Source organism: Methylosinus sp. PW1 (genome assembly GCF_000745215.1).
Classification (GTDB): Bacteria; Pseudomonadota; Alphaproteobacteria; order Rhizobiales; family Beijerinckiaceae; genus Methylosinus.
The window spans coordinates 2,536,599-2,765,448 of record NZ_JQNK01000009.1 but is presented as its reverse complement, the minus strand read 5'-3'; the positions used below and the strand labels follow the sequence as shown (position 1 = coordinate 2,765,448).

205 protein-coding genes, 1 tRNA gene and 6 pseudogenes (2 of these 212 only partly in view) are annotated in these 228,850 nt (G+C 65.6%); 133 read left to right on the top strand and 79 right to left on the bottom strand.

Annotated elements, in window-relative coordinates:
• Positions 1–1,722: the 3' portion of a Calx-beta domain-containing protein gene (locus K369_RS22680; RefSeq protein WP_036294497.1), read on the top strand. The gene continues 654 nt to the left of window position 1, outside the view; the window shows 1,722 of its 2,376 coding nt (coding positions 655–2,376); its start codon lies off the left edge, out of view; its stop codon occupies positions 1,720–1,722.
• A 244-nt stretch (positions 1,723–1,966) separates the two neighbouring features.
• Here K369_RS22680 and K369_RS22675 read toward each other — a convergent pair.
• A pseudogene (locus K369_RS22675) lies at positions 1,967–2,482 on the bottom strand (IS6 family transposase); the annotation flags it as partial.
• A 75-nt stretch (positions 2,483–2,557) separates the two neighbouring features.
• Here K369_RS22675 and K369_RS27805 point away from each other — a divergent pair.
• Both K369_RS27805 and K369_RS26730 read left to right on the top strand, forming a co-directional pair.
• Positions 2,558–2,713, top strand: a pseudogene (locus K369_RS27805) (IS6 family transposase); the annotation flags it as partial.
• A complete protein-coding gene (locus K369_RS26730) occupies positions 2,688–3,032 on the top strand; it encodes a transposase (RefSeq protein WP_156968016.1) in 345 nt (114 codons plus the stop codon). The pseudogene K369_RS27805 and the gene K369_RS26730, both read left to right, overlap by 26 nt.
• A 262-nt stretch (positions 3,033–3,294) precedes the next feature.
• Here K369_RS26730 and K369_RS22660 read toward each other — a convergent pair whose 3' ends face one another.
• The 5 genes from K369_RS22660 to K369_RS22640 form a co-directional block, all read right to left on the bottom strand.
• Positions 3,295–4,335: an IS110 family transposase gene (locus K369_RS22660; RefSeq protein WP_036286117.1), complete on the bottom strand. Its 1,041-nt coding sequence runs from the start codon at positions 4,333–4,335 to the stop codon at positions 3,295–3,297.
• A gap of 124 nt (positions 4,336–4,459) precedes the next feature.
• On the bottom strand, positions 4,460–4,654 hold the full coding sequence (locus tag K369_RS22655) for a hypothetical protein (RefSeq protein ID WP_051949484.1): 195 nt from the start codon (positions 4,652–4,654) through the stop codon (positions 4,460–4,462).
• A gap of 729 nt (positions 4,655–5,383) precedes the next feature.
• Entirely contained in the window at positions 5,384–6,553 is a 1,170-nt protein-coding gene (locus K369_RS22650; protein WP_036294493.1) for an acyltransferase, read from the bottom strand.
• A gap of 89 nt (positions 6,554–6,642) precedes the next feature.
• Positions 6,643–7,839, bottom strand: a complete 1,197-nt coding sequence (locus K369_RS22645) for a hypothetical protein (RefSeq protein ID WP_156968015.1) — start codon at positions 7,837–7,839, stop codon at positions 6,643–6,645.
• Positions 7,836–8,951: an acyltransferase gene (locus K369_RS22640; protein ID WP_084570783.1), complete on the bottom strand. Its 1,116-nt coding sequence runs from the start codon at positions 8,949–8,951 to the stop codon at positions 7,836–7,838. The genes K369_RS22645 and K369_RS22640 overlap by 4 nt, the downstream gene beginning before the upstream one ends.
• An 817-nt stretch (positions 8,952–9,768) precedes the next feature.
• On the opposite strand from K369_RS22640, the gene K369_RS22635 reads away from it, so the two are divergent.
• Both K369_RS22635 and K369_RS22630 read left to right on the top strand, forming a co-directional pair.
• Complete coding sequence (locus K369_RS22635; protein WP_198033180.1) at positions 9,769–10,749, top strand: polysaccharide biosynthesis/export family protein; 981 nt, start codon at positions 9,769–9,771, stop codon at positions 10,747–10,749.
• 39 nt (positions 10,750–10,788) lie between these two features.
• Positions 10,789–12,186: an O-antigen ligase gene (locus K369_RS22630; RefSeq protein WP_051949482.1), complete on the top strand. Its 1,398-nt coding sequence runs from the start codon at positions 10,789–10,791 to the stop codon at positions 12,184–12,186.
• Positions 12,187–12,596: 410 nt separating this feature from the next.
• Here the strand turns inward: K369_RS22630 and K369_RS22625 are convergent.
• A pseudogene (locus tag K369_RS22625) lies at positions 12,597–13,064 on the bottom strand (ATP-binding protein); the annotation flags it as partial.
• A 638-nt stretch (positions 13,065–13,702) separates the two neighbouring features.
• On the opposite strand from K369_RS22625, the gene K369_RS22620 reads away from it, so the two are divergent.
• The 6 genes from K369_RS22620 to K369_RS22595 all read left to right on the top strand — a co-directional run bounded on the left by K369_RS22620 (position 13,703) and on the right by K369_RS22595 (position 22,505).
• Complete coding sequence (locus K369_RS22620) at positions 13,703–14,434, top strand: hypothetical protein (RefSeq protein ID WP_198033179.1); 732 nt, start codon at positions 13,703–13,705, stop codon at positions 14,432–14,434.
• Positions 14,435–15,136: 702 nt separating this feature from the next.
• Complete coding sequence (locus tag K369_RS22615) at positions 15,137–16,297, top strand: glycosyltransferase family 4 protein (RefSeq protein ID WP_036294482.1); 1,161 nt, start codon at positions 15,137–15,139, stop codon at positions 16,295–16,297.
• 352 nt (positions 16,298–16,649) lie between these two features.
• The gene (locus K369_RS22610; RefSeq protein ID WP_198033178.1) at positions 16,650–18,869 is read left to right on the top strand and encodes an AAA family ATPase; all 2,220 of its coding nucleotides are present in this window, start codon (positions 16,650–16,652) and stop codon (positions 18,867–18,869) included.
• Positions 18,870–18,903: 34 nt separating this feature from the next.
• Positions 18,904–19,923: a UDP-N-acetylmuramate dehydrogenase gene (gene murB / locus K369_RS22605; RefSeq protein WP_084570782.1), complete on the top strand. Its 1,020-nt coding sequence runs from the start codon at positions 18,904–18,906 to the stop codon at positions 19,921–19,923.
• A 171-nt stretch (positions 19,924–20,094) separates the two neighbouring features.
• Positions 20,095–21,399 carry a UDP-N-acetylglucosamine 1-carboxyvinyltransferase gene (locus K369_RS22600; RefSeq protein ID WP_051949569.1) on the top strand — a complete coding sequence of 435 codons (1,305 nt, stop codon included), beginning with the start codon at positions 20,095–20,097 and terminating at the stop codon, positions 21,397–21,399.
• Positions 21,399–22,505 carry a glycosyltransferase family 4 protein gene (locus tag K369_RS22595; RefSeq protein WP_036294475.1) on the top strand — a complete coding sequence of 369 codons (1,107 nt, stop codon included), beginning with the start codon at positions 21,399–21,401 and terminating at the stop codon, positions 22,503–22,505. Before K369_RS22600 ends, K369_RS22595 begins: the two co-directional genes overlap by 1 nt.
• A 204-nt stretch (positions 22,506–22,709) precedes the next feature.
• Here the strand turns inward: K369_RS22595 and K369_RS22590 are convergent, their stop codons facing one another.
• The 5 genes and pseudogenes from K369_RS22590 to K369_RS22570 form a co-directional block, all read right to left on the bottom strand.
• Positions 22,710–24,014: a UDP-glucose/GDP-mannose dehydrogenase family protein gene (locus K369_RS22590; protein WP_036294472.1), complete on the bottom strand. Its 1,305-nt coding sequence runs from the start codon at positions 24,012–24,014 to the stop codon at positions 22,710–22,712.
• A 523-nt stretch (positions 24,015–24,537) separates the two neighbouring features.
• Positions 24,538–25,209 (bottom strand): IS6 family transposase, encoded by a 672-nt coding sequence (locus K369_RS22580; protein WP_036296279.1) that lies wholly within the window; start codon positions 25,207–25,209, stop codon positions 24,538–24,540.
• A 444-nt stretch (positions 25,210–25,653) separates the two neighbouring features.
• Positions 25,654–26,643, bottom strand: coding sequence for an IS66 family transposase (locus K369_RS22575; protein ID WP_051949481.1), 990 nt, complete (start codon positions 26,641–26,643; stop codon positions 25,654–25,656).
• 31 nt (positions 26,644–26,674) lie between these two features.
• Positions 26,675–27,013, bottom strand: coding sequence for a hypothetical protein (locus K369_RS27800; RefSeq protein WP_051949480.1), 339 nt, complete (start codon positions 27,011–27,013; stop codon positions 26,675–26,677).
• 74 nt (positions 27,014–27,087) lie between these two features.
• Positions 27,088–27,813 (bottom strand): annotated as a pseudogene (locus K369_RS22570) (IS21 family transposase); the annotation flags it as partial.
• 331 nt (positions 27,814–28,144) lie between these two features.
• Between K369_RS22570 and K369_RS22565 the strand changes: the two are divergent.
• A complete protein-coding gene (locus K369_RS22565) occupies positions 28,145–29,188 on the top strand; it encodes an IS110 family transposase (RefSeq protein WP_036296278.1) in 1,044 nt (347 codons plus the stop codon).
• A 457-nt stretch (positions 29,189–29,645) separates the two neighbouring features.
• Here K369_RS22565 and K369_RS22560 read toward each other — a convergent pair whose 3' ends face one another.
• Together K369_RS22560 and K369_RS27300 are read right to left on the bottom strand one after the other, a co-directional pair.
• Positions 29,646–30,215, bottom strand: coding sequence for a transposase (locus tag K369_RS22560; protein WP_156968013.1), 570 nt, complete (start codon positions 30,213–30,215; stop codon positions 29,646–29,648).
• A complete protein-coding gene (locus tag K369_RS27300) occupies positions 30,212–30,418 on the bottom strand; it encodes a helix-turn-helix domain-containing protein (protein WP_051949478.1) in 207 nt (68 codons plus the stop codon). Before K369_RS27300 ends, K369_RS22560 begins: the two co-directional genes overlap by 4 nt.
• Before the next feature lie 79 nt (positions 30,419–30,497).
• On the opposite strand from K369_RS27300, the gene K369_RS22550 reads away from it, so the two are divergent.
• Complete coding sequence (locus K369_RS22550) at positions 30,498–31,454, top strand: GDP-L-fucose synthase (RefSeq protein WP_036294466.1); 957 nt, start codon at positions 30,498–30,500, stop codon at positions 31,452–31,454.
• 289 nt (positions 31,455–31,743) lie between these two features.
• Positions 31,744–32,861, top strand: a pseudogene (locus tag K369_RS28315) (ISAs1 family transposase).
• Here K369_RS28315 and K369_RS22535 read toward each other — a convergent pair.
• The 4 genes from K369_RS22535 to K369_RS22520 form a co-directional block, all read right to left on the bottom strand.
• Positions 32,821–33,684 carry a hypothetical protein gene (locus tag K369_RS22535; RefSeq protein WP_051949477.1) on the bottom strand — a complete coding sequence of 288 codons (864 nt, stop codon included), beginning with the start codon at positions 33,682–33,684 and terminating at the stop codon, positions 32,821–32,823. The pseudogene K369_RS28315 and the gene K369_RS22535 sit on opposite strands and share 41 nt — an antisense overlap.
• A gap of 682 nt (positions 33,685–34,366) precedes the next feature.
• Positions 34,367–34,747 carry a VOC family protein gene (locus tag K369_RS22530; protein WP_036294463.1) on the bottom strand — a complete coding sequence of 127 codons (381 nt, stop codon included), beginning with the start codon at positions 34,745–34,747 and terminating at the stop codon, positions 34,367–34,369.
• A gap of 83 nt (positions 34,748–34,830) precedes the next feature.
• Positions 34,831–36,924: a diguanylate cyclase domain-containing protein gene (locus K369_RS24965; RefSeq protein WP_051949476.1), complete on the bottom strand. Its 2,094-nt coding sequence runs from the start codon at positions 36,922–36,924 to the stop codon at positions 34,831–34,833.
• A gap of 163 nt (positions 36,925–37,087) precedes the next feature.
• A complete protein-coding gene (locus K369_RS22520; RefSeq protein ID WP_036294460.1) occupies positions 37,088–38,905 on the bottom strand; it encodes a bifunctional diguanylate cyclase/phosphodiesterase in 1,818 nt (605 codons plus the stop codon).
• 528 nt (positions 38,906–39,433) lie between these two features.
• Between K369_RS22520 and K369_RS22515 the strand changes: the two genes are divergently transcribed.
• Positions 39,434–39,943 (top strand): hypothetical protein, encoded by a 510-nt coding sequence (locus K369_RS22515; protein WP_245278273.1) that lies wholly within the window; start codon positions 39,434–39,436, stop codon positions 39,941–39,943.
• 2 nt (positions 39,944–39,945) lie between these two features.
• On the opposite strand, the gene K369_RS22510 is transcribed toward K369_RS22515, so the two are convergent.
• The gene (locus tag K369_RS22510) at positions 39,946–40,329 is read right to left on the bottom strand and encodes a cell division protein ZapA (protein ID WP_036294457.1); all 384 of its coding nucleotides are present in this window, start codon (positions 40,327–40,329) and stop codon (positions 39,946–39,948) included.
• 13 nt (positions 40,330–40,342) lie between these two features.
• Positions 40,343–40,636, bottom strand: coding sequence for a DUF4164 family protein (locus K369_RS22505; protein ID WP_036294454.1), 294 nt, complete (start codon positions 40,634–40,636; stop codon positions 40,343–40,345).
• A gap of 266 nt (positions 40,637–40,902) precedes the next feature.
• Between K369_RS22505 and gap the strand changes: the two genes are divergently transcribed.
• The gene (gene gap / locus K369_RS22500; protein WP_036294451.1) at positions 40,903–41,910 is read left to right on the top strand and encodes a type I glyceraldehyde-3-phosphate dehydrogenase; all 1,008 of its coding nucleotides are present in this window, start codon (positions 40,903–40,905) and stop codon (positions 41,908–41,910) included.
• Positions 41,911–41,945: 35 nt separating this feature from the next.
• Positions 41,946–43,139, top strand: coding sequence for a phosphoglycerate kinase (pgk, locus tag K369_RS22495; protein ID WP_036296271.1), 1,194 nt, complete (start codon positions 41,946–41,948; stop codon positions 43,137–43,139).
• 10 nt (positions 43,140–43,149) lie between these two features.
• Here pgk and K369_RS22490 read toward each other — a convergent pair whose 3' ends face one another.
• The 9 genes from K369_RS22490 to K369_RS22450 all read right to left on the bottom strand — a co-directional run bounded on the left by K369_RS22490 (position 43,150) and on the right by K369_RS22450 (position 55,500).
• A complete protein-coding gene (locus tag K369_RS22490; RefSeq protein WP_036294448.1) occupies positions 43,150–45,834 on the bottom strand; it encodes a nitrate reductase in 2,685 nt (894 codons plus the stop codon).
• Positions 45,834–47,426, bottom strand: a complete 1,593-nt coding sequence (locus K369_RS22485; RefSeq protein ID WP_036294445.1) for a sulfite reductase subunit alpha — start codon at positions 47,424–47,426, stop codon at positions 45,834–45,836. Before K369_RS22485 ends, K369_RS22490 begins: the two co-directional genes overlap by 1 nt.
• Positions 47,423–49,174 carry a NirA family protein gene (locus tag K369_RS22480; RefSeq protein WP_036296264.1) on the bottom strand — a complete coding sequence of 584 codons (1,752 nt, stop codon included), beginning with the start codon at positions 49,172–49,174 and terminating at the stop codon, positions 47,423–47,425. The genes K369_RS22485 and K369_RS22480 overlap by 4 nt, the downstream gene beginning before the upstream one ends.
• Positions 49,175–49,176: 2 nt before the next feature.
• Positions 49,177–50,391, bottom strand: coding sequence for an NAD(P)/FAD-dependent oxidoreductase (locus K369_RS22475; RefSeq protein WP_051949475.1), 1,215 nt, complete (start codon positions 50,389–50,391; stop codon positions 49,177–49,179).
• Positions 50,392–50,403: 12 nt separating this feature from the next.
• Positions 50,404–51,195 carry an ABC transporter ATP-binding protein gene (locus K369_RS22470; protein ID WP_036294442.1) on the bottom strand — a complete coding sequence of 264 codons (792 nt, stop codon included), beginning with the start codon at positions 51,193–51,195 and terminating at the stop codon, positions 50,404–50,406.
• Positions 51,196–51,206: 11 nt separating this feature from the next.
• Positions 51,207–52,085, bottom strand: coding sequence for a nitrate ABC transporter permease (gene ntrB / locus K369_RS22465; RefSeq protein ID WP_371033330.1), 879 nt, complete (start codon positions 52,083–52,085; stop codon positions 51,207–51,209).
• Positions 52,086–52,105: 20 nt separating this feature from the next.
• A complete protein-coding gene (locus tag K369_RS22460) occupies positions 52,106–53,431 on the bottom strand; it encodes a CmpA/NrtA family ABC transporter substrate-binding protein (RefSeq protein WP_036294439.1) in 1,326 nt (441 codons plus the stop codon).
• Between the two features lie 339 nt (positions 53,432–53,770).
• Positions 53,771–54,931, bottom strand: coding sequence for a CmpA/NrtA family ABC transporter substrate-binding protein (locus K369_RS22455; RefSeq protein WP_036294436.1), 1,161 nt, complete (start codon positions 54,929–54,931; stop codon positions 53,771–53,773).
• Positions 54,928–55,500 (bottom strand): ANTAR domain-containing response regulator, encoded by a 573-nt coding sequence (locus K369_RS22450; protein WP_036294433.1) that lies wholly within the window; start codon positions 55,498–55,500, stop codon positions 54,928–54,930. Before K369_RS22450 ends, K369_RS22455 begins: the two co-directional genes overlap by 4 nt.
• A gap of 618 nt (positions 55,501–56,118) precedes the next feature.
• Here K369_RS22450 and K369_RS22445 point away from each other — a divergent pair.
• Positions 56,119–56,418, top strand: a complete 300-nt coding sequence (locus K369_RS22445; protein WP_024878631.1) for a DUF6156 family protein — start codon at positions 56,119–56,121, stop codon at positions 56,416–56,418.
• A 23-nt stretch (positions 56,419–56,441) separates the two neighbouring features.
• Here the strand turns inward: K369_RS22445 and purB are convergent, their stop codons facing one another.
• Positions 56,442–57,749, bottom strand: a complete 1,308-nt coding sequence (gene purB / locus K369_RS22440; protein WP_036294430.1) for an adenylosuccinate lyase — start codon at positions 57,747–57,749, stop codon at positions 56,442–56,444.
• A gap of 230 nt (positions 57,750–57,979) precedes the next feature.
• Here purB and K369_RS22435 point away from each other — a divergent pair, with 230 nt between their 5' ends.
• The 3 genes from K369_RS22435 to K369_RS22425 all read left to right on the top strand — a co-directional run bounded on the left by K369_RS22435 (position 57,980) and on the right by K369_RS22425 (position 60,081).
• A complete protein-coding gene (locus tag K369_RS22435; RefSeq protein ID WP_036294427.1) occupies positions 57,980–58,204 on the top strand; it encodes a DUF433 domain-containing protein in 225 nt (74 codons plus the stop codon).
• 166 nt (positions 58,205–58,370) lie between these two features.
• A complete protein-coding gene (locus tag K369_RS22430; RefSeq protein WP_036294424.1) occupies positions 58,371–59,621 on the top strand; it encodes an FAD-binding oxidoreductase in 1,251 nt (416 codons plus the stop codon).
• A gap of 142 nt (positions 59,622–59,763) precedes the next feature.
• Positions 59,764–60,081, top strand: coding sequence for a hypothetical protein (locus K369_RS22425; RefSeq protein WP_156968012.1), 318 nt, complete (start codon positions 59,764–59,766; stop codon positions 60,079–60,081).
• Here the strand turns inward: K369_RS22425 and K369_RS22420 are convergent, their stop codons facing one another.
• Positions 60,082–60,669, bottom strand: a complete 588-nt coding sequence (locus tag K369_RS22420; RefSeq protein WP_036294417.1) for a DUF721 domain-containing protein — start codon at positions 60,667–60,669, stop codon at positions 60,082–60,084. It lies immediately after the preceding gene.
• A 50-nt stretch (positions 60,670–60,719) separates the two neighbouring features.
• Between K369_RS22420 and mutY the strand changes: the two genes are divergently transcribed.
• From mutY to K369_RS22400, 3 genes are all read left to right on the top strand, one after another.
• Positions 60,720–61,820, top strand: coding sequence for an A/G-specific adenine glycosylase (gene mutY, locus K369_RS22415; protein WP_036294414.1), 1,101 nt, complete (start codon positions 60,720–60,722; stop codon positions 61,818–61,820).
• 21 nt (positions 61,821–61,841) lie between these two features.
• Positions 61,842–62,105 (top strand): Imm74 family immunity protein, encoded by a 264-nt coding sequence (locus K369_RS22410; RefSeq protein ID WP_024878638.1) that lies wholly within the window; start codon positions 61,842–61,844, stop codon positions 62,103–62,105.
• Between the two features lie 576 nt (positions 62,106–62,681).
• Positions 62,682–63,038: a hypothetical protein gene (locus K369_RS22400; RefSeq protein WP_156968011.1), complete on the top strand. Its 357-nt coding sequence runs from the start codon at positions 62,682–62,684 to the stop codon at positions 63,036–63,038.
• Between the two features lie 103 nt (positions 63,039–63,141).
• Here K369_RS22400 and K369_RS22395 read toward each other — a convergent pair whose 3' ends face one another.
• From K369_RS22395 to K369_RS22380, 3 genes and pseudogenes are all read right to left on the bottom strand, one after another.
• On the bottom strand, positions 63,142–63,402 hold the full coding sequence (locus K369_RS22395; RefSeq protein ID WP_036294405.1) for a DUF2164 domain-containing protein: 261 nt from the start codon (positions 63,400–63,402) through the stop codon (positions 63,142–63,144).
• 87 nt (positions 63,403–63,489) lie between these two features.
• A pseudogene (locus K369_RS27795) lies at positions 63,490–64,607 on the bottom strand (ISAs1 family transposase).
• A 504-nt stretch (positions 64,608–65,111) separates the two neighbouring features.
• Positions 65,112–66,551: an IS1182 family transposase gene (locus tag K369_RS22380; protein ID WP_036294402.1), complete on the bottom strand. Its 1,440-nt coding sequence runs from the start codon at positions 66,549–66,551 to the stop codon at positions 65,112–65,114.
• Between the two features lie 111 nt (positions 66,552–66,662).
• Between K369_RS22380 and K369_RS22375 the strand changes: the two genes are divergently transcribed.
• The 3 genes from K369_RS22375 to K369_RS22365 all read left to right on the top strand — a co-directional run bounded on the left by K369_RS22375 (position 66,663) and on the right by K369_RS22365 (position 68,365).
• Complete coding sequence (locus K369_RS22375; protein WP_036294399.1) at positions 66,663–67,559, top strand: radical SAM protein; 897 nt, start codon at positions 66,663–66,665, stop codon at positions 67,557–67,559.
• Between the two features lie 105 nt (positions 67,560–67,664).
• A complete protein-coding gene (locus K369_RS22370; RefSeq protein ID WP_018266811.1) occupies positions 67,665–67,859 on the top strand; it encodes a hypothetical protein in 195 nt (64 codons plus the stop codon).
• Between the two features lie 65 nt (positions 67,860–67,924).
• Complete coding sequence (locus K369_RS22365; protein ID WP_036294393.1) at positions 67,925–68,365, top strand: VOC family protein; 441 nt, start codon at positions 67,925–67,927, stop codon at positions 68,363–68,365.
• A 16-nt stretch (positions 68,366–68,381) separates the two neighbouring features.
• On the opposite strand, the gene K369_RS22360 is transcribed toward K369_RS22365, so the two are convergent.
• The gene (locus tag K369_RS22360) at positions 68,382–68,669 is read right to left on the bottom strand and encodes a hypothetical protein (RefSeq protein WP_036294390.1); all 288 of its coding nucleotides are present in this window, start codon (positions 68,667–68,669) and stop codon (positions 68,382–68,384) included.
• 257 nt (positions 68,670–68,926) lie between these two features.
• Between K369_RS22360 and K369_RS22355 the strand changes: the two genes are divergently transcribed.
• Both K369_RS22355 and K369_RS22350 read left to right on the top strand, forming a co-directional pair.
• Positions 68,927–69,499: a hypothetical protein gene (locus K369_RS22355; protein WP_245278271.1), complete on the top strand. Its 573-nt coding sequence runs from the start codon at positions 68,927–68,929 to the stop codon at positions 69,497–69,499.
• Between the two features lie 106 nt (positions 69,500–69,605).
• Complete coding sequence (locus K369_RS22350; RefSeq protein ID WP_036294387.1) at positions 69,606–70,259, top strand: DedA family protein; 654 nt, start codon at positions 69,606–69,608, stop codon at positions 70,257–70,259.
• A gap of 27 nt (positions 70,260–70,286) precedes the next feature.
• Here the strand turns inward: K369_RS22350 and K369_RS22345 are convergent, their stop codons facing one another.
• Positions 70,287–71,186 (bottom strand): bifunctional helix-turn-helix domain-containing protein/methylated-DNA--[protein]-cysteine S-methyltransferase, encoded by a 900-nt coding sequence (locus K369_RS22345; RefSeq protein WP_036296241.1) that lies wholly within the window; start codon positions 71,184–71,186, stop codon positions 70,287–70,289.
• Positions 71,187–71,234: 48 nt separating this feature from the next.
• Positions 71,235–71,732 (bottom strand): DUF2244 domain-containing protein, encoded by a 498-nt coding sequence (locus K369_RS22340; protein WP_084570780.1) that lies wholly within the window; start codon positions 71,730–71,732, stop codon positions 71,235–71,237.
• 44 nt (positions 71,733–71,776) lie between these two features.
• Here K369_RS22340 and nth point away from each other — a divergent pair, with 44 nt between their 5' ends.
• The 4 genes from nth to K369_RS22320 all read left to right on the top strand — a co-directional run bounded on the left by nth (position 71,777) and on the right by K369_RS22320 (position 76,042).
• Positions 71,777–72,466 carry an endonuclease III gene (gene nth / locus K369_RS22335; protein WP_020493743.1) on the top strand — a complete coding sequence of 230 codons (690 nt, stop codon included), beginning with the start codon at positions 71,777–71,779 and terminating at the stop codon, positions 72,464–72,466.
• A 406-nt stretch (positions 72,467–72,872) separates the two neighbouring features.
• A complete protein-coding gene (locus K369_RS22330) occupies positions 72,873–73,565 on the top strand; it encodes a glutathione S-transferase family protein (RefSeq protein ID WP_018266821.1) in 693 nt (230 codons plus the stop codon).
• Positions 73,463–74,680 (top strand): tRNA epoxyqueuosine(34) reductase QueG, encoded by a 1,218-nt coding sequence (gene queG / locus K369_RS22325; protein ID WP_245278270.1) that lies wholly within the window; start codon positions 73,463–73,465, stop codon positions 74,678–74,680. The genes K369_RS22330 and queG overlap by 103 nt, the downstream gene beginning before the upstream one ends.
• 129 nt (positions 74,681–74,809) lie before the next feature.
• Positions 74,810–76,042, top strand: coding sequence for a hypothetical protein (locus K369_RS22320; RefSeq protein WP_036294382.1), 1,233 nt, complete (start codon positions 74,810–74,812; stop codon positions 76,040–76,042).
• 10 nt (positions 76,043–76,052) lie between these two features.
• On the opposite strand, the gene K369_RS22315 is transcribed toward K369_RS22320, so the two are convergent.
• The 3 genes from K369_RS22315 to K369_RS22305 form a co-directional block, all read right to left on the bottom strand.
• Complete coding sequence (locus K369_RS22315; RefSeq protein WP_051949473.1) at positions 76,053–76,355, bottom strand: hypothetical protein; 303 nt, start codon at positions 76,353–76,355, stop codon at positions 76,053–76,055.
• A 165-nt stretch (positions 76,356–76,520) separates the two neighbouring features.
• Positions 76,521–76,847, bottom strand: coding sequence for a hypothetical protein (locus K369_RS22310; RefSeq protein ID WP_245278269.1), 327 nt, complete (start codon positions 76,845–76,847; stop codon positions 76,521–76,523).
• A gap of 162 nt (positions 76,848–77,009) precedes the next feature.
• Entirely contained in the window at positions 77,010–79,712 is a 2,703-nt protein-coding gene (locus K369_RS22305; RefSeq protein WP_036294377.1) for a sensor histidine kinase KdpD, read from the bottom strand.
• A 199-nt stretch (positions 79,713–79,911) separates the two neighbouring features.
• Between K369_RS22305 and K369_RS22300 the strand changes: the two genes are divergently transcribed.
• From K369_RS22300 to K369_RS22280, 5 genes are all read left to right on the top strand, one after another.
• Positions 79,912–80,145 (top strand): hypothetical protein, encoded by a 234-nt coding sequence (locus K369_RS22300; protein WP_036294373.1) that lies wholly within the window; start codon positions 79,912–79,914, stop codon positions 80,143–80,145.
• Positions 80,146–80,240: 95 nt separating this feature from the next.
• Positions 80,241–81,515: a phosphoribosylamine--glycine ligase gene (gene purD / locus K369_RS22295; RefSeq protein ID WP_036294372.1), complete on the top strand. Its 1,275-nt coding sequence runs from the start codon at positions 80,241–80,243 to the stop codon at positions 81,513–81,515.
• A 21-nt stretch (positions 81,516–81,536) separates the two neighbouring features.
• A complete protein-coding gene (locus K369_RS22290; RefSeq protein ID WP_036294369.1) occupies positions 81,537–82,346 on the top strand; it encodes a class I SAM-dependent methyltransferase in 810 nt (269 codons plus the stop codon).
• A gap of 59 nt (positions 82,347–82,405) precedes the next feature.
• Positions 82,406–82,813, top strand: a complete 408-nt coding sequence (locus K369_RS22285; RefSeq protein ID WP_036294366.1) for a hypothetical protein — start codon at positions 82,406–82,408, stop codon at positions 82,811–82,813.
• A gap of 75 nt (positions 82,814–82,888) precedes the next feature.
• Positions 82,889–85,183, top strand: coding sequence for a TonB-dependent receptor (locus K369_RS22280; protein ID WP_036294363.1), 2,295 nt, complete (start codon positions 82,889–82,891; stop codon positions 85,181–85,183).
• Between the two features lie 48 nt (positions 85,184–85,231).
• Here the strand turns inward: K369_RS22280 and K369_RS22275 are convergent, their stop codons facing one another.
• Complete coding sequence (locus K369_RS22275; RefSeq protein WP_036294361.1) at positions 85,232–85,729, bottom strand: PaaI family thioesterase; 498 nt, start codon at positions 85,727–85,729, stop codon at positions 85,232–85,234.
• 76 nt (positions 85,730–85,805) lie between these two features.
• Between K369_RS22275 and K369_RS22270 the strand changes: the two genes are divergently transcribed.
• The 6 genes from K369_RS22270 to K369_RS22240 all read left to right on the top strand — a co-directional run bounded on the left by K369_RS22270 (position 85,806) and on the right by K369_RS22240 (position 92,981).
• Positions 85,806–86,303, top strand: a complete 498-nt coding sequence (locus K369_RS22270) for a helix-turn-helix domain-containing protein (RefSeq protein WP_036294358.1) — start codon at positions 85,806–85,808, stop codon at positions 86,301–86,303.
• A 302-nt stretch (positions 86,304–86,605) separates the two neighbouring features.
• Positions 86,606–87,601, top strand: coding sequence for a TonB family protein (locus tag K369_RS22260; RefSeq protein WP_036294351.1), 996 nt, complete (start codon positions 86,606–86,608; stop codon positions 87,599–87,601).
• A 16-nt stretch (positions 87,602–87,617) separates the two neighbouring features.
• Positions 87,618–88,313 (top strand): ABC transporter ATP-binding protein, encoded by a 696-nt coding sequence (locus K369_RS22255; RefSeq protein WP_084570779.1) that lies wholly within the window; start codon positions 87,618–87,620, stop codon positions 88,311–88,313.
• The gene (locus K369_RS22250; protein ID WP_036294348.1) at positions 88,310–90,808 is read left to right on the top strand and encodes an ABC transporter permease; all 2,499 of its coding nucleotides are present in this window, start codon (positions 88,310–88,312) and stop codon (positions 90,806–90,808) included. The genes K369_RS22255 and K369_RS22250 overlap by 4 nt, the downstream gene beginning before the upstream one ends.
• The gene (locus K369_RS22245) at positions 90,798–91,856 is read left to right on the top strand and encodes a lipocalin-like domain-containing protein (RefSeq protein WP_036294345.1); all 1,059 of its coding nucleotides are present in this window, start codon (positions 90,798–90,800) and stop codon (positions 91,854–91,856) included. Before K369_RS22250 ends, K369_RS22245 begins: the two co-directional genes overlap by 11 nt.
• A gap of 132 nt (positions 91,857–91,988) precedes the next feature.
• Positions 91,989–92,981 (top strand): hypothetical protein, encoded by a 993-nt coding sequence (locus tag K369_RS22240; RefSeq protein WP_036294342.1) that lies wholly within the window; start codon positions 91,989–91,991, stop codon positions 92,979–92,981.
• A gap of 121 nt (positions 92,982–93,102) precedes the next feature.
• Here the strand turns inward: K369_RS22240 and K369_RS22235 are convergent, their stop codons facing one another.
• From K369_RS22235 to K369_RS22225, 3 genes are all read right to left on the bottom strand, one after another.
• A complete protein-coding gene (locus K369_RS22235) occupies positions 93,103–95,193 on the bottom strand; it encodes a transglycosylase domain-containing protein (protein ID WP_036296227.1) in 2,091 nt (696 codons plus the stop codon).
• Positions 95,194–95,441: 248 nt separating this feature from the next.
• Positions 95,442–101,312 (bottom strand): MG2 domain-containing protein, encoded by a 5,871-nt coding sequence (locus K369_RS22230; RefSeq protein ID WP_036296224.1) that lies wholly within the window; start codon positions 101,310–101,312, stop codon positions 95,442–95,444.
• Positions 101,313–101,473: 161 nt separating this feature from the next.
• A complete protein-coding gene (locus K369_RS22225; RefSeq protein WP_156968009.1) occupies positions 101,474–106,648 on the bottom strand; it encodes a hypothetical protein in 5,175 nt (1,724 codons plus the stop codon).
• Positions 106,649–106,931: 283 nt separating this feature from the next.
• Here K369_RS22225 and K369_RS22220 point away from each other — a divergent pair, with 283 nt between their 5' ends.
• The 16 genes from K369_RS22220 to K369_RS22150 all read left to right on the top strand — a co-directional run bounded on the left by K369_RS22220 (position 106,932) and on the right by K369_RS22150 (position 121,489).
• Positions 106,932–107,327 (top strand): hypothetical protein, encoded by a 396-nt coding sequence (locus K369_RS22220; RefSeq protein WP_036294340.1) that lies wholly within the window; start codon positions 106,932–106,934, stop codon positions 107,325–107,327.
• 167 nt (positions 107,328–107,494) lie between these two features.
• Positions 107,495–107,965, top strand: coding sequence for an SH3 domain-containing protein (locus K369_RS22215; protein ID WP_036294337.1), 471 nt, complete (start codon positions 107,495–107,497; stop codon positions 107,963–107,965).
• A 338-nt stretch (positions 107,966–108,303) separates the two neighbouring features.
• Positions 108,304–109,959 carry a cytochrome-c oxidase, cbb3-type subunit I gene (ccoN, locus tag K369_RS22210; RefSeq protein WP_036294334.1) on the top strand — a complete coding sequence of 552 codons (1,656 nt, stop codon included), beginning with the start codon at positions 108,304–108,306 and terminating at the stop codon, positions 109,957–109,959.
• 12 nt (positions 109,960–109,971) lie between these two features.
• A complete protein-coding gene (gene ccoO / locus K369_RS22205) occupies positions 109,972–110,730 on the top strand; it encodes a cytochrome-c oxidase, cbb3-type subunit II (RefSeq protein WP_051949472.1) in 759 nt (252 codons plus the stop codon).
• 3 nt (positions 110,731–110,733) lie between these two features.
• A complete protein-coding gene (locus tag K369_RS25765; protein ID WP_018266852.1) occupies positions 110,734–110,886 on the top strand; it encodes a cbb3-type cytochrome c oxidase subunit 3 in 153 nt (50 codons plus the stop codon).
• A 4-nt stretch (positions 110,887–110,890) separates the two neighbouring features.
• Positions 110,891–111,778 (top strand): cytochrome-c oxidase, cbb3-type subunit III, encoded by an 888-nt coding sequence (gene ccoP / locus K369_RS22200; protein WP_036296215.1) that lies wholly within the window; start codon positions 110,891–110,893, stop codon positions 111,776–111,778.
• 11 nt (positions 111,779–111,789) lie between these two features.
• Positions 111,790–113,238, top strand: coding sequence for a cytochrome c oxidase accessory protein CcoG (ccoG, locus tag K369_RS22195; RefSeq protein WP_036294331.1), 1,449 nt, complete (start codon positions 111,790–111,792; stop codon positions 113,236–113,238).
• 10 nt (positions 113,239–113,248) lie between these two features.
• Positions 113,249–113,755 (top strand): FixH family protein, encoded by a 507-nt coding sequence (locus K369_RS22190; RefSeq protein WP_036294329.1) that lies wholly within the window; start codon positions 113,249–113,251, stop codon positions 113,753–113,755.
• 7 nt (positions 113,756–113,762) lie between these two features.
• On the top strand, positions 113,763–116,144 hold the full coding sequence (locus tag K369_RS22185; RefSeq protein WP_245278268.1) for a heavy metal translocating P-type ATPase: 2,382 nt from the start codon (positions 113,763–113,765) through the stop codon (positions 116,142–116,144).
• Positions 116,145–116,164: 20 nt separating this feature from the next.
• A complete protein-coding gene (gene ccoS, locus K369_RS22180; protein ID WP_036294326.1) occupies positions 116,165–116,323 on the top strand; it encodes a cbb3-type cytochrome oxidase assembly protein CcoS in 159 nt (52 codons plus the stop codon).
• The gene (locus K369_RS22175) at positions 116,320–117,405 is read left to right on the top strand and encodes a hypothetical protein (RefSeq protein ID WP_036294323.1); all 1,086 of its coding nucleotides are present in this window, start codon (positions 116,320–116,322) and stop codon (positions 117,403–117,405) included. The genes ccoS and K369_RS22175 overlap by 4 nt, the downstream gene beginning before the upstream one ends.
• 114 nt (positions 117,406–117,519) lie before the next feature.
• The gene (locus K369_RS22170) at positions 117,520–119,991 is read left to right on the top strand and encodes a TIGR02302 family protein (protein ID WP_036294321.1); all 2,472 of its coding nucleotides are present in this window, start codon (positions 117,520–117,522) and stop codon (positions 119,989–119,991) included.
• Between the two features lie 30 nt (positions 119,992–120,021).
• On the top strand, positions 120,022–120,348 hold the full coding sequence (locus K369_RS22165) for a nucleotidyltransferase domain-containing protein (RefSeq protein WP_051949470.1): 327 nt from the start codon (positions 120,022–120,024) through the stop codon (positions 120,346–120,348).
• Positions 120,345–120,542, top strand: coding sequence for a hypothetical protein (locus K369_RS22160; RefSeq protein ID WP_036294316.1), 198 nt, complete (start codon positions 120,345–120,347; stop codon positions 120,540–120,542). The genes K369_RS22165 and K369_RS22160 overlap by 4 nt, the downstream gene beginning before the upstream one ends.
• Before the next feature lie 159 nt (positions 120,543–120,701).
• Positions 120,702–120,893, top strand: a complete 192-nt coding sequence (locus tag K369_RS22155; RefSeq protein ID WP_018266862.1) for a twin transmembrane helix small protein — start codon at positions 120,702–120,704, stop codon at positions 120,891–120,893.
• A gap of 17 nt (positions 120,894–120,910) precedes the next feature.
• Positions 120,911–121,489, top strand: coding sequence for a cob(I)yrinic acid a,c-diamide adenosyltransferase (locus tag K369_RS22150; RefSeq protein WP_036294313.1), 579 nt, complete (start codon positions 120,911–120,913; stop codon positions 121,487–121,489).
• 6 nt (positions 121,490–121,495) lie between these two features.
• Here the strand turns inward: K369_RS22150 and K369_RS22145 are convergent, their stop codons facing one another.
• Complete coding sequence (locus tag K369_RS22145; protein WP_036294311.1) at positions 121,496–122,002, bottom strand: TlpA disulfide reductase family protein; 507 nt, start codon at positions 122,000–122,002, stop codon at positions 121,496–121,498.
• A 170-nt stretch (positions 122,003–122,172) separates the two neighbouring features.
• Between K369_RS22145 and K369_RS22140 the strand changes: the two genes are divergently transcribed.
• The 6 genes from K369_RS22140 (at position 122,173) to K369_RS22115 (ending at position 128,694) form a co-directional block, all read left to right on the top strand.
• Positions 122,173–123,576 (top strand): cation diffusion facilitator family transporter, encoded by a 1,404-nt coding sequence (locus K369_RS22140; RefSeq protein WP_036294308.1) that lies wholly within the window; start codon positions 122,173–122,175, stop codon positions 123,574–123,576.
• 102 nt (positions 123,577–123,678) lie between these two features.
• On the top strand, positions 123,679–124,344 hold the full coding sequence (locus K369_RS22135) for a hypothetical protein (RefSeq protein WP_036294305.1): 666 nt from the start codon (positions 123,679–123,681) through the stop codon (positions 124,342–124,344).
• Positions 124,345–124,389: 45 nt separating this feature from the next.
• Positions 124,390–125,373 carry a hypothetical protein gene (locus K369_RS22130; RefSeq protein WP_051949468.1) on the top strand — a complete coding sequence of 328 codons (984 nt, stop codon included), beginning with the start codon at positions 124,390–124,392 and terminating at the stop codon, positions 125,371–125,373.
• Positions 125,374–125,382: 9 nt separating this feature from the next.
• Positions 125,383–126,987 (top strand): hypothetical protein, encoded by a 1,605-nt coding sequence (locus tag K369_RS22125; protein ID WP_036294302.1) that lies wholly within the window; start codon positions 125,383–125,385, stop codon positions 126,985–126,987.
• Positions 126,988–127,009: 22 nt separating this feature from the next.
• Positions 127,010–128,362 (top strand): cytochrome P450, encoded by a 1,353-nt coding sequence (locus K369_RS22120; protein ID WP_036294299.1) that lies wholly within the window; start codon positions 127,010–127,012, stop codon positions 128,360–128,362.
• Positions 128,363–128,445: 83 nt separating this feature from the next.
• Positions 128,446–128,694 carry an exodeoxyribonuclease VII small subunit gene (locus K369_RS22115; protein WP_018266871.1) on the top strand — a complete coding sequence of 83 codons (249 nt, stop codon included), beginning with the start codon at positions 128,446–128,448 and terminating at the stop codon, positions 128,692–128,694.
• 6 nt (positions 128,695–128,700) lie between these two features.
• On the opposite strand, the gene K369_RS22110 is transcribed toward K369_RS22115, so the two are convergent.
• The 3 genes from K369_RS22110 to K369_RS22100 all read right to left on the bottom strand — a co-directional run bounded on the left by K369_RS22110 (position 128,701) and on the right by K369_RS22100 (position 133,717).
• On the bottom strand, positions 128,701–129,978 hold the full coding sequence (locus tag K369_RS22110; protein ID WP_036294296.1) for an efflux RND transporter periplasmic adaptor subunit: 1,278 nt from the start codon (positions 129,976–129,978) through the stop codon (positions 128,701–128,703).
• Positions 129,975–133,163 (bottom strand): efflux RND transporter permease subunit, encoded by a 3,189-nt coding sequence (locus K369_RS22105; RefSeq protein ID WP_036294293.1) that lies wholly within the window; start codon positions 133,161–133,163, stop codon positions 129,975–129,977. The genes K369_RS22110 and K369_RS22105 overlap by 4 nt, the downstream gene beginning before the upstream one ends.
• A gap of 77 nt (positions 133,164–133,240) precedes the next feature.
• Positions 133,241–133,717 carry a MarR family winged helix-turn-helix transcriptional regulator gene (locus K369_RS22100; protein WP_036294291.1) on the bottom strand — a complete coding sequence of 159 codons (477 nt, stop codon included), beginning with the start codon at positions 133,715–133,717 and terminating at the stop codon, positions 133,241–133,243.
• Positions 133,718–133,953: 236 nt separating this feature from the next.
• On the opposite strand from K369_RS22100, the gene K369_RS22095 reads away from it, so the two are divergent.
• A complete protein-coding gene (locus K369_RS22095; RefSeq protein WP_018266875.1) occupies positions 133,954–134,199 on the top strand; it encodes a hypothetical protein in 246 nt (81 codons plus the stop codon).
• A gap of 12 nt (positions 134,200–134,211) precedes the next feature.
• Here K369_RS22095 and K369_RS22090 read toward each other — a convergent pair whose 3' ends face one another.
• The gene (locus K369_RS22090; RefSeq protein WP_036294287.1) at positions 134,212–134,517 is read right to left on the bottom strand and encodes a hypothetical protein; all 306 of its coding nucleotides are present in this window, start codon (positions 134,515–134,517) and stop codon (positions 134,212–134,214) included.
• A gap of 284 nt (positions 134,518–134,801) precedes the next feature.
• Here K369_RS22090 and K369_RS22085 point away from each other — a divergent pair, with 284 nt between their 5' ends.
• From K369_RS22085 to rpsD, 3 genes are all read left to right on the top strand, one after another.
• Positions 134,802–135,653, top strand: coding sequence for a hypothetical protein (locus tag K369_RS22085; protein WP_036294284.1), 852 nt, complete (start codon positions 134,802–134,804; stop codon positions 135,651–135,653).
• A gap of 138 nt (positions 135,654–135,791) precedes the next feature.
• A complete protein-coding gene (locus tag K369_RS22080) occupies positions 135,792–136,163 on the top strand; it encodes a hypothetical protein (protein WP_036294282.1) in 372 nt (123 codons plus the stop codon).
• Positions 136,164–136,477: 314 nt separating this feature from the next.
• The gene (rpsD, locus tag K369_RS22075) at positions 136,478–137,095 is read left to right on the top strand and encodes a 30S ribosomal protein S4 (RefSeq protein WP_036294280.1); all 618 of its coding nucleotides are present in this window, start codon (positions 136,478–136,480) and stop codon (positions 137,093–137,095) included.
• A gap of 49 nt (positions 137,096–137,144) precedes the next feature.
• Here rpsD and K369_RS22070 read toward each other — a convergent pair whose 3' ends face one another.
• The 3 genes from K369_RS22070 to K369_RS22060 all read right to left on the bottom strand — a co-directional run bounded on the left by K369_RS22070 (position 137,145) and on the right by K369_RS22060 (position 139,344).
• Positions 137,145–138,029: a TetM/TetW/TetO/TetS family tetracycline resistance ribosomal protection protein gene (locus tag K369_RS22070; protein WP_051949467.1), complete on the bottom strand. Its 885-nt coding sequence runs from the start codon at positions 138,027–138,029 to the stop codon at positions 137,145–137,147.
• A gap of 99 nt (positions 138,030–138,128) precedes the next feature.
• On the bottom strand, positions 138,129–138,881 hold the full coding sequence (locus K369_RS22065) for a hypothetical protein (RefSeq protein WP_036294277.1): 753 nt from the start codon (positions 138,879–138,881) through the stop codon (positions 138,129–138,131).
• 91 nt (positions 138,882–138,972) lie between these two features.
• The gene (locus tag K369_RS22060; protein ID WP_018266882.1) at positions 138,973–139,344 is read right to left on the bottom strand and encodes a Rieske (2Fe-2S) protein; all 372 of its coding nucleotides are present in this window, start codon (positions 139,342–139,344) and stop codon (positions 138,973–138,975) included.
• A gap of 309 nt (positions 139,345–139,653) precedes the next feature.
• Here K369_RS22060 and K369_RS28010 point away from each other — a divergent pair, with 309 nt between their 5' ends.
• From K369_RS28010 to K369_RS22045, 4 genes are all read left to right on the top strand, one after another.
• Positions 139,654–139,785, top strand: coding sequence for a hypothetical protein (locus tag K369_RS28010; RefSeq protein ID WP_256381000.1), 132 nt, complete (start codon positions 139,654–139,656; stop codon positions 139,783–139,785).
• 12 nt (positions 139,786–139,797) lie between these two features.
• Positions 139,798–140,100 carry a helix-turn-helix domain-containing protein gene (locus K369_RS22055; RefSeq protein WP_036294274.1) on the top strand — a complete coding sequence of 101 codons (303 nt, stop codon included), beginning with the start codon at positions 139,798–139,800 and terminating at the stop codon, positions 140,098–140,100.
• 76 nt (positions 140,101–140,176) lie between these two features.
• Positions 140,177–142,141 (top strand): squalene--hopene cyclase, encoded by a 1,965-nt coding sequence (gene shc, locus K369_RS22050; RefSeq protein WP_036294271.1) that lies wholly within the window; start codon positions 140,177–140,179, stop codon positions 142,139–142,141.
• Positions 142,122–142,859 carry a phosphorylase gene (locus K369_RS22045; protein WP_245278267.1) on the top strand — a complete coding sequence of 246 codons (738 nt, stop codon included), beginning with the start codon at positions 142,122–142,124 and terminating at the stop codon, positions 142,857–142,859. The genes shc and K369_RS22045 overlap by 20 nt, the downstream gene beginning before the upstream one ends.
• Here K369_RS22045 and hpnH read toward each other — a convergent pair.
• On the bottom strand, positions 142,800–143,951 hold the full coding sequence (hpnH, locus tag K369_RS22040; RefSeq protein ID WP_036294265.1) for an adenosyl-hopene transferase HpnH: 1,152 nt from the start codon (positions 143,949–143,951) through the stop codon (positions 142,800–142,802). The genes K369_RS22045 and hpnH overlap by 60 nt on opposite strands.
• A 236-nt stretch (positions 143,952–144,187) precedes the next feature.
• Here hpnH and K369_RS22035 point away from each other — a divergent pair, with 236 nt between their 5' ends.
• Positions 144,188–144,835 (top strand): phosphoribosylanthranilate isomerase, encoded by a 648-nt coding sequence (locus tag K369_RS22035; RefSeq protein ID WP_156968008.1) that lies wholly within the window; start codon positions 144,188–144,190, stop codon positions 144,833–144,835.
• Positions 144,836–144,848: 13 nt separating this feature from the next.
• Here the strand turns inward: K369_RS22035 and K369_RS22030 are convergent, their stop codons facing one another.
• Positions 144,849–145,265, bottom strand: coding sequence for a DUF5615 family PIN-like protein (locus K369_RS22030; RefSeq protein WP_036294262.1), 417 nt, complete (start codon positions 145,263–145,265; stop codon positions 144,849–144,851).
• Positions 145,262–145,528, bottom strand: a complete 267-nt coding sequence (locus K369_RS22025; RefSeq protein ID WP_051949465.1) for a DUF433 domain-containing protein — start codon at positions 145,526–145,528, stop codon at positions 145,262–145,264. The genes K369_RS22030 and K369_RS22025 overlap by 4 nt, the downstream gene beginning before the upstream one ends.
• A 136-nt stretch (positions 145,529–145,664) precedes the next feature.
• Between K369_RS22025 and trpB the strand changes: the two genes are divergently transcribed.
• Positions 145,665–146,912: a tryptophan synthase subunit beta gene (gene trpB, locus K369_RS22020; protein WP_036294259.1), complete on the top strand. Its 1,248-nt coding sequence runs from the start codon at positions 145,665–145,667 to the stop codon at positions 146,910–146,912.
• Positions 146,913–147,013: 101 nt separating this feature from the next.
• Here the strand turns inward: trpB and K369_RS22015 are convergent, their stop codons facing one another.
• Both K369_RS22015 and K369_RS22010 read right to left on the bottom strand, forming a co-directional pair.
• Positions 147,014–147,928 (bottom strand): dihydrodipicolinate synthase family protein, encoded by a 915-nt coding sequence (locus K369_RS22015; protein ID WP_036294256.1) that lies wholly within the window; start codon positions 147,926–147,928, stop codon positions 147,014–147,016.
• 8 nt (positions 147,929–147,936) lie between these two features.
• Positions 147,937–148,389, bottom strand: coding sequence for a cupin domain-containing protein (locus tag K369_RS22010; RefSeq protein WP_036294254.1), 453 nt, complete (start codon positions 148,387–148,389; stop codon positions 147,937–147,939).
• A 112-nt stretch (positions 148,390–148,501) separates the two neighbouring features.
• On the opposite strand from K369_RS22010, the gene K369_RS22005 reads away from it, so the two are divergent.
• Positions 148,502–149,401 carry a LysR substrate-binding domain-containing protein gene (locus K369_RS22005; RefSeq protein WP_036294251.1) on the top strand — a complete coding sequence of 300 codons (900 nt, stop codon included), beginning with the start codon at positions 148,502–148,504 and terminating at the stop codon, positions 149,399–149,401.
• Between the two features lies 1 nt (position 149,402).
• Here K369_RS22005 and K369_RS22000 read toward each other — a convergent pair whose 3' ends face one another.
• Together K369_RS22000 and K369_RS21995 are read right to left on the bottom strand one after the other, a co-directional pair.
• Entirely contained in the window at positions 149,403–149,729 is a 327-nt protein-coding gene (locus K369_RS22000) for a HigA family addiction module antitoxin (RefSeq protein WP_051949464.1), read from the bottom strand.
• Positions 149,730–149,736: 7 nt separating this feature from the next.
• A complete protein-coding gene (locus tag K369_RS21995) occupies positions 149,737–150,015 on the bottom strand; it encodes a type II toxin-antitoxin system RelE/ParE family toxin (RefSeq protein WP_036294248.1) in 279 nt (92 codons plus the stop codon).
• Positions 150,016–150,106: 91 nt separating this feature from the next.
• On the opposite strand from K369_RS21995, the gene trpA reads away from it, so the two are divergent.
• The 10 genes from trpA to K369_RS21945 all read left to right on the top strand — a co-directional run bounded on the left by trpA (position 150,107) and on the right by K369_RS21945 (position 160,524).
• Positions 150,107–151,018 (top strand): tryptophan synthase subunit alpha, encoded by a 912-nt coding sequence (gene trpA / locus K369_RS21990; RefSeq protein WP_036294245.1) that lies wholly within the window; start codon positions 150,107–150,109, stop codon positions 151,016–151,018.
• On the top strand, positions 151,015–151,875 hold the full coding sequence (gene accD / locus K369_RS21985) for an acetyl-CoA carboxylase, carboxyltransferase subunit beta (protein WP_036294242.1): 861 nt from the start codon (positions 151,015–151,017) through the stop codon (positions 151,873–151,875). The genes trpA and accD overlap by 4 nt, the downstream gene beginning before the upstream one ends.
• A 19-nt stretch (positions 151,876–151,894) precedes the next feature.
• Complete coding sequence (locus K369_RS21980; RefSeq protein ID WP_036294239.1) at positions 151,895–153,202, top strand: folylpolyglutamate synthase/dihydrofolate synthase family protein; 1,308 nt, start codon at positions 151,895–151,897, stop codon at positions 153,200–153,202.
• A gap of 387 nt (positions 153,203–153,589) precedes the next feature.
• Complete coding sequence (locus K369_RS21975; protein WP_036294236.1) at positions 153,590–154,762, top strand: (5-formylfuran-3-yl)methyl phosphate synthase; 1,173 nt, start codon at positions 153,590–153,592, stop codon at positions 154,760–154,762.
• Positions 154,740–155,504, top strand: a complete 765-nt coding sequence (locus K369_RS21970; protein ID WP_036294233.1) for an aspartate kinase — start codon at positions 154,740–154,742, stop codon at positions 155,502–155,504. The genes K369_RS21975 and K369_RS21970 overlap by 23 nt, the downstream gene beginning before the upstream one ends.
• A complete protein-coding gene (locus tag K369_RS21965; RefSeq protein WP_036294230.1) occupies positions 155,501–156,070 on the top strand; it encodes a flavoprotein in 570 nt (189 codons plus the stop codon). The genes K369_RS21970 and K369_RS21965 overlap by 4 nt, the downstream gene beginning before the upstream one ends.
• Positions 156,063–157,457, top strand: coding sequence for a DUF6513 domain-containing protein (locus tag K369_RS21960; protein WP_036294228.1), 1,395 nt, complete (start codon positions 156,063–156,065; stop codon positions 157,455–157,457). Before K369_RS21965 ends, K369_RS21960 begins: the two co-directional genes overlap by 8 nt.
• Positions 157,458–157,494: 37 nt before the next feature.
• The gene (locus K369_RS21955; protein WP_036294226.1) at positions 157,495–158,064 is read left to right on the top strand and encodes a DUF447 domain-containing protein; all 570 of its coding nucleotides are present in this window, start codon (positions 157,495–157,497) and stop codon (positions 158,062–158,064) included.
• An 88-nt stretch (positions 158,065–158,152) separates the two neighbouring features.
• Positions 158,153–158,719, top strand: a complete 567-nt coding sequence (locus K369_RS21950; protein ID WP_036294223.1) for a DUF4337 family protein — start codon at positions 158,153–158,155, stop codon at positions 158,717–158,719.
• A gap of 215 nt (positions 158,720–158,934) precedes the next feature.
• On the top strand, positions 158,935–160,524 hold the full coding sequence (locus K369_RS21945) for an ATP-binding protein (RefSeq protein WP_036294219.1): 1,590 nt from the start codon (positions 158,935–158,937) through the stop codon (positions 160,522–160,524).
• A gap of 5 nt (positions 160,525–160,529) precedes the next feature.
• On the opposite strand, the gene K369_RS21940 is transcribed toward K369_RS21945, so the two are convergent.
• The 4 genes from K369_RS21940 to K369_RS21925 form a co-directional block, all read right to left on the bottom strand.
• Positions 160,530–161,549, bottom strand: a complete 1,020-nt coding sequence (locus tag K369_RS21940) for a hydantoinase/oxoprolinase family protein (protein WP_036296196.1) — start codon at positions 161,547–161,549, stop codon at positions 160,530–160,532.
• Positions 161,550–161,648: 99 nt separating this feature from the next.
• On the bottom strand, positions 161,649–162,158 hold the full coding sequence (gene fae, locus K369_RS21935; RefSeq protein ID WP_036294216.1) for a formaldehyde-activating enzyme: 510 nt from the start codon (positions 162,156–162,158) through the stop codon (positions 161,649–161,651).
• Between the two features lie 135 nt (positions 162,159–162,293).
• Entirely contained in the window at positions 162,294–163,184 is an 891-nt protein-coding gene (locus tag K369_RS21930) for an NAD(P)-dependent methylenetetrahydromethanopterin dehydrogenase (protein WP_036294211.1), read from the bottom strand.
• 213 nt (positions 163,185–163,397) lie between these two features.
• Positions 163,398–163,661, bottom strand: a complete 264-nt coding sequence (locus K369_RS21925; RefSeq protein ID WP_036294209.1) for a hypothetical protein — start codon at positions 163,659–163,661, stop codon at positions 163,398–163,400.
• A 154-nt stretch (positions 163,662–163,815) separates the two neighbouring features.
• Between K369_RS21925 and K369_RS21920 the strand changes: the two genes are divergently transcribed.
• Positions 163,816–164,226 carry a nuclear transport factor 2 family protein gene (locus K369_RS21920; protein ID WP_036294207.1) on the top strand — a complete coding sequence of 137 codons (411 nt, stop codon included), beginning with the start codon at positions 163,816–163,818 and terminating at the stop codon, positions 164,224–164,226.
• 197 nt (positions 164,227–164,423) lie between these two features.
• Positions 164,424–164,723, top strand: a complete 300-nt coding sequence (gene rpmB / locus K369_RS21915) for a 50S ribosomal protein L28 (RefSeq protein ID WP_036296194.1) — start codon at positions 164,424–164,426, stop codon at positions 164,721–164,723.
• Positions 164,724–164,884: 161 nt separating this feature from the next.
• On the opposite strand, the gene K369_RS27295 is transcribed toward rpmB, so the two are convergent.
• Positions 164,885–165,034 (bottom strand): hypothetical protein, encoded by a 150-nt coding sequence (locus K369_RS27295; RefSeq protein ID WP_198033177.1) that lies wholly within the window; start codon positions 165,032–165,034, stop codon positions 164,885–164,887.
• A gap of 367 nt (positions 165,035–165,401) precedes the next feature.
• On the opposite strand from K369_RS27295, the gene K369_RS21910 reads away from it, so the two are divergent.
• Positions 165,402–166,577, top strand: a complete 1,176-nt coding sequence (locus tag K369_RS21910; RefSeq protein ID WP_036289774.1) for an IS4 family transposase — start codon at positions 165,402–165,404, stop codon at positions 166,575–166,577.
• 133 nt (positions 166,578–166,710) lie between these two features.
• Here the strand turns inward: K369_RS21910 and cobT are convergent, their stop codons facing one another.
• Positions 166,711–168,639 carry a cobaltochelatase subunit CobT gene (gene cobT / locus K369_RS21905; RefSeq protein ID WP_036294205.1) on the bottom strand — a complete coding sequence of 643 codons (1,929 nt, stop codon included), beginning with the start codon at positions 168,637–168,639 and terminating at the stop codon, positions 166,711–166,713.
• On the opposite strand from cobT, the gene K369_RS26720 reads away from it, so the two are divergent.
• On the top strand, positions 168,554–168,814 hold the full coding sequence (locus tag K369_RS26720) for a hypothetical protein (RefSeq protein WP_198033206.1): 261 nt from the start codon (positions 168,554–168,556) through the stop codon (positions 168,812–168,814). The two genes, cobT and K369_RS26720, sit on opposite strands and share 86 nt — an antisense overlap.
• 94 nt (positions 168,815–168,908) lie before the next feature.
• The gene (locus K369_RS21900) at positions 168,909–171,392 is read left to right on the top strand and encodes a bifunctional diguanylate cyclase/phosphodiesterase (RefSeq protein WP_051949463.1); all 2,484 of its coding nucleotides are present in this window, start codon (positions 168,909–168,911) and stop codon (positions 171,390–171,392) included.
• A 26-nt stretch (positions 171,393–171,418) separates the two neighbouring features.
• Here the strand turns inward: K369_RS21900 and K369_RS21895 are convergent.
• The 4 genes from K369_RS21895 to K369_RS21880 form a co-directional block, all read right to left on the bottom strand.
• Positions 171,419–171,503 (bottom strand) — tRNA-Tyr (locus K369_RS21895).
• Positions 171,504–171,643: 140 nt separating this feature from the next.
• Complete coding sequence (locus K369_RS21890) at positions 171,644–172,465, bottom strand: transglutaminase family protein (protein ID WP_036294202.1); 822 nt, start codon at positions 172,463–172,465, stop codon at positions 171,644–171,646.
• A 48-nt stretch (positions 172,466–172,513) separates the two neighbouring features.
• Positions 172,514–173,455, bottom strand: coding sequence for an alpha-E domain-containing protein (locus K369_RS21885; protein ID WP_018266912.1), 942 nt, complete (start codon positions 173,453–173,455; stop codon positions 172,514–172,516).
• A 42-nt stretch (positions 173,456–173,497) separates the two neighbouring features.
• Complete coding sequence (locus K369_RS21880) at positions 173,498–174,913, bottom strand: circularly permuted type 2 ATP-grasp protein (protein ID WP_036296189.1); 1,416 nt, start codon at positions 174,911–174,913, stop codon at positions 173,498–173,500.
• 441 nt (positions 174,914–175,354) lie between these two features.
• Here K369_RS21880 and K369_RS21875 point away from each other — a divergent pair, with 441 nt between their 5' ends.
• The 23 genes from K369_RS21875 to K369_RS21765 all read left to right on the top strand — a co-directional run bounded on the left by K369_RS21875 (position 175,355) and on the right by K369_RS21765 (position 198,008).
• Positions 175,355–175,675, top strand: a complete 321-nt coding sequence (locus K369_RS21875; RefSeq protein WP_036294200.1) for a hypothetical protein — start codon at positions 175,355–175,357, stop codon at positions 175,673–175,675.
• A gap of 230 nt (positions 175,676–175,905) precedes the next feature.
• The gene (locus K369_RS21870; RefSeq protein ID WP_036294197.1) at positions 175,906–178,101 is read left to right on the top strand and encodes a carbohydrate porin; all 2,196 of its coding nucleotides are present in this window, start codon (positions 175,906–175,908) and stop codon (positions 178,099–178,101) included.
• Positions 178,102–178,143: 42 nt separating this feature from the next.
• Positions 178,144–179,160, top strand: a complete 1,017-nt coding sequence (locus K369_RS21865; protein ID WP_036296187.1) for a HupU protein — start codon at positions 178,144–178,146, stop codon at positions 179,158–179,160.
• Complete coding sequence (locus K369_RS21860) at positions 179,157–180,602, top strand: nickel-dependent hydrogenase large subunit (protein ID WP_036294194.1); 1,446 nt, start codon at positions 179,157–179,159, stop codon at positions 180,600–180,602. The genes K369_RS21865 and K369_RS21860 overlap by 4 nt, the downstream gene beginning before the upstream one ends.
• A gap of 191 nt (positions 180,603–180,793) precedes the next feature.
• Positions 180,794–181,867, top strand: coding sequence for a hydrogenase small subunit (locus K369_RS21855; protein WP_026600033.1), 1,074 nt, complete (start codon positions 180,794–180,796; stop codon positions 181,865–181,867).
• Positions 181,868–182,069: 202 nt separating this feature from the next.
• The gene (locus K369_RS21850; protein ID WP_036294191.1) at positions 182,070–183,860 is read left to right on the top strand and encodes a nickel-dependent hydrogenase large subunit; all 1,791 of its coding nucleotides are present in this window, start codon (positions 182,070–182,072) and stop codon (positions 183,858–183,860) included.
• 12 nt (positions 183,861–183,872) lie between these two features.
• A complete protein-coding gene (gene cybH, locus K369_RS21845) occupies positions 183,873–184,598 on the top strand; it encodes a Ni/Fe-hydrogenase, b-type cytochrome subunit (RefSeq protein WP_036294188.1) in 726 nt (241 codons plus the stop codon).
• A 184-nt stretch (positions 184,599–184,782) separates the two neighbouring features.
• Positions 184,783–185,364 (top strand): HyaD/HybD family hydrogenase maturation endopeptidase, encoded by a 582-nt coding sequence (locus K369_RS21840; RefSeq protein WP_036294185.1) that lies wholly within the window; start codon positions 184,783–184,785, stop codon positions 185,362–185,364.
• Positions 185,361–185,582, top strand: a complete 222-nt coding sequence (locus K369_RS21835; RefSeq protein WP_018266922.1) for a hypothetical protein — start codon at positions 185,361–185,363, stop codon at positions 185,580–185,582. Before K369_RS21840 ends, K369_RS21835 begins: the two co-directional genes overlap by 4 nt.
• Before the next feature lie 13 nt (positions 185,583–185,595).
• Positions 185,596–185,889, top strand: coding sequence for a HypC/HybG/HupF family hydrogenase formation chaperone (locus K369_RS21830; protein ID WP_036294181.1), 294 nt, complete (start codon positions 185,596–185,598; stop codon positions 185,887–185,889).
• Positions 185,890–186,067: 178 nt separating this feature from the next.
• Positions 186,068–186,508, top strand: a complete 441-nt coding sequence (locus tag K369_RS21825; RefSeq protein WP_036294178.1) for a hydrogenase accessory protein — start codon at positions 186,068–186,070, stop codon at positions 186,506–186,508.
• A complete protein-coding gene (locus tag K369_RS21820) occupies positions 186,505–187,359 on the top strand; it encodes a hydrogenase expression/formation protein (protein ID WP_018266925.1) in 855 nt (284 codons plus the stop codon). The genes K369_RS21825 and K369_RS21820 overlap by 4 nt, the downstream gene beginning before the upstream one ends.
• Entirely contained in the window at positions 187,356–187,553 is a 198-nt protein-coding gene (locus tag K369_RS21815) for a rubredoxin (protein WP_018266926.1), read from the top strand. The genes K369_RS21820 and K369_RS21815 overlap by 4 nt, the downstream gene beginning before the upstream one ends.
• Positions 187,550–188,050 carry a [NiFe]-hydrogenase assembly chaperone HybE gene (gene hybE / locus K369_RS21810; protein ID WP_036294175.1) on the top strand — a complete coding sequence of 167 codons (501 nt, stop codon included), beginning with the start codon at positions 187,550–187,552 and terminating at the stop codon, positions 188,048–188,050. The genes K369_RS21815 and hybE overlap by 4 nt, the downstream gene beginning before the upstream one ends.
• Positions 188,047–189,111, top strand: a complete 1,065-nt coding sequence (locus tag K369_RS21805; protein ID WP_036294171.1) for a nickel-dependent hydrogenase large subunit — start codon at positions 188,047–188,049, stop codon at positions 189,109–189,111. The genes hybE and K369_RS21805 overlap by 4 nt, the downstream gene beginning before the upstream one ends.
• Positions 189,104–189,445, top strand: coding sequence for a hydrogenase maturation nickel metallochaperone HypA (gene hypA / locus K369_RS21800; RefSeq protein WP_036294168.1), 342 nt, complete (start codon positions 189,104–189,106; stop codon positions 189,443–189,445). Before K369_RS21805 ends, hypA begins: the two co-directional genes overlap by 8 nt.
• On the top strand, positions 189,445–190,431 hold the full coding sequence (gene hypB, locus K369_RS21795) for a hydrogenase nickel incorporation protein HypB (protein ID WP_036294165.1): 987 nt from the start codon (positions 189,445–189,447) through the stop codon (positions 190,429–190,431). Before hypA ends, hypB begins: the two co-directional genes overlap by 1 nt.
• A 13-nt stretch (positions 190,432–190,444) precedes the next feature.
• A complete protein-coding gene (hypF, locus tag K369_RS21790; protein ID WP_036294162.1) occupies positions 190,445–192,709 on the top strand; it encodes a carbamoyltransferase HypF in 2,265 nt (754 codons plus the stop codon).
• A 5-nt stretch (positions 192,710–192,714) separates the two neighbouring features.
• Positions 192,715–192,945 (top strand): HypC/HybG/HupF family hydrogenase formation chaperone, encoded by a 231-nt coding sequence (locus K369_RS21785; protein WP_018266933.1) that lies wholly within the window; start codon positions 192,715–192,717, stop codon positions 192,943–192,945.
• Positions 192,942–194,075, top strand: coding sequence for a hydrogenase formation protein HypD (hypD, locus tag K369_RS21780; protein WP_036294159.1), 1,134 nt, complete (start codon positions 192,942–192,944; stop codon positions 194,073–194,075). Before K369_RS21785 ends, hypD begins: the two co-directional genes overlap by 4 nt.
• The gene (hypE, locus tag K369_RS21775) at positions 194,072–195,121 is read left to right on the top strand and encodes a hydrogenase expression/formation protein HypE (RefSeq protein ID WP_036294157.1); all 1,050 of its coding nucleotides are present in this window, start codon (positions 194,072–194,074) and stop codon (positions 195,119–195,121) included. Before hypD ends, hypE begins: the two co-directional genes overlap by 4 nt.
• 12 nt (positions 195,122–195,133) lie before the next feature.
• The gene (locus K369_RS21770) at positions 195,134–196,630 is read left to right on the top strand and encodes a sigma-54 dependent transcriptional regulator (protein ID WP_198033176.1); all 1,497 of its coding nucleotides are present in this window, start codon (positions 195,134–195,136) and stop codon (positions 196,628–196,630) included.
• Positions 196,617–198,008, top strand: a complete 1,392-nt coding sequence (locus K369_RS21765; RefSeq protein ID WP_036294155.1) for an ATP-binding protein — start codon at positions 196,617–196,619, stop codon at positions 198,006–198,008. The genes K369_RS21770 and K369_RS21765 overlap by 14 nt, the downstream gene beginning before the upstream one ends.
• Positions 198,009–198,065: 57 nt before the next feature.
• Here K369_RS21765 and K369_RS21760 read toward each other — a convergent pair whose 3' ends face one another.
• The 3 genes from K369_RS21760 to K369_RS21750 are packed head-to-tail and all read right to left on the bottom strand — an operon-like array spanning position 198,066 to position 204,006.
• The gene (locus K369_RS21760; protein ID WP_036294153.1) at positions 198,066–201,185 is read right to left on the bottom strand and encodes an efflux RND transporter permease subunit; all 3,120 of its coding nucleotides are present in this window, start codon (positions 201,183–201,185) and stop codon (positions 198,066–198,068) included.
• Positions 201,186–201,200: 15 nt separating this feature from the next.
• Positions 201,201–202,361: an efflux RND transporter periplasmic adaptor subunit gene (locus tag K369_RS21755; protein WP_036296180.1), complete on the bottom strand. Its 1,161-nt coding sequence runs from the start codon at positions 202,359–202,361 to the stop codon at positions 201,201–201,203.
• A complete protein-coding gene (locus tag K369_RS21750; RefSeq protein WP_036294151.1) occupies positions 202,351–204,006 on the bottom strand; it encodes an efflux transporter outer membrane subunit in 1,656 nt (551 codons plus the stop codon). The genes K369_RS21755 and K369_RS21750 overlap by 11 nt, the downstream gene beginning before the upstream one ends.
• 178 nt (positions 204,007–204,184) lie before the next feature.
• On the opposite strand from K369_RS21750, the gene K369_RS21745 reads away from it, so the two are divergent.
• Entirely contained in the window at positions 204,185–204,820 is a 636-nt protein-coding gene (locus K369_RS21745; protein ID WP_036294148.1) for a TetR/AcrR family transcriptional regulator, read from the top strand.
• A gap of 18 nt (positions 204,821–204,838) precedes the next feature.
• Here K369_RS21745 and K369_RS21740 read toward each other — a convergent pair whose 3' ends face one another.
• The 3 genes from K369_RS21740 to K369_RS21730 form a co-directional block, all read right to left on the bottom strand.
• A complete protein-coding gene (locus K369_RS21740) occupies positions 204,839–205,240 on the bottom strand; it encodes a four-helix bundle copper-binding protein (RefSeq protein WP_026191522.1) in 402 nt (133 codons plus the stop codon).
• Positions 205,241–205,260: 20 nt separating this feature from the next.
• Positions 205,261–205,449 carry a DUF3008 family protein gene (locus K369_RS21735; protein WP_018266943.1) on the bottom strand — a complete coding sequence of 63 codons (189 nt, stop codon included), beginning with the start codon at positions 205,447–205,449 and terminating at the stop codon, positions 205,261–205,263.
• A gap of 82 nt (positions 205,450–205,531) precedes the next feature.
• The gene (locus K369_RS21730) at positions 205,532–206,461 is read right to left on the bottom strand and encodes a DMT family transporter (protein WP_036294145.1); all 930 of its coding nucleotides are present in this window, start codon (positions 206,459–206,461) and stop codon (positions 205,532–205,534) included.
• Positions 206,462–206,597: 136 nt separating this feature from the next.
• Between K369_RS21730 and K369_RS21725 the strand changes: the two genes are divergently transcribed.
• Complete coding sequence (locus tag K369_RS21725) at positions 206,598–207,596, top strand: glycoside hydrolase family 3 N-terminal domain-containing protein (RefSeq protein ID WP_051949461.1); 999 nt, start codon at positions 206,598–206,600, stop codon at positions 207,594–207,596.
• Positions 207,597–207,606: 10 nt separating this feature from the next.
• Here the strand turns inward: K369_RS21725 and nagA are convergent, their stop codons facing one another.
• Positions 207,607–208,767 (bottom strand): N-acetylglucosamine-6-phosphate deacetylase, encoded by a 1,161-nt coding sequence (gene nagA, locus K369_RS21720; protein ID WP_036294142.1) that lies wholly within the window; start codon positions 208,765–208,767, stop codon positions 207,607–207,609.
• On the bottom strand, positions 208,764–209,795 hold the full coding sequence (locus K369_RS21715; RefSeq protein WP_036294139.1) for an SIS domain-containing protein: 1,032 nt from the start codon (positions 209,793–209,795) through the stop codon (positions 208,764–208,766). Before K369_RS21715 ends, nagA begins: the two co-directional genes overlap by 4 nt.
• 45 nt (positions 209,796–209,840) lie before the next feature.
• Between K369_RS21715 and K369_RS21710 the strand changes: the two genes are divergently transcribed.
• The 10 genes from K369_RS21710 to K369_RS21665 all read left to right on the top strand — a co-directional run bounded on the left by K369_RS21710 (position 209,841) and on the right by K369_RS21665 (position 222,115).
• Positions 209,841–210,887, top strand: coding sequence for an N-acetylmuramic acid 6-phosphate etherase (locus K369_RS21710; protein ID WP_256380999.1), 1,047 nt, complete (start codon positions 209,841–209,843; stop codon positions 210,885–210,887).
• A gap of 57 nt (positions 210,888–210,944) precedes the next feature.
• Entirely contained in the window at positions 210,945–211,736 is a 792-nt protein-coding gene (locus tag K369_RS21705) for a TOBE domain-containing protein (protein ID WP_036294132.1), read from the top strand.
• Positions 211,737–211,846: 110 nt separating this feature from the next.
• Positions 211,847–213,193, top strand: a complete 1,347-nt coding sequence (locus K369_RS21700) for an ABC transporter substrate-binding protein (RefSeq protein ID WP_036294128.1) — start codon at positions 211,847–211,849, stop codon at positions 213,191–213,193.
• A gap of 20 nt (positions 213,194–213,213) precedes the next feature.
• Entirely contained in the window at positions 213,214–214,509 is a 1,296-nt protein-coding gene (locus K369_RS21695; RefSeq protein ID WP_245278266.1) for a di-heme oxidoredictase family protein, read from the top strand.
• Between the two features lie 88 nt (positions 214,510–214,597).
• On the top strand, positions 214,598–216,727 hold the full coding sequence (locus K369_RS21690; RefSeq protein ID WP_036294122.1) for a TonB-dependent receptor: 2,130 nt from the start codon (positions 214,598–214,600) through the stop codon (positions 216,725–216,727).
• 196 nt (positions 216,728–216,923) lie between these two features.
• Positions 216,924–217,607, top strand: coding sequence for a histidine phosphotransferase ChpT (gene chpT, locus K369_RS21685; protein ID WP_036294120.1), 684 nt, complete (start codon positions 216,924–216,926; stop codon positions 217,605–217,607).
• Between the two features lie 91 nt (positions 217,608–217,698).
• Positions 217,699–220,254 carry a chemotaxis protein CheW gene (locus K369_RS21680; RefSeq protein ID WP_036296169.1) on the top strand — a complete coding sequence of 852 codons (2,556 nt, stop codon included), beginning with the start codon at positions 217,699–217,701 and terminating at the stop codon, positions 220,252–220,254.
• Positions 220,251–220,793 carry a chemotaxis protein CheW gene (locus tag K369_RS21675; protein WP_036294118.1) on the top strand — a complete coding sequence of 181 codons (543 nt, stop codon included), beginning with the start codon at positions 220,251–220,253 and terminating at the stop codon, positions 220,791–220,793. Before K369_RS21680 ends, K369_RS21675 begins: the two co-directional genes overlap by 4 nt.
• Positions 220,793–221,158: a PleD family two-component system response regulator gene (locus K369_RS21670; RefSeq protein WP_036294116.1), complete on the top strand. Its 366-nt coding sequence runs from the start codon at positions 220,793–220,795 to the stop codon at positions 221,156–221,158. The genes K369_RS21675 and K369_RS21670 overlap by 1 nt, the downstream gene beginning before the upstream one ends.
• A 117-nt stretch (positions 221,159–221,275) precedes the next feature.
• A complete protein-coding gene (locus K369_RS21665) occupies positions 221,276–222,115 on the top strand; it encodes a protein-glutamate O-methyltransferase CheR (RefSeq protein WP_245278265.1) in 840 nt (279 codons plus the stop codon).
• 86 nt (positions 222,116–222,201) lie between these two features.
• On the opposite strand, the gene ctrA is transcribed toward K369_RS21665, so the two are convergent.
• On the bottom strand, positions 222,202–222,903 hold the full coding sequence (gene ctrA, locus K369_RS21660; protein ID WP_018266958.1) for a response regulator transcription factor CtrA: 702 nt from the start codon (positions 222,901–222,903) through the stop codon (positions 222,202–222,204).
• A gap of 605 nt (positions 222,904–223,508) precedes the next feature.
• Here ctrA and rpmH point away from each other — a divergent pair.
• The 6 genes from rpmH (at position 223,509) to K369_RS21630 (ending at position 228,355) form a co-directional block, all read left to right on the top strand.
• On the top strand, positions 223,509–223,643 hold the full coding sequence (rpmH, locus tag K369_RS21655) for a 50S ribosomal protein L34 (RefSeq protein ID WP_018266959.1): 135 nt from the start codon (positions 223,509–223,511) through the stop codon (positions 223,641–223,643).
• Between the two features lie 36 nt (positions 223,644–223,679).
• The gene (gene rnpA / locus K369_RS21650) at positions 223,680–224,078 is read left to right on the top strand and encodes a ribonuclease P protein component (protein WP_084570775.1); all 399 of its coding nucleotides are present in this window, start codon (positions 223,680–223,682) and stop codon (positions 224,076–224,078) included.
• Between the two features lie 18 nt (positions 224,079–224,096).
• Positions 224,097–225,923, top strand: a complete 1,827-nt coding sequence (gene yidC / locus K369_RS21645; protein WP_036294114.1) for a membrane protein insertase YidC — start codon at positions 224,097–224,099, stop codon at positions 225,921–225,923.
• A 7-nt stretch (positions 225,924–225,930) separates the two neighbouring features.
• A complete protein-coding gene (gene yihA / locus K369_RS21640; RefSeq protein ID WP_036294111.1) occupies positions 225,931–226,593 on the top strand; it encodes a ribosome biogenesis GTP-binding protein YihA/YsxC in 663 nt (220 codons plus the stop codon).
• Positions 226,594–226,651: 58 nt separating this feature from the next.
• Positions 226,652–227,536 (top strand): acetylglutamate kinase, encoded by an 885-nt coding sequence (gene argB, locus K369_RS21635; RefSeq protein ID WP_036294109.1) that lies wholly within the window; start codon positions 226,652–226,654, stop codon positions 227,534–227,536.
• Between the two features lie 93 nt (positions 227,537–227,629).
• Positions 227,630–228,355 (top strand): pyrimidine 5'-nucleotidase, encoded by a 726-nt coding sequence (locus K369_RS21630; RefSeq protein WP_036296164.1) that lies wholly within the window; start codon positions 227,630–227,632, stop codon positions 228,353–228,355.
• A gap of 345 nt (positions 228,356–228,700) precedes the next feature.
• On the opposite strand, the gene mazF is transcribed toward K369_RS21630, so the two are convergent.
• Positions 228,701–228,850, bottom strand: partial view of an endoribonuclease MazF gene (gene mazF / locus K369_RS21625; protein ID WP_036294107.1) — the 3' end only. Its footprint extends 183 nt past the window's final position; only the last 150 of its 333 coding nucleotides appear in the window; its start codon lies off the right edge, out of view — the gene reads right to left on this strand; its stop codon occupies positions 228,701–228,703.

Here is a 228,850-nt window from a genome sequence, read left to right as displayed (position 1 = left end):
GTGCTCGTCAAGGACACGAGCATGCTGAACAGCACGGACACGCTGCACACATATTGGAACGGCGATGGTTTCGCCGCCGAGAAGGATGTTTACAACCTTCGTTTCGAGGACACCTATGCGGCCGGCAACACCGACGCCGGCTACGACCTCAAATCGCAGAACACCGTACTGGTGAGAGCGATCTCCGAGGACAACAACAGAAACTATCGCGTCTGGGGCGACGGCGTCACGATCATCGACAGCATGAGCATCGACCCCGAACATCGTGGCGGCACAGCCAGCCAGGCGCATGTCCATCTCGCGCCGAACTCCCATCTGACGATCATCAACTCGACGCTGATCGACGACAGCGCGAAAACGATAGCGATCGATCTTTCGGAAGAGAACGCCCATGTCACGCTCGTCGACACCGATATATTGATCAATGAGAAGGCAAGGCTTCTCAAGCTGTCCAAGGGCTCCGGCGCCACGAATGCGGACGGCTCCGCGTTGCGGGCGCAAACCTATGACGAGGCCCTGGCGACGGCGCTGCACGCCAGCCTCGGGCTGGATTACGTCGACTCGAACCCCACCTCCGTGACCGTCAAACCCACGCCGCCTGTGCCTCTTCCGCCGAGCTACTCGATTTCGCCCGGCACGGCGCAGGTGACGGAGGGCAACATTGGCGACACTACCGTCACATTCACGGTCAGCCGGACGGGCGACATCTCCGGCGCGGGCAAAGTCGACTACACCGTGAACGGAATCGGCGACAATCCCGCCAACTCCGCGGACTTCGAGGGCGGTGTTCTACCCTCCGGCGAAGTCGACTTCGCCGCAGGGGAGACTTCCAAGACCTTCACTGTCGCGATCCGAGGCGACAAGCTCGTCGAGACGAACGAAACGTTCCAGGTCACGCTCGGCAGCGTCGCCAAGGGCGTCATCGCCAACGGCGCCGCCGACGTTCTCATCGCCAATGACGACGTAAAGCCGATCTTCACGGTGCTCGACAAGCAGCACTCCGTCGATCTCTCCTTGTCGCTGAGTGAAACCGCGTCCGGCTCGTCCGCCCACAACAGCTACTACATCGACGTGGCGGCGCGGACGGGCAAGGATGTGATCACCGCGTTCGGACACGACGACGTGCTGCTGCTGACCAAGGCGTTCTACGACAGCAACAACGATGGGATCATCAACGCCGGAAGCAACTTCACATTCGCCGTCGACGGACCGGGAAGCGCGGACACGCTCACCTTGAGGAACGGCGTCGATTCGCTACGGCTGATCGGCAAGACTGACGCAGGACTCTACGTCTACGGCGACACGGACGTGCGACCGACAGGCGCCGTCGAATCGCATATTGGCGACGAAACGCTATCAGGAACGGGAAATGCGAAGAAGCCGACGACTTTCTTCTTCGACAACGCGCTCGACATCGATCTCGGCGACGACACGGTCACAAAATTTGGTGCCAATGATCTGCTCGTCACTACGTCGCCGATCGAAGCCGTGAACGGCAAGATCGCGGTGGACGAGACGGGAGGTTACGCTCTTCCCGGCGGCGCGGGCGACGTGAACGACAGCTACTACGCCGGCGAAGGGGGCCATGTGGCGATCTACGACACGGCCGGCAAAGCGATAGCGTCTCTCGAGTTCGACGGCGTCATGCAGCACAACTCCGTGAACTACTACGTCTACAGCCAAATCGGCTCCGCCGCAGGCGTGAGCGAACTTCGCTTCTAAAATTCGGCGGGCCCCATCCTGCTCGATCGGCGTCACGCTTCGCGCGCGGCGCCGTCTCTTTTTTTCGCGGCTTTGTCTTCTTCAGGCTACAATACCGCTGTGAGCTCAAGGGCCGGTCCGCCGCGCGCTTATCCGTGGCTTCGCCACAGTCCGGCGCTGGCGGTTGGGCCCGCCAAAGCTTGGCGGAAGGGTTCTGTCGCAAATTTTGTCTTCAGGCGCGACGGGTGAGTGAGAATGACGTGGCTCAGGCGGCGAGGGAATAGAATTGCTGCGCGGGACGCATTTCGTTCGTCGTTCGCATCTGCCCCTTTCGGATCGTGTGCATCAGCTCGATCCCAGAAAGCGTCGCGGCAGCCGATCGAAATGATTTGAAACCCAGCGTCGGACGCGTCACGCGCTTCACCGCTCGATGGTCCTGCTCGACGATATTATTGAGATATTTGATGCGCCGGATTTCGATGTCCGCTTCACGCTCCTCATTGTAGCTTTCGATCGCTGCTGTGTTGGCTCCGCTCTTGTCGATCGTTATCTTCTTCGGCTCGCCGTGCTGGCCGATGGCCTTGCGCAAGAAGCGCAACGCCGCTTTGCAATCCCTCTTGGCCGTCAGAAGGAAATCGACCGTCGCACCCGCTTTGTCGACGGCCCGATACAGATATTTCCAGCAGCCTTTGACTTTCACATAAGTCTCATCGACACGCCAGCTCGACCCGACAGCGCGCTTGCGAGCACGAAACTCCGTCTCTAGCAAAGGCGCATATTTGGGGCTTTGTCGCGAATTTTTCTCGCGGGCCGGTTGGGGCTATTATCGCCGGACTGGGCCAGGCGGAATAGCGGGATGATCGATTTCAAGGGCAGCCATTTTGAACGCGAGGTGATCCTGTAGGGCGTCCGCTGGTATGTGGCGTATCCGATGAGCTATCGTCAGCTCGAGGAAATGATGGAAGAGCGCGGCGTCGAGGTCGACCATTCCACTGAACCGCTGGGTCGCTGGCGGCCCGCGGGGCTTCGAGGCCGCCAAGAAGATCAAAGGCCGCAAGTGTCAGATCGCGGTCGACACGCTCGGACTGCCGATCGAATGCCAGATCACTCCCGCCTCCTCCCTTTGCTGCGCGACGTGCGTCGCAAGAAGCCCGTTCGTGACAACGCGCTTCGCCGATAGCGGCTATAACGGCGATGAAGCGCAGAGGGCCGCCTTCGAGGCGAGCCGGGTCGCTGTCACCGTCGTCAAGAGAACAGACAAGGGCCTCAAAGGTTTCGTCGTGCTCCCGAAGCGATGGGTCGTCGAAAGGACGTTCGGTTGGATCATCTAAAACGTATGGCCCGCCCCGTCTGCAAGCAGTTTTATCGAGAGCGCCTTCTGATGGGTCTGCGTCAACGTATCCGGCCTCGGGGCGAGCCCCCGGCCAAGATGGAGATACGCGCGTTCCGGTCCTCATAAAAGTCTCGGCGTCGAACGCCGTTTTTTGAACCAGGTTTCCAGAACGCCGTTCGACTATCAGTCAGGCCATCTTTCGATCCACCACCCGCAAACATCGTCGGACGATCAGCAGCACATGCGCCGAACGACCAGTCTCACGCCGCCAGGATCGCCTCCTTGTCGGCAAATGTTTCTCCACGCCGCAGCACCGCCCAGGAGATCCGCGCCAGCTTGTTGGCAAAGGCGACGACCGCGACATTCTGATGCACGCGGGCGAGCAGCGTCGTCAGCCACCGCCCGAGCGACGTGTCGCGTTTGGCGACATGGGGGAGCGCCGCCCGCGCGCCATGGATGAGTTGCCTGCGCAAATATCGGTTGCCCCGCTTGCTGATCCCGAGCAGTTTCGGCTTGCCCCCCGTCGTCGCCTGACGGGGGACCAGGCCGAGCCAGGCCGCAAGATCGCGACCATGCTCGAACGTCTCGGCCTTTCCGATCGCCGCCAACAAGGCCGAAGCGATCAGGGCGCCGACGCCCGGTATTGTCGCCAGTCGCCGGGCGTCCTCGTTCTCTTTGGCGAAAGCCGTGAACTCCGCGTCGAAGGCGGCGATGCGCTTGTCCAGCTCGCGCCATTGCGTGCGAGCGTCGTCGACGAGCCTGTACATCCGGTCGCTCAAAGTGTGTCGGCCCCCTTCGTCCAGCATGACGGCGAGATAATCCGCGAGATGACGTTTACCCTTGGGAACGACGATTCCGCGCTCCAGAAGGATCGCCCGCAGTTGGTTGATCAGCGCCGTCCGTTCGCCGACCAGTCGGTCGCGAGACCGATGCAACGTCTGGATGTCGAGCTGATCCTGCGTTTTCAGTTCCACAAAGCGCATGGTCGGCCGCGTCGCCGCCTCGGCGATCCCTTCAGCGTCGCGATCGTCGTTCTTCTGCGCTTTCACATAGGGGCGAACATATTCGGGCGACATCAGCCGAACCTCGTGGCCATGAGCCGCGAAGACCCGCCCCAGATGATGAGCGCCGCAGCACGCTTCCATCGCGACGACACAGGCCGGCAGCTTCGCTGCCAAGCCGATCAGCGTCTCCCGCGTCGCCCGCCGCCGCATGACCACCGTCCCGGCCGCGTCGAAGCCAACGAGACTGCAAATATTCTTGCCGATGTCGATCCCGAGCACGGAAACCTTCGTCTTCATGACCAATCCCTCCGTTCTATCGCCGGCGAGCCTACTACGCCGGAAGGAGGGGCGGGCCATTCCATAAAAGTTCGCGGTAGGGACGCTCATCGCAGCCAAGATAATTGTCGGAGAATCGGCCAACTTAATTGTCGCTGCGCAGATAGGCGTCGATCGGCGATTTGCGTGGCGACCCGAGCATCGGCAGACCGGCCTGCGCCAGCACGCGTCGCACCACGTCGTGATGCCCGTGCAACTGACGGGAGATCGTGCCGATGGTCCATTTTTCGGCGTGATAGTAGCGCAGGATTTGCGCCTCGATATCAGGTGGCGTCGCCATAGTCTCGTCCCGCCCGCTCGTGTCGCGGCGCGCCGCGACGACCGAGGCGGCGGCGCAAAAATCCCTGGCGGACGAGATCGAGACAGCGTCGGCCGCACCAGTGGCAGTGCGAGATCGGCCGCCGTGGTTCGATATCCGCGGTGGTTGCGTCGCTCGCGATCGTCGGCGAGCCGATCGACAGAAAATCATCGGAAGGCGGTGGAGGTGAACCCTGATGCGTCACGTTCTTGCATCGCGCCCGGTATCGACGCGCGCGCTCGGCATGCGTGAGTCGCCCTCGGCGGCTGGCCTGGTAACGAGCTCCCGCCGCGCGCTGGCCACGCCGCCGCGCATGAGCGCCGCACCCTCCGGCGCAGTAAAACTGGCCGCGATCACAACAACTACAGATCAGCGCCTGAACGCGACACCCGGCGCATAGAAACAGCCTCGCCGACCTCGCGTCGGCATGGTCGGATTCGCCGACGCCATGTGGACGAACGCCCAGCTTTCCGCGATATTGATTGGACATGCGTGCCCGGCACGGTGTGGGGCACGGCGTCGAACGGAACCGGCAAGTCGAGATCGACGCCGTGCTTACCTTCGAAAAGGCCAAGCTTACCCCATCATTCCCCGCCACGGCAGGCCGCAACCGCGTGCCGCCGCATAGACCTCAACCAGACGCCATAATCATCTCGGCAAGCCTCGGAGGAAACCGGCCAGACCACGACCGCGCCATCTATGCGCGGATTTTCACCGCCATCGACAGCCGCTCGTCGCCTGCCGCTCGGCGTGAAATTCGTCGTCTCGTTCGTGCGGCGGTGCCGAGAAAAGCCTCGCGGGACCGTGGAGCGCCAGCACCGGCTCCACCGCGGAAATAGCGCGGCTGAGCCGTCGGCGGACGAGCGGCTCCAGGCGCGCGGCGATGAGAGCGGCGAGCAGGATCATAAGGGCGGCGGCGACGAGCGACGCCGGAAAGGCCGCCATTCCTCTTCGGACGAGGAATTGCAGCGTCTCAAGCCCGAGGGCGAAATGCAGCAGATAGAGCGGATAGGTGGTCAGCCCGCAGAGACGCGCGAGGGCGAGGTGGCCGGCGCTCGCGCAAGGGCGCGCGAGCGCGATCACCGCGACGCCGAGAAGAAACAGAAGGAGCGGCGTCGCGGACGCGGCTTCCGGCCGGGAGAGCAGTTGGCTACTGTCGAGACCGGCGGCGATGGAGCAGGCGGCGATGGCGAGCGCGATCCAGTGCCCCCGTCGGCCGCGCTTGTAGAAATAGATCAGCATGCCGAGAGCAAAATACGCGCCATAATAGACTGGGAGGGGCTTCAGTCCAGCGAAGAGCGACGCGCCGAGGCGCATGCCGAAACGCTTTTCCAAAAAGAAGACGATCCAGAACAACACGCTGACGGCGGCGAGCCCGATCGCGAGTCGATCGAGCCTCCGATTGTCGGCCAATGCGATGAACAGAAACACCACGCCGTAGAATCCGATTTCACAGCCGAGCGTCCAGTACGGCGCGTCGATCCATTCGCCGCCGGGGATGAGCGCGAGCGATTTCAGCAACAGCAGCGAGGTCTCGGACGCGTTGCGTCCGTGAGCGATCCAGATGAAGGCGCTGATGGGCGCGCAGAGCCACACCGCAGGAAAGAGTCTCTCAGCGCGACGGCGCAGAAACGACCACGGGCTCGCCGTCGCCGCGGATTCGGCGATAACCAATCCGGAAATCACGAAGAACACCGGCACTGCGACCCAACCGTAACGAAACCAGACGCCTTCCGGCATCTCAAGGCCGGGAGCGACGATCAGGCCCGCCAAGCTACCGCGAGAGGAGGAATAAACGAGATGAAACAACACCACACCGATCGCGCAGGCGAGTCGGAGATAATCGATGCTGGGGAAATATTCCCCCGATTGCTTCGACATGACAGGTCCTTGTGTCTACAGAAAGGAGCAAGACGCACGCCATATGCGAAAAACGGGCATCTCGGGCCGAGATTCGTTCGGACTGCGATTCATTTCGGCGGAGGGCAGATCGTCTCGGGCGAGGAGCGCCCGGCTCTCTCCACCAGATAGACCGACGGCGGCCGCGCTCTGCCGTCGCCGCAATGAATGAGTGGCGGCGCATCGGCGGGCCAGGGATCGAGCAGGGACAGGGTCGCGTTGTTGACCTGGAAATCGCTGCTTTCTCCTTCGAGGCGACAGCGGGTGCATCTATAACGATAATGCCATAGTCGGAATCCGTGCCGGGAGACGCCGTCGCTGCGCGCGACGAGGTCTTCCAGCGTCATATCTTCGGCCTTGAGATCGAAATTTCCGTCCCGATTGCCGGAAGAGACGATATGGCGGAGCGTGATCCGCCGTGGCGCGCCCTGCTTGTCGTCGGCCTCGACGCCGTCGCCTTGCTGGTAGCGCGGGTCGGCGCATCCGATGTTGCGGCTCACGTGCACATTTTCGATGGTCACATCGCTGACCGCCTCGAGCAGTTGAATTCCGCCTTTGTAGCAGTCGTTGGTCTCGCGCTCGCCGCCGCCGTCGATCATCGTCCGACGAATGACGATATGCTGCGTACGCGGACCCGCGAGCCGAATGCCGACGCGAACGTGACCGAAGATGCGGACATCCTCCAGGCGCCAGTCGCGGGCCGAGTGCCGTTTGCCGCGGTCGATCAGAATGCCGTCGTGCGCCTCCTCGATCGAGACGCCGGCGACGACGATGCGCTCGGCTGTCGCGCCGTTCGGCACATCTATGAAACGGGCCACATTGCGGACCGCGAAATTTCGGAAGGCGACATCGCTGCGGGCGAGCTCGAACAGCGCGGCACCAGGCGGGTCGCCCGCTCTGAAGCGTCCGACCAGAACAGTGGCGTCGCCGGCCCCCTGGATGACGAGCGGCCCGGTGCCCCGCCCGCCCACAAGGCGCACCGACCCGAGCGCGGAGATGTGATATGTCCCGGCCGCCAGCGACAAGCGCGCCCCGCGCGACGTCGCCGACAGGAGCTTCAGAGCCTGATAGAGCGGCATCGCATCGGCCGATCTGCGCCCATTGCGCGCGCCCGCGCCCTCCGGGCTGGCGTGAATCTCGACGAGCGCGGCCGAAACAGGGCCGCCTTGCGCCTGCTGGGCGGCCGCCGAGCGGAAGCCGGCCATGGTCGCGGCGGTGAGCAGCGATAGGGTCACGATCGCCGAGGCCCATCGCCGCCATCGCATCATCGAGACGTCTTTTGAACGGGCGCTCCGCGCCATCGGAGTGACGGACCCGCCTCCGCCGCGGAGCGCGCCTTCCCATGGCGAGTGATTCGTCTGCCGAGTCGGTTGAACGGCTCCTCTAGATAACGAAAGGAAAGAAATGCGAGCACGATCGTGACGCCTACCATGACGGTGCCGCCCGCCACGGCGGCCGGCCCGTGGATACCGAGACGTTGCATCGCCGCCCAGCCCGCCCCGATCACGAACATATGGGTGAGATAGAGCGAATAGGACGCGTCGCCGACGGCGCGCAGCCCGAACAGCGGACCCTCGCCCAAATAGGGTTCGAGCGCCAGGCCGGCCGCGACGATCGCCACGGCGGCCGAGGTGATGACGAGATGTCCGAGAGGAAGCATGACCGTCTGAAACGGCTGCATATAGAGAAGAGCAATCAGCGCCGCGGCCGAAACGACGAAGGCGGCGGCTCGCCGTCCGTCCCGCCGATCGAAAAACACGGTCCGCCGCAGTTCCGTGAGCCATACGCCGCAGACGAAGGGCAAAAGATTGAGATTCGCGTAGAACGCGAACAGGCTCGCGCGCGGCTCAACGAAAAAGGAGGCGATCGTCAGCGCGCCCATGGCCGCAGTGAGGAGCGCCGCTCGCAGTAGGGCGGAGCGGCACCAGAACAGACCCGCCATAACGAAATAGAAAAACATCTCGTAGTTTAGCGTCCAGCCCAATTTGAAAAGGGGACGCCAATCCGACGGATTGGCTGGATCGGGGCCGGGGATGAAGGCCAGCGACTTCCACAGATGCGCCGCGTCCGCGACGGTCGTCTTGAATAGCGAGGGCGCCGCAACCGCCGTCGCGAAGACGAGCAGCGTGCAGAGCCAGTAGAGCGGTGCGATGCGCAAGAGCCGGCGAATGGCGAAGCTCGCGGGATCGAAGCGGCCCGAACCGGCGACGAAGGCGATGATGAACCCGCTGATGACGAAGAAAATTTCGACCCCGAAACGTCCCGTGAGGAGGGCCGCGTTGGGCTCGACGCGCAGCGGATGTTCGATCACATGCGCCACCACGACGAGAAACGCCGCCAAGCCCCGCAACGCCTGGATCGAAACGACTTGCGACTTCATCACACCGTTCTTCGACTTCAGAAGGCCCCGATCGCGGACTGCGTCCCCCCCGCGGTGGGAGAACGCGGAATGCTACGTTGAAGGTAGTAGCACTATCGGCGAGTGTTCAAAAGAGGTCTCAAGCGTGATTTCTCTTCGATAGTCGCGTCCGCCCCGGACTCGCGCCGCGCCGGGTCGCTCCGGCGTCGCGCCGCGCCGCACGGACCTCCTCTCGCGCCTCCCGCTTCGGTCCGCGCACCGGAGGCCGCCGGGGCGAGGAACCGCAAGGCGAGCCGTATTCGGACGCGCGGCGTCGGCGCGCCCCGCCGGTCTGTCACGCTGCTGTCGCGCCCTAGGCGGAGCGTCCCCTGCACCCCCTCGCCCCCGCCCGTCTTTCGAGCGCGGGCGGTGAAATCGGGACATAAGGTTAACGCAGGGATATAGCGGCGCTATGATTGATCCTACAATAGCATACCGCCACGCGTTTCCGACTATTACGCTCCGGTTCGAACTCGCGGGACGTGTGGCGTGTCGAAACCAACTCTCGGGCCAGTAACGGTTTACGAATTCAACTCGGGCGGGCGCTATTGACGGAGAGCGTGAGCCGAGGCAAAAGGACGCCATGGAAATATTCCGACACAGAGCGGTTTTCGTCTCGCTTCTCGTCACGATCGCCGTTTCGGGCTGCGCATTGCCTGCCGCTGGTCCACGAGGTTCGGATATTGATCTTGCGGCGACTGCTTCTTTGACGCCGCAATCCGATGAATCGAAAAAATTCGTCCTTCTCGACGTCGCCGCGAGAACGCAATCCGGCCTGGCAGAGCCCGAGGCGGTCTCCTTGTCGACGAGCTTCGGCTCGACCGCGACGCGCGCGCGCCCGGCTCGCCTCACTTTCAGCCGCGGCGACACGGTTCAAGCGACGATCTTCGAGTCGCAGTCGGGCGGCCTGTTCGTCGGGGACGCGGGCACGCGGCCCGGCAATTTCGTGCAGGTCCCGCAGCAGGTCGTCGATGCGGCGGGCTCCATCAAGATTCCCTACGCCGGCGACATTCGCGTTCTCGGCCGCACGGCGGAGAGCGTGCAGGCGGAGATCGAGGACAAGCTCGCGAGCAAAGCCATTCAGCCCCAGGTCTTCGTAAGCGTGGTGACGCAGCGGGGCAGCGAGATGTCCGTTCTGGGCGAAGTCAATTCCGCCAGCAAGATACCCCTCAATCCGAACGGCGAACGCGTTCTCGACGTCATTTCCCGCGCGGGCGGCATCAAATATCCGGGCTATGAATCCTATGTGACCCTGCAGCGCGAGGGGCATGCCGTCCGAGTGCCGTTCGACAGGCTCGTTCGCGCGCCGCCGGAAAATGTCTTTGTCCAACCCGGCGACGTCGTCTATGTCTCGCGCGACCCGCGCTCCTACACGGTCCTCGGCGCGACCGGCACGCAGAGCCGGGTGCCGTTCCCGGCAGAGAGGCTGGTTCTATCCGAGGCGATCGGAGCCGGAGGCGGGCTGGTCGACACGCGCGCCAATCCCGAATTCGTCTATCTCTATCGCGCGGAGCCACGCGGCTTTCTCGAGAGGCTCGGCGTCGATCTGACGTATTTCGACGCGTCGGCGACTTTCATCCCGACGATCTACCGGGCGAAGCTCCACGAGCCGGCCGCGCTCTTTGCGGCGCGCGACTTCGAAATTCGTGACAAGGACGTGATCTACGTCGCGGACTCCGACACGGTCGAGGTGGTCAAATTCTTCCAGCTCGTGTCGGCGATCACCGGTCCCGCATCGCAGGGCGCGTCGTCCGCCTACAGCATATATAGGGTGAAATAGGCTCGACGCGCTCGCGCCGAAAGCCATGGATGGGCTGCAATGGACCCGTTGAATCCTGGAGCGGCGCCGCAGACGCCGTTTCCGATCCTTCTTGCGCTCACCTGCGTCTTCACGGCGATGCTCGTGCTGTTGGTTCGACGCTCTGGCAGCTTGCCGGGATGCTTCGTCGTCGTCGCGGTCTGGCTCCGCGTGATCTCGGGAGCCTATCATTTCATCACGTTTCTGCCGCTCGCCGGCGGGTTTTCGATCAATGCGCTGCTGTCGGTCCTGACCGTCGGAGCGGGCGTGCTGGTCGTCAATCCGCGCAACTTCGTGCAGATGTGGATGGTTCCGATCTATGTTCTGCTCGCAGTGACGGCGGCGAGCGCCATTCTGAACGGCTCCACGAGCGGGGCCGTCGACATGTTCTTCAAATGGGGCTATGCGGCGGTCCTGATCGCCGCCATGTGCGAAGCGATGCGGCGGACGAGCCCGAACCGAGTGCTAATGCTGGTGGCTTTTTGCTATGCGCCCATCTTCGTGTTGCAGGTGATCTCGGTGGTGTTCGGAATCGCCAAGGACACGGAGGGCGACGGTGCGGTCAGCTATATCGGCGGCTATAATCACGAGGCTGCGTTCTCGATCATGATCGTGACCTTCGTGCTCGCAGTCTATTTCAACACCGGCTGGAGTTTCGTCGTCAAGGCGGCCTTGATTTCGATGGGCGTTCTCGGCATCTTCCTGGCTAACTACCGCACCGCGATCGTCGCGATTCTCCCTCTGCTCCTCGGCACGTTCATGTTCGACGGCGTGTGGCGTTTCGATCGGAAGAGCCGAAGCTTCATCTTCGTGATGGCGATTCCGCTCGTCATGGGGCTCGCCGCCCTCGCCGGCGATCGTCTCGCGGACCGGTTCGGCGATCTCGCGACGCTCCTCACAGACAGCGGGCGCTTCCTGAAGCCTCCGCAGCAGTTTCTCGAAGACGAACAGAAAATACTCTCGGGCCGCCTCTACATCTGGTCGAACTATGTCACCGGCTATCTTCACGGCACGGACATGCAGCTGCTGCTCGGCGACGGGCCGAACAGCTGGGTCGGCACCTTCGTGAAATACGCCCACAACACGATGGTGTCCTACCTCTACGAATTGGGGGTCCTCGGCTTGATGAGCCTGCTTGCTCTCTGGGCGACATTCGTCGTCGCGACCTTCCGCGTCCCCCACGCCTATGCTCGCAATAAGCTGCTGCTCGCGCAGGCCTGCTTCCTGCTGTTCAATCTTGCGACGATGCCGCACTGGAACATCGAGGGCAATATCTTGTTCGCCTTGCTCCAGGCGTCGCTCCTCTACCATCTGGCGCCGCCACGGCGCGCCGTCGAGTCGGAGGCGGCGACGCCGGGGGCCGATGGCCGGCGGTTTTTTCGAGGAGCGAATTTGTCGAGCCTGAGCACCATGAGGTGATCGGGCGGCGCTCCCGACCGATGCGCCGGTCGTAGCGCCGTCGGGCACCTCGTTCTATTCCCAGCGACGGAATCCGACGCATCGCATATCTCGACGTCTCGTCCGGAGCGCGCACGCGAGGTCGATGAGGCTTCGACGCGGCCTCGCGGATCAATTCCCGTCTCTTCCGCGGAGCGGACCGGGCGGACAGTCACATCCGGGAAAACCCGAGCCCTGACCTCGCCCTTGTTTGTGCGGCCGTTTCGCCGACGGTCGAAAAGCGGAGCGAAAACACAGGGCTGTGTCAACGGCGGAGAGATTTCCGGCCGGCGGGGCGGCGCAAAATCAGGCCAGTGGGGCGGGATCGCCGACATGCAAAAGGGCCCGATCGGGCCCTTTTGCATGTCGGCGGCGAAAATTTCTCGGAGGCCCTACGAGGGAAGGATTTCGCCCGTGTCGGCGTCGACGCTCGCCTCGTCGATCGGCGTGGGGGTGACGCGTCTTCGCGCCTTCGATTGTCGGAGCCTGTAGCTCTCCCCGTTCATCTCGAGGATGTGGACATGGTGGGTGAGGCGATCGAGCAGCGCGCCGGTCAGACGCTGATTGCCGAATATGCTCGTCCACTCGTCGAAGGGCAGATTGGAGGTGACGATCGTCGCTGCGCGCTCGTGGCGCTGGCTGAACACCTCGAACAGCAGTTCCGCCCCGGTCTGAGAGAGCGGCACATAGCCGAGCTCGTCGACGATGAGCAGCTTCACCGCGGAAAGCTGCGCCTGGAGCCGAAGCAGACGCTTCTCGTCGCGCGCCTCCATCAACTGATGGACGAGCCCCGCCGCCGTCGTGAAGGTGACGGAGAAACCCCGCTGGCACGCGGCGAGCCCGAGCGCCAGGCAGGCGTGACCGGCCTCGACGGTATTACGGCCCTGTCCGACTCCCGCCCGGTCCATCGACGCAATCGATGTCGAAGCCGCGACCTTCGACCAAGACGGGTCTCCCCCGATTACCTGCATCACCCTTCCGACGTGCCGTGCCCACTACCCCGATGAATCGAACGGGAGCCAATGTCGATTGCTTCCCCGTCCGCGCGGCCTTCCCCGTTATTCAGGCGGGTCGGCATCCATGACTTCACTTTCGAGGCCTGCTCAGGCTTCACTCACGTTACGGCCCGCCGGATCGCTCAACCGCCCGAGGCGGCCTTCGTCACGAGGCTTCGGCCCAGTCGATCGCTCGTCCAAGCCGCTCGTCAGCTACCAGATCAATCGACAACTCTCTGGGTGGAACCTGCCTCCACTGGTGATGCACGCCGTCGGGGCGCACTGAATAAGAACGGCTAAACAGCCCTGAGCGAAAACAGCATAAGCTCGCGCCGAATACGCCGGGGGAGGCTGCGTCGATCCAGAGTTCGCGCGAGCCTATTCATGGTTTCCCACGTTCTTGCTTAAGAAAAGGTTGACGAACACGGAAAGCGAGCGTAAAAGAACATTGAGGCAAATTAATTGCCCATTTTAGCCGAGCATGTTGAGTTTAGGAGTATGTGATGACTGATACGAGCCTAATATTGGACGCCAAGGGCGGCTTGGTCGTCGACGGTGGAGTTGGTGATCAGGCGCTGGTCGGAACGAGCAAGCCTGAAACCTTCTACATTTCGGGGCCGAATTCCGGAACGGATAGCATCTCTAATTTCGGCTCGGACGATCTGCTCGTCGTTGACGCCAAGATTTATGATGCGAACCACGACAATATCATCACGTTCGGCGACAACGGTCTTCTCGATCTGGACGGTCCGGACGCCGGGCTGGATACGGTGACGTTCGATTCGTCCGTTGACTCTCTGCGCTATATCGGCACGGACGGCACCCACTATGCCTATGCCGACGCTTCGACCCGTCTCGCCGGTTTCAAAGAAGGCAAGCTGGGCGACGACACGCTGACCGGCACGAGCAAGGCTGATGTGTTCTTCTTCGACACGGCGCTCGACGTGAACTGGGGCAAGGACACGATCACCAAATTCGGCCTCACCGACAGCCTCGTGACGACCAGTGCGATCTTCGACGGCAACAATGACGGCAAGATCGACTTCGGTCCGAATGGTCTGCTCGACCTCAATGGCTCGGGCGAGCTCGCTCATGGCGGCCAGCAGAACGACAGCAGCCCATGGGGTCAGGTGTCGATCACCGATTGGGCCGGCAACAAGGTGACGGCGCTCTACCTCGATCACATCTCAGAGGTGGACGGCGTGAAGTATTACTACTACGACACCACGGCCTGATAAGGTCGTGTTGTCGGCGAGCAGGATCATCTCAGGGTATCGGTTGGGGAGGAAGCCTGCCTACGCCTCCCAATGCCAAGATAGCTCGAATCGGCTCGTAGGCGGTCGCTTTGGCGCTGGCGACGAACAACTCGGGAGTATCTCGCAGTTATAGGGCGGCGCAGCCGTCGGATTTGTGGATTGGGCGGGGCAGGTGTCGTCCTCGCCCTTTTCCATCGAATCGGATATGTGGATCGTTGCAGCATGCCCGCTGCTCCGATGATTCCGTTGAAAGCGAAGCGACGTCGAACTCAGACTACGTCATGATATTTCCGAGCGGGTTCTTTTCCATGTTTGGCGGCCCTTTGACAAGAGGGCGGTCGGCTTCCTCTTATGCTCGCGTGCGTCTCATCCAATCAGTTCGTTCCGCCGTCCGAACTCGGCGACTATCGCGGCTGCTCTTCCTGACTCGGCGCTCGACCGAGGAGCGTGGTGCCAGCCGATCGGTTGTCCGGAATCGAGCGTCATTCCGCATCCGAGCGACGGCATGCCCAATATCCGCGCCCTCGTCTCGCGGCCGTCCGATCGTGACGGGAGCCTTCTCGGAAATTGCTACGCCATAGTCATGGACATGAATCGACGGGTCCTCTAATATCACTGAAGAGACGTTTCGCTTTCATTGCGCATATCTCAGCGAACTGAAGTCATGGGAAGTCAGAGTCGATGAAGATTGTCGCTCTCGGGCTGAGGGGCGTTCCGAACGTGATGGGAGGCGTCGAGACCCATTGCGAGCAGCTCTACCCTCGCATGCGCATCGTTGCTCCGGATATCCGGATCACCGTGATCGCGCGGGCTCTCTATGTGCCGGAGGGGCGAGCGACGTTCCAGGGTGTCGACATTCGACCGATCCCCGCGATCAAGAATATCTATCTCGAAGCGGTCACGCATACGTTTGTCGGGCTGCTCTACGCGCGTTTCGCGGAACGCGCGGATGTGGTGCATATTCATGCGATCGGCCCGGGCCTTCTGATCCCCCTCGCCAAGCTCCTCGGCCTCCCCGTGGTGTTCACGCATCATGGCGAGGACTACAACCGCGAGAAGTGGAACGGCTTGGCGAAAATGGCGTTGCGGCTCGGCGAAGCGCAGGCCGTCCGCTTCGCCGATCGCATGATCTCCGTCTCGAGGCCGGTCGCGCGATCTCTCATGGAGCGGAATCCAGCCCTTACCAACCGGATCAGCATGATCCCGAACGGCGCCGCCGTCGGGCAGTGGCTCGAGGCGGACGGATCGGCGGCAGCCGACGCGCTGCGCAGGCTGGACCTTGAGCCGGGCGGCTATGTGATGACGGTCGCGAGGCTCGTTCCTGAGAAGGGCATCCACGACCTCGTGGACGCCGCCTCCGACCTCCCCGACGGGATGAAGCTCGTCATCGTCGGCGGCGCCCAGATGAAGAGCGCCTATGCCGAGAAGCTCCTCGCCCGCGCGAGCGAGCGGGTGATATTCATCGGAGAGTTGCCGCGCGACGACATCACCCCGCTCTACGCGAACACGGCGCTGTTCGTCCTGGCGTCCTATCACGAGGGCATGCCGATCGTCGCTCTGGAGGCGCTGTCGTCGGGCGCCCGCGTGCTTTTGTCGGACATCGCGCCCAACAAAGACCTCGATCTGTCCGCGGATAATTATTTCCCGGTCGGAAATGTCGCGGCGTTGCGCGCCAAGCTCAGTGCGATCGAGGACGTCCCGCGAGCGAACGCCGATGTCATCCTGCTCAAATACGATTGGAACGTCATCGCGCGGGAGACCGTCGAACTGTTCCGGGTCGTCGTCGGCAAAGACGATTTCGCCGGCGTGGGATTTAACGCGGCCGACGACGGCAGGGCTTGAATGCGCGACCACTTTTCCGGCAGCCCGCTTCTTGCTTTAGCTGGCGCGCGTGGCCGATTGTCGAAACTTATGGTTGATTTTCCATGACTTTCCAATTTGCGGTCCGCGCGGCCGGTAGGGTTAAGACAAGTTAGATTCTTCTAGAGATTTCGTTTGGGCCGCACTGATGATAGGCAGTCGTCCTGAGAAGCTCATGACGATGTCACAGGTCGGCGTTAGACGGCGATCGACATGGAACGGTCTGCGCGCGCGGCGCTCGGCGACGTGAAAGGACAGTGAGCGCACAATGCTCCAGGCAAATCCCCGTTTCGATCACTCCAGGACGCCGATAGGTCCCGAGAAGGACGATGTCTTGCTCCTGAAGGGCATCGACATCGTCGCCATCATGGCTGCGGCGCGCCGCCATGCGAAGACGACGGCGATCAGCGTCGGCGTCTGCTTGACCCTCGCGCTGATCTTCTCCCTCGTTTCCGTCGTCAAGTTCACGGCTCAGACATCTATTCTGATCGGCAACAAGCAGATCCGCGCTCTGCAGGACATGAGCGCGCAATCGAACCTCGCCGCTGAAAACGCGCTGGTCGACAATCAGATCGAGGTGATCAAAGGCGAGCGCGTGATGCTCGCCGCGATCCGGGGCATGAAACTCAAGGACGATCCCGAGTTCAACGGAACCGAGCCGCCCTCGATCGTGACGATCGTTACGCGATTCATAATGGCGCTGAACCCCATGCGGCTGTTCCAGCCCGCCGGCGAGTCTGATCCAGACTACAAGATGCTGCGCACCGTGGTGCGGCGCCTGTCCGACGCGGTCGTCGTCTCGCGCAACGGCAAGTCAAATGTCGTCCAGATCGCCGTCACCGTGAAGTCGCCCAAAAAGGCGGCGCGGATCGCCAACGGCTATGCGGCCGCCTATCTGAACGACCAGATCGCCGCTCGCGTCGAGGCGGCCAAGAGCGCCGGGGAATGGTTCCGGGCGCGGCTCGACGAATTGCGCGAGCAGAGCGCCAAGGCGAACCGCGCGGTCGAGGAATATCGCAGCCGCAACAATCTGGTCTCCGCCAACGGCCAGCTGATGACGGACCAGCAGCTGACCCAGCTCAACAACGATCTGACGCAGGCCGCGGCGGAAGTCGTGAGCAAGCAGGCGCAGTACGACAATCTCAAGGCGCTGGTCGAGAGCGGCCGGATCGACGCCATCGTTTCCGAAGCGCTGAACAATTCGACTGTGACCCAGCTCCGCCAGAGCCAAGCCGAGGCGACGAAGCGATACAATGAGATCGTCTCCCGAGTCGGCCCGAAGCACGAGCAGGCGCTGCGCCAGAAGCGCCAGGTCGAGGACAATGAGAAGCTGATCTTCCAGGAGCTTCGCCGCTTCCTCTCCGGCTTTCAGAGCGAGCTCGCCGTGGCGCGCGAGCGCCGCGAGCAGTTAAGCCGCCGGCTCGCCGAATCGACCGTCACGGCGAACAGCGCGAACGCCGCCCTCGTGCAGTTGCGCCAGCTTGAGCAGCAGGCGTCGGCGGTCCAGTCGCTCTATCAGAGCTTCCTGCAGCGGTCCCAGGAGACGATGCAGCAGGAATCCTATCCGATGAGCGATGCGCGGGTGATCGCCGACGCCGCGCCGCCGCTGGAGCCGAGCCAGCCGCGCGTGGTCCTGATCGCCGCCGCCGGCGTAATTCTCGGCCTCGGGATCGGCGTCGGGATCGGCGCCTATCGCGAAGTGTCCGACCGGGCCTATCGCACCGCCGATCAGGTAGAGGAGGATCTCGGCGTCGACGTGGTGGGCCTGCTGCCGCTCCTCGACACCGTCGTCAAGACGAACAACAACGCCGGTCCTGGCTTGCGCGACTACCGGCCGGTCCAAGCCGTCGACCTCGGCAAATATGCGATCCAGCACCCGTTCTCGTCCTATTCCGAGACGCTGCGCGCGATGAAGATCGCCATGGACATGCGGCTCACGGTCGACGGCGCCAAGATCGTCGGCGTCGTCTCGAGCATGCCGCGCGAGGGCAAGTCGACGGTTTCTCTCAATCTCGCCGGTCTGCTCGCCTTGCAAGGCAGCCGCGTCGCGCTCGTCGACGCCGATCTGCGCGAGGCGGGGCTGACCAGCCTCGCCGGGCTGAAGCCGGCCGTCGGGCTCGGCGAGATTCTCCTGGATCAGGCGTCACTCGGCGACGTGCTCGTCTCCGAACCGGGTTCCAGCCTCGCCATCATCCCGGCGACGGTGAAGCACGATCTGTTCCTGAGCGGTGATCTGATCTCTTCGCCGACGATGGCCGCCCTGCTCAAGAATCTGTCGAGCTACTATGAATATGTGATCCTCGATCTGCCGCCCGTCGGTCCGGTCGTCGACGGACGCGCGGCCGCCCATCTGCTCGACGGCCTGTTCATGATCGTGGAGTGGGGCGCAGTTCCGCGCCGCGTCGTGCGCAGCGCCATCGCCTCAAGTCCCGCCGTCCACGAGAAATTGATCGGCGCTGTGATGAACAACGTCGAGGTCGACAAGCTGAAGACCTATGAGCCTTACGGCCTCGACAGCAAGCAGGAAGAGATTTTCAGCCGCTATTATCGCTGAAGGCGCGTTCGGAACGCGGGAGTGCGGGAGCGACATGCAGTCGAGTAGAGGGGTCGGCGTATCGTGGTCGCTGACGCGGCTGCGTCGAATCGTGACGGGCCGTATCGAGGAAGGCGCCGATCTGCGGCTCGTGTCGCGATGGCGCATCGGCGGCAGCGCCGCCGCGCTGGTCGAGCCGGCGAGCGCAGTGGAGGCGCGCGGGACATTGGCCGTGCTCGCCGAGGACTGCACGCCCGCCCTCGTCGTCGGCAACGGATCGAATCTCCTCTTCGACGACGCGGGTTTTGACGGCGTCATCGTCAGGATCGGCCGCAGCCTGGGCTCGATATCGAGGGACGGGCGGACCGTGCGCGCGGAGGCCGGGCTCTTCGCGCCGCGCTTCGTTCGTGAGCTCGGACGTTTCGGCCTGAGCGGCCTCGAGCATGCGATCGGCATCCCCGGGACGCTCGGCGGCCTGATCTATATGAACGGTGGCAGCCAGCGCAAGGGCGTCGGCTCGAACATCGTGGCGGTGAGGGGATGCGATCGCAGCGGCAGGGCGTTCGAGCGCTCGCACGCCGAATGCGGCTTTCATTATCGCGGATCCTCCCTGCAGAGCGACGACCTCGTCGTCCTTGAGGCGGATTTCGCCTTCGTCGAGAGGGACCCCGCGTCGATGCGGCGCGAGATGATCGCAATTCTCGCGGACCGCCAGCGGAAGTTTCCGAAGAACCTCCCAAATTGCGGCTCGGTCTTTCTCAGCGATCCGTTGATGTACCGCACGGTCGGCCCTCCCGGGGCGGCGATCGAGCGGGTCGGCCTCAAGGGAACGCGTCTCGGCGGGGCCGAGATTTCGACGCTCCATGCGAATTTCATCGTCAATGTCGCCGGCGCGTCGAGCCGGGACGTGCTCGGCCTGATCCATCTGGCGCGAACGCGCGTGCATGACGCCACGGGCTTCTGGATGGATTGCGAAGTGCGTCATGTGGCGCCCGACGGGCGCCTGCGGCCGGCCCATGAAGCCGCGGCCGAAACGGCCGTTTCCCGACCGCGCGCGGCGGAGGCGGCGTCGTGACGGCGCGCGCGACTTGGCCGCGACCGCGGAATTGCTTAGGCTACGATGGGGATCGAGTTTCGAGGCGCGCGAGGCGCACATGTGCGGGCGCGCGACGGGGAAGCCCTGGTCGATGGCCTGCCGCCGGAGTTGCGTGGACCGCGCCGAGGGCGCCAAGCGGAGGAAAGGCTGATGCTGACGAGCGATCTCATTGAGGCGAACCCCGGCGAGCAAGGGGTGAGCGAGCAACTTTCGACGATCACGGTCGGGCAGTCGAGGCTGGAGGGCGAAGTCTTCGTCAGCGGCGCCAAGAATTCGGTGCTGCGGCTGATGGCGGCCACTCTGCTCACCGGCCAGCGCGTCGTCATCCGCAATTATCCCGCCGGGCTTCTCGACGCGATCGTCCATGCCGGAATGCTCGACGAGATCGGCAAGAGCTGCCGTGTCGAGGGGTCGACGCTCGTCGTCGAGGAGGCGCGCCCGCTGTCGAGCCGGCTCGACTGGCGCGGCAGATCGATCCGCAACACGCTGCTCGTCCTCGGCGCGCTGACCGCTCGCACCGGCGCCGGCGCAGTGCCTCTGCCCGGCGGATGCGACCTTGGCGACCGCAAATATGACCTCCACGAGCTCGTGCTGCGCAGCCTCGGCGCCGAGGTCTGGACCGAAGGTGGCATGCTGTGCGCCCAAGCGCCGTCGGGCGGCCTCACCGGCGCGCATATCCATCTGCCGATCCGCTCGACGGGCGCGACCGAGAACGCGCTGCTCTGCGGCTCCCTCGCGAAGGGCGAGACGGTCGTCTGGAATCCCCATGTGCGGCCGGAAGTCCTCGACCTCGTGAAGCTGTTGCGGACGATGGGCGCCGAGATCGACGTCTTCGGCCAGGAGAGCATTCGCGTGAAGGGAGCGCCCGAGCTCGGCGGAGCGCAGCACACGACGATCTCCGACAACATGGAGGCGCTGACCTGGCTCATCGGCGCGACCGTCACCGGCGGCGACGTCACGATCCATAATTTCCCCTTGGCCGATCTCGAGGTTCCGCTGATCTTCCTGCGCGGGAGCGGCGCGAAATTCTATCTCGGCAATGATTCGGTGATCGTTCGCGGCGGCTGCGCCTATCCGGTCGAGATCAGCACGGGCCCGTTCCCCGGCATCAATTCCGACATGCAGCCGCTGTTCGCGGTCTATGGCGCTTGCGCCAGGGGCAAGTCGACGATCGTCGATCTGCGTTTCCCCGACCGCTACGGCTATCGCGAGGAATTCGCGAAGATCGGCGTGTCGAGCCGCGTCGCCAATGGCGCGCTGCTGGTCGAGGGCGGCGCGGCGCTCGAAGGCGCGCGCGTGCGCGCGCTCGATCTGCGCTGCGGCATCGCGCTGACGCTGCTCGGTCTCGTCGCGCGCGGCGAGACCGTCGTCGAGGACGCGTGGCAGGTGGAGCGAGGCTACAACGACATCGTCGGCAAGCTGCGCACGCTCGGTGCCAAGGTGTCGGCGTCCTGATGATCAAGCATGTGCTGTTTCCGTTCATTGGGCAGGAGATCGGCGGGAGCCATGTCTCGGCCTTTGCCCTGGCGCAGTCCCTGGCGGAGGATTTCGGCTTCCGATGCGTCGTCATTGCGCGGAAGGGGTCGCTGATCGCGCAAGAGGCGCAGTCCCTCGGCTTCGGCGTCGTCGGAACGACGGAGCGGACGGCCGGTCGGCACAGTCCGCTCTATGATCTCGCGCGGGTGCCCGCGCGAATGGCTCTGCTGCGCTCGCTGCGTCCGGCCATCGTCCATACGAACGACATCGGCGCGCTCCAGTCGTGGCTGCTGCCGGCTTGGCTCGCCCGCATGCCGGTCGTCTATCATCACCGCGCGCTGAACCGCCGCGTGGCGCCCAATGTCGCGCTGATCCGTGCCGCGAGCCATGTGATCGCCATTTCCGACGAGACGACCCGTTCCGTCGACTATCTGCCGGCGAACCGCGTCACCACCGTCACCGACCCCTTCGCCAACAATCTCGCTACGGATCGCGCGGCGGCGCGCGCCTGGCTCGTCGACGAGCTCGGCCTGCCGAATGATGCGGCGATCATCGGCTTCGTCGGCAATTTCTGGTGGCGTAAGCGCCCCGAATTCTTCATCGAGGCCGCGGCAATCATCGCGCGGATCGAGCCGCACGCCGCCTTTGTGATCTTCGGGCGGGACGGCGAGCTGACCGCGGGCGAGCTCGAAGCGGCGGCCTCCGCCGCCGGGCTGTCCGACCGGTTGCATCTCGCCGGATTCCGCCTGCCGGTCGAGCGCAACATCGCCGCGCTCGATCTGCTCCTGATGCCGGCCATGCGCGAACCTTTCGGACGCACGCCGATCGAGGCCGCGCTGCTCGGCACGCCCTATGTCGCGACGGACGACGCCGGCCATTCGGAGATCTGGCGGCGCTGGCGCGGCGGATCGCTCGTCGACAAGGACGCCGACGCCGCGGCCTTCGCCGACGCCGCGATCGCCGTTCTGCGGCGTCCCGAATCCGTCCTTTTGTCCGAGCAGGAGCGGCTCGATGTGGCGAGCGATGTGAGCCCGCGTCGCCATGCCGAACATGTGATCGACGTCTACCGTCGCCTGGGGGCCTGAGCCTCGAACCGACGCCCCGCCAAGAACCGGATCGAGCCGCCGGGCGCGCGCCGAATGTTATGGACGGGTCTAGTCTCACGGTGCGAGCAAGTCGCCGTCCATTCGTGGCCGAGAGGCGCCGTCATCGCGAGGAGCGAAAGCGACGAAGCGATCCAGAGCCGTGGGGTGGCCCCTGGATCGCCTCGCTGCGCTCACGATGACGGCTCAGTCGCGGCCGACGCTCACATATTCGAAGCCGCGTTTGCGGACGTCGGCGGCCCGGTAGATGTTGCGCAGATCGACGATCACCGGCGTCCTCAGCAGCGTCTTGATGCGGTCGAGGTCGAGCGCGCGGAACGCGTCCCATTCCGTCACGATGACGAGCGCGTCCGCGCCCTCCGCCGTCGAATAGGGGTCCTCGTGGAAGCTCGCCTCCGGCATCAGCGAACGCGCCTGCTCCATGCTCTCGGGATCATAGGCGTGCACCTTCGCGCCGTCGCCGGCGAGCGAGGCGACGATGGCGAGCGAGGGCGCGTCGCGCATGTCGTCCGTGTTGGGCTTGAAGGCGAGGCCGAGCAGCGCGATCTTCTTGCCGCGCACCGAGCCGCCGAGCGCCGCGATCACCTTGCGCGCCATCGCCCGCTTGCGCGCGTCGTTCACCGCGACCACCGTCTCGACGATGCGCAGCGGCGCGCTGTAGTCCTGCCCGGTTTTCAACAGAGCGAGCGTGTCCTTCGGGAAGCAGGAGCCTCCATAGCCGGGCCCTGCGTGCAGGAACTTGCCGCCGATGCGGCGGTCGAGGCCGATGCCTCGTGCCACGTCCTGCACGTCGGCCCCGACCTTCTCGCAGAGATCGGCGACCTCGTTGATGAAGGTGATCTTGGTCGCGAGAAATGCGTTGGCCGCATATTTGATGAGCTCGGAGGTGCGGCGGCCGACGAAGACGAGCGGCGGCGCATTGAGGCTGAGCGGGCGGTAGATTTCCGCCATGACCTCGCGGGCGCGCTCGTCCTCGACGCCGATGACGACGCGGTCCGGACGCTTGAAATCCTCGATGGCGGCGCCTTCGCGCAGGAATTCGGGATTGGAGACAACGGCGAAATCGGCCTTCGGATTGGCCTCGCGGATGAGGCGCCCGACCTCGTCGCCGGTGCCGACGGGCACGGTGGATTTGTTGACGACGACGGTGAATCCGTCGAGCGCTCTGCCGATCGTCTCGGCGGCGGCGTAGACATAGGAGAGATCGGCGTGGCCGTCGCCGCGGCGCGACGGGGTTCCGACGGCGATGAAGACGGCGTCGGCGCCCTTCACGGCGGGGGCGAGATCGGTGGTGAAGAAGAGTCTCTTCTGGCGGACGTTGGAGGCGACGAGCTCGTCGAGGCCGGGCTCGAAGATCGGGATTTCGCCGCGCAGGAGCCGGTCGATCTTGGCGGCGTCGCTGTCGACGCAGGTCACGACATGGCCGAAATCCGCGAAGCAGGCGCCGGAAACCAAGCCGACATAGCCCGATCCGATCATGGTAATGTTCATCACATGTTTCCTCGAGTGAGGCCGAGAGAAAGGGCGTTCGCTCCGCCAGCGGGTACAAGACTTCCGTCGGGCGCGGCTCTCGACACGCCGCCGTTGCGACGAAGACCGCTCAATGTCCGAAAAATCGTTCTGCGGTTTCTTTTTTGCCCCGGCCTACGTCCGCCGTCAATAGCTCGCGCTCGAGTTGAGCCGGCAAGTCGCTTATAAGCATGAGGTTTGGTTTATGAACTCGGCGGCGCCCGCCAAGTCCTCCCACCAGCAGAACGATCGCAACCGCGTCGCGGTATGCTTTGCCGGGACCGATCTCAGCTTCGCTATCCTTGCCTCGATTTGGGATCGCACGAGCGGCGCACGGAACTCTTCGAAGCCGCCGCGAATGTCGACCGCGGCGCCGGACGCGCGTCCCGAAACGAAAAGCGGCACCCGTGGGTGCCGCTTCGGACTTCGGCAGATGGATGGCGTCCAGTCGGTTCTGTCGCAAATTTTGTCTACAGGCGCGACGGATGAGTGAGAATGACGTGGCTCAGGCGGCGAGGGAATAGAATTGCTGCGCGGGACGCATTTCGTTCGTCGTTCGCATCTGCCCCTTTCGGATCATGTGCATCAGCTCGATCCCAGAAAGCGTCGCGGCAGCCGATCGAAATGATTTGAAACCCAGCGTCGGACGCGTCACGCGTTTCACCGCTCGATGGTCCTGCTCGACGATATTATTGAGATATTTGATGCGCCGGATTTCGATGTCCGCTTCACGCTCCTCATTGTAGCTTTCGATCGCTGCTGTGTTGGCTCCGCTCTTGTCGATCGTTATCTTCTTCGGCTCGCCGTGCTGGCCGATGGCCTTGCGCAAGAAGCGCAACGCCGCTTTGCAATCCCTCTTGGCCGTCAGAAGGAAATCGACCGTCGCACCCGCTTTGTCGACGGCCCGATACAGATATTTCCAGCAGCCTTTGACTTTCACATAAGTCTCATCGACACGCCAGCTCGACCCGACAGCGCGCTTGCGAGCACGAAACTCCTTCTCCAGCAAAGGCGCATATTTGGCGACCCAGCGGTTGAGCGTGGAATGGTCGACCTCGACGCCGCGCTCTTCCATCATTTCCTCGAGCTGACGATAGCTCATCGGATACGCCACATACCAGCGGACGCCCCACAGGATCACCTCGCGTTCAGAATGGCTGACCTTGAAATCGATCATCCCGCTATTCCGCCTGCCCCAGTCCGGCGATAATAGCCCCAACCGGCCCGCGAGAAAAATTCGCGACAGAGCCCGAATGCGGCGCTCGACCATACGCCGCTCGCGATCGATGAGCTCCAGCTCGACTAGGCGCAGCAGATATCGGACGTGATCCTGTCCGTCGCGCGCCGCTTCCTGCGCGACCTTCTCATACTCGCGCAGAATGGTCGGCAGTTTGAGCTGTCGCAGATGATGGGTGAGGAGAACGCGCGGCGGAGCCGGATTCTCCGGGGAAGTAGAGGAAGCCGCCGCGCTCATGCCGCCGCCCTCGAAGCGAGCGCGAGATAATCGGCGGGGTAACTGCTCAGGCTCCATCCGCGTCGGCTCTGTGAGGCGGATGCAGGCGGGGTTTGGAGCGGTCGATCTTACGAGGGGCGGGAGAGGCTTCGGCTTGCGCGGGGCCGCTCATGATGGGGCGGGCGTCGCGAGCGGCTTTCCGGCGAGGGTCAGGCGGATCGCCTCGAGGGCGTCTATGGCGCGGCGGCGTCCGGTCTCGATCACCGAGCGGATGTCGGCGTAGAGCTCGGCGCCCCAGCCGCTGCGGAAGCAATAGGTGACCTTGCGGAAGATGACGCAGGGCCGGATCGCCCGCTCGGAGCCGTTGTTGGTCGCCGGCAAGTCGCGGTTGGTCAGGAACACGAACAGGAAGCGCCGCGTCCGCTTGATCATCGCCGCGAGCTTGACGCCCGCGGGCTGCGTCGGCGCGCGCGCCATCAGGCGATCGAGGCGCGCCTCCAGCCGGTATTTGTAGCTCTTCAGCGTCGCGTCCGACAGATCGGCGCGCCGCGCGCCGATCCCGCAAGCCTGCTCGAGCAGACGCCGCAGATCGGGGCCGAGAACGCCGTCGCCGCAGTCGATCGCATATTGCACGTCGCGAATGAGATGCGCGAGGCAGACCTGATGATCCTTTGTCGCCCATCCCATCTGGCCGGCGTAGCGATCCGAGACCCAGTAGTCGGGCCTCACATCGCCGAGAAAATCGGAGACGACGGTCTGCGCGCGCGTCGGCTCGGCGACGAAGACGGCGCTGTCCTCGTGGTGGAACACCCACAGATACCAATTGGCCTTGCCGACGCGAAGGCCGGTCTCGTCCGATTGCAGCACGGTTCCCGCGAGCAGCCGCGCGCGGATCGCCTCGCGCTGCGCGGCGAAGGCCGTGCGCGCGGCGCGCAGCATCTCGACGATCGCGCCTTCGCTGATGTCGAGCCTGAACAGCGTGGAGAACAGTGTCGACAGCCGCTCCAGGGCGATGTTCTGCGTAAAGCGCAGATAGAGGACGAGCGCGCGCAGATTGTCGCCGAAGGGCGAGCCCTTGGGCATGTCGGCGGGCGGCGCGGCCTTGAATTTCTTCGCGCAGCTCGGGCAGGTTCCGCCGTGCAGATTGATGCGGGTCACGTCGGGGCTTATCGGCGGAAGCTCGATATGATCATAGACCTCGCAAATGCGCCGCGCCCGATACGTCGGCGCCGCAATGCTGGCAGGAGCAGGCGAGCATGTCGCGCGTCTTCGTCGGGTTTTGATGCAGCGGACGGTGCGCGCCAGGATGCGATTTGCGCGTCTTCGCTGTCTTGGCGGAGGCCGGCGCCGAGGGCTTCTGGCCCTTGCTCGGCGGCGTGCTGGAATTGTCCGGGGTCTTCTTCGGCAGACCGAGCTTGGCTTCCAGCTCGGCGATGCACTTGGTCAGACGCTCGATGATCTCCGCCTGCGCCAAGATCAGGCGGATCAGAGCCTCTTTGTCGAGCGAATCAAGCGCGGAGCGGTCCATTCACAGCTTGAATCAAGCCGCGATTCCCGTGTCAATCATATACCGAAAGCGCTGCCGAAAACCGGGGTGACCAATTACTCGGCGGGCTGTGTCGCCCTGACGTTCGGCGACGGCAGATAGGGATAGGCGGAAAGATCGAGGCGCGCGGGCCTGCTCTCCACTCTCGCGATCACGAGCTGCTTCACCGCGTCGAAGCCGATGGCGCCGAGACGGATCGCCTCCAGCGCCGCGCCGATGACGATTGTCTCTGAAAAGAGCTCGGTCAGCCGCAAGACTTGGATGAACTCGCGCTTGCAGCGCCGCCCCATGCGCGCCTCCATCAGCCGACGCAGATCGCCGAGCGTCTCCGGCAAGGCCCAGCCTTGCAACGGAGCCGCCTGGTCCAGAGCCCCGGGCTTCTGCTCGAGAAGGGCCAGATAGTGGCGCGGCTCGAAAACGAAGTCGTCTTTGCTATAGCTGCGCGCATGCCGCGCGATCTCGACTCCCTCGCATAAAATGACCACCTCGTCGACGAAGACTTTCACCAGAACGTCACGAAAGCCATAGGCGGTCGGAACCGAATAGTCATTGGTGCGATAGCGCACGAGCGCCTGCGAGGAGACCCTGGTAGCTTGCTAATGGCAGGCTTCGAAGGGCTCCGCGGGACGTTCGCGTAACGCAGCCGCATCGGCGACGAGACGTTCGCCGATTGTCTGCTCGTTCCGGCCGGCGCGCTCGATCTGACGAGCGCGGCAGAGGTCCGCGAGCCGTGCGTTCAGCGCGTCGAGCGTCGGCGCATGCGGAACCGGCGTCAGAAAATTCTTATGACCTTTTTCAAGCGCAATCTGCGTGCGCGATCCACCCCGTCTCTCGTGAAGCGAGGGTGAACATATTCGGCGAGGCAGAGGTCAGGACGCCGGCGTGATGTCGACGGTTGAGCCGTTTCTCATTCGCGGGTTGGATACCGCATACGGAGCTTTCGTCGTAGGGGAGCCTCGGTCTGACCCGCGGAGATCGGTCGTGCCGCTCCTAGATGGAGTAACGGGCCGCCGCGAGGCAGAGGCTTTGCGGTGAGATTGGTCATCCCCCAGAATGATGGTGTGAAAACGGAGTCCGGCTTTCGTCGGCTCCAAGCATCATCGGAGGATGACCATGGACCATTATGCCGGGATTGACGTGTCTTTGGAAGCATCGAGCGTTTGCATCGTGGACACCACCGGGAAGATCGTCCGGGAGGCGAAGATCGCCAGCGAACCGGAAGCGCTGATCGGCTGGTTTGCCTCACTGGGGCTGGATCTGGTGAGAATCGGTCTCGAGGCGGGGCCCTTGTCGCAATGGCTTTACGCGGCGATGAAGGAGGCGGGCTTGGCGGTGGAACTGCTGGAGACGCGGCATGTGCAGATTGCCCTACAGACGATGCCCGTCAAGACCGATCGCAACGACGCGCGCGGGATCGCGCAGCTGATGCGGCTCGGCTGGTTCCGTCCGGTCCATTGTAAATCGATAGCGGCGCAGGAGACGCGGGCGCTGCTGACGGCGCGCAAACTGGTCCAGTCGAAACTCTACGACATCGAGATGAGCTTGCGCGGCATATTGCGGGGTTTCGGGCTGAGGGTAGGGCCAACGACGCCGAAGCGCTTCGCGTCGCGGGTCGAGGAGCTCGTCACCGGGCATGCGACGTTGGAGCTCATCGCCAAGGCGTTGCTTGCGGCTCATGCGGCTTTGCTGCGCGAGTTCGACATGTTCGAGAAACGCGTGCGGGCAATGGCGCGGGCGGACAAGCGCGCCAGGCTGATAATGTCGGCGCCCGGCGTCGGTGCGATCGTGGCGCTGACCTACGTTTCGGCGATCGACGATCCGTCGCGGTTCTCGTCGTCGAAACGGGTCGGGCCGCATTTTGGGCTGACTCCGAAAAAATATCAGTCGGGGGAAAAGGACGTGACCGGGCGGATCACCAAGATCGGCGACGCCGGTGTGCGCACGGCGCTTTATGAAGCCGCCAATGTCATACTGACGCGGCCGGTGAAAGGCGCCGGCCTCAAGAGCTGGGCGATGAAGCTCGCCAAGCGCGCCGGCATGAAGAAGGCGAAAGTGGCGCTGGCGCGCAAGCTCGGCGTGGTCCTGCATCGCATGTGGATCGATGGGACGCCGTTCGATGCAAGACGAGCAGCCTGCGCAACTCCGTCGGCGGCGTAAGGAGGAGAAGCGAAAGAGTTTCGGGCAGGCGAGCACCAGCCTTCCCGAGCGTTCGTCCCTCGCCGGGACGATGGACGGGGTCAGACCGCACGATGCTCCGTGGCTCACGACCACGCGCAACTAGATTGGCCGGCCCCATCCTCATCTTATACCATCAAGTGGCGGCCCACTGAGCTTCGGCGCCGACCACGGACAGAAGAGTGAACCGGCGAAGGGAAGAACGTAAGGGGTTGACATCGAAAGGCCCGTTACAGAAGCGTTATCCGATCCAATCGGATCGGATAACGCTCTCATTTCTCTATTGGGAGCGAATTCTGATCGATCGAACGATTCCGTTCGATCGGAAAGCGCTCTAGTGGCCTGAGTCATCTAAAGCGAAGGGTATAGGCGCTTGAGTTTGACGCGCGCATCGTCGGTTGTGAACTGCCAATCGGCTTTGGCGTTGCGTTTGTTTCGATCAGCGACCCAGGCTTCGGCCTGGGTGACGAGCGCGGGTTTGTCTGCAATGCGGCGAGCGAGACATTGCGAAGACAGAACGCCGAGTTCCGACTCGGCCATGTCGAGCCAGCTGCCGTGCTTTGGAGTGTAATGCCATTCGAAGCGCAAGGCGAGGCGTCGCGCCTCGGCGGCAGGAAGCCTCGTAGAGCGAGGCGGGCTTATGCGTGTTGAGATTGTCCTGCACCAGGACGATCGTCTCGGCGTCGGGGAAATGCGTGTCGGCCAGGTCTTTCAGCGCGTGAGCGTAATCGATAGCGGTATGGCGATCCGTGACCTTCACATGCCGCCAGCCTTCCAGCGGCGCGAACATCATGAAGAGATTGGCGACGCCGTTGCGCTCATACTCATAGTCGTAGCGCGCCGTCTGTCCTTTCTTCGCCGCGATCGGCGTGCGCGTCTCCTCGATCAGCTGCTTGGAGGTCTCGTCGAGGCAGACGAGCGGACGGCCGGCGTCGCGCAGCCGCTTGTAAACATCGAGAATGTCCTCCATCGCCGCCACGAAGGCGGCGTTGGCGTCGGGAGGGATCACCCATTGCCGCGAAAGATGCGGTTTGAGAATGTTTTTTTGAGCACGCGTCCGATCGTGTTGTCACTGGCGCGCTCGACGATGCCGAGTTCGACGACCTTCTCTTCGAGAAGCCGCAAGGTCCAGCGCGCATATCCATCAGGCGGCGTCGAGCAGGCCAGGGCGATGAGCCGCGCTTCCGTCTCGCCGTATCTTTTGTTGCGCACTGCAAAAAATAAGTACTAATTGTCGCTCAGATGCCGCACTGCGGGTCGTAGCGTTGTTTCGAGAAGTGGTGTTTTGCCCATGAGCACTCGTCGTATTTGGGTCGCCGGTCATAGAGGCATGGTCGGTTCGGCCGTCACACGTTATCTCGAGGCGCGAGGCGACAAGGTATTGAAAGCCGATCGCTCGGTCGTCGACCTCCGCAATCAGATCGCCGTCGAAGTCTGGCTGAAACAAAATCGGCCCGACGCCATAATATTCGCCGCGGCGAAAGTCGGCGGCATCTACGCGAACGATACCTATCCCGCCGATTTCATCTACGACAATCTGGCGATCGAGACGAATATCATCCATTCGGCCCACGCCGCGGATGTCGACCGTCTCGTCTTTCTCGGGTCTTCCTGCATTTATCCGAAATTCGCGCCTCAGCCCATCCGGGAAGAATCTCTGCTCACCGGCCCGCTAGAGCCGACCAATGAATGGTACGCGATCGCAAAGATCGCCGGCATCAAGCTCTGCCAAGCCTATCGCAAGCAATATGGCCGGCGTTACATCTCGGTGATGCCCTGCAATCTCTATGGCCCGAACGATAATTTCGATCTCCTGACGAGCCATGTGCTGCCGGCGCTCATTCGCAAATTCCATGAAGCGAAGGAGTCGAGGAAGCCGGAGGTCGTCGTCTGGGGGACGGGCACGCCGCTTCGCGAATTCTTGCACGTCGATGATCTCGCGCGCGGCGTCGTCTTCTGCCTCGACAATTACGATGGCTATGAGCACATCAATTGTGGCGCAGGTTCGGAGATCACGATCCGCGAGCTCGCGGAAACCGTGCAGAGAGCGGTCGGATTTTCCGGCGAGCTCGTGTTCGACACGTCGAAGCCGGATGGCACGCCCCGCAAGCTGATGGACTCGGGCCGCATTCGGGCGCTCGGATGGGAGCCTGAAATCTCGCTCGAAGACGGAATTGCCGGCTCCTACCACTGGTTCCTCGCGAATAAAAACATCTCTCCCGCGCTGGAACTCGCGACAGTCGCATAAGCTCGATTGCGCGCGCGAATTGGATCGTCATCGCTGGAAACAGCGTCGAACCACAACGTCAAATCTTCACTGCGATAGACGCTGAGTTCGATCGCCGCTATTGTTGAAAGAGCGAAACAATCTGGGCTGACGGCGCCGCGCCCTTTCCTGGGAAAGTTGTTCTACGCAGGGTTCACGCGCAAGCTCGGCCCAGGGCCGTTCAGTTCTCTATACTTTATAGCGGACGGGCGATTCCCGTCGCGACGGATGTGTGAATCTATAGGCGACAACCCGAATCGGAGGTTGTCGCATGCAGGTGTCGCTTCTGGAGATTTTGCGGGACATTCCGGATCATCGTCGCCGAGAAGGCAAGCGGTTCGATCTTTCGACGGTGCTGCTCTACGCGATCATCGCCATGGTCGGCGGCGCCAATTCTTATCGGCAGATGCATGAGTTCATTCGCGCGCATCGTCTGCGATTGAACGACGCCTTCGGCCTGAAGCTGCCCTACACGCCATCCTACACCGGTCTGCGGCTGATCCTGCAAGGCGTCGATCCGGCAGCGTTGGAGGCGGCGTTTCGACGTCATGCCGCGAGCATGCCGGCGCCGCCCGCCGTGCAGGGGCTGACGGCGATCGCCGTCGACGGGAAGACTCTGCGCGGCAGCTTCGATGCGTTCAGCGACCGGAAGGCCGCGCACATGATGTCGGCGCTGCGACACGCCGATCGGATCGTGCTCGCGCATGTGATGGTCGCCGAAAAGAGCAATGAGATTCCCACCGCTCCGGAGCTGATCGAAGCGCTGGGATTGAAGCGCTGCCTGTTCACGCTCGACGCAGAACACTGCCAAAAAAACTGTTCGAACGCGTGATCGCGTCCGGCAATCACCTGCTGACGCAGGTGAAGGACAATCAACCGGGCCTGCGTCGCCGGCTCGAACTCGGCGCGGCGGGCCGCAAGCCGAGCGGCTCTGCGACGAGCCAGTCGAAAGGCCGCAACCGCTGGGAGACGCGAAAGCTTTCTGTCTTTCCAGCGAAGGCGTGGTTCCGCCATACGGCGTGGGAGCCGCTCATAAAGACCGTGCTGCGGCTGGAGCGCACAATCTACCGCCGCGATCCGGCGACCGGTCTTTTGAAGCAGACGATCGAGACCGTCTATTGGGTGTCCTCGGCGACCGGCCCGACGCCCGAGCGTTGGAACGAATGGATCAGAGGCCATTGGCGCATCGAGAACGGCAGCCACTATGTGCGCGACGTGGCGTTCGCGGAGGACGCTTCGCGCATTCGCAAGAACCCGGACATCGTCGCGCGGCTCCGCTCCTTCGCCTATAATCTCCTGCGCGCCGATGGTTGCGACAACATCAAGAACGCCAGATGGCGCGCCGCTCTCAATATCCGAGCTGCCCTCGAAATGGCAGGGGCTCGTTAAGAACTGCACAGCCCTGCTCGACGTAGGCCTCAACGTTGCACTCCGGGCAGCAATGGATAACCCCTTCGTCGCCATCTTTAGCGGCTATATAGTCGTCCGCCCCGAACAGCGATTGAACAATCATCTTGGCGGTTTCTTCGGCGGTAAATTCTTCGGCGCACGCCTTGCACCGACCATGCACTACCGCCGAATCACTGTTGTTCGCGTCCTCCTGATAGATCAGCGAGGAACCACAGGCGGTGCATTCGAATTGACTACTGTCAAAGCCGTTGTTCCACCAGGGTAGTTTTTCCAACGTGGCGTCGCACGTCGTCTTTTGCTGTTCAAAAAATGCGCGCTCTGACAACATGATCTCCCATGTCGCGCCGAGCGAAGATGCGGGGCTCAACTCCAAAATGGAAAAAAAGCCCTCGACCAATGGAAAGCATGCCGAAATGGCCTGCCGGATCGCCTCCTTGGGTGCCTTCGAGTGATAGTGCTCGAAGTCATTCCGAAGCCTCTGCAAATCTTTGATATTTCCATCCGGCCACTTCAATCCGAATCCGCCGAACCGTTCGCGGAGTTCCTGAAGATCGATGGTGGTTTGGCCCTTCGGGCTGAAGATCAGATTACCGTCCGTGTCGAGATGCGGCGTGTATTTAGATGCGAGAACCTCCATCGGCTCAGCGTCCGGCGCCGCTTGGATAAGGCATTCCTTGCCCAAGAGAAGCACTCCCGCATAGAAATTTCGCAGTGCGCTGATCGGCCGACGGCTGTCGTTGGACCGGTAGTCCTCGACGCCCAGCTGGATCGAATTGATTGCATTGCCAAGGATTTCACTCATTGGGTTGCCCGAGATGAATAGTGAGCCCATACATATTATATCACCGTCGGGTGTATGAGCGCCCGTGCAGATGAGTTGAATGTCTTCTCCAATGGGCACAACACGGTGTTTCGGCACGCATTAGCCGGTTCGAACAGTCGATAAGGTCATTGCCTTCGATGATGGCCAGATTAACGAAGGAAATAGCAAATAATACGAATTTCAATCCAAATAAGTAGATGTCGAATTTCAGTTACTTCCGGAACTCGAAGATGATCAGCTCGTCTTTTCTCACGCTACTCTCGCCGAGAATTTATCATTTATCCTTGAGTGAGGGTTTCAGATACCCGACACGACTTCTGATAATCCATTGAGATCGATGTCGTTTTCTCGGAATAGCATAGATGCATTCACGCACGCCATGTATAGACGACGCCAGCGATCCGGCGTCTATTGTATCGTCGCAGTGTGATATTAGACACTTAGTCGTTCGAACATAAAAGAGAACGCGTCAGATATACATGACTATGGTCTTGATCCGCAACCTGACATCATAGGTTTATGTTTTATCCCCGAGACGTATGGGTGGCGTTAGCGCTGCTGGGCTCTACTATCTTCAGTACCGAATGGCGTTTGATCATTGCAACTATTGCGCTGACGCGTCGTCCATTCATCAATGTCCGCTTTTGGCGCATCGCGGCCATCACCCGGCCGCCACGCCAATCGCCTGCCCGAACAAAATGCGATGCCCGTCGATCGTCGTGACGACGATCTCGCGCATTCCATAGGGGCGGTCGGCCGGCGGGGTGCAGAGCGCGCCGCGGGCGGCGATCTCGGCGTGGAGCGCGTCGATGTCGTTCACGTTCACGTAGCCGAACAGATTGTGGGAGCCGAGCGCGGCGGGCGGCGCGTCGGTGGGGCAATGGCCCAGCATCACGCGGACATTGTCGCGCTGGACCAGGCGCCAATCCGTGGCCTCCGGCCACAGCAGCTCGAAGCCGAGCACGTCGCGAAAATAGCCGGCGCTGGCGTCGAGATCGGGAACGGCGAGCACAAAGGCCCAAGTGGAGAGCTTCGGGGGCATGAGATCGCCTCGATGTAATGGCCTGCAATGAATTGTCGGCGCGGTCGCGCAGTCTCGACTTTACTGCGCCGCCGCGCGAAAATTCAAATCGAAAAATTATTCGCCGGCTCCTGCGTCTCGGAATAGATGCGATATTGGTTTCTGCCATTCTCCTTGGCGAGATAGAGCGCGCGGTCGGCGCGCGCCAGCATGGCGTCCGGCCCCTCCAGGGCGGAGGCGAAGAGAGCGACGCCGACGCTCACCGTGGCGCGCCGCGCGCCGCCGGGCAGCAGATAGGGCTCCGCCGAGAGCGCGCAGATTTTCGCCGCCATGACGGAGGCGCTGGCGGCGTCGCGCGAGCTCGATTGCAATATCGCGAATTCGTCGCCGCCGAGCCGCGCCACGACATCGCCGGCGCGGCAATGGCTCCTCAGCCGCGCCGCGAGCGCCTCCAGCAGCGCATCGCCGCTGGCGTGGCCCAGCCGGTCGTTGACGTCCTTGAAATGATCGACGTCGATATAGAGCAGCGAGAAAGGCGCGCCGCCGGCCTCGGCGTCGGCGAAGGCGCGGCGCAGCGCGTCGATGAAGCTGCGGCGATTGGCGAGGCCGGTGAGCGCATCCGTCTGCGCGAGAATGGCGATCTGATCGGCGACCTCCTTGCGCTCGGTCACGTCGAGCGCGACGCCTTCGATCAGCTGCGAGCGGCCGGGCCGATCGCGCGCGGCGTAGCGGGCGTCGAGCCAGCGATAGCCGCCGTCGCGGCGCCGAAAGCGGAACTCCACCATGCCGCCGCGCCGTCCGTCCGCCGCCGCCCGCGCGAGCGAGGCGCCGACCTTGTCGAGATCGTCGGGGTGAACGCAATCGGCGAGGCTGCGCGCCGGATCGGTCAGCTCCCAGGGATCGTAGCCGAACAGCGCGATATTGTGGGAGACATAGACGAGGCGCGGATTTTTCCCGTCCATGCGCAGGCGGAACAGCAGAGTGGGGCTGCGCTCCACCACCTCATTGGCGTCGCGGAGCCGGTCGACATAGCGCTGCCGCGCCAGCGAGCCGCCGATGAGATCGCCGAGTATGCGCAGCGCGTCGATCTCTGCGGGTTTCCACATGCGCTCGCTGTGGCAATCCTCCACCTCCACCCAGCCCCAGGGAGCCTCGTCGACGACAATGGGCGCGAACAGCGCCGAGCGCACGCCGGCGCGCTCGAGCAGGCTCTTGGCGGGGCCGGGCTCGAGCGCGTGCGTCGCCGCCGTCACTGGCCGGCGCTCGGCGAGAGCGGCGAGCAGAGGGCCGGAGAGAAAGGCGCGCGTCTTGTCGGCCGCGAAAAACGCGGCGTCCAGCGCGACGGGAGAGTCCGCGCGCTGCCAGAAATGCAGCAGGGACGGGGGCTCATCCGGCGCCGCGCCGGATTCGAAGACGAGAATGCGATCGGCGTCGATCGCCGCGCCGACCGATTCGAGCAGATCGGGAATTGCGGCGGCGCTGGGGGCGGTGGTGGTGAGCTCGGTCGCCGCGGTGGAGACGGCGTGCAGCAGAGCGTTGCGCTGATGCAGCGCCGCCGACAGCGCCTCCTGCTGCAGCCGGCGCCGCGACACCGAGACCAGCCAGCCATTGGCGCGCAGGCCGAGAATGATGAGAACGGCGGTGAAGGCCGAGAGCAGCGCGCCCATAGCGAGGGCGGTCGACTCCCCGCGCGCGAAGAGACCGACGATGGAGGGCAGCACATCTGGCGCGATATAGCCGAACATGGCGGGAAGATAGGCGGAATTGGTGAGCACGGCGCCCGCCGCCATGCCGCCGGCGGCGAAAAGCGCGAAGGCGTGATAGCCGGGGTCCGGCGTCAGCCACAGGACCGATGAGGCCGCTCCCCAGAGGCAGCCGGTCAGCGTCGAGCCGAGCGTCCACAGCGCCAGAAAGCGCCGCACGGCCTCCGCAGTGGGCTGCGTGGCGCGAAAACGGCGCGCATGGACGATGCGCGCGACGACCAGGATCAGAAAGGCGAGAAGCCAGGCCGCGATTTGCGCGTGTGAGTAGAAATCGCGGAAAATCGTGGCCACGATCGCGGCGTTGGCCGCGTTGAAGACCAGCACCGATTGTCCGGTGGCGAGCATTTGCGCCTGATCCGCCCGGATCGAGGCCTCCAGCTCCTCGGGATCGATTTCCTGCTCCTCGGAACGCGAGTCGCGCTCATACCGACACATACCTCGACCCTCGACGCGGTTTCGATACTGGAGCCGCGATTTGTTTCCAAAATGTCCCGATCGCGTTACGAAGAGGTTTTTCCGAAGGAAGAATCTAGCGCGCTGCGGTCGCGAGCGAAGTACTCGCGAGGGCTCGAAAGGACGCGGATGGCGCGAATGATGTTCAGGCGAGCGAGACGGGCGGGCGGGTGCGGCCGGCCGGCTCCACGCCTTCGACGAATGCACGGAGCGGTTGCGGCGCGCTGATGACATAGCCCTGAATCTCGTCGCAACCGAGCTGGCGCAGAATGCGCAGCTGCGCATCGGTCTCGACGCCTTCGGCTGTCGCCATTATGCCGAGCTCATGGGCGAGAGAGACGATCGATCGCACGATCGTCGCCGCGCGCGGATCGGCTTGCGCCTGCTGCGTCAGCGAGCGGCCGACCTTTATGCGATCGACCGGCAGAGCGTGGAGATGCGCGAGGGCGGCGGCGCCGCCGCCGAAATCATCGAGCGCGATGGAGACGCCGAGCGCGCGGATCGCGGTGAGGCAGCGCAGAATATCCGCATTGTCGGCGAGGCGGACCGAGCTGGCGATCTCGATCTCCAGCCGGCTCGGATCCATGCCGGAGGCGGCGAGCGCCTCGGCGACGTCGCGCGAGAAGCCCGTCTTCTCCAATTGCGTCTGGGTGACATTGACGCTGATGCGCGCGTCGGGCGGCAGAGCGGCGGCGCTGGCGCAGGCCTCGTTCAATATCCAGGCGCCGATCTCGTAGAGCAGGCCGGCCTTGGTCGCGACGGGGAGGAAATCCTCCGGAGTCCGCAGTCCGTCGCGCGGGTGCCGCCAGCGCAGCAGCGCCTCATAGCCGCAGACGCGCGTGACGCCGAGCGCGACGATGGGCTGGAAATGGAGCTCGAACTCGCCGGCGGCGACCGCCTGCCGCAAATCTTGCCAAATGCGCCGATTGGCGGCGATGCGCGTCTCAATGTCGGGATCGAAGAAGCGGAAATGGGCGCGGCCGCTGGATTTGGCTTCGTACAAGGCGAAATCCGCCTTGCGCATCAGTGTCCGCAGATCGAGCCCGTCCTCCGGCGCGCGGGCGATGCCGACGCTGACGCCGACCGTCGCCATCGCCTCCTCGAGATCGAAAGGGGCGGCCATCGCCTCCATCAATCGCATGGCGAAGCCGCCGACATCGGCGAGCGAGCCGGCGTGCGATTGCACCACGGCGAATTCATCGCCGCCGATGCGGGCGACGATATCGGCTTTGCCGACGATGGAGGAGATGCGCTCGGCCACCGAGCGCAGCAGAATATCGCCGGCCCTATGCCCCAGCGTGTCGTTGATCTCCTTGAAATTATCGAGGTCGATGCAGTGGATCGCGGCGCCGAATCCATTGGCCACTGCGGCGGCGATGACGCTCTCGCCCTGCCGCTCCATGGAGGCGCGGTTGGCGACGCCGGTGATGGCGTCGAAATAGGCGAGCCGCCGGATACGCTCCTTGCGCTCCTCCTGCTCGAGCGCGATGGCGCAGAGATGCACGCAGGTCTCGACGATCGTGCGCTCGAGCGGGCTCGCGCCGCGGCAGGTGCGATAATAAAAGGCGAATGTGCCGATGACGCGATCGTCCGAGGCGCGAATGGGAGAGGACCAGCAGGCGCGCAGGCCGAGCGGAGCGGTCTGGGCTCGAAAGGCGGCCCAGCGCGGATCATTCGCCATATCCGTGACCTCGACGGGCTCGCCGAAATAGGCGGAGGCGCCGCAGGAGCCGACGTCCGGCCCGATGCGAAGGCCGTCGAGCGATTCGGAATAATGCGACGGCAGGCTCGGACCGGCCAGCGGATGCAGACGGCCCTCGCGATCGACGGTGAGAACGGAGCATGTGGCCTGTGGCGCGAGCTGCTCGGCGCGAAGGCACAGCTCGGTCATCGTCTCGCGCAGCGGCTTGCCGCGCGCCAGACGCTCGAGCACCTCGTGCTGAAGCGCTCGCAGACCCTGCATCGTGGCGTTCGAGCAGCTGCCACAGTCGAGTTCTAGCATTGGCCTCGCCTTTGAAGACAATCGTATCTTTTTCCGCGTATCTCGATCGTATCGACAAGAATTAAAAATCAGCCGCCGTTGAAGGCGGCGAGACGATGAACCGCCATCGGTGAAAATAATGCGCCCGCGCGGCCCTGTCGATCATGGGAGCCGAGCATGGGCTTCAGCAAAACCTATTATCGCATGCCCGCCGGCCGTTGTGTAGGGCGGAGCTGGAGCGCAATATATCGACGCTGGATCAAGACCATCGCGAGCGCGCAACCGGCTCCGCCGGCGCTTCGGCGAAAAAAAGGTCGCGGGCGAGCCGGTCCCCCGCATTTTGGATGTGGCGGGCTCGAGGGTGGCGAGGCCCAGGGGCGCGACAAGGGGGACGGAGCGACTTGCCTTGGTCACATCATTGGCCCAGTCTTGCGCAGCCGCGGGCGGCGGCGCGCCGAAAAAAGCGGGCGCGCTGTCATGACGCAATGACCCGCCGCATGGGAGAGAAACATGTCGAAATTCGCCACACTGGCTCTGGCCGTTCTGATCTCGGCGCCCTTCGCGGCCGCTCCGGCGCGTGCGGTGGAGATCAGCCCCTTCTTTCCGCTGCCCAATTCCTTCGACGTCAAGGGTCCGATCAAGGATGGCGTGCTCGCGCAGCAGATCTCTTGGCTGGAGGACGGCATCGCCGCCATCGAGAAGGCGCGCGCCGGGGCCGCGCCGGACAAGCTCGCCGAGCTCGACGCGCAGCTCGCCGCGGCGGTCAAGGAGCGCGACATTTTGAAGAGCGACGAGACCGGCCGCGACGCCGAGCTGGCGCGCAAGAATCTGGTCGTCACCAATATCAACCGCTGGATCAATGGCCTCGCCCGCAAGGCGACCGAGCAGCTCAAGATCGCCATTCTCAAGGATGGCGCGGAGCGCGACGCGGCCGAGCGCCGGCATATTCAGCTGTCGCAGCAGGCCGACGATCTCGAGAAGGTCAAGCACGAGCCGGCCTTCGAGGCCTGGGGCCGCTGATCTCAGAGCATTGGGGGCGCCTCCGCGCCCCCGTGCTGCAGATCGCGCGAGAGACGCTCGACGCGGGTCGTCGCATCCTCGAGCGCGGCTGAGAGCTTCTCCACCAGAGCGGCCTCGGCCTCTTTCGCCGCGGCGGCGTTCTCGCGCAGCGTCGCCAGCTCCGCCTGCAGGGCCTCGAGCTTGCGCGTCGCTATCGACGCGTCATCGGCGAGGGTGAGCGCCGCCATCACGGTGATGCGCTGCTCGCCAATGTCGCCGAAGCCTTCGCGCAAGGACAAAATCTTGTTCTCGACGAGCTTGGCCAGCTCGTCGAGATGGGCTTCCTCGCCATCCTCGCAGGCCATGCGATAGGTCCGGCCCGCGATCGTCACCACCACATGCGCCATTCGCCGCCTCTCGCTACGTCTGCGCCCGGTCCTCGTCGCCGAGCACGGCGATAATGCCGAGGCTCGTGCGGTCGAGACGCGTCAGCACCTCGTCGCGCGCCTTCTCCAGCGCGCTGTTCTGCGCGAGGGCGGCGTCGAGCTCGAGGCCGAGACGGCTGCGGTCGTCCTGCATGACGGCGAGCTCCTCCTCGAGGTCGGCGTGCGACAGCTCGACCTCTATGCGGCGCGCGACCGTCTCCTCCAGCCGCTCCAGCGCGGCGGAGAGCCGTTGCAGCGCATCGTCGAGCCTGTGAGGGACTTGTGTCATATGGAAACCGGACCGATCGCGATTAGATTCGCACGTACGAATCGTTAACGCCTAGCAGCAATCGCGTAAACCCCAATCCGAGCCGCGACTCCGCCGCGGAGCGACCGGAGACCGCGTTGACAGGGGGGCGCGACCTGTTATCAAGCCGCTCATTCGAGCGGGCGTTCGCCGCCAGAAAATGCGGCAAAATGGGAAAAGCCCCGATTTTGGGCGGTTCGGCGACCGCCCGGCCCCGCCCGAGCGAGCAGATGAGAAGGAGCACCGCTATGGCCGTGAGAGTGGCGATCAATGGGTTCGGACGCATCGGACGCAATATTCTTCGCTACATCGTCGAGAGCGGCCGCACCGACCTCGAGGTGGTGACGATCAACGATCTCGGCTCTGTCGAGACCAACGCCCATCTGCTGCGCTATGATTCCGTGCATGGCCGCTTCCCGCGCGAGGTGAAGGTCGAAGGCGATTCGATCGATGTGGGCCATGGGCCGATCAAGGCCACGGCGATCAAGAATCCGGCGGAGCTGCCGTATAAGGCGCTCGAAATCGACATTGCGCTCGAATGCACGGGCCTTTTCACCGCGCGCGACAAGGCGAAGGCGCTGCTCGACGCCGGCGCGCGCCGCGTGCTGGTCTCCGCCCCCTCCGAAGGCGCCGACATCACCGTCGTCTATGGCGTCAATCAGGACAAGATCACGAAGGACGATCTCGTGATCTCCAACGCCTCCTGCACCACAAATTGCCTCGCGCCCGTCGCCAAGGTGCTGAATGACGCCATTGGCATTGAGCGCGGCTTCATGACGACGATCCACTCCTACACGGGCGACCAGCCGACGCTGGACACCTATCACAAGGATCTCTACCGCGCCCGCGCCGCCGCGCTCTCCATGATCCCTACCTCCACCGGCGCGGCCAAGGCGGTGGGCTTGGTGCTGCCGGAGCTGAAAGGCAAGCTGGACGGCGCCGCCATTCGCGTGCCGACGCCCAATGTCTCGGCCGTCGATCTCAAATTCGTCCCCAAGCGCAAGACGAGCGTGGAAGAGATCAACGCCGCCATCATCGCCGCGGCCGACGGCCCGCTGAAAGGCGTTCTGGGCTACACGAACGACAAGAATGTCTCGGTCGATTTCAACCATGACCCGCGTTCATCCGTGTTTCATCTCGATCAGACCAAGGTGATCGAGGGCGAGCTGGTGCGCGTCCTGTCCTGGTACGACAATGAATGGGGCTTCTCCGGCCGCATGACGGATGTCGCCGCGACGATCGCCAAGCTCATCTAGACGCGATTCTTTTCCTCATTCACCGGGGCACGATCATGCCGTCTTTCAAAACGCTCGATTCCGCCGATCTCGACGGCAAGCGCGTCCTGTTGCGCGTCGATCTCAATGTGCCGACCGAGAATGGCGTCGTCACCGACAAGACGCGCATAGAGCGCGTGCTGCCGACGATAGAGGATATTTCGAAAAAGGGCGGCAAGGTCATCCTTCTCGCCCATTTCGGCCGTCCCAAGGGCGAGCGCAAGGAAGAGGATTCCTTGAAGCCCATCGTCTCCGCGATAGAGGAGACGGCCAAGCGCAAAATCGCCTTCGCCAATGATTGCATCGGCGATGTCGCCGGCGCGGCGATCGCGCAGCTGAAGAATGGCGATATTCTGCTGCTCGAGAACACGCGCTTCCACAAGGGCGAGGAGAAGAACGATCCCGCCTTTGCGGCGCAGCTCGCCAAGCTCGGCGATATTTACGTGAACGACGCCTTCTCCGCCGCGCATCGCGCGCACGCCTCGACGGAAGGGCTCGCGCATCTTCTGCCGGCCTACGCCGGCCGCACCATGCAGGCGGAGCTGCAGGCGCTCTCCGAGGCGCTGGAGCATCCCGCGCGTCCCGTCATGGCGATCGTCGGCGGCGCGAAAATCTCCACCAAGCTCGATCTGCTCGGCAATCTCATTCGCAAGGTGGATATTCTCGTCATCGGCGGCGGCATGGCCAATACTTTCCTCGCCGCGCAGGGCAAGCCGGTCGGCAAATCGCTGTGCGAGCATGATCTGCTCGAGAAGGCGCGCGCCATTCTCGCCGATGCGCAATCGTCCAATTGCGAGATCGTGCTGCCGGTCGACGCCACTGTCGCGCAGAAATTCGAGGCGCATGCGCCTTCGCATATCGTCGCGATCGAGCATGTCGGCGAGAGCGATATGATCCTCGATGTCGGGCCGAAGAGCATCGCCCATATAGAGAGCCTGCTCGCCAAGGCGAAGACGCTGGTGTGGAACGGCCCGCTCGGCGCCTTCGAGCTGCCGCCCTTCGACGAAGGCACCAACGCCGTCGCGCAGACGGCGGCGCGGCTGACGGTGGAAGGCAGACTGCTCTCCGTCGCCGGCGGCGGCGACACTGTAGCCGCGCTCAATCAGGCTCATGTGGCGCAGGAGTTCAGCTATCTCTCGACAGCGGGCGGCGCCTTCCTCGAATGGCTCGAGGGCAAGGAGCTTCCTGGCGTCGCGGCGCTGACGAAATAGGTAGCCGCCGTCACTCGTCGCAGCAGGCGCGCGCCGCGGCGATGGCGCGCTTCAGCTCTGGAATGCAGGAGCCGCAATTCGTGCCGGCGCGCAGCGTCTCGCCGATCGCGGCGACGCTGCGCGCGCCCTTTGCGATCGCCGCGTCGATCGTCTTGGCGCCGACGCCGAAGCAGGCGCAGACGATTGGACCATCCTGCGCCGCGCCATCGGGCGAGCGCCCTGAAAGAAGCGCTTTGCGCTGCTCCAAGCCGAGCGGCTCCGTCTCGAACAGCGCCGTCGCCGCGTCGAAGGCGCCGCGCGCATCCTCTCTTCCGACGAAGAGACAGAAATCGACGCGCTGCTCACGAAAGCGCGCGACGCGATAGATTCCGCGCGCCTCGTCGAGATATTCCGCAATATCGGCTTCGCCGCCGAGCGACGCCGCATAATCGCGCCATGATGCGAGAGCCGCGTCCGAGGCGAAGAGAAGGCCATGGCCGCCGGCGACGGCGACTCTCGTTCCGAGCGCGGCGATCGCCGGCCGCAGCGGCGCGCGCGAGAGAAGGAAGCCGCGCGATTTGAATGCGACCGCATCTATGCGCGCCGGCGTCGCCTTGGCTTCCGGCTGTCCCGAATGCGGATCGACGATCGCGGCGACGAGCGAGCCGACGCGCGCGAAAGAAGACGTCTCGTCGCTCCAATGAATGGGCGCGAATAATTGCCCGCGCCGCTGCCGATCGGTGACGGACACTGCGAGCAGGCACTCGCCATGGCGCGTCGAAACGCAGGCGAAGCCGTTGTCGACGAGGCCGAGCGGCGCCGCGTCGGCGGGATGAATCTCGACGAAGGGAAAGGGAGAATGCCGCGCGAGACGCGGGCTTTTGCCGGTGCGCGTCATCGTATGCCACTGGTCGCGAATGCGCCCCGTGTTGAGGCGGAAGGGAAAGGCCGCCGTCGTCGCGGCTTTCAGCGACGGCGGCTCCGGCGCGACGAAGCGCGCCTTGCCATTGGCGGTGAAAAATCCACCCTCGCCGAAAAAGCGCGCACGTCCTTGCGTCTCTCCCGCGCGGATCGGCCATAGCGTCGGATGCAGCGCGTCATAGGCTTCATCCGAGAGTGTTGCGAGCCCGCCTATGTCGAAGCTTCGCGCGCCGTCATTCTCGAAAGCGGAGAGCGCCGCATGCTCACGAAACACATCCGCCGCGGATTGAAAATGGAAGGCGTCGCCGAAGCCCATGCGCGTCGCGACGTCGCTGACGATGCGCCAATCCGGCTTCGCCTCGCCGGGCGATGGCAGAAAGGCGCGCTGACGCGAGATGCGCCGCTCCGAATTTGTGACCGTGCCGGATTTCTCGCCCCAGGCTTGCGCCGGCAGCAGCACATGCGCGCCGGCGTTTATCGTGTCGTTCGACAGCACATTGTCGGAGACGACGAAGAGATCGAGCTTCGCCAGCGCCGCGCGCACATCATCCGCTCGAGGCAGCGAGACGGCGGGATTGGTTCCCATCACCCACAGCGCCTTTATCTCGCCGCGCGCAATGGCCTCGAACATTTGCACGGCCTTGAAGCCTTCACGCGTCGCAATGCGCGGCGCGTTCCAGAAACGCCGCACCCGATCGACCTCCGCGCCCGAAAAGCCCATATGCGCGGCGAGCTGATTGGCGAGGCCGCCGACCTCGCGTCCGCCCATGGCGTTGGGCTGGCCGGTCAGCGAGAAGGGCGCGGCGCCCGGCGCGCCGATGCGCCCCGTCGCGAGATGACAATGAATGATCGCGTCGACCTTGTCGGTCCCTTGCGCCGATTGATTGACGCCTTGCGAAAAGGCGGTGACAGTCTTCGGCGTCGTCGCGAAGAGCTCGAAGAAAGCCGCGACATCGACCTCGCGCAGCCCGGTCGCCGTTGCCGTCGCCGCAATGGTCGGCGCGATTTCGCGCGCGGCGTCGAGCGCCTGCGCGAAGCCTTCGGTATGATGAGCGATATAGTCGTCGCAGGTCGCGCCATTGGCGACGAGATGCACGAGCAGGCCGCAGAAGAGCGCGACGTCGCCGCCGGGCGCGATGGGCAGAAAGAGATCGGCCTCTTCCGCCGTCGCCGTGCGGCGCGGATCGATGGCGACGATCTTCGCCCCACGCTCCTGCTTGTTGCGCAACATGCGTTGAAACAGAATCGGATGACACCAGGCCGCATTGGAGCCGACGAGCACGATGAGATCGGCGCAGTCGAGATCCTCATAACATCCCGGCACGATATCGGCGCCCAAGGCGCGCTTATGTCCCGCCACTGTCGAGGCCATGCACAGCCGCGAATTGGTGTCGACATTGGGCGAGCCGATGAAGCCTTTGATCAGCTTGTTCGCCGCGTAATAATCCTCCGTGAGCAATTGGCCGGAGAGATAGAAAACGATCGCCTGCGGCCCATGCGTATCGATGATGCGCGCAAAGCCCTGCGCGACATGATCCAGAGCCTCGTCCCATGTCGTGCGTCGCAGCGTCTCGCCGGCGCGCAGCATAGGATGCAGCAGACGCCCGTCGAGCGACAGCGTCTCATGCAGAGCGGAGCCCTTGGAGCACAGCCGTCCGTGATTGGCCGGATGGTCTGGATCGCCGGCGACAGCCGCGCCGCCGCATCCATCCGGCGTCGCCAGCACGCCGCAGCCGACGCCGCAATAAGGGCAAATGGTCGCGACAGAGGCGTTGCGTGTATCGACCCGCTGCATCAATAGACATCCTGTCGGTAGCGGCCGCTCTTCTTCAATTCGGCGACGAAGGCGACCGCCTCGTCAGTGGCGCGCGCGCCATATTGCGCGACGATATCGACGAGCGCGCGCTCGACATCCTTGGCCATGCGCTTGGCGTCGCCGCAGACATAGATATGCCCACCATCGGCGAGCCAGGCGAAGAGATCGCGCCCCACCTCGCGCATGCGATCCTGCACATAGAATTTCTCGGAGCCGTCGCGGGACCAGGCGAGCGAGAGGCGCGTCAGCAGGCCGGATGACTTCATCGCGTTCAGCTCATCTGCGTAGAAGAAATCGCAATCGCTGCGCTGATGGCCGAAGAACAGCCAATTGCGCCCACGCGCGCCGATCGCCTGCCGCTCCTGCAGAAAGGCGCGGAACGGCGCAACGCCCGTGCCGGGGCCGATCATGATGATCGGCGCATTCGGATCATTCGGAAGCGAGAAGCCGTGCGACGCCTGCACATAGACTTTCAGCGGCGCGTCATGCTCGATACGCTCCGCGAGAAAAGTGGAGGCGACGCCTTTGCGCAGACGCTTGCCGATCCTGTAGCGCACGGTGTCGACCGTGAGCGACACGCGCCCCGGCGCCGCTTTCGGCGAGGAGGAGATGGAATAGAGCCGCGGCTGCAGAGGCTCGAGCGCCTCGACGAACGCTTCCGCATGCGGCCGCACGCCCGGAAATTTCATCAGCGCCGCCAGCACGTCGAGATCGGCGGCGTCATTGTCGCTATCTTCGCCTTGCGCCAGCGCGCGCGCCTTTGCGCGCGTCTCGCCGCCGGTGAGGAAGGAGATCAGCTCGAACAGCCGATCGGGCGCAGGCGACAGCGCGCAATCGTCACGCAGCGCTTCACGCAGGCTTTTGCCCTTCACCGGCGCGAGCGGCGAGGCGCCGATCATGGCGATGATCTGATCGACGAGGCCGAGATCATTCTGCGCGAAGACGCCGAGCGAATCGCCGACGCTGTAATCGATCCCGCTCTTCGAAAGATCGAGTTCTATATGCCATGTCTCCTTTTCCGAGGCCGGCTTGTTCAGCCTCCGACGCGACAAAAATATCGCCTCGACCGGAGTGTCGCGTGAGCGGCCCGGCGCCAACGTGGAATGAGAGCTGGGCGGCGCCGGCGGCTCTATCTCGGCGGATGGCGCCGCATCGCGTTCTTGCGCCAGCGTCTTCAACATGCGCGCCGTGTCCTTGCCCCCGGGCGCGCAGAGATTGAGACGCTCCTCCTTGCCGGCGAACAGCGCCTCCGCATAATTTTGGCAATCATAGCCGCATTGGCCGCAATCCTGCTGCGCCATTGCGGCCATCATGCGTCGTCGCAAAGGGCGGCCTTGCGCGAGCGTCATGCGGTCTTGCAATTGCAGCGTCGGATCATGCCAGGGCGCCGCGCCGTCATCGGCGTCGCCGGCTATGGCCGCATTTTCCGCTGGCGACAGAGCGACGACTCCCGCGTCGTCCATCGACATCAGACCAGCGAAAAAGCCATTGAGCCAAGCGCGTTGCTCTTCGGAGAAGGGAGCCGAAGGCGGAATAAGATCGAGACGTTGCGGCTGCGTGATCTTGGTCATTGTTCCGCCTCCGCGATCAAGCGCCGTAAAGCCTCTATGTCATGGCGTCGCGTGAAGGCGGCGAAGCTCTCTTCGCGCGTCGCGCGATGTGCGAGATAGGCGCGCAACAGGCTCTCGATCTTGCGCGGCGCATCTGTCGCCGCGACATTTTCCAGCAGCTCGCGACCGATCGCTCCTTCGGCGCCGAAGCCGCCGCCGACGACCATATTATAGCCCTCGACCGTATCGCCTTCTTCATTGATCGGCACGCGCGCGCCGACGAGGCCGATGTCGCCGATGTAATGCTGCGCGCAGGAGTGACGGCAGCCGGTCAAATGTATGTTGATCGGTGTGTCGATCTCTATTTTCTCCTCGCAATGCGTGGCGATTTCGTCCGCGTGCCTTTTGGTGTCGGCGGCGGCGAAACGGCAGCCGGCGTTGCCCGTGCAGGCGACGAGCCCGGCGCGGAGCGGCGACGCCTTCGTCGCAAGGCCGAGCGCTTCGATCCGCGCGAGCGCCTCGTCGATCCGCGCGTCGGCAATTCCAGAGATGAGCAGATTTTGCCAGACGGTGAGCCTTATGTCGCCATCGCCTAGATCACGCGCGATCGTCGCGAGACCGCGCGCTTCGTCGCTCGTCAGGCGACCGAGCTTCAATGCGACGCCGATCCAACTCTTCTGCGCCTCTTTCTGCGCATGCGCGCCGATGTGCGCGAGCCTGTCGAAGCCAGGCCGTTGCGCAATCGCCTCTTGCGGCGCGCGCAGCAGCGGACGGCCGAGCTTTTCCTCGACCAGCGTCAGAAATCGATCGAAGCCCAATTGATCGAGCACATATTTCAATCGCGCCCGCGCGCGATTGGTGCGGTCGCCTGTGTCGATGAAGACGCGCAATATGGCGTCCGCGATCTCGATGGCCTCGTCTGTCGGAACGATCACGCCCGTGTCGCGCGCGAGATCCTTGTGACCAGTGATGCCGCCGAGCGCGAGACGAAAGTAGACGCCCGGCGCGGTCCCATGTCCGTCGAGAATCTCGATCGCCTGAAAGGCGACGTCATTGGTCTCCTCGAGCACGGCGATGCGGCCGCCGCCATCGAAAGCGATGTTGAATTTGCGCGGTAGGCCGGAGAGCGAGCGATCATTGAGAATATGAAAATGCATCGCGCGCGCGAAGGGGCGCGTGTCGACGAGCTCCTGCGGATCGACGCCGGCGGTCGGCGCGCCAGTGATGTTGCGAATATTGTCGGCGCCGGAGCCGCGCGTCCACAGGCCGAGGCTCTGCACGCCTTCGATCATGGCGACGGCGCTCTTGGGCTCGATCTCGCGAATTTGAAGATTGGCGCGCGTCGTCACATGCAGATAGCCGCCGCCATGGCTGTCGGCGAGATCGCCGAGGCCGGCGAATTGCCAATGGGTGAGAATTCCATTGGGGATGCGCAGGCGGCACATATAGGAGGATTGCGTCGGCGCGACATAGAACAGTCCATGATAGCGCCAACGAAAATTATCGGCCGGCTTTGGCGGCTCATTGCGTTTCGCCTGCGCGACGAGACGCGGATAGGCGTCGAAGGGATGCTCCTCGCGCTTGATCTTCTCTTGCTCATTGAGTGCGCCGCCATTGGCGATTGCGCGATCCTGCGCTGCGAAATGAATGGCGTCGGGGCCGGTCGGCTTTTCCTTGGTCGGCGTGGCGCGTCGCGCGCGCGAGGCCTGGAAGCCGGAGGCGAAGCCTTCGAGATAGCGCTTTTGTTCCGCTGTGAAATCGCCGGCCATGGTCATGCCGCCTTTCTTTCGCAGAGCGCGCGGCCGAAGATCAGTGCATCGCGCCATTGCGTCACGTCGGCGCGCGAGCGAATGAGCTCGAGGCACCAGAGCGCGGCGCTGGTGTCGCCGACGAGCACGGCGCCGGTGAGACGGCCGTCATCGATGACCAGCTTTTTGTAGAGGCCGAGCCCAAAGTCGCGCCAGGAGATCGTCTCGGCGCCGTCGCTTCCCATAAAATCTCCGGCGGAAAAGACATTGACGCCAGAGACCTTCAGATTGGTGGAGACGACGCTGCCCTCGTAAATATCGCTTTCGCCGCAGAGTCTCGCGGCGAGGACGCGCGCCTGCTCATAGGCGGGCTCGACGAGGCCATAGCAGACGCCTCTGTGCTGCGCGCATTCGCCGAGCGCGTAAATATCGTCGATGTTCGTTTCCATATGATCGTCGACGACGATTCCTCTTTGCGCGCCCACGCCGGCGTCACGCGCCAGCTCCATATTGGGCGCAATTCCCGCGGCGAAGACGACGCCGTCGGCCGTGAGCCGGCGGCCATCGGCGAACTCTATCGCGGTGACGCGCTCATCGCCGAGGATGCGTGTCGTGCGCGCTTCCAGTAGAACTTCTATTCCTTTGCTCTCGATGATTCGCTTCAGGAGGCCTGCCGCATCCTTGTCCAGCTGCCGCTCCATCAGCCGATCGGTGACATGCGCGAGTGAGACCTCGGCGCCGCTTTTGGCGAGGCCATAGGCGGCTTCGAGGCCGAGCAGGCCGCCGCCGATGACGATGATTTTCTTGCGCTGCGCCGCGAGGCGTTTCAGCGCGTCGACATCGGCGCCGTCGCGAAATACATGAACGCCTCGCAGCTGCGCGCCGGGCAGCGGCAGACGCAGCGCGCGCGAGCCGGTTGCGAGCACGAGCTTAGAAAAGCCGATGTTCTCGCCATTCTCCAGGGAGACGCGCTTTGTCGCGACGTCTATGGCGCGCGCCTTGGCGCCGTAGAGAAGAGTGACGCCGCGGTCGCGCCACCAGCTCGCGGGCCTCAGCTCGATCTCGGCCATGTCCGCGTCGCCCGCGAGCACGGAAGAGAGCTGCACGCGATTATAGGCGAGGCGCGGCTCCTCGCCGATGACCGCGATGGCGTAGCGGCCGAGCGCGCGCTTCGACAATTCGTCGACGAGACGCGCAGCGGCCATGCCATTGCCGATGATGACGAGAGGCTCGCTCATTTTTCGTTCGCCTCACGCCGCTTCGACATAGTGATGACGCTCATAGAGGAATTGCAGCACGCGGCGCCGGCATTCGAGATAGAGAGGATCGGTGGAAAGAGCGACGCGATCGCGCGGGCGCGGCAGAGCGACATCCAGCGTCTCGCCGATGGTGGCGCAGGGGCCATTGGTCATCATCACGATGCGGTCGGAGAGCAGCACGGCTTCGTCCACATCATGGGTGATCATCATCACCGTGTTGCCGAGCGTGCGATGCAACGCCATCACCCGATCTTGCAGATGCGCGCGGGTGAGCGCGTCGAGCGCGCCGAAGGGCTCGTCGAGCAGCAGAACCTTCGGCTCCATGGCGAGCGCGCGGGCGATGCCGACGCGCTGCTTCATTCCGCCGGAAATTTCGCTCGGACGCTTGTCCTTTGCATGGGTCATCTGCACGAGCTCGAGATTGCGCATGGTCCAATCATGGCGCTCGGCGCGGCTCTTTTTGCGCGAGAACACCTTATCCACCGCGAGGCGCACATTGTCGTAGACGGTGAGCCAGGGCAGCAGCGAATGATTTTGGAAGACGACGGCGCGATCCGGCCCGGGCGTGTCGACCTGACGATTCTCCAGCACGACGCCGCCGGCGCTCGCGCTCACCAGGCCGGCGACGATATTGAGCAGAGTGGATTTGCCGCAGCCGGAATGGCCGATGATGGTGACGAATTGTCCCTTCTCGACGGAAAGATCGACGGCTTCGAGCACTTTGGTCGCGCGGGCGCCGCTCGCGAAAATTTTATCGACATGATCGATGCGAAGATAGCTCATGGCGAATCCTTTCAGGAAGCTTGCGCGCCGCGCGTGGCGAATGCGCCGATCGCGGCGACGATGCGGTCGAGCACGAAGCCGGTGACGCCGATATAGGCGAGGGCGACGAAAATGTCGGAGAGGCGCGAGGAGTTCCAGGCGTCCCAGATGAAGAAGCCGATGCCGACGCCGCCGGTCAGCATTTCCGCGGCGACAATGGCGAGCCAGGAGAGACCGACGCCGATGCGCAGGCCGGTGAAAATATACGGCGCGGCCGACGGAATCATGATCTTCCAAAAGAACTCGAGGTGATTGAGCCTCAGCACGGCGGCGACATTGCGATAATCCTGCGGAATATTGCGCACGCCGACGGCGGTGTTGATGATGATCGGCCAGATGGAGGTGATGAAGATCACGAAGATCGCCGAAGGGTGACTGTCGCGAAAGGCCGCGAGCGAGATCGGCAGCCAGGCGAGCGGCGGCACGGTGCGCAGCACTTGGAACAGCGGATCGAGCCCGCGCATCGCCCAGCGCGATTGTCCGACGATGACGCCGAGCAGCACGCCGGCGACGCTCGCGAGTCCGAAGCCGAGGGCGACGCGTTGCAGAGAGGTCAGCACGCGCCAGCCGAGGCCGATATCCTGCGGTCCCGCGACGAAGAAGGGATGCAGGATGAGATCATTCGCCTCGCTCCATATGCGTGACGGCGACGGCAAGGACGAGCTCGGCTTGATGCAGATGAGCTGCCACAGGCCGAGCAGGATCGCGAGCACGATGATCGGCGGCAGGATTGCCGAGAAGAAGGCGCGAATGCGCGCGCCATGTCTTTCGATGAGCGGAACGCGCCGCCGCGCATAGAGCTCGTCGATCGAGCGATCGGCGTCGACGAGATCATTCTTGGTGATTTGCATCGTCATTTCGGCCTCTTCGGTCAAACCTGCGCGCGCTTGATGGATAGGCTCTTCAGATAGGCTTGCGGATTTTCCGGATCGAAGACCTTGCCGTCGAAGAAGGTCTCCTTGCCGCGCGACGTGGATGCGGGAATCTCCTTCGCCGGGACATTGATCGACTTCGCCGCCTCGCGCCAAATGTCCTCGCGATTCACCTTGTCGACGAGCGCTTTTATATTCGTCGTCGGCTCGAGCTTGCCCCAGCGAATGTCCTCGGTGACGAACCAGGCGTCGTGACTCTTGAAAGGATAGGAGGCAGCGTCGCGCCAGAATTTCATGAACTGCTTCGTGCCTTTCTCGATGCGGCCGTTGCCGTAATTGAGATCGCCTCTCAAGCGTCCGACGATGTCGGCGACGGGCACGTTGAGCCACTGGCGCTTGCCGACGATCTCCGCGAGCTCGGCTTTGTTCTCCATTTTGTCGCACCATTGCTGCGCTTCCAGCACGGCGGCGGTGAGCGCGCGCGCGGCGCGCGGATTTTTGTCCACCCAATCGGCGCGCAGGCCGAGCGCTTTTTCGGGATGCTTCGACCAGATCTCGCCGGTCGCACAGGCGGTGTAGCCGATGCCCTGATTGGCGAGCTGCTCGTTCCACGGCTCGCCGACGCAGAAGGCGTCCATATTGCCGACCTTCATATTGGCCACCATTTGCGGGGGCGGCACGACGATGGTCGAGACATCCTTGTCGGGATCTATGCCGGCCGCGGCGAGCCAATAGCGCAACCACAAATCATGCGTGCCGCCGGGGAAGGTCATGGCGACCTTCACTTCTTTGCCTTCGGCTCTTTTCTTGGCGAAGGCCTCGCGCAGCGCCGAGGCGTTGGTCGTGACCTTCAGATCCTTATATTCATTGGCGACGGAAATGCCCTGCGCGTCGAGATTGAGACGCGCGACGATGTACATCGGCGTCGGCGTGTTGTTCTGCGTCACTTTGCCGGTGGTGATGAGATAGGGCATGGGCGTGAGAATATGCGCGCCGTCTATGCCGTTGGCGGCGGCGCCGAGCACGAGATTGTCGCGCGTCGCGCCCCAGGACGCTTGCTTGACGACCTCGACATCCGGCATGCCATGCTTGGCGAAAAGGCCTTTTTCCTTGGCGATGATGAGCGGCGCGGCGTCGACCAGCGCGATATAGCCGAGGATCGCTTTCGTCGTTTCCGGCCCTGCGCCTTGCGCGAAGGCGCCGCCGGGGAAGGCCGCGCGAATGGCGGCGAAGCTCGCCGCGGCGCCGGCCGCGCCGCGCAGCAACGCGCGGCGATCGAGCGTCATGGCCGCATTCGTCTTCGCTGAGCTTGTTTCGTCTGTCATCGTCACCGTCGTCCTCTTCGCGCTGCGAGCGCATCGGTCAGGGCGAGTCGGCGCCGTCCTTTAGTCGACGGCGCGAAACGCAAAAAGCCGCTTCCCTCGGGAGAGCGCATAGCGCTCGAGTTCCCTGGGACAGCGGCGTTGCTGTTCGTCCGTCGTTGGACAATTGGAAAGATGCGCGAGGCGCATCGTCGAGAAGAGTGTAGCAAGCCGCGCGCCAAAAGGCCGAGTGCCCACTATCCTTTGTAATTCAATGTGTTTCGGCGGAACCGTCACGGCGAGGCGCGACGTCTGTATCGGCGCCTTGCCCAATAGGCGGGCGCCGAACCGATAAAAAACAGGCTATGGCGCGCGGCGAATGGGGAAGGCGGCGAGATAGGCGTCGAGGTCGCGCTCATCGAATTTCGGGCCGCAAAAGGCGCCGATGGCGTCGCCGGGGCGCGGCGCTGCAGGCAGAGCTGCGTCGAAGAGATCCGGGCGGAACACGGCTTTCGCCGCGTCGAGAAGGGCGGTCGAGACGGGCGCCTGTCCCCAGCGCGCCATTTGCGCATAGAGCCATGCGGCCTGAGTGGGGTCCGGCCGCTCGGCGCCTTCCTGGCCGAGCAGCAGATAGCGCGCATTCTCACGCGTCGCGCCATCGGGCGCGATTTTGAGCCGGCCTTGCAGCGTCCGCAAGATCACATCGGCGCCGACGCCGACGCGATCCGGGCGCGCGAGCAGAGCGGCGATCTCATGCGGATCGGCTTCGCCGATGAAACGAGCGGCGCGATGCAGAGCGCGCAGCAGAGCGGCGACGACATTCGGGTGCTCGAGCGCGAAGCTCTCGCGCATGGCCAGCGATTTTTCCGCGCAGCGGGAGAACAGCTCGACAGAAAAGTGCAGAATATGTCCGACGCCGAGATCGACGGCGACCGAATTCCATGGCGCGCCGACGCAAAAGCCGTCGACATGGCCCTGCGCCAGGCTGCCGACCATATAGGGCGGCGGCAGCACGACGAGGCGCACATCCTCGTCCGGGTCGACGCCGCCGGCGGCCATCCAATAGCGCAATTGGTAGTTATGGCCGGAGAAGGGGAAGGTCATGCCGAAGGTCAACGGCTCCGCCTGAGCGGCCTTGCGATCGGCGACGACGCGGGCGAGCGCGCGCGCCGTGGCCAGCGGATCGAGCGCATCGCCGTCGAGACGCGCCTGCATCGCCTCATGCAGCGTGGGAGAGATTGTGATGGCGTTGCCATTCATGGCGAGATTATAGGGCGCGACGATCGGCGTCTTCACATGGCCGACGCCGAGGCTGGAAGCGACGGCGATGGGCGCGAGAAGATGCGCGGCGTCGAACATTCCGATATTGAGCTTGTCGCGCACATTGGACCAGGAGACCTCTTGCACGAGCTCGACGTCGAGCCCTTCCTGCGCGGCGAAACCCTTGTCCACGGCGACGAAGAGCGAGGCGGCGTCCGCGAGCGGAATGAAGCCGATGCGTAAATGTTCGCGCTCCGCGGTCATTTGAACAGCTCCGAGGCGGTGATGATCGCTTGGGCGATCTCGAAAATCTTCTTCTTCTCGCGCATCGCCGTGCTGCGCATCAGACGATAGGCGTCCTCTTCGCTGAGCTTTTTCGCCTTCATCAAGAGGCCCTTGGCGCGGTCGATCGTCTTGCGCTCCTCGATCTCCGATTTGGCGCGCGCCAATTCGTCCTGCAGACGCGAGAAGGCGTTGAAGCGCGACACGCAGAGATCGAGAATGGATTTGATGCGCTCTTTCTTCAGCCCGTCGACGATATAGGCGGAGACGCCGGCGTCGACAGAAGCCTGAATGGAGGCGGCGTCGCTCTGATCGACGAACATGGCCACGGGCCGGCGCACGGCGCGGCTCACCTGGAACATCTGCTCCAATATGTCGCGGCTCGGATTTTCGAGATCGATGAGGATGACGTCCGGGTCGATCGCATAGATTCGCGCGAGCAGGCTGCGCATCTCGGCGATGCGTTCGACATTGGTGAAGCCGGCCTCGCGCAATCCATCCTCGAGGATCGCAGCGCGCACCGGACTTTCATCGACGATGACGATTTTCAAATCGACGCCTCCGCGACGCTGCGCCGCAGGCAGGCGCTAGCGAATATGCGGACCAATTACAAATGATTTCGGCGGGAGAGGGCAGAAGAGGGGATGTCATGAGATGGCCCCGCAGCGCTGAGGCTGGCGGGGCCGCTTGTTTCGCAGAATGCGAATCTCCGGAAAGCTCCAGATTCGGAAGATTGGGAGGCGTCGCGCTTGGCCTTCGCGTTTCGCCGCCCGTCGGGATGTCACGAATGTCGGCGCCCGAGGAAACCTGCGCTCGATTTCTTCGCTGCGCCATCGACCTCGGCTGAGGTCAAACGGTGTGACCCGGTGGCGTCATGCTCCTCTCGCATGTATCGCTCGACTCGAGGCCTGCGTGCGTTGCCACGCCGGCCCGCCCATCGCGTTCTCATCCCTCGAGGTCCCGCTCGATCGGTTCGCACGGTTCTCGGCTCGTCGCCGTGTCCCGCGGCCCCCTGTGACGCGATGATGAAATGGTGATCTCGATTCTCGATTTCGTCAAGCGCAGAATTGGTCGCAGCGAGGCGGTTTTCTTTTTGCGCGGAGCGCGCTACGCAATGGCTCCGACGAGGCCGGCGGGAGCGCCAATGCCGGTCCGACGGGAGAGAGCGCATGCAAGCGGACAGTGACGGTTATTACTATTTCCTTACCTATAGCGGCGTGAGCCTTCCGCTCAAATTGACGTCGCCGCTCGATCCGAACGACCTCAACAATCGCAACACATTCTTTCGCGCCCGCTATGACGAGGCCGAGCGTCTGCTTTTGTGCGAGAAGATGGTCTATGGCGAGGTGGAGCTGCGCCACGCGTACGAATATCGCGCCGAGGGCGGTCTCGCCCGCGCGCTCATTCTGATGGGCGAGGACGAGACCGAGGTGCTGTTCGACGAGAATGGCAAGCAGACGGTGGCGTGAGCGCGCGTCACGCCTCGTCTGATTCACGCCTTGCCGAACACGCGATCGAAGATCGTGTCGACATGCTTGAAGTGATAGGCGAGATCGAACAATTCATCGAGCTCCGCGGGCGAGAGCTTCGCGCTCACCTCGGCGTCGGCGCCGAGCAGCTTGCGGAACTCGCCTTCGCCGCGCCACACCGGCATGGCGTTGCGCTGCACCAGCGCATAGGCGTCCTCGCGCGAGACGCCTTTTTGCGTCAGCGCCAGCAGCACGCGCTGCGAATGCACGAGTCCGCCGAGGCGGTCGAGATTCTTCTGCATATTCTCGGGATAGATCATGAGCTGATCGATGACGCTGGTCAGGCGTGAGAGCGCGAAGTCGAGCGTCACTGTCGCATCGGGGCCGATATTGCGCTCGACGGAAGAGTGCGAAATGTCGCGCTCATGCCATAGCGCGACATTCTCCAGCGCCGGCGTCACCATGCCGCGCACCAGCCGCGCGAGGCCGGTGAGATTTTCGGTGAGCACGGGGTTGCGCTTGTGCGGCATTGCGGAAGAGCCCTTCTGCCCCGCCGAGAAATATTCCTCCGCCTCCAGCACCTCTGTGCGTTGCAGATGGCGAATCTCGATCGCCAGCCGCTCCACCGACGAGGCGACGACGCCGAGCGTCGCGAAAAAGGCGGCGTGGCGGTCGCGCGGAATGACCTGCGTGGAGACGGGCTCCACCGCGAGGCCGAGCTGCTTCGCCACATGCTCCTCGACGCGCGGATCGACATTGGCGAAAGTGCCGACGGCGCCGGAAATGGCGCAGGTCGCGACTTCCTTGCGCGCGGCGACGAGCCGCTCGCGCGAGCGCGTGAATTCGGCATAGGCTTGCGCGAGCTTGAGGCCGAAGGTCGTCGGCTCGGCGTGAATGCCATGCGAGCGGCCGATAGTCGGCGTATATTTATGCTCGAGAGCGCGGCGCTTTATCGCGGCGAGCAGACCGTCGACGTCGGCGATGAGAAGATCGGCGGCGCGCGCCAATTGCACGGCGAGACATGTGTCGAGCACGTCGGAGCTGGTCATGCCCTGATGCACGAAGCGCGAATCCGGGCCGATGAACTCGCCGAGATGGGTGAGGAAGGCGATGACGTCATGCTTGGTCACGCGCTCGATCTCGTCGATGCGGGCGACGTCGAAAGTGACGAAATCGGCCTTGTCCCAGATCGCCTTGGCGCTCTCCTTGGGGATCACGCCGATTTCGGCGAGCGCGTCGCAGGCATAGGCCTCGATCTCGAACCAGATGCGAAAGCGCGTCTGCGGCTCCCAAATCTTCGTCATCTCGGGGCGGGAATAGCGAGGGATCATGGGCTCGGGCGTCCTTTGGGAGGTCTCGGCGCAGCCGGGTCTGCGGGAAGAGGATCGTTTAGGCCCTTCCGTGAGCAGAGTGAAGGGGGCGGGGCCGGCTCCGCTTCCAGTCTTCGTGGTGAACATATCCTAAAGATAGCAAGGCGCGGTGCGGGGCTGGCGTTCCGGGCGAAGGCCTGGATGACCCCGAGCGAGCCTCGCGATATATTGAAAGGGAACCGGAGGTCGAAATGAGCCAGCTCGAGCGCATCACTGTCGATCCGCAGCAATGCGGCGGACGCCCGTGTATCCGCTCGTTGCGCATTCGCGTCAAAGACGTTCTGGACCTTCTCGCGGCCGGGGCCTCGAATGAGGAGATTCTCGAGGATTATCCGCTGCTCGAGGCGGCGGATATCATTGCAGCCCTCGAATTCGCCGCGCGCCAGAGCGATCATCCGATCCTGCGCGTCGCCTGATGCGCTTTCTCGTCGATGCGCAGCTGCCGCCGGCGCTTGCGCCGCCGGAATTCGAGACGCCCTCTCTGGCCGAAATATTGCTGCGGATGAACCAACGCCAGCGCTGGCGTTCGCCCGCTCGGGCCGCCATATCTCGGTTTCAGAATGTGTTCGCCCGGAGGACCTTATGCAGCAGACCGCCGATGTCGCCGTGCTGGGCGCGGGAATGGTCGGAGTCTCGGCCGCCCTGCATCTGCAGGCGCGGGGGCGAGACGTCGTTCTCGTCGACAGGCATGGCGCTGCCGGGCTCGAGACCAGCTTCGGCAACGCCGGGCTCATCGAGCGCGCCTCCATCTTCCCCTATCTCTTCCCGCGCGATTTCGGCGATCTTTTGCGTTATGCGCTCAATCTTTCGCCGCAGGCGCATTATCATTTTTCCGCGCTGCCCAGCGTCGCGCCCTGGCTGTGGCGCTATTTCCGCGAGAGCGCGCCCGAGCGCGCCAAGCGCCACGCTCTGGACGCGCTGCCGCTGGTCGAGCGCTGCCTCGAGGAGCATGACGCGCTGATCCAGCTCTCGGGCGCCGGCGACATCGTGCGTCGCACCGGCTGGATCAAGCTCTATCGCAGCGAGAAGAGCCTCGCCAAAGGGCTCGTCGACGCCGCCCGGCTGCGCGACTATTCGCTGCGCGTCGAGGAACTGGACGCCGCCGGCCTCTCGGCGCTGGAGCCCGATATAGAGCCGGTCGTCGGCGCCGTGCATTTTCGCGACACCGCCTCCGTCGCCGATCCTTGCGCGGTCGCGCAGGCCTATGCGGAGCTGTTCCAGCGCCGCGGCGGGCGTTTCCTCGCCGGCGACGTTCGCGCCCTGGCGCAGACGCGCGACGGACATTGGAGCGCGCCGACGCATGATGGCGCGCTGATCGTGCGCGATGTCGTCGTCGCGCTCGGCCCCTGGTCCGACCAGATTTTCCGCCCGCTCGGCTATGATCTGCCCTTCGCGGTCAAGCGCGGCTATCACATGCATTACGGAACCAAGGAGGGCGCGCGGCTTTTCCATCCCGTTCTCGACGCCGACAATGGCTATGTGCTGGCGCCGATGACGCGCGGCGTGCGCCTCACCACGGGCGCGGAATTCGCGAGCCGCGACGCCGCGCCGACGCCGGTGCAGGTGGGAAAGGACGAAGCGCTCGCGCGCACCCTGTTCCCGCTCGCCGAGCGGCTGGACCCCAAGCCCTGGATGGGCTGCCGGCCCTGCTTCCCGGACATGCTGCCGATCATCGGCAAGGCGCCGCGCCATCAGGGCCTCTGGTTCGATTTCGGCCATCAGCATCACGGCTTCACGCTCGGCCCAGTGAGCGGCAGGCTGCTCGCCGAGATAATGACCGGGGAGGCGCCCTTCACCGATCCGGCGCCCTACGCGGTCGAGCGATTTCGATAAATCCACAGCGGAATTTTGCCGCCGAATGAGCGACCATGGCGCGCAGTGATTCGCCCTGGCGTCGATGATCGATTTCCAATCGTCCTTTTTAAAAGCGTGCGCGTCCCCTGACGGCGAGCCTTTCTTTTCAGCGGAGACGAATATGAAGCTCTCTTTCATTCTCGGCGCGGCGCTCGCGCCTTTTCTTCTGGCGCCCGCGGCGGCCGTCGAGGTCGCCGTCATCTACGAAGGCTTTCCGGGCTATGCCGGCTGCAAGGAGCGCGCGGATATGCAGCGCGTCGTCGATCTCGCCGAGCAATATGATCTCGAGGCGGCGCGCGAGATCATCCGCCGCGGCTTGAAGAGCAAGGATTGCCGCGTGCTCGGCGGCGATATCATCGTCGAGGCAGTCCCGCCCTTCAGCCGGCTGGTGAAGGTGCATATGCGCGGCGATCCGGACGCTTATTGGATCATCCAATAATCAGCGGGCGGACTTGGCCAGCGCGCGCTCGCCCAGCGCCACCAGCGCGGCCCGCAGCCTCTCGTCGGCGACGCCTTCGGTCACGGCTTCCGCCTGTCGGCGCGCGACGAGATCGACCGGCGGCTTCGTCGGCCGGACGCGGCGGGGCGCGAGCGGCTCCTGCTTCATCGTGATCTTGGCGACGCAGCGCCAGCCGAGATGCGTGTTCACGCGCTCGATAATGGCGGCGCTCATATGCTGAATGTCGAGGCCGAAGCCCGGCTCGACGCGCAGCGCCAGAGTCGCCGGCTCGTCTCTCTTCTCGGCCGGGCGGCTTTTGCCGCCGGCTCGGTTCTCGTCGGCCGCGCGGTTTTTGGCGCCAGTTCGGTTCTCGTCGGCCGCGCGCCTATTGGCGCGCGGCGGCCATTGCAGCTTCACCGGCTCGCAAATGGCGGCGACGCGTGCGCCGACGATCGCCTCCCAGCGCAGCAGCAGCGAGCTCTCGCTGAAGCCCTGGCGCGCGGCCAGAGGATCGAGCGTCTTGTCGAGGAATTCGCCGAGGAGGCGGGATCGCCGTGATTTCGAGCGCCCGGTCGCCGCGTCGGTCATGCTCTCTCCTTGCGCGATCGGCTCCGATCTCGTTATGGACAGGTTAGCCCATGCCGAGAGCCCCCGCCAAGTCGTCGGCCGCAAGGTCGTCCGCAAAATCGCCGCCGCAGCCCGATCCGCGCGCGCTGCTGTCGTGGTATGACTGTCGCCGCCGCGATCTGCCCTGGCGCGCCGCGCCCGGCGAGCGGTCCGACCCTTACGCCGTCTGGCTGTCGGAGATCATGCTGCAGCAAACGACGGTGGAGGCGGTCAAGCCCTATTTCCTCGGCTTTCTCGCGCGTTGGCCGAGCGTCGAGGCGCTCGCCGCGGCGCCGCTGGAGGAGGTGATGAAAGCCTGGGCCGGCCTCGGCTATTACGCCCGCGCCCGCAATCTCCACGCTTGCGCGCAGCAGGTGGCTTTCGAGCGCGGCGGCGTCTTCCCGCGGGAGGAGGGCGATCTTCTCTCTCTGCCCGGCGTCGGCCCCTATACGGCGGCGGCGGTGGCGGCCATCGCCTTCGACGCGCCCTGCGTCGCCGTCGATGGCAATGTCGAGCGCGTCGTCGCTCGGCTCTTCGCCATCGACCGTCCGATTCGCGAGGCCAAGCGCGAATTGCGCGAGAGGGCGCAAGAGCTGCTTCCCGCCGCGCGCTCCGGCGATTTCACGCAAGCCCTGATGGATCTCGGCGCGACGGTCTGCACGCCGCGCGGGCCGCGCTGCGATCTCTGCCCCTTCGCGTCCGGCTGCGAGGCGGCGCGGCGCGGCGAGACGGAGCGCTTCCCGGTAAAGGCGCAAAAGCTCGAGAAGCCGCTGCGGCGCGGCGCGGCCTTCGTCCTCATCTGCGGCGGCGCGGCCCTGCTGCGCACGCGGCCGCCGCGCGGCCTGCTCGGCGGCATGAGCGAATTTCCCTCGACGCCTTTTCGCGTCGATTTCGACCCCTCCCGCGCCCACGCCCATGCGCCCGCCGCGGCGCGCTGGCGCGCGCTGCCGGGGGAGGTCGAGCATGTGTTCACGCATTTTTCGCTGCGGCTGACCATATTCGCCGCGACGCTTCCGGCGCCGCCGCCCCATATCGAGAACGGACGCTGGACGCCTCTGGCGCGCCTTTCCGAGGAAGGGCTGCCGACCTTGATGCGAAAAGTGGCGGTGCGGGCCGGTTTGATCGTAGAGTGAGCTGAAGCGGGAGCATCTTGCATGGCGCGGCGCAAATCGATCCAGATCGAGATGACGGAAGGCGCGATTCGCGTCCTCTCCAGCGGCCATGTCCTGACCATCGCCAATAGCGCGCCGCCCCCCGACGCCGAGGAGGACACGGATTTCTTCATCCGCCTCGACGACATCGACCATTGGGACGCCCCCGACCAGGAAATCCCCATCGACATCGTCGAGCTGCAGTCGATTCTAGAAGCGATAGAGGAAGAGCTCGAGCGCCACGGGCTGAGCGTGACCTTCGAATAGGGTTCTGAGGGATGGGCCAGTGGGTGCGGCCGAGGAACCTGGATCCTCAGCCACACTCTGGAAAACCCTGAAATTCCAAGATATTCGCGGCACCCAAAATCCGGCGATGAGCGTATTTTGGACCACACTGCTGGGCAGGGCAATAGGGCGGGGATCGATGGTGTCGCAGGCCCGGCGCCGCGCCTCGAGAGTCGTCGTCGTCAGTCGGCCGATCGGTCCGCGCCGACCTCTCGAAGCGCCGACATGCTCACGGGCCATTCGGGCGTAAGAGCGCCGCCTCCGCTTCCGCTCCGGTGAGACATCGCCTCGCCTGCAATCGGTCGGCGATCACGAGCACGGCGTCGCGCCGCTCGCGAATGAGGTCGCGTCCGCGGTCATAAATACGGACGAGGTCCCGCTCGACGGCGACGCGAAGCGCGCTGTCGCTCGCCAGCAGCGCCTCGATCGGCTCGCCTCGATGGAGGAGCGTGTCGCCGAGCCCTTGCCGCGCCCGCGCCTCGGCGAGCAGCCGAGTCGCCCGGACGTGCGCTCGAGATCGACGATCTCCTCGCCGTCGTCGCGCCCGAGGACGACCGATTGCCGGAGGATATGCGCATCGCCGCCGTCCATGAGGCCGGGCATGTCGTCGCGCATTTGGCCGTCGGCCATGAGATCGCGCAGGCGTCGCTGATCGCGCGCGGAGAATCCGGCGGACGCACGATCGCGCATGCGCCGACGATCGCGCCGAGGCGACGGGACATAGACGACATCGCCCTCTGGGCGAGATCGCCGACGGCGTCCGGGCTGATCCGCTGGTCGATGCAGGAAATCCGACGCATCGCCACGCGTCTCGCACGAAAACGCATCCGTCCCGAGTTCATCATCGCATGGTCGTTATGGCGACGAGCGCACCAAGCCGAAGCAAGGCGAGCCCATCTCCAAAAGCAACTGTAATGCTAGCCTTCACCGACATGTCTGGCCGCGAGGCGATCGGCCTCGGCATTCGCGCCTGCGCATAGGCAATGAGCGCCTGTCGTTCGGAAGCGTCCGCGGGCGATCAGCGACGCCGGCGCTTCCGCCAATAGCCGAACGCCTCCTCGTGAATCTCGACATCCAGCTCGGCTATGCGGGCGTGTAGCCTTTGCTGCACATCTTCGACCGCCTTGTTGTAGACAATCGGCCCGATCTCTTCCACGAAGAATTGGAGCAGACCTTCCGCTGCGAGATTGCCGATCTCATTGTCCATATTCTCTTTGAAGTAGCGTTGAAGCGACAAGACCGCTTCCTTCGCAGAATCCTTCGGTATATCGATCGGCATCGCGGTCCTTTCGTCGCAGGAGATTAGCCATCGATCAGCGCGCTGCAAGCCCCTGCGAGCTGGCCGAGCTTCAGGGCTGTGCAGTTCTTAACGAGCCCCTGCCATTTCGAGGGCAGCTCGGATATTGAGAGCGGCGCGCCATCTGGCGTTCTTGATGTTGTCGCAACCATCGGCGCGCAGGAGATTATAGGCGAAGGAGCGGAGCCGCGCGACGATGTCCGGGTTCTTGCGAATGCGCGAAGCGTCCTCCGCGAACGCCACGTCGCGCACATAGTGGCTGCCGTTCTCGATGCGCCAATGGCCTCTGATCCATTCGTTCCAACGCTCGGGCGTCGGGCCGGTCGCCGAGGACACCCAATAGACGGTCTCGATCGTCTGCTTCAAAAGACCGGTCGCCGGATCGCGGCGGTAGATTGTGCGCTCCAGCCGCAGCACGGTCTTTATGAGCGGCTCCCACGCCGTATGGCGGAACCACGCCTTCGCTGGAAAGACAGAAAGCTTTCGCGTCTCCCAGCGGTTGCGGCCTTTCGACTGGCTCGTCGCAGAGCCGCTCGGCTTGCGGCCCGCCGCGCCGAGTTCGAGCCGGCGACGCAGGCCCGGTTGATTGTCCTTCACCTGCGTCAGCAGGTGATTGCCGGACGCGATCACGCGTTCGAACAGTTTTTTTGGCAGTGTTCTGCGTCGAGCGTGAACAGGCAGCGCTTCAATCCCAGCGCTTCGATCAGCTCCGGAGCGGTGGGAATCTCATTGCTCTTTTCGGCGACCATCACATGCGCGAGCACGATCCGATCGGCGTGTCGCAGCGCCGACATCATGTGCGCGGCCTTCCGGTCGCTGAACGCATCGAAGCTGCCGCGCAGAGTCTTCCCGTCGACGGCGATCGCCGTCAGCCCCTGCACGGCGGGCGGCGCCGGCATGCTCGCGGCATGACGTCGAAACGCCGCCTCCAACGCTGCCGGATCGACGCCTTGCAGGATCAGCCGCAGACCGGTGTAGGATGGCGTGTAGGGCAGCTTCAGGCCGAAGGCGTCGTTCAATCGCAGACGATGCGCGCGAATGAACTCATGCATCTGCCGATAAGAATTGGCGCCGCCGACCATGGCGATGATCGCGTAGAGCAGCACCGTCGAAAGATCGAACCGCTTGCCTTCTCGGCGACGATGATCCGGAATGTCCCGCAAAATCTCCAGAAGCGACACCTGCATGCGACAACCTCCGATTCGGGTTGTCGCCTATAGATTCACACATCCGTCGCGACGGGAATCGCCCGTCCGCTATAAAGTATAGAGAACTGAACGGCCCTGCTACGTCGAGTCGTCGGAATTTGTCGGTTGCTTCTTTTGCGAACATTCCGTCGGTGGCAAGTGCGCCCGCTGTGGGGTGTCTCTCTCAGTTTCCACTCAGTCCGTGAACAACTCGGATCTATGCGACTACTGCGACCACGTTACAAGTCGCGACGATTGAGAAGCTCCGCAAATCGGAGGGTAAGCCAACAAATCCGATCATCGTGTGCCAAGTGGCCGCTTCGGGTCTTGGTTGAGTGAAAACGGCGCTGCGCCATTTATGACAACGCCATAGCATGGCAGCGCGCTCCGGCGCCCGCGCTTTGGCGAGTTTTCGCTATTTTTCGGGCGGACGGCGCGTCAGCCGCTTCGATGAACCGCTCTGTGGAGGCTCAGGGGGCGGGAGCGAGGATCATAGGGCCGCGATTATCCCTGTATCGCCGCCATCAGCGGCCTGACGCCCATGATGTTGAGGACGCGTGTGAGGTTGTAGGCGAGCACGTGCAGCGCCATCTCAGTGGCGACGCACGGCTTGGTTTTCATCAGGAAGTGGGTTGCTCCCATCCGCGCCTTGATCGTGCCGAAGGGGTGCTCGACCGTCTCGCGTCGCACGCGCATCTTCCCGGGGTCTGCATCAAGTCGGCGTTGCACGGCTTCGAGAAGATGCTCGTGCTCCCAGCGGGTGACGCGTCGCTGCACGCTCGGCGTGCACTGAGGCTTGATCGCGCAAGCGCCGCAGGCGCTGGTCCAATAGCGGCGCAAATTGAGACCGTTTTCCTCGCGCGTGAAGCGATAGATCAGGCGTTCGCCAGCGGGACAAATATAAACGTCTTGCTCCGCGTCGTAGCGAAAGTCTTGCTTGCCGAAGCGTCCTTCGGACTTTGCCCCGGAGGTCATCGGCTTGGGCAGCGTGACCGTGACACCCGCCTGCGCGCACGCCAGAATCTCCGCGCTATTGAAGTAGCCGCGGTCAGCGACGACGTCGAGGCTCTCCGTCTCCAGCGTCGCCTTTGCTTGCTTGGCCATGTTGGCGAGCTGAGATCGATCCGTGCCGACATTGGTCACCTCATGGGTGACGATCAAATGATGCGTCGTGTCGACCGCCGTTTGCACATTGTAACCGACGACTCCGGAGCCGCGGCCGCTCGTCGCCATCGAGCGGGCGTCGGGATCCGTCAACGAAATCTGCTGGTCCGGCGCATCGAGCATTTGCGTCTCGAGCGCCTCGAGACGCTGCATCTCGCCCTTCAGCTTCGCGATCTTCTCTTTGAGGCGGCCTGCTTTGATCTTCAGCGCCTCGGACGGCTCCTGTCGGTCGGCGCTGTCGAGTTGCTGCAAATAGCGCGCGACGCTCTCCTCGATCTGCGCCATGCGCCGCTCCATCTTGGCGCGCGTAAAGTTCTTGTCCCGGTTGTTGACCGCCTTGAACTTGCTGCCATCGATCGCGACGCTGGCTTGTGTGAGCAGGCCCATCGTGCGGCACAGCGCGACGAAGCGGACGCAAACCTGCCGGATGGCGAGACCGTTGTTCTTGCGGAAATCGGCAATCGTCTTGTGATCAGGAGCCAGACGCCGCGTCAGCCACATCACCTCGACGTTGCGTCCGGCCTCGCGCTCCAGTCGCCGGCTCGATTGAACCCGGTTGAGGTAGCCGTAAATGTAGAGCTTCAGCAGGCAGGAGGAATGATAGGAAGGCCGGCCCGTCGCCTTGGGATCGACCCCGCCGAACCCGAGCGCACGCAGATTGAGCTCATCGACGAAAACGTCGATCACCCGAATGGGATTGTCCTCGCCGATCCAATCATCGAGGCATTCCGGAAAAAGCGCGCCCTGTCCACGATCCGCCCCTTCGACAAAGCGCTTCATGAGAACCCCCGGCAAATCACTAGAAAATCATAGCATCAACGACGTTTTCACACAGCCAGGGTCACTTGCCGCCCCATTCCCGTCCCGGCATCCTCGTATTAGACTCCCCCCATGACCGACGCCCCCATCCGCTATGTCGAGCCCGTGTTTCGCCCGCCCAGCGAGGCGGAGTCGCTGATATTGCCCGTCACCGATGGATGCTCGTGGAATCGTTGCAGCTTCTGCGAGATGTATACCGCGCCGCAAAAGCGCTTCCGCCCGCGGGACGAAGCCGAGGTGATGGAGAGCATCAAGCGCTGCGGCGAAATTTATGGAGCCTCGGTCGCGCGCGTGTTTCTGGCCGATGGCGACGCCATGACATTGTCGACGCGGCGTCTCGCCGCCATTCTCGAGGCGATCCGCCGCGAGCTGCCGGGCGTGCGGCGCGTGTCGAGCTATTGCCTGCCGCGCAATGTGAGCCGCAAATCCGTCGCCGAGCTGCGCGATCTCGCCGCGCTCGGCCTCTCGCTGGTCTATGTCGGCGCGGAATCGGGCGATGACGATGTGCTGGCGCGGGTCCAGAAGGGCGAGACCTTCGCCTCCACCCGCGACGCGCTGGAGAAGCTCGGCGCAGCCGGGATCAAGCGCTCGGTGATGATTCTCAACGGACTCGGCGGCGCCGCGCTCAGCGAGGCGCATGCGGAAAATTCCGCCGCGCTGGTCAACGCCGCGCAGCCGGAGTTTCTTGCGACGCTGGTCGTCAGCTTCCCCCGGGGCGAGGCGCGGTTTCGCGCCGATTTCCCCGATTTCGCGCCGCTCGACGTGCCGGGGCTGCTGCGCGAGATGGAGCGCTTCCTCTCGCGGCTGGAATTGCGGCGCACCGTGTTCCGCAGCGACCACGCCTCCAATTGGCTCGTGCTGCGCGGCACGCTCGGCGCCGACAAGCCGCGCCTGCTGGAGCAGCTCCACGCCGCCATCGCCGCGCCGGAGGCGGCTCCGCTGCGGCCCGCCTGGGCGCGGGGGCTGTAGGCGTCTTTCCGCACTATGCGCCAGCGCACATCGCCCTCGGCGAGCAGAACCTATGCTGCGGCTCGGTCGATCGGAATCGGCCAGTCGATGAGGAAAGATGCGCGCATGATCAGAATCGAGCTCGAGCCGCAGATCGCCAAGGAGCTGCTGATCGTCCTGGAACGGCGCCTGATGACGATTCACGAGGTGGAGCAGCGGCTGAAATCCGCCGAGTTCGGCTCGGCCGAGCAGGAGAAGGAGGCGCTCATTCCAATCATCATCGCGCTGGAGAGCGCGCTGAAGATCCCGCCGCATCAATAGGGCGCGTGCGCCCGCGCGCGAGAGCGGCTATGCTCGCCGCCTCTCACCCCGCAAGAGGCGCCAATATGCAATTTCTCCACACGATGATCCGCGTCGGCGATCTCGACCGCTCGCTGGACTTCTTCTGCAACAAGCTCGGCCTCACCGAGGCGCGCCGCACCGAGAATGAGAAGGGCCGCTTCACCCTCGTCTATCTCGCCGCGCCGGACGATCTTCCGCAGGCGAAAGGCGCGGGCGCGCCGCTCGTCGAGCTCACCTATAATTGGGACGAGCATGACTATGCGGGCGGCCGCAATTTCGGCCACCTCGCTTTCGCCGTCGACGATATCTACGCCCTATGCGCGCGGCTGCAGGCGGCCGGCGTGACGATCAACCGCCCGCCGCGCGACGGCTATATGGCCTTCATCCGCTCGCCCGATCAAATCTCGATCGAGCTGCTGCAGAAAGGCGCGCCGCTGCCGCCGGCCGAGCCCTGGAGCTCCATGCCCAACACCGGCGCCTGGTGAGCGCTGGTATAAGCGCTCAGTAATAATAGTAGCGACGGCGACGCCAGTAACGCGGCCGGTAATACCGGCGCCAGTAGCGGCGACGCCAGCGCGGCCGCCAGACGCGGCGGCGGTAGCGCCAATAGGTCTTTTCGACCTGCGCGCGCTCGAGATCCTCCGCCGTCGCCACGGCGGCCTCGGGAGCCGGCTCCGGCGCCCGGGGCGCCTCGAGCGGCGCGACCGAGGTGAGGGCGTCGGCAGGGCCGGCGACCAGCGCCGCCGCCGCGCCGATGACGAAAAATTTCATGAAAGAGCGACGTTCCATCGACTTTCCTCCGTAAAAGCCGTCGCGACCGGCGCGGGAAGCGCCCGCGCGCGCGGCTCATCCTCAAAGAAATCGGGCCGTCCCGGCGGCCGGCAAGGCCTTCGCCGTTTTTCCGCCGCGCGCCGGGGGTAAAAGGTCGAATGACGATGAAACCTTTTCGGAACTACGGCGTTTTGCTTATGCGGCGCCGGGCGGGACAGCCGAATGATCGAATAGATTCGAATGAAGCGGAGTTTTGTGACGATAGAGCGGTAAAAATGACGACCGCGCTTCTCAAAATCTGGTCCGGCTTTTGCGTGGCCGCGGTGGTTCAGGCGGCGGAGCGGCGTCTCGGACGGAAGCCGACAATCGGACGCCGTGAGAAGACTATGGGAATTCCGAAAATGCATTCCGACGGAGCAGGAGAGTTTCGTTCGCAGGCAGGAGAATTTCGTTCGCAGGACGGAGAAAAGGTCATGCTCGTCACCGATCTCATCCATTCATGCTCGAACGACAAGGTCGCGCAGGCGGCGACTTTCTGCATCGGAGGCGTTTTCGCCGAGAGAGTCCGCGCCGTCGCGCAGGAGAATGGCGTCAGCGCGGGACGTTTCGTCTCTGTCGTGGTGCGCGATTTCGCGCAGAGGGCCGATGAGGCGGAGCGCGCGCAGCTGGCGCGCGAGATGGCCGGCTGCGATCAGCCGATCCTCAGCGGGCTGCGCAAGGTGGTCGAGAAGGCGCTGGAAGGCGGCGCGCAATTCGCCGATGACGTGAAAGGCTTCGGACTGCCTTTCCTGCGCGACGGCGGGCTCTCCTTCGACGCCGCGGCTCGCCTGCAACGCGCCGCGCGCTGAGGCGCGCGTCGCGCTTCTCGCCAGCGGCCTCTCTTGCCGTCGGCTCGCCCAGCGGCGACAATAGCGCCGCTCGGCCGTCTCATGGTCGAATCGGCAAAGGCGGGGCATGGCGGGACTGATCGACGAAGCGCAGATCGTCTCCATTCTGACGACCTATGGCTATTGGGCCATATTCTTCATCGTCGCGCTGGAGAGCGCCGGCATACCGCTCCCCGGCGAGACGACATTGGTCGGCGCGGCCATTTACGCCGGCCACTCCGGCAATATGGACATTCGCTTCGTCATTCTGGCCGCGGCGGCCGGCGCGATCTTCGGCGACAATATCGGCTTTTGGATCGGACGCGAGTTCGGCGTGAAGCTGCTGATGCGCTATGGCGCGCATATCGGCGTCGGGCCGCCGCAATTGCGCCTCGGGCAATATCTCTTCATGCGCTGGGGCGGCTCCATCGTGTTCTTCGGCCGCTTCATTGCGCTGCTGCGCATATTGGCCGCCGTGCTCGCCGGCGCCAATCGCTTCGATCCGGTGAAATTCCTGTTCTACAACGCCGCGGGCGGCATTTGCTGGGCGCTGGTCTTCGGCCTCGGCGGCTATGTCTTCGGCGCGGCCATCCATCGCATCGCCGGTCCGATCGGCTGGCTCGGCCTCGCCGGCGCGATTCTCGGCGCCTTCCTGCTGTGGCGCTATTGGAAAATCCACGAGGAGCGGCTGACGAAGGAGGCCGAGGCGCATTTCGAGCGCATCGATCGTCGTCCGCCGTGACGCGCGGATGCGCGACCTGTCCTCCGCTCACGCCTCGCTATCGGCCGGCCGCGGCGCGAGACGCCCGGCCTCCCAGCCGATGATCGCCTGCTTTCGCGTCAGCCCCCAATGATAGCCGGTGAGCGCGCCGCTCGCCCCGAGCACGCGATGGCACGGCACGATGAAGGAAACGGGATTGCGCCCGACAGACGCGCCCACCGCTCGCGCGGCGCCGGGCTTGCCGAGCCGCCGCGCGAGCACGCCGTAAGTGGTCGCCCGGCCCATATCGATGTCGAGCAGCGCCTCCCAGACCGAAACGTCGAATTCCGAGCCGATCAGCACGAGGCGCAAGGGCTGGTCCGGCCGCCATTCCGCCGGATCGAAAGCGCGCCGCGCGTAAGCCGCGGTCGCCGCGCTATCGAGCGAGAATCGCGCCTTCGGCCAGCGGCGGCGAAGATCGTCCAACGCCTCCGCGCGCGCGCCGTCGACGAAGCCGAGCCCGGCGAGGCCGCGCTCTGTCGCGACCAAAATCGCCTCGCCGAAAGGCGAAGGGTGGAAACCGTAGCGCATCTCCAGCCCCTCGCCGCCGCGCTTATATTCGCCCGGCGTCAGCGCCTCATGGGTCACGAAGAGATCATGCAGGCGCGAGGGACCGGAAAGACCGAGCGACAGCGAGGCGTCGAGCAGGCTCGTCTCGCCGCCGAGCAGCGCGCGCGCATGGCGCAGCGTCAGCGCCTCGAGGAAGGCCTTGGGCGAGAGTCCCGCCCAGCGCCGGAACAAGGCGCGCAAATGCGCTTCGGAGAAGCCCGCCGCCTCCGCCATTTCCTCGACCGAGGGCTGACGGCGCCAATTCTCGCCGATGAAGCGGATCGTCTCCGCGACCTTGGCGTAATCCTCCTGCGGCCGCGTTTCGGCGAGAGGATGGATAATGTCGGAGCGCAGGGTCATGCGGCGCATCATGGCGCGCGCGGCCGAGCGTCGCCACCCGAAAACGCGTCAGGAATAAAACGGCCCGCGCTTGGCCGTCGCCAGCGCGCGCGAAAGCTCCTCGGCGAGCGCAGCCTTCTGCTCCGGCGCGAGAAAGCCGCCGATCTCGATGCGCTCGCCGCGCGAGACGAGCAGCACGCGCTGCATGCCGAACTCCTCGTCCTCTTCCGTCTCGAGCCGCAGCCAATAAGTGTCGAAACGCCGCTCCCGCCGCAGGCCATAGGCGCTCTTCTTGACGATGACGAGCTCGAAGGGGGTGAGGCGGATGCTCTCGAACGCCCTGGCCGAGCGAAAGCTCACGCGCAGCGCGACATAGAGCGCCAGCACGTCGAGCCCCATGAAGCCGACGACCGGCCAGGCGCCGAGAATGTAGAAGGGAACCGACAGCGCGCATGTGCCCGCGCCGAACAGCAGGATGAACACATGCGCCTGCCGCAGCGTCATCGAGCGATGCGGGATCAACCGCGTCTGATAAATGGCTTCCGCAGAAGGTGCGCTCGCTGTCACGCCGCCGCCTTTCGTTCTCCAGAACGCCGAGTTATAACGCCTTTATGCCGAACGAAAAGAGCTCGCTCGCCAAGGCGCGGCGTCCCGCATCGCCGCGCAGCCGCGAGGCTGCGCGCATCGATGAGATTTTCGCGCGTCTCGAGGCGGCCGATCCGCATCCCAAAGGCGAGCTCGAGCATGTGAATGTCTTCACTCTGCTCGTCGCCGTGGTGCTCTCCGCCCAAGCGACCGACGTCGGCGTCAACAAGGCGACGCGCGCTCTGTTCCAAATCGCCGACACGCCGCAAAAAATGCTCGCGCTCGGCGTCGAAGGGCTCTGCGGCTACATAAAGACGATCGGCCTCTATCCCACCAAGGCGAAGAATGTCATCGCCCTCTGCGCGCAGCTGATCGAAAAGCACGGCGGCGAGGTTCCCTGCGACCGCGAGGCTCTGCAGGCGCTGCCCGGCGTCGGCCGCAAGACCGCCAATGTGGTGCTCAACATCGCCTTTCATGTGCCGGTGATCGCGGTGGACACGCATATTTTCCGCGTCTCCAACCGGCTGCCGCTGACCAAGGGCAAGACCGTCGAGCAAGTGGAGGCCGGCCTCGAGAAAATCGTGCCCGAGCGCTTCAAGCTCCACGCGCATCACTGGCTGATCCTGCATGGCCGCTATGTGTGCAAGGCGCGCCGGCCGGAATGCGAGCGCTGCATCATCGCCGATCTCTGCCGTTTCGAGGGCAAGACGATCTGAGAGGGCAAGACGATCTGACGGCCCGTCCGCCCTTTTCGGGCCGGAATGTGCGCCAGCGCACGAACGCCGCCCCGCTCTCCCGCTAAACCACAGCCATAGTCCGGCCGCGTGGAGGGAGGGGTCATGGGTTTCGAATTCTCCGCCCCTCGCGCGCGCCGCACGCAGGCCACGAATCAGAAACCAATCATTAACGCAGCCCATAAAAAAGGCGGGTCGCGGCCGGTTTCGCAGGCGCCGGCGCGGACCGACCTGAAGTGGATTATTTTCAGACAATTAGAGCGAAGTCAAAGGCCTGCGGAGCACAATCTCTGCGCTTGTCGCGCCGCGCGCGCCGACTTATACGAACGTCTCCGCTTTCGCGCGGCCAGGCGCAGTTTCCGGCGTTTCGCCGTCACATCACGGCTCCATGCCCACTCTCTATCATCATCCGCTCTGCCCCCATTCCCGCTTCGTGCGGCTGATTCTCGCCGAATACGGGATCGAGACGACGCTGGTCGAGGAGCGGGCGGCCGAACGGCGGCGGGAGTTTTTGACGCTCGACCCGGCCGGCAAGACGCCGGTGCTCGTCGACGACGACGGGACCGTGATTCCGGGCGCGAGCGTCATCGTCGAATATCTCGAGGATTGCCTGCCGCCGGACTTCCGCGGCCTGCGGCTGATGCCGCTCGGACTGCACGAGCGCATAGAGACGCGCCGGCTGATCGAATGGTTCAATGTCAAATTCTTCGACGAGGTGACGAATTATCTGGTCACCGAGAAAGTCTACAAGCGCTTTCTCGCGCCGGAGATCGGCGGCGGCGCGCCGGACATGGATCTGCTGCGGGTCGCGCGCGCCAATCTGCGTCCCCATATTCGCTATATCGGCTATCTGACCGAGGCGCGGCGCTGGCTGGCGGGCGAATCCCTCACCTATGCGGATTTCGCCGCTGCGGCTCATCTCTCCTGCGTCGACTATCTGGGCGACGTGCCATGGGACGAGGACGAGACGGTCAAGCATTGGTATCAGCGGATCAAGTCGCGGCCGGCCTTCCGTCCCCTGCTGGCCGATCGCGCGCCGGGCATGACGCCGGGGCCGGTCTACGCCGAGCTGGACTTCTGAGCCTCGAGCAGGCGCTGCGCGGCCGCGCGGCCGCGCTCGGCTTCGATCTCTGCGCCATTACCGCCGCCGACGTTCCCGCCGAGGCCGGCGAGCGCCTCGCCCAATGGCTCGAATCCGGCGCCCATGGCGATATGGAATGGATGGCGGAAACCGCCGAGCGCCGCGCTGCGCCGAAGGCGCTGTGGCCGCAGGCGCGCTCCATAATAATGCTGGGCGTCGATTATGGCGCGTCCGGCGATCCGCTGGCGACGCTGGAGAAGCCCGATCGCGGCGCCGTCTCGCTCTATGCGCGCCGACGCGACTATCACGAAGTCATCAAGGGTCGGCTGAAGCAGCTCGCCGGCTTTCTGCTGGCGCAGGCCGGCGGCGGCGAGGTCAAGGTCTTCGTCGACACGGCGCCGGTGATGGAAAAGCCGCTGGCGCAGGCGGCCGGGCTCGGCTGGCAAGGCAAGCACACCAATCTCGTCTCGCGGCGCTTCGGCTCCTGGCTTCTGCTCGGCGCGATCTTCACCGATCTTTCGCTCACGCCCGATGCGCCGGAGGAGGACCATTGCGGCTCCTGCCGCGCCTGTCTCGACGCCTGCCCGACCAAGGCCTTTCCGGCGCCCTACCGGCTCGATGCGCGGCGCTGCGTCGCCTACCTCACCATAGAGCACAAGGGCCAGATTCCTCGCGAGTTCCGCGAGGCCATCGGCAATCGCATCTTCGGCTGCGACGATTGCCTCGCCGTCTGCCCCTGGAACAAATTCGCGCGAGCGACGCGCGACGCCAAGCTCGCCCTGCGCGAGGATCTCTCTGCGCTCCCCCTCGCCGATCTCGCCGCACTGGACGACGCCGGCTTTCGCGCGCTCTTCGCTGGAACGCCGGTGAAACGGCTCGGCCATGCGCGCTTTCGGCGCAATGTGGCGATCGCCATCGGCAATTCGAAAAACCCACGGCTCGCCGCCGCTCTCCAGCCGCTGCTCTCCGATTCGTCGCCGCTCGCGCGCGGCGCATCCGTCTGGGCGCTGGCGCGGCTTCTCCCTTCGGGAGATTTTTCTGCTCTCGCCGGGAAAGCTCTCGTTGAGGAAAAAGACGTAGCGGTGCGCGACGAGTGGGCAAAAGGACACACCTGACGAAAAAGTGACGCCGCGACGCAGATTGCCGCGGCGCAACGCCGGCGCATCCATGGATTCGCCGCAGCACAAACAGTAGAGTTCTCTGCGCCGCCCTCGGGCGCGCGCCTCACGCCGAACGCCGCCGCCATGCCCAATGTTTCGCGACGCACAATAGATGATCCAGCCGCCGAGGCGGCGCGCCTTTTGGCGCGTCTCAGCATCATGCTGCTGTTCATCATCTCGCAGCTCGCGCCGATCCTGACGCGGCAGACCATCTATATTCTGCTGCCCATCGGCGCCGCGCTGCTGCTGCTCTCGGCCAGCCTCGCGCCCGAGTCGCGGCGGCTGCGCGAGATCGCCGTGCTGGCGCTGACGCCGACCGCCCTCGCCGCTTTCTTCTTCGTCGGCTGGACGGGATTGTCGCTCGCCTGGACGCCCTTCGGCGCCGGCCCGGCGGAGCGCTACGCCAAGAGCGCCGCGACCTTGGCGCTGGTCGCCGCCGCCTGCGCTCTGCTGCCGGCGCGCACCAAGACCTCCAATCTCAATCTCCTGCCGATCGGCACGGGCGCCGCCGCCGCGGCCCTCGCCGCCGTCGCTCTGCTCTCGGCGAATGGCGGCGATCCGCCGCTCGATCTCGACAGCAATGCGCTGCAGCGCGCCGGCCTCGGCCTGGCGCTGGCGATCTGGCCGGCGCTCGGCGCGCTGGCGCTGCGCGGACGCTGGGTGTCGGCCGCCCTTCTCGCTCTCGTCAGCGTCGCCGCCTGCCTGCTGGCGCGCGCTCCCAATGCGCTGCCCGCGCTGATTGTCGGCGCGCTGGCGCTGGCGCTGTCCTTCGGCAAGGCGCGACGCGCCGGCTCGCTGCTGGCGATCCTCTCGGCGGCGCTGATCCTGCTGGCTCCGCTGGCGCCGATCCTCGTGCATCTCGTCGCGCCCGAGCGTCTGCCGGCCTTCGCCGCCCCGCTCGAGACATGGGGACGAATCATCGCCAATGACGGGCCGCGGCTCTTCATCGGCCATGGCTTCGGCGCGGCGGTCTTCGGCGTCGCCGGGCATTATCTCTACCCGGACACGCCGCGCAGCCTGCTGTTTCAGGTTTGGTTCGATCTCGGCATTCTCGGCGCGCTCGGCCTCGCAGCCGTCGTCGCCCGCGCCTTTTATGTCATCGGGCGGACGCGGCCGGTGCTCGCGCCCTTCCTGCTCGGCGGCCTGGCGACGGGTCTGACGATCTGCGTGCTGGGACCGGCGGCCGAGCAGCTCTGGTGGCTGACGCTCGCCGGCCTCAACGCAATCGCCTACGCTCTCGTGCTGAAGGGGCAGTTCCGCACGCGCCGCCCGCGCCTCGAGCCCAATGGCGGCATGGGGCGCCTCGTCGTCCGCTGAAGTTCGTCTCTTATTGCGGGCAGGCGATTCCGCGGGCGACGCTGACCTGACCGTCCGCGCCTTCGACGCGGGTGACGGCGAGCACGCAATCCTCGTCATCGGCGCCATAGGCGCGGCCGATCAGAATCGCCGGACCATCGCCGAAGGGACGCAGCGCCGTCCCGCTGTCCCCGAGCGTCGTTTTCGTAACGGACGATGGCATGGCCAGAGCCTCGAAACGCGCGCCGAGCGACGGCGTGGCGGCGACAGACGCGCCGAAGCTGGCCGCGACCGTCACGGCGAGAAGGATTCGCGAATTTTTCGATAGGCCCATGATTCGACGCTCCCGGCGAAGGGCCGACTGGAGCGAGGAACTCTCCCCGAAGCGTCGGCCGCGCCTCTCATGGGCTGTAACGCGGCGACGTCGGTCATGGTTGCAGGGACCGTAGAAACCGAAAAGGCGAGGCCGAAGCCTCGCCTCAATGCCTCGCCTCGCGCCTCACTCACAGACGCGGGTGGGTCGATAGCCGACGACGACGCCATATTCGTCGAACACCGGGCGACGCTCGCGCCAGCAGCGATAGGGCGGCGGCGCTTCATAGACCGGGGCCGGATAATAGGCCGGCGCGCCATAATAGGGCGGGGGCGGCGCAACCGGACGCGCTGCGCCGCCGGCGAGCGCGCCGAGCGCGAAGCCGCCGATGCCCGCGGCGATGGCCGCGCCCGGATCGCCCGCAGCGGCCGGCGCGGCCGTCACGATCGGCGCGACGCCGAGGCCGAGCGCGACGAGCGCGCCCGCGATTTTTCGTGCCGAAATCTCCCTCATGACTCTCTCCATCACCCTCCGGGGCGGCGCTCGGACGGCCTGTCCCCGAGTCGCGCCACCAGCCGCGCGCCGAGCGCGTCGATGAAAGCCAGAAAACGTAAATGAACGGCGAAAACGTGGCCGTTCTCGGCGCGCTTTTCTAATTTTCGACGGATGATGCATTCACGCCACAGCGTCGCGGCGCGGCTGCTCCGGAATGGGAAAACGCAGCACGATTCGCGTGCCCTTGCGGCGAATGGCCGGACTCTGCGCGACGATAGAGCCGCCCATCGCCTCGACGAGGCCGCGGCAGATGGAGAGGCCGAGACCCGTGCCGGCCTTGCGGCCGTCGACGCGCCCGCCGCGATAGAATTTCTCGAAAATGCGGTCGAGATCGGCCGCCTTCACGCCCGGCCCTTCGTCGGTCACGGTGAGCAGCAGCTCGTCGCCGTCGCGGCGGGCGTAGACCGAGGCCTGGCCGCCGCCGTATTTATGCGCATTGTCCAGCAGGTTGAACACGATCTGCCCCAGCAGGCCGGCGTCGCCGCGAATCGCCGGCAGATCGGGCGCGAGGCTCGCCGAAACCTTCAGCTGCGGAAACTCCTTACGGCTGCGCTCCATCGCGGAGCGCACGGCGTCGCCGACATCGACGAGCTCGCGGCGCGGCGCAAGGGCGCCCGATTCGATGCGCGACATATCGAGCAGATTGACGACGAAGCGCGACAGACGCGCCGCCTCCTCCTCTATGGACACGAGCAGATCGAGCCGATCCGTGTCCGCGAGCCGATCGCCGAGCTGGCGCAGGCTGGTGACGGCGCCGGTGATGGAGGCGAGCGGCGTGCGCAGATCATGTGAGAGCGAGGCCAGCAGCGTGGTGCGCAGCTTCTCATTCTCCTCGAGCGCGGCGGCGCGCACGGATTCCCCGACCAGCAGCGCGCGATCGACGGCGATGGCGGTCTGCTCGAGAATCGCCGTCAGCATGCGCTCATTCTGCGCCGAGGGCGTCTCTTGCGCATTCTTCGGCTCGAGGCCGATCACCGCCACGACGCCGCGCGTCGTCGCCAGCGGACGAAAGGCGAAACGAATGTTCGGCAGCGTGCCGCTGCGCAATCCCGCCGGCTCGGCGCGCTCATAGGCCCAGCGCGCGGCGCCCGCCTCCTTGGCGTCCAATTGGTCGATCGGCGGCCAGGCGGCGGCGATCGTCAGCTCGCCGTCGTCCGGCGCGAGAAGCACGGCGCTCTTTGCATCGAGCGCCTTTTGCGCATGCATGGCGGCGGCCCACATCACCTCGTCGAGCGAGGCCGCGCTCGACAATTTGCGCGAGAATTCGAACAGCGATTGCGCCGCCTCCGCCCGCGCGCGCATGGCGCGCGATTGCTCGCGCACGCGGCCGGCGAGCGTGCCCGTCACTATGGCGACGAAAGTATAGACGAGCAGCGACAAAAACTCGTGCGCCTGCGAGACGGTGAGCTCATAGCGCGGATCGACGAAAAAGAAATCGAACGCGAAGAAGGAGAGAATTGACGCCGCGACCGCCGACCACACGCCGGCGGCGAGCGCGCAGAACACGACGGAGGCGAGAAAGATCATCCCGAGATTGGGAAGATGCAGCCATACGTCGAGCGGCCACGCGACGAATGTGGCGAAAGCGACGGAGGCGAGCGTCGCGCCGACGCCGCGCCAGAACTCGCCATTGACGGAAAGCGCCTTGCGCGGCCGCGGCTCCTCCTCGGCTTTCGCGCGGCTCTCGGTAATGACCTGCACGGCGATGTCGTCCGAGCGCCGCACGATCTCGTCGGTCAGCGATTTGCGCCACAGCCGCGCCAGCAGACCGGCGCGCGAGCGGCCGACGACGATCTGCGTGATGTTCTCGCGCCGTGCGAATCTCAGCGCCTCGCCGGCGAGATCATGGCCAAAGACGCGCTCCACCGTCGCGCCGAGACGCTCGGCCAATCGCAGCGCCTCGTCGACGCGCCGCGCGCGCTCGGCGTCCTGCTCCTCTTCTCCTGCGCGCTCCAGATGCAGCGCGATCCAAGGCGCATTGAGCCCGGTCGCGAGGCGCGCGCCGGCGCGCACGACGAATTCCGACAGACGATCGGAGCCGACGCAGACGAGCAGCCGCTCCGATGTCGCCCATGGCCCTTCGATCGCGTTCTGCCGCAGATAATCGACCATCTGGTCGTCGACGCGCTCCGCCGTGCGACGCAGCGCCAGCTCTCGCAACGCCGTGAGATTGCGCGGCGTGAAGAAATTCTGCACGGCGCGGCGCGCCATGTCGGGCACATAGACCTTGCCCTCTCGCAAGCGCTGCAGCAGCTCGTCCGGCGTCACATCGACGAGCACGACATCGGCGGCGTCCTGCAGCACGCGATCGGGAACCGTCTCGCGCACGGCGACGCCGGCGATGCGCGAGACGACGTCGGCGAGACTCTCGAGATGCTGAATATTGAGCGCGGTCCACACATCGACGCCGCTGTCGAGCAGCTCCTCGACATCCTGCCAGCGCTTCGGGTGACGGCTGTCCGGCGCATTGGTGTGCGCGAGCTCGTCGACGACGATGAGCGCGGGATGACGCGCGAGCGCGGCGTCGACATCGAACTCCTCGAGCGTGCGGCCGCGATATTCGATCTTGCGGCGCGGCAGAATCTCGAGGCCTTCCGTCAGCGCCTCCGTCTCGCGGCGCCCATGCGTCTCGACGAGGCCGATGACGACATCGACGCCATCGGTCTTCAAGGCGCGAGCGCGGGCGAGCATTGCGTAAGTCTTGCCGACGCCCGGCGCCGCGCCGAGAAAGACGCGCAGCTTGCCGCGCTTCTCGCGATCGGCGAGCGCGAGCAGCGCGTCCGGGTCCGGCCGACGTTCGAATTCGCTCCCCGTCTCCGCCATTGTCCTTTAGCTCTCGCGCACGCTGCGTCACGACAAAATGCGGGAGGCGCGCCGCACGCGCAAGCGCGGACGCGACGAAATCTCGCGCTCACGCCCGATCTTTACGAGGCCCTTATGCGTCTCCCACAAATCGCGAATGGCTTCCTTACGGCGAGGAGACGCATCGTGCCGCCGTCCGAGCTTGCAAAGGAGACGAGGCATGTTTCAGATCATCAGCACGGCGATCGCCGGCTCTGCGCTCACTGTCGCCTATGCCGCGGCCTGGCGCATCTATCGAAGCGCCTGGGACCGCAAGACGACGCTCGCGCTCGCCCCGAGACTCGCGCAATGCCCCACGACCCGTGCAGGGGCGCTCGTCCTGCTGCTGCGCCGCCGCCGTCTGATGAAGGCCCGCCACGCCGGCCCGCGCGGCAGAGATCTCGCAAAGGCATGATATCGCAGAGCGCAGGCGCCGCGATGCGCCGCCCTCTTCCGTCCGGAGGCGCGAGGCCCTATTGAAGGGCCGACGTCAATTATCCGGATCACAGGATGAATGTTCTCCTCATCGGCTCCGGCGGCCGCGAGCATGCGATCGCCCGGGCGTTCTCGAAAAGCGCGCTTCTCTCTCGGCTCTACGCCGCGCCGGGCAATCCGGGCGTCGCAGAAATAGCGGAGCTCGCGCCTCTCGATGTTTCGGATCACGCCGCCGTCGCGGCCTTCTGCGCGCAAAAAAGGATAGAGCTCGTCGTCGTCGGGCCGGAGCAGCCGCTCGTCGAAGGACTCGCCGACTTCTTGCGCGCAAAGGGAGTCGCGGTCTTCGGCCCGTCCAAGGCCGCGGCTCAGCTCGAAGGCTCGAAGGGATTCGTCAAGGATCTCTGCCGCGCCAACGCCATTCCCACCGCCGATTATCAGCGCTTCGACGATGAGGAGAAAGCGCTCGCCTATTTGCGCGCGAAGGGCGCGCCCATCGTGGTGAAGGCCGACGGCCTCGCCGCCGGCAAAGGCGTCGTCGTCGCCGAGACTCTCGAAGAGGCCGAGGCGGCGGTCACGGCCATGTTTTCCGGCGCCTTCGGCAAATCGGGCGCGGAAGTCGTCATAGAGGAGAAGCTCGAGGGCGAGGAGGCCTCCTTCTTCGTGATCTGCGACGGAGAGCGCGCGCTGCCTTTCACATCCGCGCAGGATCACAAGCGCGTCGGCGACGGCGACACGGGGCCGAACACGGGCGGAATGGGCGCCTATTCTCCGGCGCCCGCCTTCACGCCGCAGATAGAGGCGCGCGTGATGCGCGAGATCGTCGCGCCGACTCTGCGCGCCATGCGCGAGATGGGCGCGCCGTTTCAAGGCGTGCTCTTCGTCGGGTTGATGCTGACGAAGGACGGGCCGAAGCTCATCGAGTTCAATGTGCGCTTCGGCGATCCCGAGACGCAGGCGATTCTGCCGCGCCTCGAGGATGATCTGCTGGAGCTGATGCGCGCCGCCGCCATAGGCGCGCTGTCGGAGAAGCCGCTGCGCTTCTCGCGGAGGACCGCGCTCACCGTGGTGCTGGCGGCGAAAGGCTATCCGGGAACGCCGCTGACGGGCGCGATCATAAAAGGGCTCGCGCGCGCCGGCGAGATCGACGGCGTCTTCGTCACCCATGCGGGCACGCGGCGCGAGGGCGACGCGCTCGTCGCCGCCGGCGGACGCGTGCTCAATGTCACCGCGCTCGGCGACACGGCGCAGGCGGCGCAGACACTCGCCTATCGCGGCGTCGACGCGATCGACTGGCCGGAGGGCTTTTGCCGCCGCGACATAGGCTGGCGCGCGATCGCGCGCGAAACATGAAACGCGAGAGGAGGAGGCCGCATGGACAAGATCGCGCCCAATCTCACCGGCGTGCCGGAAACCATGTTGTGGACGCTGCACAATCGCGCCGGCGAGGCGTTGCGGCCAAACGGATTGCTGCATGATCCGCGGCTCGTCGAAATCTATCGCGCGCTCGACTATGATTATGAGGCGAGCTTCGGCAAGCCGCAGCCCTCGCACGCCAATCGCGCTGTCGTCTTCGACAATGCGCTGCGCGCCTTTTTGGCGGCGCATCCAGACGGCGTGATCGTCAATCTCGGCGAAGGCCTGGAGACCCATAGATTCCGCGTGGCCGACACGGGCGAGGCGCTGTGGATCACCGTCGATCTGCCGGAATCGATCGCCATACGCGAGCGCTTCATAGAGCCCGACGAGCGCCATCGCCATGTGGCGCTGAGCGCGCTCGACCGCCGCTGGTTCGAGGAGGTTCCGCGAGAGCGCCCCGTCTTCGTCACGGCGCAAGGGCTGTTCATGTATCTTCCGCCGGAGGAAACAGCGTCGCTGCTGCGCGACATGGCGCAGCGCTTTCCGAAGGCGAGCCTCTTGTTCGACCATGTGCCGCGCTGGCTTTCGAAAGAGACGCTGAAGGGCCGCAAGCTGACGCCGAATTTCACCATCCCGCCCATGCCCTGGGGCATAGACCGCAGCGAGATCGCGCCCACATTGCGAAGCTGGGCGGCGATCGAGACGGTGGATCACTTCGACTACAGATTGTATCGTGGATGGCGCGCGCTGCTGTTCGGAGGGCTTTTGCGCCTCGCCTTTTTCCGCGAGCGCATGCCCGCGATCACGCGCGCGACCTTCGCCTGACGCGCGCTTCGCGGCGGGCGAAGGCTTGACAGTGGCGAGCGACTGCCGATTATGCCGCAATGATGAAGCAAAGGCGGCGATTCAGCGAATGGCGGCTCCCGATTCTCGGGCGCGTCGCGGTCCTATTGGCCGTGCTGCTCGCTCTCGTGACGAGCGCCGCGCCGGGCGTCGCCCAACGCGCAGCGCATGCCGACGAGGCGTCGCTCACCGCCGCGACGCAAGAAATCTGCGAGCTCTCTCATCACGCTTCCGGCCACGGCGAGGAGCACGCCGGCGCGAGCTGCTGCTGCCTGCAAATCACGGCGCGGCGCGACGCGACAGTCTTCGTCGCAATTCTGCTCGGATTCGTGCAATTCCCCGCGCCCGACGCACCGTCCTTCGCGGCGCGTTCCCACACGTCGCATCGCGCCGGCGTCGCTTTGCCGACCACGCCGTGGCTTTCGCGGGCGCCGCCCTCCTTCTCCTGATTGGTCCGCTGCGGCTCTGCCGCCACGCCCTTTAGACCCGCGCGCGCTCGCCGCCGCGCCAGGAGACAATCCGTCATGACCAGAAGCATTCTCTCGCGCGGCGTTTCCGCCGGCGCGCTCATCATCGCGTCTCTTTCCTCCGCAATGGCGCAGGAGGCGCTTCCCTCCATCGACGTCGCCGGCGAGGGCGTCCCGCGCAATGCGGGACAAAATGCCGCTGCGCCGGGATTTTCTCCCGAGAAAAAGGCGCTGCCCGTCTATCGCGATCCGACAGGACAGACCTTCACCACGGTGAAGCGCGAGGACTTCAGGACCTCGCCGCTCGTCACCATCGGCGATCTCGTCGAATACAGCCCCGGCGTCTCCTTCAAGCAGGGCAATGGTCCGCGTGACATGACGCTCTCCATCCGCGGCTCCGGCGCGCGCGTCGGCGGCGCCATGCGCAATATCGTGCTGCTGGAGGACGGCTTCACCATGACGCAGCCGGACGGATTCTCGCGCACCGATTCCACCGATCCGCACGCCTATGCCGGCGTCGACGTCTATCGCGGCCCCTCCTCCGCTCTGTTCGGCAATTGGGCGAATGGCGGCGCCATTAACTTCCGCACCCGCACCGGCGCGGAGATCGACGGCGTGGAGACCGGACATGAGGCCGGCAGCTTCGGCTATCTCACCAATTACACCGCCATCGGCAAGAAATACGGCGATTTCGACATCGCCCTCTTCGCCAGCGACGCGCGCGGCGAAGGCTCCACAACCCATACGGATTTCAACACGCAGACGGTGAATTTGAAGGCGAGCTACGAGGCGACGCCGACCGATCGCTTCACCTTCAAATGGGTCCATAATCAGCTCTACGGCAATGTGCCGGCGCGCATGTCGCTCAATCAGTTCTACTTCAATCCCTATCAGCGCGGCTGTTACGGCCTTCCGACTCCGGCGAACGCGATCAGCCGCAGCCTCTGCGGACAGACCGCCGTCTTCCTCAACGGAACCAATGGCGCGACGGCGCAGGTCTCCGCGCTGCAATCGGGCTGGCATCGCAATGACCGGCGCGACATGCTGGGCCTGCGCTGGGAGCACGACATAGACGCGCAGACCGTGCTGCGCACGCAGTTCATCTATGACGACAAGGATTTCTATCAGCCGATCGACACGCCGGTCACTTATGGCGACGCGCCCTCGATCAACATTTCGACCGATCTCACCCATCACAGCGCGCTGCAGGGCCAGCAGCTCACGAGCAATTTCGGCGTCTGGTACAATCGCACGCGCTTCACCACCTATTCGCAAAATCTGCTCGGCTGGGGCAATGGCGATCTCGGGCCATTGCTCACCAATAAGCAGGAGATCATGCATTCCAATCTCGGCGCGCGCTTCCGCGAGGAGCTGGAGCTCGCGCCGGATGTGACCGGCGTGATCGCGCTCGCGAGCGAGATGAGCAAGGTCGCCGCGCTTTCCTCTTCCGTCTCCTATCCCTCCGGCGCGCTGACCGCCGTTCCGGCCAATCGCACCTATTGGAATTTCGCGCCGGAAGCCTCGGTGACATGGCGGCCCGATCGCGAGTGGAAATTCTACGCGCGCGCCTCGAGCGGCTATGGAACGCCGCAATATGGCTTCCTCTTCGTCAATCAGCAGGGGCTCGACGGCAATAACACCGGCCTCAAATCGCAGCGCAACTCGGGCTTCGACGCCGGCTTCGACTGGACGCCGACGGAGACGTTGAAAGTCACGCTCAACGGCTTCTACGAATGGTATCAGAACGAGATGCTGACGCAGTCGCCGGGCAACGGCCTCAAGAACTACACCTATAATGCGCCGGGCTCGGCGCATCGCGGCGCGGAGTTCCTGCTCGACTGGCGGCCTTTCGACGGATGGCGGCTGCTCGCCAATTATTCCTACAATAATCAGATCTTCACGAGCTTCACCGAGCAGCGCGGGCCGAGCTCTTACTTCAACCGCGCGGGCTATAAAATCCCCGGTGTCGCTCCGCATGAGCTGACGACGCGCATCGGCTACGATATTCCGCAAGGCGACTTCAAAGGCGTCGGCGCCTATTTGGAATATGTGCTGAAGAGCTCCTATTTCATCGACAATGGCAATCAGCTCACCATACCGGGCTATGGCCTCGTCAATCTCAACCTGCATTACGATCGCGACGTCTCGATCGGCTTTCTGAAGAACATCACCGCCTTCGTGGAGGTGCGCAATGTGTTCGACAGAACCTATGTCGCATCGGCGACGGTGATCTCCAACTCGCTCACTTCGGGATTTCAAAATCCCGGCTTCGTGCTCGCGCAAAATTCGACCGGCTCGATCTATGCGGGCCAGCCGCGCGCGATACAGGGCGGCGTGAAGTTCAAATTCTGAAAGAACGCGGCGGGAGAGGCGCGACCGCGCCACTCCCCTGCCCGCTTCTCAGCCGTTCGGCGTGCGGCCGGCGGCGAAGATCATGCAGGTCGTCGTCGCATGGGCGAGCAGGCGCTCGCGCGAGTCGAAGAGCCGCGCCTCCGCCGTGGCGATGCTGCGGCCTTGGTGCAGCACCTTTCCCTCGGCGCGAATCTCGGCGTCGGCCGTCACGGCGCGGGTGAAATTCACCTTCAGCTCCAGCGTCGTGTAGAGCTGGCCCGGCGGCAGCAGCGTATGCACGGCGCAGCTCATGGCGGAATCGAGCAGCGCGGAGATATAGCCTCCGTGAACCGTTCCGAGCGGATTATAATGCCGCTCATCCGGCGCCGCCGCGAAGACGACGCGCCCGCTCTCGATCTCGACCGGACGGAAAGCGAAAAGCAGCATGATCGGCGGCACGGGCAAGGAACCTTCGCCCATGGCTCTCACCACTTCCAGCCCACTCATCGAGCCCAGGCGCTCCAGCGGCAAGGCTCCCGCGACATGGGTCTGCGTTTCCTCGGACATGAGGCGATCTCCTCTGGCCTTTCGAAACTGCGGCATATATTTAGTTTCGTCAAGATACTAAATAAACGGCGAAGCGATGCGAAACGATCAATTCCCCTCCCAGACCTGCTCCGTGGCGCGCGCGCTGGAAATCGTCGGCGAATGGTGGACGCTGCTGATCATCCGCGAGGCGTTTTTCGGCGTGCGCCGTTTCAGCGAGTTCGAGCGCAATCTCGGCGTCGCCAAAAATGTGCTGAGCGACCGGCTGTCCAAGCTGGTCGCCTGCGGCGTGATGGAGCGCATCGACGTGCCGGGGCGCGGCAATCCGCGCGACTATCGCCTGACCGAGAAGGGCCGCGATCTGTTCCCGGTTCTGGTGGCGCTTATGCAATGGGGCGACCGCTGGGCGGCGCCGGCCGGACCGCCGCTGCGCCTGCTGGAACGGGAGACCGGCGCGGAGATCGCCGCTCTGCGCGTGACTGGCGCGAGCGGCGCCGCTCTGGCGCCCCGGGAGGCGCAGGTCGTCCCCGGCCCCGGCGCCGATGAGAAGGTGCGCCGCCGCTTTCCGCCGGCTTCGGAAATACTCCCGAGATGACGCGCGCCGCCGCGCCCGCTATTCTCGCTGCGGCGCAACCAACGCCCCCGTTCGAGCGGCGGAGCCGGCTCGAACGGGGGTTGAACCTGCCGCCGATTTCGTGTGAATGCTCTCTCGTCTCTTGTGGATCGCCGGTTCGATGACGCGCAGCTTTTTCATCGTCGCGCCCGGCGTCGCCGGAACATCTCGCGGAACGGAGGCGGGCGGCGCGTCCATCCTCGCAAAATCGCGCCTTTCAGGCGCAAAAGCGAAGCTCTCGCCGTCGTTTTTCCGCAATGCGGCGTTCGAATGTCGCTTCTGACATGAGCTTGAGAGCGGACCCGGCCGAACGTCTGACAACGCCGCCCGCGAGCGAGGCGCCTGCGAAGCGCCGGCTCGCGCCCATCATCCTGTCCGCGCTCATCCATATTCTCGTCCTGGCGGCCTTTCTGCTCGAGCAATTGCTGCTGTCGAGCCAGAGCCCGACCACAGAGCAGGAAATTCCGCTGGAGGTCGTCGCCGAGGCGCCGCAGCCTCCGCCGCCGCAAGAACCGCCGCCGCCGGAACCCGAGAAGGAGGAGCCGAAGCCGGAGGAGAAGCAGAAGCAAAAGCCGCCGCCGCCGCAAAAGCTCGTCGACGACGAAAAGCCGGCCTTCGACGCGCCGCGCGCGCCGAACCAGGAGAAGGCCGATCGCGACGCGCCGGATCAGGAGACCAAATCCGCCCGCCGCGAGCCGCCGAACGAGCAGCGCGCCGCCAAGCCCGCGCAGGAAAAATCCGCCGATCCGCAAAAGCAGCAGGCGGTCAAGGCCGAGCCCGCGCCGGCCGCCCCCAAGGCGGAGGAGGACAAGGCCGACGCCGAGATCGTCGAGCAGGCGGAGCCGCAAAAGGAAGCGCGCATCGACGACAAGCAGGGCGAGGTCGAGATCAAGGCCTCGCCGGAGCCCAAGCCGAAATCCATCGCCGATCAGCTCGCCTCGCTGGAGCCGCTGCCGGACTTCAAGCTCTCCGGCTCCTCTAAGCCCGCGCCGGTCAGCGGCGGCACGGCGAAGACCACCTATCTCTCCGTGCTCTTCGGCCTCATCATGCGGCATATGAATGTGCCTCCGTCGCTGCGCAACAAGACGACGCCCAATCACGGCGTCGTCGTGTTCTTCATCGACGAGGGCGGGCATCTCACTCATCAGGCGGTCTATCGCTCGAGCGGCTTCGCCGAGCTGGACAACGCCGCCCTCGCCGCCGTGCGACGCGCCGCGCCTTTCCCAGCGCCGCCCTATGGCCATCCGCGCGGCATTCAATTCCACTTCGATCCGAAATGAGGGCGTTTTGAGCGTGATGTCGGCGCCCGCGCGTGATGCGGCAGTAGAGGGCGCGCTGCTGCGCGTCACGGGACTTTCGAAATCCTATCTCGGACCGCAGGGTCCTCTGCCCGTGCTGCGCGGCGTCGACCTCGCGCTCGCCGCCGGCGAGAGCCTCGCGCTGATGGGCGAGTCGGGCAGCGGCAAGAGCACGCTGCTGCATCTCGTCGCCGGTCTCGACCATGCCGACGGCGGCGCCATTCACATCGACGATGCGGAAGTGACGAAGCTCGACGACGAAGGCCGCGCGGCGCTGCGTCGCAAGACGCTCGGCGTCGTGTTTCAGCAGTTCAATCTCGTGCCGAGCCTCACCGTCGGCGATAATCTCTCTCTGCAGGCGCGGCTCGCCGGGCGCTACGATCGCGATTGGCGCGACGCGCTCGCCGAGCGCCTCGGCCTCGCCGCCCTGCTCGATCGCTATCCCGAGCAATTGTCGGGCGGGCAGCAGCAGCGCGTCGCCGTCGGCCGCGCGCTGGCGCCGCGTCCGCGCCTCTTGCTCGCCGACGAGCCGACCGGCAATCTGGACGAAGCCACCGGCGACACGGTGCTCGATCTTCTGCTCGAGCTTTCCGCCACGGCGGGCGCGGCGGTGCTGATGGTCACGCATAGCGCGCGGCTCGCGGCGCGGCTCGATCGCCGCGCCACGCTCGCAGGCGGAAGGCTGGCGCCGTGAGGCAATTCTTCTACGCGCTCGCCACGCTCGCCAGCCATTGGCGGCGACGCCCCGGCCAATTCGCCGCGCTCTTCGTCGGCCTCGCCGTGGCGACGGCGCTGTGGAGCGGCGTCGCGGCGCTGAACGATCAAGCGCGCCGCAGCTATGATCGCGCGGCCGGCGCGCTCGGCCTCGGCGGCGCGCCGAGCCTGGTTGCGGCGAGCGGCGGATTTTTCGCGCAGGATGTTTTCATCGCTCTGCGGCGCGCCGGCTGGAAGGCGTCTCCCCTTCTCGAGGGAACGATCCGCCTCGGCGACAAATCCATTCGCCTGCTGGGCGTCGAGCCGCTGACGCTGCCGAAAATCTCCAGCGACAAGCTGCCGGCGGGCGAGGATCTGAATGACTTCCTCGGCCCGCCCGGCCGCGCGCTGATCGCGCCGCAGACATTGCGCGCGCTCGGCCTCGTCGAAGGCGCGACGCCGACGATCGGTGAAGCCGATCGGCTACCGCCGCTCGCCATCGCCAAAGATCTCGCGCCGGGGATGATCGTCGTCGACATCGGCGTCGCGCAAAACCTGCTGCATCGGCCGGGGCGGCTGTCGCGCCTGCTGCTCGCCGAGGAGCCCGCGGCGAACGCGCCGCCGCTCGAATCCATCATTGACGAGCCTCTTCGCCGCGTGGAGGCGGATGAGGCGCCGGAACTCGCCAAGCTCACCGAGAGCTTTCATCTCAATCTCACCGCCTTCGGCCTTTTGGCCTATGTGGTGGGCCTGTTCATCGCGCATGCGTCTTTCGGCCTCGCCTTCGAGCAGCGCCTGCCGATCATCCGCACGCTGCGCGCCATCGGCGCCTCCTTGCGCGCGCTCACATTGGCGCTGGTCGCGGAGCTGACGCTGCTCGCCCTGCTCGCCGGCGCTGCGGGAATGGCCGGCGGCTATCTCATCGCCGCCGCGCTGCTGCCCAACATGGCCGCCAGCCTCGAGGGACTCTATGGGGCCGAGCTCGACGGCGCGCTCGGCCTCGCGCCCTCCTGGTGGCTCTCCGGCGTCGGCATGGCGCTGCTCGGCGCCGCCATCGCGGCGGCGAGCGGGCTGGTCAAGACTCTGCGCCTGCCGGTGCTCGCCATTGCGCAACCTTTCGCCTGGCGCGAGGCGCAGCGACATTGGCTCTATCGCCAATCCGCGCTCGCCATTGTCGCGCTCATAGGCGCGGCGGCGGCGCTGCTCTTGGGCGAGGGAATGGAGGCAGGCTTCGCCTCCATGGCCGGGCTGCTGCTGGGCGCCGCGCTCGCATTGCCGCTGCCGCTCGCCGCAATGCTGCGGCTCGGCGAAAGACGCGCGCAGGGACCGCTCGCAAAATGGTTCTTCGCCGATGCGCTGCAGCAGCTTCCCGGCCTCTCGCTGGCGCTGATGGCGCTGCTGCTCGCGCTCTCCACCAATATAGGCGTCGGCTCCATGGTGGAGGGATTCCGCCGCACATTCGTGCAATGGCTCGACCAGCGCCTCGTCGCGGAAATCTATTTCGAGGCCGCGAGCGACGCGCAAGCGCGCCGTATCGAGACATGGCTCGCCGCCCGTAAGGACGTCGCCGCCGTCCTGCCGCTGTGCAAGGCGAAGACGACTCTTCGCTCCACTCCCGCCGGAGGCTCTTCGTCCGCCGGAAGCTCTTGGCCCGTCGAGATCGTCGGCGCGCCGCCGCACGAAACCTTCAGCGCGCATTTTCCGCTGCTCGAAGCGCGCGCCGACGCTTGGGGCCGCGTCGCGCGCGGCGATTCCGCGCTCGTCAGCGAGCAGCTCGCGCGGCGCCTTCGCCTCGCGCTCGGCTCGACCTTGGAGATACCGACGCCGACCGGCGATTGGCGCGTCGAGATCGTCGGAATCTATCCCGATTACGGCGCCGCCAAAGGCCAGCTCCGCGTCGATCACGATTCGCTCTCGTCGCGCTGGCCGGATGCGCGCCGGCTCGACTATATGCTGCGCGCGCGCTCCGAGACTGCGCCGGAAATCATGCTGGCGCTGCAAACGGAATTCGGCGCCGGCGTCGCGCGCATCATCGATCAGGCGGCGCTGAAGCAGCGTTCGACCGACATATTCGAGCGCACATTCGCCGTCACCGCCGCGCTCGACGCGCTGACGCTCGTCGTCTCGGCGATCGCGCTTTTCGCCAGCCTCACCACGCTCGCCGCGGCGCGCGTCCCGCAGCTCGCGCCGCTGTGGGCGGCAGGCGTCTCGCGGCGCAGCCTCGCTCTGCTGGAGCTCGCGCGCGTCACGCTGTTCGCGGCGGCGACGGCGCTCGTCTCCGTGCCGCTCGGCCTCGCTCTCGCTTATGATCTCATCGCCATCGTCAATGTGCGCGCCTTCGGCTGGCGCCTGCCCTTTCACATTTTTCCATCGCAATGGCTTGAGGTCTTCGCGCTGGCGTTGCTCACCGCCGCGCTGGCCGCACTCTTGCCCATTCGCCGTCTCGCGCGCATCGCGCCGGCGTCGCTGCTCGCGGTCTTCGCCAATGAACGCTGAAGCGCTGCGCGCCCTTTTCCTCGCGCTGTCGCTCTGCGCCACTGCGCCGGCGCGCGCCGCCGGCTTCGCAGGCCTCGGCGACGACGCGCAGGGCTTCGCCGAGCCGCAAAAGGGCCATACGCTCGTCTTTCCGCGCGATCATGGCGCGCATCCCGCGTTTCGCATCGAATGGTGGTATCTCACCGCCAATCTGACGGATGAGAGCGGCAAAGCCTATGGCGCGCAATGGACCTTGTTCCGGCACGCGCGCGCACCGCATGACGGCGAAGGCTGGGACAGTCCGCAAGCTTTCGTCGCGCACGCCGCCGTGACCACGGATGCGCTGCATCTCTTCGCCGAAACGCGCGCGCGCGGCGGCGTCGGACAGGCGAGCGTCGAAGCGGCGCCATTCCGCGCCTTTATCGACAATTGGTCCTTTTCCGCGCGGGAGCCCAATCTCTCCGGCGGAACAATCTCCGCCATCGCGCCGCGCTTTCGCTACACGCTCGCGCTCACCGCCGAAAAGCCGCTCGCTCTGCATGGCGAAGCGGGCTTCAGCCGCAAATCGGAGAGCGGACAGGCTTCATATTATTACAGCCAGCCCTTCTTCACCGTCGAAGGCGCGCTCGCCATAGACGGCGCCGAGCGCAAGGTGAAGGGCCGCGCCTGGATGGATCACGAATGGAGCAGCCGCCCGCTCGCAGCGGATCAGAAAGGCTGGGACTGGTTCTCGCTGCATCTCGACGGCGGCGGCGAGCTGATGCTCTTTCGTCTGCGCAGCGACAAGACGCTTCCCTTCGTCTCGGGAAGCTTCATCACGGCCGATGGCGCGACGCGCGCGCTCACGCGTGACGATATTTTCCTCGAGCCGCTGGAGCAGGGCCTCGTCGCCGGCCGCCTGCTGCCGCTGCGCTGGCGCCTGCGCGTGGCGAGCCTGCATCTCGACATAGAGACGAAGCCCCTCAATTCGCAGAGCTTCATGGGCGTCGGCGTCGGATATTTCGAAGGGCCGATCACCTTCGCCGGCGCGCAGAGCGGAGTCGGCTATCTCGAGATGACGGGATACTGACGCTTCGGACTCGTTTCGGCGCCAAAGCTTGATCCGAATGTCATCGGCTCTATCCATACTGGGATGCTTTCTTCTGACGCAACGCTCGCGCTGGACCCGATCCGGCGGCGCTCCGCCGAGGGGATTTCACGCATGTATCTATCGCCGACATTTTTCCTCGATCTCGGCCTGCGCACCATCGCGCGCAATCCTTTCTTCAGCCGCGATCGTCCCGTCCTCGTCGAAGGCGAGAGCGATTTTCGTTTGCTGGAAGGACAGGAAGGCATCGTCGTCACGCTGGGGCCGAACACCTCCTTCTTCGATCGTCCCAATCGCTCCGTCTGCCGCTGGCCGGGCGTGAAGACCATTCCACGCCAGAGCCCGCACGAGATTCTGCCGCGCTCCTTTTTCGCCAATGAGGGCAGCGCATTTTTACAAATCTTTTGCGGCGGCGGCGACGTGCGGCTCAACCGCGTCACCACCCTCGCCGATCAGCGGCAAATTCTCCTTTCCGCCGGCGATGGCAATGTCGTCGAGAAGATCGATCTCTCCGAGCTCGCGCGCGACGGCGCGCCGCCGCTGAAGTTTCTGCAGCCCGCCTATCTCTGCTCCTCGGCCGAGGTGGCGATACGCTCGACGCCCTGCGACGCCGCCACGATGAGCTGGGCGCGCGCGCCCTATGTCTATCGCGCGGAAGAGACGGACGACGCGGAACGGCAGGCGATTCTCTGCCTTTCCGGCCGCACGATGGTGTGGTGTGAGCGCCTCGCGCCCGGCGACAGCCGAGACTTCGCGCTCGGCAATGTCATCGCAGCAACAGAGAATATCGACTCCAAGCTGCGCCCGACGAGCCTGCGCCATCCTGACGACGCGAAGGCGAGCGACGATGCGCCGATCGCCTTCGCGACCAAGCCTGTGCGCACGCGCCTGCGCGAGTTCGCCGAGGCGACGGGCATTTTATTCGAATCGATGCGCGCGCGCGAAGGCTTCCTGGTTTGCGAATTGACCAATCGCTCCGACCGGCCGGCCTATGTCTATGTGCAGCTCAACAAGACCGGCTTTTATGGCGGCTCCGGCTTCGTCGGCCTGATGGTGAAGCTCGTCTCCGCCTTCTTGCGAATGTCGCATCTGCCGCTGCGCGCGTGACGCCCTATCCGCGATCATGCGCCAATGGCACTCGACGAGCACGCTGCGCAGATCGAGGATCGCCGGAAATATCTCCTGATCGCGATCCTCGCGCCATTATCGAAAAAGCGAGGCGCCTCGCTCATTCGATCGTCACTTCCACGATGCGGGAGGCTCCGGGCCGCAGCGGCAGGCGCGCTTGAATGCGATGCGTTCCAGGCAGCATCGGCCAATAGACGGGCTCATTGGCGTCGGCGAGCCGAAACGGCCGCCCGTCCACCATCCAGAGTATCTGCTCCACAGAGCCCGGCGCCGATGCGCGCAAGGCGAGACGATTGAGCTCCGGCGGCAGCTCTGGATTGCGCCAGACATGCGTCTTATGCTCGGGCGTCGTGATGGCGAGCTCGACAGTCTCGTCGGGCGGAGCCGGCCGCACGGCGACGTCCATCGCGCTGCGCGCGGGCGGCGCCATTTGCGGCCTCACCCATTCGACCAGCGTCTCCCCGCAGCGTCCGTCGCTGCGCCCGCCGGCGAGACACATTTCCACTGGAACGCGGCCCTGCGGCGGCGGAAAGGATTCCGCCTCGATCTCCCCCGCCTTCGCGCCATGAATGAGCGTCAGCGCCGCATGCGCGAGCCGCGCGCTGGATGCGGCGCCGCTCAGCCGATTCATCGCGCCGGCGTCGCCGCGGCCGATCCACACGCCGACAATGGCCTTGCGCGAATAGGCGATGGTCCAGGCGTCGCGATAGGCCTGCGAGGTGCCGGTCTTCACCGCGACGGCGAAAGGATATTCGAGCGGCCCATAGCGCGGAAAGCTCGGCAGGCGCGCGAGCGGATCGGCCAGCATGGAGGTGACGAGCCGCGCCGTGTCGCTCGACATCACGCGAATGGAGCGGCGCCGTCGCTGCTCTTTCGCAAAGAGGAGATCGGAGAGCACGCCATCTTCGGCAAGCGCGCCATAGGCGCGCATCAGATGCTCGAGCCTGGTCGGCAGCGCGCCGATCGCCATGGCGAGGCCGAAGGATTCCGCCGGGGCCTCGAGATCATGCAGGCCGAGATCGTGCAGAAATTGAAAATTCGCCTCGAGCCCGACGCGGCGCATGAGATTGGTCGCCGGCACATTGCGCGAATTGGCGAGCGCCTGGCGCGGCAGCATCGGCCCGAGAAACGCGCCATCGGCGTTGTTGACGCCGGATGCGCCCTCTGGAACATCGGCGAGGAGATCGGTGGGCTCCAGAACGCCGCGCTCGAATGCGAGCGCATAGACGAAAGGCTTCAGCGTCGAGCCCGGCGAGCGCAGCGCGCGGGTGAAATCGATGGCGCCGTCGCGCCAGTCGCGATAATCGGAGGAGCCTATATCCGCGAGCACGGCGCCCGCGCCGCGCTCCACCACCATCAGCGCGACTTGCCGCGCGCCGGCGGTGCGCCAGAGCGAGAGATAACGCCGCGCAAGATGCGCGAGCTTGTCCTGCAATGAGAGATCGATGGTCGCGCCGATGCGCGGATCATGCGGCGAGGCGGGCGCTATGAGGCCTTCGCGCGCCAGCGCCTCATAGCGCAGCGAGAGATGCAGCGCATCCGGCCTCCGCGCCGCGCCGACGGGACGCAAGCTCGCGAGCTGCTGTGTCGCGAGCGCGATCTGCGCGGGCTCGACGAGCGCCTCGCGCGACAGATAGGCGAGCGCGCGAGCGGCGCGCGCCCGCGCGAGGACGAGCCCGCTCTCACGAAAGAGATTCATGCGGCCGGGCGATTGCGGAATGGCGGCGAGCAGAGCGATCTCCGCGAGCGAGAGATCCGCGACCGGCTTGTCGAAATAAAAACGCGCGGCATGGGCGATTCCATGGCTGCCATTGCCATAGGGCGCGAGCCGCAGATAATGCGCGAGCACCGCCTGACGACCATGGCGCGCGACGAGCGCGATCCCCGTCGCCGCCTCCGTGATCTTGGCCGCAAAGCTGCGCGGCGCTGGATTTTGCATGCGCGCGACTTGCATGGCGATGGTGGAGGCGCCCTCGCGGCGCTTGCGTCCGACGAGATTGCGCCACGCCGCGCGCAGCAGAGCGCGCGCATCGACGCCCATGTGCGAGGCGAAGCGCCGATCCTCGAGCGCGAGCGTCGCGAGCGCGACCCGCGGCGGAATTTCGCGCAACGGCCAATAGCCATAGTCGATCCGCGCCGCGTCGCGCGCGCCGATCTGCGTGAGAAAAGCGCCGTTACGATCATAGACCATAGGCGTCGGCCGCGGCGCGACGAGCTGCGCGCGGGAAAGGGCGGCATGGGCGAGGAGGGCGGTCGGAAGAAGCGCGATGATAAAGAATAGCGACAAGAGCGCGGGCCTCCTCCTTCTCCCACTCGTGGGAGAAGGTGTCGCGCGAATGCGCGACGGATGAGGGTCCGGGTGGCCGCGAAAGCCCTCGTCCGGCTCACTGCGTTCGCCACCTTCTTCCGCGAGCGGGAGAAGGAATCCGCGAAGCTTCTTCACTTCGCGATTTCCACGCGCTTGCCGGCGCTCTGCGCTTGCAGGCCCTTCTTATACATCGTCTCGACGACGCCCGGCGGCTCGGTGAAGGCGCCCGCCGTCTGCGCCTTTGCGCGAAAGGCGAAGCGATAAGTTCCCTTCGGCAGCTGGTCGTAAGCATAGAACACACGATCGTCGCCGAAGGAGACGCTGGTCGGCGCCAAAGTCAGCGCGATCGACGGCTGCGCCTCCGCGGGGGCCGTCGCGAGATTGGGGTTCAAAGGCTCGAAGCCCGCCGGCAGCGGCAACGAGATCGCGACATGGGTGCGATCCTGCGGATTGACGAGCTCCGCCGTCTCCTCGATCACATCGCCGATGGCGAGCTTAACGACGCCATTCTCCGCCGCGATTTTTTCCAAAGGCGCATCCGCCTTGCCGACGCGCAGAATGTCGCGCGTCAGCGTGAAGCCTTCGCTCACCGGCAGAGCCTTCGCGCCGCTCTCTTTCGGCTCGTAGCGCGTCTCGACCAGCGCCACGATCGGCGCCGTTCCACGATTGACGATCGTCAGCGCCGAAGGCGCCGCGCCGCTCTCGCGCAGGATGGGATTATTGGCGTCGAGCGTCAGCAGGCGCGGCGGCGCGCCCTCCTGCGAGAGCTCGATCTGCAGAGGCGATTGCGGACGCCGCCACACTTCCGCCAACGCGTCGATCGCCGCGGCGGTGGCGTTGGTCGAGCCCCAGCCGTCGCCCTCGCCCAATCGCAGCAGCGCATCGCGCAGCAGGCCCGCGCGCGGGTCGGACGGCGAAGCGACCGTGACCGCGCGCAGCATCTCCGCCAGCGAGCGCGTCTCGGAAGGGAGGATGACCGGATTGCCGCCGTCCGCCGCCTGGCCTGCGTAATATTGCGCGCCATTGCGCGAGAGAATCTTCACGCGGCTCCACAGCGAATCGAGCAAGGAGTCGATGATGCGCCGATCGCCAGATTGCGCGCGCGCGGCGGCGCGCGTCAGCTCCGCCACGCTGGCGCCCGCCATGAAATCGGCGTGGCGCGACAGCTCGGCGACATAGGACTCGTCGAGCTTGCCGCCGTCGGCGAGCGCGATCAGCGCCTCGACGCGCTCGCGCAATTCCTCGCCGGAGAGCAGGCGCGGATAATCCGAGCGCAGCGACAGCTTCAGCACATTGGCGAGACGATCGGCGAGCGGCTTGTCGATCGGCTCGCCCACGCGCTCCGCGCCGACGAGGAAGGAATAGGCCCAGGCGGTGAGCGACACATTTCCGCGCGCGCGAGGCCAAAAGGCGACGAGCCCATCGGCGTCGACTGCTTGATCGATCGCGCGGATCGTGTTGCGCACATCGCTGGAAAGACGACTCTCGAGCCCCGCGGCCGAGAGAATCGGCGTGAAATTTTTGAGCGCCAGCGCCGAGCGCGCCAGCGAGAGGCGCTGCTCGGTGCAGCCGTAAGGATATTCGACGAGCGCGTTCAATCCCGCGACGAGCCGCACCAGAGCGGGATCGCCGGCGATCGTCACGTCACGGCGGAAGGAGCCGAGCCGCGCGGCGTCTGTCGCGGCCGCGAGGGCCTTGCTCTCGCCCGGCGCGATCTCGACGATCTCATAGCGCCGCACCGGCAGACGATCGGGCCTGATCGGCAAGTCGATCTCCACCGCATCGCGCGCATGGTCGGCGTCGCGCTCCACGCGAAAATTCAGCTTCACGCTCTCCTTGCCGGGCGCCGGCTCCGGCACGCTCGCGCGGACGTCTATGCGCGCGGGCTTGTTCGCGATCCAGCTGAAAGCCTGCGACGCATTGCTCGCCAGCGTCAGCCCTTCCGCGGCGATCGAGGCTCTGCCGCCGCCTCCCGGTCCTTCGACGATCCGCGCGAGCACGGACACATCGAGCGCATCGCCCGGCCGCAGAAAGCGCGGCAGCACGGGCTGCGCGACGAGCTCCTGACGAATGAGCATCTCGCCCGTCGCATAGCCGAAGCGATCGGCGCCGCTCGCCGCCTTGGCGCGCAGCTTGAACACGGTGAGCGAGTCGGGCAACTTCACCTTGATTTTGGCGATTCCGTCGGCGCCCACTTTCACGCTCGGCAGATAGATCGGCACGGGCGTGAAATTCTTGCGCACGCTGACATTGGTTTCCACGCCCCATTCGTCGAGGCCGGCGTCGCCGCCGGGAATCTCCTCCAGCGGAATCTTCCCGAAGGCGAGATTGCGCGTGTCGCGCGCGGCGAGCTTCGTCTCACGCTCGACGATGAAATCCGGCAGCGGATCGAGCGGCCGTTCCTTGGCGAGCGACAGCACCGCCTGATCCACCATCCAGAACGTCGCTTCGCCCGCGAGCGGCTTGCCGAGATCATCGGAAAGACGAAGCGTGACCTCCACCTCCTGCCCCGGCCGCGCCTTCGCGGGATAATCGAGCTTCGCGGTCACGATATTCTTGACCGGCGTGACCTCGATCCATTTGGTCGCGGCGATCGTCACCGGCTTGCCCTGGTCGATATTGGAGGCCGGCGCCGGCGCGCTGTCCTTCAAGCGTCCACGCATGATGAGGAAATGCACGGCGAGCTTCGGCGTCTGCTCCTTGCGCAGCGCGAGCGTGTAGCGCCCGAAGCCATTGGCGATGTCGATGAGCTGATAATCGAACACGCCATTGGGCTGCTCGACGATAGCGAGCGCCTTGGCGTTCTGGAACGGCGATTGAACGATGAGCGTCGCCGTCTCGCCCGGCGCATAGGCTTGCTTGTCGGTCGTGATGGTCGCGGTGGAGGCCGGAGGACGCTGGAAGGTCACGGGCGTATTGCCGCCGACGAAGAAATCGACGCTCACCTGCTGACGGCGGCCGATGCGATCATAGGCTTCCAACTGCACGACATAAACGCCGGCCTCGCGCGCCTCCAGCTCGATTTTCTGCGCCTCTTTCGCGCTCGTCAGTTTGCGCTCGAGGAGCGTATCCTCGATCACCTGCGTCACATATTTCGCCGCGCCCTGCGCGAAATCGGAAGCCTGCAGCGTCGACGCCCAATTGCGCTTGATGAAGCGCATGGTGACGGGAAGTCCTTCCACCGCCTCGCCCTTGCCGTCGAGCGCGAGAAACTCCGGCGTCACCGCGCCGGGCCGCTCGACATAGCGCGGCAGCTTCACGCCGAGCGCGAAAGGCGGAACAGCGATGACATTCTGCACATTGCGCACCTCTATTCCATCGTCGCCGGTGACGGTCGCCTCGATCGAATAGCGGCGCGGCTGCGCGGTCGGCTCTATCGTCGTATCGAAGGTCATGCGCGAGGCGCCGCCGGCGTCGGTGCGCGCGTCACGCTCCAGCACTGGCGAGGATTTGAACTTGCCTTCGCCGGAGAAGCGCGCATCGCTCGAGAAGAGAAAGCCTTCGCGTCCCGGCGGCTGAAAAACATGCGGAAATTGCACGGCGCGCCATTTCACCGGCCGTTCCGCAACGAGACCGCCGGCGAAATAGCGCGCGATGAGATCGACATTGAACTCGCCGTCGAGCGGAACGATCTGCGGCGCATTCAGCGCCACCTCGAATGTCGGCAGCCGATAAGCCTCCTTCTTGAACGGAAACTGTCCGCAGGAGGCGGTCTGCGCCGCTTCGCCCTCGGCCTCTGCGCTTTCGCTCGGCTCGGCGTCTTCGCCTTTCGTCTCGCTCTTCTTCGGCTTTGCGCCATCGGGCTCGAAGCGCAGCGAATAATCGCCGGTCGCCGGCGTCTGCGCATCGAATTTGTGATAGAAGCTCCCCGCCGCGTCGAGCTTCACCGGAATGCGCCATTCCTGATTGCCGGGGCCGGAGACGACCAGCGTTCCGCCGGCTTTCGCAATGGCGAGAGCGCCATCGCGATAGGCGCGCACGAAGCCCTTTACATGCACTGCCTCCTCGGGCCGATAGATCGGCCGCTCGGCGAAGACATGGCAGAGCGTGCGCGGCTCTTGCCTGCGCGGCTCCTGCGGATTCGCGGTCCAGACGAGCCAGGCGCCGTCCGGCTTCGTCCAATTCTCGCGCGCATATTCGGAGGGGCCGTCATTGGCGTCCAATACGAGCGCGTCGAGGCCCTTGGTCACGACGATGCGGCGCACGTCGGCTTCCGCGCGCTTGCCGGGATCGAAGGCGAAGAAGCCGGAATTGTCGGTGGTCCCGCGCGCGAGCGTGACGAATTTCTCGCCCTTCACGCCTTCGAGCCGCACTTCCGCGCCGGAGACGGGCTGCGCGGTGGAGAGCGAGGTGACGACGAAGCGCACGCGCGCGCGCTCCTCTATCGCGCTCAGCGACAGATCGGTCACTTGCGCGCGCAGCCAATGGCGCTTTTTCTCGTCCACGGCGCGCAGGCCGATGAGATAGGTTCCCGGCTGTCCGGCGCCGGCGATCTTGGCGAATTCGCTCGCGAGATCGAGGCCGAATTTGGCGTCGGCGCCATTGCGACGGATCGGCAGATCGAGCAGCGCGGAAACGGCGGGCGAGCCCAGCGCCTTTATGCGCGCGGCGATCGCCTCGGCCTCCGGCGCATCGGTCTCGCCCCAATGCGTGGGCTCATTGCCGGGCAGCGGCGGCGCGGCGCTGTCCTCCGTCTCGACGCCGCTCTTGGGGAAAGGCCAGAAGTCGCGCGCGAGCGGATCGATCGCATGAATGCGAATATCGGCGCGATCATAGCCGCGCCCGCGCAGCGGCAGCAATTGCGGGCCGAAACGTTCGACGAGCCCTTGCGCAGCGTCCCATGCGAGCGCCGGCCGGTCGCGATCGAAAGCGAAGCGCAGCGCGAAGCGCGAGGCGAGCGCGCGCTTTCTGACGTCGTTCAGAGCGCCCGGCGCGAGCGCCAGCTCATAGACGCGATCGGATAGAAACTTGCCATAGACATTGAGGCGCTTGTGGTCGATCTCGACAGAGAGATCGTCGACCGGCGGCGAGATGCGCAGCGCCTCGCGCGCGCGCAAAATATCGATCTCGCCCGGCTGCTCGGTGAAGCTCAACGTCAGCCTGCGCCGATTGGCGGGCTGGTAATTGGAGACGGGCGCGGAGTCTTCCTCGCCCTCCGATGAAGCCGACGTCGGCGGGACGGCGTAGCCGAAGGCGCAGCGCAGCACGCCGTCCTGCTTGTCGTCGCTCCAGCCGCGGCCGCAGCTCGCCTCGGTGACGGCGAAAGGCGCGGCGGAACGCGCGCGCAATTCGAATATCTCATCGTCGAGACCGGGCTCGTCGGCGAGCTTCAAGCGCAAGATAGCGACGCGCCCGTCGCTTATCGACTCGCGCAAGCGAATGGCGACGCTCTGCGCGGCGTTGCGATCGGCGCGCTCGAGCGGGCGAATGTCATAGTCCTTCGGCGTCAACAATTGTCCGCCGAGCGGCGAGATTCCCGGCGCAGGACGCAATTCGATCGTCAGCAGCCGCGCTAGCGCGGCGATGTCCACGGGCTCGGGAAAAGTGAGCGTGATCTGCTCGAGATCGGCAATCGGATCGGCGCTCTCCGTCGGATTGGTGGAAGAGGGCGTCGGCAGCAGCGCGACGAGCCGCGTCGCGGCGGCGCCCGCCTCTATGTCGACGCGCTGCAGCGGCTTCCACGGCTCGGCCGGACGAAATTGCAGCGCGCGCGCGCCGATCCAGCGCCATTCGCCGGCGGGCTCGCCAGAGAGCTTGGCGAATTTTTCATGCGCGTCTTCCGGTCCGCCGGACTTGGGGCCGATGTCGCGATCGAAGAAAATGGTGATGGGATCGAAGCTGCGCAGAAATTTGTCCGGCACGATGCGCGCGCCATCGGCGCGGCGCAATTGATCGAAGGGCGCCGGCTCGGCGCGCAGCGGCGCGGAGACGCAAAGACCGGAGAGAAGAAGCAAAGCGAGGAGCGCGCGCGACAGGGCGCCTCTGCAAAGGACGCCCGTCATCGCGAGGAGCGAAGCGACGAAGCGATCCAGGGGTCGCCCTGCGACTCTGGATCGCTTCGCTCCGCTCGCGATGACGGCGGTGAGACTCGAGAACAGAAAAAGAATGCGTTTCATCGCCGAGCCTCGAATGGGACTGAGGGCGTTTGTCGAGTGCGGAAAGCTCATCGGCCGCTCTTCCTTCCGGCCTTTTCCAAAAACTCCGCCGCCACTTCCTGCGGCGGGCCGGAGGGCGGCGGCGCGAGGCCGCGCAGAGCGAGACGCACTATCGTCGCAGGCGCGTCAGTGGGCGCGCGCGCCTCCACGAAATAGCGGCCGGGCTCGAGGCGCAGAATCTGCGCGGCGCCTTCGCCAAGCGTCTTACCGGTGGCGTCGAGGAGACACAGCGCGACGCGATCCGGCTCGGCGCGTATACCGAGGCCGATCTCGCTCGCCTTCGTCGCCTCGAAGGTGAAGAGCGCCGCGCCGGCGGGGCCGAGCGCGATCGGATCATTGACGCCCTCCGTCGCGGGAATGACCGGCGTCGTCGCAATGCTCAGCGCGCCGGAGAGCGCGCCGTCATGCGGCGAAAAAATCTCGATGAGCGCGCGGCCCGGCGCCGCGTAGCGATGCAGCTCCACGCCGGCGGGGAATGTCTCGACCTGGCGCGCGCCATTCTGCGTGAAGGCGACAATGGCCGGCGCGCTCGTGCGAATGTCGATGACGACGGGCGCGCCCACATCGAGCGCGAAAGCCTGCGCTTCTCCACCGAGCGTCGCGGCGAAAGGCGCGGTCACATCGCGCGGCGCGGCGGCGGGCCAGGGCGATTTGCCGGCGCGCTCGATCCAGGCGGCGACGAGGCCCGGCGCATGGGCGATGGTCGCCTCTCCCGGACCGGCGAGCGTGAGCGAGCGGCCGCGCAGCACGCGTCCATCGGCGCCGGTGAACACCGCCTCTCCGCCGGCGATGACGAGCCGATCTCCCGGCTGCGCCTCAACGAGATGCGCCGTCTCGCCGGCGGCGCCGTAAAAGCGCTTGATCGCCCTCCCCGCCGTGATCGGCTCATGGCGTTCGGACGAGGAGGCGACGTGCGCAGGCGCGGGCGCGTCGGTGAGATTGACGAGCCATAGCGCGCGGGCGCCCTCGAGGCGACGCGACAGCGGCGCGCCATCAGCGAAAGCCGCGAAGGCGCGCGGCTCCTCCGGCGCAGAGAAAGCGGCGAGGCCGCTCGCAAGATCGAGCGCCAGAGCGCCGGCGCTATCGAAGGCGAGAGGCTGCGCCGTGAAGGGCGGAATGACGCCGAAGAATTGCGCGCCGGCGCGAAGAGGCGCGGCGAGCGCCACATCGATCGCGCGCGCCGTCAGACGCAAGGATTGGGCGTCGCCGGCGTTCCACAGGCGCGGTGGCTCCTTGCCGGCGAGCGCCAGAGCCGCGCTCGGCGCGACGGCGAAACCGCGTCCTGCCGAGACGCCCGGCTGGCCGAAGGCCGAGCGCGCGAGCCACAGCCGCGCCTTGCCGGAGGGCGGCGCGGCGGCGGGCAGAATGGCGCGCTCATTCTCGCCGAGGGTGAGCGGTATTTCAGCGCCGCTGGGCGCGAAGGCGACGACGCGCGCCTTGGCGGCGCAATCGCTCTGCGCGAGCAGCCACAGGCTCTCCGATTGCGGCGCCAGCGCGCCGGCCGAAGCCGGGGCGAGCAGGCGCCCCGCCGCCGAGCCCGCGACGAGCGAGGCCGGCGCAGAGCCGATAGAAACCAGCGCCGAAGCGGGCGCGGCCGCGAGGCCGACGCAGATTTTTGTCGCGAGCCCTTCGATCGGCGCCGGCTCCAGCGCTATGTCGCCGAAGCCGCGCGGCGTGCGCGCCAGGCTGCGCGCGGCGAGCGTGACGGGAGCGTCGGCGCCGCCGATGGTCCAGACGCTGGCGCGCCATTCGCCGCTCTCCGCCGGCCAGGCGGCGACGGGCGTAAGGCCGCGCTCGCGGCCGATGACGCGCCAATGTCCGTCGGCCTCGCGCTTCTCGATCGACAGCGCCGTCTCGCGCGTCGATTGCGCGGCGACGATCATCAGCCTCCCTTCCTGAGCGGCGGGCAGCGCCAGCTCATGCGCGCCGGGGCCGGCGATGGTCTTCACGCCGGCGAATGTCAGCGCCTCGGCCGGCGCCGAGACGGGCAGAGCGAGGCTCACCTCGACGCCCTCGGGCTCGGCCTGCTCCTCCGCGACCTCCTCGCCTTCCGCGGCGGCGTCCTCGCCTTCGTCATTCTGCTCGTCGGCCGCGGGTTGCGGCGCGCCCTTCAGCTCATCGAGCCGCAGGCGATAGGCGCCGGCGGGCAGGCGCCGCGAGAGCGAGACGTTCCAATCTTCCGCGCGGCCCTCGAGCCGCTCGATCACCCCGCCATTCTCATCCTCGAGCGCGCCGATCAGCTCCTTGTCGCCGAAGCTCGCAATATCGACGACGCCATCGCGCGCGATGGAGAAAGGCAGAGCGGCGGGCAGATCGACGAAGCGCGGCGCGCCCGGCTGCAATTGCGTCGATGTGAGCGCGATGCGGTAATCCAGCCGATCGTCATGAGCGAGGCTGCGCGCCTCGACGCGATAGGCGCCGGCGGCGAGCTTGCCCGAAAATTTGCGGCCGCCGGCGAATTTGCCGACGCTCTTGCGCTTAGAGTCGAAAATCTCCGCGACCATGCCCTCGCTCACATCCAGCGCAATGTTGGAGTCGCCGGCGAGCGCGAAGCTCCAGACATCCGGGTCGCGCGGCGCGCTTTTGGCGAGAGGCTCGCGCCATTGCAGCTTCTGCGGCGCATCGAAAGGCAAAGCATGCGGTCCATGGCCCTCGAGCGGCGCCGGCGTCACGATCCTGCGCAGGCGCGCGACGAAGCGGCCCTCGACGTCCTCCGGCAGCACGACGAGGCGATAGCTTCCCTTCTCGAAACGGCGGGTGAGACGCGTCAACGGGCCGGGCGCGGCGAGCGGCCAGCCATCCGCCTCCTCGAGCCGCGCCCGCCATTCCTTGCCGAGCCCGGCGAGATCGAGCCGATAGAATCCGTCCTCGGGAATATCGATCGGCACGACGGCGCCGTGGCCGCCGTCCAGCGCGGCGCGCGCGGCGCCTTCGCCGACGATGGGCGCCGTCGTCGTCATCGCCACGCTCTTCACCGAAAGGCCGAGATGGCCGGCGGATTCGCGCGCGGTGACGGCGGCGCGATAGGCGCCGGCGCGCAAATAGCTCGTCACCAGCGCATTATGGCCGGGACCATTGTTCTCGCCCTCGCCGAGACGCGGCGCCAGCGCGGCGCCGAGCGTGAGGCGCGTCTGCAATCGGCCCAAGGTCTCGACACGATAGAGGCCGCCTTCGGCCACATCGAAACGGAACTCCCGCGTCTCGTCGCGGGAAAGATCGAGCCAGGCGGGCTTGGCGGCGGAAATCGTCGCCGGCGGACGCTCCTTCGCCGCCTCTGCGGCGGCGGTCTCCACATCACGCGCATAGATAAGGGCGAGCGCCCCCGGCTCCGCTCGCGCCGGCAGGCGAATTGTGGCGAAGCGATTGTCGTTCTCGATTTTTTCTTCCGTGATCTGCGCGGGCGCGCTCGCGCCCTTGTCGTCGACGACGAGAATCCTGCCGCCGCGCGGCGTGCGCACCGGCAGAAGATATTCCGTCGCGGCCGGCCGCCACGAAGGCGCGGCGCCCTTCTCGAGATCGGCCGGCAGAGCGATGACGCGCGGGCCCGTCAGCAGGCCCGGCGCGCTATTGGCGAGAATGAAATGCGAGGCGCTGCGGTCGAGCCTCTGCTCGCCGAAGGAAATCGCCGCGCGCGCGGGCGGGCGCGGGGGCAGTTCCGGCGAAAGGCCGGGCGGGCCGAGCGTCAGATCGACGATCCCGACGGCGCCCTCCAGCGGCTCGAGCGAGAGGACATAAAAGCCCGCCTGAAGATCATAGCGGCTCGGCAGGCGGCCATCGGCGCGCGGCGCGACGGCGCCGAAAGCGGGCTCGATGAGCGCGCGCAGCCGCGGCCCCTGCGCCGAGATCGTCACCGGACCGCTGTCGGTCGCCTCGAACAGCAGAGTGGTCGGCCCGCGCAGATTGAACTTGCCGCGATAGGCGCGGCCGCCGCCGATCTGGGGAAGGTCCGACGCCAGCACGCGCGTCTTGCCATTTTCCGTGCGCGCCAGCAGCGCGGTGGCGGGGACCTCGTCGGCGCCCTCGCCGGCCACATCCATGGCGACGAGATTGGGTCCTTCCGTCTCGATCGGCGCGCGGCTCGCCCGGCGTATCGCCCGCAGCGAGAACGGCTGCCCCTCGAGGCCGGAGACTTCGACGAGGCCCAAAGTCTTGCCGTCGCCGCCGAGCGAGACAATCGCGACCGGCTCGCGGCTAATCTTGTCGATCGCCGCGGACGCCGGAACGCCGGCGCCGCGGCGCGCCTCGAGGCGGGCGGCGACGGGCTTGGGCAGCTCCAGGCGGAATGTGTCATAGCTCGCCGGCGCCTCGAAGCGCGCCGAGCCGAAAGCGCCGATGACGCCATTGGCGACGCCCGCGGCCAGCGAAGCGGGCTCGAGGAGATGCAGGAGAAACGGCTGCGCCGCGCCGCCCTCCGGCCAGGCGATGGGCTCGCCGCCATAGGCGATCGCGACATAGCGGCCGGGCTCGACCGCGCCTTCCAGCCGCAGCCGGGTCATCTGACGGCCGGGCTTGGTCTCGATCGTCGCGCGCGCGGGCGCAAGATCGACGAGCTCGCCGCTCGCCTTCCACATACGCAGATCGCGCAAAGCGCGGCCCAGCGCCTCCACGCCGACGCGGCCCGAGGCGCCGACCTCGAGCGAATAGCTCCGCTGGGCGAGATCGCCGAGCTCGGCGGAAAATGTCTTGCCGGGCGCCAGCGCCTCACGCGCGCCCTGCTCCTGAAACGCCTCGGCGGTGAGGCGCGCCTTGCCGGCCGCGCCTTTCGCGCCGAAGAGCCGCAGCTTGTAGACGCCCGCGTCGAGCAGCAGATCGAGCCGCCCGTCGCGCTGGCCCGCGGCGCCCGCCGTCTCGCCGGGGCCGGCGATCATATCGACGAGCCCAATGGCCACGCCCGAGGCGCTATGCGTGGCGATGGCGTAGCGGCCGGGCGCCGGAATGGTCAAAAGCGCGAAGCCGTCGCGATCGGCCGGCGCCTCGCTCACGGAAAATCGGCCGGGGGCGGCGTGCGGCTCCACTCGCGCCGGCTCCACTCGCGCTTTGGCGGAGGGCGCGGGCTCCGACGCCGCATAGGAGACGAAGGCGCCGAGCGACAGGCAGGACACGCCGAAAGCGATTGCGATCTTCAGAAGCAAAGCCCCGATCATGCGCAACATGACATCCTCCGCCGCGACGCGCCGCGACATGCAACGCTCGAGCTTACGCCGCCGCTTGTTTCCGAGTCGAGCCGGACAGTCGCGCGACGCCTCTCCATGGGCGGAAGGAAACGCGCTTTTTCGAGGCGCCGCCGTGCGCGACCGCACAATACGACGCCGATGTGACGCTTCGCTAAGAGATCGCGCGCGCCGCCGTTAACCTCGAGAGAAAGTGAATTTACGCCGCGCCCCTGTCTCCGGCCCGCCGCGCGCTACTTGCGCCGTCGTGAGGCATCATGATTGCCGAACGGCATGCCTATTACGGAGGTCTTGAATGAAATCGAAAATCGCATCCGTCCTCGCCGCCGCCGCCCTGCTCGGCACGGTCGCCTCGGCCGAGGCCTTCCCGCGCATCGTCACCGATCTCGCCGCCTTCCGCACCGGCCCCGGCCTCGACTTCCTGCCCATCCTCGCCGTCCCCCCGCAGGCGGTGGTCGATGTGCAGGGTCACATCGGCGGCTGGTCGCGCGTCGCCTATGCCGGCAAGATCGGCTTCATCGCCAGCTCGCTGCTGGCGCGTCCGATCGTCGTGCGGCCGGTTGTCACCTCGGTCGTCGTGGCCCCCGCTCCGGTGGTCGCCGTCGCGCCGGCTCCGGCTGTCGCCATCGCGCCCGCTCCGGTCGCGGCTCCGGTCGGCCTCATCACGGCCCCGCTCCGCATCTTCGAGTGATCGAGACACGATGAGACGAGCAGGCGCGCGGAACACGCTTCCGCGCGCCGTTTCGTACGTGCGCCGCGCGCGAGATGCGCGGACAGAAAGCGAGCGCGCGTCCTCTCTTTCGATGCTAGAATTTCGGAGCCGAATCTTTTTTTAAAATTCGTTTCGAGCGAGGCTCCATGCGCTCTTTCTTCCTTTCCTGCATCTGCGCGCCCTTTCTTCTCATCTCGTCGCAGACGCAGGGAAAGCCCGCCAAGGTCGGCGAGCTCGTCAATCTGCGCTCCGGCCCCGGCCTGAGCTTCGCCGCGCGTCTCGCCATACCCCCGGACGCCGTGCTCGAGGTCGCCTCCTGCCGCGCCGATTGGTGCCGCGTCACTTACGCAGGCTCCGCCGGCTATGTCGCGCAGCCGGCGCTCGTTGCGATCGACGCGCGTCCGGTGGAGACGCCCATTCTGCCGCCGCTCGGCGCCTATGTGTGGCGGCGCGAGATTCCGCCGCTCTATGATCCTTACGACTCCGCTGGTCCATGGTACACCGGCCCTTGGGCCTATGAGGGAACCAACGCCGTGCAATGGCGCTACGGATTTCCCGGCGGATATGTGCCCTGGTATCGCAACGCCATCTGGCGGCCGGGCTTCGGCTGGTTCTGACAGGGATGAATCGCCGACGTGAGAACGATGTCGCGCGCGGCGCGCCTCCACGCGCGCGCGGCGCCGCGCATTGCGACAAATAAGCGCGCGTCTCGTTTTATGACGTTTGCGCGCTGCGAAGCGCATGTGCGAAAGTCCCAGAATTCCAGGGAAAATAACGCACGATTTTCATTCGCCTGTGACATTTGTGCGCAGCGCGGGGCGCGCGCCGCTTTTCTTGATCGATGTCAAATCGCATCGCCGCGCGAGCGATAGACTCTTACGCGTGATCAAAGACGAAAGGCATGGCGCGCGACACGCGCTCAACGCCTTCCCGCCAGTCTGCGAGGATCCCTCCCATGGCGCCGAATGACGCTCCCGCAAAATCCGTCACCTTTTCAGAAGCGACGTTGACGCTTCTCTTCATCGCCTTCGCGGCCTTCGCCGGCTTCGTCGCCTCGCGCGCGCATACGCCGGCTTACGCATTCCACGCAGCTCTCTTCGGGCTCGGCTCCATCGTCGCCGTCTTCGCTTTGCTGAAGCGCTATGAGCTGCGCGGCGCACAGGCGCCCGCGCCCTTCATCGACGGACGGCCCAATTACAATTACGGCCCGATCCGCTTTTGCGCGCTCGCCGCATTGTTCTGGGGCGTCGCCGGATTCGCCGTCGGCCTCTATATCGCGCTGGAGCTCGCCTTCCCGGCCTTCAATTTCGACCTGCCCTGGATCAACTTCGGGCGCCTGCGGCCCTTGCACACATCGGCGGTGATCTTCGCCTTCGGCGGCAATGTGCTGCTCGCTGCCTCCTTCTATGTCGTGCAACGCACCTGCCGCACGCGGCTCGCCGGCGAGATCGCGCCCTGGTTCGTCGTTCTCGGCTATAATTTCTTCATCCTAATCGCCGGCACCGGCTATCTGCTCGGCGTCACGCGCGGGCACGAATACGCCGAGCCGGAATGGTATGCGATCCTCTGGCTCGTCGTGGTCTGGGTCGTCTATCTCATCGTCTTCCTCGCCACATTGGCGAAGCGCGAGGAGCCGCACATCTATGTCGCCAACTGGTTCTTCCTCGCCTTCATCGTGACCGTCGCGGTTCTGGTGCTCGGCAACAACGCCGAGATTCCGATCTCCGTCTTCTCGCCGAGATCGGTGATCGTCTGGGCCGGCGTGCAGGATGCGATGATCCAATGGTGGTACGGCCATAATGCGGTCGGCTTCTTTCTCACCGCGGGCTTTCTCGGCATAATGTATTATTTCGTACCCAAGCGCGCCGAGCGGCCGATCTATTCCTACCGCCTCTCCATCGTGCATTTCTGGGCGCTGATCTTCCTCTACATCTGGGCCGGCCCGCATCATCTGCACTACACCGCTCTGCCCGATTGGGCGCAGACGCTGGGCATGACCTTCTCCATCATGCTGTGGATGCCCTCCTGGGGCGGCATGATCAACGGCCTCATGACTCTCTCCGGCGCATGGGACCGTCTGCGCACCGATCCCGTGCTGCGCATGCTCGTCGTCTCCGTGGCCTTCTACGGAATGTCGACATTCGAAGGGCCGCTGATGTCGGTGAAGGCGGTGAACGCGCTGTCGCATTACACCGATTGGGGCATAGGCCATGTGCATTCCGGCAGCCTCGGCTGGGTCGGCTTCGTCTCCTTCGGCGCGCTCTACTGCCTCATTCCCTGGGTTTTCGGCCGCAAGCTCTATTCGCTGAAGCTCGTCGACTGGCACTTTTGGACCGCGACCATCGGCATCGTCTTCTACATATCGGCCATGTGGGTCGCGGGCATCATGCAAGGGCTGATGTGGCGCGCCTACACGCCGCAGGGATTCCTGGAATATTCCTTCATCGAGACCACCGAGGCGCTGCATCCAGAATATGTGATCCGCGCGGCGGGCGGCGGCCTCTTCCTCATCGGCGCGCTCATCATGGTCTACAATATCTACAAGACGCTGCGCGCGCCTTCGGCGGCGAGCGCGACAGAATTCTCGCCCCTTCCCGCCCCCGCGCAATAAGAGGAGAGAGACATGTCCGACATTGCGCGCAACGCGCCGACCGGCGGCCTGCAGAAGCGGCTCGAGACCAATTCGATCCTGCTGCTGCTGGCGATCCTTCTGCTGGTCTCGATCGGCGGAATCATCGAGATCGTGCCGCTCTTCTATCTGCACAACACGATCGAGAAGGTGGAAGGCGTGCGGCCCTATTCGCCGCTCGAGCTTTCCGGCTACAACATCTATGTGCGCGAAGGCTGCTACACCTGCCATTCGCAAATGATCCGCCCCTTGCGCGACGAGGTGGAGCGCTACGGCCATTACTCGCTCGCCGCCGAGAGCATGTACGACCATCCGTTCCAATGGGGCTCCAAGCGCAACGGACCGGATCTCGCGCGCGTCGGCGGGCGCTACTCCAATGATTGGCAGCGCGACCATTTGCGCGATCCGCGCTCCGTCGTGCCGGCGTCGATCATGCCGGGCTATCCCTTCCTCGCGCAGGCGCCGCTCGACTCCGAGCATATCGTGGAGCAGATGAAAACGCTACGCCTCGTCGGCGTGCCCTATACGGATGCGCAGATCGACAACGCCAAGGCCGATCTTTCGGCGCAGAGCGCGCCGGACGATCCGGGCGCCGATGCGCTGCGCCGCCGCTATCCCAATGTCGTCGTCAATGATCAGACCGGCAAGAACGGCGTCACCGAGGAGGATGCGCTCATCGCCTATCTGCAGCATCTCGGCGTCTCGGTGAATTTCAAGCTCTATGACGACAAAGCCGCAGTGAATGTGAGGTGAGCCATGACCACTTACGAATCGTGGCGAGAGCTTTCGGCGAGCTCGGGCCTTTTCTTCTTCGTCGCATTGTTCGCCGGAGTCCTGGCCTATGCGCTATGGCCTTCCAATCGCGAAAAATTCCGACGCGCCGCCGAGACGCCATTGCGAGAGGACTGAAGACATGTCGACGCGACAAGCTCACAGCGACGCGGCCCGCATCGATCCGCATTCCAAGACCAGAACGACCGGCCATGAATGGGACGGCATAGAAGAGCTCGACACGCCGCTGCCGCGCTGGTGGGTCATCACCTTCTATGCGACGATCCTATGGTCGATCGGCTATTTTCTCGCCTATCCGGCGCTGCCGACTCTTTCCGGCGGCACGCAGGGCCTCATCGGCTGGCATTCGCGCGCATCGGTCGCGCGCGACATGGAGCAGCTGAACGAGATTCGCGGGCCTGTGCTCGAGCGGCTCGCCAATGCGCCATTGGAGGAGATAGAGGCGCGGCCGCAATTGCTCAGCGCGGTGCGCGCGCTCGGCGCCGCCGCCTTCGCCAATAATTGCGCCGGCTGCCACGGCGCCGGCGCGCAGGGCGCGAAGGGCTATCCCAATCTCAACGACGATGATTGGCTGTGGGGCGGCAAGCTCGCCGATATTCGCCGCACCATTGAGCATGGCGTGCGCTGGGACGCCGATAAGGAGACGCGAAGCGAGACCATGCCCGCCTTCGGCCGCGACGGAATGCTCGACGCGAAGCAGATTTCAATCGTCGCCGATCAAGTGCGCGCGATGGCGAAGCTTCCCGGCGGCAAGGCGACGCCGCAAGGCGCCAAGCTCTTCGACGACAATTGCTCCGTCTGCCATGGCGTCGACGGCAAGGGCAATCACGACATGGGCGCGCCCAATCTCACCGACGCTCTGTGGCTGTTCGGCTCCGACAAGGAGACGATCGCGAGCCGCATCGCCAATGGCGGCGGCGGCGTGATGCCGGCCTGGAAGGATCGACTCGACGAGCCGACGATCAAGGCGCTCACCATCTATGTGCATACGCTCGGCGGCGGCGAGTGAAGGAGCGGAAAATGACGAGCGCCGATATGGGCAAGGCGAAGAGCGGCTCGCTCTACGCGCCGCGCAAGGCGATCTATCCGAAAGAGGTCGAAGGCGAGTTCCGCCGCATCAAATGGGGGCTGCTGGCCTTCACTCTCTCGGTCTATTATCTGCTGCCTTTCGTGCGCTGGGACAGAGGCCCCGGCGCCCCGTCGCAAGCGGTGCTCGTCGATTTTCCGCATCGCCGCTTCTATTTCTTCTTCATCGAGATCTGGCCGCAGGAGGTCTATTATCTCACCGGCCTCCTGATCCTCGCCGCGCTGGTTCTGTTCCTCATGAACGCGCTCGCCGGGCGCGTGTGGTGCGGCTATCTCTGTCCGCAGACCGTGTGGACCGATCTCTATCTCGCCGCGGAACGCTGGATAGAAGGCGACGCGCGCGAGCGCGCCCGCAAGGACGCCGGCCCGCGCAGCGCGAAGATTTGGCGCGAGAAAATCGCCAAGCATTCGCTGTGGCTTCTCATCGCCTGGTGGACCGGCGGCGCATGGGTGCTCTATTTCGCCGATGCGCCGACGCTGGTCTATGCGCTCGCGACCTTCCAGCCGGGAATTTCCGAAGCCTATATTTGGATCGGCATTCTCACCTTCACCACCTATATGCTCGCCGGCCATATGCGCGAGCAAGTGTGCCTCTATATGTGCCCCTGGCCGCGCATACAGGCCGCGCTCACCGACGAATATGCGCTGAACGTCACCTATCGCTATGATCGCGGGGAGCCGCGCATGTCGCTGAAGCAGGCGAGCGCGCTGCGCCTCGCCGGCGCGCCGGCCGGCGATTGCGTCGATTGCGGCCAATGCGTCGCCGTCTGCCCCACGGGCGTCGACATTCGCAAGGGCGCCTCGTTCGGCTGCGTGCAATGCGGCCTGTGCATAGACGCTTGCGACGCCGTGATGGGGAAGATCGGCCGCTCCGCGCGGCTCATCGCCTATGACACGCAGATGAATTGCGACCGCCGCCGCAAGGGCGAGGCGCCCGTCTACAAGCCGCTGCGCGCGCGCACCATCATCTACGCCGCGCTCATTCTCGCGATCGGCGCGCTCATGACCGCGAAGCTGGCGACGCGCGAGGACGCCGCCCTCTCCGTGCTGCATGATCGCAATCCGCTCGCCGTGACGCTCAAGGACGGCAGCATTCGCAACGCCTACACCATTCGCTTCGCCAATATGAGCGCCGAGCCGCGCCGCTTTCTGCTGGAGACGAGCGGCGTCGAGGACGCCGAGGTGGAGATCGTCGGCGTCGAGCCGGATATCGAAGGCCGCATGATCGTCGGCGTCGGCGCCGATCAGACGCGCGAGACGCGCGTGCTCGTCACATGGCGCGGCGCGCGCAGAGCCAAGGGACAGACGCCGATCCTCTTCACCTCCAAGGAGCTGGAGAGCGATGCATCTGTCACTATGAGAGACGTGTTCGTGACCCCGTGAGGAAAAAGCCATGTCGCACACAAATCTGATGCGCGCGGCGCCGCAGCGTCGCCTCGGCGGTTGGCAAGTTCTTCTGCTGCTCATTCTGTTTTTCGGCGTCATCGCCACGGTCGATGGCGTGATGATCTACGCCGCCCTCTCCACCTTCCGCGGCGAGGAGGTGAGCCGCGCCTATGAGAAAGGCCTCGCCTATAATCTCGACATAGCCGGCGCCCGCGCGCAGAGCGCGCGCGACTGGAAGGTGGAGGCGACGATTCTGCGCCGCGGCGTCTGGGAGAATCTCGTCTCGGTGACGCTGCGCGACGAGAATGGAGGCCTGTCGGGGCTGAAGCTCATGGCGGAAATCCGCGCGCCGGTCGACGGCCGCAAGGATGTCGCCGTCGATCTCGCGGAGATTGCGCCAAGCCGCTATGAGGCGCCGATCGTGATCGAATCCGGCTTCCGCGATCTCGTGCTGGTTGCGACGCGCGACGGCCGCGAAATGTTCCGCTCGAAGAGTCGTATCCGCATCGATTGAGCGCGCCATGACCATGGACGTCGATTTTTCCGCTCTCGCGACGCGCGGCCGCAATGGCGCGCTGCGCCTGGAGCTGGCGCTGGACGGCATGACCTGCGCCGCCTGCATCTTCGAGATCGAAGCGGCGCTGAAGGCCATTCCCCATCTCGTCGCGGCGCGCGTGAATTACGCCGATCGCCGTCTCTCGCTGGAATGGACGGCGCCCGATTTCGACTTCGCCGCCGTGTTGGAAAGACTGCGGCGCATGGGCTATCGCGCGCGGCCGTTCGAGCGCGAGAGCGGCGAGAACGCGGAGCGCGAGACGGCGCGGCGCCTGCTGCGCTGCCTCGCCGTCGCCGGCTTCGCCACGGTGAATGTGATGATGCTGTCCGAGGCAGTCTGGCTCGGCGGCGATATGGACGAGGCGACGCGCGATTTCTTCCATGGCGTCTCCGCGATCATCGCTCTGCCGGCCACGGCTTTCGCCGGCCAGCCCTTCTTTGCGAGCGCCTTCGCCGCGCTGCGCGCGCGGCGGCTGAACATAGATGTGCCGATCTCGCTCGGCGTGCTGCTGTCGCTCGCAATGTCGGTCTATGAGACGCTCACTCATGCGCCGCACGCCTATTTCGATTCGGCGACCATGCTGCTCGCCTTTCTGCTGCTGGCGCGCTATCTCGATTGCGCCATGCGCCGCAAGACGCGCGCCGTCGCCGCCAATCTCGCCGCTCTGCGCGCGCCCGCCGCTTGCCGCATCGCCGCCGATGGCGCGCAAAATTATGTTCCGCTCGCCGCGCTGGCGCCGGGCGATCACGTGCTGACGCGGCCGGGCGAGCGCATTCCCGCCGATGGCGTCGTTCTTTCCGGCGAGGCGAGCCTCGATGAGAGCCTCGTCACCGGCGAGACGCGCCGCCGCTGCGTTTCTGCGGGCGATGCGGTCTATGCCGGCGCGCTGAATTTCGACGGCGCGCTGACGATGCGCGTGCAGGCCGCCGCCGGCGACTCGCTCATCGACGAGATCGAGCGCTTGGTGGAGAAAGCGACGGCGGCGCGCTCGCGCTATCTGCGCCTCGCCGATCGCGTCTCGCGCCTCTATGCGCCTCTCGTTCATCTCGCCGCGCTCGGCGCGCTGCTCGCATGGCTCGCGGCCGGCGCCTCGCTGCATGATGCGCTGGTGACGGCCATCGCCGTGCTGATCGTCACCTGCCCTTGCGCGCTGGCGCTCGCCGTGCCCGCCGTGCAGGTCGCCGCGAGCGGCGCGCTGTTTCGCGCCGGCGTGCTGCTCAATTCCGACGATGCGCTGGAGCGTCTCGCCGAGATCGACACTGTCGTCTTCGACAAAACCGGCACGCTGACGACGCCGGAGCCCTGCGTCGTCAATGCGCAGGAGATCGAGCCGGAGCTATTGGCGCTCGCCGCGCGGCTCGCGCATTCGAGCCGCCATCCGCTCGCCTGCGCAGTGGCGCGCGAATATCCGCGCGCCATGGCGATCGAAGGCGCGCGTGAGGAGCGCGGCGCTGGCGTTATCGGCATTGTGGAGGGCGTCGAGGCGCGGCTCGGCGATCTGCGCTTCTGCAGCGTCGATGACGTCGCGACGGACGAAGACGCATCCGTCATCGCCTTTCGTCATGGCGAGCGCGTCGCTCTGCTGCGCGTGAGGCAGACATTGCGCCACGATGCGCACGAGACGATCGACGCGCTGCGGCGGCGCGGCTTGCGCGTGCTGATCTTGTCCGGCGATCGCGCCGCGCCGGTGGAGGCGGCGGCGCGCGCGCTCGGCGTGACGGAATGGCGCGGCGCATTGAAGCCGGCCGATAAGGTGGCGCGGCTCGAGGCGCTGCGCGACGAGGGACGCAAAACTCTCATGATCGGCGATGGGATCAATGACGCGCCGGCGCTCGCCGCCGCTCATGTGTCGCTGTCGCCGATCGACGCGACGCAGATCGCGCAAGCGGCGGCCGACGCCGTGTTTCTCGGCGAAGGTCTCGGGCCCATTGTCACGACGATCGACGCGGCGCGGCTCGCCCGCGCCTTGATGCGCCAGAATCTCGCTCTGTCGCTGCTCTACAATACCGTCGCCGCGCCGCTCGCAATGGCGGGATTGCTGACGCCGCTCATCGCCGCCATCGCAATGTCGAGCTCTTCGCTCATCGTCACGCTCAATGCGCTGCGCGCCGGCGGCGCGAATGGATCGGGTGAACGAGACACACGCCGGAAGAGGTGTTTTCTACCTCCCCCTCGAGGGGGGAGGTCGAGCGCCGAAGGCGATCGGGAGGGGGTGACGCCCCGAGTCTTCGCCGCGGAACCCCACCCCGGACCGCAAAGCGGTCCGACCCTCCCCCTAAAGGGGAGGGTAAATACGCCGACTCTCGCGTCGACCAGATCGCCCTGCGCCACGCGCATCGACGCATAGCAGAAAAGAGAGTCGCCCGCATGAATGCCCTTCTCTTTCTCGTTCCGCTCGCTCTGCTGCTCGGCGCGCTCGGCCTCGCGGCTTTCGTCTGGTCGCTGAATGCGGGTCAATATGAGGATCTCGAAGGCGCCGCCGCGCGCGCGCTCGCCGACGATGACGTCGAGGATGGGCGATCATGAGCCTGCAATTCGATCCGCTGCTCGCGCGACCGAGCGAGACGCTCTGTCTCTGCCCGCGCATGGCCGAGACCGACGATGCGCCATCGACGCTGCGGCTCGCCCTCGGCTTCGGGCTCGGCGTGCTGGCGCAGGCTTTGGCGCTCTCGCAATTGCCGCAGGCGGCGCTGCTCATCGCGCCGCGCGCGGATGAGATCGGCTGGCCGCTGGCGCTGATGCTCATCGGCGCGGCGCTCGCCTCCATTCCGGCGGCGCTGCTGGTCGACGGATTCGGACGGCGCGCCGCCTTCGCGCTGGGGGCGAGCCTCGGCGTCGGCGGCGGGCTGCTCGCCGCCTTCGGCATGACGCGCGGACATTTCCCGGCGCTATGCCTCGGCGCGCTATGGCTCGGGCTGGCGCAGGGCTTCGGGCTTTTCTATCGCCACATAGCGGCCTCGGCTCGGGGCGGAGTGAGCGTGCTGGCGGGCGGCGCGCTCGCCGCGCTGGCGGCTCCGCTCGCGGTGTATTGCGCAGAGCTCGCGGGGGGTGGAGCGGCGACCTTGCTCTGCGCATCGCTGCTGCAGATTTTCGCGCTCGCTCTCGCGGTGCGCGCGCCGCATGGCTTCGCGCGGCCTCGGGACGACGGAAAGGAAGAAGATCGCGATTGGCTGACGCTCAGATTCGCGCTGCTGACGCTCGCCGGCGCGGCGGCTTGGGCGATCATGGCGGCGGCCATGCTGCGCGGACCCTTGTCGCTCTCCCTCTGCGGGGCCGCGCAGAGCTTCGTCGGCGCAGCGATGGCTTGGCATCTGCTCGCAATGTATGGCCCCGCCGCGCTGGCGGCGCGCTGGCCGGCGTTCTTTCCCGCGCTGAAGAGCCTTTGCGTCGGGCTCATCGCTCTGGCGGGAGCTTTTGCGCTGCTGCGCTTTTCCGCCTCGCCCGCGCTTCTGGCGGCGGGGATGGCGGCGATCGGCGCCGGCTGGTCGCTCGCCAATATCGGCGCGCTGCGGCTATTGCACGAGAAAGGCCGACCGCCGCCGGCCGCGCTGGCGCTGCATGATCTCTGCCTGCTCGGCGCGGCGGCTGCGGGCGCGCTGGCGCTCTGACCCGATTTCGCCGCATGCTTTTCGCAAATTGCTGAAATCGGCGTAGACTCCCCTCCGGGATGGGCCTGCGCGGCCGGCGCTCGCGCGCTAAATTGCCCGGCGAGGACGAGAATTATGAGCTTCTGGCGCAAAAAAGAGAGCGACCGCAGCGAGGCTTCGCCCACGCTGGAGGCTCTGGTGCGACGTTCACTGGCCGCGCTCGCGCTCGAGCGGCTGGCGCGCGTCGCCGCAGGGCTGGCCACGCTGCTTCTTATTTTCCTCGCAGTCACCTTCGCCGGCCTCTGGCTCGGGATCGGCGCGAGCGCGCGGGCGCTCGGCGTCGGCGCTTTCGCGCTGGCGGCTCTATGGATCCTCGGGCGCGGCCTGCTCGCCGGAGCGCCGCGGCGCCGCGAGGCTCTGGCGCGTCTCGACGCTTCGCCCGGCGCGGAGCATCGGCCGGCCGCCTCGCTCGAGGACACGCTCGCCGGCGGCGTCGACGATCCGACGACGCGCTCGCTCTGGGCGCTGCATCGCAGCCGGCTCGAGCGCAAGCTCGCGGCGATAGAGTTGACGCCGCCGGACCCCGGCCTGCCGCAGCGCGATCCTTTCGCTCTGCGCGCCGCCGCTCTGGTGGCCGCCGTGGCCGCGGCCTTTGTCGCGGGGCCGGATCGCGAGACGCGGCTTCTCTCCGCCTTCGATTGGGAGAGCGGCCCCGCCTCGGCGACGGGGGCGAGAGTCGACGCCTGGTTCGAGCCGCCCGCCTATACGGGCCGGCCGCCCATCGTGCTGCCGCAACGCGCCGAAGGGCCTTGGGCGCAGGTTTCGGTCCCGGTGAATTCGACTCTGGTGCTGCGCAGCCTCGGCGCGCGCGGCGCCGCCGCGACCAGCGGCGGCCTCGCGCCGATCGAGGGCGGCAAGCAGAAGCAGCCCGGCGGCGAGTCCGAGGAGCGTTTCAAGCTCGCCGGCGACGCCGCGCTGGCGCTGCGCGGCGCCGGCGAGTTCCGCATTCAGGCGATCCCGGACCGCCCGCCCACCATCGAGATCACGCAGCCGCCGCGCAATAATGCGCGCGGCACCATGACGCTCGGCTTTCGCACCGACGATGATTATGGCGTCATCGCCGGCGAGGCGGTCGCCGCCCTGCCCGGCTCGGCGCGGCCGAGCCGCTCGCTCTATCCGCCGCCGCGCCTCGCCTTGCCCGTGCCGCCGACCCGCGGCGGCCTCGGCGAGGCCAAGGCGACGCTCGATTTCTCCGACCACCCCTGGGCCGGCGCGCGCGTCGCGCTGACGCTGGTCGCCCATGACGAGGGCGGCAATGACGGCTTCTCCGCGCCGCTGGACGTCACTCTGCCGGAGCGCCGCTTCGCCAAGCCGCTGGCCCGCGCCCTCGCCGAGCAGCGCCGCAATCTGGCGCTCGACCCGGATCATTCCGCCCGCGTGCTGACGGCGGTGGACGCTCTGTCGCTGGGCTCGGCGCTGTTCGAGACGCCCTCCTCCATCTTTCTGGGTCTGAGCGCCGCCAAGGCGCGGCTGCAAGCGGCGCGCGACGACGCCGATCTGCGCGAGGTCGCCGATCTTTTGTGGGCCATGGCGCTCTCTCTCGAGGAAGGCGACGTCTCGCAGGCGGAACGCGATCTGCGCGCGGCGCAAAAGGAGCTGCGCGACGCTTTGGCGCGCGGCGCCAGCGAGGAGGAGATCGCCAAGCTGACGCAGGACATGCGCGCGGCGCTGGAGAAATTCCTGAACGGCCTCGGCAGCAAGAGCGGCGAGAAGGCCGAGCGCTCCGCCCCGCAGCAGGGCGATCAGCGCGTGCTGACGCCGGACGATCTCGACGCCATGCTGAGCGAGATCGAGAAGGCCGAGCGCTCCGGCGATCTCGCCGAGGCGCAACGCCTGCTCGACGATCTGCAGGATGTGCTGGAAAATCTTCGCCCCGCGCAAGCCGGCCGCGCCGACCCGCGCGCGCGGGAAATGTCGCGCGCGCTGGACGAGCTCGACAAGCTCACGCGCGAGGAGCAGCAATTGCGCGACGAGACCAATCGCGGCCAGCAATCCGGCGGACAGCAATCCGGCGGCGAGCCGCGACGCGGCGGCAAGGGCCAGTCCTCCTCCTCCGACGACGCCCGCGGGCGGCAGAAGGCGTTGCGCGACCGCTTGGAGCAGGAGCAGGATCGGCTGCGCCGCGCCGGCGAGGCCTCGCCCGATCTCTCCGACGCCGACAAGGCGATGAAGGAGGCCGAGAAGGCGCTCGGCCCCGGCGGCGAGGGACCCGGCCGCGCCGTGGACGCCCAGGGCCGCGCGCTGCAGGCGCTGCGCCGCGGGGCCGACCAGCTCGCCTCCCGCATGCAGGGCGAGGGAGAAGAAGGCGACGGGCAGAACGGCCGCACGGGCCGCCGCGCCGGAATGCGTCCCGGCGAAGGCGCCGATCCGCTCGGCCGCCCGACCGGCCGCCAGCGCGGCCAGGAGACCGGCGCCCATTACGATCCGCTCGGCCTGCCGCCGGCCGTACGCGCCCGCCGCGTGCAGGAGGAGCTGCGCCGCCGTCTCGGCCAGCCGGAGCGCCCGGCCGAGGAGCTGGATTATTTCGAGCGGCTGCTGCGGCGGTGAGGGGGAAGCGATAATGGCAGAGTTTCCCGCATGCCCATGACGATCCCGTCCGACCCGATCCTCATGCGTTTTCGCGCCGCGCTCGCCGAGACCTACGGCGACCGGCTGGCGCGCGCCGTCTTGTTCGGCTCCCGCGCGCGCGGGGATGCGGAGCCGGATTCCGATTATGATGTCGCTGTTTTCTTGCGTGAAATGCCCGACCGCTTCGAGGAGATGAAACGTCTCGCCGACCCCGGCTCCGACATTCTCTACGAAACAGGCGGCGTGATTCACGCGCTGCCTTATCAGGCCGCGACCTATGACGATCCGCGCATGCCCCTGATGCATGAAATCCGCGCGGAAGGGCTCGAATTATGAAGCCCCAGACGGACGCCTTTCTCGAAAAGGCGAACGAGCTTCTCGGACAGGCGAAAACAATGCTGGGCGTCGGCCTGAACGAAGCCGCCGGGCGCATAGCCTATCTCGCCGGCTTTCACGCCGCCCAAGCCTTGATCTTCGAGACGCACGACCGCGCTTTCAGAGACCGGCGACGGCGCCCGCGTCTCGCGTGAGAACGCCTCCGAAACAATTGCCGAAGCCGTCAGATTTGTCGGGACGCTCTCCGCTGTCCTTTCTGAAAGCTCGTGAGGCGACTGCGCTTGCCCATCGCCCCCCGCTCCATTAGTCATTGAAGCGTAACAGAGCGAGCGCCTGCGGGAGGGTGCGGCCCTATGATGTCCAGCTGGTCCAATATCGCCGTCATGGGCGCGGTCGCCGTCGTCGCCATCGTCGTGCTGCTCGGCCTCGGCAATGTGCTGCGCGGGGGCGACGGCAATCTCTCGCAAAAGCTCATGCGCTGGCGCGTGGGCTTGCAATTTTGCGCTCTGCTGCTGATCCTGGCGATCCTCGCCTTTCGTCACTAGAGCAAGAGCCGCCGAAAATGGTCCGCCTCGACAAGATCTACACGCGCGGCGGCGACGCCGGCGCCACCTCCCTCGTCGGCGGCGAGCGTCGCCGCAAGGACGATCTGCGCGTCGAAGCCTATGGCGCGGTGGACGAGACCAACGCCGCCATCGGCCTCGCGCGCCTCGCCACGGGCGAGGACGTCGCGCTCGACGCCATGCTGGCGCGCATACAGAATGACCTCTTCGATCTCGGCGCGGAGCTGGCGACGCCGGTCAAGCCCGGCGAGACTCTGCCGGAGAACAGCCTCGCGATCGTGCAATCGCAAGTCGATCGGCTGGAGCGCGAGATCGACGAGCTGAATGCGACGCTCGCGCCGCTCAAATCCTTCGTTCTGCCGGGCGGAACGCCGACGGCCGCGCATCTCCATCTCGCCCGCACGGTGAGCCGCCGCGCCGAGCGCATAATGGTGGCGCTGGCCAACGCCCCGGAGGAATCGGTCGGCGCCGTGGCGCTGCGCTATGTCAATCGCCTCTCGGATTTCCTCTTCGTCGCCGCGCGCTACGCGAACAAGGACAGGGGCGACGTGCTGTGGACGCCGGGCGCGACGCGCTGAGCGGCCTCAGCGCTTGCCGTCGATCCAGCTCGCGAGCTTCATATCGGTCAGCGCGCCGATCTCCGTCACCAGGGAGCCATTCGGGGCGATGAGCGCGGTGAAGGGCAGCTCGCCCTGCCAATGATTGTCGACCTCGAAATAGAGCCGTTCGACGAAACGATCGGCGAAAGCGAAATTGACCGCCTGCTTCAGCCCCGCCTTCTCCATGCGGGCCAAGGCGCGGCGACGGTCGCTCTCGGGATCGGCGTTGACGAAGACGAAATCGACGCCCGGCGTCTCGCGGGCGAGCTTGCCCCATTCGGCGAGCTCCGAGACGCAGATGACGCAGGTCACGGACCAGAAATGCACGATGAGGGGACGGCCGGCGTGCGCCTTGCGGATGGCCTCGAAAGAGCCGCGCGCGTAGGGCGCCACCTCCTGCGCCTCCGCGGCTTGCGGCCATGCGAATTGCGCCAGGGCGCAGGCGGCGAGGCCGGCGGCGGCCAATAGCGCATTTCTCATCCTCTGCCGCATCTTCCACGTCTCCTTCTTGCGCCCCTCCTTATTACCCTTAGCGGAAATCCGGCGTGGAGGCGAGCGGCGCCCGGCGGGCGGAAAAGGGGCCGGAAGATTTGCGCCTGTCGCATTGTGTTGTTAAGTCTGGGATCCGCGGCGCGGCGGCGCGCCGACCAACCGATCCGCCCATGTCCGACACAGCCGACATCTCGACCGACGCGGCCGCGCGCAAGACCGCGGCCGCCAAGGCTTCCATCGCCGCCAGCGCCGTGCTGACGGTCGCCAAGCTCGCGGCGGGCCTCGCCTCCGGCTCGCTGGCGCTGATCTCGGAGGCCGGCCATTCGGCCGCCGACGTCGCCGCCACAGTGCTGACCTATGTCGCCGTGCGCCAGGCGGAGAAGCCGGCGGACGAGAAGCATCATTATGGCCATGGCAAGGTCGAATCGCTCGCCGCGCTGATCGAGACCGGCCTGCTCTTCGGCCTCGCGCTGGTCGTCGCCGGCCAGGCGGCGCAGCGGCTCGGCGACAAGGATGTCGAAATCGACGCCGGCTGGCCGGTCTTCGCCGTGCTGATTCTCTCCATCGTCGTCGATTTCACGCGCGCGCGGCGGCTCGGCGCCGTCGCCGAGGAGACGCAGAGCGACGCGCTGGCCGCCGATGCGCTGCATTTCACCAGCGATCTCGTCTCCTCGGCGCTGGTCATCGTCGGCCTCGCGGCCACGCGCGCCGGCTTTGCGCAGGGCGATGCGCTCGCCGCTTTCGGCGTCGCGGTCTTCATCGCCATCGCCGGCTACAGGCTCGGGCGCCGCACAGTGGCGACGCTGCTCGACGCCGCGCCGCAGGAGCTGGTGCCGCAGATACAAGACATTCTGCGCGCGACCCCCGGCGTCATAGCGGTGGAGAGCCTGCGCCTGCGCACCGCCGGCCCCAAGGTGATGGGCGAGGCCGTCATCGGCGTCGCGCGGACGCTGCCGCTGGAGCGCGCCGCCCGCATAAAGGAGGACGCCAACGCCGCCATCATTGAAGCGATTCCCGGCGCGCAGATCACCCTCGCCACGCGCCCGATCGCGCTCGACGACGAGACCGTGCTGGAGCGCATTCTGCTGGTCGCCGCCCGGCGCCGCATACAGGTGCATCACATCATCGCGCAGACGGTGGGCGAGCGCCTCTCCATCACGCTTGATCTCGAGCTCGACGGCGGCATGTCGCATGGCCGCGCGCATCAGATCGCCTCGGACCTCGAGCAGGCGATCCGCGAGGAGTTCGGCGAGGCGATCGAGATCGACACGCATATAGAGCCTTCCGAGCCGCAGCTGCTCGCCGGCCAGGACGCCGAGCCGCAGACGCGCCGCGCCATCGCCGACGCGCTCGCGCGTCACGCCGCGCGGGGCGGAAAGGTGATGAATGTCCACGACGTTCGCGCGCGCGAGACGGCGGAAGGCCTCGTCGTCAATTATCATTGCTGCGTCGATCCGAATCTCTCCGTCGACGCCACGCACGCCGCCGTCGACGAGGTGGAGCGGGCGGTGCGCGGCGAATTTCCGAACATCCTTCGAATTGCGGGACATGCGGAAATAAACGACCATTCCTGAGCGCGCCGGAGCGCGCGGCGCGCAGTGTCCATATTGTCTTTTGAGCAGAATGCAGCTATCCGTAGCGCGGAATAATGGAATAGTTTTTTCGAGGCCGCGATCATGTCGAACGTCACGGGCAAAGCCTATGGAATGAATGTCATTACGCCGATGAAACCCTGGCGGACATGGTTCAATCGCTTCAGCTTCATGATCTCGCGGTCGATTCCCTCCTCGCTCGGCGGCTTGCTCGGACTGCGTTTCATCCATTTCGCGCGCTGGGCCATCATCAAGCGCGACCAATGGCCCGATCTCGGCCAGGGAAAGCAGCAGCTCGCCAATGACTATCTGCTGTTCTGCAGCAATTTCAACGGCACCTGGGACCAATATATCGACGCCTTCGCCGACGGCCTGCCCAATGGCCTCGATCTGCTCTGGTACACGAGCACGAAATATCCGCATTCCGTGCCGATCACGCCGTTCAAGAATTACATTCGCGCCAATCAGATCGACACCAACTACTATTACAATTCCGTTCCCGGCGCCGCGCAGCGCGACGTGACGGCGGCCCTGCGCGTGCGCGAGGCGCTGCTGAAGCTCGAGGCGAATCTGCAGGGCTCGACGCCGGAACAGTTCCGCGCGCTCTTCGTCCGCTATCTCAGCACGGTGCAGAACGACCTCGGCTATGAAGGTCGCGCGCCGGTCGCCAGCAATGATACGGAAAACGCCGAGATCAATCGCGAGGACTATCTGCACTTCGCCGGCGAGCTGGCGACGAGCGCCCGCTGACGCATCCGTCCGCAAGACAGAATTCACGTTTTCAAAGAGGCCGTCATGCCGACCTTCGATAGCGGAGCCTATTTCCTCACGACGCTCATTCCCGTCAGCACGGCGACGATCGTCGAGGATGGCGTCCCCACTTCGCCCGTGCACGCTCTGCGCAAGCATTTGTCGCTGCTGCCGCGCGGCGAGCGGAGCCCTTTCGCCACCAACACGACCAATCATTTCGCGCGTCTCGTCGTCATCGACGACGTGGACTACAATGGTCGCGAGCAGCCCAACACGCTGCTGGTCGCGGCCAGCCCCGAGCTGCCGATCGACCAGAAATACAAGGACCTGCTCAATCCGGTGATCGCGCAGCCGCAAGATCACCTCTCTTGTCCCTTCCTGTTCTTCTCCGCCGATTTCGACTCCAAGACGGGCTCGGACGCCGAGCGCGACGCCTATCTTCGCGATCTGTGGACGCAGTCGGAAGGCGAGCTGCGAAAAGTCTTCAAATATTGTCTCGGCTTCGAGGCGCGCGTGCGCGATGCGGCGAGCTTCGCCAAATATGTCGCCGACTGCCAGATCGAGACGACCATGCCCTTCCATGATTATTGGGCGCATGGCGTGCCGGCGGACAAGCTGCCGAACGTGTCGCTGAAGACGGTGGGCCTCGGAGGGCTGGTAATTTTCGCAATCGCCGCGGCGCTGGTCTATTTCTGGCTGCTGCCGCATTTCCTGCACGGCTTCATCGGCGCGCTGCTCGCGATCGCCGCCGGCGTCGGCGTCGCGGGCCTCGCCATCTATCTCTACATTCTCGACTTCGGCAAGAAGCCCTTCCCCGCCGCGCCCGATTCCACTTTGCCGGATGTGCTGAAGGCGCTCTATCTGCGTCGCGAGCTCACGCGCTTCGCCATCGACAATCAAGTCGACGCCGCCGGGACGGATGCGGCTTCGGCGCAGCGCCTCTATGACGCTTTCAAAGCTTTCATCGACGCCAACAAGCCGGGCGATGTCGAAGGACCGACGCAAAAGCCGGGCGCAATCGGAATCTAGGGGCGGAAAATGTCAGTCGTTCTCGACCTCGCGGATATTCAGGGCAATATTCTCGAAGCCTATCCCAAGCAGGGCTATTTCAAAGGCCGCACAATTCTGCTGAACATCGGCGGCGACTCGAAGACGAGCCGCGCCGCCAATGGCCGTCATTTCGTGACCAGGCTGCTGCCGCGCGTCACCACGGCGCTTGCGGGCGCGAGCGTCGGCGATGCGGTTCAGCCGCCGGCGATCGCCGTCAATATCGCCTTCACCTTCTACGGCCTGCTCACGCTCGGCGTGCCGACGCGCACGCTGCGCGGCCTGCCGGACGAGTTCATCGACGGCATGGCCGCCCGCGCGCGCATGCTGGGCGATGATTTCAGCGGCGACCATTGGCAAGAGAAATGGGACACCGTCTGGCAGAACAAGGGCAAGCCGCCGGAGGCCGCGGTCCATATTCTCATCGTGCTCAACCAGCATTACACGGCGAGCGCGGCCGATCTCGACGCGACGACGGAGGCGATCGTCGCCCTCGCCGCGGAGAATGGCGTGAGCGTGCTCGCCGGCCATAATCCGCCCGGCAAGGAGCAGACGGCCTATCAGGATATTTCGGCGCTCTTCGACGAGCAGGGACGGCCGACTCCCAAGGAGCATTTCGGCTTCTCCGACGGCATCAGCGATCCCGTGTTCGAGGGGCAATATCCCGCCGACAGGCTGCAGAGCGCCGCGATCGGCCAAGGCGCCGTCGATGGCAATGGCGCTTGGCGCGCGCTGGCGGCGGGCGAATTCCTGCTCGGCTATCCCGACGAGGCGCAGGAGATTCCCGGCGCCGCCATGCCGCTCGCCTTCAGCCGCAACGGCACATTCCTCGCCTATCGCAAGCTGCATGAGAATGTCGCCGCATGGCGCGAGTTCATCGACGCGCAAGCCGAGAAATTCGCCGCCTTCCGCGGCGTTGCGGTCAATGTGGCGCGCGAGACTCTGCTCGCCAAAATGGCCGGCCGCTGGTCGGACGGCGTGCCGCTGATAAAGGCGAAAGACTTCGACGCCTGGCAGGAGTTCAACGAGAAATTCCCGGAAGGCTCCCCGGAGCGCGAGCGCGAGCTGGTGGACTTCACCTATCGCAAGGACCTCGACGGCGAGCAATGCCCGATGACGTCGCATACGCGCCGCGTGAACACGCGCGACGCGCTCGACCCTTGGGTGCAGACGAATCCGAAGCTGGCGGCGGGCTCCGTGCTCAATAATCGCCGTCGCATCCTGCGCCGCGGCCTGCCCTATGGCTCCTCCGGCCCCGAGGCGACGGATGACGGCGATCACGGCATTGTGATGCTGGTCGTCTGCTCGAGCCTCGCCCGCCAATTCGAATTCGTGCAGCAGCAATGGATTCATTACGGCCTCGACGCCAATGCGGGCAATGACACTTGCCCCATCGTCGGCAATCATTCGCAGGGCGACGCCCGCAACGGCCCCAAGGCGAAATTCGTGGTGCCGTCGGAGCAGGACTCTGGCAAGCCGCCTTATATCGCCGAGGGTCTGCCGCAATTCGTGGAGACCCGCGGCGGCGAATATTTCTTCGTGCCGAGCCTCACCGCTCTGCGCATGATCGGCATGGGCACGGTCGATCCGACCTGAGGACCCCAGCGGGAAAAAGACGATGACCTTGTTGAAGAACATCTTCGCCGCGCTGCGCGCCTATGCGCTGACGCTCCTCGACGCGGTCGTCGCCCTTTTCTCGCTGATCGCGACGACGGGGCGCGCGCTCGTCGCCGGCAAGGGAACGCTGAAGGAGCGTTTGGTCGGGGCGCTCACGCGGCCGAGCTCGCTGATCGAAATATTCGCGATCTTCCGCGCCGTGCTGCCCAATTTCGTGATCGGCAAGCAGCTGATCACCAGCTATGAGAACAATGGCACGGCCTTCGTCCTGCGCGCTGCGGATGTGATCGAGGTGCTCGACCGCGAGGAGGATTTCGCCGTCGTCTATGAGCCGAAGATGCGCGCCATCACCGGCGGCGCCAATTTCTTCCTCGGCATGCAGAACACGGCGCAATATCAGCACGACACCTCGCTGATGAAGCTCGCCATGCGGCGCGACGATGTGGAGGCGCTGGTGACGCCGCTCGCCCGCGCCCGCGCCGAGGCCTTTGCGAGCGCCTTCCCCAAGCGCATCGACGTGCCGCAAGAGCTGACGCTGCGCGTTCCGGCCGCGATCGTCTCCGACTATTTCGGCGTCTCCGCCCAGGCCGAGACCGACGCCATCCAATGGGCGACCAGCCTGTTCTGGTGGCTGTTCGTCGATCTCAAAGGCGAGCCGGCGATCGAGACCAAGGCGCTGATGGCCGCGGCCGATCTTCGCGCGGCGATCGACGCCGCCATTGCCGCGCGCAAGGCGAGCGGCGAGAAGAAGGACGATGTTCTCGGCCGCGCGCTGGAGCTGCAGAAGGGCGCGCCGGAATTCGACGACATCGCCATTCGCGACAATCTCATCGGCCTCGTCATCGGCGCTATCCCGACCATTTCCAAAGCCTCGGTGCAGGCGCTGGACCAATTGCTCGACCGGCCGGAGGCGCTCGCCGGCGCCCATGCCGCAGCCGTGGCCGGCGACGAGGCGCTGCTCGGCGCCTATCTCTTCGAGGCGCTGCGCTTCAACCCGGTCAATCCGGTCATCTACCGCCGCGCCAACCGCTCGACGGTGATCGCCGCCAACACTTTCCGCGCCCGCAAGATCCCGGAGGGGGCCATGGTGCTCGCCTCCAATCTCTCGGCCATGTTCGATCCGCTGCAGATCGACAAGCCGAACGAGTTCCGCCTCGATCGTCCCTGGGGCAATTACATCCTCTGGGGCTATGGCATGCACACATGCTTCGGCGCCTATATCAACCGCGCCGTGATCCCGGCCATTCTGCGCCCCGTGCTGGCGCGGCCCAATCTGCGCCGCGCGGCCGGCGCTGCGGGCCAAATCGATCCCTCGACGCCCTTCCCGCAGCATTTCGTGGTAGAGAGCGACTGACGGGCGGCTCGAAGCGCGGCGCCCGTCGCCCTTCTCGATGACGAGAGGGAAATGCGCTCCGCCGCGCCGAAGGAAAAGCCCAAGTGTCCGACGCCAACGCCGATATAGACGCCCTGCCCTTCGAGAAGGCGATTCAGGAGCTCGAGGAGATCGTCGGCAAGCTCGAAAAGGCGAGCGTCTCGCTCGACGATTCGGTGAAGCTCTATGAGCGCGGCGAGGCGCTGAAGAAACGCTGCGACACGCTGCTGCGCGAGGCCGAGGCCCGCATAGAGAAGATCACGCTCGGCGCCGACGGCGCGCCCAAGGGGACGGCGCCGCTCGACGTCGAGTGATCCCGCTCATTTGCGGATTGTCACCTTGCGCCCGTCGCGAATATCGGCGGGCGGATCGATCGCCACGGTCTCGTCGCCCGTCAATCCCTGATCGACATCGACATTGGCGCCGAAATCGCGCGTGATGTTGATCTTCGCGAGACGCACGACATCGTCCTTGCCGATCACCGCGACGCGCGGCCCCTCCGCGCCGAAGAGGATGGACTGCGCGGAAACATTCACCAGCGGCCGCGGGCGCGGAATGTCGAGCACGACGCGCACGAACATTCCCGGACGCAGCTCTCCGGTCGGATTGGGCACATCCACCTCGGTGAGCAGGGTGCGCGAGCCGGCGGCGAGCGAATTGGCGTTGCGCGCGATGCGCCCCTTGAAGCTCTTGCCGGGCATCTCCGGCGCCTCGACCTTGGACTCGAGACCATCGACGAGGCCCGCCGCCTCCGATTGCGGCACCGACACTTGCACGCGCAGAATATCGTCGCGCGCCAGGGAGAAGAGCGGCGTGCCGCTATTGGCGTCGGCGCTGACGAGATCGCCCACCTCTATGTTGCGCGCGGTCACCACGCCGCGGAAGGGCGCGGTGACGTCCTTGAAGCCGACGAGCTGCTTCAGCCGATCCACATTTGCCTGCGCCGCGGCGATATTGGCCTGCGCGACCTCGACGCCCGCCTCGGCCGATTGCAGATTGGCGGCCTGCGTCTCGACATTGGCGGCGTTGGCATCGTTGTTCTGCTTGCTCTCGTAATTGTTTTTCACGAGCTGCGAGCTGCGGCCGTAGGTGAGCTTGGCGAGGTTGAGACTGGCCTTGCCCTGCTCGACCTGCGCCTTGGATTGCAGGAGCTGCGCCTTGTTGAGCGCGAGCTGCGCCACCGCCTGCGCATATTGCTGATCGAGATCGGGCGCGGAGATGCGCAAGAGGAGATCGCCCTGCTTGACCTTGCTGCCGATATCGACGCGCCGCTCGGCGATATAGCCCGTCGCGCGCGCGAAGACTCTCGCCTGCTCCCAGGCGAGAGTCTGGCCCGGCAGCTCTATATGCACGGGGCCGGCGATTTTCGTCACCTTCGCGGCGCGCAGGCTGAGCGTCGCATTGGCCTGCTCCTGCTGAAACGCCTGCGCGTCATGCTCTTGCGCCGCATGGCGGCGCAGGCCGATGAGCAGCACGAGCGCGAGAAGCGCGAGAAGAAGAAGGAAGGGGAGCTTGCGCAGGCGTGGCGGCGGCGCCTCATGCACGCCGACGTCGGTCGAAGCGAATCCGCGTCCCTGCGGCTGCGACATCTCGGTCATAGATAGTCCCTCGGAGGCTGCACCTCTCCACGTCGCAGCAGCGAATAGAGGAAAGGCACGAAAAGCAGAGTCGAGCATGTGCCGAACGCAATGCCGCCCATCACCGCGCGGGCGAGCGCGGCGTTCTGCTCGGCGCCTTCGCCGAGCGCGAGCGACATGGGAAGAAGGCCGACGAACATCGCCGTCGCCGTCATGATGACGGGGCGAATTCGCGTCAGCCCAGCCTCGATCGCCGCCTCCTCCGCGGAGACGCCGGTCGCCTCTCTATGCTCGCGCGCGAAAGTGACGAGCAGGATGGAATTGGCCGAAGCGACGCCGACCGACATGATGGCGCCCATCAGTGACGGAATGGAGAAGGTCGTGCCGGTGACGAAGAGCGCGAAGACGATGCCGCAGAAGGCGATAGGCAGAGCGAGAATGACGACGAAAGGATCGCCCCAGCTCTGGAAGTTCACCACCATCAGCAGATAGACGAAGACCATCGAGGCGACGAGGCCGAGGCCGATGCGCGCGAAAGCCTGATTCTTGCTATCGATCTGACCGCGGACGACGATGTAGTTGCCGGGCTTGAGCTCCGGCTCGATCTCCGCGATCGCCTTGCGCAAATCCTTCTCGACGCCGCCGAGATCGCGGTCCTGAATATTGGCGTAGACGTCATAGGTCGGCTGCGTGTTGGAGTGGGTGGCGACGCTCTGCTCCACGCCGCGCTTCCATTGCGCGACATTGGTCAGCAGATCGACCTGCGCCGAGCCGGCGCCGGTCAGATCGGAGATCGGCGTGTTGGCGAAGGCGTTAAGCGAGGCGATGCGATATTCCGGCGTCTGCACCGCGACCTGATAGGGAATGCCCGTCACCGGATCGGCCCAGAAATTGGGCGTCACCTGGAAGGAGGAGGAGAGCGAGATATTCACATTATTGGCGATCTGCTGGACGCTGACGCCGAGCTGCTGGCCCTTCCAGCGATCTATGTCGACGAAGAATTCCGGCGCGTCGAGAATCTGGTGAATATGCGCGTCGACGACGCCGCGCACTTGCCTCACGCGATCCAGCAGCTTGCGCACGATGATCTTATTGCCCGGCGCGTCGCGCCCGACGATGCGCAGCGCGATCGGCGCGGGAAGGCCGAAGTTCAAGATCTGCGTGATGATGTCGGCCGGCTGGAAATAGAAGATCGAATCCGGAAAGCGCTGCGGCAGGACCTGGCGCAGCTTGCGCATGTAGTCCGCCGTCGGCGCATGGCCATGCGCGAGCGAGATCATGATCTGCCCGTCATTATAGCCGACCGTGGTGCCGTCGGAGAAAGCGTAATTATAGGTGATCTGCGGCAGGCCGATATTGTCGAGGATCAGAGCGAGATCATGCGGCGGGATCGTCTCGCGAACGACGTCCTCCACCTTTTGGAACAGGCGCTCCGTCTCCTCTATGCGCAGGCCGGAGCGGCCGCGGACATGCAAGGTCATCTGGCCGGCGTCGATCTGCGGATAATAATCCTCGCCGACCGAGACGAACAGAAAGGCGCCGAAGGCGAAGACGCCGGCGACGAAGGCGAGCGTGCGGCCCTTGTGGCGCAGCACAGCGACCAGCAGCAGCGCATATTGGCCGCGCAGCTTCTCGAACCCATGCTCGAAGCCGAGCTGAATGCGCGTCAGAATGGCGGCGAAGCCGGTGCGGCGCGCGTCGCTCTCGCGCTCGCTCTCCGCGTGATGCTCATGGATGAGCAGCTGGTCCATCAATATGGGAACCAGCGTTCGCGACAGAAAATAGGAGGCCAGCATGGCGAAGACGACGGCCAGCGCCTGCGGCACGAAGAGAAAGCGCGCGGCGTCGGTGAGGAAGAGCACGGAGACGAAGGCCGCGCAAATGGCCAGCGTCGAGATCAGCGCCGGCTTGGCGATGCCGGCGGCGCCCTCCGCCACCGCATAGCGGAAATCCTTGCCCTCCTCGAACAGGCGATAGGTGTTCTCGATGGCGACAGTGGCGTCGTCCACCAATATGCCGACCGCGAGCGCCATGCCGCCGAGCGTCATGATGTTGATCGTATGGCCGAGCGCGCTGAGCGCGGCGAGCGAGGCGAGGATCGACAGCGGAATGGAGATGACGACGATCAGCGTCGAGCGCCAGGAGCCGAGGAACAGCAGGATCATCAGCGCGGTGAGGCCCGCGGCGATGACGCCCTCGTGCAGCACGTCCGATATCGCATTGGAGACGAAAACCGATTGGTCGAACAATTCGGCGATATTCGTGTCCTTGGGGATCGCCTCGCGCAGCTTGGCGATGCCGGCCTTCACATTCTCGACGACATTGAGCGTCGAGGCGTTGCCATTCTTCAATATGGTCAGCAGCACGGCGCGCGAGCCGTCGACGCGCACGATATTCTGCTGCGGCGGGCTGCCGTCGCGCACCTGCGCCACGTCGCGGATCAAGAGCGGCGCGCCGTCGGCGACGCGGATCGGAATATTATTGAGCGTCGTCAGCGCGTCGGGCGTCGAGTTGAGACGCATGACATATTGCAGATCGCCGAATTTCGCGAGGCCCGAAGGGACGACCAGATTGCCGGCGGTGACGGCGTTGACGACATCGAGCGGCGTGAGGCCGCGCGCCTGCAGCGTCGCCATGTCGAGATCGACCATGATCTGGCGCTGCTTGCCGCCCCAGGGCGTCGGCAGCGTCGCGCCGGGCGTCGTGGTCAGCGCCTGACGCACGCGATAGAGGCCCAGATCGTAGAGCTGCTGCTCGTTCATGCTCTGGCTCGACAGAGCGAGCTGAATGACCGGAACCTGCGAGGCCGAGTAGCGCACGACCGTCGGCGGATTGATGCCGGGCGGCATCAGCGCGCGGATGGAGTTCATCGCCGACACGACCTGAGCGAGGGCGAGCTCTATGTTCACATCCGGCTGGAAATAGATCTTCATCACCGCGACGCCCTGCAGCGTCTGGCTCTCCATATTGCGGATGCCATTGACGTTGTTCGTCGTGGTGAGCTCGGCGTAGGTGGTGACGCGGCTCTCCATCTCGGCGGTGGAGAGGCCCGTATAGGTCCAGATGACGGTGACGACCGGAATATCGACGTTCGGAAACACGTCCTTGGGCGTCGACACGATCGCCGCGCCGCCGACGAACATCGTCAAAATGGCCAGGACGTAGAACGTCAGCCGAAACTTGAGCGCATATTTGACGAGTTCCATGGACGCCTTCCACTCTCACCACGCTGCGGGCGCCGCCGTCCGCTTCGCTCTCGCCTCGTCCGATCCCTCGACCGTCGTCAGCCGACTGCGTTCCGCGACTTCGGCTTTTTCGTCGCGCAGCTCATTTTCTCGATCAGATTGCCGCGCGCCCTCTCCAGCACGCGCATCAATGTCGCGCGGTCCTCGTCGCTGACGCCGGCCAGCGCCTCCTTGCGGGTCGCCTCGGAGATGGGCGCTATGGCCTCGACCAGCGGCCAGGCCGCATCGGTTAGGAACAGCAGCCAGACGCGCCGGTCGGTCTCGTGCGGCCGGCGCTCCACCAGACCCATCGCCTGCAGCCGATCGACCGTGCGGCCGAGGGTGATGGGCTCGAGATCGAGCATTTCGGCGAGCACGCACTGGCTGACGCCCTCATTGCGCGACAGATAGGCCAGGGCCTGGGTCTGCGCGCGGGTCAGGCCCAATTCGCGGGCATTCTGCTCGAACCGCTTGCGCATCAGCCGCGCCGCGTCATGCAGCAGAAAGCAAAAGGTCGTTGGCGGCGGCGAAGGCATTAGGCGCGCTTTCTATAGCAGTGCTTTTGATGAGCGTGCTTATTAAATAGGTGCGGCGCGACGAATTCAAGCCCCGCCCGAGCCGTCCCCGCCCTACGGAAGAATTTTTTGGCCCTATTTAGGATGAAGGCAGGAGCCGATTGCCGCGCGCGCCATCGCGCCTATCGTAATTATGGCAATTCGGCGCCGAGACGCTCCGAGCCATCGGGCGCGGAGCCAAAGGGAGGATGACGGGAATGAGGCTGCTATTGGCTTGCACATTCTTGCTGATCTGCGCGGCCTCGGCCGACGCCGCGCAACGCGGGTCGGCCCGCCAGCGCTCGGCCTGCACGGACGACGCCTATAAATTCTGCGAGCGCTATGTGCCGGACGCCGCGGCGGTGGAAAGCTGCCTGAAGGCCAATATCGGCGGGCTCAGCCGCGCCTGCAAGGCGCAGATTCAGGGGGCCGCGGCCGCCAAGAAGCGCGGCCGCCGTCACTGAGGCGCCCGCGGCTCACATGCGCCGCGCGAAACGGCGGATGTCGACGCCGTTCTGGGCGAGAAGATCGCGCAAGGCGGGCGGGAGATTTACCACGCGGGTGGCGTTGCCGTCATATTGGCAGGCGCTGCGCAGGCTGACGTAATGGCCATAGATGCGATTGGTTTCCTGATCGCCGATGACCGAGCGCGCCTCGCCCAGAAGATAACCGACTTGATCTTCACTGTATTGCGACACCAGCTGGCAACCGAAGGCGACCTTTTCGGCGAATGCCGGAAATGAGACCAAGGTGACAACGGCCGCCGTTGCGAGAATCTTCATGCTGTTTCCTCGATGTTGCAGGGTGAGGGCGACCTGGTGTCGCGCCGATCTTCGTATCTGACCTCCTCTCTCTTTCGGAGCTTCTTGGCCGAAGTTTGGCTCGAGGCCTTGGGCGCCCCGCGCGCGGCCGCGCGCAAGGGGCGTCGAAAAGCGAAAACACGGCTATGTTCAACGGAATGTTTACGCTTAACGCCAATGTTCGGGGCCAGATAAGTCTTTTTCGGGACTTTCGGCCCGATCGTAATGTGTAAAGCCCGCTCGAGACGGGCGGTTGGAGTAGAGTCATGAGCTTGTCCGCTTCCAGCGGTGACGACCTCCCCTATGCCTCCGGCCCGCTGAGGGCGCGTCCGCTCGGCAATCTCGCCGCAGTGTCGATGGGCGTCGCGGCGCTTCTGGTGCTGCTGGCAGCGCTCGCCTTCGTCCGCGCGCCGTCGCAGGAGGCCGCGACAGCGCCGGCCGCCGCGCCGACGGCGAGCCCCGCGCCCCGCTATGCGAATGCGTCCGCCTCTGCGCCCGCGGCCCCCGCGGAACGCGTCGCCGCCTTCCGGCTCGAGGCGCCGGAGATCGACAAGGATCCGAAGATCACCTTCGATCAGCCGCTCCCCTCGGGCGGGCGCCAGGAGACGCACGCCTTCGGCGCCTTCGACACGGGCCGGCCCTATCTGCGGCTCGATATTCTGCAGCCCGCCGGCGAGAAGCTCGGCAATTCCGACTTCTTCCTGGATGTCGCGCGCCACGCCGCCCAGGCCGGCCTCGGCGTGGTCCGCATCGGCCAGCCGACGCCGCTGGTGACGCGGGCCGGCGCCTTCGAGGCGGCGGAGATCAAATTGTCGCTGCGCGAGGGCGGCGTCGCCGCCGCGGCGGCGGGCGAGCGCAGCTGCCTCGCCATGCGCCTCGTCAACGCCAGCCTGTCGATGGAGATCGCGGGCATCGCCTGCGGCGCCGGCGCCAAGCCGATCGACCGCCGCGCCATGGGCTGCCTGCTCGACCGCATCTATTATCTGCCCGCCGGCGAGAACAAGGCGCTGGCCCGCTCCTTCCCCAAGACGGAGGGGCCGGGCTGCCTCGCCGCCGCCCCCGCGAGCGACGCCGAGCCCGCCAAGCCCGCCGCGAAAAAACGCGCGGCGCGCCACTAGGCGAATGCCTACCTAGGGGCGGTTCGGCGTTTTCGCCGGACCGCTTTCAGCTTTCATGAGGCGCCATTCGCGACCGCCGGTATCGCTCGGCGACGTGATTGGTTATGATCCTGTCGATATCGGAATCAGGAGATGAGGATGCGTCATTTCGTTAGTTTGTCGGCCGGACTCGCCTGCCTTCTCGCCCTCGCGACGGCGGGCGAGGCGCTCGCCAAAACGCATCGCTCCGCACATCGTCATTTCATTCCCGCGGAGGGAATCGTCGTGGCGACCGGCCCCATCCCCTACGTTCGCCAGCCGCTGGTGGTTCCGCGCCGCAGCTGGCTCGATCCCGGCCCGGTCGTCCCGGTCGGCTCGACCAATCGCTATTTGGTCGAGGCGACCCATTTCGCCTATCAGCCGGTGGAGGACAATCAGCGCAGCTGGTTCATGCAGGAGACGCTGCCGAACCGCCGCCGCTTCGAGGTTCTGCCCTATCGCGACGGCATCGCGCCGATCTGGTGGCCCTGAGCGCCGCCTCGAGGCTCCGCTTTTTGGGCCGGCCCGCGCTTTCGCGAGCCGGCCTTTTTCTTGACTTCCGCCGCGCGCGCGGATAATCACTCCCGGTCCGGCGCGGGGAAACCTTCGCCGGCCCGCACCCGTGGCCGCTCCTGAGCGGCCTGTCGGCCGGTTTCCGGCAGAGGAGGGCGCGTTCTTTTGACGCGAGAGGCACGCCTCGTCGCGCGGGAACGTGGTTCGGCGACGCTCGCCTCTGACCGAGGCAGGGCGCGGCGTCTCGTTTTCGCGCTTTTGCGAGGCTGCGAAAAGGAAGAGGACGCCGGCAAGTGACGAAACGCGCCGAAGCCAAATATAAAATCGATCGCCGTCTCGGACAGAACATCTGGGGCCGCCCGAAGAGCCCGGTGAACCGTCGCGAATACGGCCCCGGCCAGCACGGCCAGCGCCGCAAGGGCAAGCCTTCCGACTTCGGCACGCAGCTCAAGGCCAAGCAGAAGCTCAAGGGCTATTACGGCAATATCTCCGAGAAGCAGTTCCGCAAATATTATGCGGAGGCCATCCGGCTGAAGGGCGACTCGGGAGACAATCTGATCGGCCTGCTCGAGCGCCGTCTCGACGCCGTGGTCTATCGCGCCAAATTCGTGCCGACCGTCTTCGCCTCGCGGCAGTTCATCAACCATGGCCACATCAAGGTGAATGGCCGCCGGGTGAACATTCCGTCCTATCTGGTGAAGCCGGGCGACGTCGTCGAGGTGAAGGAGAGCTCACGCCAGCTCGTCATCGTCCTCGAGGCCGTCGGCCTCGCCGAGCGCGACGTGCCGGAGTATTACGAGGTCGACCATCAGAAGCTGACGGCCAAGCTCACGCGCATCCCGCTGCCCTCCGAAGTGCCCTATCCGGTGCAGATGGAGCCGAATCTGGTCATCGAGTTCTACTCGCGCTGATCGACTTTCGCCGGCCCGGAGAGCTTTCGGGCCGGCGTATCTTTTTTCGTCAGGCCGTGGCGCTGGGCCGTGCGGCCGCCGCGGGGCGGAAGGGCGTATCGTCCTCGGGCGCGATCGGCGCATAATGTCCGAAGCGCAGATTATGGCTCGCGCGCCCTTTGGCCAGCGCGCTCAGCGCATCGCCATAGCCCAGCAGTTCCGCGAGCGGCGCGGTCGCCGTGATCCGGGTGGTCTCGTCGCCCTGCTCCGCCTTCAGCGCCTGCGCGCGCCGGCCGCGCAAATCCTCGATCGCCGCTTCCGCAATGTCATTGGGCGCGACTGTCTCGACGCTCATGATCGGCTCGAGCAATTCGCTGCTCTTGGCCAGCGCCTCCCGCGTCGCGGCGCGCGCGGCGATCTCGAAGGCCAGAACCGACGAATCCGAGCCATGGCCGGCGCCGTCCACCAGGACGGCTTTCAACTCCACCACCGGCCGGCCGAGAATGACGCCGCTCTCCACCACAGAGACGACGCCGCGCTCCACGCCATCGACGAATTCCGCCGGAACGGCGCTCTCCGGCGCACGATTCTCGAAAATCTCGCCGCCCGCGCCATCCGTGTCGAAGACGAGCTTCACGCGGGCGTATTGGCCGGGCCGCTTATGGGTGAAATCGATTTCCTGGCGCCGCGACAGGCGCTCGCGATAGGCGACGCGCGGCGGGCCGATGATCGCCTCGACGGGCGACAGCTCCTGGAAGCGAGCGACAATGTTTCGCAGCCCCTCCTCGCTCGCCGCCTCGAGCAGCGCCTGCGTTCCGCCGATCACATCGAGATCGGAGACGCGCAGTCCGGGCGCGCCGGCGGACAGCCGCGCGAGCGCCTCGACGAGCTCCTCCCAATCGCGTGCGTGCTCGGGCTCTATCGTCACCGAGACGAGCAGCGGCGAATTATTCATGATGGCCTCCCCACTTCTCCCGTCGCCGGCGGCGAATCGGAAGCAGGCGAGGCTAGCGGCGGCGTATGACAGGACGTCATACGCCGCGCTCACGCTCGCTCAATTGCGGCGGGCCAGGGAGCGCAGAAAGCCCTCCATATCCTCGGTCAGCTCTTGATCGATCGCCGGCGCCAATTTCAGCAGCAGATTGGCGACGAATGCCTGATCATTGCGCTTTTCCTCGAGCACCTCGCGCAGCACGGGGACATTGTCCTCGATATGGGTGAGGAAGGAGATGCCCTTCTCCAGCGTCTCGGTCCAGCGCTCGCGGCTCCACAGCGCCAGCGGATACATGATCTCATGGACGAAGTTGGATTTGCGCGCCTGCTCGAAGAAGCGAATGCCCGCGTTCCAATTCTCCTTGGCGCGCATGGGCGGCGGCGGAATGTCGCCGAGCAGCATCTTCTTGCCGGCGGCGCCGACATGATCCTCGAGGCTGATGGGCGGGTCCATGGGCGTGCGGAAGGCCCACAGCGAGGTCGAGCCGGGGAAATCCTTGCCCAGGGCCTCGGTGAGCGCCGCCTCGACCTTGTCGGCCGCCGCCTTGTCGCCCTTGAGCGCCGCCGTCATGAAGAAGGCGAAAACCGCGTCGCCGCCGTAAGTCACCGCCGCGGCGGCCTTCAATTGCTGGTCCGTGAGCTTGGGCGTGACGCCGTCGGCGGGAACCGTCACATCGCCGGCGCGCAGCGCGGTGATGAAGGTCGTGATCTCCAGCCAGCCCACATAATTGGCGATGAAGGCGTCGGGATCGACATAGACGATCGCCAGATTGAGAGGCTGCTTGCGCTTTTGCAGTTCCGCCATGTCCGTCATGGAATATCCTTCCTGTCCCCAGTCTTTGCTGTCCCAGGTCTATGCTTGGGCGCTCGCGCCCGAGCCCCTCTCTCGGGCGCGGCGCCCGCCTTCATTCGTCGGCCAGCAGCACGCCGGTGATGCAGACGTCGCCGTCGTCGATCACGAGCGAAAGCGGCGTCAGCTTCCCGCCCTGACACGGGCCGATGAAGCAATGGCCGGTGTCGAGGTCGAATTGGGAGCGATGCTGCCCGCATTCGAGGAAATTGCCCGACTCGTCGAGGAAATTGCCGGGTGAAGTGTCGAGACGCATCTGCTCATGCGGGCAGGAATTCTCGAAACCGTAGAAGTTGTTGCCTTTGCGCGTGATGATGATCGGCCACGGATTGGTGTCGCCGTTGTCGTAGGCGCGCATCAGGACGAAGCCATGGGCTTGGCCGTCCTCTATGTGGCCTGTGCGACAAATCACAAACAGATCGTCCATGGGCTGATCCCTTTCGAACAAACATCCACGCTCCGTGCGACCCGGAGCGGACCCGTGAAATCGGGTAGCAAGCGATGAGCCAGCCCGATCCGGCGCTTGACGATATGGTTAGATCACTATACGAAACGGTTTCGAGAGAGTCGGATCGCGCGCGCAGCGCCCCCTCCCTGACCCTCCCCCGCACGCGGGAGAGGGAGGAGATGCGGCGCTCGATCGAGGCTTCGCGAAACGTCGACCGCCCCCTTTCCCGCGCAGCGGGGGTCCCCTCGCATGGAGCCGAATTCAACGACCTGAAGACGGAGACGTCCCATGACAAACTCGTCGCTCAACCTGCGATGCGACGCGACATTCGAGAGGATCGAGCGTCACCTGCGGCACATCCGATGGATGCTCGCGCTCGTCTATTTTTTCCAGCTCGCGATCTTCATCATGCTGCGCTGAGGAAGCTGAGCAATGAACGGTCTCGAGGCGATAGATGAATCCGCCGCCGGCGCGCGCGCGGAAAACGCGCTCAAAGCGCAGCTCATCGGCAAGATCGGCCGGCTGATGAAGGAGCGCGGGCTGAAGCAGGTGGAGGCCGCCGGCCTGCTCGGCGTCAAGCAGCCGGACGTCTCCAAAATGCTGCGCGGCGATTTCCGCCAGTTCTCGGTGGAGCGGCTGCTGCGTTTTCTGGTGGCGCTGGGGCAGGACGTGGAGATCGTCGTCAAGCCGCCGAACGGGGCAGAGGCTCCGGCGCTGCGCGTCGCGCGTCTGTGACGCGGATCGACCATTCTTTTGGAAAAACGAGAGACGAAGGGATCGTGATGACCGAGCTGCGAAGGAGCGCGAAAATATGACCGCGACCGCCCTTGCGATCGAGCCGAAGCGCGACGACGCGCTCGACCAGAGCATCGCGCGCGCGTCCGGCGCGCTGCGCGCGCTCGCCAAAGGCGACGGCCATTGGTGCTTCGAGCTCGAGGCCGACGCCACGATTCCGGCCGAATATGTGCTGATGCGCCATTTCCGCGACGAGCCGATCGATCACGCGCTCGAGAGCAAGATCGCCGTCTATCTGCGCCGTATCCAGGGCGCGCATGGCGGCTGGCCTTTGTTCCACGAAGGCGCTTTCGATATGAGCGCCAGCGTGAAGGCCTATTTCGCGCTGAAGATGATCGGCGACGACATGGACGCGCCGCATATGAAACGAGCGCGCGAGGCGATCCTCGGCCATGGCGGCGCAGCGCGCACGAATGTGTTCACGCGCGCGCTGCTGGCGCTCTATGGCGAAATTCCCTGGCGCGGCGTGCCGGCCATGCCGGTGGAGATCATGCTGCTGCCGAAATGGTTTCCCTTCCATATCGACAAGATCTCCTATTGGGGCCGCGCCGTCCTCGTGCCGCTGCTGGTGCTGCAGACGTTGAAGCCGCAGGCCGTCAATCGGCTCGGCGTGCATATAGGCGAGCTGTTCACCACACCGCCGAACGAGGTGAGGAAATGGCCGACCGGCGCGCATCAGCATCCGGCGCTGGTCGCGATCTTCGGCGCGATCGACAGGCTGTTGCGCGCGGCCGATCCATATTTCCCCAAAGGTCCGCGCCAGCGCGCGATAAAGGCGGCGGAGGCTTTCGTCACGCAGCGGCTGAACGGCGTCGACGGGCTCGGCGCCATCTTCCCCGCCATGGTCAACAGCCTGCTGATGTATGAGGTTCTCGGCGTCCCTGCCGACGACGAGCGCATCAGGCTCGCGCGCGAAGCGATCGAGCGTCTGCTCGTCGTCAAGGAGGACGAGGCCTATTGCCAGCCCTGCGTCTCGCCCGTGTGGGACACGGCGCTCGCCTGCCACACGCTGCTCGAGGTCGGCGGCAAGGCGGAGGAGGCGCGCGCCCGCGCCGGCCTCGATTGGCTCGCGCCCTTGCAGGTGCTGGATGTGAAGGGCGATTGGGCCGTGCAACGGCCGAATGTGCGCCCCGGCGGCTGGGCCTTCCAATACGCCAACGCCTATTACCCGGATGTCGACGACACCGCCGTGGTGGTGACGGCTATGGATCGCTCCTACGCCGGCCGCTCCGACCGGCCCTATGACGAGCGCATCGCCCGCGCGCGCGAATGGGTCGAGGGGCTGCAGAGCAAGAATGGCGGCTGGGGCGCCTTTGACGCCGACAATGAATATTATTATCTCAACCACATTCCCTTCGCCGATCATGGCGCGCTGCTCGATCCGCCGACCTCGGACGTCTCGGCCCGCTGCGTCTCCATGCTGGCGCAGCTCGGCGACACGATCGAGACCAGCGCCAGCATGAAAGCCGGCGTCGATTACCTGCTCGCCGAGCAGGAGCCGGACGGCAGCTGGTTCGGCCGCTGGGGAATGAACTATATATACGGGACCTGGTCGACGCTCTGCGCGCTCAACGCCGCCGGGCTGAAGCCGGAACATCGCGCCATGCGCCGCGCCGTCGATTGGCTCGTCGCGATCCAGAACGAGGACGGCGGCTGGGGCGAGGATGGAGACAGCTATAAGCTCGACTATCGCGGCTATGAGAAGGCGCCGAGCACTCCCTCGCAAACGGCCTGGGGCGTGCTGGCGCTGATGGCGGCGGGCGAGGTCGGCCATCCGGCGGTCGCCCGCGGCATAGCCTATCTGCAGGCCAATCAGGATGCGGATGGGCTGTGGAAGGAAGAGCGCTACACCGCCACGGGCTTCCCGCGCGTCTTCTATCTGCGCTATCACGGCTACGCAAAATTCTTCCCGCTGTGGGCGCTCGCGCGCTATCGTAACCTCGAGAGGGGCAACAGCAAAATTGTCCAGACCGGACTCTAATCGTCGCTTGGACGGCCCGGATGAGGTGGAGCCCCCGCGCTTCCTCATCATCACGGGGCTGCTCAGCGAGCGCGCCTGCGCCGAGGGCGAAGGTCTGGTGCCGATTTGCAGCGGCGCCGACACAGAGGGCCTGCGCGCCGCGCTCGAGCGCACGCAGGGCTTCGCGCTCGCCGGCGTCGTCAGCTTCGGCATAGCGGGCGGGCTCGATCCGGCGCTGCGGCCGGGCGACGTCGTCATCGGCGCCTCGGTCGTCGCCGAGAACAAGCGCTATAAGACGAGCGCCGAGCTGTCGTCCATTTTGAGCGAAGGTCTCGGCGCCTCGGGCGGCAAGATCGTCTCCGGCGTCATCGCCGGCGTCGAGGCGCCCGTGCTCGACCCCAGGGCCAAAGCCGCGCTGCGCAAAAGGACCGGCGCCGCCGTCGTCGATATGGAGACGCATATCGCCGCCGATTTCGCCGAGCGCCGGCGCCTGCCGCTGGCCGTGGTGCGCGTGGTCAATGATCCGGCGGCGCGGGCGCTGCCGCCGCTGGCCACCTCCGCCGTCACGCCGGACGGCGGCGTCGATTTCCGCGCGGTGTTTCGCGATCTCGCCCGCGAGCCGCGCCAGATCGGCGATCTCATTCTCGCCGGTCTGGACTTCCGCAAATCTTCGGCGACCTTAGGCCGCTGTGGGCGTCTTCTCGGCCCGCTCCTTAGCCTCGGCCTCTCGGAGCTCTGACAGAGTCGCGACATTCTTGTCGAAGACATATTGCGCCGGCCGCTGCTTCTCGAGCGAGATGTCGGGCGCGAAATCGCCTTCCGTCTTCACGCCGCGCAGAGCGACCAGCGCCGCCTTCCACGGACGCGCGACGGCGTCCTTCACCGCCGTGGCCTCGAAGCCGCAATGGACCATGCAATCGGCGCATTTCTCGTAATTGCCGACGCCATAGGAATCCCAATCGGTCTCGTCCATCAGCTGCTTGAAGGTCGGGACATAGCCCTCGCCCAAAAGATAGCAGGGACGCTGCCAGCCGAAGACGGTGCGCGCCGGATTGCCCCAGGGCGTGCAATGATAGGTCTGATTGCCGGCCAGAAAGTCGAGGAACAGCCCCGACTGCACGAAGGCCCAGTCGCGTCCGCCGCGTCCGCGCTTCAGAATGCCGCGGAACAGCTCCTTGGTGCGCGCGCGATTGAGAAAATGCGCCTGATTGGGCGCGCGCTCATAGGCGTAGCCCGGCGACACCGTCATGCCGTCGATGCCGATGCGCTTCACCTCGTCGAAGAAATCGGCGACGCGGGCCGGATCGGCGTCCTGGAAGAAGGTGCTGTTGATGGTGACGCGGAAGCCCTTGGACTTCGCCAGCTTGATCGCCTCCACGGCGCGCTTGTAGACGCCGGTCTGGCTCACCGCGCGATCATGCATCTCCTCGTCGCCGTCGAGATGGATCGACCAGGTGAAATAAGGGCTCGGCTTGTATTGGTCGATCTTTTTCGCGAGCAGCAGCGCATTGGTGCAGACGATGGCGAATTTCTTGCGCGCCATTATGCCCTGCACGATCTGCGGCAGCTCCTTGTGCAGCAGCGGCTCGCCGCCCGCGATGACGACGACCGGCGCGCCGCATTCGTCCACCGAGGCGAGGCAGTCCTCCGCCGAGAGGCGCTTATCGAGAATATGGTCCGGGTAGTCGATCTTGCCGCAGCCGGCGCAGGCGAGATTGCAGCGAAACAGCGGCTCGAGCATCAGCACCAGCGGATAGCGCTTCCGGCCGGCGAGATGCTGGCGGAGGATATAGCCCCCGATCGACATGATGTAGCGAAGCGGAATGGACAAGAAAGCTGTTCCTTCCAGGGACCGGCTCTTCGACAGAGCGGCGCGGAGGCCGCCCGGCTTCGACGCGCGACAAAGACAGCGTCGGAACGTGTCGTCTAACACGAAAGCTCGACTGCGCAAACCGGCGGCCGAGATCGCCGGCTGCGGCGACTTCAACCCGAGGATATGGCGTTTTTCAGGCCCGAGCGGATCATGATAGGGTCGCGGCCCGAAAACGGAAACGGCGAGAGGGAAGTTTGCCCTGCGTGATCGTCAAAATCTGCGGCTTGTCCACCGCGCCGACGCTCGAGGCCACGATCGCCGCCGGCGCCGATATGGCCGGCTTCGTCTTCTTCGAGAAAAGCCCGCGCCACATCACGCTCGAGACGGCGCGAGAACTCGGGCGGGTCGCGCAGGGACGCATCCGCAAAGTGGCGCTCACCGTCGACGCCGACGATTCCACGCTCGACGTGATCGTGGCCACTCTCGCGCCGGACCTCCTGCAATTGCACGGCCGGGAGACGCGAGAGCGCGTCGCCGCCGTGAAGGCGCGTTTCGGCCTGCCTGTCATCAAGGCGATCGGCGTCGCCGGCGCCGCGGATGTCGCGCGCGCTGCCGCATTTCGGGAGGCCGCCGACATTCTCCTCTTCGACGCCAAGCCCGCGCCGAACGCCGCTGTCCCCGGCGGGGCCGGGATGGTCTTCGACTGGGAGCTGATGCGCGGCTATGGCGGCGGCGACTGGATGCTCTCCGGCGGCCTCGACCCCGCCAATGTGGCGGAGGCGCTGCGGCTCACCGGCGCGCCGGCGGTGGATGTTTCGTCCGGGGTGGAGCGCGAGCGCGGCGTGAAGGACGAGGCGAAGATCGCGGTCTTCGTCGCGGCGGCGCGGGCAGAGATAGGGTAGCCTACCCCCCGAGTCACCGCCATTTCGGATTAGCGATATGGCCGATGTCGTGTTTTTCAGCGGACCATTCGCTGACATGGACGCTACCGTCGCGGAGAACCTCGACGACCTTGTTCACCAGACCGTCGCCGAGCTCGAGCACGACATCGAGCGCGATCTCGAAAAGGCGAATCTGGTCGGCGCGGTCGACATTCGGCACGATGACGATCAAGCCGTTGTGCAGGTCCAAATCGAGAAATTCCTTCAGAAAATGGCGTCTGTTATTGGTGACAATGACGAAGTCGTTCTCGAGCGCGAAAGGCACGATATTCCAATCCTGCCAGCCGCCCTTGCCGATATAGGGACCATATTCCGCGAGCACGCCCCGACTCTTCGCCACGGCGACGAGCGCGGCGCTCAGACATTCGTCGATGAATAATTTATCGGTCAAGGAACAGGACCGACCGAGGGCGGCAGCGTCCGCCAATCCGCGCCGAGGGTCTGCTCGGCCCAGCGAATCACCGCCTCGACGCCATCGATCGGCAGGGTCGGATAGTCCTCGAAAATCTCGGCAGACGTCCGGCCGGCGCGGAGATAGGCGACGAGCGTCTCCGCGGGGACCCTCGTGCCGCGCACAACCGGCTCGCCGCTCATCACCGACGGATCGGAAACGACTTCGGCGGGAATTGCCGGCGGCTTTCGGAGCGCTACCATGCCCAATCCTCCATGCGCGGCAATCTAAGCGAGCAGCCGTCCCGGTTCAACGAGATATCCTCGCAGCGCCCACCCGCTTTCATCGGAGCGGCGGAGGGTCTAAGACAGCGCCGCAGCCGAGGCGAGGAGGACCGACATGAACGACCAGACCCCAAATTCCTTCCGCAACGGCCCGGACGAGAATGGCCGCTTCGGCCTGTTCGGCGGACGCTTCGTCGCCGAGACCTTGATGCCGCTCATTCTCGACCTCGAGCGCGCCTATGGCGAGGCCAAGGCCGACCCCTCCTTCCAGGCCGAGCTGGACAGTCTGCTGAAGCACTATGTCGGCCGGCCGAGCCCGCTCTATTACGCCGAGCGCATGACCGAATATTTGCGCGGCCTCACGGCGGCGGTCGGCGGCGAGGGCGGCGCCAAAATCTATTTCAAGCGCGACGAGCTGAACCATACCGGCGCGCATAAGATCAACAATGTGCTCGGCCAGATTCTGCTCGCCCGCCGCATGGGCAAGAAGCGCATCATCGCCGAGACGGGCGCCGGCCAGCACGGCGTCGCCACCGCCACCGCCTGCGCGCGCTTCGGGCTCGATTGCGTCGTCTATATGGGCGCCGTCGATGTCGAGCGGCAAAAGCCCAATGTCTTCCGCATGAAGATGCTGGGCGCGGAAGTGCGCCCGGTGCAGTCCGGCGCGCGCACGCTGAAAGACGCGATGAACGAGGCGCTGCGCGATTGGGTGACCAATGTCGCCGACACTTTCTATTGCATCGGCACCGCCGCCGGCCCGCATCCCTACCCCGCCATGGTGCGCGATTTCCAATCGGTGATCGGCAATGAGGCGAAGGAGCAAATGCTCGAGGCGGAAGGCCGGCTTCCCGATTCGCTGGTCGCCTGCATCGGCGGCGGCTCCAACGCCATCGGCCTGTTCCATCCCTTCCTCGACGACGCTTCGGTCGAGATTTACGGCGTGGAAGCCGCCGGCCATGGCCTGGACGTCGAGAACGGCCACGCCGCCTCGCTGGCGGGCGGACGGCCCGGCGTGCTGCATGGCAACCGCACCTATCTGCTGATGGACGACGACGGCCAGATTCTCGAAGGCCATTCGATCTCCGCCGGCCTCGATTATCCCGGCATCGGCCCGGAGCATTCCTGGCTGCGCGACATCGGCCGCGTGACCTATCTCTCGGCCACCGACAAGGAGGCGCTCGCCGCCTTCCAGCTCTGCTCCAAGCTCGAGGGCATCATCCCGGCGCTGGAGCCCTCGCACGCGCTGGCCAAGGTGATGGAGCTGGCGCCGCAGAAGCCGCAGGATCATCTGATGGTGATGAATCTGTGCGGACGCGGCGACAAGGATATTTTCGCCGTCGCGGAGCATTTGGGCGGGATGTGAGCTTGCCGGCCACTGCGGCCGGCGCTTAGTCGGAGACGGCGAAGAATCGCCGTCTCCTCCTCGTTTGCCCGCGCGGGCGCGGCGCGGGCAAACTCCTCAGGTCACGCCGCCGCCGGCTCGACGCGCAGCGCGGCGAGGAAATCGGCGAGCTTCTTGCGATCGGCCTCGACGAGGGGCTTCAGCGGCGGCCGCGGCGCGCCGGCCGGCAATCCGCGCAGGGCGAGCCCGGCCTTCACCGTGGTCGGCAGGCCGCCCACCACGATGAATCGCAGCACCGGAAGAATGTCGTAGAACAGCGCCCGCGCGCGCACGATGTCGCCCGCCTGCACCAGATCGAACAGCCGCGACGGACGATCGTCGAGCAGATTGGGTGCGGCGGTGCACCAGCCGGCGGCGCCGGCGGCGACCGCCTCCAACGCCATATGGTTGGCGCCGTTGTAGAAGGGGATCGCGCCGTCCGACAGCTTGTGGATCGCGTGCATGCGATTGAGATCGCCGCTGCTCTCCTTGATGAAGCGCACCGTGTCGAGCTCACGCACGAGCCGCACCAGAAACTCGGGCGACATGTCCACGCCGCTGGTTCCCGGATTATTATAGGCCATGATCGGCAGATCGGTCGCCGCCGCTATGGCGGCGTAATGATCGAAGATCTCGGCCTCGGTCAGCTTCCAATAGGACACGGGAATGACCATCAGCATATCGGCGCCGATCTCGCGGGCGTAGCGCGCCTTGGCGACGGCGGCGGCCGTCGTCAGCTCGGCGATTCCGACAATCACCGGAACGCGGCCGGCCACCGTCTCGACGCCGAGGCGGGCGCCATGGCGCCATTCCGCGTCGGTCAGATAGGCGCTCTCCCCGGCGCTGCCGAGGAAGGCGACGGCCGCCGGCTGCGAGCGCAGCAGATTTTCCGTCACGCGGCGGAAAGCGCCGTCGTCGATCCCGCCATCGGCGGAAAAGGGCGTGACGGGATAGGCGACGATGCCGCGAATCACATTGGTCCGAGTCGCATTGGTCATGGCGATCCTCACTCGGCTTCTTCGCGGATCGCGAGGCGACCGGCGTTCTGGAGCATGGGGGCGTTCTCGCAGGCGAGATAGCGCGCGGGCTTGTCCAAATCGGCGTTGACGTGATGGTGCCAGGCCCAGACCGGAATGTAGACGGCGTCGCCCGCCTCCCATTCGATGCGGCGGTCCTCGATCATCGAATAGCCGCGCCCCTCGAGCACATAGAGGATGGTCTCATAAGTGTGGCGATGGCGGTTGGAGCGGCCGCCCGGCGTGAGCCCGCCGACCGTGAGGCTGATGGCGTGCGACGGCAGATCGATGAAATGCACCGGATGCTTGCGCTCGGCCGAATAGGCGGCGCGCGCATCGTCCTTCTCGACGCCGCGATGCGCGAGCCGCTCTGGCAAAATCACCTCGAATATCGGCGGCGTCTTGTCGAAATCGGCCGAATGGAAAACCCGTTGGGCGGACATGGCCCGTCTCCCTTTTTTGGTTGCGACGGCTTGTCTTCATTCGAATATGAGAATAGGTCTAAGACTTGTTTTCGATACTGAAAATAGGTTCTGCCTATGATATAGGAGTCCGATGGATTTTCGACGGCTCCGCTATCTGATCCGCGTCGGCGAGGAGCGCAGCTTCACCCGCGCCGCCCGCTCGCTCAATGTCTCGCAGCCGACGCTCTCCCAGCAGATTCAGGACCTCGAGGCGGAACTCGGCGTCGCTCTTTTCACAAGGACGGCGCATAAGGTCGAGCCGACCGAGGCCGGCCTGCTGACCATAGACGGCGCCCGCCGGGTATTGGCGGAGACGGAGCGGCTGCGCGAGGCCGTGCAGGAATATCGCGGGCTGAAGCGTGGCCGGCTGCGCATCGGCGTGACGCAGACCTTCAACGCGCTCTATCTGCCGCAGATCGTCACCGCCTTCGCGCGCGACTATCCGGCGATCGACCTCGAGATTCTGGAACTGGCCAATGACGAGATCGACGCCAGCGTCGAGGCCGGGACGCTGCATCTGGGCGTCGGCCTTCCCCGCGCGCATACGAGGACTCGCGCCGAGCCGCTCTACGCCGACACGCTGATGTTCGTCTGCGCGCGCACGCACAGGCTGGCCGAGGCCGAGAGCGTCCCCGCGGCGCGCCTCTCCGAGGAGAGCGTCGCCCTGCTCGGCCATGGATTTCGCACGCGAGCCGCGGTGGACGACTATCTCACGGAGGCGAATGCGACGCCCCTGCGCGTGATCGCCTTCAATACTTTCGCGGCCATTCTCAATGTCGTCGCCTCGGGCGATTACGTCTCCATCGTGCCGGCCGACGTGCGCCATGTCTCGCTCGTCTCGGGCGTCGCGGCGCTGCATTTCGCGCGGCTGGAGCCCGGCCCTGGCAGCCGCACGATCTGCCTGCTGAGCGCGCCGGAGGACAGGGCGACGCCCGCCGCCATACGCTTCGCCGCGCGCATTCGCGATTATTTCGCCGCGACGGGGCGCTGAGTCAGGCCGCCTCGACTTCCGCCTTGATGCGCTCGCCGAATTCGCGTTCCGCGATCTCGAGATCATATTTGGTCTGCAAATTCATCCAGAACGCCGCGCTATTGCCGAAGTAGCGCCCCAGCCGCAGGGCCGTCTCCGCGCTCACGCCGCGCTTGCCGGCGACGATCTCGCCGATCCGATTGGCGGGCACGCGCAATTTCAGCGCGAGCGCATGAGCGCTCAAGCCCCGCGCCTCGAGCTCGGCGGCCAGAGTGCGCCCCGGATGGATCGGCCCGAATCGGAAACCGCCCGCAGGCGCGTCGAAGACGTCTTCGCCCTTCTTCGCCATAACGACCTCAATGATAATCGACGATCTCGACCTCGAAGGCGTCGCCGCCCTCGAAACGAAAGGCGATTCGCCACGGCCCATTGACCTTGATCGCCCATTGGCCCTTGCGGTCGCCCGACAGCCGATGCAGGCCGACGCTGCGCAACGGCGGCAGATCGTCGAGCGTGGCGGCGCTGTCGAGCTCCGCCAGACGCTGGCGCGCCAGTTCGGTGTCGAGGCCGGAGAACTTCGACTTGCCGGTCTCGAGAAACTGGCGCGTCGCCGTTCCTTTGACGGATCGTATCATATGTGGAGCGTATGACGCTATCCGCAAGCGAGCAACTCGAACCCCACCCCGCCATTCCCCTTCGCCCTCCCCTATGCTATCGCCTGCGGCCATGACTTCCGTCGCCAAGACCACACGCATCGACGCCCGCTTCGAAGCCCTGCGCGCCGAGGGCCGCGCCGCCCTCGTGACCTTCGTCATGGCCGGCGACCCGGACCTCGAGACCTCGCTCGCTCTATTGAAGCGCCTGCCCGAGGCCGGCGCGGATCTGATCGAGCTCGGCATTCCCTTCACCGATCCCATGGCCGACGGCCCCGCCATTCAGGCGGCCGGCCTCCGGGCGCTGCATGCGGGCATGACGCTCAATAAGACGCTCGAGCTGGTCCGCGCCTTCCGCGCGCAGGATCAGGCGACGCCGATCGTGCTGATGGGCTATTACAACCCCGTCTATGTGCATGGCGTGCCCGCCTTCCTCGAGGAGGCGAAGGCGGCCGGCGTCGATGGGCTCATCATCGTCGATCTTCCGGCGGAGGAAGACGCCGAGCTGTGCCTGCCGGCGCGCGCGGCGGGGCTCAATTTCATCCGCCTGGCGACGCCCACCACGGATGACAAGCGCCTGCCCAAAGTGCTCGAAAACACGAGCGGGTTTGTCTATTATGTGTCGATCACCGGCATCACCGGCGCGGCTCTCTCGGATTATTCCGGCGTGTCGGAGGCGGTCGCGCGCATCAAGCGCAGCACGCCTCTGCCCATCGCCGTCGGCTTCGGCGTCAAAACGGCGGAGAACGCCGCCGAGATCGCGCGCTATGCAGATGGCGTGGTGGTCGGCTCGGCGCTGGTCGATGCGCTGGCGAAATCGCTCGACGCCGAGAATCGCGCCGGTCCGCGGACGGTGGAGGCGGTGACGAGCCTCGTCGCCGATCTCTCCCGCGGCGTGCGCGGCGCGCGGTCGCAAGAGGCGAAGAAGGACGAGCCCTTCTCGTTGAAAGGCGCGCTGGGAGCGATCGCGAGGCTCTGGTCATGAACTGGTATTCCAACGTCGTTCCGCCCAAGATCAAAGCCCTCATCAAGCGCGAGGCGCCGGAGAACGCCTGGGTCAAATGCCCGGAGAGCGGCCAGCTGGTGTTCCACAAGGACATTGAGGACAATCTCTATGTCGTGCCGGGCTCCGGCTATCACATGCGCATTCCGGTGGAGGCGCGGCTCGCCGGCCTCTTCGACAATGGCGAGCACGAAGTGGTGCCGACGCCGGATGTTCCGAGCGATCCGCTGAAGTTCCGCGACATCAAGCGCTATGTCGACAAGATCAAGGAATATCGGCTCAAGACCGGCCATCAGGACGCGGTCACGATCGCCTATGGCAAGCTCGAGGGCGCGGCCGTCACCGTCGCGGTGCAGGACTTCGAGTTCATGGGCGGCTCGCTCGGCATGGCGGCGGGCGAGGCGATCATCGCCGGCATGACGCACGCCATAGAGAAGCGCACGCCCTTCATCATCTTCACCGCCTCCGGCGGCGCGCGCATGCAGGAGGGCATGTTCTCGCTGATGCAGATGCCGCGCACCACAATCGCCGTGCGCCGGCTGCGCGAGGCGCGCCTGCCCTATATCGTCGTGCTCACCAATCCGACGACCGGCGGCGTCACCGCCTCCTACGCCATGCTGGGCGACATTCACATCGCCGAGCCCGGCGCGATCATCGGCTTCGCCGGCGCGCGCGTCATCGAGCAGACGATTCGCGAGAAGCTGCCCGAGGGTTTTCAGCGCGCCGAATATCTGCGCGACCATGGCATGGTGGATATGGTGGTGCCGCGCACGCAAATGCGCGAGACGCTGGCCCGGCTCTGCGCGCTGCTGACCAAAGCGCCGCGCCGCGCGGCTTGACGGAACGAAAGCAGATATCATGGATCAGCGCGACGCGATTCTGACGCGCTTGCTGGACCTTCATCCCAAGAAGATCGATCTGTCGCTCGGACGGACCGAATGGCTGCTGGCCGAAATGGGCCATCCCGAGCGCCGGCTGCCGCCGATCATCCATGTCGCCGGCACCAATGGCAAAGGCTCGACGCTGGCCTTTCTGCGCGCCATTCTGGAGGCCGCCGGACAGCGCGCGCATGTCTACACCTCGCCGCATCTCTTGCGCTTCAACGAGCGCATCCGCCTCGCCGGAACGCTGGTGGACGACGCCCGCCTGCAAAAGGCGCTGGAAGATTGCGAGCGCGCCAATGGCCAGCGGCCGGTGACCTTCTTCGAGATCACGACCGTCGCCGCCTTCACCCTTTTCGCCGAGGAGCCCGCCGATTGGCTGCTGCTGGAGACGGGCCTCGGCGGGCGCTATGATTCGACCAATGTGATCGAGAGCCCCAAGGCGACGATCATCACCTCCATCTCGCGCGACCATCCCGAGTTTCTCGGCGATACGATCGAGAAGATCGCCTATGAGAAAGCCGGCATTTTGAAGCGCGGCGCGCCCGCGATCATCGGCTTTCAGCAGCATGACGGCGCCCGCGACGTGCTGGAGCGCGAGGCGCGGCGCGTCGGCGCGCCGCTCTCCATCGCCGGCGAGGATTTCCATATTCGCGAGGAGAACGGCCGCTTCGTCTATGAGGACGAACGCGGCCTGCTCGATCTGCCATTGCCGCGCCTGCCCGGCCGCCACCAGCATGCCAACGCCGCCGGCGCCATAGCCGCGCTGCGCGCCGTCGCGCCGCATATCGGCGCCGAGCATATCGAGGCGGGCCTCACCCGCGCCGAATGGCCCGCGCGGCTGCAATTGCTCTCGCGTGGACGGGTGGCGGATCTGGTGCCGCCGGGCTCGGAAGTCTGGCTCGACGGCGGCCATAATGACGATGGCGGCCGCGTGCTCGCCGAGGCCATGGCGCAATTCGAGGAGAAGAACGCCCGCCCGCTGGTCTTCGTCTGCGGCGCGCAGGTGACGAAGGACATTCGCGCGCTGATAAAGCACTTCGTCGGCCTCGCCGGCGAGGTCGTCGCCGTGCCGGTGGAAGGCGAGCATAAGAGCTGGCCGCCGGAAGAGATCGCCGCCCTGGCCTGCGCCGAGGGCATGAGATCGGCGGCCGCGCAGAGCGTGGAGGAGGCGCTGGCGATCATCGCGCAGCGCAGCTATGCGGTTCCGCCGCGCATATTGATCGCCGGCTCGCTCTATCTCGCCGCCGGCGTGCTGGCGCTGAACGGCTCCGTCATAGAGTGACAGGACTCTCCCTTCTCCTGCTTGCGGGAGAAGGTGGCCCCGCGAAGCGGGGTCGGATGAGGGTCAGCGCTAATACATCTGGCTATTTCAATATGTTGCCTCTGTTCGGACCATCCGCCTCGCCACGGCGTGGATAGCCGCGACAAGCGCGGCCATGACGCTCGCAAAATGTCGCTCATCGTCCCACGTTCATAGCTGAGAATTTTCATGGGGCCGCTCCGTCGTCTCGCTTTTTCGCGCAAGCGCTCGCCCGAACATAAGGAGCCCAGCCGCGGGCGCCCACTCGAATTCGCCTACGGCGCCACTTGGATTTCGGAAGAATTTGCTCCACAAGCGTCCTGCCTCTCCCGCCGCGGGCCGAGGCGAGATCGAAAGAGCGCCTGATCGATGACCCTTATGTTGACGAGCGTCGCCAGCGTGGCGGAAGCCGAGATCGCCGCCGCCGGCGGAGCGGACGTCATCGACTGCAAGGACGCCGCCCGCGGCGCTCTCGGCGCTCTGCCGTCGGCCGAGATCGCGGCGATCCTGCGCGCCGTCGCCGGCCGGCGCCCCGTCAGCGCCGTCGTCGAGCTTCCGCATGATCCGGCCGCGGCGATCGAGGAGACCGCGGCGCTCGGCGTCGCTTTCGTCAAATTCGCGCTGCCGGCGACGCCGGACGCCGATGCGCTGATCGCGGCGCTGGCGCCGATCGCGCAGCGCGTGCGGCTCGTCGCCGTGCTCTTCGCCGATCTCGGGCCGGACCTCGACGTGCTGCCGCGCCTCGCCGCGGCGGGCTTCGCTGGCGCGCTGCTGGACACGGCGCACAAGGGCAAGGGAAGGCTCATCGAGCATTTCGACATTGGCGCGCTCTCCTCCTTCGTCGAGCGCTGCCATGCGCTGGGCCTCGAGGCGGGGCTCGCCGGCTCGCTGGAGGCGCCGGATGTGCCGCGACTTCTGGTGACGGGCGTCGATGTGATGGGCTTTCGCGGCGCCCTCTGCCGCGACCACGACCGCAAGAGCGCGCTGGACGCCGGCGCCGTCGCGCTGATCCGCGACCTCATCCCCGGCGGCCCGGCGCGGGCGAGCGGCAAGGGCTCGGCGCTCGCCGCCAATGTCGATTGGTCGCTGGTCGTCGGCCACGGCTATCTCGAGAGCCGCGAGCGCACGCGCGAGGTGGACCATGTCTTCGTGCGCGATCTCGTCATTCCGGTCGAGATCGGCGCCTATGATTTCGAGCGCGGCCGCACGCAGCGGGTGCGCTTCAACGTCGATGTCGACGTGACGCGCGTCTCCGCCGGCGGCGACGACATGCGCAATGTCTTCTCCTATGACGTCATCATGGACGCGATAAAGATGATCCTCGCCTCGGGCCACATAGAGCTCGTCGAGACGATCGCCGAGCGCCTCGCCGAGCTGGTGCTGCGGCACGAGCGCGTGCAGGCGCTGACCGTGCAGGTGGAGAAGCTCGACGTCGCGCCTGGCGCGGTCGGCATTCGAATCCGGCGCGAGCGCCAAGCCGAGACCGCCAAGGTTCACAACCTCTTTCCGGGCCTTCCCGATGCCGCCGAGCCCGAGCGCTGAGACGCGGCCTCTCGTCGTCAAGCTCGGCGGAAGCCTCGCCGCCTCCCCCGCCTTGCGCCGATGGCTGGCGGCGTTGCGGCGCTATCCCGGCCCTCTCAGCATCGTTCCCGGCGGCGGCCCTTTCGCCGACGCCGTGCGCAGCGCGCAAGAGGCGCTGCGCTTCTCCGACGCGGCCGCGCATGACATGGCCATAATGGCCATGGAGCAATATGGGCGCGCATTATGCGACCTCGAGCCGGGCCTCCGTCCCGCCGCGACGCTGCGGGAGGCGACGGCCGCTCATGCGCAGGGCGCGATCGCAGTCTGGAGCCCGGTTGCGATGACGCGCGCCAATCCCCAGATTCCAGCGAGCTGGGACATGACGTCCGACAGTCTCGCGGCCTGGTATGCGCATGAGGCGGGAGCGCGCGCGTTGCTGCTCGTGAAAAGCGTGGATTGGCGCGCGTCCCCACCTCCCCCTCGAGGGGGGAGGTCGAGCGCCGCAGGCGCTCGGGAGGGGGTGAAGTCCCGAGTCTCGGGAGCGACCCCACCCCGGACCGCTCCGCGGTCCGACCCTCCCCCTGAAGGGGAGGGTGAGGGCGCAGCATCCATCGTCGATCCCTGCTTCGCGCAATATGCGCGCGGGCTCGACGTCTATATCGCCGGCCCCGCGGCCTTGCGCGAGGCGCCTGAAACTTTCGCACGCGGCGGCCTTCCCGGCGCGCGCTTCGATTTCACCAGAGAGCAAAGCATCGCATCATGAAAAAGGTCGTCACGCCGCGCTGGGGCTGGGCGCTCACCGGCTCGGGACATTTCTTCACCGAATGTCTCGACATCATCCGCTCGCTCGACCATGTCGATCTCTTCGTCAGCAGAGCGGCGGCGGAAGTCATCCGCATGTATAAGCACAGGCTCGAGGACATGCCGGACCATGTGCGCGTGTTCAAGGACACGACGGCGAGCTCGGTTCCGGTCGGCGGCTTCTATCACAGCTATTACCACACGCTGATCGTGGCGCCGGCGACCTCCAACACCGTCGCCAAATTCGTCTATGGCATCTCCGACAATCTCGCGACCAATGTCTTCGCCCAGGCCGGCAAATGCCGCGTGCCGACGGTGGTGTTCGCCTGCGACACGGCGCCGGAGCTGGAGACGCAGGCGCCCGATCGCAAGGTGATGGTCTATCCCCGCCGCATCGACCTCGAGAACACCGACAAGCTGAAGACCTTCGAGGGGACGCAGGTCGCCGAGAGCCTCGCCGCTCTGCATGAGGCCGTCGAGCGCCGGCGCCGCGAGCTTTCCGCTCGGGAGCCGATCGGGAATGTCTGAGCGCCTGCTGTTCCTCACCGGCCATCTCGCCCTGCCGCGCCTCGAGCGCATGCTGGCGGGCTTCGGCGAGGAGGCGAGGGACTGGCGCATCCACGACATTGGCGTGAAGGTCGCGGCGCTGATGACGCAGGAGATCATCCTGCGCCGCCTGCCGCGCCCGCTCGAGGCCGATCGCGTCATATTGCCGGGCCGCTGCCGCGCCGATCTTTCCGCGTTGGCTGAAGCCTTCGGCGCCCCTTTCGAGCGCGGGCCGGAGGAGATCGCCGATCTTCCGGCGTTCTTGGGCAAGCGCGGCGGCAAGGCCGATCTGACGCGCCATGACATGCGCATTTTCGCCGAGATCGTCGACGCCTCCATCATGAGCGTGGAGGAGGTCGTCGCGCGCGCGACGACGCTGAAAGAGGCGGGCGCTGACGTCATCGATCTCGGCTGCCTGCCGGACACGCCGTTTCCGCATATGGAAGAGACGATCGGGGCGCTGAAAGCGCGCGGCTTTTCCGTCAGCCTCGATTCAGCGAAGCGTGAGGAATTGGAGCGCGGCGCGCGCGCCGGCGCCGATCATCTCTTGAGCCTCGACGAGCATACGCTCTCACTATTGCCGGATAATTCGCCGCTCGTTCCGATCCTCGTGCCCAATCCGCACGGCGATCTCGACTCACTGCAACGCGCCGCGCGCATCGCCGAGAGCCGCGGCATTTCTTATATTCTCGATCCGATCCTCGATCCCATTCACTTCGGCCTCGCCGCCTCCATTGAGCGCTATGTCGAGACGCGCCGCCGCGAGCCCTGCGCCGAAATGATGATGGGCACGGGCAATCTCACCGAATTGACCGACGCCGATTCCTCGGGCGTCACGGCCGTTCTGCTGGGCCTGTGCTCGGAGCTGGACATTCGCCATCTGCTCACCGTGCAGGTGAGCCCGCACACGCGCCGCACCGTGCAGGAGCATGACGCCGCGCGGCGCATGCTGTTCGCCGCGCGCGCCGACGCCGCCCTGCCCAAGGGCTATAGCGACGCGCTGCTGCAAATCCACGACAAGCGGCCCTACGCCGCGACGCCGGAGGAGATCGCCGAGCTCGCGCGCGAGCTGCGCGACGAGAATTTCCGCATAGAGGTCGCGGCCGACGGCATTCACATTTACGCGCGCGGCTTTCATCGCGTGGCGCAGGACGCCATGTCGCTCTTTCCCGAGCTCGGGGTCGAGAAGGACGGCGCCCACGCCTTCTATCTCGGCGCGGAACTGATGAAGGCGGAAATCGCTTTTCGTCTCGGCAAGCGCTATCGGCAGGACGAGCCGCTGGACTTCGGCTGCGCCTCGGATCGATCGCAGGAGGACGAGACGCGCCAGCGCGAGGCCGGGCATACGCTGCGCAAGGCGAGGGAATGATGGATATCTCACGGGACCCGAGCGGGAGCAGCAGCCGATGCCGATGATCCGCGAATGCATCGTCACCACGGTCGGCCCCACGGGCCAGCATCACATCGCGCCGCTCGGGCTCATCGAGCAGGACGAGTTCTGGGTCATCGCGCCCTTCCGCCCCTCGACGACGCTCGCCAATCTCGAGGCCGCGCCCTTCGCCACGGCGAGCTTCATCGACGATGTGCGCATCTTCGCCGGCTGCGTCTGTGGCAAGAGCGGCTGGCCGATGGAGCCGGTCCCCGATTGGCCGGCGCCGCGCCTTTCCGCCGCCCTCACCCACGCCGAATTGGAAGTCGTCCGTAACGAGGCCGACCCGCAGCGGCCGCGCTTTTTCTGCCGGATAAGAAAAATCGTCTCCCACAAGCCCTTTTTGGGGTTCAACCGCGCGCAATCGGCGGTCGTCGAGGCCGCTATTCTGGCGACGCGGCTCGGAATGCTTCCCCGCGAAAAAATCGACACAGAATTGGCCTATCTCCGCATAGCGATCGACAAGACGGCCGGTGCCGCCGAGCGCGAGGCGTGGGAGCTGGTGACGGCCAAGATCGAGGCTTATCTTCAAACACAGTCGGAATGACCGATTCGCCCCTCGAGGGCGGAACGGCGCGGCGCGCCGGCGGCTCGCTCGATTAAATTTCGACACAAATTTTCACGAAGGATGGACCATGTCCGAAGCTATGACGACAGAGCATCTCGAGCACGCGGAGCATGCCGAGCATGTCGCGCATGAAGGCACGCCCTTCATGACGCAGGTCTCGATGACGATCGCTGTTTTCGCCGTCGTCGCCGCGACCATCGGCAGCCTGGAGACGATCGAGACCGCCGCCACGCTCGGCGCGCAGAACGCCGCCGCGCTCAGCCAGAGCAAGGCGAGCGATCAATGGGCCTTCTTCCAGGCCAAGAGCATCAAGAAGAGCGTCAATGACGCGGTCTCCAAGCAGGGCGGCCCGCAGGCCGATCAGCTCTCCCGCGAAGCCAAGCGCTATGACGACGAGAGCAAGGCGATCAAGACCGACGCCGAAGCGCTCGAGCATCGCGTCGAGGAGCATTTGCACGAGGCCGAGCATCACGAGCATCGCCATCACATTCTGACGGTGGCGGTGACGCTGGTGCATGCGGCGATCGCCATTGCGACCATCGCGATCATCACCCGCGGGCGCAGATGGCCGTGGTATTCCGGCCTCGCTCTCGCCGCCTCTGGCGTTCTTCTCGCCGGCTACGCCTATATTTGAGCGCAGCGCTTCGGCCGGGGCCGCGGCGCAGGGTCGCGGCCGCCCCGGCCGAAGCCGGCTCAAAATCCGCGCATTGCCGAGTTTTCGTTCATTTTTCGTAGACTTGTCTCATTTTCAGCGACGACGGGCGCGCGCCGAGCCCGTCTCGCCGCCAGCGGAGCGTGGGTTGCTTTTTCAGCCGCGATCGCAATCTCTCCGCTTGTGGAGTGCCTCCGATGTCTGCATTGAGCGAATGGCTCTTCGGCGTCGACAATCTGACGCCGCATGGTTTCTGCCTCCTCTGGGAGCCGGGCCTCATCTGGCTCTTCGCGATCTCCGACGGCTTGATCGCGCTGGCCTATTTCTCCATCCCACTGGCGCTGGTCATCATCGGGCAGAGACGCGCGGACCTCGTGTTTCGGCCCCTGCTATGGCTGTTCGCCGCCTTCATCCTGCTCTGCGGCGCCACACATTGGCTCGATGTCGTGACCTTGTGGAAGCCGGTCTATGGCGTGCAGGGACTCGTCAAGGCGGCGACGGCGCTCGTCTCGCTCGGGACATCGATCGCGCTGTGGTGGTGGCTGCCGAGCTTTCTGGCTCTGCCCTCGCCCGATCAGCTGCGCAGGGCCAACGCCGCGCTGCTGGAGAGCGAGGAGCGGCTCGCCCATGCGCAGAAGATGGAGGCGATCGGCCAGCTGACCGGCGGCATAGCGCATGATTTCAACAATGTGCTGCAGGTGGTCATCGGCTCGCTCGGCGTCATAGAGCGGCAATTGGCGCGCGGGCGCGCCGAGGAGATCGGCCCCTCGGTGGCCGCCATTCGCAAGGCGGCGAGCTCGGCCTCCAATCTCATCGATCGTCTCCTCGCCTTCTCCCGCCGGCAGACGCTGCTGCCGCGCGTCATAGAACCGGACAGGCTGGTCGTCGGCCTCGAAGATATGCTGCGGCGCACGCTCGGCTCGGGCGTCGAGCTCGATCTGCGGCTCGGCCGCTGCCGGCGCAGCGTCGTCTGCGATCCGTCGCAGCTCGAGAGCGCGCTGCTCAACCTCGCCATCAATGCGCGCGACGCCATGCCGGCCGGCGGCGTCCTCGAGATCGCGACCGCAGATCGCCGCTTGGACGCCGACCCCGCCGACCCTGATCTCACGCCCGGCGATTATGTGGAGATCAGCGTGAAAGACAATGGCGCCGGCATGAGCCGCGAGGTGCTGGCGCATGTCTTCGAGCCTTTCTTCACCACCAAGCCGACCGGGCGCGGCACTGGCCTCGGCCTCTCGCAGATCTATGGTTTCGTGAAGCAGTCCGGCGGCTTCGTGCGCATCGACAGCGCGCCCGGAAAAGGGACCAACGTGCGCCTCTATCTGCCCGGCCGCGACCCGCCGGACCTCGCGCCGGCCGAGGCGGTCGCCGCCCCGGAGGTCGCGGAGCAGAAGCAAGATTACGCCGCGCTCTGCGGAAAGACGCTGCTCGTCGAGGATCAGCTGGAGGTGCGCCTGCAGATCGCCGACGCGCTCGAGGAGATGGGCTGCGATGTCATAGAGGCCGATGACGGAAGCGCCGGGCTGAAGGTGCTCGAATCGGGCGAGAGCTTGCGCCTGCTGGTCACGGATGTCGGCCTGCCGGGCGTCAGCGGGCGCCATCTGGCCGAAGCCGCCCGCGCCGCTCACCCCGATCTCCCGATCCTGCTCATCACCGGCTATGCCGGCAAATCGCTCGACAGCCTCGATCTCACATCGCACATCGAAGTTTTGCGCAAGCCCTTCACGCTCGAGGAGCTGACCGAGCGCGTGCGCATATTGCTGGCGCGCGCCGCCGCCGCGGAATAATCCGCTCAGCCGGAGGCGAGCAAAGCGACTGCGCAGGCCGGCGCGCAATCGGCGGCGGCGCTCGCGGCCTCCGGGACCGCATCGATGAATTCGGCGATGTCGCGATAGGCGCGGCCTTCGGAGAGAGCCAGGCGCGCGACGAGCGCGCGGCCGACGCCGGCGCCGATGATGGGCGCGTCTTCCGCCACCGCCGCGCGCGAGCGCAGCAGCGCGATCTGATCCTCGATCGAGCGCATTTGCGCGCGGGCGAGAAAATCCGCGAAGGCGCGCCATTGCGCGGGCGAGGCCTCGGCGGCGTCGCGACCGGCGAGGCGCGCGAGACGGGCGATCGATTCGGCGACGCTCTTGCCGCGCCCGTCCGCGGTCGGCTCGGCGTCCTCTGCGGCGAGATCGCCGGTCGCGCGGCGCACATCGGCCATGGTCGCGAAATTCTCACGCGCCGGCGGCGTCCAGCGGCCCGCAAAGGGCGCGAGCGTCACGCCGGCGAGCGGATCGCCGCGCGAGAAGCCCGTATAGACCAGCTCGCCATTGGCGAGGCGCTCGGCGTCGCCGCCGCCGACGGCGCAGACGCGGCCGCCGGAAATGGGGACGAGATCGGTCGTCGTCGAGCCCATGTCGATGAACAGCGCTTGCGGGAGTCGCCGCGCGACCAGCTCCGCGCTCGCCCGCCAATTGGCGGAGGCGATGGCCTGCGCCGCGGGGCGCACCTCGGCGAAGGGAAGGAAGCCGCCCTCCCCGGCGTAGAACAGCGTCTCGCCCTTCACGCGCCGGGCGACCGCGGATGCGATGGCGGCGACGCCGGCGGCGCGAGTCTCGAAAGCGTCGGAGAGCTCGGCCGTCATGGTGATGGCGAATCGATCGGCCGCGCCGAGGCGGGCGACCGCCTCCTCTATCGCGCCCTCGAGCCGCGCGAGGCCGTAATGCGGATTGCAGGGCAGCAGCAGCACCTCGACGATCCGCCCGTCAATGGCGCGCGCGGCCTTGAGATGCGCGCCGCCTATGTCGAAGCCGATGACGCTGGCCATGAGCCTTTCCGTTTCGATCGGCGCGTCGCGCGCGCCTTTAAAAAGCAAAAGGGGAGCCGCGAACGGCTCCCCCGATGATTCGTGATCCGGTCGAAGCCGTCAGTTGGCGCCGAAAGGATGCTTGACGTCGTTGCGCTTGGCGACGACCTCGGCGGCCTTCGGCTCGCCCTTGACGGCGCGGGCGATGGCTTCCTTGGTGGCCTGATAGTTGTACTCTTGGATCTTCTTGTCGTCGCTCGCGTCCCAATGGATGAACACGCCGACCGAGATGAAGACGTCATCGGCCTCGGCGAGCGGGATCACGCCCTCGGCGACCGAATCGGCGACCGCCTTGGCGACGCCGGCCTGCGCCGGTCCGAACATCTGAACGGCCTGCTTGGCGTTCTTGATGGTGACCTTGTTGAACAGGATCGTGTTCGGCTTGGCCAGCAGGTTCGGCGCGACGACGGCGAGCAGCGTCGTGAAGCCGTCCTTGTTGTTGACCAGCGCATTGGCGAAGGCGGTCTCGGCGGCGCTGCCGCGCGGTCCGATCAGCAGGTCGATGTGAGCGACCTCATTGCCTTCGCCGACGAGCGACTCGCCGACCAGAAGCTTGTTGATCACGGCCATTTTCTTTTCCTTATGGCTTATCGCTGGGGGAATCCGAGCGAGGGAAGACGAGCCGCCGTCATCAATCATTTTCGCATGACAGCGGCAAGTCGGGACGAAACCGTCGGGACGAGGCCCGATCCAGATTCGAGCGGCTCAGAGCAGGCTGCGCGCCAGCGCGAAAGCGTGGCGGAAGTCGAGACGCAGCGGCTTGTCGGAAGTGGTCATCTGCCGGAAGAGACCGGCCTCCGTTCCGTATTTGATGTCGCCGATGGCGAGCGCGCCGATGCCGAGCGCGCCCGACGGCAGCTCGACGCCCTTGTCGTGCAGCTTGACGCCCTCGACGCCGAGCGGCGGCACGGCGTTGACGTCCGCGGCGATGAGCAGCGATTTGGCGGCGGCGAGATCTTCCGCGGACAGAACCTGCACGCCGGCGCGGGCCGCGCAGAGCGCGATCTCATGCTCGACGAGGAGCGCGCGCACCTGCTCGGCCTTGCTGCCGTCGGCGGGCGTCACCTTCACGCCGAAGCGCTTCTCGATCTCGTCGGCCTGGGCGGTCACGCGCTCGAGGCCGCTATAGCCGACGATCGTCACCTCGGCGCCCTCGAGCGCGGCGATGACGGCGGAGGAATAGCCGACGACGCCGGTCGCGCCATAGACGACGATCTTGGCGCCCTTGAGCTCGCGGCCCTTCTTCTCGCGCAGCACCTTCTCGACGAAGGCGACCATGGCGCCGGCGGTGGTGAAGGAGCCATAAGGGTCGGCGAACAGCGAAATCTCGAAGGGCTTCAGCAGCGCCTTCTCGGCGGCGTCCAGCATGTCGAGCGCGAGCACGGCGTCACGGCCGGCGAAGAAAATTCCGGTGCGCAGGGCGGCCGAGGGCGCGCGGGAGAACATCGCGTCCTGCACCAGCGCCGTCACCTCGTCGAGAGTGACATTCGTATAGGGGACCGCCACGTCGAAGCCCGCGTCGAGCGCCATGTTGACGTCGAACGGGCTCATATGCTTCAGCGTGCTCAACATATGAAGGATCGATTTGGCGGCCATGGGAAATTCCTAACCTTTCTGTCCTTGCCGGCGTGCGAGCGCGCTGCGCGCCCTGCGTGACGCTCGAGCTTAGCCAAGCTTTCGGATGAGCGATACCGGGACGGCGGGCGCGGGCGGAGCCCGGTCTCGAATGGCGAGACGCATAGACCGCAGAACGGGACGAATGTCCAGCCTATTGTCCCGGCGCTGGACAGCGCAGGCGCGGCGGCCGCCTCAATAGCCGAAAGGCGAGGACCCGAAGGAGGAGCCGGCGCCGGGCGGATCGAAGCGATAGCCGTCGGCGCCCCAGACCGGCGCCGGGCGCACGGGCGCGGCATAGGCGGGCGCAGGCGCGGCGTAGGCAGGACCCGCGTAGGCGGGAGCGGCGGCCGGCGGCGGCGCATAGGCCGGACGGCGGGCGGAGCGCCTGGCCTCGGCGGGAGCAGCGGCGACGAGCGCGCCGGCGAGCAGGACGATCGCAAAGCCGCCGATTTTCATGATCCATGCCCCCATCGGCCGCAGATGCGGCTCCGCTGGGGAAAATCGGGCGGCGCAAGGCGGCGTCAAGGCCCCGCGCGAGGGCTTATAGGAAAGCGCTTTTCTCGAGATATTTTATTGCCATCGGCTCGAGCTGGGCGCATTCTTCGCGCCCATGTCGGACGAGGCGTCTCTGCTCGCGGCCAACGCCGCTTATTATCGAGCCTTCGTCGCCGCGGACCTGGATGGGATGGCGGCGATCTGGGGCGATGAGGAAATCTGCTGCATCCATCCCGGCTGGCCGCCGATCTTCGGACGCGAGCAGGTGCTGGCCTCCTTCCGCGAAATTTTGCGCAATCCCATGCAGGACCCGGTTCTGCGCCGCAGCGAGCGCGCGCTGCTCAGCGGCTCCGAGGGACGCATCGTCTGCATAGAGATGGTCGGCCAGGCGGCGCTCGTCGCCACCAACAGCTTCCGGCTCGTCGATGGCGCGTGGCGGCTGGTGCATCATCAGGCGAGCCCACTAATGGTCCAGAGCGAGCCGCCGCCGACCCCGCAGGCGCCGCCGACGCGCTCGCTGCATTGACGGCAGGTTCGCCGAAGCTTCACAGGATCGCCATGAAGGCGACATCCCCTGTTGACCTTTCGCCGCCCCTGCCTCTATAAGTCCGCCCAACCAAGGGCTCGCCCCCCGGGGCGCGGGGCCTTTGCGCGATTTTCATGTCATACGGCCATCGAATGGCGCGGCCTCCCGCGCTCTGCGCCGATCGAAAGGAAAAGACAATGTCCCGCCGTTGCGAACTGACCGGCAAAGGCGTGCAGACGGGCAATCTCGTCAGCCACTCCAACCGCAAGACGCGCACCCGCTTTCTGCCCAATCTGGTCAATGTGACGCTGTCCTCGGACGCGCTGGCGCGCTCCGTGCGTCTTCGCGTCTCGGCGGCGGCTCTGCGCTCGGTCGAGCATCGCGGCGGCCTGGACGGCTTCCTCGTCAAGGCGCGCGACACGGAACTCTCCGACGACGCCCGCGCGCTGAAGCGCGAGATCGTCAAGAAGCTAGCGACCGCCCCCGCGACCGCCTGATCTCGACGGCCTCGGATGCGAGCCTGAAGGCTCGCTCTCATCCGAAAGCGAAGACAAATAGACCCCGCGCCCTGGACAAGAGCGCGGGGTCTTTCCTGTTGCGGCCGCCCTTGCCGACGCGAGCCCCCAGCCACGCGCCGACAATCGCTCTGGGCGGCGTGTCAGCCCCAGATCGACAAAGCTACGCTGAGCAGCAGGGGAAGGGTGGCCAGCGAGAAGATCGCGGCGACGCAGAGAACCCTCTGGACGTCGAGCGGCTCGTGAGACGCCGCGGGCAATCCCGCATTTCGAACTTTGCCAAAGGAAATCATACGCAACTCCCTCGTCACTCCCGGACGGCCGATCGCTCGGACATCCGATCGTCACTGCACGCGCACCAGACGGTCGCGCCGAAATATTAATGCAACAGCCGCCCTGAAGGTTCCCCGCCGACTCGTTTTCGGCGCGGTTGAGCGCTGGTTGCGAAATTAACTCGCTTTAAACTCATTCACCATTCGGTGAACTACGAGAGGCGATTCGCGGCGACGAGCGCCCCCCGAGCGCCCCCTCCCTCACCCTCCCCCGCTTCGCGCACGGCTGTCCGGGGAATGAGTCGATAGGTCGCGGGCGCATGCCCGGCTTTCCCGAGAGTTTCGGGGTACTTTCTGGTTGTCGAGACTCAGAAAGAAAGAGCCGGACATGCGCCTCGAGAATAGCGTCTTCGTCGAGCTTCTCAAACCGATCGATCGTCGCAGCTTCCAGAAGATCGTGGATCGTCACGGCGGCGACGCCTACGACAAATCCTTCAGGAGCTGGAGCCATCTGGTGGCGCTGATCTTCGCGCAGCTGGGCGCGGTCGTCAGCCTGCGCGCCCTCGTCGCCGCCTTCAACGCCGAGGCCAATGGGCATTATCACCTGGGCGTCGGGCGTTTCGCGCGCTCGACGCTCGCCGAAGCCAGCGCCCGCCGGCCCGTCGCCGTCTTCGCCGATCTCTTCGCTCTGCTCGCCGCGACGCTCGACCGCAAGACGCGGCGCGAGGGAGCCGAGATGCTCCGCCTCATCGACTCGACCCCCATCCCTTTGAGCAAGTTCCATGCGTTCGCCCGCTCCAACGGCCGCATCCACGGGCTCAAAATGCATGTCGCCTATGATCGCGGGGCCGACCGTCCCTATCGCGTCGAGGTGACGCTCGCCAATGTCAATGATGTCACCATCGGCAAGAAGACGCCGATCGAGGCGGGCGCCACCTATGTCTTCGACAAGGGCTATTATGATTTCAAATGGTGGAAGGGCATTCACGACGCCGGGGCGCTCTTCGTCACGCGGCCAAAGACCAACACGCGATTGAAGGTCGTCGCCGAACGGCCGCTCGATAAGACCCGCGGCGACGGCTTCACCGTGCTCGCGGACAGCGAGGTCGCGCTGGCCAGCAAGGGCGATTCCAAGCTGCGGATGCGCCTGCGCCGCATCCGCATCGAGCGCGACGCGGCGAGCCGGACGAAATCGCCGATCATCGAGGTGATCACCAACGACATGACCCGCGATGCGGTGGAGATCGCCGCGCTCTACAAGGCGCGCTGGGCGATCGAGCTGCTGTTCCGCTGGCTGAAGCAGCATCTCTCGATCCGCAAGTTCTTGGGCAAGAACGAGAACGCCATCAAGCTTCAGCTGCTGGCGGCGATGATCGCCTTCCTGCTGCTGCGCATCGCCGCGCACAGCCACGGCGTCACTCTGCCGCCGCTGCGCTTCGCCGAGCTGGCTGGCCGCTTCCTGTTCGCGCGCCGGCCCGTCGCATCGATCGACGAGCCGCCGCCCAAATATCGCGTGCCGAGCCGGTGGAAGTCCGACTGCCAGATCGAGATGATCTATGCCTGAGTTTCCCCGGACAGCCGTGTGCGAAGCGGGGGAGGGAAGGCGGCGACGTGACGCGAAATGTCGATGAAGCGCGAAATCTACTCCCTCTCCCGCGCAGCGGGGGAGGGCTGGGGAGGGGGCGCTACGCAACCCCTCACGGCGCCGCGGCGAGGACGCGCGGCCGCTGCGGCGCCGAGCGTTGCGGGGCGCGCGCCGGAGCGGGAGCGGCGTTCTCGCTGAACAGCTCGGCGAGCTTCTCGGTCATCGCGCCGCCCAATTCCTCCGCGTCGACGATGGTCACGGCGCGGCGGTAATAGCGCGTCACATCATGGCCGATGCCGATGGCGATCAGCTCCACAGGCGATTTGGTCTCGATCTCCTGAATGATGTGCCGCAAATGGCGCTCGAGATAATTGCCCGGATTGACCGACAGAGTGGAATCGTCGACCGGGGCGCCGTCGGAGATCATCATCAGAATGCGGCGCTGCTCCTGCCGCGCCAGCAGGCGGCGATGCGCCCAGTCGAGCGCCTCCCCGTCGATATTCTCCTTCAGAAGGCCCTCGCGCATCATCAGGCCCAGATTGCGGCGCGCGCGCCGCCAGGGCGCATCGGCGGCCTTGTAGATGATGTGGCGAATGTCGTTGAGCCGGCCGGGGTTCGGCGGCTTGCCGTCGGCGATCCAGCTCTCGCGCGATTGGCCGCCCTTCCAGGCCTTGGTGGTGAAGCCCAAAATCTCCACCTTCACGCCGCAGCGCTCCAACGTGCGCGCGAGAATATCGGCGCAGGTCGCCGCCACAGTGATCGGCCGGCCGCGCATGGAGCCCGAATTGTCGAGCAGCAGAGTGACCACAGTGTCGCGGAAATTCGTGTCCTTCTCGCGCTTGAAGGAGAGCGGCTGCTGCGGATCGATGACGACGCGCGGCAGGCGCGCAGGATCGAGCATCCCCTCCTCGAGATCGAACTCCCAGGCGCGGTTCTGCTGCGCCATCAGCCGCCGCTGCAGGCGATTGGCGAGCCGGCCGACGACGGAGGAGAGATGCAGGAGCTGCTTGTCGAGATAGGAGCGCAGGCGATCGAGTTCCTCGGCGTCGCAGAGATCCTCCGCCTTCACCGTCTCGTCGAAGCGAGACGTATAGGCCCTGTATTCGCCGCCGGAGCGATCGGACGAGGAGGTCGGCGGCCGCCGCGTCTCCATCGCCTCGTCCACATCGCCGGAGTCGATCTCCTCCAGCATCTCGCTGTCGAGAATCTCGGCGGCTTCGCTCTCGCCCTTCTCCAGCGCCTCCTCGGAGGCGGTGGCGGTGTCCATCTCGGAGGAGCCGGACTGCTTGTCCTCCTCGGTCTCCTCGCCCTCGGCCTCATCGGGATTTTGCGGCTGGTCCTCGCTCGGCTCCTCGGCGTCCTCCTCGCCGCCCGCGCTCTCGCCCTCGAGCTCGAGCGACGCGAGCAGGCGATGCGCGAGCTGCGCGAAGCCGCGCTGATTCTCGAGCGCCGAGACGAGCTTGTCGAGATCGGCGCCGGCGCGCTCCTCGATCCAGGGGCGCCAGAGATCGACCGCCTTGCGGCCATGCGGCGGCGGCGCGATGCCGGTCAGGCGCTCGCGCGCGATGAGCGCCAGAGCGTCCTCGAGCGGCGCGTCCTCGCGCGTCTCGATCTCGGAGAAGCGGGCGCGCTGATAGCGATCGTCGAGCATGGCGCCGATATTGGCGGCGACGCCATCCATGCGGCGCGAGCCGATCGATTCGACGCGCGCCTGCTCCAGCGCGTCGAAGGCGGCGCGGGCGTCGGGCGACTGCGGCTGCACGCGGCGATGCACCGCCTCATCGTGGCAGGCGAGGCGCAGAGCGATGGAATCGGCGTGACCGCGCACAATGGCGGCGTCCTGGGCGGTGAGCTTGCGCGGCGGCTCCGGCAGGCGCGCCTTGGCCTTGTCGTCGGCGCCGAGCAGCATGGCGCGCTCCGGCGAGAAGGAGACTTCCAGCTCCGCGCGCTTGGCCATGGCGCGCATCGCGCCGGCGACGGCGCGCTTGAACGGCTCCTGCGGAGCCTCCTTCGGCGAGGCTGGTTTGCGATTGGATGCCATGGAAGTCCGTTCGATCGTGAGCTCTGCGTCCGCCGCGGGCGAATGCGCCTATATAGCCTATGCCGGATCGGCAGTTATGAAAATCGGCGAAGACGCAATCACGCGCGAATTCCGGCAAAGCACGAATTTCTCCTTCGTAATCAGCGATTTGAGCCTGCATATGACGGAAAGATGACGCAATCTCATTCTAAGCTATTGAAATTTTTACTGTTTTTTCAAAGCTTCCGGTCAATTTCTCGCGCCGGAAGCCCCCGAATCCGAGCTGAGCCATGTATGAGATCGCCTCCCGATATGGAGTCGTCACCGAATTTCGCGACGTCGACGAACTGTGCTTCAAATGGCAGGTCGAGGCGCCGGTCGGCGGCCTGCCGCCTTATGAGCAGATCGCCCTGGGCAGCCTCGGCCGGCTCGCCGACGATCTGGCGCTGGCGGCGCGCGGCGCGGATGGCGGCTTCGCCTTCTCCTATGGCGGCGGCGCCTTCGAGGCCTGGCTGGGCGCGTCGCTGCGCGGCCTGCGGCTCGACGCGCTGGAGCGCAATTACCGCGACGCCATCGGCGAGGCGCTCGAAGCGGCCGAGGCCAGCAGAACGCCGGCGGCGACGATGGCGCGCAGCATTCGCGGCGGGCTGGTGCAGACTTGCGAGATCGTCGTCTTCCCGCTGTCGAGCCATTGGGGCGCGACGCTGTTTCTCGTCTTCGCGCGCGAGCGGACGTCCAAGCACGATCTCGTCGACGCCATCTATCGCGCCACCGATGGCGGGCTAGCGACGCTCGCCGCCGTCCACGCCGGCCGCGACATCGTCGATTTCGTCATTGTGAGCCTCAACGCCAGCGCCAGCCGGCTCTTCGGCGGCGCCGAGCGCGATCTGCAATGGCGGCGCATCAGCGAGATCGTCCCGGCCTGGATGACCGACGGGACCTTCGAGCGCTTCGCCGCCATTTTCCGATCGGCGCTCCCCGACACATTCGAGGTCGCGCATCGCTCGGCCGAGGGCGTCGCGATGCATTTGCGGCTGTCCGCCGCGCCCATGGGCGATCTCGTCGGCGTGACGCTCACCGACGTCACGCCGCTGAAGGCGCGCGAGGCCTCCTTCCGCCTGCTGTTCGAGAGCAATCCCATGCCCATGTGGGTGCATGATCCGCAGAGCCTGCGCATCATGGCCGTCAATGACGCGGCGGTCGCCCATTACGGCTATGCGCGCGAGCGCTTTCTTCGCTCCACCTTGCTCGACCTCTATGCGGAGGAGGAATGGCCGGCGGTGACGATCGCCCATGAGAGCCCGGCCAATCGCCGTCCCGCGGACCGCATATGGATCAATCGCACAGCGGAGGGGCGCGAGATAAAGGTGCAGAATTACGCGCGCGAGATCGCCTTCGACGATCGTCCGGCGATATTGCTCGCCATCGTCGACGTCACCGAGCAGCGCGAGCAGGCCGCCCGCATCGCCCATCTCGCGCATCACGATCCGCTCACCGGCCTCGCCAATCGCGCGCTCTTCCGCGCGCGGCTGACCGAGGAGCTGCAGCGGCTCGACAATGGCGCGGCGGGCCTCTGCGTGCTCTATCTCGATCTCGACGGCTTCAAGGATGTGAACGACGCCTTCGGCCATCCGGTCGGCGATCGGCTGCTGATCGCCGTCGCCGAGCGTCTGCGCGAGACTCTGGCGCCGGGCGATATGGTGGCGCGCGTCGGCGGCGACGAATTCGCCATCGTGCAAGCGGGCGCCGGAGCGAGCGAGGCGGACCGGCTCGCCGAGCGCATCGTGAGCGCGGCGAGCGTGCCTTATGAGGTCGACGGCCATGTGGTGACGGTGGGCGCCAGCGTCGGCGTCTCGGTCGCGCCGATCGACAGCGGCGACGCCGACACGCTGCTCAAGAACGCCGACATAGCGCTCTACCGCGCCAAGGCGGACGGGCGCGGGCTGCATCGCTTCTTCGAGCCGGAGATGGCGGCCTCCATTCTCGTGCGGCGCACGATGGAGGCCGATCTGCGCCACGCGCTCGCCGCCGGCGAGTTCGAAATCTATTATCAGCCGCTCGTCGACCTGGTGACCAATCGCATCGTCGCCTCGGAGGCGCTGCTGCGCTGGTTCCATCCCATGCGCGGCGCGGTTTCGCCCAATGAGTTCATCCCGCTCGCCGAGGAGACCGGGCTCATCACGCCGATCGGCGAATGGGTGCTGCGCGAGGCCTGCCGCGAGGCGGCGAGCTGGCCGGAGCCGATCGGCGTCTGCGTCAATCTCTCGCCCGCGCAATTTCGCTCGCGCTCGCTGGTGCAGTCGGTTTTATCGGCGCTGGCGGCGAGCGGCCTCGCGCCGCAGCGGCTCGAGCTGGAGATCACCGAATCGGTGCTGCTCGCCGAAAACCACGCCAATCTCGCCGTGCTGCATCAGCTGCGCGGCCTCGGCGTGTGCATATCGATGGATGATTTCGGCACCGGCTATTCCAGTCTCAGCTATCTGCGCTCCTTCCCCTTCGACAAGATCAAGATCGACCGCTCCTTCGTGAAGGAGCTGCCGGAGAATCAGGAATGCGGGGCGATCGTGCGCGCCGTGGCGGGAATCGGGCAGTGCCTCGGCGTCGCCACCGTGGCCGAGGGCGTGGAGACGCATGAGCAATTGGCGCGGCTGCGCGCGGAAGGCTGCACGCAGATGCAGGGCTTTTTGTTCAGCCGCCCGACGCCGGCGGCGGAGCTGCGGCGCATGCTGGAGGACGACGGCGAGATCTGGACGAAGGTGGGGAGCGCGGCGTAAGCTCTGCGCCGCGGCGAGAAGGAGAATGGTGGGGGAAGTAGGACTCGAACCTACGAAGGCATAGCCAGCGGATTTACAGTCCGCCCCCTTTGCCGCTCGGGACATTCCCCCAGCTTCTCGACGGACCCTAGAGGATAGGTCCCGCGAGCGACGGCCCTGTGAAGGGCCGGTGAAGCAGGGCGCATATGGGGAATTTGCTCGCCCGCTGTCAACCCGAAAATGACCGAAGGCGTCGCCGGCCCGTCGCCGGCTCAGGACTGGCTCTGCGACTGGCCCTGGGCGCGGGCGATGCTGACGCGCACTTCCGCCGTCTCGCCGCCGCCGCCAGCATGGGCGGCGCGAATGGGCGCGGCGCCCAGATGATCCAGCGCCACGGCCACGCGCACATAGCTCTCGTCGGGCGAGGCGCCGCGCGTCGGGTCGAAGCCCACCCAGCCGAGCCCCGCGACATGCGCCTCGGCCCAAGCGTGGACGGCCGCGCCAGCGTCGGCGCGCAGCGCATAGCCGGAAACATAGCGCGACGGAATCTCGAGGCTGCGCGCGCCGGCGATGAAGACATGCGCCGCATCCTGCGCCGAGCCGCGGCGACGCGCGAAGATGTCGGAAGCCGCGACGGCGCCGCTCGTCGGCTCCTCCGCCACGACGAAGGCTTCGTGGAGCGCGCCGACCAGCGCATGGAGCTTGGCCAGCGTCTCCCTCTCGCGCGCCGTCGCCGCCAGCGCGAAATCGCAGATCGCGTGATCCGCCTCGGTCAGCGGCGTCTCACGCAAATAGAGCTCCGGCGGAAAACGCTCGATCGCGCCGCGCGCGACGCCCGCGGTGTCGAAGGTCTCGACCGCGCCTTCGACCACGGTGGTCAGCGCCTCGAGCGGCCCCTCGACATAAATGCTGTGCACGACATTGCCGAAAGCGTCCTCGCAGGCGCGCAGGCGGCAGTCGCGATCGACGTCGATGCGCCAGTCGAGAACATGCTGCCCGTCGTAATTGCGCGGGGTGAGCGCCAGCTTCTGAATCGCCGCCTTGGCCGGCTCCGCGTAACGATAGATCGTCTCGCGCCTGACTCTTATGTGCATCTTTCACCGCAAAGGGAGCCGGAATCGCCGGCTCCGACACATCTCATTCTAGAAAAGATACTGCTCCGACACCAGAGCCCCCAGCCGATGATTATCGGCGATGAAGCTCTGAATGAAATCATGCAGGCCGTTGTGGAATACATTCTCGATGGTCGCATGCTCGAGCTGGCCGAAGACGGTGCGGGCGTGGCGCTGCGCCGGGCCTTGCTTGCCATGCGATTTGCCGAGACGATCGAGATTCTGCACCACGCTCTCATAGCAGGCGATGAGCGAGCGCGGCATTTCCGGCCGCAGGATCAGGAGATCGGCGACGAGCCAGGGCTTCAGACTGTCGCGATAGACCCAATGATAGGCGGTATGCGCGGAGACCGCGCGCAATATCGCCGTCCATTGGAAATAGTCGAGCGAGCCGCCGACCGCCTCCGTCTCCGGCAGCAGCACGTGATATTTCACATCGAGCAGACGCGCCGTGTTGTCGGCGCGCTCGAGATAGAGGCCGACGCGCGAGAACCAATAGGCGTCGTTGCGCAGCATGGTCCGATGCGCGCCGCCATCGTAAGCGGCGGAGACCTGCTTCACGAAATCGAGAAAGCGCGTCACCTCCTCGGCGGAGCGGCTCGCCTGCTCGAAGGCCTTGAGCTCGAGGAAGGCGCCGTTGATCGCCTCCCACATTTCCACGGTGAGCGCGGTGCGCACGGCGCGGGCGTTGACGCGGGCGAGCTCGATGCAATTGCGAATCGAGCTCGGATTATCCGGCGAGAAAGCCAAAAATTGCGTGACATTGGCCTCGTCGACCGTCAGCCCCGCCGCGTGAAAGGCGGGCGCGGCGCCGGAGGAGAGCAGCGCGCTCTCCCATTCCGTCTCCACGCCGCCATAGGCGCGGGGAAGCGTGGCGAGGCGCCGGGACGCCTGCAGTATGCGCGCGAGAAAATCCGCGCGTTCCATATATCGGGCCAGCCAGAAGAGGTTGTCGGCGGTGCGTGAGAGCATGAGATCCCGTCGTTTCGGCGCGCTGTTCTTACTGTGAATTCGTCATGCGCGCGCGAGCGGCGCGTCGTCGATGATCCATGTGTCCTTGGTTCCGCCGCCTTGGCTGGAATTCACGACGAGAGAATTCTCCGTCATGGCGACGCGCGTCAAGCCGCCCGGCACCACGCTCGCGCCATTGGGACCATAGAGCACGAAAGGTCTGAGATCGACATGGCGGGGCGCGACGCCGCTCGCCACCGACACCGGGCAGGTGGAGAGCGCGAGCGTCGGCTGGGCGATGAAATTGGTGGGATTGTCGGCGAGCTTGGCCGCGAATTCCGCGATCTGCGCCTTGGTCGCGTGAGGGCCGACCAGCATGCCATAGCCGCCGGAGCCATTGACCTCCTTCACCACCAGCTCGCCCAAATGGTCGAGCACATAGGCAAGCGCCTCCTTCTCGCGGCAGCGCCAGGTGGGGACATTCTTCAGCAGCGGCTCCTCGCCCAGATAGAAACGGATCACCTCCGGCATATAGGTGTAAATGGCCTTGTCATCGGCCACGCCCGTGCCGACTGCATTGGCGAGCGTCACATTGCCTGCATGATAGGCGCCCATCAGACCGGCGACGCCCAGGGCGGAATCGGGACGGAAGGCCAGCGGGTCGAGGAAGTCGTCGTCCAGGCGCCGGTAGATCACATCGACGCGGCGCGGCCCCTCCGTCGTGCGCATATAGACGATATCGTCCTTGACGAAGAGATCGCGTCCTTCGACCAGCTCTATGCCGAGCTTGTCGGCCAGGAAGGAATGCTCGTAGAAGGCCGAATTATATTGGCCGGGCGTCAGCAGCACACTGACCGGATCGGCCCCCGCCCCGCGCGGCGCGGCCGAGCGCAGAGTGGCGAGCAATTGATCGGGATAATTCTCGATCGGCGCGACGCGATGCAGCCCGAAGAGATCGGGCAGCAGCCGCATCATCACCTCGCGATTTTCCAGCATGTAGGAGACGCCGGAGGGCGTGCGGGCGTTGTCCTCCAGCACATAGAAGCCGTCATCGTCGGTGCGGATGATGTCTATGCCGGCGATATGCACGAAGATGTCGTGCGGCACGCGGCGCCCCGCCATCTCCGGCCGAAAGGCGGGGTTGCGATAGACGAGCTCGGACGGCACCACGCCCGCTTTCAAAATCTCGCCCGGGCCATAGAGATCAGCGAGAAACAGATTCAGCGCCTTCACGCGTTGAATCAGGCCCTTCTCGAGCTGCGCCCATTCGGCGCGGGCGATGATGCGCGGCAGAATGTCGAAGGGAATGAGCCGCTCGGTCGCCTCCTGCGAGCCATAGACCGCGAAGGTGATGCCGATGCGCCGAAACAGAAGCTCCGCCTGCGCCCTGCGGGAGGCGAGAAACTCGGGCTCCACCGAGGTGAGCCATTTGGCGAGCTTTTCATAAGGAACGCGGGTCACGCCGTCGACGCCGTCCATCTCATCGAATTTCGCCACCTTCGAAAGCACGTTCTCGCTCTCCCTCGAGGTTTCGGCGAACGGCCGATCGCGCCGGACGATGCGCCTTTGTGGCAGAGCATGGCAAGAAGCGAGCCAGGCGGCTCGAGCGTCGCCGAAGCCCTTATCGAGCCGTCTCGTCTTCTAATCCGTTTGTCGTTGACAAGCCATGCGCCCCGCATCAAAACCAAAAGCGTCGGCGCGATTTTCGAGTCGCTCGGCGATCCACACTTGCGAAGGACTCATGGGCAGTAGCCTCGGCAATAGCCGCCTCGGCGCAGCCGCCGCAGCCTCGTCTGCGCGCGTCGTGCCTGACACAGAAGCCCGCGGCCGAAAGGACCGCGTGAGAGGCGTCGCCAGAGCCTAGCGCTCCACCCGCCGCTCGCGCCTTCGGCCGCCACAAAGGCCAGAAGGACGAGAGCGATGAAGATGTTTTCCCGCCCCTATGCGACCCTCCGCCTGCGCTCGGCGCAGAGCGTCGTCACGCCCATCGCCGCGCCGGCGGAGCTGCGCGATCTGCGCCTCACCGGACGCCGCATGCGGCTGCGCGCCGCCTGGACGATCGACGCCGCCACACGCCGGCCCGTCTGCCTCTGGGACAAGGAGACCGACACGCCCGGCCGCGCCCAGGACGAGGATGCGCAGAGTCGTCAGCACGGCTTTTCCCGCCGCCCAGCGCGCCTCATCCGATCGATACGCGAAAGGCCCTTTGCGCGTCTCGCATCGCGCGCGATCGGGATATGATAGAGCGCTCTCCGATCGAACGGCGCTCCAACGAAGGATTGCAAAAATCCGCGCTCGTCGTCCCGGTCGGCGCTCCCGCCGAAACGACGAGCGCCCGATGCTCGGCGATCGTCATCAAAGCTTCACGACGCTGAACTGTAAAGGCCGCGCTCGTACGTTTTTCGCTTTCGCGCGTGCGACATGAAACTCTGCCAATATGCGAATCGCATAGAAGATCGAACGACGAGCCGATGCATTTCCGAATTCTCGCCGCACTGGCGACGCTGACGTTCGCGCTCCAATGCGCGAGCCCATCGACGGCCGCCGACAAGCCGTCCGAGACGCCCGCCCCGCCCGCCTTCACTTGGGCGGGTCTGCATATCGGAGTGAACGCCGGCGGCGGCCTGCCCATTGCGAGCGGCGGAACGCTGCAGGCCGGCAGCGGCTTCACGAGCGGCGCCTTCGACCTCGCGGCGCCGAACCGCGACCGCGCCGGAGCGAGCTTCGGCGCGCAGATCGGCTATGACTGGCAGCACGGCTCTTGGGTCTATGGGCTCGAGACCGATTTGAATTTTCTCGGCCTGCGCCGCGCTTCCACCGGAATTTTTCCGGCGCCCGCCGCCTATCGCCCTCTCGGAATCACGGCCTATGGGCTGACCTCGGACGAAAATGGCGATTACTTCGCCAGCATTCGCGCGCGTCTCGGCTACGCCTTTGGCCGCACGCTGCTCTACGCCACGGGCGGAATCGCCGCCGGCGGCTGGCGCGGCGCATCCAATCTCGTCTTCTATGAGGCGGGGCCGCTCGGCCTCTTCTTCGCGCCGGTCTCCAAATCCTCACGCATGAAATATGCGATCGGCGGCGGGATCGAGCAGGCGCTCGACGACCATTTCTCGGCGCGGCTCGAATATCTCTATGTGAACCAGCAATTGCAGAACCGCGTCTACGACAATAATTTCTCGTTCCAATTCGCCGCGCGCCAGCGCAGCGAGGCGCATGTTCTGCGTCTCGGCCTGAATTATCGTTTCGATCCGCAAGAGGAAGCGCGCGGAGACGCCAAGAGCGACGACGACGCCTCCGAGGAGGAGAAAGCGAAAAAGCGCGGCAAGAAAGGCGAGCGCGCGGAAAAAGCGAAAGACGCGGAAAAGAAGGACGACAAGAACGGCGAGGAAATCTACAGCTTCCACGGCCAGACGACCGCGGTCGTGCAGGGCTATCCCAAATTTCCGGCGCTCTATTCGGGCACGCACAGCTTTCCGCCCAAGGGCCTCGCCGACGCCGGCTCGACCAGCAATCTGTTCGTCGGCATGCGCCTTTGGAAAGGCGCCGCCGTCTATCTCAATCCCGAGGTCGACATGGGCTATGGCCTCGCCAATTCCGTCGGCGCCGCCTCTTATGTGAACGGCGCCGTCGCGAAAGTGGGACGCGCCGCGCCCTATATGCGCTTCCAGCGCTATTTCCTGCGCCAGATCATCGGGCTCGATGGCGGCGAGAAGGTCGAGGACCCTGAAACCGGCTCCTATAACGAGGTGCTGGAATCGACGCAGAACCAGCTGTCGGGCAAGGTCGACAAGGATCGGCTGATCCTCACCATCGGCAAGTTCAGCGTGCCGGATATTTTCGACGACAATAAATACGCCCATGATCCGACGACGGGCTTCCTGAATTTCGGCGTCAACACGCTCGGGGCCTTCGACTACGCCGCCGATTCATGGGGCTACACCTATGGCGCCGCGCTGGAGTGGAAGCAGGATTGGTGGAGCGCGCGCGGCGGCTTGTTTCAGCTCTCCGAGATTCCCAACGGTCCTTCCATCGAGCCGCAGATCGGCCGCCAATTCATGGGCGTCGCCGAATTCGAGGCGCGCTACGATCTCCTCGAGCAGCCGGGCGTGATCAAATTTCTGGCCTTCGCCGACAATGGCAATCTCACCAAGGTGCAGGACGCCATCGACTTCGCCTATCTCACCGGCAATTTTCCGCCGGATGTGAACAATCCGTGGATTCGCAAGCGCCATGTGAAGATCGGCGGCGGCGTCAATGTGCAGCAGCAGCTCTCCAAGGAGGTCGGCGTCTTTCTGCGCGCCAGCATGTCCGACGGGCGCTTCGAGACCGTCGATTACACCGACATAGACCGCTCGCTCTCGACCGGCTTCACCGCCGCCGGCGCGCTGTGGGGCCGCGACAAGGACGAGATCGGCGGCGCCATGGTGTTCTCCGGCCTCGCCGGCCCGCGCGTGAGCTATTTCGGCCTCGGCGGAACCAGCGTCTATATCGGCGACGGCAGGCTCTCCTACGCCGGCGAGAAAGTGCTGGAGACCTATTACAAATACAACGTCCGCGACGGAGTCGAGCTGACGCTCGACTATCAGCTCATCGGCAATCCCGCGCATAATTCCGTGCGGGGGCCGATCAACGTCTTCGGCCTGCGGCTGCACGCGCAATTTTGACGATTTGGGCGCCGCCGCCGATTGTTCTACAATCGGCGCGAGATGACCGAGGCGCGCGACGATTTCACTCTGCTCTGGCTGCAGGCCGGCAGCTGCGGCGGCTGCACCATGGCGACGCTGGAGCGCGGCGCCGCCGGCTGGTTCGAGGAGCTACGCGGCTTCGGCATACGTCTGCTCTGGCATCCGAGCGTCAGCGAGGAGACCGGCGAGGAAGCCCGCGCCATTCTCGCCCGCGTCGAGCGCGGCGAGCAAAGGCTCGGCGCGCTCTGCATAGAGGGCTCCATCCTCCACGGGCCGGAGGGCACGGGCCTTTTCAACAAGCTCTCCGGCACCGGCCGCAGCATGCTGGATTGGGCGCGCGCTCTGGCGCCGCGCGCCGATTATTGCGTGGCGGTGGGAAGCTGCGCCGCTTTCGGCGGCGTTCCCGCCGGCGCGCCCGACCCGACGGGCGCCAGCGGGCTGCAATATTCCGGCGTCGATATGGGCGGGGCGCTCGGGCCGGACTATCGCTCGGTCAAAGGGCTGCCGGTCGTCAATGTCTCCGGCTGCGCGCCGCATCCGGGCTGGATCATGGAGACGCTGCTGGCGCTCTCGCTCGGCCGTTTCACGCGGGCCGATATCGATGATTACGGCCGGCCGCGCATTTTCGCCGACCATCTCGCCCATCACGGCTGCAGCCGCAATGAATTCTACGAATTCAAGGCCAGCGCCGAGGACTTCTCGGAGCGCGGTTGCCTGATGGAGCATTTGGGGTGCAAGGCGACGCAGGCGGTCGGCGATTGCAATCAGCGCGCCTGGAACGGCGGCGGCTCCTGCACCCAGGCGGGCTCCACCTGCATCGCCTGCACCTCGCCGGGCTTCGAGGCGACGCGCGGCTTCCATCGCACGCCCAAGATCGGCGGCATTCCGGTCGGCCTGCCGCTCGACATGCCCAAAGCCTGGTTCGTCGCGCTGGCCGCCCTCTCCAAATCAGCGACGCCCAAACGCGTGCGCGAGAACGCGCGCAGCGACCACGTCGTCCAGGCGCCGACGCCGGGGGCGGAGAAGAAGAAGAAATGAGCCGCATCGTCGTCGGGCCGTTCAATCGCGTCGAGGGCGATCTCGAGGTGACGCTCGACGTCGAGAATGGCGTGGTGCGCGAGGCGCGCGTCTCGGCCTCGCTCTATCGCGGCTTCGAGCAATTGCTGCTCGGCCGCCCGGCCGCCGACGCCCTGGCGATCGCGCCGCGCATCTGCGGCATTTGCTCGGTCTCGCAATCTCTGGCCGCCGCCGCCGTGCTGCGCGCCGCCCAGCCGATCGCGCCCGCGCCCAACGGGCTGCTCGCCACCAATATCGCCCATGCGGCGGAGAATATCGCCGACCATCTCACGCATTTCTACGTCTTCTTCATGCCGGATTTCGCCCGCGCCGCCTATGCCGGGCGGCCCTGGCACAGCGCCGCCGAGACGCGCTTCAAGGCCGTCTCCGGCGCGGCGCTGCGCGAGGCGCTGCCGGCGCGCGCGCGGCTGCTCGAGACGATGGGGCTGATCGCCGGCAAATGGCCGCACAGCCTCGCCTTCCGCGCCGGCGGCGTGACGCGGGCGCTGGCGCTGGGCGACGAGATGCGCCTGCGCGCCCTGCTCGCGGATTTTCGCGCCTTTCTCGAGCGCACGCTCTTCGCCGCGCCGATCGAGGCCGTGACCGCCCTCTCCTCGATCGAGGAGCTCGATCGCTTCGCGGACAACGCCGCCGGCGATTTTTCCGCCTTCCTCCGCATCGCGCGCGATCTTCGCCTCGAGGAGATGGGTTGCGGCCCCGGCCTGCTGCTCTCCGCCGGAGCCTATCTCGGGCCGGAGGGCCATCGCTTCCCTGCTGGTCTCCTCGACACGAGGACGGGCGGGCTGCGCGAGCCGCCGCTCGATCATGTCGAGGAGGATGTCTCGCACGCCTATATGCGCGACACCGCCGCCGATCCCGCGCGCGCCGACACGCTTCCCGATATTCACCGCGAGGGGGCCTATAGTTTCGCCAAGGCGCCGCGGCTCGAGGGCCGCGCGGTGGAGGTGGGCGCTCTGGCGCGTCAGGCCGTCGCCGGCCATCCCCTGATCCGCGACCTGCTCGCGCGTAGCGGCGGCTCCACCGTCCTCGCCCGCATCGTCGCGCGCGTCCTGGAGATTGCCCTGCTCACCGAGGCGATGGAGGACTGGACCCGCGCGCTGGCGCCGAGCGAGCCCTATTGCGCGCCCGACGCGCCGCTCGCCGACGGCGCCTTCGTCGGCTTCGTCGAGGCGGCGCGCGGAACGCTCGGCCATTGGGCGAGCTTCCGCGACGGTCAGATCGAGCGCTATCAGATCATCGCGCCCACGACCTGGAATTTCTCGCCCCGCGACGCCGCCGGCATTCCCGGCCCGCTGGAGCAGGCGCTGGCCGGGCTCGATGTGGGCGAAGCGGGCGCGACCAATGTCGCGGTGCAGCATATCGTGCGCTCCTTCGACCCCTGCATGGTCTGCACGGCGCATTGACTGTCTAGACTCTTTCCGCGACTGGAAAGCGGCTTCTCGTCGTGACGCCCTCCCCCAGCGAAGAGATTTTCGGCAATCGCCTGAGAGCCTGGAAATATTCTCCTTATCCTCGCGCTGGCCCGCATCTTGCCGTTCTCTCCCCAAGCGGCGCCTTCGCGCGAATGCCGCATTGCACAAGGGTGGGGAAGGAAATGGCCGCCATCGAAACCTTCTACGACGTCATTCGCCGTCAGGGCGTCACGCGCCGCAGCTTCACCAAATTCTGCTCGCTCACCGCGGCGAGCCTCGGCCTCGGTCAGACCGCCGCCACGCAAATGGCGCAGGCGCTGGAGACCAAGCCGCGCATTCCGGTGATCTGGATGCATGGGCTCGAATGCACCTGCTGCTCGGAGAGCTTCATCCGCTCGGCGCATCCGCTCGCCAAGGATGTCGTGCTGTCGATGATCTCGCTCGACTATGACGACACCATCATGGCCGCCGCGGGACATCAGGCCGAGGCGATTCTGGAAGAAACCAAGGAAAAGTACAAGGGCAAATATATTCTGGCCGTCGAGGGCAATCCGCCACTGAACGAGGGCGGCATGTTCTGCATCGACGGCGGCAAGCCCTTCGTCGAGAAGCTGAAATGGATGGCCGAGGACGCTATGGCGATCATCGCCTGGGGCGCCTGCGCCTCCTGGGGCTGCGTGCAGGCGGCCAAGCCCAATCCGACGCAGGCGACGCCGATCGACAAGGTCATCAAGGACAAGCCGATCATCAAGGTTCCCGGCTGCCCGCCCATCGCCGAGGTGATGACCGGCGTCGTCACTTACGTCACCACTTTCGGCCGACTGCCGGAGCTCGACCGGCAGGGCCGGCCGAAAATGTTCTACTCCCAGCGCATCCACGACAAATGCTATCGCCGCCCGCATTTCGACGCCGGGCAGTTCGTGGAGGAATGGGACGACGAGGCGGCGCGCAAGGGCCATTGCCTCTACAAAATGGGCTGCAAGGGTCCGACGACTTATAACGCCTGCTCCACCGTGCGCTGGAACGGCGGCGTCTCCTTCCCCATCCAGTCCGGCCATGGCTGCATCGGCTGCTCGGAAGAGGATTTCTGGGACAAGGGCTCCTTCTACGACCGGCTGACCAAGATCAACCAGTTCGGCATAGAGCATAACGCCGATGAGGTGGGCCTCGCGGCCGCGGCCGTCGTCGGCGGCGCCGTCGCTGTCCATGCGGGCGTCACCGCGGTGAAGCGCATCACCACCAAGCACGAAGGGTGAGGAGCAAAAGCGCGCTCCCCTCGCCCTCATGCTGAAGAGGCTCCGCAGGAGCCGTCTCGAAGCACGAGGGCGAGGCTCCAGAGGGCGCGCGTGACGGCTCCCTCGTCCTTCGAGACGCGGCCTGCGGCCGCTCCTCAGGATGAGGGAGCCTTCGCCCAATACCCTGAACACAAGAAGCAAACGCCGCCGAGGAAACGCGATCATGGGCATTCAGACGCCGAACGGCTTCAATCTCGACAATTCCGGCAAGCGCATCGTCGTCGATCCGGTCACGCGCATCGAGGGACACCTCCGCGTCGAGGTCAATGTCGACAAGAACAATGTGATCCGCAACGCGGTTTCGACCGGCACCATGTGGCGCGGCATCGAGGTCATTCTGAAGGGCCGCGATCCGCGCGACGCCTGGGCCTTCACGCAGCGCATCTGCGGCGTCTGCACCGGCACACATGCGCTCACCTCTGTGCGCGCGGTGGAGAACGCGCTCGGCATCACCATTCCCGAGAACGCCAACTCCATCCGCAATATGATGCAGCTGGCGCTGCAGGTGCACGATCATCTCGTGCATTTCTATCATCTGCATGCGCTCGATTGGGTCGATGTGGTCTCGGCGCTCTCCGCCGATCCCAAGGCGACCTCCGTGCTGGCGCAGTCCATCTCCGATTGGCCGCTGTCCTCGCCCGGCTATTTCAAGGATCTGCAGATCCGCTTGAAGAAATTCGTCGAGTCGGGACAGCTCGGCCCGTTCAAGAACGGCTATTGGGGCCATGCGGCCTATAAGCTTCCGCCGGAAGCCAATCTGATGGCCGTCGCGCATTATCTCGAGGCGCTCGATTTCCAGAAGGAGATCGTGAAGGTCCAGACGATCTTCGGCGGCAAGAATCCGCATCCCAACTGGCTCGTCGGCGGCGTGCCTTGCGCCATCAATGTCGATGGCAATGGCGCGGTCGGCGCGATCAATATGGAGCGCCTCAACGACGTCACCTCGATCATTCAGCAGTCGATCGACTTCGTCGAGAAGGTCTATGTGCCGGATGTGCTCGCCATCGGCTCCTTCTACAAGGATTGGCTCTATGGCGGCGGCCTCTCCGGCAAGAATGTCATGGCCTATGGCGATATTCCCGAGCACGCCAACGACTTTTCTCCCGGCAATCTCGGCCTGCCGCGCGGCGTGATCCTCAATGGCAATCTGAAAGAGATTTTCCCGGTCGATCACACCGATCCCGAGCAGATCCAGGAGTTCGTCACCCACTCCTGGTACAAATACCCGGACGAGACCAAGGGGCTGCATCCCTGGGACGGAATCACCGAGCCCAATTACAAGCTCGGCCCCAACGCCAAGGGCACGCCGACCAATATTCAGGAGCTGGACGAAGCCGGCAAATATTCCTGGATCAAGGCGCCGCGCTGGCGCGGCAACGCCGTCGAGGTGGGACCGCTGGCCCGCTATATCGTCGGCTACGCCCAAGGCAAGGCGGAGTTCAAGGAGCCGACCGACGAGTTTTTGAAGAAGCTCGGCGTGCCGGTGACAGCGCTGTTCTCGACGCTCGGCCGCACGGCGGCGCGCGCGCTCGAGGCGCAATGGGCGGTGCGCAAGATGGAGCACTTCCAGAACAAGCTGATCGCCAACATCAAGGCCGGCGATTCCTCCACCGCCAATATCGACAAATGGAATCCGCAGGCCTGGCCGAAGGAGGCCAAGGGCTTCGGCTTCACCGAGGCGCCGCGCGGCGCGCTCGCCCATTGGATCAAGGTCAAGGACGGCAAGATCGAGAATTACCAATGCGTCGTGCCGACCACATGGAACGGCAGCCCGCGCGATCCCAAGGGCAATATCGGCGCCTTCGAGGCCTCGCTGATGGACACGCCGCTGGCCGATCCGCAGAAGCCGCTGGAGATTCTGCGCACCATCCACTCCTTCGACCCGTGCCTCGCCTGCTCCACGCATGTGATGAGCGAGGACGGCCAGGAGATGACGCAAGTCAAGGTTCGCTGAGGAGGCGAGGTCATGACCGAGGCGACGCAAATCCATGGCGTGCTCGATGCTCACGGCGAAAAAGCCGCCGAGCTGCAGAGCGTCTATGTCTATGAGGCGCCGGTGCGGCTCTGGCACTGGATCAATGCGGCGGCGATCGTCGTGCTGGCGACGACGGGCTATTTCATCGCCTCGCCATTGCCTTCGACGCCCGGCGAGGCGAGCTCGCAGTTCCTGATGGGCTATATTCGCTTCGCCCATTTCTCGGCCGGCTATGTGCTCGCCGTGGCGCTGCTGCTGCGCATCTATTGGGCCTTTGTCGGCAATGAGCACGCCAAGCAGATTTTCTATCTGCCGGTGTGGGACCGCCAATGGCTGTCGGGCATTCTCTACGAGGCGGGCTGGTACGCCTTTTTGGTGAAGCAGCCGAAGAAATACATCGGCCATAATCCGCTCGGCCATCTGGTGATGCATCTCTTCATGCTCAACCTGGCCTTTCTGGTGGTGACGGGCTTCGCGCTCTACTCCGAGGGCGCGGGCCGCGACAGCTGGCAATACAAGCTGTTCGGATGGGTGTTCGCGATCTGGCCGAACAGCCAGGACGTCCACACTTGGCATCATCTCGCCATGTGGGGCGTCATTCTCTTCGTGATCATTCACATCTACACCGCCGTACGCGAGGATATCGTCTCCCGCCAGAGCCTCATCTCCTCGATGATCTCCGGCGAGCGCGTGTTCCGCGACGAGGCCGACAAGTGAGATCGTCATTGCGAGGAGCTGCGGGACGCCCCCTCCCCATCCCTCCCCCGCTTCGCGGGAGAGGGGGAAGACTTCGCTCGTCATCGAGGTTTCGTGAAACGCCCGCCGCCTCCCTTTCCTGCGGAACGCGGGGGAGGGTGGCCCGAGCCACGGACCGGATCACGTCATTGCGAGAGGAGACGCGATGCGCACTCTCATTCTCGGCATAGGCAATATTCTCTGGGCCGATGAAGGCTTCGGCGTGCGCGCGGTGGAGGAGTTCCATGTGCGCTATGAGACGGGCGGCGACGTCACCATTCTCGACGGCGGCACGCAGGGGCTCTATCTCGTGCAATTCGTCGAGGCCTGCGATCAGCTGCTCGTCTTCGACGCCATAGACTATGGCCTAGAGCCGGGGACCTTGCGCATCGTGCGCGACGGCGAGGTTCCGCGCTTCATGGGCGCGAAGAAGATGAGCCTGCATCAGACCGGCTTTCAGGAGGTGCTCTCCGCCGCCGATCTGCTCGGCCGCTATCCCTCGCGCCTCGCACTGATCGGCTGCCAGCCGCAGGACCTCGAGGATTGGGGCGGTCCGTTGACGCCGCCGGTCGTCGCATCTATCGAGCCGGCGCTCGACGCAGCCGTCGCGACTCTGACAGAATGGGGCGTCGAGCTCCGCCCACGCGCGGAAAGCGCGCAGAGCTTCCAGCGCCTGCTGGCGCATGACCTAGACCACAGCGCCTATGAGAGGCGCCTCGGCGCCGCCGATGAGGAGACGAGACCATGAAGGCGATCCGTTTCGCGGCTGCGGCCGCCGCTTTTCTGCTTCCGGCGACGGCCATGGCGCATCCGGGCGAGCATCCGAACGATCTCGCCTATGACATCATCCATATTTTCACCGAGCCGGATCATCTGCTCGCCATGGCGATGACGCTCGGCTGGGGCGCCATGGTCGTCGCCGTGGCGTTCTGGTTCAAGCCCTGGCGCGCGTCCTCCTGGCGCTGACGGACCCTCGAGCATGTGTGTCGGCTTTCCCATGACTGTCGTCGAAGGCGACGCTTTCGAAGCGCAGTGCGAGCGGCGCGGCGAACGCCACGCCGTCTCCATGGCGCTGGTCGGCTTGCAGCCCGCCGGGACCAAGGTGCTGGTCCATGTCGGCACTGCCGTCCGCGTGTTGGACCCGCTCGAGGCCGCGCAGATCGACGACGCTCTGGACGCGGTGGAAAAAGCCCTCGCCGGCGAGAATGTCGATCACCTTTTCGCCGATCTGGTCGATCGCGAGCCGCAGCTGCCGGAATTCCTGCGGAAGTGACCGCCACTGGAAAGCCTATACACAGAGTGGTAAGCTAGTTTCCAGGCATAGCCTGTCAAGTCTTCGGCTCCTGCTGGAAAGCTTCTTTCAACTCAGTCGCCTAGCGCATCGCCGTCGCGAGCCGCCCATGGCATGGCGATTGCGGCCTCCTCGGCAAAAATAAAAATGGGAGGACCGCATGTCCGGGTCGTTGCAGCTGGCGCTGAGCGAAAAATCCGGCGTCGCTCTGCTGGACGAGACCAATATCGACGCTTTTCTCACGCCGGCGCCCGGCGCGAGCGCGCATGCTCTGCTCTTCTTCGGCGGCGATCCCGCGCAGCGCAGCGAGACCCATGATGTGGCGATCATCTTTCCACAGCTGGTCAAGGCCTTCGCCGGAAGGCTGCGCGCCGCCATCATCGCGCCCGCGGCCGAGAAGGCGCTGGAGGGACGCTTCAGCGTCTGCGTCTATCCGAGCCTCGTCGTGACCTATGGAAGCGAGACGCTGGGCGTGCTGCCGAAAGTCTATGACTGGTCCGAATATCTCTCGCGGATCGAGGCGCTGCTGCAATTGCAGGCCGCGCCGCCGAAAGAGCCGCGCGTGCGCATCACCTTCACGGAAGGGGAGACGAGCTCATGAAAGCCGGATTCTGGGTTTCGCCGGACGGCGCCGACGAAGCGATGACGGTCATGCCGATCGGCTATGACGCCGAGGCCGAAACCAAGCGCAGCGTCATCTCCTTTCTCGCAACCGCGACCGGCGAGCAGGCCGTCGCCGAATGCCCGCGCGCCGCGGCTCTGCTGCCGCAGCTCGCCGATGCGCTCGCCGCGCAGCGCGCCGACGCGCCGGGCAAGCTCTTCGACATCACCGACTATGAGGCGAAAGAGCGCGAGCTCATCGGCCAGGTGCTCGGCGAGGGCGAGGTGAGCGGCGTCGCCGCCCTCCCCGACGGCGTCACCGCGCAAATCCTCGAGGCCTCCATGGCCGGGCTGTGGCGCGTTCGCTTCACCGATGCGCAGGGACGGCTCACGGCCGATTATCTCGAGATCGCCGCCATTCCCCATGTCGTCGAACGCGCGGCGAAAGTCACCGCCGAGCGCATCGCTATAGGCGCCGAGCCCGAGGGCGCGATGAATGTGATGCCAATGCTGGCCGAGATCGACGCGCGCATGCGCGCGCATAAGGCCGGCGATCCATCGCATGTCATCAATTTCTCGCTTCTGCCCGTGTCCGAGATCGACATGGAGCATTTGCAGCAAACGCTCGGCAATGGACCCGTGCAGCTGATCTCGCGCGGCTATGGCTCCGCCAAGATCACCGCGACCGGCGCGCGCAATGTGTGGTCGGTGCAATTCTTCAACGCCATGGGGACGATCATTCTCGACACGCTGGAGATCGGCGACACGCCCGCCGCGGCCTGCGCTGCCGACGAGGATTTCCACGATTCGGCGGAGCGTCTGCGCGAGATTCACGAGGCCTATTTCACATGAGCGACGAGACGCTTCGCGATATCGCCCCCGACGCGCGCATGGAATGCGGCGTGTGCTGGCATGTCTATGATCCGGCCGAGGGCGATCCCGTCTGGCAGATTCCGCCGGGCGTCGCCTTCGCCGATCTTCCCGCCGACTGGCGCTGCCCCGAATGCGACGCGCCGCAAGAGAAATTCTTGAGGTGCGAGAATTGAGCGACGCCGCGGCGAGAGGCGAGAAGCTCGCGGATTTCTACCGCCGCGTCCATGCGACGTCGATGCGGGACTCCGGCCTCTGCAACGAGGCGCTCACGGTGGAGCCCGTCGGCTTTCGCGACTTCGGCCCCTATGCGCTGGGCGTGATCGTCACGCCCTGGTTCGCCAATCTCGTCGTCGCCGCGCCGCGCGAGGGCGCCGAGGCGCCCTTCCCCGATCCGACGCGGCTGCAATTGCGCTTTCCGGCCGGCGACGTCGATTTCAATGTCAGCGAGATCGACGGCTTCGGCCGCATCGCCGCCTGCTCGCTGTTCTCGCCCATGGATGATTTCGCCGATCACGACGCCGCGCGAACAGCGGCGCGCGCGGCGCTCGACGCATTGCTCGATCCGACGCTGAACGAAGCGCCGAAGCGCGAGACGGAGCCGACCGCCGCGCTCGATCGGCGCGCATTGTTCGGCGGCCGTCGACGCGGCGATGAAGAGGCCTCGCCATGAGCGCGGGCGCCGATCTCGGGGGGCTCGGCCCCGGCGCGATCTCCATTGTCGCCGAGCTCGCCGATGATCGCATCTGCTCGGTGCGCGTGCGCTCGAGCCGGCCCGCGCATCTCACGCGTCTGTTTCGCGGCCGCCCCGCCGCGGAAGTCGCGCCGCTCGCCGGGCGGCTGTTCTCCCTCTGCGGCCTCTCCCACGCTTTCGCCGCTTCGCGCGCCATCGCCGCGGCGCGCGGAGACATTCGCAAGCCCACGCCGCAAGATCTCATCGCGCTCGATTGCGAGCGCCTCTCCGAGACATTGCGCGCGCTGGCGACAATAGCGGAGGATGCTGTTCCGCCGACCGCCCTCCGCGCGGTTCTCGCTCTGACGCGTGAGCTCGCGACAGGCGACGCGCGCGACCGCGACGCGACTACCGCCCGCCTGCGCGTCGAGACGGCGAAGCTCGGCCTGCTAGACGCTTCCAACGCAGCCGCGAGCGGCGACACGCCATCCAGCAAATTGTCGCGCGCGCTAGCGCGCAGCCCCGCCATAGCCGCGAGCGCGCCCGATACGCTGCGCGCAGAGGACGACGCCCTCGTGCTGGAAGGAATAAGAGCGCAGGGCGAAAGCTTCAGCGCGGCGCCCAGCATCGCCGGCCGTGCGCCGGAGACCGGCGCATTCGCGCGGAATTGGCGCGAGACCGATCTGTCGCGCGGCGCAATCTGCGCGCGCTTTTCCGCCCGCATGATCGATCTCGATCGGCTCGTGGCGCGCCTCTCCAATGGCGCGGAAGACGCCTCCCGCAGCGACGCTCCCGCCGCGCGCGAAGCCTATTGCGCGGTCGAAACTTCGCGCGGAGAGCTGTATCATTGGGTTCGGCTCACACCGGACGATAGGATCGAGAATTATGCGATCGTCGCGCCGACAGAATGGAATTTCCATCCCGCCGGACCTTTCGTCGCCGCCCTGCTCGGCGCGCGCATTCCGCGCGCCGCGGCGGCGCAGACGATCACGCGCCTCGCGGGACTGTTCGATCCTTGCGTCGCCTTTCACGTCGAGCTGCGCGAGGCCGCCTATGCATGAGATGGCGCTGACCGAGAGCATCGTCGAGCTGATCGAGGAAGAAAGCCGCAAGCAGGGCTTTTCCCGCGTGCGCGTGGTGCGGCTCGAGATCGGCGCGCTCAGCCATGTGGAGCCGGAGGCGATCCGCTTCTGCTTCGAGGCAGTGACGCATGGCGGAATCGCTCGAGGCGCGCGGCTCGACATATTGCGCATTCCCGGCGAAGGCTGGTGCCTCGATTGCGCCAAGACCGTCGCCGTCGAAGAAAGATTCGGCCCTTGCCCGGACTGCGGCGGATATCATGTCCAAGTCACCGGCGGCGAGGATATGCGGGTGCAGGAACTGGAGGTCGACTAATGTGCACAGTCTGCGGCTGCGGAACGTCCAGCGTCGAAGGAAAGCCAGAACATAGCCACGACCATCCGCATGATCATGCGCATGATCACGCTCATGGCCACGCTCACGACCATCATCATGGTCATGATCACGATCACCACCATGATCATGAACACGACCATCATCATCATGATCACCCGCATCCGCACGATCACGACCATCCTCACGCGCATGATCACGATCATTCGCACGACGACCACGGCCATCGTCACGATTATGGCTCCGGCGCCGCGGGCGTTCACGTTCCCGGCCTCAGCCAGGAGCGCATCGTCCGCATAGAGCGCGACATACTCTCCAAGAACAACGACCACGCCCGCGAGAATCGCGTGCGCTTCGAGCAATCCGGCGTATTCGCGCTCAACTTCGTCTCCAGCCCCGGCTCCGGCAAGACGCAGCTGCTCGTGCGCACGATCACCGATCTGAAAGACCGCTTTCCCATTTCCGTCATCGAAGGCGATCAGCAGACATCTAACGACGCCGAGCGCATTCGCGCGACCGGCGTTCCGGCGTTGCAGATCAACACCGGCAAGGGCTGCCATCTCGATGCGCATATGGTCGCGCGCGCGCTCACCGAGCTTTCCGTCGCGCCCTCCTCGCTGCTCTTCATCGAGAATGTCGGCAATCTCGTCTGCCCTGCGGCTTTCGATCTCGGCGAGGCGCATAAGGTCGTCGTGCTCTCGGTGACGGAGGGCGAGGACAAGCCGCTCAAATATCCCGAAATGTTCGCGGCCTCCGATCTGATGCTGCTGAACAAATCCGATCTTCTGCCGCATGTGGAGTTCGACGTCGGCCGCTGTCTCGCCAATGCGCTGAAGGTCAATCCCGATCTGCAGACATTGGTCGTCTCCGCGCGCAGCGGCGAAGGCATGGCGGCCTTCTACGCATGGATCGAGGCGCGCGCGGCGCGGGCCGCCGCAAGAAGCGCGCGCGCCGCCGCGGCGAAGTGAGGAGAAAAAGCGGATGCCGTCGAGCGAAGCGACGAGGCTGAGGCTGCGCGTGACCGGCGCCGTGCAGGGCGTCGGCTTTCGCCCCTTCGTGCATTCGCTCGCCGACCGCTATGCGCTGGCCGGCTTCGTGCGCAATGACTCACAAGGCGTGCTGATGGAGGTGGAAGGCGCGCGCGTCGATGATTTCGTCGCGGCGCTGCGACGCGAGCCGCCGCCGCTCGCGCGCATCGACACGCTGGAATGCGAAACGATCACGCCGCTGCGCGACGCAACATTTTCGATCGAGCCGAGCCGCGACGGCAAGACGCAGACGCGCATAACGCCAGACGCCGCCGTCTGCGACGACTGCCTGAATGATCTCTTCGATCCGAAGAGCCGTTTCTATCTCTATCCTTTCGTCAATTGCACCCATTGCGGCCCGCGCTACACGCTGACGCGGCGCCTGCCCTATGATCGCGCGCAGACATCCATGGCGCCTTTCGCTATGTGCGATGATTGCGCGCGCGATTACGCCGACCCGACCAATCGACGCTTTCATGCGCAGCCGATCGCCTGCCCGAAATGCGGTCCACGGCTCGCCTATCTGGGGCCGCAGGGTGCGAGCCTGAAGGCTCGCGGTCCGAGCGCCGCAATGGACCGCGAGCCTTCAGGCTCGCTCATCCAGCAAATCGTCGCGACTCTCCAAAACGGCGGCATTGTCGCGCTGAAAGGAATCGGCGGCTTTCATCTCCTCTGCGATGCGCGCAATGAGGCGGCCGTCGCCGAGCTGCGCCGCCGCAAGGGCCGCGACGCAAAGCCTTTCGCCGTGATGGTCGCCGATCAGGATTCCGCGATGCGCGCGGGCGTCTTCGACGCGCAGTCGCTACGCCTGCTGCAATCACGCGCGCGGCCCATCGTCATCGTCGAAAAGCGCGAAGATTTCGCGCCTTCCGTCGCGCCCGGCCTCTCGCGCATCGGCCTCATTCTGCCCTATGCGCCGCTGCATCATCTGCTGTTTCACGCCGCCGCGGATTTGGCGCTCGTCGCCACCAGCGCCAATCCGAGCGGCGAGCCGCTGATCGTCGATGACGAAGAGGCGCACGAAAAGCTCGCCTCCATCGCCGATCTCATCATCGGCCATGATCGCGCCATTGTCGCGCGCGCCGATGATAGCGTGATGTCCGTCATCGCCGGAGCGCCCGCCTTCTTGCGTCGCGCGCGCGGCTTCGTTCCCGAGCCCATAGCGCTCGCGAGCGACGGCCCCGACACTCTGGCGCTCGGCGCGCATCTGAAAGCCACCATCACCGTAACGCGCGGACGCGAGGCTTTCGTCTCGACTCATATCGGCTCGCTCGACGATCGTGCGACGATCGACTTCTATCGCGAGACCATTGCGCGAATGCTCGATATTCTCGATGTGAAGCCCGAGCGTGTCGCCTGCGATCTCCACCCCGATCTCGCCTCGACGCGCTACGCCGAAGAGACGGGGCTTCCGCTCATTCGCGTGCAGCATCACGCCGCGCATATCGCCGCCATCGCCGCCGAGCATAAAATCGAAGGTCCCATACTCGGCGCCGCGCTCGACGGCTATGGCTATGGCGACGACGGCGGCGCCTGGGGCGGCGAGCTTATGCTGGTCGATGAAGGCCATTGGCGCCGGCTCGGCCATATCGCGCCGTTGCCGCTGCCCGGCGGCGATCGCGCTGCGCGCGAGCCTTGGCGCATGGGCGTCGCCGCGCTCGCCGCGCAGAATCGCTGCGGCGACGTGTTCGATCGCTTTCCCGGCATGGAGCTCGCCGGCAAGGTGGCGATGCTGGCGAGCGCGCCCAATGTCGCGCGAACGACGAGCCTCGGCCGCTTGTTCGACGCCGCGGCGGCGCTGCTCGGCGTGCGGCTCGTGCAGCAATATGAGGGGCAGGCGGCAATGGAGCTGGAGGCGCTGTGCAAACGTCCGCATGCGCTGCCCAATGGCTACAGCATCGAGAATGACATTGTCGATCTGAGCAAGCTCTTCGCCGCTCTGCTGAAGCCGGGCCTCGCCGCGACGCAAGGCGCCGAGCTGTTTCATGGAACGCTGATCGAAGCGCTCGCGCAATGGCTCTGCGCGGCGGCGCGGGCGCGTGGCGTTACGCGCGTCGCGCTCGGCGGCGGCTGCATGATGAATAGAATTCTCGCGGAGGGCCTCGTCTCGCGCCTTCGCGACTTTGGAATAGAAACGTTGCTCGCGCGCGCGGCGCCGACGAATGACGGCGGCCTTTCGCTCGGCCAAGCTCATATTGCGCGAATGAGAAAGGTCTAACGCAAATGTGCCTCGCCATTCCCGCCCGCGTGGAGGAGCTGCTGCCAGACGATATGGCGCGCGTCAGCGTCGACGGCGTCGGCAAGCTGGTGTCCGTCGCGCTCGTCGATGGTCTTACGATCGGCGATTATGTCGTGCTGCATGTCGGCTATGCGCTCGCCAAGATCGACGAGGAAGAGGCGATGGCGACGCTCGCACTGCTGCGCGAGGCCGCGGCGCTGGGAGAAGCGCAATGAAGCATGTCGACGAATACCGCGATGGCGATCTCGCGCGCGCCATAGCGCAGCGCATCGCCGCGGAAGCGCAGAGCGATCGGCAATATCGCTTCATGGAGTTTTGCGGCGGCCATACGCATGCGATCTCGCGCTATGGAATAGAGGATCTGCTGCCCGAGAATATTCGCCTCATCCACGGCCCCGGCTGCCCCGTCTGCGTGCTGCCGATGGGCCGCATAGACGACGCCATTCGCCTCGCCGCGCGCGAGGAGGTGACGCTCTGCACCTATGCCGATCTGATGCGCGTGCCAGCCTCCGGCGGCTCCAGCCTGATGAAAGCCAAGGCGAACGGCGCCGATATTCGCATGGTCTATTCGACGCTCGACGCCATCGCCATCGCCGAGAAGGAGCCGCAACGCCAAATCGTCTTCTTCGCCATAGGCTTCGAGACGACGACGCCGCCGACCGCGCTCGCCATTCGTCTCGCGCAGAAGAAGGGCCTCGAGAATTTCTCCATCTTCTGCAATCATGTGCTGACGCCGGCGGCGATGCAGGCCATTCTCGACACCGACAATGGCGTCGAGATCGAAGGCTTCGTCGGCCCCGCGCATGTCTCCACCGTCATCGGCTCCGCGCCCTATCGGCGCTTCGCCAGCGATTATCGCAAGCCCGTCGTCATCGCCGGCTTCGAGCCGCTGGATGTGCTGCAGGCCATTTTGATGCTGCTGCGGCAGATCAACGAGGGCCGCTGCGAGATCGAGAATCAATATCGCCGCGCCGTCACCGAGAGCGGCAACGCCAAAGCCATCGACGAAGTCGCGGAGATTTTCGAGCTGCGCGAGGCCTTCGAATGGCGCGGGCTCGGCGAGATTCCAAAGAGCGCGCTGAAGCTGCGTAGCGCTTACGCCGTATATGACGCGGAGCGCCGCTTTTCCATGGAGACCAAGCCGGCGCGCGACAATCCCGCCTGCGAATGCGGCGCGATATTGCGCGGACAGAAGCGCCCGCAGGATTGCAAGCTGTTCGGCGTCTCCTGCACGCCGGAGTCGCCCATGGGCTCCTGCATGGTCTCGTCGGAAGGCTCTTGCGCCGCCTATTGGGCTTATGGAAGATTCCGGCAATATCAAAACGAAGCGCGGAAAGCGTCATGAACAAGCATGAGCCGGCAGGCCGAAAGCTCGATCTCCGCAATGGCCGCGTGGAGCTGTCGCACGGCTCCGGCGGACGCGCCATGGCGCGGCTGATCGGCGAGATTTTTCACGCCGCCTTCGACAATGAATGGCTCGCCGCCGGCAATGACCAGGCGGTCTTCGACATACCCGCCGGACGCATGGCGATGACGACGGACGGCTATGTCGTCTCGCCCTTGTTCTTCCCCGGCGGCGATATCGGCAAGCTCGCCGTGCATGGCACGATCAACGACGTCGCCATGGCCGGCGCGCGGCCGCTGCATATGTCGGCGAGCTTCATCATAGAGGAAGGCTTTCCGCTCGCCGAGCTGAAGCTGATTGCGCAGAGCATGGGCGAGGCCTCGCGCGCGGCCGGCGTCGCCATCGTCACCGGCGACACCAAAGTGGTGGAGCGCGGCAAGGCGGATGGCGTCTTTATCTCAACGAGCTGCGTCGGGATCATACCTGCCGGGCTCGCGCTGTCCGGCGACAAGGCGCGGTCGGGCGATGTCGTGCTGCTCTCCGGCTCGATCGGCGATCATGGCGTCGCGGTGATGTCGAAGCGCGAAAATCTCTCCTTCGATACGGAAGTGCTGTCCGATACGGCGGCGCTGCACGAGCTGGTCGCCGCTATGGTGAAGACCGCTGGCGACGCCATTCGCCTGATGCGCGATCCGACGCGCGGCGGCGTGGCGGCGACTCTCAATGAGATCGCGCATCAATCACGCGTCGGCGTGCGCATCGACGAGAAAGCCATTCCCATCGCGCCACAAGTGGCCGCCGCCTGCGAGCTGCTGGGGCTCGATCCTCTGCATGTGGCCAATGAGGGCAAGCTGCTCGCCGTGGTCGCGCGCGAGGCCGCCGATGCGCTGCTCGCGACGATGCGCGCGCATCCGCTGGGCGCAGAGGCCGCGCGCATCGGGGAGATCGTCGCCGATGAGCATTGCTTCGTGCAGATGACGACAGCCTTTGGCGGCGGCCGCATCATCGACTGGCTCTCCGGCGAGCAATTGCCGCGCATCTGCTGAGCGAGAGGCGAAATGAACAAGCGCGAGGACGGCCGCGAGATGGAGAGCGAGGCGACGCCGATCTCCCGCGGCGCCACTGTGCTCATCGTCGATGATGAGAAGCGCTCGCTCGAATCGTTGCGCCGCGTGCTCGGCGGCGAGTTTCAGATCGTCTGCGCCAGCAGCGCCGCCGAGGCGGAGGCCGTGCTCGCCGGCGATCTGGTGCAGGTGATCCTCTGCGACCAGCGCATGCCGGGCGAGAGCGGCGTCGAGTTTTTGACGCGCGTGCGCGAGCATTGGCCGGAGCCTGTGCGCATGATCATCTCCGGCTATACGGATGCGGAAGACATTATCGCCGGCGTCAATGAGGCCGGCATTTTTCAATATGTGACCAAGCCCTGGGATCCCGACAAGCTCATCCAATCGGTGCGCGAGGCCGCGCAGCTCTATGCTGCGCAGAAGGATGGCGGCGCCGCGCCGCCGCTCGAGGCCAAGCCCTCGCATGAGCGATTGCAGCGGCTCGCCAGCGACAGGCGCCGCGCGGAACGGCGCATGTTCGAGTTCGGCCGCATCGTGCATGCGCCGGAAAGCCCGATGCGCCAGACGCTCGCGCTGGCGCGGCGCGCGGCGGAATACGATATTTCCGTGCTCATCACCGGCGCCTCGGGCACGGGCAAGGAACTGCTGGCGCGCGCCATTCATCACGGCTCGGCGCGCGGCGAGAAGAGCTTCGTCGTCGAGAATTGCGGCGCGCTGCCGGATGAATTGCTCGAGAGCGAATTGTTCGGCTGCAAGAAGGGCGCGTTCACCGGCGCCTATCAGGATCGCATCGGCCTGTTCGAGGTCGCCGATGGCGGCTCGATCTTTCTCGACGAGATCGGCGACACATCGCCATCGTTTCAGGTGAAGCTGCTGCGCGTGCTGCAGGAGGGCGAGATTCGCCCGCTCGGAGCACAGCGCCCGCGCCGCGTCGATGTGCGCGTCATCGCCGCCACCAATCGCAATATCGTCGCGGATGTGGAGGCGGGACGCTTTCGCCGCGATCTCTATTATCGTCTCGCCGCTTTTCCCATCCATCTGCCGCCGCTCGTCGAGCGACGCTGCGACATCGCCATCATCGCCGCGCGCATACTGGTCGCCGTGAACCAGACCTTCAATCGTCGCGTGCCGGGCTTCGAGCCGGAAACGCTGCGGCTGATGGAGCGCTATGGCTGGCCCGGCAATGTGCGCGAGCTGCACAATGAGATTCAGCGCATGGTGGCGCTGAGCGATGGCGACGCCAATCTGCCGCCCGGCCTGCTGTCGCCTTGCATCGCCGATCATCGCGCGACGACGACATGCGACGATCAGCAGCGCTTCACGCTGAAGGAGCGTGTCGAGATGCTGGAGTGCGCGTTGATCAAGGAGTCGCTGGAGCGCAACGGACGCAACATCAGCCATGTGGCCGACGAGCTCGGACTGTCGCGCGTCGGCCTGCGCAGCAAGATCGCTCGCTATGACATCTCCCGCGTCGTCGATGACGAAAGCTGACGTCAAATCCTACGCCAAGCATGGCGATCTCATCGCGCTCGTCGCGGGCAAGGAGGAGATTGCGCTGTCGGAAGGCGGCGAGTCCGTCTGGCTCGAGGTCATCAAGAAGATGGACGAGGTCTATGCGGACCTCATCGGCTATGAGGCCGATCTCGAGCGCAAGAATGGCGAGCTGGAAGCGGCGCGCAATTTCATTCAGAGCGTCATCGCCTCCGTCTCCGACGTGCTGATCGTCTGCGACGAGCGCGGCGCTATTCTGCAGGTCAATCCCGCTTTCGAGGCGCTCGCGGGCCGCGGCGAGGCGGAGCTGAAGGGCGCCAGCGTCGCAGCGCTGTTCGTCGCCGAGGACGAGGCGCGCGCCGCCGCCATCGTCGCCGGCCAGGCGCGCGATCCGACCAGCGTCGAATTGCGCTTTCGCACGAGCAACGGCCCTTCCGATCTCATGGCGATCAATTGCTCGCCTCTTTTCGACTCGGATGGACGCAGAGCCGGCGCCGTCTTTACCGGCCGGCCGATCGGCGAATTGCGCCGCGCCTATGAGGCGCTGCATCGCGCCCATGTCGATCTGCAGCAGGCGCAATCGCGCCTCGTCGAGCAGGAGAAAATGGCGAGCCTCGGCCGCCTCGTCGCCGGCGTTGCGCATGAGCTCAATAATCCGATCAGCTTCGTCTATGGCAATATTCATACGCTCGACCGCTATCGCCGGGCGATCGCCGCCTATCTCGAGGCGATCCATGCGGGCGCGAGCGCGAAGGAGCGCGAGAAGCTGCGCCGCACGAGCGGCATCGACGCCATTCTCGGCGATCTCGAGCCCTTGATCGACGGCACGCTGGAAGGCGCTGTGCGCATCAGCGAGATCGTCAAGAATTTGCGCCGCCTCTCCTTCAGCACAAAGGCGCCGCGCGAGGCGGTGTCATTGTCGAAAGTGGTGGAGACGGCCGCGCAATGGGCCTCGCGCAGCAAGAAGGCCAAGGCGCGCATCGTCGCCGATCTCGAGCCGGAGCTCTACGCCTCGGGACAGAGCGGACAGATTCATTCTGTGCTGGTCAATCTCATCGACAATGCGCTCGACGCCGTGCGCGAGGCGGAGCGGCCGATCGTCTCCATCACCGCGCGCAGCGAAGGCGATTGTGCGATCGTGATCGTCGAAGATAACGGCAAAGGCGTGCCGGAGGCGCTGCGCAGCCGCATTTTCGAGCCTTTCTTCACCACAAAGGCGGTCGGCGAAGGCACGGGGCTCGGCCTATGGATCAGCTATTCCATCGCCCATGAGCATGGCGGCGCTATCGAATACGACACATCGCCCATAGGCGGCGCGCGTTTCACCCTGCGGCTGCCGCGCGCGACGGAAGCCGAGACGCGCGAGCTGCGAACCTGAAGACCCGCGGCCCGAGTGGGGCGGAAGGCCGCGAGTCTTCGGCTCCGCTTGTCGCCTTTAGGAGGCGACGACGCGAATCTTATTCTCCGCATGGCCGTGATGCGCATCCTCGAGATCGACAGCGCCCACTTCGCGCGTCTTCGAGTGATCGGCGGCGAGCACGAGATAGACCGCCGGGAGCACGAACAGCGTGAACAATGTGCCGATCGACAGGCCCGAGGCGATGACGAGGCCCATATTGTAACGCGAGGCCGCGCCGGCGCCGCTCGCCATGATGAGCGGCAGAACGCCGAGCACCATCGCCGCCGTCGTCATGAGGATCGGCCGCAGGCGGATCGACGTCGCTTCTATGATCGCCTCATATTTCGACTTGCCGAGATGCTGCTGCTCATTGGCGAATTCGACGATGAGAATGCCGTGCTTGCTGATGAGGCCCATCAGCGTCACGAGCCCCACCTGCGTGTAGATGTTGATGCTCGCGCCGCCGAAGCCCAGCATGATGAAGACCAGCGCGCCGGCGATCGACATGGGAACGGAGACGAGAATGATGAGCGGATCGCGGAAGCTCTCGAACTGCGCCGCGAGCGCCAGGAAGATGATGATGAGCGCGAAGCCGAAGGTCCCGGCGAAGCCGCTCGACTCCTGCACGAATTGCCGTGACGAGCCGGCATAGTCGATCGTGTAGGACGGCGGCAGCGTCTGCGCGGCGACTTCCTTCAGCGTCTCCAGCGCCTCGCCGGCGATGACGCCGGGAGCGGCGACGCCGGAGATGGTGAAGGAGTTGATCTGCTGGAAGTGATTGAGCGACTCCGGCACGACCATGGTCTCAAACTTCGCCACCGTCGACAGCGGCACGGAGGAGCCGTCCGCGGTCTTGATGTAATAGTTCAAGATCTGATCCGGATTGAGCCGGAACTGCTGCGCCATCTGCGGGATGACTTTGTAAGAGCGTCCGTCCAGGCCGAAATATTGCGTGTAGCCGCCGCTCAGCCCCGTCGTGAGCGCGCCGCCGACATCGAGCATCCGCAAGCCGAGCTGCGCCGTCTTCTCGCGATCGATGACGAGCGACATCTGCGGCTGGTCGATCTTCAGATCGGTGTCGAGGAACATGAACTTGCCCGTCGCGAGCGCCTTGGAGAGGAAGTCGCGCGAGATATCGTTCATCTTGTCGAATGTGTCGGTGCTCTGCACGACGAATTGAATCGGCAGACCATTGGAGCCCGGCAGCGGCGGCGGCTGGAAGGTGACGAGCCGTTGGCCCGGCACCGTCTGCGCGAGCTCCTGCTGCAGCGTCTGCTGCATCTGCTCGGCGGTGATCTTGCGCTTGTCCGACGGCGTGAGAACGAGGCCGCCGAAGATGAGGCCGGGCGTGACGATCTGGAAGGAACTCGTCATTTCAGGATGCTTGGCGAAGGTCTTGTAGACCTGATCGCCATAGAAGAGCTTCTGCTGCAGCGTCGCGTTGGGCGCCGAGGTGGATTGCGCGAAGACGACGCCTTGATCCTCATTGGGCGCGAGCTCGTTCTTCGAATTGGAATAGAGCCAAAAGATGCTCGCGAGCACGAGGCCGCCGAAGACGAGCGTCACCGGCACGAAATGCAGCGAGCGCTCCAGCAGGCTTCGATAGCGATCCTTCACCCAATCCATCTTGTCGTCGATGAATTCGACGATGCGCGTCTCCAATGTCTCATGGCCCGGCTGCGGCGGCTTCAGCACCAGCGCGCAGCTCACCGGCGACAGCGTCAGCGCGATGACCGCGGAGACCGTCACGGCTCCCGCCAGAGTGAAGGCGAATTCGACGAAGAGCGCGCCGGTGAGGCCCCCCTGAAAGCCGATCGGCACATAGACGGCGATCAGCACGATGGTCATCGCGATGATTGGACCGGCGAGCTCGCGCGCCGCCTGCAAAGCCGCCTCGAAAGGCTTCATGCCGTCGGCGAGATGGCGATTGACGTTTTCGACGACGATAATGGCGTCGTCGACGACGAGGCCGATGGCCAGAACCAGCGCCAGCAGGGTGAGCAGATTGATCGAGAAGCCGAGCGCCAGCAGGATGGTGAATGTGCCGATGAGCGACAGCGGGATGGCGATGATCGGTATGACCACCGAGCGCCAGGAGCCGAGGAACATGAACACGACGCCGGTGACGATGAGTATCGCCTCGATCAGCGTATGAATCACCTCGTCGATGGAGCTGTTCACAAAGTCGGTCGTGTCATAGACGATATCGCTGTTGAGGCCCTGCGGCAGCGATTTCAAAATGTCGGGATAGGCTTCTTTCACGCCTTTGACGACATCGAGGAGATTGGCGTTGGGCGCGACGAGAATGCCGATATAGACCGCCTGCTTGCCATTGAAGGCCACGGCGGATTCGTAATCCTCCGAGCCGAGCGTGACATTGGCGACGTCGCGCAGCTTCACATTGGCGCCGTTCACCTGCTTGACGACGAGATTGCGGAACTCCTCCAGCGAATGCAGCGAGGTGGCCGCGGTGAGCGTGACCTGCACCATCTCGCCCTTGGTCGAGCCGAGGCCGGCGATATAGTCATTGCCCTGCAGCGAGGCGCTGAGCTCGCTCGCGGTGAGGCCATAGGCGGCGAGCTTGACCGGATCGAGCCACGCCCGCAGCGCGAAGGTCTTGCCGCCGATGAGCTCGGCCGTCTGCACGCCCGGCACCGATTGCAGGCGCGGCTGCACGACGCGGATCAAATAATCGGTGACCTGGCTCGACGTCAGAATATCGCTATTGAAGCCGATATACATGGCGTCGGTGGTCTGGCCGATCTTCACCGTGATGACCGGCCGCTGCACGGCCGACGGCAGCTGATTGAGGACCGAGTCGATCTTGGTGCTGATCTCGGTCAGCGCCTTGCCGGAATCATAGTTGAGCCGCAGATTGGCGGTGATCGTGCTGGTGCCGACCTGGCTCGTCGAGGTGAGATAGTCGATGCCATTCGCCTGTGCGATGGCGTTCTCGAGCGGCGTGGTGACGAAGCCGGCGACGGTCGCCGGATCGGCGCCGAAATAAGAGGTCGTCACCGTGACGACGGCGTTTTGCGTGCGCGGATATTGCAGCGTCGGCAGGGTGAAGAGCGAGCGCAGGCCCAGCACCAGGATCAAGAGGCTCACCACGGAGGCGAGCACCGGGCGACGCACGAAAATGTCGGTGAAACGCATGTTCGTCGTCTCCGTTCACTGATCCACGGGCTTGGGATTGGGATCGACCGGCGGCTGCTGCGTGTCGGAAATATTCAGCGGCGAGCCGTTTCGCAGCTTCAGCTGCCCAGCGGTGACGACGGTCGCGCCCTCCGTCACGCCCTCCAGCACAGCGACCTCGTCGCCGCGCGTCGCGCCGAGGCGCACGAAAGCCTGATGCGCGGAAAGGCCCGGGCCTTTGTCATCCGGCTTCTGCACGAGAAACACCGAATTGCCGAAAGGCGCGTAGACGATCGCCGTCTGCGGCAGGGTGATGAGGCGCTCGGGCTTGCCGGTCACAATGTCGATCTGCGCGAACATGCCGGGCTTGAGCTCGAGATTGGAATTGGCGAGGCTGGCGCGCACCTGCACATTGCGGCTCGCCTGATCCACCTTGGAGTTGATCGCGACGATCTTGCCGGTGAATTTCTTGTTCGGAAACGCATCGACTCCGGCGTCGATCGATTGGCCGACCTCAATGCCGTTCAGCGCCTGCTGCGGCAGAGTGAAATCGAGATAGATTGGATCGAGCGCCTGCAGCGTCACGATGACGGAGCCGGCGCCGATATATTGGCCGAGATCGACCGCGCGAATGCCGAGCCGCCCGGCGAAGGGCGCGCGCAATGTCTTTTGCGCGATCACCGCCTCCTGCTGCGCGACTTCCGCCTCGGCGCTTTTGAGATTGGCTTGATCCGTGTCGACCGTCGCCTGGCTCGCGGCATGAATCTTCAGCTGCGCCTGATCGCGCCGCAGATTTATGCCGGCGAGATCGGCGGCCGCCTTTTGCGAGGCGAGCTTGGCGAGATCGGTGTCCTTGCGCAATTCCAGCAGCAGCTGGCCCGCCTCCACTTGCTGGCCGGATTGGAAGTGAATCTTCTCGACGATGCCGGAGGCCTCCAGCGAGAGATCGGCGCCGTTCACCGCGCGAAACGTGCCGACCGCGGTGAGCTTGGGCCGCCATTCCTGATAGCCCGCCGTCGTGACCGAGACGGTCTGCGGCGGATTGGCCATGGAGGCGAGAAAGCCCTTGATCATCACGCCGCGAAACACGTTGAAGCCATAGAGCGCGCCAAAGACGAGCCCGACGATCGCGAGCATGATCGCCATCGGCTTCGCCATTGGTCCGAAACGATCCTGCAGCAAGGTTCTAGCGACCATTTCGAGCATCCTCCGCCTGGGCTCTGATCGCCGCGGCGATCGGCGATGTAGCGATAATATCCGTGGGCTTGGCCTGCGAGGCCTCCGTTTCGTCCACGCGGTTCCACCAGCCGCCGCCGAGCGATTGCAGCAGCGCCGCCGTGTCGGCGAAGCGCGCCGCCTGCGCCTTCACGCGGTTGAGCCGCGCGGTGAGCAGAGTCTGCTCTGCGTTGAGCACGATCGAATAGGTCGTCGAGCCGGCGCGATATTGCGCGCGCGCGATCTCGAGGCTTTCCGCCGCGGCTTTTTCCGCCGCCACTTGCGCACGCAGCGTGCCGGCGTCGTGCTTTACCGCCTGCAGCGAATCCGCGACATTCTGAAAAGCGGTGATGACGGTGGAGCGATACTGCGCCTCCGCCTGCTCGAAGGCCGCGACCTTGGCCTCGCGCGTATGGAACAGCGAGCCGGCGTCGAAGGCCTTCGCCGAAGCCTGGGCGGCGAGCGTGTAGACCATTGTCTGCGGCGAGAACAAAGAGGTGAAGTTCGTCGCCTGCGCGCCGCCCGTCGCCGAGAGCGTGAATTGCGGCAGCATGTTCGCCGTGGCGACGCCGATCTCGGCGCTGGCCTGATGCAGCTGATTCTCGGAAGCGAGAATATCCGGCCGCTGGCGCACCAGAGTCGAAGGCAGGCTGACCGGCAATTCGCCCGGGAGGCGCAGGCCGGAGAGATCGACCGCCTCGCCTTTGTCGGCGTTGGGGAAGCGGCCGAGATAGGCCATCAGCAGATTGCGGTTCTGCGCCCGCGCCTTTTCCAGCGGTGGCAGCGTAGCCTGCGCCTGCGCGAGCTGCGCGCGCTCGGACAGCACATCCGCCTGGCTGACGGCGCCGAGCTCGAATCGCTTCTCGAGCAGATCGAGCTGCGTGCGATAGGCCGCGATGAGATCGCGCGTCACCTTGATCTGCGAGGCGTAGGAGGCGTCGGTGATGGCCGCGGTGACGACATTGGCGGTGAGCGCGAGATAGGTCGCCTCGAGCTGGAAGCGCTTCTGCTCGGCGGCGGCCGTGTCGCTCTCCAGCGTGCGCCAAGATTTTCCGAACACGTCCGGCGAGAAGGACACCGAAACATTGGCGTTGTGCAGGCCATAGACGAAAGTCGAGGCGGAGCTGGACGAGGAGGATGATGACGAGGACGACGAGCTCGAGGAGGCGAGGCTGCCGAATTGCGCCGTCGTCACCTGCTGCCGCGTATAGCTGTCGCCCAGCGTCGCCTGCGGCAGGAAGGTCGCCGAATTGGCCTCTATCGTCTCGCGCGCCTGCCGCAGCGCCGCCTCGGCCGCCATTATGTCCGGGTGATTCGCCACCGCCTCGGCCACGAGGGCGGATATCTGCTTGGAATGGAACAGCTTCCACCATTCGCCGGGCACATCGCGGCCATGCGCGAAGCGCTGCGCGGAGCCGCCGGCGGCCGCCGCGGATTCGGTGGAAGCGCCGATCTTGCCATAGCCAGCGCTCGCCGGAGCGGGAGGCGGAACAAAATCAGGCCCTACCGCGCAGGCGGATAGCGTCAGCGCTGCGACAGCAGCCGCGCCGCGGGCGGCGGCGGGCGGGAATCCCCAGTGAGGCGCGGTTTTCGCTTGTCGGAAGCGGCGTCGCGAAAATTTCGGCATGACCCTCTCGAAAACTGAACCGTTCAGTTTTAATATTAATGCAGAGCCCGGGTGTCAATGCTAAAACTGAACCGTTCAGTTTTTCCCGGGGATGGAAAGACGACGCAAAGGCTGAGACAAGGCCTGCGTGGGAATGAGGCGGAAGGAGGGACCGAATGACGGGGTTGGGCCTGAGCAAATGACCGAAGCAGCGGAGACGACCGCGCCGGCGCCGGCCACGGAGCATGTGCCGAATCGCAAGGAGTGTCAGATCCTCTCGGCAGCGCGCACTCAATTTTTGGAGCAGGGCTTCGCCGAGACGTCCATGGACGGAATCGCGCGCGCCGCGGGCGTGTCGAAGGCGACGCTCTACGCTTATTTCCCCAGCAAGGAAGCGCTGTTTCGCAATCTCATCGAGATCGAATGCAGCCAAAAATGCACCGACGTTCCCAAGCCCGATTTCGATCTCGGCGCCGAGCAGGCGCTACGCGAGCTCTGCGCGCACTTCGTCGCCCGCTTCCTGACGCGGGAATGGGCCGCTTTTTTCCAAGCGGTGTCGAGCGAGCGCTGGCGCTACCCCGAGCTTTGCCATCTCTATTTCAACAGCGGCAAGCAGAATGTCCTCGATCTCGTCGCCGGCTATCTCGACGAAGCGAAGGCGAAAGGCCTGCTCGCCTTCGACGACGCCCAAATGGCGGCGGAGCAATTGCTGCATCTCACCATCTCGGATTTGCCCATGCGCGTCGCGCTGGGATTGGAGCTACGCAGCGAGGCCGAGTATCAGCGCGTGATGGAGTCCGGCCTCGCCGTGTTCTTGAAGGCCTATGCGCCTTAGCGCTCCGGCCTCTCTCGCCTAATGCGCAGGCCCCATCGCGCGGCGGCAGGCGCTCTCGCATTCCTTGCAGACATCCGCGCAGATGCGACAATGCTCGTGATGCTTGGCGTGGCGTCGACACTCCTTCTCGCAGGCGCGACACATATCGACGCAGGCCTGTAGAATGGCGCGCATCGCCGTCTCATCCGTCGCGCTGCGTCGCGAAGCGATGGCGCCCGCCGCGAGGCATATGTCGGCGCAATCCTGATCGAGCCTTATGCAACGACGAAGATCGGCGACATTCTCCTCGGCGAGGCAGGCGTCGGCGCAGACGGCGCAGGCCTGCGCGCAATCGAAGCAGGCTTCGACGCAACCGACGAGCGCGGCGTCGGCGCGGCCGCGCATTTGCGGATGGCTGGCGATGATGGCTTCCACATGCATGAGGCGTCCTCCTTTTTCATTCACGATTTGGCCGAATGCTCCGGCTTGCCCTTTCGCTTGGTCGCTGCGAATTCCTCGAGCTGCTTCTCCGTCATGGAGTCGAGCATGGAGCGCGAGGCTCCTTTGAGCTCGCTCTTTGGAATCTCGCCGCGCTTGGCCGCTAGCGCGGCGCCGGCGGCCATTTGCTGAGCCTTTGATTTGGCGGGCATGGTCTCTCCTCCCTTCGACGCCACGCGCCGCGGGAAGGCGACGCGGAGCGGAGGATAACCCCTTTGCGCCGGAGAGGTTCCTTCAGCCGCGCCGCGGCATGCTCCAGCGCGGCGCGCGGCCGCCGCTCGCCAGATAGACGCCGACGGACACGCAGAGCAACGCGATCTGCTCTATCGGCGAAGGGATTTCGCCGAGCAGAGGAACGGCGATCAGCGCCGCCATGGGCGGCACGAGAGCCGAAAAGGCCGCGCCCGCCGAAGCGCCGAGCAGCTCAATGCCTTTGCCAAAGAGAAACAGCGCCACGATCGACACGATGACGCCTTGAAACAAGGTCTGAATCACAATGTCGTGCAGCGGCGCGTCCATTCCATGCAAGCCGTGAAAGGCGAGATAGAGCGGCCCATAGAGAATGAGCGAGCCTGTCGAGACCAGCGCCGCGGCATGCAGAGAATCGAGGCCCGACGCGCGCAGCACGATCGCATAGCCGGCCCAGATGAAAGCCGCGGACAAAAGCAGAATATGCCCGAGCTGCGTCTCGCCGAATGACAATGCGTCCGGACCCGCTATCGCGGCGCCGCCGAGCGCGATGAGCGCATAGCCGATGAGTCGGCTCACGGTGAAGCGCTCCCGCGTGAGCAGAAACGACAGCAGCGCGACGAAGAGCGGCATGGAGCCCGGCAGCAGCGCGCCCGCATGAGCGACCGGCGCGAGCTTGAGCCCACTGGCGGCGACGAGCACATAAGGCGCGCCGGCGCTGCAGACGAGAATGAGGAGGCGCAGCGGGCCGAGCCGCTCGAGCGCAAGCCCTTTGCGCAGCACGACGGGAAGCAGCAGCACGCCGGCGGCGCCGAAGCGCAGCATTGTGAGATCATAGACCGAGAGCGTCGTCGTCACGCCGAGCCGCGTGACGACGAGCCAGGTCGCCCAAATGGTGACGGCGGAAACGCCGAACATCGCGCCCGTGGCGTATCGCGCCGTCTGCGGAGCGCTTTCGGCGACACCATCGCTCATCTTCCTCATCCTTAAACTCGAAAGCTCGTGGCGACAGCTCTTAACGGAGAGCGGGCGAAAGCGCAGCTTCTATCTTTCGCCATATTTTCGTCGCGGCCGCGTTTGACCTCGCTCATCGCTGCGCCATCTCACACCAATGTCTTCCTATCTGCCCATAGGCGAGCTGTTCCTGCTCGGCTTCCGCACGCCGCATGCGCCGCCCTGGCTGCGCGATTTCGCGCGCGATTATGGGCTCGGCGGCGTCATCCTCTTCGATTACGACTGCACGGATCGCAAATATGAGCGCAATATTTTCGATCCCGCGCAGGTGAAGGCGCTCTGCGCGGAGATTCACGCGCTGCCGACGCGGCCGCTGATCTTCATCGATCAAGAGGGCGGCAAGGTGCGGCGGCTGAAGGAGGAGCGCGGCTTCGCGCCGCTGCCGAGCGCACGCCAATTCGGCCGGCTGACGGCGCAAGAGCGGCTCGACGCGCTGCGTCCCGCCTATGCGGAATTACGCGATCTCGGCATTGACGCCGATCTCGCGCCCGTCGTCGATCTCGACATAAATCCCGATAGTCCCGACATTGGCTCGGCGCAGCGCAGCTTCTCCGCCGATCCGCGCGTCGTCGAGGATTGCGTCGCCACGCTGATCGAGGTCGCGCGCGCGACCGGGCTGAAACTGTGCCTGAAACATTTTCCCGGCACGGGCGGCGCCAAGGTCAATCCACACGATCATGTGATGGATCTCTCCGATTGCATCACCGACACACAGGTGAAGATCTTCGAGACTCTGGCGCCGAGCGTTCCCATGGTTCTGTTCAGCCATGGCGTCGTGAATCAGTGGGAGAAGGACACGCCCTGCTGTCTTTCTTCCGTCGCCATTCGCAAATTGCGGCAATGGGCGCCGGGCGCTGTGATATTGACCGACGACCTTCAGATGCAAGGCGTGCAAAAGCTGATGACCACGGGCGAAGCCGCATTATGCGCATTACGCGCGGGCGCAGATTTCATTCTCATCGGCAATAATATGAAAGACGAGCAGGCGGAGTCGGCGCGCTATGCGCAAAATCTCCTCGACGCCTGCGCGAAGGACGCTTCGCTCGGCGACAATGCGCGCGCCGCGATCGAGCGCATCCGGCGCCTCAAGGCGTGACGCGCGCGCCTCACCATTGCTCGGCGGAGCGCTCGCCGGCGACCCAGGTCGAAACGATGCGAAGGCTCTGCGGATCGAAGGCCGTCATATCGGCGCGATAGCCGGCGACGAGCCGGCCGAGCCTTTTGCCGAGCCCCAGAAAATTCGCCGGATTGGCGGAGGCGAGAACGAGCGCCCGCTCGAGCGGAAGATCGAGCAGCGCGACGCAATTGCGCACGGCGCTCGCCATATCCAGCGAAGCGCCGGCGAGCGTCCCCTCCTCCGTCACGCAGCGTCCGTTCTCGACGAGAATCTCCCTGCCCTGCAGGACGAATCCGCGTCCGTCGCCGCCGACCGGCGGCATTGCGTCGGTGACGAGCATGGGATGGCCGAGGCCGGCGCGCAGAGCGAGGCGCAAGATCGCCGGATCGACATGCTCGCCATCGACGATGAGGCCGTAAGACGCGGCCGAAGAGTCGAGCGCCGCCGCGATCGGCCCCGGCTCGCGGCTGGCGAGGGGGCGCATTGCGTTGAAGAGATGGGTGAAGCCGGTCAGACCTTCCGCCATTGCGGCGCGCGTCTGCGCGTAATTCGCCATCGAGTGGCCGAGCGCGACTTTGCAGCCGGCCGCGACGAGCTCGGCGACGAAGCCCGGCGGCGTCTCCTCCGGCGCGAGAGTGACGAGCGACACGCCGCCCGGCGGCGGCGCGAGCATCTCGATATGATGCGGCGAAGGCGCGCGGCGAAGATCGGCGCGATGCACGCCGAGTCGCTCCGGCGAGATGAAGGGTCCTTCGAAATGCACGCCGAGCACGCCGGGCGCATGTGGGAGAATCTCCGCCACGGCGCGCGCGGCCGCGATCATCTTCTCATCCGTGTCGGTGATGAGAGTCGGCAGCAGCGAGGTCGTGCCGAATTTGCGATGCGCCCGAACGATGGTCGCGATCGTCTCCGGCGTCGGCGAATCATTGAACAGAACATCGCCGCCGCCATTCACCTGAATATCGATGAAGCCCGGCGCGAGCCAAACGCCTTTCGGCAGCTCGAGCACATCGGCGCCGCGCGGAATCTCGCGACGCAGAATGAGCGAGACGATGTTCTCGCCCTCTATCACCACCGCGCAATCGCGATGCGCCGTTTCGCCGTCGAAGACGACATCGGCGGCGATCGTTCGGCGCGCCTCCTCGCTCATCGCGTGCGCGTCACCTTCTGCAAATGGCGCGGACGATCGACATCGACGCCGCGCGCCGCGGCGAGCCGCGCCGCCATGGCGTAAAAGCTCTGAATGAGGCAGATGGCGTCGGTCTCTGGATGATCGGATGCGATCGTCGGCAGGCGATTGCGCGTCTCGTCCTCGCGATCCGTCGTGAACAGAGCCGCGCCTTTGCCGCGCAAATCCTCGGCAAGGCGACGCATGCCGCTCGCCGCCTCGTCTGTCGGCGTCAGCATCAGGATCGGATAGAGCGGCGAGACGAGCGACACCGGCCCATGCATGAATTCCGCGGCGCTGAACGCCTCCGCATGGAGATTGGCGGTCTCCTTCAGCTTCAGCGCCGCCTCGCGCGCTATGGCCAGAGTCGGCCCGCGTCCGATTGTGACGAGACTTTCCGCGCGTGAGAAAGCGTCCACCATTCGCGACCAATCGAGCTCGGCCGCGCGCGCGAGCCGCTCCGGCAGACGCGCGAGCGCGTCCTCGAGCGCGCGATCCTGCGACCATAGCGCGACGAGACGCGCCAGCGCGGCGAGCGAGGCGATGAAGGTCTTCGTCGCCGGCACCGCGAATTCCGGCCCTGCGGCCATTGGCAGAACGAACTCGCATTGCGCGGCGAGCTCGCTCTCGACCTCATTGACGAGGCAAGCGGTGACAGCGCCGCTGCGGCGCGCGGCGGCGGCCTGCTCTATGAGATCATTGCTGCCGCCCGATTGCGAGATCGCGAGAAAGAATTGGCCGTCGAGGCGCAGCGCGCCGCCATAGACGCTGGAGATGTTCGGCGCGGCGGAAGCGACCGGCAGGCCGAGTCCGCGCTCTATGAGATGCTTTGCGAATGTCGCCGCATGAGCGGAGCTGCCGCGCGCGCAAGTGACGACGACGCGCGGATCGACATTGCGCAAGCGCGCGACGAGCGGCGCGAGGCGAGGGGCGATGAGCTCTCGTTGTCGCGCGACCGCCTGCGGCGCCTCGCGCGCTTCGATCGCCATTTGATTGTCTTGCATGGTCATCGGCGGCTCTGCTGCAGCTCTGTCACGCCCCCCGCCCGCGTCCTTATGGCACGGGAGCGCGCGTCGCGCGAGCGCGAAATCCTTTGCGCGGCAGCGCCTTCGCTTGCGAATTCGACTGCGGAGGACGAACTGTTGCGTAAGGAGGACCACATGGAAACGGAACGTCCGAGCCCACGCTATTCGTCGATCGACGCATGGGAGCCGCGCGAGATTCTCGACGCCATGATCGAAGGGCAGTTCGCCGCCGTCGCCGCCGTGCGCGCGGCGCGTCCTGCGATGGAAGCGGCGGCGCTCGCGGTGGTGCGGCGCCTCGCGCGCGGCGGACGCATCGTCTATGTCGGCGCCGGAACATCGGGCCGGCTCGCTGTGCAGGACGGCGCCGAGCTGACGCCGACCTTCAGCTGGCCGCAGGAGCGCCTGCTGCTGCTGATGGCGGGCGGCGACGATGCGCTGCTGAAAGCCGTGGAAGGCGCGGAAGACGAGGCCGAGCGCGGCGCCGAGCTGATGCGCCGCCATGCGATCGGCGAGGCCGATGTCGTCATCGCCGTCGCGGCGAGCGGCACGACGCCCTTCACCCTCGCCTGCCTGCGCGAGGCGGCGCGCCATGGCGCCTTGACGATCGGCGTCGCCAATAATCACGACGCGCCGCTGCTCGCCGAGGCGGAGCATGCGGTGTTTCTCGACACGGGATCGGAAGCGATCGCCGGCTCGACGCGCATGAAGGCCGGCACGGCGCAGCGCGTCGCGCTGCTGATGCTGTCGTCACTGGTGATGATCCTGCAGGGCCGCGTCTATGAAGGGCTGATGGTCGATGTGCAGGCGTCGAACAAGAAGCTCGCGCGTCGCAGCGAGCGCATTCTGGCGCGGCTCACCGGACGCGAGAGCAAGGAGATCGACACGGCGCTGCGTCGCGCGGGCGGCAGCGTCAAGCTGGCCTATCTGCTGCTCGAAGGCCATGGACTCGGCGAAGCGCGCGCCGCGCTCGAAGGATCGCGCGGCCATTTGCGCCGGGCGGTGGAGGCGCTCGCCGGCGCGCCGGCCGAGGGAGGGAAAAAATCCGGCGCGTTGGAGCCTCATCGGCCCGAATTTTGATGCGTCTTCGATGAAGAGGTATAAATAAATATTCGCCGGAAAGGATTCGCGAGAGCCATGACAGTCAACAAGATCGACGCGCTGCTGGCGCTTCGCAGCGAAGGACGTTTCCTGGTCGGACGTGATCGCATCAAGCTTTTGGAGGCGGTCGCCGAATATGGAAGCATCACCAAGGCGGCGAAGGTCGTCGGCTTCAGCTATAAGACGGCCTGGGATGCTGTGAACGCCATCAATAATCTTCTGCCCAGCCCCGCCTTTGTGACAAAGGCCGGCGGCCGCTCCGGCGGCGGCGCGGAAGTGACGACGGAAGGGCGCCGGCTCATCGCCACTTTTCATCGGCTGGAGGAGCGCCTGTCGCGCATTTCCTCGCTCATCGCCGAGGAAGGGCTCGAGGATCAGGATGATTTTCTCCTTTGGAGCGTGGGCGTAAAAATTTCTGCGCGCAATGTATTCCAGACGGAAGTCGTCTCGGTGAAGAAATGGCCGGTCGATGTCGAGGTGACGCTGCGCGTTTCGCCGGAGACCTCCATTCACGCCATCGTCACCAATGACTCGGCGGTGGAGCTCGGCCTCGAGCCGGGACGCAAGACGCTGGCGCTGATCAAATCCTCCTTCGTTCATCTCACCACGCCCGAGCACACGCCCCCCGGCGTGCGCAATCAGTTCGTCGGCGTGGTGCGGCGGCGAATCGACGCAGAGCGCAACAGCGAGGTTCTGCTCGACATTGGCGCGGGCAAGACGATGCACGCCGTCGTGCCGCGCCAGACGGCGGAAGACCTCGGCCTCACCGAGGGCGAGCGAGCCGTCGCCAGCTTCAGCCCGACCGACGTCATCCTCGCGGTCGACTGACAATCGAATTCCCTACCGCTGGTAGAAAGATCAATCGGCGGGCTACCCGCCGATAAAATGAGCGCTCGCGTCGATTGACACGCCCGCGGCGGCGCTTTTATGTTTTCATTATGTATCGCCTAAACATAGCGAGTCGCCTCGCCCTCCGCCCCAGCCGCCGCAATGTGCTGGCGGCCCTCCCTTCCGCGCTCGGCGTCGCTCTGCTCGGCAGGCCGGCGCGGGCGGCGGACGAGCGCCTCATCGTCGTCACCTCCTTCCCGGAAGAGCTGACGACTCGCTATGAGGCGGAGTTCGAGAAGCTCTATCCCGGCGTCCATGTCCAATTCGTCTGGAAGCAGTCGCGCGACGCGCTCGCTCTGCTGAGCGACAAGGATCAGGGCGGCGCCGATGTCTATTGGGCGCCCGCTTTGGGAAACTTCCCTATATTGCGAGATCGCGGCGCCTTTCAGAAATTCTCGGTCGATCGCGCCGCCCTGCCCGGTCGGCTCGGCGATCAGCTTCTCTCGGACCCTAATGGACTGTTCGAGGCCTATGACGTCGCCGGCTATGGGATCGTGGTCGATCCGCCCGCGCTCGCGCGCGATGGGCTGAAGCCGCCCAAGAGCTGGAGCGACCTCGCCTCCCCCGCCTATGCCGGCCGCATCGTCATGCCGATTCCGGCCAAGGTGGGCTTCTCGCCGGCGCTCTATGACATCGTGCTGCAGTCGGAGGGCTGGGAGCGCGGCTGGGCGCTGCTCGCCGAGATCGCCGGCGGCGCGGAGCTGCTGGGCTCCGGCTCCGGCCCGACGGCGAGCGTCAAGGACGGCCATGCGGCGCTCGGCCTGACCATCGACTTCTTCGCCTTCAACGCGCTGGCCAATGGCGAATCCATCTCCTTCGTCTATCCGGAGAAGACCGCCTTTCTGCCAGCCCATATCGCCATCACGGCGAGCACGCAGCGTTTTTCGGCGGCCCAGGCATTCGTCGATTTCGCGCTCTCTTCCAAGGGCCAGAAGCTGATGATGGAGGCCGACAGCAGCCGCCATCCGGCCCGGCCGGACGCCTATGAAGGCAAGCCGGCGGCGGTGGTCGATCCCTTCGCCCTGCCGCCGGGAACCTTCTACCCCTATGACGCCGAGATCGGCCGACGGCGGCCCGGCGTCGTCGGCGTGATGTTCGATCTCGCCATTACAGAGCGCCACGCCGAGACGCAGCGCCTGTGGCGCGCCATTCACGCCGCCGAGGCGCGGCTCGCCGCCGCCCCCGACTCCGCAGGCGCCGCCGCTGTGGCGAAGGCGCGCAAGCTCGCCGGCTTCACGCCTATTTCCGAGGCGCAGGCGAAAGATTCCGCATTTCTCGATCGTTTTTCCAGCCGCGAGCTGAAGGACGGCGATCTCGCCGCCCGTTGGCGCGCAGAAATTGCATCGGCCCGAGCCGAGGCGCTGAGCCTCGTCGCTTCCGCCGAGCCGCGTCTGTGAGGCGGCGGCTTCTCCTTCCATTGGCGCTGCTTTTTCTTTCCGCCGGCGCGCCCTATGAGAATCCCAAGCTCGACGGCGACGCTTTCTCCCGGCCCCTGGCCGGGCTGGACGAGGGTTTTCTGCGCGGCTTCCGGCAGGGGAGCGCGCTGTTCCATCAGGCCTGGGTGATCGGCCCCTCGCAGGATCAGACCGAGATCACAGGGCTGGGACCGCTCTATAATCGGCTCTCCTGCATCGCCTGCCATGTGAAGAACGGCCGCGGCCCGGCGCCGGACCCGGAGAATGGGATCGCCCGCGCCATGGTGGTGCGGCTCGGACCGCCCGGCCGCGACGCGCATGGCGGCCCGCTGCGCCATCCGGCCTATGGCGGGCAGCTCAATCCGGAGGGCAATCCGGGCGTGCCGGGCGAGGGCCGCGCGATCGTGACCTTCGACGAGATCGAGACGCGCCTTTCCGACGGCGAGACCGTCTCGCTGCGCCGCCCGCGCCTTTCGTTTCGCGACCTCGCCTATGGGCCGCTCGACGACAATGTGCGGATTTCGCTGCGCAACGCGCCGCCGGTTTTCGGCCTCGGCCTGCTCGAGGCCGTGCCGGACGACGAGATAATGCGCCATGCGGTGGGCCAGGGCCGCGGCCGGCCGAACCATGTCTATGACATGGCGGCCGGCCGCATCGCGCTGGGCCGCTTCGGCCTCAAGGCCAATCAGCCGGATTTGCGGCAGCAGATCGCCAACGCCTTCGCCGAGGATATCGGCATCTCCTCCTATCTCTTCCCCGAGCCCAATTGCACTGCTGCGCAGCCGGAATGCCGCGCGGCCGCGGGACAAGAGATCGAGCTCACCTACACGCGGCTCGAGGCCTCGCTCGCCTATATGCGCGGCCTCGCCGTGCCGGCGCGCCGCAATCAGGACGATCCGCGCGTCGCCAAAGGCGAGGCGCTGTTCCGCGAGATCGGCTGCTCCGCCTGCCATCGCGAGACGATGAAGCTCGGCCCGGTCGGCTTCGCGCCCTGGCTGAGCGGGGCGGAGATTCATCCCTATGGCGATCTCCTGCTGCACGACATGGGCGAAGGGCTCGCCGATGGGCGCGAGGATTTCGAAGCCGGCCCGCGCGACTGGCGCACGCCGCCGCTCTGGGGCCTCGGACTCGCCGGCCGCTTTGGAACGCCCGCGGATTTCCTCCACGACGGCCGCGCCCGCACCGTCACGGAGGCGATCCTCTGGCACGGCGGAGAGGCGGAGGACGCAGCGCGGCGGTTTCGCGGACTGACGCGCGCGGAGCGGGGAGAGCTGCTCGCATTTTTGGGGTCGCTCTGAGGGAGCGCGGAATCTGCCCCCTCTCCCACGAAGCGGGGGCGGCCCGGGGAGGGGGTGGCGGGATGATGGGACAATCGGGGGAAGAACGATGAAACTCAGCAAATTCGCGCCCTTGGGCGCCGCCAGCGTCGCCGCGCTCATCGCAAGCGGCGCGGCGCTCGCCGGCGAGCAGCCGCAACCTTTCGATCTCGGCGAGATTCACGTCGGCGCCGAGCACAGGACCGCTCCGCCCGACAAGAAGAAGGACGATGGTCCGGCGCCTCTGCAGAATACCGATTCCTATGGCGGCGTGACCATCAGCAACCGCCAGAACGAGACCTTCCAGCGCGATTCGCTCGATCGCGCCGTCAATCTCGCCGCCGGCGTCGTCAGCAATTCCACCGGTGGCACGCGCAATGAGCAGAACATCTATGTGCGCGGCTTCGACCGCTGGCAGGTGCCGCTCACCATCGACGGCGTGCGCGTCTATCTGCCGGCCGACAATCGGCTCGATTTCGCGCGCTTCATGACGCCGGACGTCGCCTCGGTGCAGATCGCCAAGGGCTATGTCTCGGTGCTGGACGGCCCGGGCGGCATGGGCGGCCAGATCAATCTCGTCTCCCGCAAGCCCACCAAGGCGATAGAGGGCGAGCTGCGCACCGGCCTCGAGTTCGGCCGCGACGGCAGCTATGAGGGCATAAAGACCTATGCGCTGCTCGGCACGAAGCAGGACAATTATTATCTGCAGCTCAGCGGCTCCTGGCGCGATCTGCGCGGCTGGATGCTGCCGGAGAGCTACACGCCGACCAATAATCAGGGCGACGGCTTCCGCGGCAATTCGGGAACCTATGATTGGAGCCTGAACGCCAAGGCCGGCTACACGCCCAACGACACCGACGAATATTCGCTGAGCTTCATCCGCCAGGACGGCAAGAAGGGCGCGCCCTATCACACCACCGACGGGCTCGCCAGCCAGCGCTATTGGCGCTGGCCCTATTGGCGCGTGCAGAATCTCTATTTCCTGTCCAACACCAAGATCGGCGATTCGTCCTATGTGAAGACCAAGGCCTATTGGAGCAAGTTCGACAACGATCTCTTCTCCTACAACGACCCCTTCCTGACCTATCAGTCCTCGGCCAAAGCTTTCCGCAGCTATTACCAGGATTATGCGCTCGGCGCGGACATAGAGGCGGGGCATGATTTCGGCGATGTGGACACGCTGAAGATCGCCGGCCACTATCGCTTCGACGAGCACGCCACCTGGCAGGAATATTACGGCGTCAATGTCGCCAATAAATCGACCGGATGCGTCATCAACGTCATCTGCTTCACCCAGCCGCTGGTCTACACGCAGGAAGACACTTATTCGATCGCCATCGAGAACACCTTTCATCCGACCAAGGACATAGATCTCGTCGGCGGCTTCGCCTACGACTGGCGCCATCTGCGCAAGGCGGATGATTTCGTGGTCGACACGGGCGTCATCGGCTATCAGCTGCGGGATGTGCAGGCGCCCAATTTCCAGGGCGCGGCGATCTGGCGCTACAGCGACACCAACAAAGTCTATTTCAACGTCTCCGACCGCGAGCGCTTCCCGACGATTTTCGAGCGTTTCAGCTCGCGTTTCGGCGGCGCCACCTCCAACCCCGGCCTGATGCCCGAGCGCGCGATCAATTTCGATCTCGGCTGGGCGAGCGAATTCGCGCCGGGCAGCCGCATTCAATTGGACGCCTTCCACTCCATCGTCCGCAATCTCATCCAATCCGTGCCGGCGCCCGCCTATGGCGCGAGCGTCACCCAGAGCCAGAACGTCGGCGACGCCAGCTTCTGGGGCGGGGAGGTCACGGTCGATTATCGCGCCTCCGACGAGCTGTCGCTGGGCGGCAATCTGACGCTGATGCGCCGCTCGGTCTATGCGCCTTACATCCTCAACTTCCAGCCGACGGGCGTGCCGGACGGCAAGCTGTTCCTCTACGCCGGCTGGCGGCCGCTCGAAGGGCTGACGCTGACGCCGAATGTCGAGATGAACAGCAATCGCTGGACCTCGAACACGGCGGGGACGATCTATTATCGGACGGGCGCGTACTTCCTGGCCAATTTCACGGCCGAATATCAGCTCCATCCGAACTTCAAGATCGAAGGCGGCGTGCGCAACATGTTCGACACCGCCTACACCTTCACCGACGGCTATCCAGAGGCGGGACGCAGCTTCTTCCTCGGCGCCAAGGCGACGTTCTAGAGCGCTTGCCGATCCGAGCGGGTTGAATGACGCTCCAACGGCTCGCGGGGCGCTCCGGCCCCGACGGCGACGCTTTGCAAGCGCGCGCGGCGCGGCTACCAATGGGGAAAAGGGGCGCGGGTGATTCGTTTTCGCCGCGTTCCCGCTCTGGCCGGCGCCGACCCATGGCGATCCGGCGGCTCCTTCGGATGGCCCCATGACCAAATTCGCGCTCGACGCCCTCGATCTCGCCGCGCTTCTCTCCTCCCGCGTCTGCCATGATGTGATCTCGCCCGTCGGCGCCATCGTCAACGGGCTGGAGGTGCTGGAGGAGGAGAAGGACGCCGAGATGCGCGGCCATGCGCTGGCGCTCATCAAATCCAGCGCGGCGGAGGCCTCCGCCCGGCTGCAATTCTGCCGCCTCGCCTTCGGCGCCGCCGGCTCCAAGGGCGCCGAGATCGACACCGGCGACGCCGAGCATGTGACGCGCCAGCTACTCGCCGACGAGCGCACCAAGCTCGAATGGAGCGTGCCGCGCGTGCTGATGTCGAAGAACAAGGTGAAGCTGCTGCTCAATCTGTGCCTGATCGCCGATGCGGCGATTCCGCGCGGCGGCGTCATCTCCGTCGCCTCCACCGGCGAGCGCGACGATATTTCCTTCACGCTGGAAGCCAAAGGCGTGAACGCCCGCATCGCCGCGGCGATCCCCGCCCTGCTGGCCGGCGAGCCGGAAGAGGGCGTTGTCGACGCACGCGCCATTCAGGCCTATTACGCGGGCCTCGTCGCCCAGGCGAGCGGGCTAGACGTCGTGATCTCCGCGCAGCCGGAACATGTGACCATCACCGCCCGCCCCGCCGCCGCGCAGGCGGAGGAAGAGACCAAGGCGGCGCTCGAGGCCTGACGAGCTCGAGCGCGGGAATTTCAGTTCTCTTAACCAGAATGCGTCAAGAATGGCGTCGACGCCGCTCGCGCGGCCTAAGACGAACGACGCCATGGATGAGCTTCTCAACGATTTCCTCGTCGAGACCGCCGAGCACATAGATGCGGCGACGATGGAGCTCGTCTGTCTCGAGAAGGACCCCGGCGATCAGGCGCTGATCGCCAGCCTCTTTCGCCATGTGCACACGATCAAGGGCACCAGCGGCTTCTTGAAGCTGCCGCGCGTCGGCCGGCTGACCCATTCGACCGAGGCGCTCATCGGCGCCTTGCGCGACGGCGCGCCGATGAGCGCCGCGCATGTCACGCTGGTCTTCGCCGCCGTGGACCGGCTGAAGGATATTCTCGCCGAAATGGGCCGCTCCCAGGAGGAGCCGGCGGGCGACGACGACGAGCTCGTCGCCGCCCTGGAGCAGGCGACGCGCCGCGCCCGCCTCGGCGAGGAGGAGCCCAAGGACGCCGCCGAGGCGGGCGGCGCCGCGGCGCCCGCCTCCCGCGCCGCTGCGGCGCCGGGAGAGGCGCATTCCGTCAGCGTCGCCCATATCGGCGAGACGGTGCGCGTCTCGGTCAATGTGCTCGATCGGCTGATGGGCATCGTCTCCGAGCTCGTCTCCACCCGCAATCGTCTGCTCGAATTGTCGAGCGCCTGGGCGGGCGGCGACGAGGCCATGAGCAGCACGGTACAGACACTCTCCAACATCACCAGCGATCTGCAGGATGCGGTGATGAGCGCGCGCATGCAGCCGGTCGGACGGCTGTTCTCGACGCTGCCGCGTCTGGTGCGCGATCTCGCCTATGATCTCGGCAAGAAGATCGTCGTCACGACGGAAGGCTCGGACACGGAGCTGGACCGGCAGGTGATCGAGCTGATCCGCGCGCCGCTCACCCACATCATCCGCAATTGCGCCGACCATGGGATAGAATCTCCGGCCGAGCGCGCGCGCATCGGCAAGAGCGAGACCGGCGTCATCTCGGTGCGCGCCGCCTATGACGCCGGCCAGATCATCATCGACATCGCCGACGACGGCCGCGGGCTCGACGCCTCGCGCATCCGCTCCAAAGCCTTGGCGATCGGGCTCGTCTCGGAGGCCGATATCGCCAAGCTCAGTGACAGCGAGCTGTTCGAGCTGGTCTTCACGCCGGGCTTCTCGACCGTCGATGGCGTCACCAGCGTCTCCGGCCGCGGAGTCGGCATGGATGTGGTGCGCGAGAACATTCAGTCGATCGGCGGCTCCGTCTCGCTGACCTCGCGCCATGGCCGCGGCGCCTGCGTCACTCTGCGCATTCCACTGACGCTCGCCATCACGCCGGCGCTGATTTTGACGACCAATGGCGCGCGCTTCGCCATACCACAGATGACCGTGGTCGAGCTGGTCGGGGTCGGCCGCGGCTTCGAGCATGCGATCCAATATATCCATGACGCGCCGGTGCTGCGCTTGCGCAATGACGTGCTGCCTCTGCTCGATCTCGCCGCGACGCTCGGCCTCGGCCGCCCGGCGCAGGAGGAGACGCGCGACGGCTTCGTCGTCGTGCTGCGCATCGGCAGCGCGCGCTTCGGCCTGCTGGTGGAGACGATCGCCGATGTGCAGGAGATCGTCATCGAGCCGCTGGTGAGCGCGCTGGCGCGGCTCGGCGTCTTCTCTGGCCAGACGATTCTCGGCGACGGCTCGGTGGTGCTCATTCTCGATCCCGCGGCTCTGCTCGAGCACGCCGGGCTGCAGCGGCTGGCCGAGCGCCCGGCCGAAGCGACGACGCCGGAAGTCTTCGTCCCGCGCGCGGAGAAGACGCGCATCATCCTCGTCAAGGCCGGCCCCGGCCCGCTGAAGGCGCTGCCTCTGTCGCTGGTGCTGCGCATAGAGGATGTGCCGCGCGAGCGGCTGATCGCCTCGGACGGCGCCTTCGTCATGGCCTATCGCGACAGCCTGCTGCCGATCATTCCGGCGACCTCGGACATGTCGCTCGACCGCGACGCCTATCCCATTCTCGTGCTGTCGGGAGCGGGCCAGTCCATGGGCCTGCTCACCGAGGAGATCATCGACGTCACCGACGAGATTCTCGACCTGCAGAGAGAGAGCGATTCGGCGCATATTCTCGGCTCCATCCAGCTCGGCGGCGAGGTCGTCGAATTTTTGGACGCCACCTATTTCATGCGCATCGCCTGCCCGGCCGCCGTGGCGCGCGGCGTCAACAAGCGGCATCGCATTCTGCTGGTCGACGACAAGGCCTTCTTCCGCGACATGCTGGCGCCCATACTCGGCTCGGCCGGCTATGACGTGACCACCGCCGCCTCGGCGCCGGAGGCCCTCTCCTTCCTGCGCAAGGGGCTGTCCGTCGAGGCGGTGGTGACGGATACCGACATGCCGGAAATGGACGGCTATAATTTCGCCCGCGCGCTGCATGCGCTGCCCGGCCTCGCCGATCTGCCGGTGGTGGCGCTCGCCGCCCAGGCGGCGCCCAGCGTGCTCGCGGCGGCCGAGGCCTGCGGCATCGCCGCCGTCGCCGGCAAGTTCGATCGGCGCGCGCTCATCGAATGCGTCGGCCGCCTGCTCGACAAGGCGGACACCGCGCCGCGCGATCTCGAATTGCGCATCATGTCGGAGCTCGCCGCATGACACAGACGCAACGCGACGCGAGCGGGCGCCGCCGGCAGAGCGACGCGCCCAAGGAGCAGTCGCGCAACTTCACCATAAAGGTGCGCGGCCAGACCTTCGGCCTGCCGGTGGAATGCGTGAAGACGATCTTCCACATCGAGCAGGTGACGCCGGTTCCGCTGGCCCCGCGCGAGATCGCCGGCCTCGCCAATCTGCGCGGCCGCATCGTTACCGCGCTGCGGCTCGATCGCTGCCTCGACATCGACGAGGGCGACCGCTCCGATTCGAATCTCGCGGTCTGCATCGAGCACAATGGCGAGCGCTACGCTCTGCTCATCGACGAGACCGGCGACGTCGTCACCTGCGAGGAAGACGACCGCATCCTCTGCCCGACCCATGTCGGCCAGCAATTCGTCGACGCCACAAACGCCTGCTACCGGCTCGACGACGAGTTTCTGCCCATACTCGACATAGCGGCGCTGGTGAGGCGCCTGTCGAGGCCGAGCGAGAGCGGCGGCCGCGACGGACATTCGAGAGACGCATCCCGAGGAGTAGACTGATGAAGCAGATTCTTGTCGTCGACGATTCCGCGGTCATCCGCAAGGTCGCGCGCCGCATTCTCGAAGGGATGCAATTCTCCACCGTGGAGGCGGAGAACGGCCGCAAGGCGCTGGTCGCCTGCGAGCAATCCATGCCGGACGCCATCCTGCTCGATTGGAACATGCCAGAGATGGACGGCGTCGAGTTCCTGCGCGCGCTGCGCAAGATGCCGGGCGGCGCCGGGCCGAAAGTGGTGTTCTGCACCACGGAGAACGAGGCGAGCCATATCGCCCAGGCGATGGATGCGGGCGCCGACGAATATATAATGAAGCCCTTCGACCAGCATGTGGTGCGCGCCAAGCTCGAGGACGTCGGCGTCATCTGAGGCGCGGGCCGCGACGGAACAGGAGCGCTCTCTCGAGGAGAGCGACGGCGATATGCGGAAATGTGCGGAGCCTCGCCTTTTTCGGCCGGGCGCGACGCCTCCGGCAGAGCGCCCGCGATGAGCCTCGCCTTCGAGCGGCTGCGCCGTCTCATCGGCTCGATCGTCGGCGTCTCTCTCGGCCCCGACAAGCTCTATATCGCGCAGAGCCGGCTGGAGCCGATCATGCGCGCACAGGGCTGCCGCGACCTCTCCGAGCTCATGCGCCTCATCGAGCGGCGCGAGGACGAGGCGCTGCTGCAGCGCGTCGTCGACGCGATGACCAATAATGAGACGTCCTTTTTCCGCGACCGCGTCCCCTTTCAGCGGCTGAAGCGCGATTGGCTGCCGGAGCTGATGGCGCGGCGCGCCGAGACGCGGCGCCTGCGCATCTGGTCGGCCGCCTGCTCGACCGGTCAAGAGCCCTATTCCATCGCCATGACGCTGGCCGAAATGGGCGAGACGCTCGCCGGCTGGAGTGTCGAGATTCTCGCCACGGATGTCTCGGAGACCGCGCTGACGACGGCGCGGCGCGGCGTCTACAGCCAGTTCGAGGCGCAGCGCGGCCTTTCGATCGGCAGGCTGCTGGCCCATTTCGACCAGAAGGACGGCCTCTGGCGGATTCGCGATGGGCTGCGGGCGAATATCGCCTTCCGCAAGCTCAATCTACTCGATGATTTCTCTGGCGAGGCGCCCTTCGACATCGTCTTTTGCCGCAATGTGCTCATTTATTTCGAGCCTGCGGTGAAAAGCCGCGTGCTCGGGCGCCTGCGCGACAGTCTCGCCGACGACGGCTATCTGGTCCTCGGCTCGGCCGAGACGATCGGCGAGCGCATCGGCGGCCTCACGCCCGCGAGCGACGCCGCCTGGCTGCTGCTGCCGCGCCCCTCGCCGCCGTCGCGCGCCGTCATCGGCGCGTGAGCGCGGCTCGCCTCCCCCTCTGAACGCGCGAAGGGGCTCCCGAGGGAGCCCCTTTTCGACTTGCGGCCGTCTTCGCCTTATGGCTGTCAGGCGGTGATGCGCTCGTCGGCCTCGCTCGGCTCACGCAGCACATAGCCGCGGCCCCACACCGTCTCTATGTAGTTGCGGCCGTCGCTGGCGTTGGCGAGCTTCTTGCGCAGCTTGCAGATGAAGACGTCGATGATCTTGAGTTCCGGCTCGTCCATGCCGCCATAGAGATGATTGAGGAACATCTCCTTGGTGAGCGTCGTGCCCTTGCGCAGCGAGAGCAGCTCGAGCATCTGATATTCCTTGCCGGTCAGATGCACGCGGGCGCCGGAGACCTCGACCGTCTTCTGGTCCAGATTGACGACGAGATCGCCGGTCGTGATGACCGATTGGGCATGGCCCTTGGAGCGGCGCACGATGGCGTGAATGCGCGCCACCAGCTCGTCCTTATGGAAGGGCTTCGTCAGATAATCGTCAGCGCCGAAGCCCAGACCCTTCACCTTGTCCTCTATGCCGGCGAGGCCGGACAGGATCAGAATCGGCGTCTTGACCTTGGCCACCCGCAAGGTGCGCAGCACCTCGTAGCCGGACATGTCGGGCAGATTCAAATCGAGCAGGATGATGTCGTAATCGTAGAGCTTCCCGAGATCTATGCCTTCCTCGCCGAGATCTGTCGCATAGACGTTGAAATTCTCGGATTTGAGCATGAGCTCGATGCTTTGAGCGGTCGCGCTGTCATCCTCTATCAGTAAAACGCGCATTTTCAGTCCCCACCCAGCTCCACCAATCTTCCCCGGACGTCGTCGCGTCGCCCGAGCGTCGACGATGCGCCGCGCTTCGTCGGCCGCCCGCCAAGATCTCTATCTATTTGTCGAAACGCTAAGCGGTAATGGTTAACAAACCCTGACCTTCGGCCCGGCGGCCAACCAAAACCTTAATCGTCGACGGCTAAGGGCCATCGCGAGCCAGAACAGCGTCTCTCGAGGGGGACGAATCGATCGGCCTTCTTGTTTATACAAGCCGTCCGCCCGGCTGCGAAGCGGCCCGCGGCTACGCAAAGGCCGCGGCGAAAGCTTCGCGAAAGCCCCGCCGCGAGGCTGCGGGCGCTTGCCGCCGCGCCGCGCTCGCGATTGACTTATGCGCGGGCTTTCTCCTATATGCCGGCGCGGCGTCGCTGAGACGTGTTTCGTGCGGGGGCTTGCGCGCCCGTGAAAAAGGCGGAACGAGACGGCCGCAGGGGCGAAAAAACGCCCGACGAGACCAAAATGAGATCGAGGGCCGTGGCGGCGGCCAGCCGATGACCGAGCAGTCGGCGCGAGGCGATGACGGCTCTTCGATCGGCGACCTGAGCGAGCGGAGACCCAAGGTGAAGAGAACTTATCAACCCAGCAAAATTGTGCGCAAGCGCCGTCACGGCTTTCGCGCCCGCATGGCGACCGTCGGCGGCCGCAATGTCCTCGCGGCGCGCCGCGCCCGCGGACGCAAGCGCCTGTCCGCCTGATTTTCGCCGGCTTCTCGGCCAGGGAGGACGGGAGGCGTGAGCGAGAACATTCCAGACGAAACGCGGAAGACCAAACCGCGACGCCTGCGCAAGCGGCGCGAATTTTTGCGCGCCGCCGCGAGTGGGCTGAGCCGCGGCGCGCGCGCCTTCAAGCTGCAGGCGGCGGCGCGGGAGGGCGGCGACACGGACGCGCCGCGCTTCGGCTTCACCGTGACGAAGAAAATCTCCGGCGCCGTTGGTCGCAACCGCATTCGGCGCCGCCTCAAGGAGGCGCTGCGGCTCTGCGGCGCTTCCGGTCTCCCGGGCTATGATTATGTCTTCGTCGCCCGACCCGACGCGTTGACCGCGCCCTTTTCGGAATTGACGGCGCAGATCGTGGATGGGCTGACCAAGCTCAGGCCCGGCCAGAAGGGCCGGAACCGGCGCAACTCCTAAAGACAGGCCGCAGGCGTCATGAACGAATATACGAAGAATGTCCTCATAGCGGCCGGCCTGTCGATGCTGGTGATCGGCGGCTGGGATTATTTCTACGCCTTTCCCAAGCTCGACCAGCAGCAGAAAGAGGCGCAGCTCGCGCAGCACCAGAAGCCCGGCGCGCCGCAAAAGCCTGTCGCCGACAAGGCCGCGCCCGCGGCCCGCCAGGCGCAGCCGCAAAGCGTCGCCGCCGCCAAGCCCGTGGCGAAGACGCGCGAGGCCGCGCTCGCCGAGAGCAAGCGCGTCGCGATCGACACGCCTTCCATCTCCGGCTCGATCTCGCTGAAGGGCGGCCGCATCGACGATGTCTCGCTGAAAAATTATCACGAGACCGTCGATCCCAAGAGCCCGATCATCGTGCTGCTCTCGCCGGAGAACGCGCCGCACCCCTATTACGCCGAATCGGGCTTCCTCGCCTCCGACAAGGATCAGGCGCCGCCCGCCCTGCCGAACGGCGAATCTCTGTGGAGCGCCGATCACGATCAGCTCTCCGTCAGCCAGCCCTTGACGCTCACCTTCGACAATGGCCAGGGCCTCGTCTTCAAGCGCAAGATCGCGGTCGACGACCAATATATGTTCTCCGTGACCGACAGCGTCGAGAATCACGGTCAGGGCTCCGTCACCCTCTATCCCTATCTGCGCGTCTCGCGCATCGGCGCTCTGGAGAGCGCCGGCTATGCGGCCCTGCACGAGGGCTTCGTCGGCGTGCTCGGCGAGGCGGGCCTGCAGGAGCTGAAGTTCGAGAAGGTCGAGAAGGAGCCGCACGCCACCAAATCTTTCGAGGCGACCGGCGGCTGGCTCGGCTTCACCGAGAAATATTGGGCCGCCGTTCTGGTGCCGCAGCAGGACCGCTCGCTGGTGGCGCGCTTCTCGGCTTCGGGCGCCGGAACGACCAAGGCCTATCAGGCCGACACGGTCGAGGCGCCGCTGACCATCGCGCCGGGCGCCTCCGGCTCGGTGGCCTCGCGCATCTTCGCCGGCGCCAAGGTCGTCGACACGCTCGACGCCTATGAGGGCCAGGGCATCAAGCTCTTCGATCGGCTCATCGATTGGGGCTGGTTCTACTTCCTCACCCGGCCGATGTTCCGCATCATCGACGGCCTGTTCCACGTACTCGGCAATTTCGGCCTCGCCATTCTGGCCGTCACCGTGCTCGTCAAGATCGCCTTCCTGCCGATCGCCAACAAGAGCTACCATGCGATCGCCAAGATGAAGGAAGTTCAGCCCAAGCTGCAGGCGCTGAAGGAGAAATACGCCGACGACAAGCAGAAGCTCGCGCAGGAGCAGATGGCGCTCTACAAGAGCGAGAAGATCAACCCGGCCGGCGGCTGCCTGCCCGCGCTGCTGCAGATTCCGGTGTGGTTCTCGCTCTATAAGGTGCTGGTCATCACCATCGAGATGCGCCATGCGCCCTTCTATGGCTGGATCAAGGACCTCTCGGCCCCGGACCCCACCAACATCTTCAACCTGTTCGGCCTCATCCCCTTCGATCCGACGCAGATCCCCGTGTTCGGCCCGTTCCTGTGGCTCGGCGTGCTGCCGATCCTGATGGGCGTCTCCATGTGGGCGACGATGAAAATGAACCCGGAGCCGACCGACGAGGTGCAGAAGATCGCCTTCGGCTGGATGCCGGTGATCTTCACCTTCTCGATGGGCGGCTTCGCCTCCGGCCTCATCATCTACTGGACCTGGAACAACATCCTCTCGGTCACTCAGCAGGGCTTCATCATGCGCCGCGCCGGCGTAAAGTTCGAGCTGTGGGACAATGTGAAGAAGACGTTCTCCTTCCTCAAGAAACCCGCCTGATCGCCCCTTGACCGAAGTCCGCGACGAGGATTTCACGGAACCGGGCCGGCTGCTCTTCGCCGGCCCGTGCGATTTTATATTCGCCAGCGCGAAATCCGGCGATCTGCCGCCGATCGGCCCGCCGGAGATCGCCTTCGCCGGCCGCTCCAATGTCGGCAAATCCTCCCTCCTGAACGCTCTGACCGGCCGCAAGGCGCTGGCGCGCGTCTCCAACACGCCGGGCCGCACGCAGCAGCTCAATTTCTTCGCCCTGGGCGCCGCGCCGGGCGCGGAGCCGCTGCGCCTCGTCGACATGCCCGGCTATGGCTACGCCGCCGTCGGCAAGGAGAAGATCGCCAATTGGACGCGGCTGATGGAGGAGTTTCTGCGCGGCCGCGCCTCGCTGATCCGCGTCTTCGTGCTCATCGACAGCCGCCGCGGCGTGAAGGATCTCGACGAGCAGATGTTCGATCTGCTCGACCGCGCCGCCGTCTCCTATCAGATCGTGCTGACCAAGCGTGACGAGCTGAAGGTCTCCGAGCGCGAGAGCGCCGTCGCCGCCGTGGAGGCCGCGCTGGCCAAGCGCCCCGCCGCCTTCCCGCGCCTCGCCATCACCTCCTCCCGCACCGGCGAGGGCGTCGCCGAGCTGCGCGCCGGGATCGCGCGGCTATTGGCCGAACGAAACGCTTGAATATTGCAGCCTCGTCCTTTCTAAAAGGATCGAGCTTCATCACACCACAGGCGGACCCATGACCGAGGATTCGGCCGACAGCGCGCTCCAGCAAGCCCGTATTCTGATGCAGGCGCTGCCGCACATGCTGCGCTATGACGAGGCGACAGTCGTGGTGAAATACGGCGGCCACGCCATGGGCGACGACAAGGTCGCGCGCGACTTCTCCCGCGACATGGTGCTGCTCGAGCAATCCGGCGTGAACCCCGTCGTCGTGCATGGCGGCGGCCCGCAGATCGGGGCCATGCTGGGCAAGCTCGGCATAAAATCCGAATTCGCCGATGGGCTGCGCGTCACCGACAAAGCGACGATGGAAATCGTCGAGATGGTGCTCGCCGGCTATATCAACAAGCAGATCGTCGGCTTCATCAATTCCGAGGGCGGCCGCGCGATCGGCCTGTGCGGCAAGGACGGCCGCATGGTGACAGCCGAAAAGCTCTCGCGCCCCAATCACGAGGACGGCAAGGCGATCGATCTCGGCTTCGTCGGCGAGGTGGCCAAGGTCGACACCACCGTGTTGGACCAGGTGCTCGGCCGCGAGCTGATTCCCGTGCTGGCGCCCGTCGCGCAGGGCCTCGACGGCGAGACCTATAATATCAACGCCGATACTTTCGCGGGCGCCATCGCCGGCGCGCTCGGCGCCAAACGCCTTCTGTTCCTCACCGACGTTCCCGGCGTGCTGGACAAGAACAAGCAGCTCATCAAGGAGCTGAAGGTGGAGGATATTCCCGGCCTCGTCGCCGACGGCACCATCACCGGCGGCATGATCCCCAAGGTCGAGACCTGCATGTATGCGATCGAGCGCGGCGTCGAAGGCGTCGTGATCCTCGACGGCAAGCTGCCCCATGCGGTGCTGATCGAGCTATTGACCGACCATGGCGCGGGCACGCTGATAACGAGGTGACGGATTGACGGCGAAACGCGCGGCGACGATGCGATCTTGGAGCCGCCCTGCGGCTCGAGATCGCATCGCCCCAAGCAAGAGGCGGCGCGCGCGATGACGGAGCCCGCCGACGAGCCGCGCCTGCTGACCATCGCCAATCGCTTCGCCCATGTCGACACATGGGTCTTCGACCTCGACAACACGCTCTATCCCGCCTCATCGGACCTCTGGCCGAAAATCGACCATCGGATCACTTTGTTCATGATCCGCCTGTTCGGCCTCGACGGCATGTCGTCGCGCGCGCTGCAGAAGCATTATTACAAGCAATATGGCACGACGCTACGCGGGCTGATGACCGAGCATGGCGTCGACGCCGACGCTTTCTTGAAATTCGTCCATGACGTCGATCGCTCGTCGCTTCTGCCGAATCATTCGCTGGCGGCGGCGATCGCGGCGCTGCCGGGCCGCAAGCTCATTCTCACCAATGGCTCGCGCGAGCATGCGCTCGACACGGCGAAGCAGCTCGCCATCGATCATATTTTCGAGGATGTCTTCGATATCGTCGCGGCCGATTTCATCGCCAAGCCGCATGAGGAGGCCTATGAGCGCTTCTTCGATCGTCATGGCGTGGAGCCGAAACGCTCCGCCCTCTTCGAGGACATAGCGCGCAATCTGATTTTCCCTCATGCGCGCGGCATGACCACAGTGCTGGTGACGCCGGAAGCCGGCCATGAGGAGAAGCGCGAATCCTGGGAGATCGCCCATGGCCGCGAGCCCTATGTGGATTTTACGACCAATGATCTCGCGGGGTTTTTGGAGGGGCTGACGGTAAAGAGATGATGCTCCGAATGGCTATTTTCGAATGTTCTCTTTAACCTGGGGGACCGATCCAATGTTGCAACCCATTGCTACGCCCGAGTTATTTGTCGAAATCGTGATTCAAGAGGCAATAAGGCGAGGCTATGTCCTCGAGAGAGGGACGCGCAACGGACGACAAATCGACTTCGGGAACAAAAAGCTACATGAAGGACATCTTCGGTCGCTGTTTCCTGCAATCCTCAGTCCGAGCGCAGATATTAAAAAAATGATTGAAAGCGTTGCTCCTGGGCGGCCGTGTGCTCATAAGCCCATGAAAGAAATAATCCACGCTATCAGTCTTAATATTGTTCGATGAAATCGAGCGCCTCAAATTCCCAATAAAGGCCTGATCTTCGCCGTCGCCAGCGCCAGCTCGCTCGCCGACGCCGCGCCCTTCTTCTTCGCCTTGCGCGCGCGCCAGTCGAGGCTCTTCACCTGATCGACGAGGACCGCCGATGGCGTCGATCCCGTGATCGC

Excerpts from the sequence above, each read along its gene's own strand:
- K369_RS22660 (WP_036286117.1), bottom strand. The coding sequence starts at position 4,335 with ATGAAGACGAAGGTTTCCGTGCTCGGGATCGACATCGGCAAGAATATT.
- K369_RS22655 (WP_051949484.1), bottom strand. The coding sequence starts at position 4,654 with ATGGCGACGCCACCTGATATCGAGGCGCAAATCCTGCGCTACTATCAC.
- K369_RS22650 (WP_036294493.1), bottom strand. The coding sequence starts at position 6,553 with ATGTCGAAGCAATCGGGGGAATATTTCCCCAGCATCGATTATCTCCGA.
- K369_RS22645 (WP_156968015.1), bottom strand. The coding sequence starts at position 7,839 with ATGATGCGATGGCGGCGATGGGCCTCGGCGATCGTGACCCTATCGCTG.
- K369_RS22640 (WP_084570783.1), bottom strand. The coding sequence starts at position 8,951 with ATGAAGTCGCAAGTCGTTTCGATCCAGGCGTTGCGGGGCTTGGCGGCG.
- K369_RS22630 (WP_051949482.1), top strand. The coding sequence starts at position 10,789 with ATGGACCCGTTGAATCCTGGAGCGGCGCCGCAGACGCCGTTTCCGATC.
- K369_RS22620 (WP_198033179.1), top strand. The coding sequence starts at position 13,703 with ATGACTGATACGAGCCTAATATTGGACGCCAAGGGCGGCTTGGTCGTC.
- K369_RS22615 (WP_036294482.1), top strand. The coding sequence starts at position 15,137 with ATGAAGATTGTCGCTCTCGGGCTGAGGGGCGTTCCGAACGTGATGGGA.
- murB (WP_084570782.1), top strand. The coding sequence starts at position 18,904 with ATGCAGTCGAGTAGAGGGGTCGGCGTATCGTGGTCGCTGACGCGGCTG.
- K369_RS22600 (WP_051949569.1), top strand. The coding sequence starts at position 20,095 with ATGCTGACGAGCGATCTCATTGAGGCGAACCCCGGCGAGCAAGGGGTG.
- K369_RS22595 (WP_036294475.1), top strand. The coding sequence starts at position 21,399 with ATGATCAAGCATGTGCTGTTTCCGTTCATTGGGCAGGAGATCGGCGGG.
- K369_RS22590 (WP_036294472.1), bottom strand. The coding sequence starts at position 24,014 with ATGAACATTACCATGATCGGATCGGGCTATGTCGGCTTGGTTTCCGGC.
- K369_RS22580 (WP_036296279.1), bottom strand. The coding sequence starts at position 25,209 with ATGATCGATTTCAAGGTCAGCCATTCTGAACGCGAGGTGATCCTGTGG.
- K369_RS27800 (WP_051949480.1), bottom strand. The coding sequence starts at position 27,013 with ATGGACCGCTCCGCGCTTGATTCGCTCGACAAAGAGGCTCTGATCCGC.
- K369_RS22565 (WP_036296278.1), top strand. The coding sequence starts at position 28,145 with ATGGACCATTATGCCGGGATTGACGTGTCTTTGGAAGCATCGAGCGTT.
- K369_RS22550 (WP_036294466.1), top strand. The coding sequence starts at position 30,498 with ATGAGCACTCGTCGTATTTGGGTCGCCGGTCATAGAGGCATGGTCGGT.
- K369_RS22535 (WP_051949477.1), bottom strand. The coding sequence starts at position 33,684 with ATGAGTGAAATCCTTGGCAATGCAATCAATTCGATCCAGCTGGGCGTC.
- K369_RS22530 (WP_036294463.1), bottom strand. The coding sequence starts at position 34,747 with ATGCCCCCGAAGCTCTCCACTTGGGCCTTTGTGCTCGCCGTTCCCGAT.
- K369_RS24965 (WP_051949476.1), bottom strand. The coding sequence starts at position 36,924 with ATGTGTCGGTATGAGCGCGACTCGCGTTCCGAGGAGCAGGAAATCGAT.
- K369_RS22520 (WP_036294460.1), bottom strand. The coding sequence starts at position 38,905 with ATGCAGGGTCTGCGAGCGCTTCAGCACGAGGTGCTCGAGCGTCTGGCG.
- K369_RS22515 (WP_245278273.1), top strand. The coding sequence starts at position 39,434 with ATGTCGAAATTCGCCACACTGGCTCTGGCCGTTCTGATCTCGGCGCCC.
- K369_RS22510 (WP_036294457.1), bottom strand. The coding sequence starts at position 40,329 with ATGGCGCATGTGGTGGTGACGATCGCGGGCCGGACCTATCGCATGGCC.
- K369_RS22505 (WP_036294454.1), bottom strand. The coding sequence starts at position 40,636 with ATGACACAAGTCCCTCACAGGCTCGACGATGCGCTGCAACGGCTCTCC.
- gap (WP_036294451.1), top strand. The coding sequence starts at position 40,903 with ATGGCCGTGAGAGTGGCGATCAATGGGTTCGGACGCATCGGACGCAAT.
- pgk (WP_036296271.1), top strand. The coding sequence starts at position 41,946 with ATGCCGTCTTTCAAAACGCTCGATTCCGCCGATCTCGACGGCAAGCGC.
- K369_RS22490 (WP_036294448.1), bottom strand. The coding sequence starts at position 45,834 with ATGCAGCGGGTCGATACACGCAACGCCTCTGTCGCGACCATTTGCCCT.
- K369_RS22485 (WP_036294445.1), bottom strand. The coding sequence starts at position 47,426 with ATGACCAAGATCACGCAGCCGCAACGTCTCGATCTTATTCCGCCTTCG.
- K369_RS22480 (WP_036296264.1), bottom strand. The coding sequence starts at position 49,174 with ATGGCCGGCGATTTCACAGCGGAACAAAAGCGCTATCTCGAAGGCTTC.
- K369_RS22475 (WP_051949475.1), bottom strand. The coding sequence starts at position 50,391 with ATGAGCGAGCCTCTCGTCATCATCGGCAATGGCATGGCCGCTGCGCGT.
- K369_RS22470 (WP_036294442.1), bottom strand. The coding sequence starts at position 51,195 with ATGAGCTATCTTCGCATCGATCATGTCGATAAAATTTTCGCGAGCGGC.
- ntrB (WP_371033330.1), bottom strand. The coding sequence starts at position 52,085 with ATGCAAATCACCAAGAATGATCTCGTCGACGCCGATCGCTCGATCGAC.
- K369_RS22460 (WP_036294439.1), bottom strand. The coding sequence starts at position 53,431 with ATGACAGACGAAACAAGCTCAGCGAAGACGAATGCGGCCATGACGCTC.
- K369_RS22455 (WP_036294436.1), bottom strand. The coding sequence starts at position 54,931 with ATGACCGCGGAGCGCGAACATTTACGCATCGGCTTCATTCCGCTCGCG.
- K369_RS22445 (WP_024878631.1), top strand. The coding sequence starts at position 56,119 with ATGCAAGCGGACAGTGACGGTTATTACTATTTCCTTACCTATAGCGGC.
- purB (WP_036294430.1), bottom strand. The coding sequence starts at position 57,749 with ATGATCCCTCGCTATTCCCGCCCCGAGATGACGAAGATTTGGGAGCCG.
- K369_RS22435 (WP_036294427.1), top strand. The coding sequence starts at position 57,980 with ATGAGCCAGCTCGAGCGCATCACTGTCGATCCGCAGCAATGCGGCGGA.
- K369_RS22430 (WP_036294424.1), top strand. The coding sequence starts at position 58,371 with ATGCAGCAGACCGCCGATGTCGCCGTGCTGGGCGCGGGAATGGTCGGA.
- K369_RS22425 (WP_156968012.1), top strand. The coding sequence starts at position 59,764 with ATGAAGCTCTCTTTCATTCTCGGCGCGGCGCTCGCGCCTTTTCTTCTG.
- K369_RS22420 (WP_036294417.1), bottom strand. The coding sequence starts at position 60,669 with ATGACCGACGCGGCGACCGGGCGCTCGAAATCACGGCGATCCCGCCTC.
- mutY (WP_036294414.1), top strand. The coding sequence starts at position 60,720 with ATGCCGAGAGCCCCCGCCAAGTCGTCGGCCGCAAGGTCGTCCGCAAAA.
- K369_RS22410 (WP_024878638.1), top strand. The coding sequence starts at position 61,842 with ATGGCGCGGCGCAAATCGATCCAGATCGAGATGACGGAAGGCGCGATT.
- K369_RS22395 (WP_036294405.1), bottom strand. The coding sequence starts at position 63,402 with ATGCCGATCGATATACCGAAGGATTCTGCGAAGGAAGCGGTCTTGTCG.
- K369_RS22380 (WP_036294402.1), bottom strand. The coding sequence starts at position 66,551 with ATGAAGCGCTTTGTCGAAGGGGCGGATCGTGGACAGGGCGCGCTTTTT.
- K369_RS22375 (WP_036294399.1), top strand. The coding sequence starts at position 66,663 with ATGACCGACGCCCCCATCCGCTATGTCGAGCCCGTGTTTCGCCCGCCC.
- K369_RS22370 (WP_018266811.1), top strand. The coding sequence starts at position 67,665 with ATGATCAGAATCGAGCTCGAGCCGCAGATCGCCAAGGAGCTGCTGATC.
- K369_RS22365 (WP_036294393.1), top strand. The coding sequence starts at position 67,925 with ATGCAATTTCTCCACACGATGATCCGCGTCGGCGATCTCGACCGCTCG.
- K369_RS22360 (WP_036294390.1), bottom strand. The coding sequence starts at position 68,669 with ATGGAACGTCGCTCTTTCATGAAATTTTTCGTCATCGGCGCGGCGGCG.
- K369_RS22355 (WP_245278271.1), top strand. The coding sequence starts at position 68,927 with ATGACGACCGCGCTTCTCAAAATCTGGTCCGGCTTTTGCGTGGCCGCG.
- K369_RS22350 (WP_036294387.1), top strand. The coding sequence starts at position 69,606 with ATGGCGGGACTGATCGACGAAGCGCAGATCGTCTCCATTCTGACGACC.
- K369_RS22345 (WP_036296241.1), bottom strand. The coding sequence starts at position 71,186 with ATGACCCTGCGCTCCGACATTATCCATCCTCTCGCCGAAACGCGGCCG.
- nth (WP_020493743.1), top strand. The coding sequence starts at position 71,777 with ATGCCGAACGAAAAGAGCTCGCTCGCCAAGGCGCGGCGTCCCGCATCG.
- K369_RS22330 (WP_018266821.1), top strand. The coding sequence starts at position 72,873 with ATGCCCACTCTCTATCATCATCCGCTCTGCCCCCATTCCCGCTTCGTG.
- K369_RS22320 (WP_036294382.1), top strand. The coding sequence starts at position 74,810 with ATGCCCAATGTTTCGCGACGCACAATAGATGATCCAGCCGCCGAGGCG.
- K369_RS22315 (WP_051949473.1), bottom strand. The coding sequence starts at position 76,355 with ATGGGCCTATCGAAAAATTCGCGAATCCTTCTCGCCGTGACGGTCGCG.
- K369_RS22310 (WP_245278269.1), bottom strand. The coding sequence starts at position 76,847 with ATGAGGGAGATTTCGGCACGAAAAATCGCGGGCGCGCTCGTCGCGCTC.
- K369_RS22305 (WP_036294377.1), bottom strand. The coding sequence starts at position 79,712 with ATGGCGGAGACGGGGAGCGAATTCGAACGTCGGCCGGACCCGGACGCG.
- K369_RS22300 (WP_036294373.1), top strand. The coding sequence starts at position 79,912 with ATGTTTCAGATCATCAGCACGGCGATCGCCGGCTCTGCGCTCACTGTC.
- purD (WP_036294372.1), top strand. The coding sequence starts at position 80,241 with ATGAATGTTCTCCTCATCGGCTCCGGCGGCCGCGAGCATGCGATCGCC.
- K369_RS22290 (WP_036294369.1), top strand. The coding sequence starts at position 81,537 with ATGGACAAGATCGCGCCCAATCTCACCGGCGTGCCGGAAACCATGTTG.
- K369_RS22285 (WP_036294366.1), top strand. The coding sequence starts at position 82,406 with ATGATGAAGCAAAGGCGGCGATTCAGCGAATGGCGGCTCCCGATTCTC.
- K369_RS22280 (WP_036294363.1), top strand. The coding sequence starts at position 82,889 with ATGACCAGAAGCATTCTCTCGCGCGGCGTTTCCGCCGGCGCGCTCATC.
- K369_RS22275 (WP_036294361.1), bottom strand. The coding sequence starts at position 85,729 with ATGTCCGAGGAAACGCAGACCCATGTCGCGGGAGCCTTGCCGCTGGAG.
- K369_RS22270 (WP_036294358.1), top strand. The coding sequence starts at position 85,806 with ATGCGAAACGATCAATTCCCCTCCCAGACCTGCTCCGTGGCGCGCGCG.
- K369_RS22260 (WP_036294351.1), top strand. The coding sequence starts at position 86,606 with ATGAGCTTGAGAGCGGACCCGGCCGAACGTCTGACAACGCCGCCCGCG.
- K369_RS22255 (WP_084570779.1), top strand. The coding sequence starts at position 87,618 with ATGTCGGCGCCCGCGCGTGATGCGGCAGTAGAGGGCGCGCTGCTGCGC.
- K369_RS22245 (WP_036294345.1), top strand. The coding sequence starts at position 90,798 with ATGAACGCTGAAGCGCTGCGCGCCCTTTTCCTCGCGCTGTCGCTCTGC.
- K369_RS22240 (WP_036294342.1), top strand. The coding sequence starts at position 91,989 with ATGTATCTATCGCCGACATTTTTCCTCGATCTCGGCCTGCGCACCATC.
- K369_RS22235 (WP_036296227.1), bottom strand. The coding sequence starts at position 95,193 with ATGGTCTATGATCGTAACGGCGCTTTTCTCACGCAGATCGGCGCGCGC.
- K369_RS22230 (WP_036296224.1), bottom strand. The coding sequence starts at position 101,312 with ATGACGGGCGTCCTTTGCAGAGGCGCCCTGTCGCGCGCGCTCCTCGCT.
- K369_RS22225 (WP_156968009.1), bottom strand. The coding sequence starts at position 106,648 with ATGTCGCGGCGCGTCGCGGCGGAGGATGTCATGTTGCGCATGATCGGG.
- K369_RS22220 (WP_036294340.1), top strand. The coding sequence starts at position 106,932 with ATGAAATCGAAAATCGCATCCGTCCTCGCCGCCGCCGCCCTGCTCGGC.
- K369_RS22215 (WP_036294337.1), top strand. The coding sequence starts at position 107,495 with ATGCGCTCTTTCTTCCTTTCCTGCATCTGCGCGCCCTTTCTTCTCATC.
- ccoN (WP_036294334.1), top strand. The coding sequence starts at position 108,304 with ATGGCGCCGAATGACGCTCCCGCAAAATCCGTCACCTTTTCAGAAGCG.
- ccoO (WP_051949472.1), top strand. The coding sequence starts at position 109,972 with ATGTCCGACATTGCGCGCAACGCGCCGACCGGCGGCCTGCAGAAGCGG.
- K369_RS25765 (WP_018266852.1), top strand. The coding sequence starts at position 110,734 with ATGACCACTTACGAATCGTGGCGAGAGCTTTCGGCGAGCTCGGGCCTT.
- ccoP (WP_036296215.1), top strand. The coding sequence starts at position 110,891 with ATGTCGACGCGACAAGCTCACAGCGACGCGGCCCGCATCGATCCGCAT.
- ccoG (WP_036294331.1), top strand. The coding sequence starts at position 111,790 with ATGACGAGCGCCGATATGGGCAAGGCGAAGAGCGGCTCGCTCTACGCG.
- K369_RS22190 (WP_036294329.1), top strand. The coding sequence starts at position 113,249 with ATGTCGCACACAAATCTGATGCGCGCGGCGCCGCAGCGTCGCCTCGGC.
- K369_RS22185 (WP_245278268.1), top strand. The coding sequence starts at position 113,763 with ATGACCATGGACGTCGATTTTTCCGCTCTCGCGACGCGCGGCCGCAAT.
- ccoS (WP_036294326.1), top strand. The coding sequence starts at position 116,165 with ATGAATGCCCTTCTCTTTCTCGTTCCGCTCGCTCTGCTGCTCGGCGCG.
- K369_RS22175 (WP_036294323.1), top strand. The coding sequence starts at position 116,320 with ATGAGCCTGCAATTCGATCCGCTGCTCGCGCGACCGAGCGAGACGCTC.
- K369_RS22170 (WP_036294321.1), top strand. The coding sequence starts at position 117,520 with ATGAGCTTCTGGCGCAAAAAAGAGAGCGACCGCAGCGAGGCTTCGCCC.
- K369_RS22165 (WP_051949470.1), top strand. The coding sequence starts at position 120,022 with ATGCCCATGACGATCCCGTCCGACCCGATCCTCATGCGTTTTCGCGCC.
- K369_RS22160 (WP_036294316.1), top strand. The coding sequence starts at position 120,345 with ATGAAGCCCCAGACGGACGCCTTTCTCGAAAAGGCGAACGAGCTTCTC.
- K369_RS22155 (WP_018266862.1), top strand. The coding sequence starts at position 120,702 with ATGATGTCCAGCTGGTCCAATATCGCCGTCATGGGCGCGGTCGCCGTC.
- K369_RS22150 (WP_036294313.1), top strand. The coding sequence starts at position 120,911 with ATGGTCCGCCTCGACAAGATCTACACGCGCGGCGGCGACGCCGGCGCC.
- K369_RS22145 (WP_036294311.1), bottom strand. The coding sequence starts at position 122,002 with ATGCGGCAGAGGATGAGAAATGCGCTATTGGCCGCCGCCGGCCTCGCC.
- K369_RS22140 (WP_036294308.1), top strand. The coding sequence starts at position 122,173 with ATGTCCGACACAGCCGACATCTCGACCGACGCGGCCGCGCGCAAGACC.
- K369_RS22135 (WP_036294305.1), top strand. The coding sequence starts at position 123,679 with ATGTCGAACGTCACGGGCAAAGCCTATGGAATGAATGTCATTACGCCG.
- K369_RS22130 (WP_051949468.1), top strand. The coding sequence starts at position 124,390 with ATGCCGACCTTCGATAGCGGAGCCTATTTCCTCACGACGCTCATTCCC.
- K369_RS22125 (WP_036294302.1), top strand. The coding sequence starts at position 125,383 with ATGTCAGTCGTTCTCGACCTCGCGGATATTCAGGGCAATATTCTCGAA.
- K369_RS22120 (WP_036294299.1), top strand. The coding sequence starts at position 127,010 with ATGACCTTGTTGAAGAACATCTTCGCCGCGCTGCGCGCCTATGCGCTG.
- K369_RS22110 (WP_036294296.1), bottom strand. The coding sequence starts at position 129,978 with ATGACCGAGATGTCGCAGCCGCAGGGACGCGGATTCGCTTCGACCGAC.
- K369_RS22105 (WP_036294293.1), bottom strand. The coding sequence starts at position 133,163 with ATGGAACTCGTCAAATATGCGCTCAAGTTTCGGCTGACGTTCTACGTC.
- K369_RS22100 (WP_036294291.1), bottom strand. The coding sequence starts at position 133,717 with ATGCCTTCGCCGCCGCCAACGACCTTTTGCTTTCTGCTGCATGACGCG.
- K369_RS22095 (WP_018266875.1), top strand. The coding sequence starts at position 133,954 with ATGAGGCTGCTATTGGCTTGCACATTCTTGCTGATCTGCGCGGCCTCG.
- K369_RS22090 (WP_036294287.1), bottom strand. The coding sequence starts at position 134,517 with ATGAAGATTCTCGCAACGGCGGCCGTTGTCACCTTGGTCTCATTTCCG.
- K369_RS22085 (WP_036294284.1), top strand. The coding sequence starts at position 134,802 with ATGAGCTTGTCCGCTTCCAGCGGTGACGACCTCCCCTATGCCTCCGGC.
- K369_RS22080 (WP_036294282.1), top strand. The coding sequence starts at position 135,792 with ATGCGTCATTTCGTTAGTTTGTCGGCCGGACTCGCCTGCCTTCTCGCC.
- K369_RS22070 (WP_051949467.1), bottom strand. The coding sequence starts at position 138,029 with ATGAATAATTCGCCGCTGCTCGTCTCGGTGACGATAGAGCCCGAGCAC.
- K369_RS22065 (WP_036294277.1), bottom strand. The coding sequence starts at position 138,881 with ATGACGGACATGGCGGAACTGCAAAAGCGCAAGCAGCCTCTCAATCTG.
- K369_RS22060 (WP_018266882.1), bottom strand. The coding sequence starts at position 139,344 with ATGGACGATCTGTTTGTGATTTGTCGCACAGGCCACATAGAGGACGGC.
- K369_RS28010 (WP_256381000.1), top strand. The coding sequence starts at position 139,654 with ATGACAAACTCGTCGCTCAACCTGCGATGCGACGCGACATTCGAGAGG.
- K369_RS22055 (WP_036294274.1), top strand. The coding sequence starts at position 139,798 with ATGAACGGTCTCGAGGCGATAGATGAATCCGCCGCCGGCGCGCGCGCG.
- shc (WP_036294271.1), top strand. The coding sequence starts at position 140,177 with ATGACCGCGACCGCCCTTGCGATCGAGCCGAAGCGCGACGACGCGCTC.
- K369_RS22025 (WP_051949465.1), bottom strand. The coding sequence starts at position 145,528 with ATGGTAGCGCTCCGAAAGCCGCCGGCAATTCCCGCCGAAGTCGTTTCC.
- trpB (WP_036294259.1), top strand. The coding sequence starts at position 145,665 with ATGAACGACCAGACCCCAAATTCCTTCCGCAACGGCCCGGACGAGAAT.
- K369_RS22015 (WP_036294256.1), bottom strand. The coding sequence starts at position 147,928 with ATGACCAATGCGACTCGGACCAATGTGATTCGCGGCATCGTCGCCTAT.
- K369_RS22010 (WP_036294254.1), bottom strand. The coding sequence starts at position 148,389 with ATGTCCGCCCAACGGGTTTTCCATTCGGCCGATTTCGACAAGACGCCG.
- K369_RS22005 (WP_036294251.1), top strand. The coding sequence starts at position 148,502 with ATGGATTTTCGACGGCTCCGCTATCTGATCCGCGTCGGCGAGGAGCGC.
- K369_RS22000 (WP_051949464.1), bottom strand. The coding sequence starts at position 149,729 with ATGGCGAAGAAGGGCGAAGACGTCTTCGACGCGCCTGCGGGCGGTTTC.
- K369_RS21995 (WP_036294248.1), bottom strand. The coding sequence starts at position 150,015 with ATGATACGATCCGTCAAAGGAACGGCGACGCGCCAGTTTCTCGAGACC.
- trpA (WP_036294245.1), top strand. The coding sequence starts at position 150,107 with ATGACTTCCGTCGCCAAGACCACACGCATCGACGCCCGCTTCGAAGCC.
- accD (WP_036294242.1), top strand. The coding sequence starts at position 151,015 with ATGAACTGGTATTCCAACGTCGTTCCGCCCAAGATCAAAGCCCTCATC.
- K369_RS21980 (WP_036294239.1), top strand. The coding sequence starts at position 151,895 with ATGGATCAGCGCGACGCGATTCTGACGCGCTTGCTGGACCTTCATCCC.
- K369_RS21975 (WP_036294236.1), top strand. The coding sequence starts at position 153,590 with ATGACCCTTATGTTGACGAGCGTCGCCAGCGTGGCGGAAGCCGAGATC.
- K369_RS21970 (WP_036294233.1), top strand. The coding sequence starts at position 154,740 with ATGCCGCCGAGCCCGAGCGCTGAGACGCGGCCTCTCGTCGTCAAGCTC.
- K369_RS21965 (WP_036294230.1), top strand. The coding sequence starts at position 155,501 with ATGAAAAAGGTCGTCACGCCGCGCTGGGGCTGGGCGCTCACCGGCTCG.
- K369_RS21960 (WP_036294228.1), top strand. The coding sequence starts at position 156,063 with ATGTCTGAGCGCCTGCTGTTCCTCACCGGCCATCTCGCCCTGCCGCGC.
- K369_RS21955 (WP_036294226.1), top strand. The coding sequence starts at position 157,495 with ATGCCGATGATCCGCGAATGCATCGTCACCACGGTCGGCCCCACGGGC.
- K369_RS21950 (WP_036294223.1), top strand. The coding sequence starts at position 158,153 with ATGTCCGAAGCTATGACGACAGAGCATCTCGAGCACGCGGAGCATGCC.
- K369_RS21945 (WP_036294219.1), top strand. The coding sequence starts at position 158,935 with ATGTCTGCATTGAGCGAATGGCTCTTCGGCGTCGACAATCTGACGCCG.
- K369_RS21940 (WP_036296196.1), bottom strand. The coding sequence starts at position 161,549 with ATGGCCAGCGTCATCGGCTTCGACATAGGCGGCGCGCATCTCAAGGCC.
- fae (WP_036294216.1), bottom strand. The coding sequence starts at position 162,158 with ATGGCCGTGATCAACAAGCTTCTGGTCGGCGAGTCGCTCGTCGGCGAA.
- K369_RS21930 (WP_036294211.1), bottom strand. The coding sequence starts at position 163,184 with ATGGCCGCCAAATCGATCCTTCATATGTTGAGCACGCTGAAGCATATG.
- K369_RS21925 (WP_036294209.1), bottom strand. The coding sequence starts at position 163,661 with ATGAAAATCGGCGGCTTTGCGATCGTCCTGCTCGCCGGCGCGCTCGTC.
- K369_RS21920 (WP_036294207.1), top strand. The coding sequence starts at position 163,816 with ATGTCGGACGAGGCGTCTCTGCTCGCGGCCAACGCCGCTTATTATCGA.
- rpmB (WP_036296194.1), top strand. The coding sequence starts at position 164,424 with ATGTCCCGCCGTTGCGAACTGACCGGCAAAGGCGTGCAGACGGGCAAT.
- K369_RS27295 (WP_198033177.1), bottom strand. The coding sequence starts at position 165,034 with ATGATTTCCTTTGGCAAAGTTCGAAATGCGGGATTGCCCGCGGCGTCT.
- K369_RS21910 (WP_036289774.1), top strand. The coding sequence starts at position 165,402 with ATGCGCCTCGAGAATAGCGTCTTCGTCGAGCTTCTCAAACCGATCGAT.
- K369_RS26720 (WP_198033206.1), top strand. The coding sequence starts at position 168,554 with ATGGCGCGCATCGCGCCGGCGACGGCGCGCTTGAACGGCTCCTGCGGA.
- cobT (WP_036294205.1), bottom strand. The coding sequence starts at position 168,639 with ATGGCATCCAATCGCAAACCAGCCTCGCCGAAGGAGGCTCCGCAGGAG.
- K369_RS21900 (WP_051949463.1), top strand. The coding sequence starts at position 168,909 with ATGTATGAGATCGCCTCCCGATATGGAGTCGTCACCGAATTTCGCGAC.
- K369_RS21890 (WP_036294202.1), bottom strand. The coding sequence starts at position 172,465 with ATGCACATAAGAGTCAGGCGCGAGACGATCTATCGTTACGCGGAGCCG.
- K369_RS21885 (WP_018266912.1), bottom strand. The coding sequence starts at position 173,455 with ATGCTCTCACGCACCGCCGACAACCTCTTCTGGCTGGCCCGATATATG.
- K369_RS21880 (WP_036296189.1), bottom strand. The coding sequence starts at position 174,913 with ATGGACGGCGTCGACGGCGTGACCCGCGTTCCTTATGAAAAGCTCGCC.
- K369_RS21875 (WP_036294200.1), top strand. The coding sequence starts at position 175,355 with ATGAAGATGTTTTCCCGCCCCTATGCGACCCTCCGCCTGCGCTCGGCG.
- K369_RS21870 (WP_036294197.1), top strand. The coding sequence starts at position 175,906 with ATGCATTTCCGAATTCTCGCCGCACTGGCGACGCTGACGTTCGCGCTC.
- K369_RS21865 (WP_036296187.1), top strand. The coding sequence starts at position 178,144 with ATGACCGAGGCGCGCGACGATTTCACTCTGCTCTGGCTGCAGGCCGGC.
- K369_RS21860 (WP_036294194.1), top strand. The coding sequence starts at position 179,157 with ATGAGCCGCATCGTCGTCGGGCCGTTCAATCGCGTCGAGGGCGATCTC.
- K369_RS21855 (WP_026600033.1), top strand. The coding sequence starts at position 180,794 with ATGGCCGCCATCGAAACCTTCTACGACGTCATTCGCCGTCAGGGCGTC.
- K369_RS21850 (WP_036294191.1), top strand. The coding sequence starts at position 182,070 with ATGGGCATTCAGACGCCGAACGGCTTCAATCTCGACAATTCCGGCAAG.
- cybH (WP_036294188.1), top strand. The coding sequence starts at position 183,873 with ATGACCGAGGCGACGCAAATCCATGGCGTGCTCGATGCTCACGGCGAA.
- K369_RS21840 (WP_036294185.1), top strand. The coding sequence starts at position 184,783 with ATGCGCACTCTCATTCTCGGCATAGGCAATATTCTCTGGGCCGATGAA.
- K369_RS21835 (WP_018266922.1), top strand. The coding sequence starts at position 185,361 with ATGAAGGCGATCCGTTTCGCGGCTGCGGCCGCCGCTTTTCTGCTTCCG.
- K369_RS21830 (WP_036294181.1), top strand. The coding sequence starts at position 185,596 with ATGTGTGTCGGCTTTCCCATGACTGTCGTCGAAGGCGACGCTTTCGAA.
- K369_RS21825 (WP_036294178.1), top strand. The coding sequence starts at position 186,068 with ATGTCCGGGTCGTTGCAGCTGGCGCTGAGCGAAAAATCCGGCGTCGCT.
- K369_RS21820 (WP_018266925.1), top strand. The coding sequence starts at position 186,505 with ATGAAAGCCGGATTCTGGGTTTCGCCGGACGGCGCCGACGAAGCGATG.
- K369_RS21815 (WP_018266926.1), top strand. The coding sequence starts at position 187,356 with ATGAGCGACGAGACGCTTCGCGATATCGCCCCCGACGCGCGCATGGAA.
- K369_RS21805 (WP_036294171.1), top strand. The coding sequence starts at position 188,047 with ATGAGCGCGGGCGCCGATCTCGGGGGGCTCGGCCCCGGCGCGATCTCC.
- hypA (WP_036294168.1), top strand. The coding sequence starts at position 189,104 with ATGCATGAGATGGCGCTGACCGAGAGCATCGTCGAGCTGATCGAGGAA.
- hypB (WP_036294165.1), top strand. The coding sequence starts at position 189,445 with ATGTGCACAGTCTGCGGCTGCGGAACGTCCAGCGTCGAAGGAAAGCCA.
- hypF (WP_036294162.1), top strand. The coding sequence starts at position 190,445 with ATGCCGTCGAGCGAAGCGACGAGGCTGAGGCTGCGCGTGACCGGCGCC.
- K369_RS21785 (WP_018266933.1), top strand. The coding sequence starts at position 192,715 with ATGTGCCTCGCCATTCCCGCCCGCGTGGAGGAGCTGCTGCCAGACGAT.
- hypD (WP_036294159.1), top strand. The coding sequence starts at position 192,942 with ATGAAGCATGTCGACGAATACCGCGATGGCGATCTCGCGCGCGCCATA.
- hypE (WP_036294157.1), top strand. The coding sequence starts at position 194,072 with ATGAACAAGCATGAGCCGGCAGGCCGAAAGCTCGATCTCCGCAATGGC.
- K369_RS21770 (WP_198033176.1), top strand. The coding sequence starts at position 195,134 with ATGAACAAGCGCGAGGACGGCCGCGAGATGGAGAGCGAGGCGACGCCG.
- K369_RS21765 (WP_036294155.1), top strand. The coding sequence starts at position 196,617 with ATGACGAAAGCTGACGTCAAATCCTACGCCAAGCATGGCGATCTCATC.
- K369_RS21760 (WP_036294153.1), bottom strand. The coding sequence starts at position 201,185 with ATGCGTTTCACCGACATTTTCGTGCGTCGCCCGGTGCTCGCCTCCGTG.
- K369_RS21755 (WP_036296180.1), bottom strand. The coding sequence starts at position 202,361 with ATGGTCGCTAGAACCTTGCTGCAGGATCGTTTCGGACCAATGGCGAAG.
- K369_RS21750 (WP_036294151.1), bottom strand. The coding sequence starts at position 204,006 with ATGCCGAAATTTTCGCGACGCCGCTTCCGACAAGCGAAAACCGCGCCT.
- K369_RS21745 (WP_036294148.1), top strand. The coding sequence starts at position 204,185 with ATGACCGAAGCAGCGGAGACGACCGCGCCGGCGCCGGCCACGGAGCAT.
- K369_RS21740 (WP_026191522.1), bottom strand. The coding sequence starts at position 205,240 with ATGCATGTGGAAGCCATCATCGCCAGCCATCCGCAAATGCGCGGCCGC.
- K369_RS21735 (WP_018266943.1), bottom strand. The coding sequence starts at position 205,449 with ATGCCCGCCAAATCAAAGGCTCAGCAAATGGCCGCCGGCGCCGCGCTA.
- K369_RS21730 (WP_036294145.1), bottom strand. The coding sequence starts at position 206,461 with ATGAGCGATGGTGTCGCCGAAAGCGCTCCGCAGACGGCGCGATACGCC.
- K369_RS21725 (WP_051949461.1), top strand. The coding sequence starts at position 206,598 with ATGTCTTCCTATCTGCCCATAGGCGAGCTGTTCCTGCTCGGCTTCCGC.
- nagA (WP_036294142.1), bottom strand. The coding sequence starts at position 208,767 with ATGAGCGAGGAGGCGCGCCGAACGATCGCCGCCGATGTCGTCTTCGAC.
- K369_RS21715 (WP_036294139.1), bottom strand. The coding sequence starts at position 209,795 with ATGACCATGCAAGACAATCAAATGGCGATCGAAGCGCGCGAGGCGCCG.
- K369_RS21710 (WP_256380999.1), top strand. The coding sequence starts at position 209,841 with ATGGCACGGGAGCGCGCGTCGCGCGAGCGCGAAATCCTTTGCGCGGCA.
- K369_RS21705 (WP_036294132.1), top strand. The coding sequence starts at position 210,945 with ATGACAGTCAACAAGATCGACGCGCTGCTGGCGCTTCGCAGCGAAGGA.
- K369_RS21700 (WP_036294128.1), top strand. The coding sequence starts at position 211,847 with ATGTATCGCCTAAACATAGCGAGTCGCCTCGCCCTCCGCCCCAGCCGC.
- K369_RS21690 (WP_036294122.1), top strand. The coding sequence starts at position 214,598 with ATGAAACTCAGCAAATTCGCGCCCTTGGGCGCCGCCAGCGTCGCCGCG.
- chpT (WP_036294120.1), top strand. The coding sequence starts at position 216,924 with ATGACCAAATTCGCGCTCGACGCCCTCGATCTCGCCGCGCTTCTCTCC.
- K369_RS21680 (WP_036296169.1), top strand. The coding sequence starts at position 217,699 with ATGGATGAGCTTCTCAACGATTTCCTCGTCGAGACCGCCGAGCACATA.
- K369_RS21675 (WP_036294118.1), top strand. The coding sequence starts at position 220,251 with ATGACACAGACGCAACGCGACGCGAGCGGGCGCCGCCGGCAGAGCGAC.
- K369_RS21670 (WP_036294116.1), top strand. The coding sequence starts at position 220,793 with ATGAAGCAGATTCTTGTCGTCGACGATTCCGCGGTCATCCGCAAGGTC.
- K369_RS21665 (WP_245278265.1), top strand. The coding sequence starts at position 221,276 with ATGAGCCTCGCCTTCGAGCGGCTGCGCCGTCTCATCGGCTCGATCGTC.
- ctrA (WP_018266958.1), bottom strand. The coding sequence starts at position 222,903 with ATGCGCGTTTTACTGATAGAGGATGACAGCGCGACCGCTCAAAGCATC.
- yidC (WP_036294114.1), top strand. The coding sequence starts at position 224,097 with ATGAACGAATATACGAAGAATGTCCTCATAGCGGCCGGCCTGTCGATG.
- argB (WP_036294109.1), top strand. The coding sequence starts at position 226,652 with ATGACCGAGGATTCGGCCGACAGCGCGCTCCAGCAAGCCCGTATTCTG.
- K369_RS21630 (WP_036296164.1), top strand. The coding sequence starts at position 227,630 with ATGACGGAGCCCGCCGACGAGCCGCGCCTGCTGACCATCGCCAATCGC.